Here is a 164,452-nt window from a genome sequence, read left to right on the forward strand (position 1 = left end):
TTCCGTCACTTCGGGGATGCGCTGGATGCGGCGCACAAAAGCATCTGCTATCTCGTGATTGATTTGTTTCAGCTTGACTTTACAATACACTTGCAGGCCTTGACCTAGTTTTTCCGGATCAAGTATGGCGACATACTTTTTGATATATCCTTTTTTCTCTAGTCGTTTCTGACGTTCGAACACCGGGGTTGGAGTCAGATGAACAGCATCAGCCAACTCTTTTGTAGTCAATTTCGCATTTTTTTGCAGCGTTTTCAGTATCTGCAGGTCGATTTCATCAAGTATTTCTGCCATATCTTAGTATTTTATTCTATTTGAGACCTAAAAAGACGTCTCTTTTAGTATTTTATTCTATTACACCTGCAAAAATAGTGATATTTTCTTAAAACAACAAGAAATTTGGAAGATATTTCTTTATGACGTAACTTTGCACCATCAAAAGTAAACAAAACCAATTCATTAACAAAAAAAAAGAAAGGATAAGATTATGAGCAACAAGAACTATCGATTCGAGACTTTACAACTTCATGTAGGCCAAGAACAGGCTGACCCCGCTACTGACGCTCGTGCAGTGCCTATCTACCAGACCACATCGTATGTATTCCACAACTCACAACATGCAGCCGACCGCTTCGGACTGCGTGATGCAGGCAATATCTACGGTAGACTGACCAACTCGACACAAGGCGTATTTGAAGATCGCGTAGCCGTCCTTGAGGGTGGTGTTGCCGGACTTGCCGTCGCCTCAGGTGCCGCAGCAATCACCTATGCTTTGCAGAACATCGTGCAAGCAGGCGACCACATCGTTGCTGCAGACAACCTCTATGGTGGCTCTTACAACCTGATTACCCATACATTGGCAACACAAGGCATCTCCAACAGCATTATTAACGTCAACGACCTCGATGCTTTGGAAGCAGCCATCCAACCCAACACAAAAGTAGTATATGCCGAAACTTTCGGCAACCCCAACTCCGACGTGCTTAACCTAGAAGGCGTTGCTGCCGTAGCACACAAGCACGGTATTCCGTTTATCGTCGACAACACATTCGGGACTCCATACCTGATTCGTCCACTTGAGCATGGTGCCGACATCGTAGTACACTCCGCCACGAAATTCTTAGGCGGACACGGGAGCAGCCTAGGTGGTGTCATCGTTGACGGAGGCAAATTCGATTGGAAAGCCAATCCAGACAAGTTTCCCTCACTGGCTAAGCCCGACCCTTCCTATCATGGCATTGTATTTGCCGACGTAGTGGGTGCTGCAGCCTACGTCACCCGCATCCGTGCCGTCATTCTGCGTGACACCGGAGCAACCCTCTCACCGTTCAATGCCTTCATCCTACTACAGGGTGTTGAGACCTTGAGCCTGCGCGTCGAGCGTCATGTAGAGAATGCCTTGAAAGTTGTCGACTTCCTGTCAAAGCATCCGAAGGTGGCCAAGGTCAACCATCCTTCCCTGGAAAGCCATCCTGACCACCAGCTATACAAAAAATATTTCCCCAACGGTGGTGCCAGCATCTTCACCTTTGAAATCAAAGGCGGACAGGAAGAGGCATGGAAGTTCATTGACAACCTGCAAATCTTCTCATTACTGGCAAACGTAGCAGATGTGAAGAGTCTGGTGATTCATCCCTATACCACCACCCACTCACAACTTTCGCCGGAAGAACTTGCCGAGCAACATATCACGCCGTCGACCGTACGACTCAGTATTGGTACCGAGCATATCGACGACATCATCAACGATCTATCCCAGGCATTGGATAAAATATGAGAAATTATATCATAGCCGACAACCAGGAATTAACACGACTGGCGTTGATTAGCCTGATCAAACAGGAGGAGAACAAACTCTACGTGGCCAATGACAAAGCTGGCCTCGTAGAGTTGTTAAAGGAGCATGAAAATGCAATAGTGCTCCTTGACTACACCCTGTTCGATTTCAGCGACGAGGACCAACTCCTGATTATTGCAGAGCGCTTCAATCTGTCGGAATGGATACTCATCAGCGACGACCTGACTTCCAAATTCATCCGTCGTGTTGTATATTCATCCCATCAATTTAGTGTCGTGTTCAAGGACGGCCCGTTAAGCGAAGTGCGTGATGCGCTGCAGGCTGTCAACCATCATCAGCGGTACATCAGCCAACGTGCTTTGGAGACCATCATCACCAGCGAGCAACAAGAGGAGTCAACGCCCAGTATTCTGACGGAGACAGAAAAAGAGATTGTAAGGGCTATCGCTCAGGGCAAGTCTACTAAGGAGATAGCTGCAGAACGCTATTCCAGTGTGCACACCATCACGACCCACCGCAAGAATATTTTCCGGAAGCTGGGTATCAATACGGCACATGAAGTCATCAAATATGCCCTGCGAGCGGGATTGGTCGATTCGTCTGAATTCTATATCTAAAGGACTTACCTCTCCTCTGTGAGCTTCGACGTCAGGAATAGTTCGCTTTCATCCATGCGATGATCCTGAGGAAGAGTATCATCATTATCTAATTAAGTTAGTCTTCAGAAATAAAGCAGGCCACCAGTCCGTAAGTGATGGTGGGGCGAATCCAGATCTCCGTGAGCAAGTAGTCGGTGTACTCGTCGACGGGTTCCAGGTAATAGATGTCGTAGTGGTAAAGCAAGGCAATGACCAAATCGACGACGAAGATCATCCAGAGGTTGCTCTTGGTGTAGCTCTTCCAGTCCTTGCGCGAATAAAAATAGGTGAGCATCATGAGGAGCCACACCGACAGCGTGAGACAGAGCATGCGGATCAGCTCACTGGCCAACTCGGGCGCGAAGAGTATGTCACGCAGCAGGATGGTCAGACCCACACACAGAGAACACCAGTAGTTGAACTGGTCGGGCTGGAAACGATTGAAGAAATACATCCATATCATGACCAGACAGGCTATGTAGAAGAGGTTGAGGAAGAGTTCAAGCCACGCTATCTCTAATCCGAAATGGGCCACGCCATAGAGCATGACACCCACAGAGAGTACACCGGCCACACCAGTGATGCCCACGTCCATCAGTTTCAGTTTGTTGTTGAATCTTAGATTCATAGATTATTTTTAATTATTGATGTATTCAATGAGTTCAAAGTGTTGGTAGTCCTTACGCGTAGTCCAGTCACCGCCCCACTCGAAACCTGCCTCAGTAAAGAGACGGAAGCAGAGGTCTTCGTGATCAATCTTATAGGGGAAGTCCCACGAGCGGTCGCAATATGCCTCGCCAGTAGCGGGCTGGATGAGTAGCGTGCCGTCATCAAGTGTTTTGATGTAGGGGTTGTAGAGGGTGTTGATATCGATGGCCAGTCCACGGGCATGCTTTGAGAGATTGTTAGTGGCAGCAATATTACGGTAGCAGAAGCACGACGAGTTATTATCGCGCATCTGCATCTCGTCGTCGGCATCATAGACATCAGGCAGCAACATCCGCTCAATAGGGTACTTTGCATCGAAGAGCTGGCGCAGGATGCGCACCACGCGCTCGGCAATCTGCTTGTTGCACACCATCTCGCCCACGTGCATCTGATTGTCGTAGTCCCAGTGCAGGGCGCGGATGTGGCGCAGGTCGTCACGGCCTATATAGGGATTCTCCTTGAAGGTTTTACCCTGCATCCGCTGCCAGACGCCATCAGGGATGGGCTCAGCGGCGAAGCACTTGTCGATACCTCCGAAAGCTGTAACGATCTCGGTTGTGACCATCTTTCCAGCCTGCCACAGATCGAGTGCCAATGTGTCGGGGGCTTTGTTGTCATTGTTGGCGCATGCCAGGAACAAAAGTCCGCAGCATACAAAGGCAGCGGCAATTCCCCATTTTCCCAGTATTCTCATGTAATCTCAATCGTTTCTAATTATTGATGTGCCCAAAGTCTTGTCGTAGCTGACTTTTCCCTCCACGGGCTCGCTGGCGTCATCAGCTGTGTAGGTGAAGAAGTAGGCCTTGTCGCCCTCGATCTTCATACCGACAGACGGCATTGCGGTCAGCTGCTCTGCGGTGTACTTGCCTGAGGCTACAAGTGCCTCGTCATACTCCGTCCAGACGCCTTGCTTCAGCTGGGCAGGAGTAGCAAGGGCTTTCTCTTCTGGAGTCGAATTGTCTTCGGTGGTGCAGGCACCCAAGCCTAACAGGAGCGCTGCTACTGCAAATAATGCGAATAGTTTTTGTTTCATATAATGTAACAGTATTGAGTTAATAAAAAGTTTTAGTTTTGTAATCTCTACTTGTTCTATTTTGCAAAGATAATTAAAAAATGTTTATCTCTACCGCTTTGCTCGTTAAAAGAATTTAACGCACCGATTCCTCTCCGTTTACGCACGCAAAAGACAATATGTCCGGCATCGCAGTCCGTCGTGTCGGACTGCGAGTTCGCTAGTTACGGACTGCGAGTCCGAAGCCGTCGGACTGATAGTTCACATTAATCGAAGGGAAAGCGAGTCTTTTATGAGACGGAAATTGGCACTTAATGAGGAAAGATTAGCTCTTAATGAGAGAAGACTGGCGCTTAATGAAGCGTAAGCAAACGCTTGATGATGCGCGAATTTTCGATGAATTAATGATGATTTTTTCGATTTTTAGGGTTTAACCTCACTTGGAGGGGCAGAATGCTTTTGTATATAAGGATTGTGGCGAGTGAGATTGGAAGCTTTACTCTCACTTCAACCTCACTCAAACCTCACTCGAACGTCATTTTTGCTTCATTTTAATTATTATTTGCGTGCTTTTTGTGGGGAATAATTTGCAACCGCAAATTATTTTTTTTACCTTTGCATTGAAAAAGAAAGGAATTCGAATTAAGGAAAAGAAGCTATATAAATCTAACTTAAAAATCTTTTTTATGGAACAAAATTTTCTCATTAACGGAGAGACTCTTGGAGCCTCTCAGGAGGGAATGCTCGCTACTGAGCTGTACCTCATTAGCCATTATCTCTTCCGCCGAAACGTGCTGAACGGCAAGGTGGAGACTGCTGTAAAACCTGCGGAGGGACAAGCGCCTCTGTGGAAACCTCTGACACAGAGTGCTCTCAACAGCATCATCATCCGAGCTAAGCGTGAGTGCGTCTGTGAGAACGGCTCACCGAAGTCGGACATTGTGGAGTACGTCAACTCTGACGAGATTGACACCTTTAACCCTATCAAAGACTATTTGGATCATCTGCCCAAATGGAATGGCGAGAATCATGTGGCAAGGCTCTTCAATCGTCTGCCTGGGGTTGACTCAGAGTTGATGGGCTATCTGGCTACTTGGCTGCGATCGGTGGTGGCTCACTGGCTTCAGATGGACACCATTCACGGCAACGAATGCGTTCCAACGCTGATTGGTGCTCAAGGTTGTGGTAAGACGACATTCTTTGTGCGTCTGCTGCCTCCACATCTGCGTGCGTACTATCTGGATCATCTGAACCTGTCGAACAAGTTCGACAAGGAGATGGCGCTAACCAACAATCTGCTGGTGAACATCGATGAGCTGGACGCCATCCGACCCAGTCAGCATGCTGCACTGAAGCAGACGCTGAGCAAGAGCAAGGTGAACGGACGCCCCATCTATGGTGCCTCTCAGGAAGACCGGCCTCGCTATGCCTCGTTTGTGGCTACGACAAATAATCCACATCCGCTGACTGATGTCACTGGCTCACGTCGATACATCTGCATGACGATTCCATACGGTAAGTACATCGATAATATGGGTGAGATTGACTACGACCAGCTGTATGCGCAGGTGCTCTATGAACTGAGGGTGCAGAAGTCGCCTTATTGGTTTAACAACGACGAGGTGGCCCGTATCCAGCAGCTGAACCTGAACTATCTGGAGCAGAAGGATATTGCCGACATCGTCCGCATCTGCTTCCGCAAGCCGGAACCTGGCGAATTGGCACAGTCGATGAATTGTGAGCGACTCTTGGAGATTATCACCAAAGAATATCCGTCAGTCAAGGCTACTCACGGCACGAAGGTGTATCTGGGCAAGACTATGCGGACACTTGGTTTCGAGAGTACGGATTGTGGTCATGTGGCTCATTACAAAGTGATTCCACTCAAGGCTTCGAGTAAGCGAGAGCCATCAAGCTTGCTTGAAATGGCCGAGCATGAGAAGGCTCGACAGAATGTCAATGCTGCGTGAGATTGAAGTGAGGTTTGAGTGAGGTTAAAACCCCTCAACCTCACTCGTCTCCAACCCTTTGTAAAAAGGTGTTTTAAGAGATCTAAGTGAGGTTAACCCGATCAGAATGAAAACCCATTAAACGAATAGATCATGAATATAGCAAAAGAATTATTGATTGAGAAAGCCAAGGAAGGCTACACGGTTTGTTATGCTGATGCGTGTCCGTTGCGCACCCAGTGTTTGCGATGGTTCGTAGGACAGCACATACCTCATACCTATAGTTCCTACAGGTGTGTGAATCCGCACTTCGAGGGTGTGGCGACCGCCGAATGTCCGATGTATCGCAGCGACCAGAAGATGCGCTTTGCCAAGGGCATGACTCACACCTTTACGGGCGATATGCCTAAACGAGTGGAGACTGCGGTACGCTATGGTATCATCGGTCTGACCAATCGCACCTATTATTTCGAGTATCGCAATGGAACGCGTCTCATTCCGCCTGCTTTGCAAGAGAAAATCCGCAAGCTGTTCCACGACAACGGATGGACAGAGGAGGTGATGTTCGATGGTTATGTAGAGGTTTACGACTGGTGATCAAACAGGCTGCTGCTGCATATTGATATGAGTACTGCCGGCCATCGTCCCGTCCTTATTGTCTTTTGCGTGCGTAAACGGTGAGGAATCGGTACGTTAACTTCTTTTAACGAGTAAAGCGGTGGAGATAAACATTTTTTAATTATCTTTGCATCTAACAAGTAGAAATCACAAAACTAAAATAATGTATTAACCCCAATATTATTTCAATTTATGAAACAAAAACTTTTTGCAATCGCGGCTCTCCTGCTGGGCATGGGCGCCTGCACCACCGAAGACAACCCATCATCAGGAGAGGAAGGCAAGACCGTGATTCCCGCCCAACTGAAGCAGGGCATCTGGACGGAGTACGACGAAGCGCTTTTAACCTCAGGCAAGTACACCGAAGAGCAGCTGGCCGCTATGCCCAGCGTCGGCATGCAGATTGACGGCGACAAGGCTTACTTCTTCACCTACACAGCTGATGACGCCAGCGAACCCGTCGAGGGAAAGATCAGCTACAACAAGAGCACAGGCGAAGGTACCATCACCTTCCCCACCATCAAAGACAATCCGCTCTCAGGCCAGAAGGTCAACTTCTCCGCAACCTCCGACGAGACGATGCAGTTCGACCTGACCTACGAAGGCCAGAAGACGACGGCCAACTTCGCATGGCTCTGCGAGAACCTGGACAACTGGTTCACGGAAATCACCGACGAGGACTGGAAGGCGCTGATGGCCTATTATGAGCAGTATGACGAAAAAGCTGGCCCTGACGCAAGCATCGACTGGAGCGACTCGGAGGTGGAAGGTCTCGATGAGCCGCTGGTGTGGAACGAAGATGTTTTGGCACCAGCTGGAACTAGGGCTATCGCTGTAGGTACAGTCATCAAAGTGGGCTTGAATATACTGGGCGCACTCTTTGAGGAAGAAAAACCCGACCCTAATCAGGTGATTAACCAGAAGCTGGATAAAATCACAGGGAAACTCGACCAAGCGTTGGCAGTTCAAGCGAAAATGATGGATCAGATGAACGTGCGTTTCGATCAGATGGACCAGCATTTCAAAGAGGTGAATAACCGCCTCATCGCTATTGCGAATAAGATGAAGCAGACCGAGACCGTGAACATATTCAACACACGCAACGAGAAATACTACTTTCCTCTGAAGACGGTGGATCCCTTATTCAACCGCGCCTACCAACTCTATAACGACAACAAGGACGACCTGAGTAAGGTGAGTGCCAAATTAGGTGATTATGGCAAGGAATGGGTAGGCAGTAGTGAAGAGAATCTTAAGCTGACTTGGCAGTATATCGAATACCTCAGTACTGTGCAGCATTCCTCATACAACACTACGGGCATGGGCAGTCTCTACGACAAACTGACCTACGACAAGTATCCCTGGGAGCACCTTGGCGTTGGCGACCGCCAGAGCTACCGAGCCTATGACACGTTCATGATCACCAGGAGCCTCTTCATGATCTGCCTCTACGCCACCTATGGCAATCTGTCGGAGATCAAGCAGGAATTGCTCTACGACAACTTCAATATCTACAAGGACAAACTCAAGGAGTTCTGCGAGTTTAAGGTAGCCGACCCCGATGAGTTCCGCGTCTGCCAGATTCCGGGTGCCCACTTCGTGATGCACAAGCAGTTGCAGAAGTATAGCTACTACCAAAAGAATAGCACCCAAGTGAGTGGCGATCTTATGCTTTGGAATGGCGAGGTCCCTCATCCTGATCTTTATGGTCGTGATGCTGTTTATAGACCTGAGTGGCATGAAGCTGGTAAAATCAAGATAGAGAATCCCGAAGAACTGAAGTCTAAGTTGATTACCACGAAAGAGATTCTTGCCATATATAACTATTATAGTGCTGTCAAGGGCTTTTTTGAAAAGTTTGAACATCTTTGGATGGATATGTTGGTAAGCAAGGATAATAGTAAAATATCAGGCGGTGCAGAATATCCCAAGAAATCGGTAGGTGTTGTTCCTCCTTACTGGCCGCGACTGTTGTTGATTGAATTGGATTCCCAAAAGAATACTACTAATGGAGTGCGTAAAAATGGAAATGAAATTTGTATAGGGCCATCAGTGGGTGCTTCCTGGAAACCGGAAAATATAGCGGAATGGCGTATGGGAGATGCAGAAATTAAAAATGGGAAGGCGTCGTGGATAAGAAATACTTATTCAACTTATGTTTGGAATGATTATTACGCAGCTATAGTTGAGAATCGCTACTAAGTCGCTCCCTGCAGTAGTCGCTGGGACAGGTACTTGGGTATAACGGCCCCTATGACTCAGGTACCTGTCCCCACGGCTACCTTAGCATTGTTATTTGGCAAAAATGATTATCTTTGCAAACAGATATTAACTTTTTGCATACATAGTCTCAGTAATATAAATCATATAAAATGAAACAAGCTATTATTCTCGGCAACATCATCACAATGGATGAAAAGCGGCCCTTTGCCAAGGCTGCATTAGTGAAGAACGGCGTGTTTGCCTATATCGGCAGCGCAGAGGAAGCAAAAAAGCTTGCTGGTGCAGACGCTAAGGTGCTGGATTACGGTGAGAACTACGTCTATCCCGGATTCCTTGAGTCTCACAGTCACGGCCATCTGGCCGGCGACCGCTTTATCGGACAGGCTAGCCTGGGGCAGGTGGGTTTGACCGACTATGCCAAATACCGCGAGATCATTAAGGAGTTTATTGCCAAGAACCCGCAGCGCGAGTTCTATTTAGCATCAGGATGGGTGGAGAATGATGAATACGTCACCAAGGCCTATCTGGACGACATCTGTACAGACAAGCCATTGTTTATGCATACCGGCGGTGGACATTCCATGTTGCTCAACACCAAGGCACTTGAGTGGGCCGGCATCGATGCAGCCTACGCAAAGAAATACGGCTATGAACAGGTACACGTTGACGAGAACGGCGAGCCAGACGGATACGTTTGTGAAGCTCCCGTATTCGAAATCGTACCAAAACTTCCCACTACATTGGAGGATGCCAAAAACTATCTGCTCGCTTGGCAGGATTTCGCTCTCAGCAGCGGCTTTACCGCTGTCGCTGATGCTGGTGCTGAGGTAGTCTATCACGAATCGCCCAAGGCCTACCATGAACTGGAGAAGGAAGGCAAACTGAAGATGCGTACCTATGCTTACATGTATGTCACCGATAATATTGCCGATCCGAAGGCAGAGATTGCCCGCATTGCCGCACAGCGTGCTGAACTGAGTGGTGAGTATTTCCATATCGTTGGTGCCAAAGCGTTCCTCGACGGTGTGACCGAAGCCCACACAGCCTGGCAAAACCAGGATTACCTCGACCAGCCTGGCTATCACGGTGTTGAGCGCTTCAACGACCACGATAAGATGGTTCAACTGATTGTCGAAGCCGACAAGGAGGGCATGTCTGTCCATGTACACTCCGAGGGTGGTGGTGCTACCCACTTCATGCTTGACTGTATTGAGGATGCCGAGAAGATTACTGGGGACCTTGACCAGCGCAATGTGCTGGCTCACCTGCACTTTGTCACCGATGAGGATATCCGCCGTATGGGAGCAACAGGCTCCATACCAGCTGTACCCCCCCTGTGGACTGCGAAGATTCCCGGAGGTCCTTACGAACAGGAAGTTTCCTACGTCGGCAAGGAACTAACAGATCAGGCCTATCCCATCAAGTCGTTCTACGATGCAGGTGCTAACGTGGTGTTCCATTCCGACTTCCCTGTATCCCCGATGATGAATGTCAAATACAGCATTTACATGGCCGAGAAGCGCAATACTCCAAAAGAAATGTTGGGCGGTATATGCCAACCGCGTAATGTCAAGGAAGCCATCACCCGTGAGCAGTCGTTGCGCGCCATGACCATCAATGTGGCCCGTCAGTGGCATCAGGAGCATCGCATGGGTTCCATCGAGTTCGGTAAGATTGCCAACATGGCGGTGTTCGACTGCGACTTCCTGCACGACGACATCGAGAAGGTTGCCCAGGCCAACATCGTAGCCACCATCGTGGATGGTGAAGAAGTGTATAAAGCGTAGCTAGTCGCTGGGACAGGTACTTGGGTATAACGGCTCCTATGACTCAGGTACCTGTCCCCACGGCTACTCATAACAAAACATCAATAATTAGAAACGATTGAGATTATGAAAAAGATTAATGTATTCTGTGTGCTGGTACTGGCACTGATGCTGATTGACTTTGTGGTAGATTTATTCCTCAACACCAGTGATGCGAGTGTTGAACTAAAACTGGAGAACGAGTCCTTGGGCTTTGTATTGTTCACATTCTTCTTCGCATTGTTAGCCCTTGGAGCTGTCGTAGTGGCTGTGGTCAGCTTCGTCAAGTTTGTCCTGAACGTGAACCGCAACGAGGTGTTTACAGAGAAGAACATTAAGCTGATTCGCAAGTATGGTTATTGTACCCTGCTAGGTGGCGTATTCTTGATGTTCCTGTCTTTCTTCTTTGTAGGCCACGGTTTCTGGGATGCAGTGGTAGATGGTCTCAACGCGCTGGGTGAAGGCTTCTTCGCACTGCTGATAGCCGAGGTGTTCTGCATCGGCATGAAGCTGCAGGAAAATCACCCATGATGATGGACAAAGAGCTGAACTCCTGGTAGCTGTCCATACTCTCTGTCACCCACCGCATCAACAAACGCTCAATCAGAGGGATTTCTTGATATCCTCCAGCAAATCCTCACCGGCTTCGAGACCGATGCTTAACCGGACTGTCGTGTCGAGGACCGACATCTCCGCACACTGTTCGGCTGTGAAGAGACCGAAGATCGTGGAGGCAGGATGGATGGCCAGCGACTTGCGATCAAACAGGTTCGTGGCGCGACGTATCGTCTGCAACTTGTCGATGAAGTCCCAGGCATCCTCCTTCGATTCAAGGTCGATGGTGAAGACCGCGCCAGGCAACGGCCCGAATTGTTTCGTCGACAATTCATAGAAAGGATTATCCTCCAAGCCAGTATAGTTCACCCGTTTTATCTCCGGCAGTTGCTGACACTGACGGGCGAGCCAGAGTGTCGTCTCAGCCTGACGACGGAAGCGGATATCGAGCGAGTCAAGTCCCAGCGTTTCCATATAGGCCACCTGCGGCGTCATCAGTCCACCGAGATTGGTCACCAGTTCCGTCTTGACTCGAGCCGTAAAAGCCAGTTTCTTCCCCACCCGCTTCACACGAGCCTGTAAAGCCGGCGATGGCGACAGACTCCAGTCAAAGCGACCGTAATCAAGGAGCAATCCGCCGAGTCCTGTACCGCCGCCAGAGATATATTTCGTACTTGAAACCACCTCGATGTCCACGCCGAAATCGCTGGCGCGGAAGGCAGAGAAGGGCACTATCGTCGTGTCGGCAATCAGAGGGACGCCAGCCTTGTGGGCGATATCAGCCAACTTCCGAATATCAGCCACAAACAGCTGCGGGTTGGTGATGATCTCAAAGAACAAGGCACAAGTCTTGTCGTCAATCTGCGCCGCCACCTCCTCAGGTTTCGTGAAATCGACGAAGCGCGGTTCCACGCCAAACATGCCCAAGGTGTCGCGAATCAGCGAGACACTGTTGCCAAACAGATGTTTCGAGGCCACGATGTTGAGTCCTGCCGCACTGACAGCCGTCAATGCATAATGAATAGCCGTCATGCCCGTATTAAGTGCCGTCACACTGACGGCGCCCGTCAACTGTCTGACCCGTTCCTCCAGGAAGGTGGTCGTGGGGTTGGCGATACGAGCATACGACGGCGCCATGGTGCGACCGCAAAACGCGTCGCCCATGGCCTTGGCAGACTCAAACTCAAACGCCGCCGTATAATAGACAGGCATTGACAATGCCCCATACGCATCAGGTTTCTGATACTTTGTCGTCAGTATTTTTGTTTCGTACTGCATTATCGTCCAATAATCTTTTTTACTGCCATCACAAGTTTGTCCACATCCTCACGAGTATTGTAGAGCGCAAAGGTGGGACGCACGCTCATCTCATATCCCAAGGCGCGAAGAGCAGGCTGGGCACAATGGTGACCGGCACGCACGGCAATGCCCTCCTTGTCGAGCAGCGTTCCGACCTCAGGCACGGGAATGCCGTCGAGCACGAAGCTCACCACCGACACGCGGTTCTTCGGATTGCCGATGAGCGTCAGTCCCGGAATCTGACCGAGCTGTTCGCGAGCATACTCCGTCAACTGGTGCTCGTGAGCCTCGATGTTACGGATGCCCAGACGACTCACGTAGTCGAGCGCGGCTCCCAGTCCGATGGCATCAGCGACGTTGGGTGTACCAGCCTCGAAACGAGCCGGCGGCACGTTGTACTCCGTGCGCTCAATGGTCACGTCTTTAATCATGTTGCCGCCCCCCTGCCAAGGCTGCATCCTGTCGAGCAGTTCCTTGCGTCCGTAGACCACACCAATGCCATTAGGTCCGTAGATTTTATGTCCGCTGAACACGAAGAAGTCGGCACCAAGGGCCTGCACGTCCACAGGGGTATGCGCTATCGACTGCGCACCGTCTACCAGCACCGGAATCTGGTGTGCATGAGCGATGTCAATGATTCGCCGCACGTCATTGATGGTGCCAAACGTGTTGTTCACATGTCCCACGGAAACGAACCGGGTGCGCGGGGTGATGAGCCGTTCCAGTTCAGAGAGTATCAAGTCGCCGTTCTTGTCGGTGGGGATGGCGCGCAGCGTTGCGCCACGTTCCTGTGCGACACGCTGCCAGGGCACGATGTTGGCATGATGGTCGAGTTCCGATACGATAACCTCGTCGCCCGGAGTCAGGTATTGGCGTCCGTAGGTCTGCGCCACGAGGTTGATGCCCTCGGTGGTGCCGCGCACGAAGATAATCTCCTCGCTGCTGGCTGCATTGATGAACCGTTGCACCTTCTCGCGCGCCTCCTCGTAGGCATCGGTAGCCCGAGCCGCCAGCGTGTGGGCGCCGCGGTGGATGTTCGAGTTATACGTGCGGTAATAGTCGGTGATTTTGTCAATGACCTGATTCGGTTTCTGCGTCGTCGCGCCATTGTCCAGCCAGACGAGGTCGTGGCCGTTCACCTTCTGGTTGAGCACGGGGAAGTCGCGTTTGATCTGCTCCGCGTTCAGCGTGTCAGCCTCCTCGTAGTGCAGACTTGAGAGTTCGCGCTCGCCGAAGGGACGGACGCCCAGCCCCGCCCCGACCCCTCCCTGCTGAGGGAGGGGCGTCATTAGTTTCGAGAGGTCGAGTGCCTCGTCGGGCAGCACGGCCTGGCGCTCGGCCTGCAGTTCCTCGGGACAGTATTTCTGTGCTACTTCACGAAGCAGGGCGAAACCCGGGTCCTCGATGCCGTAGCCGTCTATATTCTGTATATCTATCATAAGCATTACATATTACTCCCCGCCCTCAACAGGGAGGGGTATGGGGGTGGGTCTGGTCTTATTTCCTATGCTGATAGTCATGATAATAGCCAACCTCCACGTTCTCGAGTACGGCGATGGCGTCGTCGGTCAGTGAGGCCAGCGAGAAGTATTTGGTGAGCAGGTAGGAAGCCACGCCGAACTTGTCGAGTCCCATCAGTCGGGCAGAGAGCGACGGGGCTATCTCGCCGGGGATGCCACTCTGGTGCAGTCCGACGACACCTTGATTCTTCTCGCCTACGCGCACCAGGATGATTTTCGTCGTGCCTACGCCGCGGCCTGTGAGGTACTGGCCTTCGACCTCGACCTTATCCGACGGAATCAGGGGCACGCCGCGCCACAGGATGACTTTCGTGCCGAAGAGGTCGTTCGTCACGGGCGGAACGCCGCGCCACGTGCACTCTCGTTCGAAGGCTGCGATGGCGCGTGGGTGGGCGATGAAGAAGGCGGGTTCTTTCCACACCAGCGACAGCAGTTCGTCGAGGTCGTCGGGTGTCGGGGCGCCATAGCGGGTGGTGATGCGATAGGCAGGGTTGGCAGCGGCCAGCAGTCCGAACTGCTTGTTGTTGATGAGTTCCCACTCCTGGCGCTCCTTGATGCTCTCGATGCTGAGGCGCAGCTGTTCTTCCAGCTGGTTGTAGGGATTGTTATAGAGGTCGCTGACGCGGGTGTGCACACGGACCACGGTCTGCAGCGTGTTCAGCGAGTATTCCGTGGGGTTCTCCTCGTAGTCGATGTATGTTTCGGGGATGATGTTGTCCTCCTCGTGACCGCTCACCAAGTCGATGTGCTTCTCGCCGTTGTCGTTGACCGATGCCTTCAGGCGCAGCTGCTTGTCGACGGCCTTGTTGAATGTCTCGCGGAAGTCGGGCACCTCCTTGATGAACTTGATGAGTTCCTTCAGCTTCAGTCCCAGGAATACCGTCGGGGTGATGGCGCGCACGGAGACGGTGGACTCCTGCTCGTCCAGCAGGTCGGCCTCGCCGAAATATTCGCCGTCGCCCAGCAGGGCTATCCGCAGTTCTTCGCCGTGGGGACCTTTGCTGATGACTTCTGCCTGTCCGCTGGCCACGATGAAGAAGCGCTGCTTGTCCTTGCCTTCCTCGACGAAGAGCTTGTCGACGTCCACCTCTTTCGCCTCGAACGAGCTCACCAGGCGGTGGAGTATCTCGTCGTCGAACTCGGAGAACAGGGGTATGGCCTTCAGGTTCTTGGCCGTAAACGACGGCACGCCGTTGACGTATTGAATGGGCAGTCGGTCGTTCTTACGAAGTTCCACCTTTGTGCGGTTCACGCGGAAAGTGCCTCCCGACACCTGCACCCAGGGCAATAGCTTCAGGAGCAAACGGGGGGTGATGGAGCCCATCTGAGGGGCGGTCTTTGTGGTCGTCGCCAGTCTTCTGGCGGTAGCAGTGGTCACACTGCGCTGTAAATTAGAGTCTGCCATAATTTGATACTGTTTTAATTAGATGAATGTATAATGTTTACGATTTAATCTCATTTTCCAACCGCCGAGCTCAAATCGCGGCGATTTAGCGTCGCTTGTTAATCGGTGTTAACAAACCGTAACGATTTGAATCGGTTATTAATTGGTGTTAACAAATCGAACCTATTTAGCCTCGACCGCCAGCGAAACTTTGTAAATTGGACCATCTACGTGCTCAACGGCGAGCACGTTGTAGCCCTGTTCCTTGGCATTGCGCGGCACGTTGTCGAGCGGCTCGCCCTCCGTCAGCAGAACCTCCAGCGTGTCGCCCGGCTGCAGTTTCGATAGTTCGATTTTGGTCTTGACGAAAGTCATCGGGCAATGCTCCTTCGTGATGTCTAATACTTTTGTTGCCATATCCTTCAATTCTTCAATCCTAAATAAACAGTGTCTGTCCGCCTTCACTCAGCTGCAGAAACGATGCCACGCCGAGCACATCCTTCACCTCGGGGATGAAATCCTCCTTTTTCAGTCCCAGCACGTGCATGGCCATCTCGCAAGCATACAGATTGACGCCTAGCGCCTTGGCGGCGTCGACGAGCTCCTCGAGCGTTGCAACATTGTTCTTGCGCATCAGGTAGCGGAAAATCTTAGGTCCCGTCCCCAGGAAATTGAAACGACTGGTGGGCGCCACACGGAGTCCGCCCATCATAAAACCGAAAATCTTCGTCAGCCAGTTGCCGCCCGTCAGCGAGCGACCCTGCTTCTGCTTGATAGCGTCGAGGCCCCAGAACGTGAAGAAGATGTTCACCTCGTAACCTACTGCAGCCGCGCCCGTACCTAATGTAAACACGGCCGTCAGCTTGTCGAAATCGCCACTGAAGGCGATGATGCTTAGTTTCTTTTGTTCTGCCATAATTTTGCGTTTGAGTTCGAGTGCAAAGGTACGGCGAAATCCACACCCCCACAATCGCTCATTCATGGCATTTCACATACCCTTGATATGGTATGCCATTTACCATTCCTGCGGGATTGCAGCAACCAAAATTCCGCCGTACCTTTGCACTGTGATTTCAAACTCAGACAACCATGGCAAAAATTTATGTAAATGGAGACGCGCAGGAAGTGAGCCTGCCCCTCAACGTGAGCGAACTGATTAAGCAGAACAACGTGCTGCAGCCTGAAATGGTCAGCGTGCAGGTGAACGAGGAGTTTGCCGACCCCAACGACTGGGAGCGTATTCAACTCAAGGAAGGCGACCAGGTTGACTTCCTGTATTTCATGGGGGGAGGATGCTTCAGGTAAAAAGGAAAAGTGAACAGTGAAAAATTGGCTACCGCTATGATTGATTTTACGGAAGAACAGATACAGCGATACTCGCGCCACATCCTACTGAAGGACGTCGGCGTCGAGGGACAAGAGAAGATAATGAATGCGCACGTGCTCGTGGTGGGCGCTGGCGGTCTGGGTGCGCCCGTGTCCCTATACCTCGCCGCAGCCGGCGTCGGAACAATCGGCATCGTCGACGCTGACGTGGTGGACCTCTCCAACCTGCAGCGCCAGGTTATCCACTTCACCAAGGACGTGGGCGTGCCGAAAGTGAAAAGCGCCGAGGAGAAAATCAAGGCCATCAACCCGGACGTAAAGGTGGACACCTACTACGAATTCCTCGACTCATCGAATGCACTGGACATCATCAAACACTACGACTTCATCGTTGACGGCACCGACAACTTCCCCGTGAAATTCCTCATCAACGATGCCTGCGTGATGGCCGGAAAGCCTTTCTCGCACGGCGGCATACTGCGATTCAACGGACAGACGTTCACCCATCTGCCGGGCACGGCATGCTATCGCTGCTTCTTTAAGGAACCGCCTCCCGCCGGCGCCGTACCCACGTGTTCGCAAGCCGGCGTACTGGGCGCCATTGCCGGCATGCTGGGCACCATTCAGGCTACCGAGACGCTGAAATACTTTACCGGCATCGGTGAACTGCTCACCAACCGCCTGCTGTCTTTCGACGCCAAGACCATGCAGTTCCGCACCATCAAAGTCAAGCAGCGACCAACCTGCGCCATCTGCGGCGAGCACCCCACCATCGAACACCTGATAGACTACGAACAGGCGGCGTGCGACCTGAAATCCTATTAGCCCAATTAGCCCCATGATCATCCCCGAAAATATCATCAACGAATTAATCAACCAAGCCCAGCAGGAAGCCCCCAACGAAACATGCGGCTACCTGCTGGGCATAACCACCCCCGACGGCGACATCGTCACGGAAAACTACTGGATGGAGAACATCGACCACTCGCCGGAGCATTTCTCGTTCGCCCCGAAAGACCAGTTCGCCGCACTGAAACATGCACGAAGCAAAAGTCTGAAGATTCTCGCCAACTGGCACAGTCATCCGGCCTCGCCATCACGGCCCTCACAGGAGGACCTGCGGCTGGCTAACGACCCCACCATCCGATACGCCATCCTGTCACTGCACGAAGGCGTACATCTGAACTCCTTCAAGATCCTGAATGGGGAGGTGGTAGACAAAGAGGTCCACTTATAGTTTGGTCGCATCCTGAATGACCAAGCCTGCCAGCATAAAGCCAAAGATAGCGGTGATATGCGCCAGCGTGCCGTTAATCTGGGCTTTCGACGAGCACCATTCGTGGTTCAGGAGACGCTGGTCTCCGGGACCACTTTTTGCTTTCGAACACATACACTGTTCGGTGCCGCAGGTAGAATTCTGGCCAAGGTTCTTCAGCAGTTCGTCGCTGTAGACACACAGGAACTTGCGCTTGGGAAACACCTTGTCTTTCTTGAACTTATTCCTCAACGCACGAGCCAACGGGTCGCCCTTCACCTTCCAGAACTCTGTCACCTTGATGCGCGTCGGGTCCAGCTTGAGTGCCGCACCCATCGACGAGAACAGCTTGGCTTTCGTCTGGCATGCCAGGAGAATGAGCGTCGTCTTGTCTTTCAACGAGTCGATGGCATCGATAATATAATCATAGGTTTCCAACTGGAAACTGTCTGCCGTCTCCGCAGAGAATATTTGCTGCAGCGCCGTAATCTCAGCCTTGGGATTGATGGTGAGCAGACGCTCCTTCAGGGCTTCCACCTTTACCTGACCAACAGTCTTCGTCGTCGCCATCAGCTGGCGGTTAATATTGGTGATACACACGCGGTCGCTGTCTACGATGGTCAACTGGCGGATGCCGCTGCGCACCAGACTTTCGACACACCACGACCCGACACCGCCCACGCCAAAGACGATTACGCGTTTCTGGGCGATGTGCTTCATCGCCTCGTCTCCCAACAACAACTCACTCCTACGGAATATTGCACTGTCTATTGCCATCGCTCTGAAAATTTTGGCTGCAAAGGTACAAATTAGTGCGTAAAAAGCCAAAGAAAATCGTCAAATACCACAGATTTGGTATGCGAATGCCGTACACGTGGGATTGTGGAAGCACTGGAATCGCCGTACCTTTGCACTGTGAAACGTTACAATCATCTTTTAACTATAAAAAAAGCAAAGTTATGAAAAAACGAATGTGTAGACAAATGTCAAATTATTGTTGCTGCCTAATGGCTATGACAATGAAGGGAAGTGTATACATTATAATAGATAATGAACAAATAAAACATAGAAGACATGAAAAGAATCGCTTTAGCAATCGTCATATTTTTGAGTATCAACATCAGCAACACTTGGGCTGAAGGTAATTCAACTAATGCCAGCAAAAACGTGCGCACCATCAAGAGCCCACGATTTGCACGAGGACTGGTAGAAAAATGGATTAGTGAATATGAAAAAACACAGCCTGGCGTTAAATTGCAAATAGCCAAAGGCAATCAAAATGAAGGAACTGTTGACCTGAATGTCGTATTCGACAATCATGATACAAAGCCTGAAAATTTTAGCCATACCACCATTTTCTTTGGAGAGTTCGCCGTGCTGCCTATCACAGCCAGTGGCAGTGAAGCCGCAAAAGTGCTGGAAGGCAAGCACCTGAACTCGAAGAAGCTGAAGCAACTTTACTTCCTAAACGACGATTTCGAAGAGGATGTAAAGAAAAACAAGCAATTTGAAAAGTTAGTTATTTACAGCGGCAGCAATGCGACATCCATAGCATCTTCGTTCGCCCACAACTTTGGCGAAGAGATCAGCAATTTCCGAGGCAAGCGCATCTCTGGCGACGACCTTTTCCTGAACACCGCAATATCAAAAGATCCGTTAGGGGTATCTTTCAATACCCTGCCTAACATTTTCGACCTAAAGAGTCGACATATCAAGAGCGGCCTAACCATTGTCGGAATCAATGTCAAGAAGAATATCGAGAAGAACTTTTCTGACGATGCCATACTCGATGACATCATCACCGTTCTCGAGAATGACAAGATATCAGAAGTAGCTGTAGAAAAAGTAGGTTTCTCCTATAAGAATGGTGACGATACCATTATCAAGTTCCTGCAATGGGTACTTAATGAAGGCACCAAATACAATCACGAATTCGGGTTACTAAACCTAGACCATAAACTGGCTCAGGCAGAAAGTGAAAAGATAAAGGTAGTATTGACTGCACAGAAATAAACTAACACAAAACGTAGACTTATGGTAAAGAGATTATTTATTGCAACACTCGTTGCAATCAGTCCCCTCTATGCATTGGCACAAGGGCTGATAACGGGACATATCAAGGATGCACGTAGCGGTGAAGCACTCATTGGCGCATCGGTGATTGTGAAAAGTGAAAGCGGCAAGGGTGTCGTGACGGATATCGACGGAAATTTCTCGCTGCAAACCAAGAAAGAGGCTCCACTGACACTCAGAGTAGAATATGTAGGTTATCGTCCACTGGACGTTGATGTCTATGACTTTGAAGAGCCTGTTGAGATAACGCTTATCGATAACTCCAGCAGGCTGGATGAAGTTGTAGTGGTAGGTTATGGTACACAAAAGCGACTGGAATTGACTAGTAGCATTTCCAGTGTCAGCAAGGACTTGCTGAGCCAGTCATTGGGTTCTGTCGAGAGCGCTCTGCAAGGTGCTGTAGCAGGCCTCAACATCTCTGTCAGCTCTGGTCAGCCTGGTGCCACCAGCAACATCCGCATCCGAGGCGGTAACAGTATCACAGGAGGCAATGAGCCTCTCTACGTTATCGATGGACTCATCGTATACAATGACGTAACCTCCACATCGACTGGCGCTTCCGGCAGTGATGCAGCCCTTGATCCATTGGCATTTCTGAATCCAAATGACATTGAGAGTGTTGAAGTTCTGAAAGACGTATCTGCCACTGCCATTTATGGCACACGTGGCGCCAATGGTGTCATTATCATCACCACCAAGAAAGGATCACACGGGCGGAACAATATCAGTTACACAGGAACTTTCGGTTGGAGTCACGCAGCCAAGACACTCGACTTCCTCAACGCCCAACAGTTTACCGACCTATACAATGAACTAAATCCTAATGCGCCACTTCCTACCCCTACAGCCTCTTACGACTGGCAGGATGCTGCCTTGAGAACTGCATTCTCGCAAGAGCACCAGATTAGTTTCGCTGGTGGTGACGAGAATTCTCGATATACAATCAGTGGGGGATACAAGAACCAGCAAGGCATCATCATCGGTACCGATCTGAAGCGCTACACAGGTCGCATCAACTATGAGCGCAATGTGCTAAAGAACCTATTGGTGGGCGTCAATGCCACTGGAGCCTACAGCGATTTGGAAGGACTACGCAATGTCGATCACGGCAACTCGGGGCAAACAGCCAAATGGGCAGCCAACAGTTGGATGTCTGCTTTGATCACTCCACAAACACAACCCATTTATCTCGCAGATGGTTCGTTTAACTATTCACAGACCCCTGTCAGTCAAGATCTGTTCGTGCGCAATGGGGAGACCGTAGTGGGAAATCCCATTTCAGACCTTTATAACATTAAGACTTCTACCAGCAACACGCGACTGATAGCCAATGCCTTTGCCGAGTGGGAAGTTATCAAGAGCCTGAAATTGAAGGCCGACATCGGTGCTGATCTTTCGAATACGAAGCAGAACAACTATTCACCATCATACACCACTACAGGACTAGAGCATAACGGCGTAGCCTCTGTAGGTGACAACCGTACCAACGTATGGCAAGCCGAGTTTACTGCCAGCTATGACAACACCTTTAATCGCCTACACCACATCAATCTGCTGGGAGGCTATACCACGCAACGAACAGACCGTACTGGTTTTGCCACCACCGTCCGCAATTTTGCCAACGACGCCACAGGTTATGACAATCTCTCGGCTGGCAGCGACCTCTATCGTTCAACCAGCGAAAGAGTCATCAGTACCCTGCAATCGGTGCTTGGACGTGTAAACTATTCCTTTGACTCACGCTATAATGCCTCGTTGACCCTTCGAGCAGACGGTAGTAGTCGCTTTGCCAAAAACCACAAATGGGGATGGTTTCCTTCTGCCGGTTTTTCCTGGAACATCGACAAGGAAAAGTTTATCCATCTGGGCAAGAAAGTGGACTATCTGCAACTCCGCCTTTCTGCAGGTATCGTAGGTAATCAGGAAATTGGCGACTACCAGTTTGCTGCCACCGTATCACCCACCGACCTGCCATTCATCTATAACGGACAAGAAACGGTAGCCTACTATATTGTCAACAAGGCCAACCCAGACTTGAAGTGGGAGAAAACAGCTTCCTATAATGTGGGGATCAGCAGCGGTTTCTTCCAGAACAGGCTGAACATCACATTTGATGCATACTATAAAAAAACCACCGACCTGCTGTTGCAAGTTCCCGTTGAAGGCGTCACGGGCTATGCCACATCCCTCCGTAACATAGGATCCGTTACCAACAAGGGTATCGAACTGGAAGTAGCAGGCGTGGTAATTGACAACAAAGACTGGAAATGGAACGTGAATGCGAATATAGCCCATAACAAGAATGAAGTCACTTCACTGGGACAGGCATCGTCCATCATCCCTAGCATCAATGGAGCTACACTGGGCTATATCTCACCACTTATTGTTGCTGTCGGAGAACCTTTAGGTACTTTCTATGGCTATAAGTTCAAAGGAATCGTGCAGTCAGAAGAACAGGCCGCAACGCTGACTCCGCAAACCATCAATAAGTTGGAGCCAGGTAATCCTTACTACGAGGATGTGAATGGCGATGGTGTCGTAAACACAGAAGACCAGACCACACTGGGCAATGCACAGCCTAAGTTCACTTACGGACTGAGCACCACACTACGTTATAAGCAATGGGACTTACTGATCAACATTGCCGGTTCGTATGGCAACAAACTCTACAACGGCCTTGCCACTCGTCTGACCAAAGGTTCCACTTACTATAACAGTCTGGCTATTGTGGCAGACCGCTGGACACCGACCCACCCCTCGAACGAGATTCAGAAAGCCAGCAACGACTTGACGGTAGTGTCAGACAGTCGCTATGTGGAAAATGCCAGTTATCTGAGAGTAAAGAACATCCAGTTAGGCTATACCCTTCCGGTTCCGCAAGTCACACGTGATGCCCGTCTGCGTTTATATCTCTCGTTGCAGAACTTCTTTACCATCACGAACTATTCAGGTTATGATCCTGAAGGTGGCCGCAACGGAGCCAGCGAGCAAAGCGCGCTCTATCAAGGTATAGACATGGCTACCTACCCCACTTCAAAATCAATCGTATTAGGCGTTAACATTACATTATAAGTTATGAAAAAGAATATCTATACATATATCGCTGCGGCAACATTGTTTCTTACAAGTTGCACCGACCTCGACCAGTCGTCCATCAGCACCATTGACAAGGAAAATTTCTATCAGAATGAATCAGACATCAAGGTTGCCCTGAACGGAGTCTATCAAGTATTGACAGACGGTAGCATGAATGGACCGTGGAACGATGAACTTATCTTCCTGAACGACCTGCAGAGTGAGTATGCACGAAGAGGTACTGCCAACAGTGCTGCCATCACAGAGATCGGCGATTTTGCCATTACACCTACCAATGCCTTTGTTGAGACAGCATGGCTCTATCGGTATAAGGCGATTAACCGTGCCAACATCCTGATAGATAAAGTCAACGACAGCCAACTATTGTCTGCACAAGTCCGCGATAATTATATTGGTTCAGCCAAATTCCTTCGTGCATTATACTATTTCGACCTCGTCCGTTTGTTTGGCGATGTTCCCTTGGTATTGCACGATGGAGAGGGTGAAGGAGCCCCGCGTACCAGTAAAGACGAGGTATACCAGCAGATTGCAGAAGACCTGACAGCAGCAGAAGCCATCAGCACCGATTTTCCCAAGCTGAGCAGTGAGGCCTCATCGCAAGCAGCATCGGGATTGCTCTCCAAAGTGTATATCACCTGGGCACAGACAGATTCAGAATATTCCAAGGCCCATCAGGCAGAATTATACCAGAAAGCCATCGAAGCAGCCAATAAGGTTATCAGTTCTGGAAAATACAAGTTGATAGACAAGTTCATCGACAACTGGTCACTTGACAAGAAAGAAGGTCCGGAGTTAATCTTCACCGTAGAGCATAAGTTCGGCATCAACAGGAATGTCACAGGACACTGTGTCTTCTCAACAGGTTTCGACAACAACAAGTTACCCGTCATCGCGGCTATCAACAATAACCTTTACTACGAGTTTGACGCCCACGACCAGCGCCGTGATGCTTCCGTCACGCTGCGATTATTCGACCCATCCAAAGGAAAGTATTTCGACTTCGAGCGTCTTCGTTTCCGCAAATATATCGACACGTTATACATGGCCAATGAGAGTGCACCGTATATCTCTGGACAGAATACCAGTTCTTCCGTATTACGCTATGCAGAGGTTCTGTTGGTCAAGGCCGAAGCTGAAAACGAGTTAAACGGTCCTACCGCTGTGGCCTATGAAGCATTGAATGCCATCCGCCGTCGTGCCTATTGGAATCCGTATAGCAGTCAGCAGGAGAAGCCATCCAACGGTACTCCCCTCGTACTTGCCGGTCTTTCTAAGGAACAATTCCGTCAAGCCGTACAAGATGAGCGTTACCGTGAGTTCGTCACAGAAGGTAATCGCTGGTTTGATCTGAAGCGCTGGCACATCTTGGTAAAGACCATCAAAGAGAAAGTTCCTGCAGACGATTTGAAATACAAGAACATCTCTACCCGCAACTATTATCTCCCCGTCCCTGAGACGCAGATAGTGCTCAATCCTAACTTACAACAGAATTGGGGATATGCCGGTGAAACCACGGGCGATCCATACAGCGCACTGGGATGGAAATGATCAAATATGAAGAAATAAACATGAAGAAAAAGTAACCATTAAAAATAGAAGAATTATGAAAAAGCAAGTTTTAGACACCCTTCGCAACTCGCTGCTCATCGCCGCTGTTGCATCCGTATCAGCAACCTATAGTGTAGCACAAACCTCAAGCGATTACAATAAGCGAGAGTTGCTGTGGCAAGTACTGGACCAAAGTCGCGCCAACGATTATGTGCCTGTATTCTTCAACATCCACTTCAAGGACAAGACAGGTCAGAAGGCCGTGCAGTCACACATTGACTGGTATAAGACCACCCACGTGGACTTCGTCAATGTCAAGTATGAATACTTCCCGGAGATTCAGGCTGTCAGCAGCAAAAAAGACTGGAAGAACATCAAGTCTTTTGCTCCCGAGACATGGGAGGAGCAACTGAATGTGATTCGCCAACTCAAGCACGAGCTAGGACATGAGGCACTTATTATTCCTACTGTATTCTCTCCCCTTCGCGTTCTTATTCAGACGGCAGGAGCCCAACTGTCAAGTGATCGTGACGGACGCCGACGCATCGTTGAAATCATCAAGCAAGACCCCAAGGCAATCAAACCAGCTCTTGAGGCTGTCACCAAAAGCCTGGTCTATTACATCCGCGAAGCGCGTAAGGCAGGTGCCGACGGTTTTTATATCTCCAGTCAGGGTGACGACCTGGAGGAGTTCGGCGGTGGTGTGTTTGTTGACGTTCTCAAGCCGTACGACCGTCAACTCAGTGACGTAGCAGCTGAGGTAGCACCTTTTAATATCCTTCACATCTGCGAAAGTGGTGGTCATTTTACCACCAAGACCTTTGACGACTATCTCGACTATCCCGGCAGCATCATCAATCCACCTCTCCACAACTGGGAGGGCAAGGGACTCAGTCTTGCAGACATCAGCAAACTGTTCCGTCGCCCTGTGCTTGGCGGACTCAACAATCGCAGCCAGGCACTGAAGGAGGGAAATCTCACAGCACTGAAGGCAGAAGTGGACGAGATTCTGAAGGACGCACCAGCCAACTTCATCTTCGGTGCAGACGATTCCGTCTTCAACGATGTCGATCAGGAATTACTGAGAAAGCTGGTAGATTATATACATACTTGGCGACAGACGCATAAGAAATAAAAAAAAATTCCTACCTTTGCATCGATGAAAAGAACATTGATATGGATTGGGGCACTCCTTGCGGGTGCCCTGTTAGGATTACTAGGCATCGAATGGCTCAACGACACGGTGAGCTATATCGCCTCCATCTACACGCGACTGTTTCAGTTGCTGGCGGTACCAACCATTGTGTTGGCTGTGATAACGACGTTTGCCACTTTCGGCTCGAAGGGTTCCGGCAAGATATTCGGCCGCACACTGACCTACACCCTGCTCACCACCTTTGCAGCCGCAGCCGTCGGTGTGTTGCTCTTTGTGTTGATAGCCCCGGGCAATCTGCCTTCCTCTCAACTCACGGCATTCGCCCCCAACCTCAACACGCTCTCGTCTCCTCCTTCTTACAGTTCGCACCTCATCAGCATCATTCCCAACAACATCGTGAAGCCATTCCTTGAGGGCAATGTACTCTCGCTGTTGCTGTTGGCATTTGCTGCAGGCATCGGACTGTCGAAGTTGCCGGATACAGAAAACAAGCAGGTGGTGGTGAAAGGACTGCTCGGACTCCAGGAACTGCTCTTCGTGCTCATCCACTGGCTCATCTGGACGCTACCCCTTGGCATCGTGGCCTTCTCAGCCCAACTGTCGGCACAATTGTCTGCAGGCGTGGTAGCCGACTCCATTGGCAAATATGTGTTGGTAGTACTGGGCGGCAACGTCATTCAGTTCTTCGTGGTGCTGCCCTTGTTCTTACTGTTCAGAGGACTGAACCCCGTGCATGTGTTGAGCAAGATGATGCCTGCCGTGCTGATGGCCCTGTTCACGAAGAGCAGTGCAGCCACGCTGCCAGTAACGATGAACACTGCCGAGAACCGTTTGGGCATCCAGCAGAACATTGCCCGTTTCGTGCTTCCCATCTGCACGACGATTAACATGAACGGCTGTGCAGCCTTCATCGTAGTCACCTCACTCTTCGTGATGCAGAACGGCGGCATCCCGCTCACGTTGACCAGCATGCTGTTCTGGATTGTCATCTCCGTCATCTCGGCGATAGGCAATGCCGGTGTCCCCATGGGCTGCTTTTTCCTGACGCTCTCGCTAATGTCCGGCATCGGCGCACCCGTAGCTATCTTGGGTATCATCCTGCCTATCTACACTATTATAGATATGGTAGAAACGGCAGAGAATGTATGGTCCGATTCCTGCGTTGCGGCAGCTGTAGATCACGATTTCCAGTAAAATACCATATATGTGGTATGCGAATAACCCGCAAATGGTATTGCACGAATGAGAAAAACGCCGTACCTTTGCACTCAGAAATAGTTATTTAATTTAAAATGGTAAGGATATGACAAAGATTGCAAAACAGCTGACCGAGCTCGTCGGCAACACCCCACTTCTTGAGCTCAACAAGTATTCACAGGCAAAGGGACTGGAGACACCCGTGATTGCCAAAGTAGAGTATTTCAATCCTGGCGGTAGCGTAAAAGACCGTATCGCCCTGGCGATGATTGAAGACGCCGAGCAGAAGGGCATCCTGAAGCCTGGCGCCACCATCATCGAGCCCACCAGCGGCAATACAGGCGTAGGACTGGCACTGGTATCAGCCGTCAAGGGCTACCATCTTATCCTTACCATGCCTGAGACCATGAGTGTGGAGCGCAGGAACCTTGTGAAAGCTTACGGTGCTGAGGTGCGTCTCACCTCTGGAAAAGACGGTATGACAGGTGCCATCCGCGCCGCCGAGGAGTTGCGCGACGCCATTCCCGGCAGCGTTATCCTGCAACAGTTCGAGAACGGTGCCAACCCCGCCAAGCACTATGCCACGACGGGTCCGGAGATATGGCGCGACACCGACGGTCAGGTAGACATCTTCATTGGCGGTGTGGGTACAGGCGGTACCATCAGCGGTACGGGCAAGTATCTGAAGGAGCAGAACCCCAACGTGAAGGTGATTGCCGTCGAGCCAAAGTCGAGTGCCGTACTGAACGGACAGCCCAGCGGTCCACACAAGATTCAGGGTATCGGTGCCGGTTTCGTTCCCAAGACTTACAATGCCGACGTCATCGACGAAGTGTTCGACGTGGAGAACGACGACGCCATCCGCACGGGTCGTGAGATTGCCCAGCAGGAAGGTTTGCTGGTAGGCATCTCTGCCGGAGCTGCCCTCTATGCCGCCATCCAGGTTGCCAAGCGCCCCGAGAACAAAGGCAAGAAGATTGTGGTGCTGTTGCCCGATACCGGTGAGCGTTACCTGAGCACGGTATTGTATGCTTTCGAGGACTACCCCCTCTAACTGATGACTTTTCCCTTGTTCATACGTCCTTGAAATAAAAAACAAACTATTTCAGGACGTATGAACAATTCTAAGTATTGCGGCGTGGTGGTGCCGATGGTAACCCCCGTCACCCAGGACGGACGGCTTGACGTGGAAGCCGTCAAACGTATTATCCATTTCTTTGCTGACAATCAGGTTTCCCCGCTGCTGATGGGCACGACGGGCGAGGGCAACAGCGTAAGCCAGGCCGACGGTCAGTTGTTCGTTGAGACAGCCGTCAAGGCTGCCGACGGCCGTATTCTGATTTATGCCGGACTGACGGGCAACTGCTTTGCCGAGCAGGTGCGCCAAGCTGAGGTCTACACCGCCTTGGGTGCCGACGTCATCGTGGCTACACTGCCTACGTATTATGCGCTGACTGCCGACCAGATGTACGAATATTACAAGACGCTGGCCGACTGCATCACGGGTCCGCTGATGCTTTACAACATCCTGGCGACGACGCACATGTCTATTCCCGTCGACGTGATCAAGCGGCTGGCAGACCATCCGAATATTGTCGGTCTGAAAGACTCTGAGCGCGACCTTGAGCGCATGGCTCAGTGTATCGACATTGCCAAGGGTCGCGACGATTTCGCTTATTTCTGCGGATGGGCAGCACAAAGTGCCCATTCGCTGGAGCTGGGCGGCAACGGCATCGTGCCCTCTACGGGCAACTATGTGCCTGAGATGTTCCGCCAGCTCTTCGATGCCGCTGTGGCGGGCGACTGGGCAACAGCCAACCGCTTGCAGGACGAGACCAACGAGATAGCCAAGATTTACCAGAAGGACCGTACGCTCGGACAAAGTCTCACCGCCCTAAAGGTGATGATGCAGACCAAAGGACTTTGTGAGCCGTGGATGCTCATGCCACTGACCCGTCTTTCTGCCGAAGAAGAAAAAGCGATAAGAGATGCACTGGATTGACTACATCATCGTCATTTTGTCGATAGCCGCTGCCATCGTCGTGGGCATGTACTTCGCCCACAAGCAGAAAGACACGTCGCAGTATTTTGCCGGAGGTGGCAAGATTCCCGCCTGGGCGGTGGGCATCAGCATCTTCGCCACGCTGATATCGAGTGTGACGTTCCTCGCCTACCCGGGTGCCGCCTATGCCGACAACTGGATACTATTGGTACAGGGACTGATGGTGCCCATTGTCCTGTTGGCACTCGTCGGCATCATCGTGCCGTTGTTCCGCAAGGTCATCCGCCTGTCGACCTACGAGTATTTCGAGCGCCGCTTCGGACTCTTTGCCCGTCTTTACTCGTCGTTCGCCTTCACGCTGGGCCATTTCTCGAAGGCCGGCACGGTGTTCTTCCTGGTGTCGATGGCACTGGCGACATTCCTTGACATCAACATCTACACCATCGTGCTCATCCTGGGCGTGACCATCATCGTGCTGACGCTGTTTGGCGGCATGGAGGCTATTGTGTGGATGGACGTGGCGCAGGGTTTCCTGCTCATCGGTGGCGGCATCATCTGCATCGGCATCCTCATGTTCGGCATCGAGGGCGGACCGGCGGAGACGTTCCGTATCGCCTCTGATTTCGACAAGATTTCGTTCGGTCCCTATGACTGGGACCTGACGCAGCTGACGTTCATCGTGATGGTGCTCAACGGCATCTTCTATGCCTTGCAGAAATATGGCACCGACCAGACCATCGTGCAACGCTATCTGGCTGCCAAGAACGACCACGAGGCCAAAAAGGCGGCTTATATTGGCGTGCTGATGTCGGTTCCCATCTGGGCGCTGTTCATGTTTATCGGCACGGCGCTCTTCGCCTACTACCACGCACAGGGTGCTCCCCTGCTGCCTGAGGGTATCAAGGCCGACGAGGTATTCCCCTACTTCATCGCCCATGAGCTTCCCGTAGGCATCCGTGGTCTCATCATTGCCGCACTGGCAGCAGCAGCCATCTCGTCATTGGACTCCGACTTGAACTGTCTGTCGGCCATTGCCGTACAAGACTACTACATGCGCTTCCGCAAGGAGGCCACCGACCAGCAACAACTGCGCTTTGGCAAGTGGATGGTGGTGGTTGCCGGACTGGGAGCCATCGGGGTAGCCTGTCTCTATATCACCTGGGGCGGCGAGGGCGTGCTGGGCGCGCTGTTCTCGCTCTACGCCATCTTCTCGGCAGGCATCGTCGGCATCTTCATCCTCGGACTGTTCTCGCGCCGTGCCAACAAGCAGGGCCTCTACATCGGCATCGCAGCCGCCGTGCTCTATACCGCATACGCCGTGCTGACCTCGACGAAGGTCGACATCGACGGCGACGGTGTGAAGCAGACGCTGATAGACCTGGGCAACTGGAACTTCGCTCACCATAAGTACATGCTGGGCGTTTACAGCCACCTCATCGTCCTCGTCGTGGGCTATGTGGCCAGTTTCTTCTTCAAGACACCGCTGGCTGACAAGGAGCTCACCATTTGGGGCTATTTGGAAAACAAGAAGAAAGAAGAATCGTCAACTTGCTGAGGTTGCCTTACGATAGATGCGCCAACCTGTTGCGGCAATGAAGATGCTCATCAGGGGGCTCAGGTAATTGAAGAAACAATACGGGAGATAGGTTAGCGTAGGCACGCCAAGCACCGTAGATTGTGTCATGCCGCACGTGTTCCAAGGTATCAGTACCGAGGTCACCGTTGCGGCATCTTCTGTGGTACGGCTCAACAGCCGCGACTCGTAACCCTGTTCCTTGTATACCTCTTTATAGATATCGGCATTCAGTACGATAGAGATAAATTGGTCGCCGGTGGTGATATTGAGGAAAATGCCTGTTCCTACCGTCGACGAGACCAGTGTCAACCGACTGCGCACCCATTGTACGATGACTCTGGTAAGGCTCTCTATCATACCGCTGGCCACCATTGCAGCGCCGAAGCACATCGCACACAGGATGAGCCAGATAGTATTCAGCATACCAGCCATACCGCCCGTCGACACCAGTTCGTTCAGTTCTGCACTGCCCGTATCAACATGGGTAGCTCCGTAAAAGGTAATAGCCAGTCCGCGCGTCAGACTCTCCGAGCCGGCTATCTCCATGAGGATATGAGGTTGTAGTATCAGCGCCACAATGCCAGCCATCACAGAAGAAACGAACAGCACTATCAGTGAGGGAACCCTGCGTCCTATCATTACACCCGTCAACAAGGGCACCAACAGCGTCCAAAGCGAGATATTGAACGTTCTGGACAAGCCTTCGGTATAGAGCGATATATGCAATTGTTCCTCAACACCATTGCTGAGTCCTGCCACCAGGAAGATAACCAGCGAAATCAAGAAGGTCGGCACCGTGGTCAGCATCATGTAGCGAATATGCACAAAGAGGTCTGTACCCGTTGCCGACGATGCCAGAATCGTCGTATCACTCAACGGCGACAACTTATCGCCGAAATAGGCACCCGATATGATGGCACCTGCCGTCCACGCCTCCGAAACGCCTAGCGCGTGACCGATACCCAAGAGGGCAACACCGATGGTGGCTATGGTTGTCCACGAACTGCCTGACGACAAGGACACCAGTGCACAGATGACACACGACGACACCAGGAAGAACTGCGGCGACATCATCTGCACACCATAGTATATCAAGGTTGGCACAATACCGCTAACCATCCACGACCCGCTCAGCATGCCCACACACAGGAGGATAAGCAGCGTAATGCTCACCTCGCCAATGGTGTGCATGATCTGCTTCTCAAACTGTTTCCACGGCACCCGATAGAAGCCCATCGAGATGCACACACAGACAGCCATGCCCATCAGCAGCGCTATCTGCGAGCCTCCACTCAGCGAGTCGCTCCCAAACAGGCCAATAACGATGGACAGAAACACGATAAGCACCACCACGGGAATGATGGCGACAAGGGGATGGGGAATATTATTGTCACTCATTGGAGTGCAAAAGTAATACATTTTCCATAAATTCACAAATTTCGTAAAGACAAAACGTCTGATTGCTTTGTCATTTGAATATTTTTCCTTATCTTTGCAGAAGAGTTTAATTGCAAAGTTTGAAATGTAAATTGCAAACTTTGAAATACAGATTGCAAGGTTTGCAATATAGGTTGCAAAGTTTAAGATATAAAAATTCAAAGATAGTATGGCAAATTATGTAATCAAGGAAATGCCCAAAGGCATGGGTAACGGCAAAAAAGGGAGATTATTCCCCAAGATGCAGGTTTACACGGAGTTCGACTACGACAAGGTAGTTGAACTTGTTCACACCAATTCGCCGGCGTTCAGTCAGGCGACCATTCGTGGTGTGCTCGACACGCTGGCTGTCGTCATGAAGTCGTATCTGCCTTTGGGGCACACTATGAAAATTGACAAGTTGGGAGTATTCTCACTGTCATTGGAATTTACTGATAATGAAGCAGATAGCACCGGGCAGCAGATTACGCAGGAGGCAACATCCAAGAAGAAATACCATCATGTAAGGGCAAAGGGTGTAAATTTCAAGGTAGACAAAAGGATGGTTGACGACATCAACAAGGAAAATTCCTTTGAGCGCATAACCGGCAATTCCACCTCCCCCTCTCCTTATTCCCTTGAAGAGCGTCTGCAACGGGCCCTGAACCATATCAGCAAGCACGGATTCATCACACTGCAAGAATACGCCAACCTCAACGGCCTCAGTTACAGCACCAGTTCCAGAGAACTTGCCAAACTCGTCCTTGTCCCCCAGTCAGGCATCAAGGCCAAAGGCACGGCCTCGCACAAGGTATGGGTGAGCAGGTGACAAAACGAGGAGGTATCCGTCTATTAAGTATAAGGTAAAGACAATAGAAAGCAAACATTATGAAAGCAATCACATTATTGCAGCCACAGAAAATTGTTTTCGGCACGGGCTGCATCGAGACATTCACGGAAGATTACAAGAAAATGGGCTTGCAGCGCCTCATGGTGCTGACGGCTCCCCCTATCCTGCCCCTCATCGAAGAGCCTTTGGCAAACCTCAAGGCGACAGATGTCAGCATAGAGATATTCCAAGACATCTTGGCAGAGCCGACTGTCAACGACTTCAAGAAGATTCTGGAGGTAGCACGCCAGTTCAAGGCCGACAGCGTAGTGGGTATCGGAGGCGGAAGCGTGCTCGACGTGACGAAACTCGTGGCAGCTTTCATCAACAGCGCACAGCAAGTGGAAGACTGCTTCGGAACGGGCTTTATCAAGGCTAAAGGTCTATGGTTTGCCTGTCTGCCCACCACGGCTGGAACGGGTTCGGAAGTGTCACCCAACGCCATCCTGCTGGACGAGCGCGACCATCTGAAGAAGGGCATTGTATCACCTTTCCTCATTGCTGATGCTGCCTACGTGGACCCAAAACTGACGTGGACAGTACCTGCCAAGGTGACTGCGGACACGGGTATGGATGCCCTCACCCACTGTATAGAGGCATATACCAACAAGTTCGCCCATCCTTCTGTCGACATCTACGCCCTGCAGGGCATCCGCCTCATCGCAGCAAACCTGGAGCGCGCCGTGAAGAACGGCAAAGACCAGGAGGCTCGCGAGGCGCTGGCCTTCGGTTCATTGTATGGCGGACTATGCTTAGGACCCGTCAACACAGCAGCGGTTCATGCACTCTCCTATCCTCTGGGCGGTGAGTTCCACATCCCCCACGGACTCAGCAATGCTATCCTGTTGCCTTCAGTCATGAAGTTCAACATGCCTGCCAACATCAAACGCCACGCTGAGGTGGCTATTGCCTTAGGTTGCCAACCCGGCAAGAACGACGAGGAGACGGCCCAGCGAGGTGTCGACTTCATCTATCGCTTGGCTGCTGCTGTCGGCATTCCCGACAAGCTGACTGCACTAGGCATCCCACAGACTGCTGTCGACGGAATGGCCAAAGCCGCCATGCAGGTTCAGCGACTGCTGAAAAACAACCCGAGAGAAGTTACTGAGCAAGATGCCAAAGACATCTACAACTCTTTGTATTAACCCGATAATACGTTACAACAATGAAACCCATATTAGCCATCACTATGGGCGACCCCGCAGGCATCGGGCCTGAGATAACCGTGCGTGCCCTAAACAGAGAAGAGACTTATGAAAAGTGCCGTCCCGTTGTTACGGGCGACGCCGCCATCATGGAGCAGGCTGTCCGCCTGTTGGGCTTCAACCTACAAGTGAACGCCATCCAGAGCGTGAAAGATGCCAAGTTTACGTTTGGCACCATCGATGTCATTGACCTCCAATGCGTCGACCTCTCCACATTCGAGTTCGGCAAGGTACAGCCACAGTGTGGCAATGCTGCCTTCCAGTATATCAAGAAAGCCATCGAACTGGCGATGGCCGACGAGGTGGACGGCACCGTGACGGCTCCCCTGAACAAGGAAGCGCTGAACCTGGCTGGCCATCACTACGACGGGCATACCGAAATTTACGCCACGTTCACCAACACGAAGAAATATGCCATGATGCTGGCTGACGAGAACATCCGCGTCATCCACGTTTCGACGCATGTTCCCCTGCGCAAGGCGTGTGACTTGGTGAAGAAGGCCCGCGTCATCGAGTGCGTCGAACTCATCGACGATGCCTGTCGCCAGTTTGGCATCGAGAAACCGCACATCGGTGTGGCAGGACTCAACCCTCACTCCAGCGAGAACGGCATGTTCGGCTACGAGGAGGCTCAGGAGATTATTCCTGCCATCGAGGAACTCACGGCACGCGGCTTCGACGTCGAGGGTCCCGTACCGCCCGACAGCATCTTCGCCAAGGCTAAATGCGGCAAGTTCGACGGATGTGTCGCCATGTATCACGACCAGGGACACATCCCCCTCAAGGTATGCGCCTTTAACTGGAACAAGGAAACGGGCAAGATGGAATCAGCAAGCGGTGTGAACATCACCCTCGGACTGCCCATCATCCGCGTCAGCGTTGACCACGGCACCGCCTTCGACGTGGCAGGCAAGGGCATTGCCAACGACTCTGCAATGACGCTATCCATCGACTACGCCACCCGCATGGCCATCTATCGGAAAGGGAAAAGGGATAAGTGAAAAGTGAAAAATATACTGCTGCATGGTTGTCATTGCTGATGATATCACCGGGGCTGCCGAAATAGCCGGCATCGCCCACGCCGCAGGCCAGCAGGCGCGCCTCCTCTGCGCCTCCGGTCCCCTATACTGCGACACCGTCGCAGTCCCCACCACCGTCATCGCCACCGACACCCGCTCCATGTCCGAACCCGAAGCAGCCGCCGAAACCCGCCGCATCGCCTCCACCCTCAAAGAAACCTCCCCCCTCTTCAAGAAGACCGACTCCGCCCTCCGAGGCCACGTCGTCGCGGAACTCACAGCGCTGATGGATGTCACGGGCTATCAGCGAGCAGTCTATCTGCCCGCCAACCCCTCGAAAGGGCGCATCATCCGCAAGGGCATCTATTATATCAACGAGATTCCCATCCACGAGACGGCCTTCAACTACGACCCGGAGTTCCCTGCCCGCACGTCGTCACTTAGGGAACGCTTCCCGGATGCTGAAGCCAAAGGCATCATCATGCCCGATGCCGAGAGTGAAGACGACATCCGCCATATCATCCGGCAATACGACGACGGCAAAACCATCTTTGCCGGAGCCGCCGACTTGTTTAGCCTCATCCCCCCCATTGGCCCTATTGGCCCCATTAGCCCCATTAGCCCCATCACCCCCATCACCACCCTCATCCTCTGTGGCAGCACCCAAAGCAAACCGCTAAACCTCGGCATCCCCATCGCCCCGATGCCGCGTGAAGTCTACGACGGAGAACAAGGTGCCGACTATTGGTTCCAGTCTCTCGCCACACCTGCCACCTCTTTAATCCTCACCATTCCGCACACTCACCGCACAGGAAAAGAGGTTGCCGTCCATCTGCGAACCGTCATGGCTGAGATGGCACAACGCTTGGTCCGTAAGCACCGTCCCGACCACCTTATCATCGAAGGAGGAGCTACCGCATGGGCTACGCTACAAGCTTTGGGATGGACCGATTTCCGAATTGTCTCTCAGATAGCTCCCGGCGTAGTACAAATGAGCGCCACCAATGGAACACTGGTGACGCTCAAACCTGGCAGTTACCCCTGGGGCAACCTGTTTCAGTCTTTCAGCGAGTAGGTGACCGTTGTCACCACACGCACCTTTTTAATATAAGGGGTATTGTCGTCGCGGTTGTCAATAGAGAACTGCCCCTGGTCGGCACTGACTATCTTGTTCAGTTTCGAGTGTGAGTTCTCGGCAAACTGCTGCGCCGTCTTCTCCGCATTCTCAATAGCCTCTTGCATCATCTTCGGTTTCATCTCCTTGAACGATACGAACTCATACTTCACGGGATTCTCATAGCCTCCATCAACAATGGCGACGCCTTCTTTCAAAAGGTCTCCCTGACGGGCGATAATCTGGCGCACCTGTTTAACATGCTTCGAAGTTACCGTGATGACTGATGTGACGATATAGCGATAAGGCTTGTTGTTGTCGCTGTACTCGCGGGCCTGTAAGTCGATGACCTGCGGAGCATTCTCCGTCAGTTCCGATTCCTTGATACCACTGCGCAGCAAGAATGCCTTGATCTTCTTCTGTGTCGTTCCTATCTTGTCATACAAGCCCGGCAGGTCGTTGCCCACCTCTTTCGATACGATAGGCCAAGTCACCTTGTCGGCTTCCACTTCCTGTTCGGCCAGGCCTTTCACGTTCACCTTGCGGTCTTTCTCTGAAAAATTGTCGATGCCGGCCTTGATAAACCAGCCCAGACAAACCAAGCCCAATGCAATTAGGGCTGCTCCAATAATGCTCTTTTCTTTCATACGCATCAGTTTTTGAATGTTTAACGCTGCAAAGGTGCAAAATAATTACGACATTCATTTAGGTTTTTCCCTACTTTTTCGAATATTTTCCCTATCTTTGCAAGCGAAACAGCAAAAAACAGCATATGAAACGACAAATCGCCCTTATCTGCCTCTTACTGACTTGCCATCTCACCACAATGGCACAGACTGAGGTGGACGGGAATGGGTTATCGGGCAGTACTACACTACAGCCTACGGCACCCGACAGCCCATTACAGGCTGACACCCTGCTGCTCCGTCGTGAATGGATGAGTCCTGAGCGGACAATGCCCAAAGAGCCTACCCTGCAAAGTTACACACAACTGACAAAGGCCGGCGGCACAGGACTACGGCTCTGGCGAGGTGCCTCACTCGGAGCCTATGGCACGACGAGCCACATGCCCGGCATGATGACGATGGAGACGGGTTCATTGGCACTGCATCAGGACCTGGGACGCTGGCATTTCTCGGCAATGGGCATTGCCAATAAATACTGGATGCCCTGGCAGTATCGGATTGCCACGCAGTACGGATTTGGCGGCACCATCGGCTATGACCTCAGCGAGTCTGTGACGCTCCACGCCTTCGGTTACTACTATGCCAACCAAATGCAAGTAGGGCCTGCCATGAGTCCGTACATCAACAACACAACCTATGGTGGCTATGCCGACGTGCGTTTCAGCGACACCTTCGGAGCCAACCTTGGCGTGCGACGCTACATCAACCCGATGAGCGGAAAATGGACGACAGAGCCGATTGTCAATCCATACATCAAGCTGGGAAAACGGTCGAAGATAGAGCTGCCTCTTGGTGGCATTCTGAAAACGCTTGTCTGGGGCGACCGAGACAATCCGTTGAACTTCCAGGCTCGCCCCATGAGTCCTCCGGCATCCGCACCGCGTCCGGTGATGAGGCCGTGAAGGAGTGTGTACTCACATTCGGAAAATTGCAAATAAATTTGGCATTTCGCTCGCTTATTCGTACCTTTGCAGCAAATTTAAAAGAAAATATAATGGCAGAAAAGAAATTCAAACGAACAACCGTTACGTCGGCACTGCCCTATGCCAATGGCGGCGTACACATTGGTCATCTGGCTGGAGTCTATGTTCCAGCCGACATTTACGTGCGTTACCTGAGATTGAAGAAGGAGGATGTATTGTTTATTGGTGGTAGTGATGAACATGGCGTGCCCATCACGGTTCGTGCCCGCAAGGAGGGCATCACCCCGCAGGACGTGGTAGACCGCTATCATAAGATGATTAAGGACTCGTTCCAGGAGTTCGGCATCTCATTCGACATATACAGCCGAACCACCTCGGAGACGCATCATAAGTTCGCAGCAGAGTGGTTCCGCAAACTGTATGACGAAGGAAAGCTGGTGGAGAAGACCACTGCCCAGCTATACGACGAGGAGGCCAAGCAGTTCTTGGCTGATCGCTACGTGGTGGGCGAATGTCCTCATTGCCACAACGAGGGAGCTTATGGCGACCAGTGTGAGAAGTGTGGACGCGACCTGAGTCCTACAGAGCTGATTAATCCGAAGTCAACCATCAGCGGTTCTACACCTGTGATGAAGGAGACCAAGAACTGGTACCTTCCCTTGAACGAGTATCAGGAGTGGTTGAAAAAATGGATTCTGGAAGACCACAAGGAGTGGCGCCCCAATGTCTACGGACAATGCAAAAGCTGGCTCGATATGGACTTGCAGCCCCGCGCTATGACTCGTGACTTGGACTGGGGTATTCCCGTACCTGTTGAGGGCGCTGACGGCAAGGTGCTGTATGTTTGGTTCGATGCCCCCATCGGCTACGTCAGCAACACGAAGGAACTGTGCGACCGCGAGCCCGAGAAATGGGGCAAATGGGAGCAGTGGTGGCAGGATGAGGACACCCGTCTGGTACACTTCATCGGCAAGGACAACATCGTGTTCCACTGCATCATCTTCCCTGTGATGATGAGAGCTCATGGCAAGTATATCATGCCTGACAACGTGCCTGCCAACGAGTTCCTGAATCTGGAGAACGACAAAATTTCAACATCACGCAACTGGGCAGTCTGGTTGCACGAATACTTGGTAGACATGCCTGGCAAGCAGGATGTGTTGCGCTATGTTCTGACAGCTAATGCCCCTGAGACCAAGGACAATAACTTCACCTGGAAGGATTTTCAGGACCGCAACAACAATGAGTTGGTGGCTGTTTACGGCAACTTCGTAAACCGTGCCCTACAATTGACCAAGAAGTATTGGAACGGCATTGTGCCTGCATGTGGTGAGTTGCAAGCAGTGGACAAGCAAGCGCTTGAAGAGTTCAAGGACGTGAAGCAGAAAGTGGAAGCATTGCTCGATCAGTTTAAGTTCCGCGATGCCCAATTCGAGGCCATGAACCTCGCTCGTATCGGCAATCGATATATCACCGAGTGCGAGCCTTGGAAGGTATGGAAGACCGATCCCAAGCGTTGCGAGACCATTTTGAACATCTGCTTACAACTCACAGCCAACCTCGCCATCGCCTTCGAGCCCTTCCTGCCTTTCTCATCAAAGAAATTGCGTGAGATGTTGAACTTGGAATCGTTCGATTGGAACGAGCTGGGAAGCACAGACCTCTTGAAAGCCGGCCATCAGTTAGGCGAGCCAGCCCTGCTGTTTGAGAAGATTGAAGACGATGTCATCCAAAAACAGCTCGACAAATTGGAGGCTACCAAAAAGGCCAACGAAGCCGCCGCTTATAAGGCCGCTCCTATCAAGGACACTTGCTCTTTCGAGGACTTCGAGAAACTGGACATCCGCGTAGGACTTATCAAGGCTTGCGAGAAAGTAAAGAAATCGAAGAAGCTCCTGCAATTCACCATTGACGACGGCTCAGGTACCGATCGCACCATCCTCAGTGGTATTGCCGCATTCTACGAAGACCCTTCCGTTCTCGTAGGCAAGCGCATCCTCTTCGTAGCGAACTTCGCGCCTCGTACCATGATGGGCATCGAGAGCCAGGGTATGATCCTCTCTGCCGTTGATGCCGACGAGAGCCTCAGCGTGGTAACCACGACGAAAGACGTGAAGCCAGGAAGCCAAGTAGGATAATTAAAAAGTTGAGAGTTGAAAACTGAAAGTTAAGCATTGAGCATATGAACTACGCGTTGATTATTGCCGGAGGTTCTGGCAACAGAATGGGACAAGACATACCCAAGCAGTTTATGCACGTCAACAACTGTCCCATCATCATCCATACGATGAAGGCTTTTCAGCAGCATCCGGACATCCACGGCATCGCTGTAGTATGTCTGGCAGGTTGGGAGACCGTCGTGCAGTCGTATGCCAATCAATTCTCTATCGATAAACTAAAATGGATATTCCCAGGGGGCAGTAACGGACAGGAGTCTATCCACAACGGCATTTATGGTTTGCAAGAGGCCGGATGCCAGGCAGATGACTTGGTTTTGATACATGATGCCGTACGTCCGCTGCTGTCCCAGGAGATTATCTCCTCGAATATTGCCACCTGTCAGAAATATGGCTATGCCATTACAGGTATCAAATGCCGCGAAGCCATTCTGGAGAGTGAAGATGGCTTCTCTACCACCACCAGTATTCCTCGCGATAAACTCATCCGAACACAGACGCCACAAACCTTCCGTCTGGGCAACATCATTGCTGCCCACGAAGAGGCAAAGCAGAAAGGCATCACCAATTCGGTGGCTTCATGCACGCTGATGGCAGAGTTGGGTGGAAGAGAGATGCACATTGTACCAGGTTCAGAGAAGAATATCAAGGTGACTACTGTTGAAGACCTTGAGATTCTGAGAGCCTTGATGAACATTCATGCAGAGTCATGGTTGAAGTAAGTGCCTATCAGCAAGGGCTTGCGAAGGTCGCCAAACGTCTGCCTTCACCTTTGACGGGAAATATTCTCATCACGGGTGCCACAGGTCTGATAGGAGGCTGTCTCACGGATTTGCTTATGCAGCATAGCGAGTGCCAAGTTTATGCCTTGGGGCGTAATCGTCAGCGTGCAGGGAAACGCTTCCAGAAGTATAAGAACAATTCTCGTTTCCACTTCTTGGAACATGACATCTGTACACCACTTACTTGCGACACCGATTTTCAATACATTATTCATGCCGCTAGCAATGCCAGTCCCTCCTTCTTCCAAGAGAAGCCCGTAGAAGTAATGCGCGCTAATCTGGAGGGGCTCACACATTTGGTAGAATACGGATTACAGCATCACATGCAGCGTATGGTGTATATATCTTCTGGTGAAATTTACGGTGAAGGTGATGGCAGCATATTTTCAGAACAGAGCAGCGGTTATATCGACATACTCTCTCCACGAGCCTGCTATCCTTCTTCCAAGAGAGCCGCAGAAACACTCTGTGCTGCCTATTGTAAAGAGTATGGTGCACAAATTGTGATAGCACGTCCATGCCACACCTACGGTCCTTACTTTACAGAGAGTGACAACCGTGTCTATGCCCAATTTATCCGTAATGTACTGCGCAACGAGGACATTGTAATGAAAAGTTCTGGCAGTCAGTTCCGCTCATGGATATATGTTGTCGATTGTGCTGCAGCTATTCTCTATTTATTATTAAAAGGAGAAAGCGGAGAGGCTTACAACGTGGCTAACAACGAGTCAAACATCACTATCCGCCAATTAGCAGAAATAATTGCAGCTATCGCTGATAAAAAGGTCATCATGGAACTGTCGGATAATGGGAATACTACACCTATCACCAAGGCTGTATTCTCTACAAAGAAACTAGAATCATTAGGTTGGCAACCGATCTTTGACATTGACGAAGGATTGCGCCACACGATAGAGACAATGCGCTAGTTTTGATGTGCTTTACGCCATACCACCTCGTCCGACTCACGCTCATATAGATTATAATAAGCTTTCATATGATGGCTGATACGCTTCTCTACTGGTGGCAACTGCATGTAGTCGCCATAATACTGACGCAGATAGTTATCATACCCTACAGGCAAATCTACCTCCATGCCCTCGTAAAGAAAAGATGTAACTCCCTCTAACCAAGCCTTAGGGAATACTTCTTTTGGACCATACGAACCACAATAAACAGCCACTAAAGAGGAAGACTCATATGAATAGCGATAGCTGATATCGGCCATCTGCTGCAACAGGTGTTTTCGATACCAGTTCCTAAAAAAGAAACCGATAGTTTTTCTTGCAAAGCGTCCCCATTCCTTGGGAGTCTTCAGCAAGCGCAAATAGCTCATAAAAGAGACGTGCGTAGAGATAGCCCACAACTTATGCTTCGTCTTTGTAAACTTGCGCTCCATAGCTCGTGCAGCCTCGATATCATCGGGTGCGCCATCGATAGGAAAGACATCAATGTATAATCCGTGGACACAGGGCACATCCTGTTCTTCTTGTAGTGTGGTGCGAGCATCACATAACTTAACGAAAAACAAAGGGTAGTCAGACTTATTATATGGTGTCACCAATTCCAAACCTTCAGGTAATTGTTCACTTGCTATCTGAACAAAGCGATTGTAGTCAGGACGTGGCATAAAAACATCGACATCGTCATCCCAAGGAATCATACCTTGATGGCGCACAGCACCAATGGCAGTACCTCCACAACAAAAATAGGCAAGGTGATGCTCCTTACAGATAGCGATAAACTCGCGCAGCACACCGTTAATTACGGCATTCCATCGCAATCGTTCTTCTGGTGTCAGTTCTTTCATCTTCGTAATTAACTACGTCCAAACAGCCACCTCTTGAAAAACGGGCTAATGCGGAGAATATTGGAGGTAATGATGCTGAAACCAATAACCAGCAATGCCAAGAAAAAAGACAACGAGGTATCTAACACGAAATTGTGCCGGTATGCGTTAAAGAAAGATCCTATGGTCGGGAGATTAGGCAGGAAGAGGTAATGTATAAGATAGATATCCAGCGTCCTGCGACCAATATATTGCAAACTTCGACCCATCACCGTAAACTTCGTGAAATACTGATGATAGAAACGGAAATACATAAACACGATGGTCAGCAGTGCGAAGCGTGCCATTGTCAGTGGCAGGACAGCCCACGTCATACGCAGCGTGTGCCACTTGAGGGAATCTAGTGCGGCAAAGACAACAACAATGATCAACACCGGGAAAAACCAAGAACTATCCATAATTTTCTTTGCTCCATTCCAATAGCGATGAACGATGTTGCCATAGAGGAAGAAAGGGAAATAGAGGAACAACTGGCTGATGCTGGAAGTATCCATAAATTCGTTGGAATGACCTCTCCATCCAAAAGCCCAGCTAAAATACCTGGGCTGATAGCAAGTCTCATACAAGCCCAGTGACACGATGAAGAGCAGTGTGATGGGAATCCACGACTTCTTCAACTTACTCTCTATGTAGCAGAACAGATAGTAGACGATAAACATATAGAGCAGTACGATGGTAAACCAGTAACCGCCCTTGAGGGGTCTGCCGATCCACTCTATGACAGTAGGCCAGAACTCTTTTCCGAGAATAGCTGCGCCAAACAAGAAGAAGACAACTGTGGGAATAGTCTGAACCCTGATTTTTTTTACAAGCAGACTACACAGATTCTTCAGGTCCCACACTTGTGTAGCTTTATAAGCAAGGAAACCGCTGACAAAAAAGAACAACGGCATACGGAACATGATCAGAAACTGCATGGACGATGAGATCTTTGGAGCCATTCCAAAACCCATGTTAGCCACATGATTGGCTACGACCAGAATCATCGTAAAGCCTCTAAGAGCATCAAGCCATTCCAAACGCGGCTTTTTTACTACTGCATTATTCTCCATAGATGGGTGCAAATTTACGCATAATATTTTGATTTTCAAATAAAATATAGTATTTTTGCATGTTGAAATGGATAATTTAAAGGAAAAGACGGCGAAAGGAATTGCCTGGGGAGCCATCAACAACGGTGCCACACTGATGCTGAACCTGTTGTTCGGAATCGTCTTGGCACGAAATTTGTCGGAGTTGGACTATGGTATTGTAGCACTGATTACCATTTTCACGCTCATCGCAGGATGTATTCAGGCGGCAGGATTCTCGCAAGCACTGGCTAATCTGAAACCTCCCACTCAGCGAGACTATAATGCTGTAGCATGGTTCAATATGATTGCCGGATTCTCTTTGTATGCCATCCTATTTCTTTGTGCTCCACTGATAGCATGGTTTTTCCAACAGCCCGCACTGACTGACGTTTCGCGACTGGCCTTCCTCGCTATTCCCATCTCGGCTATCGGTATCGTTCCGAATGCCAGATTATGGATTGAACTGCGTAATCGCGAGCAAGCCATTGCCAGCATTGCGGCTCTTCTTACTTCTGGATGCTGTGGTGTATGTTTGGCATGGAACGGATACGGCTATTGGAGTCTGGCATGGCAACAAGTCATTTACATCACTGTTGCCGATATCTTCAAATACTATTTCACACGCTGGAAACCCACCCTACCTATCGATTTCAGTCCTATTTACAGGATGTTCAATTTCTCGTCGAAACTGTTACTAACGAATATTCTAACAGTTATCAGCCAGCAAGTTCAGACGTTCATCTTCGGAAAGATGCTACACATCAATGTTGTGGGGCAGTTCAGCCAAGCTAACAAATGGAACACAATGGGGCATTCGTTCATATCGAACACAATGGCTCAGGTGGCTCAGCCCGTACTGACCAATGCCGATAACGAAGAAGGGCGCCAACAGCGCGTATTCAGAAAAATGCTACGTTTCACGTCGTTGATTTGTTTCCCTCTGATGTTCGGGCTGGCACTGGTGGCTCATGAGTTTATCGTTGTCACCATTGGAGAAAAATGGGAGCCCTGTGTCATCCTATTACAGATATTATGTATTGGAGGTGCTTTTATTCCCTTGCAGACTCTTTATCAGAATCTGATTATCAGCCGTAAGCGTTCAGATATTTATCTGCGACTGGTGGTTTTGCAGATTCTGTTACAGATAATCTTAACACTAAGTTTGGTGAAATTGGGTATTGTGGCAATGGTGACAGCCTTCTCTGCCCTGAATATGCTATTTATTGTATGTTGGCATTTTGCTCTTCAGCGCATACTACCCCTTACAGCACTTGACGTTCTAAAAGACACCATACCTTTTACGTTCATAGCTGCTGTTGTGATGTTGACAACTCACTATGCAACCCTGAGCATCACAAACCTCTGGTTGCTTCTGCTTGCACGCATCATGATGGCAGCAATGCTCTATTTGATTGTTATGCGTCTGCTCAACGTAGCAATTCTAAAAGAGTGCCTGCAGTTTATCCGAAAGAAGCAATAATTTTTTATAGCACCATTTCACCGTCAAGTAAGCAAAGCGGAGCAGAGGAAGCGTTTGCTGATGAGCCAGGAGTCCCTGCAAATATTTGAAGAAAAACGTTTGAGGCTTGTAAGAGAGACTAGCTTCTATCTGCTGTTTGTCAATCCCTACAGCCAAAGCCTGATAATAGACATTGAGCATACCTACCTCAAGAGCGAACAGGAAATCCTGCTTGGGGTCATTGGCAGAAAAGTACTGCCAAAGCGTTTCATTGGCTTTGACATAAGACAACACATGTTTTGTAGACAAATAGTTGGCAAATGTGCTGGCAGAAGAGTCATCTCTATAGAAATAGACTGAATCGTCTACGTATGCCATCTTGTTGGCAGCATGGATGAGGCGTGGTGTCAGCGCCATATCTTCTGCCATATTGATGCCTTCTACCGACGCTATGCCATGTTCAGTATACATCGTTTTTCGAATCAGACGTGCCCATATATGCGGAAGCAGCGTATGTTGTACCAACATCAGTTTCAAAGAGATGTCCTTGTTCAAATGCTGTTCACGATGATAGATTATGGTACCATCTTCAAAATGTGAGCTATAGTTGCCTGAAACAATATCAGCATCCGTTTGTTGTTGACAGGCCACCAATTTCTCAACAGCATCCATTGCCAGATAATCATCACTGTCTACATTTAGCACAAAATCTCCCGTCGCAGACTCAAGAGCCGTCTTCCGAGCTGCTCCCAATCCTCGGTTGTGATCATGGCGCACTATATGAACCTGCTGTTCACGATGAGGGTATTCCGCAAGGACCTGCCGAATTACAGCCACACTGTTGTCTGGCGTACAGTCGTCAACAAACACATATTCTATATCATCGTACGTCTGTCCGAAAAGTGTTCGCGCGCACTGTTCGATATATCTCTCTACACCATATACTGGAACCAATATGGAAACCTTCATCATCTACTCGATAGGGATATGCTTAAACTTACTATTCAGGAACGACATCAGTTTTGAGAGCCACTTGATGAGTGGGAAAATGCTTTGGAAATGTGACAATATCGTAAAGTCATGCAACATGCTGTTGTTGACACGTGAAAACCTCAGATAATCGTCTTTATAGAAAGGATCTACCAACTCATCTATCATACGACGATTCTCTGTCAGCGTCTCTCTCCAACGTTGTTTGCTAAGTCCACCGCTCTCACAGAAAGACAAAGGCTGTGTCACACTGGCAATTCTGATTCGGTCTTTTACCAATGGCTCTACAACCGACTTCAGATCGGCTATCAACTTGTACGACTCATCAAAGCCATATTTCAGCAACACCTCTCTGCGATAATACACTGACTGATGGCATATTCCAATAGACAAGAGATCATATAGCGTCATCACCGCTTTCGGCATTCTACTCTTCCCGCCATAGATGTCACCACCCATGATGATGTCGCCATCGTAACCGTTTACCAACGACAAAACATCCTTATTGGCAAATTCATCGCCAGCATTCATAAACACCACGTAATCGCCCGACACCAGTTTTACGCCTTTGTTCATAGCATTATAGATGCCACTGTCCTTCTCTGACACTGACGTGGTGATGATGTCCTGATTATCTGCAATGATATTGAGGGTTTCGTCCTTACTGCCTCCATCTATTACCACTATTTCCTTCTGAACATAGTCCAACAGGCGTATGCTCTTTAGCGTACGCAACAACCCGTCAGCGTTGTTGTAGGTGACAACAATGATGGAATATAGCCTTTTCTTACCGTCCATAACTGCCTATCGATAATAATGTTCTACCAACGTTTCAATTGCTTCAGGTACCAGTCCGCTGATGCGCTCCCCTGCCCTTACCTTCTGCCGAATCTCCGTGCTCGACACATCGAGTAAGGGGACATCGATGGTGCCAGGATACTCGTCGCGCGGATAAACGATGACGTCATAGTTGCGGAGGATATCCTTCCACTGTCGCCAGCGTTCGAAATGGGCCCAGTTGTCACCGCCTATCAATAGGAAGAACTCACAATCAGGGTAGTCCTCCGACAGCTGATGCAAGGTGTTCCAAGTGTAGGAAGGCTTGGGCAAGTGGAACTCATAGTCAGAGGCACAGACACCTTCCACACCCTCCAATGCTTTTTGTGCCAGTTCCAGTCGCAAGTTATCATCTAAGAGATCTGCCTGTTGTTTCAAGGGATTCTGGGGCGACACCATCAGCCACACCTCGTCCAGTCCACATTGTTTCTGAACAGCCTGTGCCAGAGCAACATGTCCGCGATGTATGGGGTTGAACGAGCCTCCGAAAATCCCTATTTTCTTCATCCAAGAAATGCTTTAACAACCTGTAATGCCTCCTGCTTGGCAGTCTCCAAATCATCATTTACGATAACCCTGTCGAACTGCGAGGCAAACGTCAGTTCATATTCCGCCTTTGCCAGACGCTGTTCTATAGCCTCCGGAGTATCGGTGGCACGCCCGACAAGACGCCTGCGAAGCTCCTCCACCGATGGAGGCTGGATAAACAGGCTCAGGGCTTCGTCGCCATAGTATTTCTTAATGTTCACGCCTCCTTTCACGTCAACGTCGAACACCACGTTCTGACCTTGGTTACGCTGGTTCTCGACTTGTTGCTTCAGCGTTCCATAGAAACGATCTGCATAAACCTCCTCATACTCCAGGAACTCGTTGTTCTGAATCTTCTCCTTAAACGCATCTGGCGTCAGGAAGAAATACTCCACGCCATCCTGTTCCGATCCACGAGGGGCTCTCGAAGTGCATGAGATAGAGAAGTACAGTTTCAGTTCGGGATGTTCCCGCATCAGCCATTGCACAATAGTCGACTTTCCGCTACCCGATGGTGCCGAAACGATAAGCATCTTGCCTTTCATATCACAGTGCATTTAATACCTGTTCCTTGATCTGTTCCAGTTCGTCCTTCATCTTGACGACGATGTTCTGCATCTCAGCTTGGTTCGACTTCGAGCCGGTGGTGTTGATTTCGCGTCCCATTTCCTGGGCGATGAAACCCAGTTTCTTGCCTTGTCCGGCTTGGTCAGCCATCGTCTCACGGAAGTATTTCAAGTGGTTGGTCAGTCGCTGTTTCTCCTCGCTGATGTCCAGTTTCTCGATATAATAGATGAGTTCCTGTTCCAAGCGGTTCTTGTCGTACTCCGCTTCAGGAATCTGCTTCAGTCCATCCACGATACGGTTGCGAATCTTCTCCACACGAGACTTCTCGTACGGTTCGATGGAAGCCAGTAGTTGCTCGATGTTGTCTATCTTCTCGGCAAATTTCTTCTCCAGTGCGGCACCCTCCTGCGTACGGAAGTCCACCAGGTTCTGAACGGCTTCGCACACCCCTTGACGAGCTGCCTGCCATTCCTCGTCATCCAGCACCTCCACCTCGGTCTTGCTCAGCACGTCAGGCATGCGCGTCAGTGTCATCATCCAGTCGATGCCCTCCAACTGATTCTGCTCAGCAAAGGCATGCAACTGGTTATAGTAGCTCTGCATCAGCGCCGTGTTGACAGGAGCCGCTTCCGTGGTGGCATCCTTCTCTATCCAGATGCAGAATTCCACCTTACCTCTCAACAGTCGTTCAGCAATCAGCTGTCGGATTTCCATCTCCTTCTCACGGTAAAGCGGAGCAATACGGGTGTTCAGATCCAACTGTTTGGAGTTGAGCGACTTAATCTCTACATTGATTTTCTTTCCTTTGTAGGCCACGACGGTCTTCCCGTAGCCTGTCATTGACTGTATCATAATGTTGTTTTTCTTTAATATTGACGACAAAGGTACAAAAAATATCTTAAACATGCGAAGAATGACGAGAAAATTCGTACCTTTGCACATTATTTAATATAAGCAAAGAGAAATGGCTTGTATATTACATATAGAAACAAGTACAAACGTTTGTTCGGTGGCTGTCTCTGAAGACGGACAATGCATCTTCGAGCAATCAGCGCACGGAGACAAGGGTGCGGGTGCTGAGCAACTGGGCACAATGGTGGACGAGGCGCTCTCCTTTACCGACAATCACGCCATCCCTTTCGATGCCGTCAGTGTCAGCTGTGGTCCCGGTTCCTATACCGGATTGCGCATTGGCATCTCTATGGCTAAGGGAATCTGCTATGGGCGCGATTTAAAATTGCTGGCTGTTCCCACTTTGGAACTGTTGTGTGTCCCTGTCTTGCTGCGCCATCCTGAACTGGAGGAGAATGCCCTGCTGTGTCCGATGCTTGATGCACGCCGCATGGAGGTCTATGCCGCCCTCTACGACCGTTCGCTGAAGACGGTGCGCGAGGTGAAGGCCGACATTGTCGGTGCAGACACCTATCGCCAATGGCTCGACGAGCGCCCTGTGTATTTCTTCGGCAACGGTGCCCAAAAGTGCATGGAGACCATCCAGCATCCCAACGCCCATCTGATAGAAGGCATTGAGCCGTTGGCTAAATGGATGCAACCCCTGGCAGAAAAACGTTTCCTTAACGACCAGTTCGAGGACGTAGCCTATTTCGTTCCCTTCTACCTGAAGGACTTTGTCGCTATCAAGCCAAAGCCGTTGCTGTAAGGGAAAAGTGAAAAGTGAAAAGTGAAAAATTATGGAAATCAAAGGATTAGACTATAACACCCAGCGCGAGAAGCTGGTTATGCCTGAATATGGGCGAGAGATTCAGAAAATGGTTGAGTTGGCTATCAGTCTGCCCACCAAGGAAGAGCGCATGCAATGCGCCAAGGCCATTATCCAACAGATGGAGAGCAAGAATCCGCAGATTCGTGATAATGCCGACTACCAGCAGACACTCTGGGACCACCTGTTCCTGATGAGCCACAAGCAGTTAGACATTGACTGGCCCTTTGATGTCAGCAATGCTGAGAAGATTCATTCCAAGCCCCAGCCCATTCCCATTGTCAAGGAGAACGGTCAGGCACACATGCGCCACTACGGACGACTGATAATGGAGATCTTCGAGAAACTGAAGACCATGCCTGAAGGTGCTGAGCGCGACGAACTGGTGCGCCTCACTGCCAACCAGATGAAACGCGACCTCGCCGCTTGGGGACACGGGTTGAACGACAACGAGAAGATTGCCGACGACCTGGCTCGCTTTACGGACGGCAAGATACAAATAGACCTGTCTATGTTCCAATTCGAACCAGTTGGCGTGCCAGCTGGCGAGGGCAAGCGCAAGAAGAGGAAATAACCCATCACACTTTTTGATATGGCATCATTTAAAATCGAGGGTGGACACCTGCTAAGCGGAACCATCACACCACAAGGCGCCAAGAACGAAGCACTTCAAGTCATCTGTGCTACGCTGCTGACCAGTGAGCCGGTGACGATTCACAACATCCCGAACATCCGCGATGTGAACAACCTCATCCAACTGCTCCGAGACATCGACGTGAAGGTGACTCGTGACAACAGCGATGAGCACACCTACACCTTCCAGGCCGACCAGCTCGACATACGATACCTTGAAAGCGATGAGTTCGTTCAGAAATGTGCCACACTACGCGGCTCCGTCATGATGATCGGTCCGTTACTGGCACGCATGGGCAAGGCGGTCATCACCAAGCCTGGAGGCGACAAGATAGGTCGTCGCCGACTGGACACCCACTTCCTGGGCTTCAAGCACCTGGGTGCCAAGTTCCGTCATATCGAGAGTCGCAATGTCTACGAGATAGGAGCCCGACAGTTGAAGGGAACCTACATGCTCCTTGACGAGGCCTCGGTCACGGGTACTGCCAACATCATCATGGCAGCAGTCTTTGCTGAGGACACCACGACGATTTACAATGCTGCCTGCGAACCTTATATCCAGCAACTCTGTCACCTGCTGAACCGCATGGGTGCCAACATCAGCGGCATCGGTTCCAACCTGTTGACCATCGTGGGGGTAAAGAGCCTTCACGGCACAGAGCATCGCCTCTTGCCCGACATGATTGAGGTAGGTTCGTTCATCGGTATGGCTGCCATGTGTGGCAACGGTGTGCGCATCAAGGACGTGTCGCTGAAAGACCTGGGCATCATCCCCGATGCTTTCCGCAGACTGGGCGTGAAGGTAGAGGTAGACGGCGACGACCTCTTTGTTCCGCATCAGAAGCACTATGTCGTCGACTCATTTATCGACGGTACCATCATGACACTGGCGGATGCCCCCTGGCCCGGACTGACTCCCGACCTGTTGTCCGTCATGATTGTCGTAGCCACCCAGGCTCGCGGCTCGGTGCTCATCCACCAGAAGATGTTTGAGAGTCGCCTGTTCTTTGTCGACAAGCTCATCGATATGGGAGCCCAGATTATCCTCTGCGACCCCCACCGTGCCGTTGTTGTCGGACACGACCGCAAAATGACCCTTCGTGCCCAGCGCATGTCCAGTCCGGACATCCGAGCAGGAATAGCCCTGCTGATAGCCGCGATGAGTGCCAATGGAACCAGTACCATCAGCAATATCGAACAGATAGACCGAGGCTACGAGGATATCGAAGGACGCCTCAATGCGCTCGGAGCCAAAATAGAGAGAAAAAACTAGAAAATCTAGACAATCTAGACAATCTAGATAATCTAGAAAATCTAGATCAAAAAAAAGATGATTAAACAAGAGGACGTTTACAAGATAGGCCGTCTGGGCAAGGCGCACGGTGTGAAGGGCGAGGTGTCGTTCCAGTTTGACGACGACATCTTCGACACTTCGGATGCCGACTACCTCATTCTCGAGATTGACGGTATCCTGGTACCTTTCTTCATCGAGGAATACCGTTTCCGCAACGATGCGCTGGCGCTGATCAAGTTCTGCGATGTGGACACCCAGCAGCGGGCTTCCGAACTGACCGGATGCGACGTCTACTTCCCCCGTTCCATCGCCGATGAGAGTACGGAAGGTCCCTCGCTGGCCATGCTGGTAGGCTTCGACATCGTGGATGCCTCCAACAATGCGGTGGTGGGCAAGATAGCCTCCGTTGACGATACCACGCAGAACATCCTGTTCGAACTGGAGGACGGCCGACTGATTCCCGCCTCTGACGACCTGATAGAAGCTATCAATACAGAACAGCAAACCATCAAGATGAATATCCCCAGTGGATTATTAACGATATGAAAAAGAAGAAACAAATAGCCATTCTCGGCTCTACGGGTTCCATCGGAACCCAGGCGCTACAAGTCATCCAGGAGCACGCCGACCTCTATGAGGTCTACTGTCTGACTGCCAATAACCGGATAGAACTGCTTGCCCAACAGGCTCACCAGTTCAAGCCAGCCGCTATCGTCGTTGCCAACGAGCAGCACTACGAAGCACTCAAGGACCTGATGGCTGACCTGCCCGACGTGAAGGTCTATGCCGGTGCCAAGGCCATCGACGAGATTGTGGAAGCCCAGCCCATCGACATCGTGCTCACCGCTATGGTGGGCTTTGCAGGACTGTCGCCCACGATTCATGCCATCAAGGCGCACAAGGCCATTGCCCTTGCCAACAAGGAAACGCTGGTCGTTGCCGGTGAGCTGATTCGCGACCTGGCTGCTGAGTACCACGCACCCATCCTGCCTGTCGACAGCGAGCACTCTGCCATCTTCCAGAGCTTGGTGGGTGAGGACGACAACCCCATCGAGAAGATTCTGCTGACGGCCTCAGGCGGTCCGTTCCGCAACTTCACGATGGAGCAGATTGCCAAGGTCACCAAGGCCGATGCCCTGCGCCATCCCACCTGGGACATGGGTGCGAAGATCACCATCGATTCCGCATCGATGATGAACAAGGGCTTCGAGGTCATCGAGGCCAAGTGGCTCTTCGGTGTCAAGGCCTCGCAGATACAAGTGCTGGTTCATCCGCAGAGCATTGTCCACTCTGCCGTGCAGTTCCACGACGGAGCCGTCAAGGCGCAGCTGGGTGTGCCCGACATGCGACTGCCCATCCAGTATGCCTTCTCGTTCCCCAAGCGCCTGACGCTCAGCGGCGACCGTCTGGACCTTTTTGCCACGCAGCATCTGGACTTCTTCGAGCCCGACCTCAAGAAGTTCCGTTGTCTGGCGCTCGCCTTCGAGGCTATCCAGCGAGGTGGTAACATGCCTTGCATCGTCAATGCCGCCAACGAGATAGTGAACCGCGGGTTCCTCGAGGACAAGTGCGGATTCCTGCAGATGGCTGACATCATTGCCGAGACCATGCAGCGTTGCACCTACTCCGCCACACCCGACTACGATACCTACATCGCCACGGATGCAGAAGCTCGTCGCATAGCAAGCGAGCTTATGAAGTGAAAAGTGAAAAGTAAATAAATTATGGAAATATTTTTAATCAGAGTATTACAATTCATTCTGGCCATCTCACTGCTCGTCCTGTTGCACGAGGGTGGTCACTTCTTCTTCGCCAAGCTCTTCGGAGTGAGGGTTGATAAGTTCTACATCTTCTTCGACTGGAAGTTCAGCCTGTTCAAGTTCAAGCCCAAGAACAGCGATACGGAATACGGCATCGGATGGTTGCCACTGGGTGGCTACTGCAAGATAGCGGGTATGATTGACGAGAGCTTCGACACGGAGCAGATGAAGCAACCCGTACAGAACTATGAGTTCCGCGCCAAGCCTGCCTGGCAACGCCTGCTCATCATGATTGGCGGTGTGCTGGTCAACTTCCTGCTCGCCCTGTTCATCTACGGACAGATCCTGTTCTGGTGGGGCGACACCTACATCCCCGTGAAGGATATGACGCTGGGTATGAAGTTCAACCAGGAAGCCAAGTCGTACGGATTCAAGGACGGCGACATCCTGCTCGGCACGGAGAAGAATGCCTTCAAGGACTTCTCCGCCGACCTCTACCGCGACATCTCCGAGGCACATCGCGTGGACATCATCCGCAACGGCAAGTCCATGTGCATCCAGTTGCCTGGCGACCTGAACCTGCTGAACATGATGAAGGCAGACCCGTCGTTCGTGCGCCCGTTGCTGCCTGCCAAGATTGACAGCGTGCTGCCCAAGACGCCAGCTGCTGAGATTGGTCTGCAGAAGGGCGACGAGATTGTGGCCATGAACGATGACCCTGTAGACAGCTACAATGAGTTCGTCGACCTGCTGGGTCGTCGTGCCGACATGTTGGCTGTAGCTGAGAGCCATGCTGACAGTATCAAGGCAAGAACGGTAGCCTTGGTGGTGAAAGACAAGAACGGCGAGTTGAGAGAAGACACCACCGTGCTGACGCCCGACCTGAAGCTGGGCTTCACCGTGCAGAGCGTCGCAGGACTCTATAAGCCCGTCACCCGCGAGTACGGCTTCCTCGAGAGCATCCCCGCAGGTATCCAGTACGGATTCCACGTCCTTGCCTCCTATGTCGACGACCTGAAGTACATCTTCTCCGCCGAGGGTGCCAAGTCGCTGGGCGGCTTCGGAGCCATCGGAAGCCTGTTCCCGCCGATGTGGGACTGGTACATGTTCTGGAAGATGACGGCTTTCCTCTCTATCATCCTCGCCTTCATGAACATCCTGCCCATCCCTGCCTTGGACGGTGGTCATGTGCTGTTCCTGCTCTATGAGATGATTACGCGCCGCAAGCCCTCCGAGACGTTCATGATACGCGCTGAGTATGTCGGTTTCGGCATCCTCATCCTGCTCATGGTGGTGGCCAACCTCAACGACATCCTGCGAGCATTGGGTTATCTTTAATAATGAATCATGATGAATACAAGAACTATTTTAGCGATCGGTATGACTTCCGTAACGATGCTATCGTTTAACGCCTGCCAACAGCACACGCAAGAGAATCCGCTGCTGGCTGAGAGTTCGTTGCCCTTTGGCGCTCCCGATTTCAGTAAGATTAAGACCGCTGACTATCTGCCAGCCTTCGAGGCCGCTATCAAGGACAAGCGCGACAATATCCAGAAAATTGTGGACTGCCCCGACTCGGCGACTTTCGAGAATACCATCCTGCCCTTCGAAGACAGTGGTAAGCTGCTCGATCATGTCAGTCGCACATTCTTCCCCCTAGTGGATGCCGACAAGACACCTGAGATTGGCGAGATAGAGAAGAAGGTGCAGCCCATGCTGACCGATTTGGAGAACGAGATTGCGTTCAACAAGACACTCTTCGAGCGCATCCGACAGGTCTACGACAAGCAGCACGACCAGCTGACGGGCGAGGACCAGAAGCTGTTGGAGGAAATCTATAAGGGCTTCGTCCGCAAGGGTGCCCTGTTGCCTGCCGACAAGATGGAACGCATGAAAGCCATCAACCTGCGCATCAGCGACTTGCAACAGCAATGGGGCGACCAACTGCAGGACGCCACCAACGACGCAGTGGTGTGGGTAGACAAGAAGGAAGAGCTGGCAGGCCTGAGCGACGCCGATATGGCCCAATGCCAGAAAGATGCCGAGAGTCGTGGTGGCAAGGCGCCCTACGCCATCGTCATCGTCAACACCACCCAGCAGCCTTTGCTCGCCACCCTCGACAACCGCGACTTGCGCAAGAAGGTCTTCGAGGCCAGCATTCACCGTGCCGACGGTACCAACGCCAAGCACAACACGTTCGCGATAGTCAGCGAGATAGCCAAGCTGCGTGCCGAGCAGGCCGAGCTGATGGGTTATCCCAACTATGCCGCTTACTCGCTGGAGAACACGATGGCGAAGACACCTGAGCATGTCTACGACTTCCTGAAGAATCTGATCAAGGCGTATGCGCCCAAGGCCGATGCCGAGACGAAGGCCATTGAGGACTTTGCCCGCAAGAGCGAGGGTGCCGATTTCCAGCTGCAACCCTACGACCGCTTCTACTACTCTGCCAAGATGAAGAAGGCGATGCTCGACATCTCCGACGACGAGGTGAAGCCGTACTTCAATGTCGACAGCGTACTGGTCAATGGCGTGTTCTATGCCGCCAACCTGGTCTACGGACTGACCTTCAAGGAGCGCACCGACATTCCGACCTACCATTCCGACATGCGCGTGTTTGAGGTTATCGACAAGGACGGCAAGCCCATGGCACTGTTCTATGGCGACTACTACCGTCGTCCCACCAAGCGCGGAGGAGCCTGGATGGACGCCTTCCAGGAGCAGACTCGCCGTTGGAAGCACCTGCCCATCATCTTCAATGTCTGTAATACGGCAAAAGCCCCTGATGGCGAGCCTTCGCTGCTGACATGGGACGAGGTGACCACCATGTTCCATGAGTTTGGTCACGCCCTGCACGGCATGCTGTCCAACTGCGAATACGAGACCTTGGCAGGAACCAGTGTGGCACGCGACTTCGTCGAGATGCCTTCGCAGTTCAACGAGTCGTTTGCAGCCATTCCCCAGGTGTTCGACCACTTTGCGCGCCATTACAAGACGGGTGCGCAGATGCCTGCCGAACTGAAGGAGCGCATGCTCAAGAGCATCAACTTCCAGACGGCCTATGCCCTGGGCGAGAACCTCGCAGCCACCTGTCTCGACCTGGCTTGGCACATGTTGCCTGCCAAGGATGTGCCCACCCCCGACAAAGCCGCAGCCTTCGAGAGCGAGGCTCTGCGCCAGATAGGTCTGTTGAACGCGCAGATTCCTCCCCGCTACAGCACCAGCTACTTCAACCACGTATGGGGCGGAGGCTATGCTGCCGGCTATTACAGCTATCTATGGACGGAGGTGCTGGCAGTCAACATCGCCGATGTCTTTGCCCAGCGCGGCGCCTTGAAGCGCGAGACCGGACAGGCCATGCGCGACAAGATCCTGAGTCGTGGCAATACCGGTGATTTGATGCAGATGTTCAGCGACTTCACGGGTATGCAGCAGCCTGATGCGTCCAGTCTGCTCAAGGCGCGCGGCTTATGAACTAGATGAGCAAGATTTTCTAGATTATCTAGATTGTCTAGATGATCCAGGCATTTTGTTTGCTGTTAATTTTTTTACCAATCGGACGGCGGATGGCGGAGCTGGTGTTGGGCGGCTATTAACAGAAAAAATTTCCTGGGCAGGGCGCAAAATCTTCCTAGTGAGGGAGCATTTTTTTGCGGGAGAGCAGATTTTTGGGGGCACGGGAGTGTACGGTAAGTGTTGAGATTTTTCACAATTGCACCAATAGAAAGCGTGACAAGCGTGACAGCAAAAACAAAGAGGTGTCGTCAATGGTGGCGGCACCTCTTTTTATCTTAACCATCTATCGTTTTCACGGTTTGCCGATAACGCGCATCTTGTCCAGCATGGTCGTAAACCACGCTTTGGTAACGGGTTTCTGATAACGACAGTTGCCTGTGGGCGATGGTGTGAACACGGTGGCGCAATGTTCGGTAAGGTTGACGATGCCACGCTCAGAGAGTGTGAACAGTGCATCGCCCTCAACGGCTTGGATGACAGTCAGCGGGTCCCACATGCGCTGGCCTGTGTCACAGTCGTAGGTCATATAGACTTGCTTGATGGGATGGATATCGGTCCAGGAGATGTCTTGGATGACGGTCTCGGGCGTGTAGTCGATTTCGTTGCCCACCTCCATGGGTGAGAATACGATATCGACATCTTTAGGCCATAGGTCAAAGAACTCCTCTGCAAACAACGGAGCCTGCAGGAAGTTATAGTCGGGCTCCTCGGAGGTGGTGAACACACCCGCCATGAGGTAGAGGCACTTCACCTTCTGTCTGACCAGTTCGACGCCGTTCAGCGGCGAGAACTCGTCAGGCTCCGAACCCAGCAGCTGGGCAATACAGGAGATGAAACCCGTAGAGCAGATGCTCACCGAGTTATCTGGCTGCGAGGCCAGCAACTGGCGGTAGAGTTTCCATCCGTCGGGCAGTTTGGAATAGTCGCTATAGGTTCTTTTGAACATCAGTTCACCCTGGGGGGTGGTATGCTCATAGAGCTTCTTGTAATTGATAAACACGTGTGGATCCTTGACACCGTCGCGCTCTAGGCCTATGGGCAGGTAGCCATAGCCGTAGTAGGTGTTCATCACGTCAGCCACAGCGGCACAATCCTCCCCTTCGCGATTCACCACGACGCCGAGCAGTTTGCAACGCCCTTCGTTTGCGTAGTTATAGAGCATGCGCAAGGCGATGAGGTCGTCGGTGGACGAGCCGAGGTCTGTGTCGTATATCACGAGGGGAACACCCGTATATGGCGGGGTGTAGCCTCCTTCGTTGTCGTCAACACTGGTACAGGAGAATATGCCGAACACACTGCTCAGCATAAGGAGTATGACGAGTTTTCCGCCAATTATATTCTTCAGTTTTTTCACACGCTAAAGGTATCAGATGTATTTCGCAATTATTTTCAGACACTCGGCAGCATTGACCGGTTTGGAGATGAAGTCGCAACAACCCGCGTCCATCGCCCGCTGACGATCGTTGTCGAAGGCATTAGCAGTAACAGCCAGCACGGGAAGGTTAGGCATCTGCGACTTAATCTGCCGGGTAGCCTCCAAGCCGTCCATAACAGGCATCTTCAAATCCATCAGTACCATATCCGGGCGCTCAGCCAGCGCCTTCAGCACGGCCTCCTGTCCGTTGGTAGCATGGGAGAACTCATAGTGCCCTTTCAGGATATAGGTCATCAGCAGGTAGTTGCTATCGTTGTCCTCTGCAATCAGAATTTTCTTCATATCGCATTTATCTTATTTCTTACCTCTTACATCATACATCATACCTCATCCATCATCCATCATACCTCATACATCTATTAATAGGTCTTACCGTCATGAGGCTTCTCACCAGGCACATAAGCCCTCCAGCGCCATAGCTTGGTCATATCCTCCAGCGTCTTGCCCTTCGTCTCGGGAACCAGTCGCCATACAAAGACAGCAGCGACAAGACAGATGATGCCGTAGAGTCCGTAGGTGAACCAATGTCCGAAGTCGTCGCCCTCCGTCAGGTGCATGTTGAACATGGGCACGAACGTTGACGAGACGATGAAGTTGAAAATCCACTGGAAGGCAACGGCGATGGCAACAGCAGCACCACGAATGGTGTTGGGGAATATCTCGGCTATCAATACCCAGCAGATGGGGCCCCATGAGAACATGAACGAAGCCGCATAGACGAGCAGTGAGACAGCGGTGACGAGCTCCAGGCCGGCGCGACCGAAGGTGACGGCAACGCCGAAGGCACCCAGCGCCATACCCAGCGAACCGCTGATGAGCAGGGGTTTGCGCCCCCATTTCTCCACCGTGAAGATGGCTACCAGCGTGAAGAGGAGGTTGATGACACCCATGAAGACGGTGATGACCATCGGGTTCTCCATTCCCATGTCGCCAAAGATACGCGGTGCGTAGTAGAGCACGGCATTGATACCCACAGCCTGCTGGAAGACGCTGAGCATGATGCCGATGAAGATACACATGGCACCGTAGGTCATCAGCTTCTCGGTCTTCTGCACCAGGGTCTCCCTGATGGCATTCAGGATGAACTGTCCGCGATCGGTACCGTTAATCTTAACAAGTACTTCAAGGGCACGCTGGTCCTTGCCTACAGAAACCAGGAAACGGGGACTTTCCGGAACAAGGCTGATGAGCAGGGCGAACATGCCTGCAGGTATCGCCTCGGAGCCGAACATATAGCGCCATCCCGTGGTAACGGTCCACTGAGCAGCAGGGTTGATAGCTGCCAAGCCCTTGCCCATCTCCTCGACAACGGGCTGGATGTGGTCGCCCAGAATGAAGAAGTTGACAAAGTAGACCACCAGCTGTCCGAAGATAATGGCGAACTGGTTGCAGCTGACCATCATTCCACGGATGTTGGAAGGGGTAATCTCACTAATATACATGGGACATACCGCTGATGCCAAGCCCACACCGATACCACCGATGATACGGTAGAAGTTGAACATGAGCAGCAGCGAGAAGGAGGGCTCGCCATGCGAGAAGAACATGAACTCGGGCTCCATAGAACCTAAGGCGGAGACGAAGAACAGGACACCGGCAATCACCAGCGTGCGCTTACGCCCCAGGTTGGTAGCCAGGAACCCCGACAGGGCCGAACCGATGATACATCCAATCAATGCACTGGCGGAAGTAAACCCATGCCAGCCATCAGTGTAGGTAAAATCCTGAGCATTGGCAAAGAACGCCTGAAGGCCCTTTTCTGCGCCAGAAATCACAGCGGTATCATAACCGAAAAGCAAACCGCCCAAAACGGCGACCAACACAATAGAAAACAGGTAAGCCGAACTACCTCTCTTTTGGTATTCCATATTAATTTATTAGCGTTTTACGTTAGCACTTTTAAAAATGAACGCACAAAAGTAAAACTTTTTTTCCGAAATCCTTGCGTTTTCTCCAACTTTTTAACTAATTTTGTAGCACCATTTCAATTTAACAACATGACAGTAGCTGACTATATCAACCAACAAACAAGTGACGAGCATCGTTTCTCGTTCGAAGTATTGCCCCCGTTAAAGGGAAACGGCACGGAAGCTTTGTTCCGCACCATCGACAAACTGGCGGTGTTTAATCCGGCTTTCATCAACATCACGACGCACCACTCGGAATATGTATACAAGGAATTGGACAACGGACAGTTCGAGCGCCAGCGCATCCGCAGACGACCTGGCACGATAGCCATCGCGTCAGCCATCAAGCAACGGTATAACATCCCCGTAGAGCCACACGTCATCTGCAGTGGACAGACCATCGAACAGATAGAATACGAACTGCTGGACTTGCAGTTCCTGGGCATCCGCAACCTCATGTTGCTTCGTGGCGACAAGGCCAAGGAGGACAGTCGCTTCACCCCTACTCCAGGCGGACACGCCCACACAACAGACTTGATCAAACAGGTGGTACGCTTCAACGAGGGATTCTTCGCCGACGGCACACCCATCAAGCATCCAGGACCGAAGTTCGACTTCGGAGTGGCTTGCTATCCTGAGAAACACGAGGAGGCGCCCAACCTGGAACGCGATATGGAATACCTGAAACAGAAGCAGGACTTGGGCGCGCAATATGCCGTCACGCAGCTGTTCTACGACAACGAGAAATACTTCCAGTTCGTGGAGAAGGCTCGTCAGATGGGCATCACCATCCCCATCATTCCAGGCATCAAGCCGATGGCGAAACTGAGTCAGCTGACGGTGGTACCCAAGACCTTCCATTGTGACATCCCCGAGGCGCTGGCAAAGGAAATCGTCAAGTGCAAGACGGACGAGCAGGCGATGCAGTTGGGCATTGAGTGGACTACACAGCAATGTCGCGAACTGTATGCACACGGCGTTCATAACATCCACTTCTACACCGTCTCGGCAGTCGACTCGGTGGCTGAAGTTGCCAGGCGGCTATTGTAAAATGCCCTAACAAATTTGGCATTTCGCACTATTTTTTGTAACTTTGTCCCCGATTATGGCTTTTGAACAGGTGATAGGACAACGGGAGGCGCAGGAGCGCCTGCAACAGATGGTCAGCGAAGGCCGTTTGCCCCATGCTATCATGCTGTGCGGACCGCAAGGGTGCGGAAAGATGGCGCTGGCAATGGGATTTGCCAAGATGCTGCTGGGCGACAGTCCGATGCTTCAGAAATGGGAACACCCCGACTTGCACTTTACCTATCCTACCATCAAGCTACCGTCTATGGGTGACCACAAGCCCGTTAGTGACGACTTCGCCAAGGAGTGGCACGAACTGATTATGGCGGGTCCCTACTTCACGATGACGGAATGGATGGAACAGATGGGGGGCGAGAACCAGCAAGCCATCATTACTGCTGGCGAGAGCGACAGCCTGATCAGGAAGTTGTCGCTGAAATCCAGCCAGGGGGGCTACAAGGTCAGCCTTATCTGGTTGCCTGAGCGCATGAACATTGAGTGTGCCAACAAGATACTGAAACTACTGGAAGAGCCACCTTCGCAGACGGTGTTCATCATGGTCTGCCAAGAGCCCGACCGACTGCTGGAAACCATCCGCAGTCGCGTACAACGCATAGACGTAAAGCGCCTCACTGACGAAGATATCGAACAGGCTCTTCGTGACAAGCGCGGACTGACCGAAGAGGTGGCCCATCGCACGGCTCGCATGGCTAACGGTAGTTGGCTGAAAGCACTCGAGATGCTAAATGCCGATTCGGAGAACGAACTCTTCCTGGACATGTTCCAGACCTTGATGCGACTGGCTTACCTGCGCAAGGTCAAAGACCTGAAAACCTGGTCGGAACGTATGGCAACAATGGGACGTGAGAAGCAGAAGCGATTCCTGGAATATTTCCTGCGACTTGTTCGTGAGAACTTCATGTACAACTTCCACCAACAGGAACTATGCTACATGACACAACGCGAGGAGGATTTTGCCAAGAACTTCGCCCGCTTCATCAACGAAGCCAACATCCTGCCTATCAGCGAACTGGTCAACAGAGCCATCCGCGACATCGGGCAGAACGCCAATGCCAAGATTGTATTCTTCGACATGGCGCTGAAAATGATTGTATTATTGATTCAGAAATAAAATAAGATAAATGGAAAAAGAACTGACCATCAAAACAGGATGTGACCGTGGACTGTGCAAGCATGCCGTAGGACGACAGGACAGACAGCTGAACACGTATGACTGGTTGGCTGACGTACCTGGAAACATAGACACGACAGACCTGGTGGAGGTGCAATTCAAGCACACCCGTAAGGGTTACTATCATAATGTCAACAAACTCGACCTGAAGAAGGGCGACATCGTAGCCGTAGAAGCCAACCCTGGACACGACATCGGTGTGGTTACCCTCACTGGACGCTTGGTAAAACTACAGTTAAAGAAGGCCAACCTGAAAAGTGCCGACGACATCAAGCGTGTCTATCGTATCGCACGACCCAATGATATGGAGAAATTTCGCGAAGCCAAGGCTCGTGAGCACGCTACGATGATTGAGAGCCGCCAGATTGCCAAGGGACTGGGACTGAACATGAAGATAGGCGACGTAGAATATCAGGGTGACTGCAACAAAGCCATCTTCTACTATATCGCCGACGAGCGCGTAGACTTCCGTCAGCTCATCAAGGACCTCGCTGCTACTTTCCACGTGCGCATTGAGATGAAACAGATTGGTGCCCGACAGGAGGCCGGACTGATTGGCGGAACAGGACCCTGTGGACGCGAGTTGTGCTGTGCCACCTGGATGAAGAACTTCGTCAGTGTCGGAACCTCAGCAGCCCGCTACCAGGACATCTCACTCAACCCCCAGAAACTGGCAGGTATGTGCGCCAAGCTGAAGTGTTGTCTGAACTACGAGGTCGACGATTACGTGGAAGCCAGCAGAAAACTGCCTTCCAAGGAGGCGATGCTGCAGACGCAGGACAACGACTACTACTATTTCAAGGCAGACATCCTGGCTGGACTGGTCACCTACTCCACCGACAAGAACATCGCTGCCAACCTGGAAACCATCACGGCTCAGCGTGCCAAACAGATTATAGAGATGAACCGAAAGGGAGAAAAACCCATCTCACTGACTGAGGATGCTAGCAAGAAGGCACCTGCAGGACCTATCGACCTGGCTACGCAGGAGAATATCAACCGCTTCGACCGTGCAAAGAAGAAAAAGAAGAAGAAGCCCAGAAAGCCGGCACCAGGCGGACAACAACCCACGAATGCGAAGGAATAACCACACCTTATTATATATAGGAGGACTCTTCGTCCTCCTTATGATGGCTTGCAACCAGCAAACCGTCTATAACCGTTATCTGCACACATCTCTCAACGGATGGGAGCGCAACGACACGCTAAGATACATCATTCCGACGATTCAGAAAGACGGCAACTACATGGAAGAGATCGGGGTTCGCATCAACGGCAATTATCCTTTCATGAAGCTATGCCTCATCATTGAGCAAACCAAGATAAACACTCATGAGAAGCGCACAGATACCCTACTGTGCGACTTGATTAACAAACGAGGTCATCCCTTAGGAAGCGGCATCAGCAAATATCAAAACACCTTTCACCTGACAACCTTGCAATTGAGCAAGGGCGACTCGTTGCGCATCTGTGTCCGTCACGATATGAAACGCGAGATGCTGCCTGGCATTTCCGAGGTGGGTGTCCGTCTCTACAAACGCTAACCTACTACGACCGTATCAGATGACGGGTAGCGTCCAGACGCAAGAAGATAAACAATAGCAAGGTAAAGCCCCATAGTGAAGAGCCACCATAACTGAAGAAGGGCAGTGGGATGCCGATGACAGGAGTCAGTCCCAGCACCATTCCCACGTTGATGAACACATGGAACAGGAACACGCTCAGCACGCAATAGCCGTAGATACGTGCAAAGGGAAGCGGTTGTCGCTCGGACAAATAGATGAGTCGGAGTATCAACAGCAAGAACAATATCAACACACCGGCAGAACCCAGGAATCCTTCTTCTTCACCCACTGTACAGAATATAAAGTCGGTGTCCTGTTCCGGCACAAACTTCAACTTGGTCTGTGTCCCGTTCAGGAAACCTTTTCCTTCCAGACCGCCTGAACCGATGGCTATCTCACTCTGATGCACATTATACCCCGCACCACGCAGGTCCTCGTCCAAGCCCAACAGCACATTGATACGCGAACGCTGATGGGGCTCCATCACATTCTGCATGATGAAATCAGCACCGTAGAAAAAGCCGACCGAACCAATCGTAAAGAGGGCGATAAAGAAATAGTTGCGGATGCGCGATCCCAGTCCTTCCCATATCAGATAGCCTATCAGGAATATCGTCATACCCCACTGGATGTACAACACTTCAAGGGGTATCTTAGCCAGGAAGTATAAGAGTAATGTCAAAGCCAGACATCCTGCCAGCAGGCGCCATGCTACACGTTTGTTACAGTAGGTCCACACCATTCCGATGGAGAACACCTGTACCAGGAACAATACCGAGAACTTGCCAATGGAAGTGACGGAGTCGGCAAAGGTAACATCCGCAAAACGGATACCCACCACGAAGTAAACCACCATCGCCACACCAGTGAACAGGATGGAACCGGGCATTCCCTCCCGATAGAACATCAGGAAGAAAGACAGATACACCAGTGCCGAACCGGTCTCACGCTGTAAGACGATGCACACCATCGGCAAGAGGATAATACCTATTGTAGCTGCAAAATGCTTCCATTGATTGATGTTATACCCGTAGGCCGACATGAACTTCGCCAATGCCAGCGCGGTGGCAAACTTGGCAAACTCTGCTGGTTGTAATCGTAGCGGACCCAATACCAGCCAGGAACGGGAGCCTTTGATGCTATGCGGATTGAAGATGGTGGCAAAGAGCAGTATCACCAGCAGGAAATAGATGATATAGGCAAAGGTGTCGTAGAACCGGTCATCCAGCATGACAATGACAAAACCCAGGATGATACTGGTTCCTATCCAGATGATCTGCATACCCGAACGGGTAGAGAGGCTGAAGATGTCTGTTTCGCCATACGAGTAACTGGCACCGCACACGCTAATCCACCCGAACGACAACAGGGCGATATAGAGCAATATCGTCCACCAGTCAATGGAGCGTAAGACGCTTGTCTGTCGTTTATCTGCTTGTCGTACCATAAGCAATGTGTCTGTGTTGGAATTCCTCAGCACGCTTCAGGGAGGCTTCTGAGAGTTTTCCGTGAATATACTGTTCCATGATGAGTCCGCCAATAGGCACACCGTAAGTAGCACCCCAGCCACCGTTCTCCACATAGACGGCAACGGCTATCTTGGGATTGTCCATCGGTGCGAAACCCATAAATACGGAGTGGTCGTGTCCGCGGTTCTGGGCAGTACCCGTCTTGCCGCAAGCCATAAAGTCGTACTTCGCCAGTTCGTGGCACGTTCCTCCTGTTGCCGAAGCGCGCATGCCCTGTACCACATAGTCGTAGGAAGCCCGGTTAGCCATCGTATGACGACGCTTGGTATAGAGGGTGTCCAACGGCTCTCCCTGTACTTTCTTCACCACATGCGGGGTGATGAACCATCCTCGGTTGGCAATGGTAGCGCCCAGGTTGGCTATCTGAAGCGGAGTGGCATTGACCTCACCTTGTCCGATGGCAATAGAGATAATGGTCAATCCGTTCCACGAACCCTTATAAGCCTTGTCGTAGAATTGCGCATTGGGGATTAGTCCGCGCTTCTCTCCTGGCAGGTCGATACCCAGTTTATAGCCGAACCCCATGCTGACCATATAGTCGCGCCACTTATTCATCGCATTCTGTACGGAACCGTATTTCGACTTTGCTCCTATCATATAATAGAGGCCCCAGCAGAAATAACCGTTACACGAGGTGGACAGGGCGGGCACCAAAGGCAGGGGCGACGCATGACCGTGACAACCTACATGCAATCCCTTGTAATTGAATCCGTGACCACAGGGATATGCCGTATGTGTCGGATGGATGATGCCTTCCGTCATAAAGGTAAGACCTTGTGTCGTCTTGAACGTAGAACCCGGTGGATACTGACCCATAATACTACGGTTTAGTAAGGGTTTCCACACGTTCTGACTCAACTGTCGATGACTCTTGGAGCGCTGGCGTCCAACCATCATGCGGGGATCGTAACTCGGCGAACTGACCATGCATAGCACCTCACCCGTCGAGGGTTCTATAGCGACAATACTTCCAATCTTACCTTCCATCAGTCGCTCACCCAAAGCCTGCAGGTCGGCATCCAGTCCGAGTGTCAGGTTCTTGCCTGCCACTGGCCGACGGTCGAACTTACCATTCTGATAGCGTCCTTGCACTCGACCGTGTGCGTCACGCAGCAATATCTGCATACCCTTCTCACCACGCAACTGCTTCTCGTAACTACGTTCCACACCCAACTTGCCAATATAGTCGCCAGGCTGATAGTACTCATCTTCCTCTATATCGGCAGGTGACACTTCTGCCACATCACCTAACACGTGGGCAGCAAAGGGATACTGGTATTGACGAATACTACGCCGTTGCACGTAAACGCCTGGGAAATGGAACAGCTTCTCCTGGAACACGGAGAAGTCCTTGTCCGACAACTGACTCATAAAGAGCTGCTGGGTGAAGCGCGAATAGCCCGGATTCTTTGAACGGTCCTTGATGGTCTCCATGCGCTGAATGAAGTCTTCCTTCGTGATGTTCAGTGCAGCACAAAAGTCAAGGGTGTCCAGATGATCCTTTGCCTCGTTCACCACCACCATAATATCGTAGGCAGGCTGGTTATACACCAGCAACTTCCCGTTACGGTCGGTGATGACCCCTCGCGACGGATATTCTATCTTCTTGAGAAAAGCATTCGAGTCGGCACTCTTCTTGTAGTCGTCGCTCGAAATCTGAAGCATGAAAAGGCGGATGATGTAGATTACCACAATGAGTGTAGCCACACCAGCTATGACATAGTGCCTATAGTCTAACTCGTGGTTCTTCATTCCTTACCTCTGGCTATCTCAAACGTGAATATCAATAATAGGGTGATAATGGTACTACCGACGACGCACATGGCCCAATGCTTCATGTCGGAGAGGTTAAAAAACTCCAGTGAAAAGAACACCACACAATAGAGGGATACCAGCGGTATGAGATACCATACATACTTCGTCGGACCAAGTGTACGAAGTGACGGTTCAAAGCTGTCTGCTGAGTCGTGCGGAGCAAAGAGTTCCAGCCAATAAGGCTGTATGGCAGCAATCAGCACCAACGAGCCAGCTGCCAATCCAGGCGTGTTATAGAACACATCCACTAAAAGCCCGAGAAAGAATCCCCACAGCAACAGCGCCCACTTGGGATAGTTTCGGGCAAACATGGTCACGAAATAGACGTAGAACAAGGGGGTAGCACAATGGAAGAGGTGTATTCGTCCCAACACCAATACCTGTGCCACGAGGAATAGCAGGAACAAGCCCGCCTGTTTCATGATATCCGTTGCCATCTTTCGCTATTCGTTAACATTGAGTTTCAGTGAGTCTTGAGCAGCTCTCATCAGTTGCATGCGCTCTGCTATCGTCTTATCGGTGATAACCATCACATCACGCAGGTTGCCAAAATCGGTCGACAAGCGCACCTTGAGCTTATAGGAAAGTCCGTCACGCGAGTTGTAGACTTCCACTATCTGGCCTACTAACACCCCTGCGGGGAAGATGCTGGAGTATCCGTTGGTTTCCACCCAGTCGCCTTTCTTGAAGCGGGCATGTCGGGGGATGTCCTCCACAAAAGCATGTCCGGCATCACCACCATACCATCGCAACACACCGAAATAGTCGTGTCCGCGGATAGCACAGCTGATGCGTGACGAACGTCCGTTCAGCACGGGTATCACTACCGAATAGTGGGCTGAGGTCAGGTAGGTCACACCTACGATTCCCTTACCACATACGACACCCATGCCTTCCTCTACGCCGTCAGCACTTCCTTTGTCTATCGTCATCAGGTTGTTGACCTTGTCCAGCTCACTTGAAATAACCTTTGCCGATAGCAACTGGTAACTTCTCAGGGTATCTATCTGCTGTCTGTCCTTCGCATCCTCCTTCTGGGTGGCTTCTCCGTAAAGACGACGAAGCTGAGTGACCTGACGCTCCAAGTAGAAATTACGTCGCGTCAAGTCCTCATTCGCTTTCGTCAAAGAGAAGAAAGACGTCAGTTTTGAAGTTCCTTCATACACTTTCCCGACTACCACATTGGCGGTGGAGAACCACACGCTCCCCTGATAGCTGTTGTATTGTGTCAACAGTACCATGCTGATAATCTCGAGCACTACGAAAATAGCCCAATGGTAGTGTCTGCTTAGGAAGTCCAGCAGGTTTTTCATCCGTCGCTACCTTATCGCATCAGGAACGTGAAACGGTCTACATTCTTCAAAGCCACGCCAGCACCCTGGGCAACAGAGTGCAACGGATCTTCTGCGATGTGGAACGGGATGTTGATCTTGTTCTCAAGACGGCGATCCAAACCGCGTAGCAGGGCACCGCCACCAGCCAGCCAGATACCGTTCTTCACAATGTCGGCATACAGCTCAGGCGGGGTGTTCTCCAGTGCTGAGAGAACGGCATTCTCTATCTTTGCCACAGTCTTGTCAATACAATGGGCGATCTCTTGATAGCATACAGGCACCTCCATAGGCAATGCCGTGATACGGTTCGGTCCGTGTACGATATAGTCCTCGGGGGCTTCGTCGCCCAGATCTGTCAATGCAGAGCCTACAGCTATCTTGATGCGCTCAGCCATACGCTCAGAAACCTTCACATTGTGCTGACGAGCCATATACTCCTGGATGTCAGCCGTCAGGTCGTCACCAGCCGTACGGATGGAGTTGTTGCTGACGATACCACCCAGCGAGATGACGGCAATCTCCGTAGAGCCACCACCGATGTCTACAATCATGTTGCCTTCTGGAGCCTCAACATCAATTCCGATACCTACAGCAGCTGCCATCGGCTCGAAAATCAGATAGACATCACGGCCACCGGCGTGTTCTGCAGAGTCACGAACGGCACGAAGCTCTACTTCGGTAGAGCCTGAAGGTACGCCAATCACCATACGCAGTGAGGGTGAGAACAGGCGCGAACCCGTATGTACCATCTTAATCAGTCCGCGCATCATCTGCTCACAGGCAGAGAAGTCGGCAATTACACCATCGCGCAACGGGCGTACCGTACGGATGCTATCATGTGTCTTTTCATACATCATCTTGGCCTTCGATCCGACGGCAAGCACCTTATCGGAATGACGGTCAAGCGCTACTACTGACGGCTCGTCGACAACCACCTTATCATCACTGATAATGATGGTGTTGGCCGTTCCTAAGTCCATTGCGATTTCCTGGACGAAACTAAAAAATCCCATTCTAATTTACAATTTGACAATTTACGATTTACTTCTCAAACCAAGCGTGGATGGCTGTGTCGTAGTGTGAGCTAACGCCGAAAGCACGGGTAGCAAACATGCGTCGTTGTTCCTTCGTGGTCTCTGCTCCCTGCTTCTTCAGGATATCGAGCAGCACACTGTATTCTGCCTTACTGGGCACGATAACCACATCGTTGAAGTTCTTGGCACCAGCACGAATCAGCGAGATGCCACCGATGTCAATCTTTTCGATGATATCTTCCTCGGAAGCACCACTGGCTACGGTCTGCTCAAAGGGATACAGGTCAACGATGACCAGGTCAATCTCGGGAATCTCATACTGAGCCATCTGCTGACGGTCTCCTTCGTTCTCACGACGTCCCAGAATACCTCCAAACACTTTGGGATGCAAGGTCTTCACGCGACCGCCCAGGATAGACGGATAAGTGGTGACATTCTCCACCTTCTCACAGGCATAGCCTAACGACTCGATAAAAGTCTGAGTACCACCTGTCGACAGGAACTTCACACCTTCATCGTTCAGTTTCTTGAGCAACTCATCCAGCCCGTCCTTATGAAACACGGAGATGAGCGCTGTCTTAATCTTCTTTGTATCTGCCATAAAAATATAACGTTATATAATGATTCTGAATCGGGTTGCAAAATTACAAAAAAGAAGGCACATTGCCACACGTTTCTCCTAAAAAAAACGCTTTCCTATAAAAATAATAATGTAAGTCAATGAATAGACACGATGGGACAACGGGCAAAACCATAAAATTTGTTCGTTTTCGGAAAATAATTTGCCGATTGTTCGTTCAAATCCAAAATATTTTCGTACCTTTGCAGCGGAATCAATAATCAACCAGATGACATATATGAAGAAAAGACTGACGATGATTGCTGTGGCTACGCTGATAGTAGCCACAGCAACGGCAGGCGGACTGATGACCAACACCAACTATCACATAGCCTTCGACCGCATGATGGCTCGAGGTGCATCTTTAGACATCGATGCCGCCTACTCAAACCCTGCAGGACTAGCCTGGGGGCACGAGGGCTTCCAGCTCTCACTCAATTTCCAGAAACCTTGGCAGTATCGTGATATCGAGCTGACAAGAAACGGACAGAAGACGCTCTATGAGGGAAAGGCTTCTGCTCCCATCGTACCCGCCTTGTTCGCTTCTTACAAGAAAGACCGCTGGGCGGTCAGCACCATGATCGGCATCGTGGGCAGTGGTGGTTTCGTGGAATACAAACAGGGTGTGCCCATGTTCAACGTACTGTTGCAGAGCATGTTAGCCACCAACGGTATTAACCCCGACACCTACTCCCTCGACTCGGAGATGAAGGGTAAGCAGTATATCTATGGCGGACAGGTCAACTTCACCTACAAGATTCTCGACTGCTTCTCTGCAGCTGTGGGCATTCGTGCCAACTATTACGACGGCTACTATCGCGGTCACGTCAAGGCGGTGGAGCATCCGATGTTCGGCGATGTGGCTAAACTGCTGCTCGACGTCGATCAGAAAGGCTGGGGCTTCACACCGATGATCAGTGTCAACTACCATCAGGGACCGCTCACGCTCACTGCCCGCTATGAGTTCCGCACCAAGCTGAACCCCAAGAACGAGACGAACATCCTCGATGCCGGACTGGGTGCCAAAGTCGTTGAATACATGGTGAAGACCGAACCCAATGCGGAGGCTAAGCTGGCTGCCTTGCAGGCTCAGCTGGGTGCCTATACGGCTCCTTACCAGAACGATGTCCGCACGCGTTACGACATGCCTGCCCTACTCTCTGTAGCCGCTGGCTACGAGTTTTCTCCCAAGCTCCGTGCTACCCTCGAGTATCACTTCTTCGACGACAAGAATGCCAAGATGGCTAACGACCGTCAGAACGAGCTGAAGCACGGCACCCACGAGATTCTGGCTGGTATCGAATACGACATCAACGAGAAGTTCACCGTCAGCTGTGGCGGTCAGCGCACCGACTACGGACTCGCCGACGGCTACCAGCAGAACACCTCCTTTGCCTGCGACAGCTATAGCATCGGTCTGGGTGGTGCCTGGAACATCAACGAACAGGTTCGTCTGAATGCCGGCTACTTCATCAGCCTTTACAGCAACTACGACAAGCAGACTACCTATGGTCTCGAGACCTACTCACGTACCAACAACGTGATTGGTATCGGTCTCGACTGGAAGTTCTAAACTGTAAAAAGGGAAAATAAAACAACAAGCGGGGTCTGTGCCCCGCTTGTGTTATTTGATGACAACCTTACGTCCGCCGACGATGTAGATACCGCGGGTGGGGTTGGTTACCTGACGACCCTGCAGGTCGTAAATCTTCTCACGCTGACTGGGTGCCACCGTGCCTTTCACCTCCTCTATGCCGGAAGGACTGAGGTTGAGAATATAGTTGAGACCCTTCTGAGCATTGATTTTCCCGTAGCCCCATCGGATGGGCGTCTTGGCGGTGAAATCGTCGTTGTCGCACGCGTTCTTCAGCGCGTCCTTTATCTGTTCGAAGGTCAGTCCGGGCTTGGCTTGCAACCACAGTGCGATGATGCCAGCCACGTGGGGAGCAGACATCGAGGTACCGTTATAGGCTGTGTACGGACTGCCTTTCCACTTCATAGACTCTTTGGGCGTGCCCGGATCGTCATATTTGAGGGCTTTCGCGTTGATAGCCGACACGATGTTGACACCGGGAGCACATACCATTGGAGCATTGACCCCGTTGGAGAAATGGCCGTAGCTGGAGAAGTGAGCGATGTCGCCGAGGGGAAATTCCGAGGAGGCGTCTTTATCATCCTCCGTGTAGTTACGGCTCAGTGTGTTGGTACAGTAGGCTCCTACGCTGATGATGTTGGGCGTGGAAACCCAGTCGCTGGCGGAGATGTCATTGTCGGCAACGGCGCTTCCTGGGGCATTGCCGTATCTGTTGTTATCCCAGAAATCCATTTCCAAGCCGTCGTAGCCCTCTACAGTGAGACTGAAGGGGTCGGGTTTGCCGCCCTCATCGGGAATATATATCGTACCGCCGTAAACAGCCTTGATGTGGAGTTTGCCGTCAACAGTACCCACACTGATGTACACCTTTCCTCTGGTTAACAGGGCAAGATCTTTATCATAGGGCGCGAGAGGGTCTATGTCTGTATCGTCACCGTTTGCTCCCTTGGAGACGACGGGGTCGCCTATCTTATAGCTCACCTCGAGCCCCCATTTCTGAGTGTTCTGATGAAGGATGGCCATCTTCACCTTGACCGTCTGGCCGACGACGGCAGGTTGGCGTGAGTATCCGTTGGTGTTGGCCTGTGTAGAGAAGTCGTCGCCATATTCATTATGACTTTCGACCATGGGGAACACGGTTTTGAGGGTGTTGTCGGCAGCTGTAAACTTCTTGTAGATATGCGGAGTCAAACTACCCTCGTTGCCGGAAGACATGACGGGAATAGTCGTCTTGGCTACTTCGCCCATCATCTCGGGTATGGTTCCAGTACCGTTGTGCGGTCCCTCATGGCTTCCGATACTCATATTGATAACAAGGTCTATTTTCTTCTGCTTGGCATAGTTGACAGCAAACATCAGCGCCTTCTCCAAACTTCCTTGATAGGTTTCATAGCGCAGGGCGTCGTATACTGCATCGAAGGGAATTATCATGATGTCGGCTTCGGGAGCCATACCGGTGAATCCCAGGGCACTCTTCGTTCCTACGGCGATACCTGCAGTATGGGTTCCATGGGTGTCAAGGAGTCCGTCATCCTCGCCAAGCGCCTGAATGCCCTCGGGGGTGTCGTAGTAGTAGCCGGGAGCGGTCACCTCACCCGCCTTGGGGTCGGTGTACGTCAGCTGTTTATGTCCTGCTTTGCCAGTCTTATCTTCCATCATGTAGACGCACTTGATGCGGCTGTTCCCGTTGGCATCGGCAAAGGCGGCATGCGTGAAATTGAAACCACCGTCGATGATACACACCATCACCCCCTTGCCGGTGAGCGACGTGGCGGCTCCTGCCGGTTTGTTGAGGATATCACTGACCTTGGTTGCCTTCACCGAGACGTCGGTCAGCGGCTTTCCCGTGTGGGTGACGTCAATGCGCTCGATGCCCTTCAGGGTGGCAAGACGCTGAACACTCGATACTGGGATGTTGATGACGGCCTGCTGACCCAGCACGCCTTCTATCCGACCTCCTGCGTCGCGAATGGCATTGTAGGTCTCCACAGCCACCTCGTCAGCCACTTTGACCACCAAGGTGAGGCGGTTCTCGTCGGCATTGGCGCTACGGCGCCCTTGTCCTTCTAACGCCTGCTGCTGATTAGTCAACAGCTGTGCGTCCAGTGTCATCTTGTCTTGTGCTGCAACCGTCATGCTGACAGCCAACAGCACCAATAGGTAGAATTTTCTCATTGTATTTTGAAACAACTAACTTAAAATGTACTTCTCGGCATTCAGGTGGAAGAGTTTTTCTTTTTCCTCTTCCGTCAGATCCAGCGTTTTCACGAATTTCATCATGTTTGCCAGACACTCGTAGGGATAGTCTGAGGCGAAAATGATGCTGTCGATGCCGAAGGCCTTCTTGGTACACTCAAAGGTGATTTTAGACATAATGCCGCTGGTGGTCATCACCACATTCTTGTTCTGGAAGTAGTAGGCTACCGTGTGCTTCATCTTTACCTCGTCGTCCTTGATCCATGCAAAACGGTTGTCAACCCTGTCGATGATGAACGGGAAGTATTCGCCACAGTGTCCGAGAATCATTCTCAGCTTGGGGAACTTATCGAAGGTGCCGTTCAGAATCAGTCGCAACGACGTCTTCATGGCATCCAGTCCGAAACCGAGACCTGGCGAAGAATACACATAGCCCATGTCCTTCATGTCCTTGTCGTCGGAAGCCTGCGGATGAACATAAACGGCACAGCCCAACTCTTCAGCCTTTGCCAGCAGCGGCAGGTATTTCTCTTCATACAGGTGCTCGTGCATGTAGTTGGAGTGTGTGTGCCAGTATTTGAATCCCAGCTCTTTGACGCAACGCTCCAACTCCTTGATGGCCTCATCGACGTATGGTGTCGGCAAAACGGCAGCACCATAGAAACGACCAGGGAATTTCTTGATGAGTTCTGCTACAGCATCGTTGGATTTCTTAGCGAAATACACGCACTCCTTCTCGGGCAGTTCCTCCAGTGCAGGCGAACTGGACATCACAGCGACGTCAACGCCGCAACGGTCCATCTCCGCTACGCGCTCCGCTCCGAAATTCATCAGCTCGTCAATGACAGGATAGGTGTTCGTCACGCCGCCAAGATGACCATAGACTTTGTCCCTCACTTCCAGCACTTTTGTTTCCGGATAATACCTCATGGCCTGATTTCTCGTAGCGAGATAGTCCATCAACTCTGGTAAATAATAATGGAATTCGCAATCAATAATTTTCATATCGTTAATAATTTTTGGTTTAGTATCTTGTTACTCATTCTTTTGCCTTAACTTCAACTTTATATTCGCTGTGCTTGCCATCGGTAGTAAACCACTTGATGGTATATTGAGAGATGCCGAGGTCGAGAGCATACTCGCGCAGCGTCTGACCACCATCGCTGTTGTGGAGCAAATAATCTGCCTGGGCGACCAATATCTTGATGGTGTTCTCGCTCTCTGCCGTCTTGTCGGCAAGCGACTGTTTTGTCTGGTAGAGGTCTGGGAACTGCTTTTCCAAGTATTGAGTGAGTAGGCCCTTCTGTCCTTCATGACCCTCCTGACCTATCTCTGGGAAGGTGACGTCCATGTGCCATGTCTGCTCAGCACGGTTAGGCACGATGAGCTTATATTTATTATCCTCTGGGTATGTTCCCGTTTTCATGCCAAATATCCAGTTGTCTTTGTCGGAATACATGCTCTCCATCCATGAATCGCTTGTGACCTCCAGGGTGTATTCCCCTTCTGGATTCTCTACAGACCAGCATGCCTGATTGTCCATGTTTACGTCAGTGGTGATTGAGGTAGGAGCCATCTTGTGCTTGTCTGAATTAGAATCTTTGTAGGTATTCTGGCCGTTCTCGTATTTCCACGTAACCTTGTTTGCCTCAGTGTTCTTCTGCACCGCTATCTCCTTGGTGTTGGTGGTAGTGGTCATGGTATAACTGGTGCCATTCGTCCATCCGTGTGAGTAATTGAGGCCGACTGAAGGTTGAAAACCTACCATGCCCATGGAGACTCCAACGGTGCTTGTCTCTGAGTGCGTCTCGCCCACAGCTATAGATGTGCTCATGGTGTTGTTGTCGGTCGTAGGAAGGGCATCCTCCAGTTTTATGGTGCCCGAACCAACAAGGTTCAGCGAGTATTCGCCCTTCTGCCACCATGCACCATAGTATCCTGTGTAATGTGTGCCATCATAGTCGTAATTTGCATCTATCCATTCATCTTCTTTGTAAGGACCTGCATAAAGGGTCTTGTTGGGATCAAAGCGTGCATCACCCTCTTGCTGACCTCCAACGGCTGACAGCGCTTTTTGCTCCACGAAGTAATAGTCCTTATTGGTCTTCATATTGTGGCTGCCCCACACGCGGATGGTTTCAGTAAAGCCGTTAGGCTTATGGAGCGATTGCCCATTCCAATCCTGAGTCGCCAAATGTGTCTGATAGTAATGCTCTTCGCTGGCGCCCATCAGTTCATTGATAGCACCACCGCCATCAGCACGGTTGGTGACTCTGTTAGTAGGTGTCTGAGCATTCTTGGAATTAAGCCACATGGCAGCACCGTCGGCAAGGCAACCGCTGCTGCGCTTGGTGTAGTCGGGATTGTGTATCTCTTCTTTTACAACCTCTTTTCCATCCTTGTCTGTGTATGAGGATCTGACCAAGACACCCTGGTGAGGCTCGCACTGGTAGTAACCCATTGGCGAGAAGATGACCATCTCGGCAACAGCATCTGTTCCGCTGGCAGCACCTCGTCTGCCTGCTATTGCAGCGATATTGGCAACGCGGGCGTTAATCCTCGCTGCATCAGAATTGATGGCATTGCCAGACTGCTGATTGGGAGGAGTGATTGTAACATGTCCACTCTGTGTCATCAACTCGACGGTGGCCTGCTCTAATTTAGTAGATAACTGCTCTGCCACCTCTACCAAGTGCGCATTATGAGGCTTCTCTACTGCGATATATCCTCCCTGGAGGTATATCTTTGCTGCCTGCATCCACTCAGTAATTGGGCGATTTTTGATGTCCTCACCCTTGATGAGGATCATCTTAGTGTCTGAGGTCACCTCGTTGGTCTTGATGTTCAAACGGCGCACTAAGGCAGCACCCATAGAGTTCTCGTCAAACGAGCTCAGCACGGCTGTCGGCATGTCGGCAGTCACCTTGACATTCAACTCGTCAACATTCACGTCGGTAGGATTAACTCCGCCGCCGTTATCATTGCTGGCTATGTCTTCTACAGCACAGCCTGTCATCATCGTCGCAATCCCCATCATTAGGACTGCAAGAAAAATGTAATTACGTTTTTTTGTCTTCATAATCATTTCAATTTTAGGTCTTATCAATAGATGTTGCAAATATACAACATTTTTTTTAGATATGCAAGCTAAATCACCATTTTTTACTCATTTTTTGAAAGTGCACAATAGGGTCGGTTCCGCTGTGCACTCAGCTTAGGATCAATCTTGTCAAGTCGTGTCTGCGCTTCGTTCATATATATTGTTTTTTCTGTTTTTATTTTGTCGTTTCATTATTTATGTCTATTTTTGCAAGCAGAATAAATATCTATTAGGTATGACAACAATGCAACTTAATGCGGAACTGCTCCGAAACATGAGCATCATTGCCGAAGACGAGAACCTGCTAAGGCGAGCTACAAAATACTTGCGCAAGCTCGTTGCCGAAAAGCATGAAGACCCCACACTGATTTCAAAGGAGGAATTCTTTGCCAGTCTTGACAGAGGCGAAGAAGAGTACCGTCAGGGTAAAACACATCGCATCAACTCAAAAGAGGAGTTAAACCATTTTCTCAATAGCCTTTGACCATCAAGTGCACAATAGGGTCGGTTCCGCTGTGCACTTCCCGTTAGCATCCTTGTAAGTGCCCAATCGAAAATTCGATGCGGCTATCTTCTTCCAAGTGCACAATAGGGTCGGTTCCGCTGTGCACTAAAGATAATCCTGCTGATTTTCTCCCAGTCAAAATGTGGTCATTTGGTCAAGGTCATTTTGGTCATTTTCAACTTCGGGAACGCGGTTATTTGCTCACTATATATATAAATATTAATATTTATATTATAGTGGCAGTTTTGACAGCATCCGTTTTCGATTTTGACCAAAATGACCATGACCAAAAATGACCGCGTCTATAAAAATTATTTTCTTCCTAAAATATTCGTGAACCGCAATGAAAGATTCTTACCTTTGCATTGTCAAATTGAAATAGCGGACAGGCGGTCTTTAAGGGTGAAAATTGCGAGGATTAAATCTAGAAATTGCGCGCATTAATGGTAGCAATTGTTTTCCTTAACAGTACCTACAGAAAGCGAAACAAGGCGACAACGAGAGTATTAATAAAATTATTTACAAATGTCTAACTAACTTATTATTAAAAATTATGGCTATTAAAGTAATTGCACAGCGACGTGAAGTAAAGCTCGGTAAGAATCCTGGCAAGAAGTTCGTGATGCGTCCCGACAGCGGTAGCATCATCGATGGTACGGACGAAGGGTAACGTTAAGAGGTAAGAAGTAAGAGGTGAGAATGAGGAAGTACATCTGACCTACGGTCGAAGGTACTCACGCTCGAGAAAACTCAAGAAAATCTTGGTTTTCTGCTCACTTATTCGTACCTTTGTCGGCAAAAAAGGAAGATTATGGCAACAAGACATGTACAATACGAGACGCACGGCACTTGCTCGAAGATGATTGATGTGACCGTGGACGAGAACAACATCATCCAGCAGGTATCCTTCCTGGGTGGATGCAACGGCAACTTGCAAGGTATCAGCCAGTTGGTGAAGGGTCAGCACGTGGACGACGTGATCAAGAAACTGAACGGCATCCGATGCGGAACGAAGAGCACTTCGTGTCCCGACCAGCTTTGTCGCGCGCTGGAACAGCTGAAGTAAGAGACATGCGAAAGAAAACAAAAAAGGCTGCTAATCAATGAATTAGCAGTCTTTCTTCGTAGCGGGAGGGGGACCCGAACCCTCGACCTCCGGATTATGAATCCGACGCTCTAACCAGCTGAGCTACCCCGCCATCTTGCTTGTAAGCGGGTGCAAAGGTACAACTATTTTCCGAAACTCCAAAACTTTTTAGGGAAAAATCTTTGTGTTTCGATTTTTTTTTGTACTTTTGCGCTGTAATTCATGTAAATGATCCTACCTAATAATATGGAAACAATGAAAAAGCTAACCATCGAATACCCTCTCTCGACGAAGTCGCCGAAAATCGTATGGGACATGATTAGTAACGCTGCAGGCCTGCAAAAGTGGCTGGCAGATACCGTCACCGAAGACAACGACACCATGACGTTCACCTGGGGGCACCCCTGGACGGAGCGTGACACCAAACAATCCAAGATACTTGAAGTAGCCAAATACGACCACATACGTATGTTGTGGGACTACCACGAGGACACTCCTGAGGCTTTCTGGGAGATGCGCATTGTGGGTAGCGACCTTACAGGACAGCTGAGTCTGCTCATCACCGACTTTGCCGCTGACGACGACGAGGAGTCGGACTTGCGCGGCATCTGGGACGACAACTTAGAGCGGCTACACCGTGTTAGCGGGCTTTGATTTATGCTGCGCATTAAGAAATTAGACATATTTATCACCAAACAGTTCGGTCTGCTGTTTATCGCAACGTTCTTCATCTGCCAGTTTGTGTTGATGATGCAGTTCCTGTGGCGATATGTGGACGAGCTGATAGGCAAGGGACTGTCGATGGAGGTGCTGGCACAGTTCTTCTGGTACATGGGACTGATGCTGATGCCGCAGGCCTTCCCCCTGGCCATCCTGCTGTCTTCGCTGATAGCCTTCGGTAACCTGGGTGAGAGCTCGGAGCTGACAGCCATCAAGGCGGCAGGCATCTCGCTGATGCAGTCGATGCGCTCGCTGATCGTCATCGTGATAGCCATCTCCTGCATCTCCTTCTATTTCCAGGAGGTCATCGGTCCGAGGGCATTCATCTCATTCCAACAGCTCTTGCTATCGATGAAGCAGAAGAATCCCGAGGTGGAAATTCCCGAGGGCATCTTCTACGACGGCATTCCCAACTCAAACCTCTATGTGCAGAAGAAAGACCTGAACACGGGTATGCTGTACGGCATCATGATCTACCGCATGAACGGAGGCTACGAGGATGCTGCCGTGATATTGGCAGACTCAGGGCGCATACAAGCGACGGCAGAGAAGAAGCACCTGAAACTGACACTGTACAGCGGAGAATGGTTTGAGAACATGCGGCAGTCAGGACTGAACGTTTCGGCCAACGTCCCCTATCGCCGCGAGACTTTCTCGACCAAGACGATACTGCTCGACTTCGACGGTGACTTCAATATGGCGGAAGCTGGCGGAATAGCCGCTGACGCGCGTTCGAAGGGACTCGGCAAGATTCTGCACGACCTGGACTCCATCCGCGAATTCAACGACTCGGTAGGTCATGCCTACTACAACGAGGCGAAGAGCTACACCTTCTACGGTCCCGTGATGAGCAAGCAGGACTCGATAAAGGCTGCCCAGAAGGTAGCCCAGAACACAGCCACCATCGACACGCTGTACCTCCGACTCTCAGGCGACCAGCGCCAGAACGTGATGCGACAGGCTGCCAGCGATGCACAGTTGGCTAACAGCAACCTGGAGTTCAAGTCGGAATACTCCTTCTATCTGAACCGCGAAGAGCGCATGCACGAGATGGAAGCCATCAACAAGTTCACGCTGTCGCTGTCGTGCATCATCTTCTTCTTCATCGGAGCACCACTGGGAGCCATCATCCGCAAGGGTGGACTGGGTGTGCCCGTCATCATCTCCGTACTGGTGTTCATCGTGTTCTACATCCTGGACAGCACGGGTATGAAGATGGCGCGTGACGACAACTGGACGGTATGGTTCGGCAAACTGCTCGGCACCGTCGTGCTGTCTCCGCTGGCACTGTTCTTCACCCACAAGGCCAATAACGACTCGGTGGTATTCAACGTCGACCTGTACAAGGAGCTGGCCATGCAGATACTCGGACTGCGCACCAAGCGACACATCATGCGCAAGGAGGTCATCATCGAAGACCCGAAATACCTTATGGATGCAGAGATGCTGCAGAATATCAGTATCGAGGTAGACCAGTACTCCGTAGACCACAAGCTGCTGCGGTGGCCTAATCCTATCAAGGTATTCTTCCGTCCCGGTGACGATCATGAGATAGAGAACATCAACAACGTATTGGAAACAGCCATCGAGGACCTTTCTTACACGAAAGACAACTACGTGCTGACCAAGCTGAACCAATACCCCATCATTGCCACACACGCCCATACGCGCCCCTTCCAGCGCAAATGGCTGAACGTGGTGACAGGACTGTTCCTGCCTACGGGTATCTTCTTCTATTTCCGCATGATACGCTTCCGCTTCAGACTATATAAAGACTTGCAACATATCCTCCGCATCAACCAGAAACTCATTCCGAGAGTCATCAACCTGGGTGACCTGCAGCGTGAGATGGAGGTCGTTACATAATATATATAATAAGGTATAAGGAATATGGATACATTTAAGCTCAATACGATTGAAGAGGCGCTGACCGACTTTAAGGCTGGCAAATTCGTCATTGTCGTAGACGACGAAGACCGTGAGAACGAAGGCGACTTGATATGTGCCGCCGAGAAGATAACACCCGAAATGGTGAACTTCATGCTGAAGAATGCACGTGGCGTGCTCTGCGCTCCCGTCACCATCAGTCGCAGCGAAGAACTGGAACTGGCGCATCAGGTGCAGGACAACACGTCGCTGCTGGGAACGCCCTTCACCGTCACCATCGACAAGATAGAAGGCTGCAGCACAGGCGTGTCTGCTCACGACCGTGCCGCCACCATCCGTGCACTGGCTGATCCGACATCAACAGCCAAGACCTTCGGACGTCCGGGACACATCAACCCGCTGTATGCTCAGGACAACGGTGTACTGCGCCGGTCCGGTCATACCGAGGCTGCCATCGACCTCTGCAAGTTGTCTGGCCTCTACCCCGCCGGAGCATTGATTGAAATCATGAACGACGACGGCACGATGGCACGTATGCCACAACTCATGGAGTTTGCCCATAAGCACGACTTGAAGATTATCACCATCAAGGACATGATAGCCTACCGGCTGAAAAAGGAAAGCCTGGTAGAGAAAGGCGAAGAAGTGGACATGCCGACGGACTACGGTCACTTCCGACTGATCCCCTTCCGCCAGAAGAGCAACGGCCTAGAGCACATGGTACTCATCAAGGGAGAATGGAAAGAGGACGAGCCTGTACTGGTGCGCGTTCACTCTTCCTGCATGACAGGTGACATCCTGGGCTCGAAACGCTGCGACTGCGGCGAACAGCTGCACAAAGCCATGCAGATGATAGAGCAGGAGGGACGAGGCGTTATCGTGTATATGCAACAGGAGGGGCGCGGCATCGGACTGATGAACAAGATTGCCGCCTACAAGTTGCAGGAGGAAGGACTGGACACCGTCGACGCCAACATCCACCTGGGCTTCAAACCCGACGAGCGCGACTACGGATGTGGGGCACAGATACTGCGCCAGCTGGGTGTGCAGAAGATGCGACTCATGACCAACAACCCCGTGAAGCGCGTCGGACTGGAGGCCTACGGACTGGAAATCGTAGAAAACGTACCTATCGAAACGACACCCAACCCGTATAACCTGCGCTACTTGCAGACCAAAAAAGAGCGAATGGGACACACACTGCACTTGAAATAGTTCAAAATGTAAGTTTTTTCGTCCTTTTCGACAAAAAAACGTCCCATTTCTTTCGCAGAAAAGAATAAATTGATTACTTTTGCAACAAACATCTTACGAAACCTAAGAATATGGCACAATTATCTGATCGTCTACAACGACTAGCGCCATCAGCAACGCTGGCTATGTCACAAAAGAGTTCTGAAATGAAAGCACAAGGCATCGACGTGATTAACATGAGCGTCGGAGAGCCTGACTTCAACACACCAGACCATATCAAACAGGCAGCTAAGCTGGCTATAGACGAGAACTACTCACGCTACTCTCCCGTACCGGGATATCCCGACCTGCGCCAGGCTATTGCCCGCAAACTGGAACGTGAGAACCACCTGCACTACACACCAGCGGAAATCCTGGTGTCGAACGGTGCCAAGCAGAGTGTCTGCAATACCGTGATGGCACTCATCAACCCCGGCGACGAGGTCATCATCCCTGCACCCTATTGGGTAAGCTATCCGCAGATGGTTCTTCTTGCCGGCGGCAATCCCGTCATCGTGGAAGCTGGATTCGAACAGAACTTCAAGATGACACCCCAACAGCTGGAAGCTGCCATCACACCCAAGACACGACTGATCATCCTCTGCTCGCCGAGCAATCCTACCGGCAGCGTCTATTCGAAAGCCGAACTGGAAGGACTGGCTAATGTCATCAAGCAGCACGACGACCTGTTCGTACTGGCCGACGAGATATACGAACACATCAACTACGTCGGAAAGCATGAGAGCATCGCCCAGTTCGAGGGCATGAAGGAGCGCTCCATCATCGTCAACGGTGTCAGCAAGGCCTACGCGATGACCGGATGGCGCATCGGATACATCGCTGCCCCAGAGTGGATCGTCAAAGGATGTAACAAACTACAAGGACAATATACCAGCGGACCCTGTTCCGTCAGTCAGAAAGCTGCGGAGTTCGCCTATACGGCCAGCCAGGACTGCGTAGAAGAGATGCGCAAGGCCTTTGAGCGCCGTCGCAACCTCATCGTCAAACTCGCCAAGGACATTCCCGGACTGGAAGTGAACGTGCCCGAGGGCGCTTTCTACCTGTTCCCCAAGTGCAGCAGCTTCTATGGCAAGAAGACTCCCGACGGAGCCGTCATTGCCAACAGCACCGATCTGGCGATGTATCTGCTGGAGAAAGGACATGTAGCCACCGTTGGCGGCGACGCCTTCGGCGACCCCGAATGCTTCCGCATGAGCTATGCTACCAGTGACGATAATATCGTCGAAGCAATGCGCAGAATTAAGGAAGCTTTGGGTAATCTACGATAAAAATTGAGAAATATCAAGTTAAAAGTTCTTAATTAGGCGAATAGTAATTCCGAATTTACTATCTTTGCCGAGTATTACACGTTAGAATCATTTACAAACTAATTCATTTAATAACTAAAAAATTAAAATCATTTTTTATGGCAACATCAACAAAGGCTGCAGCCCCAGCCAAAAAAAATTCGGGCTTCCAAGGAATGAAAGCAGCATGGATTATTCTCGTAGTTTGCGCATGCTTAGGTTATGGTGTATGGTATTTCGTCATGGGTAACCCCGACAACTTCATCGGCGGCGATCGCAGCGGACACCCCGCTAACCTGCTGGGTACCGTTTACAAAGGAGGTTTCGTTGTAGGTCTGATCCTGACCCTGCTCTTCACCGTTATCTGCCTTGGTTTCGAGCGTTTCCTCGCTATCCGTACCGCTTCTGGTAAGATGAACCTCGCTAAGTTCACCGCTCAGGTTAAGGATGCTATCCGCGCTCAGAATTTCGACGAGGCTCGCAACCTCTGCAACAAGATGCAGGGTTCTGTAGCTAACGTCGTTATGGCTTCTATCAACATGTATCAGACCGTTGAAGGCGACAGCACACTGAAGAAGGCTGCCAAGATCGCTAAGATTCAGCAGGCTCACGAGGAGGCTACCCAGCTGGAGATGCCTACTCTGCAGATGAACATGCCTATGGTTGCTACCATCGTATCTCTGGGTACCCTGACCGCTCTGTTCGGTACTGTGCTCGGTATGATCGGTTCGTTCCAGGCTCTGTCTGCTGGTGGTGGTGCTGACTCTATGGCTCTGTCTGCCGGTATTTCTGAGGCCCTTGTGAACACAGCTTCTGGTATTTTGACCTCTTGGGTTGCTACCGTAGTTTACAACTTCTTCTCTAACAAGATCGACAAGCTGACTTACGCCCTCGACGAGATTGGTTACACTATCGCAGCTACTTACGACTCTAACCACACTGAGGCTTAATTTTCAGTCCATTCGCGTTTAAAACCTTAAAAACCGTTTTAGAATGGCTAAAATTAAGATACAGAAAAAAGACATCTGGATTGACATGACGCCTATGTCAGACGTGATGACGCTGCTTCTGTGCTTCTTTATGTTGACATCAACATTCTTGACGCCAGAGCCTATACAAGTCACCGCGCCTAACTCGGTGTCCGAGGTTAAGATTCCGGAGAGCGATGTCTTGAACATTCTGGTCAGCCCAGAAGGCAAGATCTTCCTCGGTACGGAAAACAAGAACTACATGAGAGATATGATGGACACGATGACCGATAAGTTCGGCATCACCCTGAATGCCACTCAGCAGAAGCACTTCCTGGAAGATGCTATGGCTGGTGCTCCCATGTCACAGCTTGCTGCTTACCTCAGCCTGGAGCCCGAGAAGATGGGCGAGGCCATCCAGAAGCTCGGTATCCCCACTGATAGCATCAATGGCGGAAAGAGCGAATTCCAGGAGTGGGTTTCCGCTGCTCGCAACGCTAACCCCGACATCCGTCTGGCCATCAAGTGCGACTCCAAGACGCCGTACAAGCTGGTGAAGGCCATGATGTCTGAACTCCAGGATATGAACGAGAACCGTTACCAGTTGATTACTAATCTTAAAACTGCATCGGAGGATTAAGCTATGGCAAAAAAGAATTTGAGTAAGCAGAAGAAAATGGATACCCGCGTGAACTTCACGCCAATGGTAGACATGATGATGCTTCTGATCACGTTCTTCATGCTGTGTACGACACTCGCTAAGCCTCAGGCCATGCAGTTGACGATGCCCAGTAACGATACGAACGTAGCTGAACAGGACAAATCGGTAACGAAAGCCTCTCATACCATTACCCTCTACCTGGGTGCCAACGATCAGATTTGGTACATTGCCGGACTGCCCAACTATGAGGATCCTTCTTGTGTCAAGAAGACCACATACGGAGCAAAGGGCATCCGCGACGTCCTGATCAACCACACCACAGAGGAAGGTGTTAACCCGATTGCCAAAATCATGGTAGCCAAGAAAGAGCTGGATGCCAAGAAGACAGCTTACAACAGTAAGATGACTGACGAGCAGTACCAGGCAGAACTTTCGAAGCTGAAGAAAGGTGAGTTGCCCAACGGTGAGAAGGTGCCCACGATGACCGTGATCATCCGCCCGCTGGATACCGCTACCTATGAGAACATGATTGCCGCTCTTGACGAGATGCTCATTTGCAGCATTGATAAGTACGTGATTGATAAAATCGGCCCTGAGGATCAGGAACTGATTACAAAGGCTGGTGTTAAGTAATCTTCAAAAACGAAAGAAACTATGGCAAAAATAGATCTTATAGATAATAGCTGGGTCGACCTCGTGTTTGAAGGAAAGAACCAGAATTACGGTGCATATCAACTGCGCAAGAGCACCGGTTCCCGCAATGTTAAGGCAATGCTTATCATGCTGGCTATCGGTATTGCAATCGCTGCCTTCGTAGCCATCAAAGGTGTCGTGGAGAACGCCATGAAACAGGACGTTGCCATCGAGGCCGATGTGGAGCTGGCAAAGCTGGCTGAGAAGAAGGAAGCTAAGGTTGAGAAGAAAGAAGAACCGAAAATTGAGAAAGTTGAAGTAGAAAAGGTTAAGAGTTCTGTAAAGTTCGTTCCTCCCGTTATCAAGAAGGATAGCGAGGTGAAGCCCGAAGAGGAGCTGAAGTCTCAGGAAGAACTGAACAAGACCAACACCGCTATCGGTGCATTCGACGTGAAAGGTAACGACGAGGCTGCAGGTGAAGTGCTGAAGGCTAAGGAAGTTATCGCACAGCCGGAACCCCCGAAGGAAGAAGAGACCAAGGTGTTCGACGTTGTTGAGCAGATGCCTTCATTCCCCGGTGGTCCTAGCGCACTGATGCAGTTCTTGAGCAGCAACATCAAGTATCCTGTTGTTGCTGAGGAGAACGGTGTTCAAGGCCGTGTAGTATGTACCTTCGTCGTTGAGAAGGACGGTTCAATTACCGACGTTCGCGTCATCAAGTCCGTTGACCCGTCACTCGACAAGGAAGCCATGCGCGTGGTCAAGAGCATGCCGAAGTGGATTCCTGGTAAGCAGAACGGTTCGGCCGTACGCGTAAAGTACACCGTGCCTGTAACCTTCAGACTGCAATAACATGAATAGAAACGTATTCAATAATATTATTGGATTAACTCTTATTTTAGGCTTGTTCCTCGCTTGTGGGAACAAGCCTAAAAATACAAAAGCGGAGCAGGACTATCAGAAAGCTGCCAGATATTTCGTAGCCGACGAAAGTTTCAGCCCCATCCTCAACGAAGCCCTCGACGTCTTCCGCTACAACAGCATACTTGACACCCTTGAAGCCAAGTACACCAACGAGCAGGATGCCGTCAAGGAACTGATGAACCTGAAGACCTGGCTGGCATTCACTACGCGCGACTTTACCGAGAAGGAGCGCCAAAACCTCAAGGACCGTAAATACCTGCCGAGAACCATCGCCATCGCATACGACGGACTGGCTATCATCGTCAACAACGCCAATCCCGACACGTGTATCACCGTCAAGGACTTCAAGCGCATCCTCAAGGGAGAGGTCTCGCAATGGAAACAACTCTACCCTACATCAAAACTGGGCAATATCGATGTCGTCTTCGACAACCCTTTGTCCAGCACCGTACGTTGGTGCGTCGACTCACTCCTGGGAGGAAAAGAGTTTGCAGCACCCAACATCGGAGCCGTCAAGACCAGTGCTGCCGTTATCGATTATGTGGAGCGACATGAGAACTCGCTGGGCATCATCGGTTCCAACTGGCTCAACGACAGCCGTGACACCACCAATGTCACCTTTAAGAAGAATATAACAGTCATGAAGGTCAGCAAACTGGATAGCGCCACAGCATACAACAGCTGGCGCCCCTACCAGTACTACCTATACAACGGCAACTATCCGCTGATACGAACCATCTATGCGCTGCTCAACGAGCCCCGAAGCGGACTGCCTTCCAACTTTGCACATTTCTGCCGGCTGCCCAAAGGACAGCTTATCATACAGAAGTCTGGCCTGCTACCCATCCAGGCAGCCACCAACGTCAGACCGGTATATGTGAATAAAGAATAAAATCAGAAACTTTTTATTGTTTCGTACGTCATAAGACAAAGAACATCATACAAAGTCAAACATAAAAAAAAAGAATTATGAAAGCAATCAAATATCTATTCACCGCTGCATTGCTGACAGGTTTCAGCTCAGCAGCAATGGCACAGGACGGCACAAAGGCCGACATCGATGCCGTAAAGAAAATCATCAGTAGCAAACCCGCAGATCTCGACAAGCAGATGAAGCCTTATTACAAGGAGAACAAGAAGAATGCCGAGAATCTGGTAGCTTTCGGTCGCGAGTTCATGGCAGCCAAGGATACTGCGAACGCCAAGACTTACGCCAACTACGCCCTGCAGGCCAGCAAGAACAAATGTGCTGCTGCCTTCATCCTGCTGGGTGACATCGAGGCTATCTCAGACAACGGTGGCGGTGCTGCTGCCCAGTATGAGCAGGCCATCTATGTAGATCCGAAGAATCCGGATGCCTACTACAAGTATGCTAACGTCTACCGTAAGATCAGCCCCAGCGGAGCTGTTGCCAAGCTGAACGAGCTGCGCCAGCAGCGTCCCGACATTGCCGTTGATGCTCTGGCCGGACGTATCTATTACATGTCTAACGAGTTCGACAAGGCGCTTGCTGCCTACGACAAGGCCGACAAGAACAAGATGGAAGAGCGCGACCTCAGCGACTATGCGATGTCTGCCTTCTTCAAGCAGAAGTACGACAAGGCTCTTGAAGTGGCTAAGTTCGGTCTCTCCAAGAATCCTCGTCACGCAGCCTTCAACCGTCTCGCCTTCTTCAACAGCACTGAGCTGAAGAAGTACGACGACGCACTCATGTATGCTGACGCCTTGTTCAACAAGTCTGACTCAGCCAAGTTCTCTTACTACGACTACACCTATTATGGCAATGCCCTGATTGGTGCCAAGCAGCCTCAGAAAGCCATCGAGATGTACGAGAAGGCTCTGAAGCAGGAGGATATGGACAACAAAGCTAAGCGTGCCGGTGTCGTTAAGCAGCTCTCTGACGCTTACCGTGATATGGAGGACTTCCCCAATGCCATCAAGCACTACAAGGACTACCTGGCTAGCATGGAAAAGCCGACAGCTAACGACCTTGCAGCCCTTGCAAGTCTTCACATGCAGCATGGTGCCACACTGAAGGATAATGCACAGGCAGAAGCCTTCAAGATGGCTGACGAGACCTACGCCGACCTCGCACAGAAGTACGAGAACGCTATGGAGTATGCTACCTTCATGCGTGCCCGCGTGAATGGTCAAATGGACCCCGACCAGTCAAAGGGTCTGGCTAAGCCTTACTACGAGAAGCTCGTCGAGCTGATTGGTCCGAAGACCGAACTGGACGCTACCGAGAAGGCTCGTCTGAAGGAGAGCTACCACTATCTGATCTCTTACTACTTCATCCAGAAGGATGACAAGGCTACCGCCAAGGACTATGCAGCTAAGATGCTGGTCATCGATCCTGAGAATCAGATTGCAAAACAAGTGATGGATGCCAAGTAAGCATCCATCACTATAGGATAAAGAAAATGGGCTTCCTCAACGGAAGCCCATTCGTTTTTAACCACATAATTCAGCGTATTCCTTAAGGAAGGCTGATAGCCTCTGACGGACAAACGTCAGCGCATGTGCCGCACTCAGTGCAAACATCGGGGTTGATTGAATACTTGTCACCCTCAGAGATTGCTCCGGCGGGACACTCGTCGATACATGTACCGCATGCGATGCAGTCGTCACCAATTACGTATGCCATAATTTTATTCGTTTAATTAGTTAATACTTAAAAATTGTGATGCAAAGATAGGGATTATTTTTCATATATACCTAATTTTTGGTAGAGTTTTTTGCATTTTTGCCGCAATTTATACTTAGTCGAAATAATAAATCGCGCCTTTCCAGCGTTATGATGATACAGATGAAACGACGATTTATCCTATTTCTGACAGGGCTGATGGCCCTGACAATTTCTGCCCAGAGCGACCGCCGTGTGCAGAACAAACCCTATATTGACCTACGCCCGATGCACTTCGGTATCCTGGTAGGTACTCACCTGCAGGATCTCGAACTGGAGAACGTGGGACCATACATCATGACGGATGCTGACGGAAACGTCACAGAACAGTATATTCTATGTGATGCCGACAAGTGGAATCCAGGATTCTCGGTGGGCGTCCTGGCCGACTTTCGGCTGAGCAACCATTTCGCACTGCGCTTCACACCTACCATGCATTTCGGTGCCAAGCACCTGACGTTTAGCAACATGAAGCAGCTGGATGCTCAAGGGCGCCCTCTGCAACAGACGCAGGACCTTAAAAGCACCTATGTATCATTGCCACTGGACATCAAGTTCTCTGCTCCACGATGGAACAACTACAGGCCTTATATCATGGCGGGTATCAATCCGACGATTAACCTGACAAGCAACGATCAGGAGATGGTGAGCCTCAAGCGATACAACACCATGTTGGAAGTGGGACTGGGATGTGACTTCTACCTGCCTTTCTTCAAACTGATTCCCGAACTGAAGTTCTGTTTCGGACTGGGTAGTGTTCTCGACAAGAATCACGTAAATGAATTGCGCGATGCCAACCTCCGGGCCTATGCCGGCAGCGTCAGCAGCGCGCAATCAAAAATGGTGGTTCTTACCTTCTATTTTGAATAAGCCTTATTTGAAGTCGACAATCATCTTGCCAACAAAGATGGCATGCTTACCGTTCTGATCGACAGGGATGGGCTTGCCGTCCATGTTCTTCCAATACTCCAACTGTGTCATATAGGTATGTGTATGTCCTCCCAATACAAGGTCAATATTCCGTGACCTGCTGATGACATACTGGTCGTCCTCCTCTTGATAGCTGTTCCATCCGAGGTGAGAGATACAGATGACATAATCACACTTCTGCTGCTCCTTGAGCATCGTGGCTGTTTCCAATGCCACTTTGGCTGGATTAAGGTATTTCACCCCCACACAGTTCTTGTCGCTGACGAGCCCAGCCAGTTTCGGACATACGGCAAAAACGCCAATCTTCAGTCCGTTACGCTTGATGACTATCCAGGGCTTGCAGACGCCCTCCATCACCGTTCCCGTGAAGTCATAGTTACTGCAAAGGATGGGGAAAGTGGCTTTCTTGAACTTTTCAGCCATAATATCCAATCCGAAGTCAAACTCATGATTACCGATGGTGGATGCGTCAATACCCATCATGTTCATCAGCCCTATCTCGACATCGCCTTTAAACATCGTGAAATAGGCCGAACCCTGAAAGAAGTCTCCGCTGTCGAAGTAGAGTAAGTCAGGGTGCTTACTGCGCTCTTCCTTCAACATGGCAATGCGCCTCAGGAAACCTCCTCTACCCGCCTTCATGGTGTCAACCAGTTGCGGATTGACAGGAAGGATGGTTGAATGGGTATCATTGGTATGCAAGATGACCAACTGCTTGTGTTTCTTCGCCAGACCGCTGAGCGATACCAGAGCCAACAATATAATAAATAGGTACTTTTTCATACTTCTTACATCTTACATCATACATCTTACTTCACTATCACTCTTCCCTCTATCTGGGAGTCTACCACCTTACCGTCTTTGGCCATCTCACGGAAATAGTCCATGATGACAAAGCGGGCGTTGTTATTGTTATCCTTGGGGGCATTGATGTCGCGACCTTTCTTAAACGCCTCCATCTTATCATTGCCGCCCAACAGATAGTCAATGGTGGCTACACGATAATCCTTTTGCGGATCGACAGGTTTACCGGATAATGTCGCACTCACCAGTTGACCATCCTTGGTAATCACCAAACGCACCTCATGGCTAACACCCTCACCGCCGACAGCGGCCATCTGGCGGAACAACTCCAACACGACATCGCCTCGCATCGTGGCGAAAGCTATCTTATTCTCAAACGGTGCAACATCAAGGACATCACCATAGGTCACATTGCCCTTAGGCAAGTCAGCCCTGACACCTCCCATATTATAAACGCCAAAGTCTGGTTTCTCCTGGTAGTTTTTACCTGCCCGTACCAGAATGTCGGCAAGCAGGTTGGGGAGCGTACCTTCTGGGCGCTGTGTCGTCATGTTGCGTGCTGATCGCCCTACGATGGGTCCCATCACACTGTCAACAACATGCTTATAAGGTTCCAGGAACTTGGCAGCCTCAGCGTCGGGGGTTGCATCATAGCGAGCATCTACCAATATCCGGCTGCGCTGAACGGAAGCCACCTCATAATGTGACTTACACGATGCCAGTATCAAGAACGACACCAGCGCGAAGAAAATAGTCTTTCTATTCATGAATATACTAGGTTTTGCGTGCAAAAATACAAAAAAAATTTGGATTCTCCAAATATTATTCGTACCTTTGCACCCGCTTTCGGCGTAATCGCTGGCAGGAAGTTACGAGTTGCCTGTTATGTTGCGTTGGAACGATAACAACAATTTTAAACGTTTAAAGAAAAAATGGATTTAATTAAAGTTGCTGAAGAAGCATTTGCAACCGGCAAGCAGCACCCCAGTTTCAAGGCTGGTGACACTGTAACTGTCGCTTACAAAATTATCGAGGGTTCAAAGGAGCGTATCCAGCTCTTCCGTGGCGTAGTCATCAAGATTAGCGGCCATCAGGAGAAGAAGCGCTTCACTGTTCGTAAGATGTCAGGAACCGTAGGTGTAGAGCGTATCTTCCCGCTGGAGTCTCCTAACATTGAGAGCATCGAAGTGAACAAGGTTGGTAAGGTTCGTCGCGCTAAGCTTTACTATCTGCGCAAGCTCACCGGTAAGGCTGCACGTATTAAGGAGAAGCGTTCTGCTGTCAAGGCAGACTAATCCCTGCAACCTGCACAGCATAAAAAGAGACACTCATTTGTTGGGTGTCTCTTTTTTATTCTGATGATGACCGCCGTAGATGGTCTCGCCGCCTAAGTCGCCATGCAGTGTTTCCTGAAAAGAATCCCAGTCCTGAAAACCTGCCAACAGCGACAGTCGGTCCAATGTTTTTTTATTCGGTCTCTTCAGCAACTCATGCTCAACGGCCTCCAACAGTTTGCGTAATGCCTGTCTTTTTTTCTCCATAACGGTGCAAAGTTACGAATAATTTTTTGTAACTTTGCACGCAGAATAAAAAACTTACCTATTTATATAATGAAAGAACTACAACTCAAGTACGGATGCAATCCGAACCAGAAGCCTTCCCGCATCTTCATGCAGGAGGGAGAGCTCCCCATCGAAGTGATTAACGGACGTCCTGGCTACATCAATTTCCTGGATGCCTTCAATGCTTGGCAATTGGTAAAGGAATTAAAAGAGGCTACCGGTCTGCCCGCTGCAGCTTCGTTCAAGCATGTCAGTCCTGCCGGAGCTGCTGTTGGACTTCCCCTGAGCGACACGCTGAAGAAGATTTATTTCGTTGACGACGTAAAAGGTCTGGATGAGAGTCCGATAGCATGTGCCTATGCCCGTGCGCGTGGTGCCGACCGTATGTCAAGCTACGGTGATTTTGTAGCACTCTCCGATACGTGTGACGCCACCACCGCTCAACTGCTGAAGCGCGAGGTGAGCGACGGTGTGATTGCCCCAGACTTTACGGCTGAAGCCATCGAGATTCTGAAAGACAAGCGCAAGGGTACCTACAACGTCATTAAAATTGACCCGGCATACAAGCCTGAGCCCGTTGAGCGCAAGCAGGTGTTCGGAATTACTTTTGAGCAAGGCCGCAACGAAATCAAGCTGGACGATCCCACCCTGTTTGAAAATATCCCCACACGGAATAAGACCTTTACCGCTGAAGCCAAGCGCGACCTGATCATCGCCCTGATTACGCTGAAATATACACAGTCTAACTCCGTCTGCTATGTGAAGGACGGACAGGCTATCGGCATCGGTGCCGGACAACAGAGTCGTATCCACTGTACCCGTCTGGCTGGCAATAAGGCCGACATCTGGTGGCTGCGCCAGCATCCGAAGGTGATGGCCCTACCCTTCAAGGAGGGTATCCGTCGTGCTGACCGCGATAACACCATCGATGTATATATCTCTGAAGACGAGCACGACGACGTGCTGCGCGATGGTGCTTGGCAGCAGTTCTTCACCCGCCAGCCAGAAGTGCTGACACTGGAAGAGAAGAAAGCGTGGATTGCCAAGAATACGAAGGTAGCTTTAGGCTCTGATGCCTTCTTCCCCTTCGGCGACAACATTGAGCGCGCCCACAAGAGCGGCGTAGAATTCATTGCCCAGGCTGGCGGCAGTGTGCGTGACGACCATGTCATCATGACCTGCGACAAATATGGTATCGCAATGACCTTCACAGGTGTACGTCTTTTCCATCATTAAACTATGAGTAAGGAAAGCGATTTCGAAGATATCCTAGTGAATGGAATCTCCTTCGGACGTGGCGGAGGTCCTCGCCCTTCAGAAGACAAGGTGAAGACGAAGGCCAAGAAGAAGAAATACATAACCGGTGCTCACGGTAGCGGCTCTGCCCGACAGAAAGCCAAATACCGTGAGCAACGGGCTAACCGCCATAAGAAATAACAAACCCAAAACGACTACTGACTGATATGAAAAAAACACTACTCCTAACACTATGCTGCATCTTGTCACTAACCATTACCGCACAGAAATATGTGGGCGGTGATATCTCCATGCTAAAGAAATTCATAGATGAGGGTGCCATCTACAAGGACTATGACGACCAACCTGTTGAACCACTAACGTTTTTCAAGCAACAGGGATGGAACGCACAACGCGTCCGACTATTCGTAGATCCGGCAAATGCGACGGATACCGAAAAGAAAGAAGGAGCGATTCAGGACTTAGAATACGTCAAAGCACTAGGAAAAAGTATCAAGGATGCCGGTCTCTCGCTCATGCTTGACTTCCACTACAGCGATACATGGACACACCCCGGACAGCATGGCACACCAGCAGCATGGAAGAACCTCACAGCAGACCAGATGGCAACCAAGGTTTATGATTATACCAAGAACTGCCTACAAGAAATGATCAAAGCCGGTGCTACACCCGACTTCATACAAGTGGGCAACGAAATTACCGATGGAATGCTGTTTCCCACCGGTAAAATCAGCAACAGCAGCGAGTCATGGGATATTCTTGTCAACCTTATCAAGGAAGGCATTAAAGCCTGTAATGAGATATGTCCACAGGCAAAAACCGTACTTCATACAGAGCTGCACAACTACGATATGGTGAAGACCTTCTATGCCAAGATGGCTAATGCTACTGTTCAGTATGACATCATCGGCCTTAGTTACTACCCTGATTTTCATAACTCGCTGACTGTCTTCAACACACTGCTAACCCAGTTGGAAACAACCTATACAGGCAAACAAATCATGATTGTCGAGACAGGATATGGATTCGAGTACCAATTGGCAGGAGCCAAATACAACTTCACATCAACATATCCGCTCACGGATACAGGACAGCAGAAATTCACAAAGGCGCTCATCGAAACACTCAATACCCATGAGCGAGTGACAGGACTCTTCTGGTGGTATCCAGAATACAATCTTAACGGCATCATCAACAAAACCGGCACAGAGGATTGGAGCAAAGATTTTACCAGCGGCTATTGGAATGGTGCCCTATTCTGGCCAAGGTCGGGTTATCCGCTCTCCGCTATCAAGGAACTAAAATCTTTCCTTGGGGGGTATTCTGGCATTGAGACCATACGCTCCTCCAGTCAGCAAGATGGAATCTGGTACACATTGGATGGACGCAGGCTGAATGGAAAACCTGCCGCACGAGGGCTTTACATCCATAACGGCAAGAAGATAATTGTCAAATAAAACGAGGTTACGGCTCGTTAACGACGAGATTACGGCTCATGAGCGACGAGCCGTAATCTCGTTGCTTTTATGATGTCGGCGCCATGTTACCCCATCACTACATCGAGTACCATCATCAGCACAAAACCAACAGCAAAACCGATGGTACTGAGATTAGAGTGCTTGCCCGCTGAAGCTTCGGGTATCAGTTCCTCAACAACCACATAGAACATGGCTCCTGCGGCAAAGGCAAGCATGTAGGGCATGACTGGCATCAAGACTGAGGCGAGTAGTAGAACGGCTAGTGCTCCGATAGGCTCGACAGCTCCGCTCAAACTGCCAATCAAAAACGATCGCCACTTGCTGTTGCCTTCTGCACGCATGGGCATGGAGATAATAGCACCCTCTGGAATGTTCTGAATGGCAATACCCAGCGAGACAGCCACTGCCGATGCTACGGACAGTCCTGTCGCACCTTGTTCTGCTCCTGCAAATACTACGCCGACGGCCATTCCCTCTGGCAGGTTGTGGATAGTGACTGCCAATGCCAGCATCGCTGTTCGCGACAGTCGGGAGCGAGGACCTTCCGGAGTATCTGAACCCACATGAAGGTGTGGTGTAAAGTCGTCGAGTGCCAACAGGAATCCCATGCCTAACAGGAACCCCACGGCAGCAGGCAGGACACTCCATTTGCCACTATCTGCCTCCATCTCCATCGCTGGTATCAGCAGTGACCATACCGATGCAGCAACCATCACACCGGAAGCGAAGCCCAATAGCGTTTTCTGCACTCGGGGCGACATGTCGTCCTTCATAAAAAAGACGAATGCCGCTCCGAGCATGGTTCCCAAGAGGGGAATGAGTAGTCCTATGATTAATGTCGTTGTCATCATTGGCAGTATCAGAAGGTCAGCTCGCGCCCCCGATAGAACTCGAGCAAGGCCGTTTGGTACAGGTATTCGTAGCGCGACTGAACCAGGTCACTCTCCGCTTTCAGATACTTGTTCTTGGCATCGTCAAACTCCACCATAGTGGCTTTGCCATTCTCGTATTTCGCCTGCATCAACTCAAAGGCTTGCTTACTGCTCTGTGCTGCGACCTTACTGCTCTCGTGCTTAGCCTGGGCAGCTACGGCACTGTAATATGCCTGCTGTATTTCCTTATAGAGTACCTTCTTCGCGTTGTTCAATGTCAGCTGCTGTGTCTCACGGTCAATGCGGGCCCTGCGAATGTTGTTGCGTGTAGCCAAACGGTTAAAGAGGGTGTAGTTCAGCGATACCCCCACATACTGGGCAAAGTTGTTCTTCAATTGCGAAAAAAAGGCGTCCGAGTTGACACCATTGGTCTTAAAGTAGTTAGACTGCAAACCCGCGTTGAAGTTCAATGTCGGATAAAGGGCAGCCTGGGCAATCTTTATGTTATGATCCGTTCCACGCAGGCGCAGTTCCTCAGCCAATATCTCTGGTTTGAAGGTCAGCGCTTCACGGTATATCAGCTCAGGAGACACCAACTGGTGAGAGGTCTCCAACGCATCCAGATTATCCAAAGAAGGACGGATAATCGAGAATCCTTCGGGCGTCGGGAGTTCCAGAAGCTGGCTCAGGGTGAGCAAGGAGAGCTGACGCGTGTTATCAGCCTGTGTTGCTGTCAACTGCGACTTAGCCAGTGTGGCTTTCTGTTGCGACAATTCAGCCTGACTAGCCTTTCCATTCTCATAGAGTCCCTGCAAGCGAGCCACCTGCATGGAGTCAATGGTGACCTGACGGTGAGCCACATCGGCAATCTCCATGTCATAGAGAATCTGCACATAGCCCTTTGCCACCTGCATTCGGATGTCATTGCGCGCCTTCTCCAAATCCTGAACGGCAGCATCCAGGTTCAACTGGTTCAACTTGATGGTATTGGTGATATTAAAACCCGTAAAGAGGGGCACATTGGTACCCAGGCTCATTGACGTATTGTTGGTATTACGATTAGAGTAAGTACCATCAATGGTCTGAGCACGACCGAAGTTAAAAGCCTCATTAGCCTGGAATGTAGCATTAGGCAACCGGCTGTTCTTGGCTGTAGACAATTGCACCTCACGCTGACGCTCCGCATTGACTTTCTGCTTCACACCAATGTTGTGTTCTACGGCATATTCCGTACACTGGCGGAGCGACCAGGGTTGCTGGGCCTGTGCAGACTGCAACGACAGTGCAGCAAGCAACGCGATAAACAAACTCTTCGTCATAGGTTAATCCTCCTTGTTATCAGCTACTACTTCCGGACCGCGCACTTTTTCCTTGGCTGTCAGCCCTTTCTTGACTTCAATGTTCACACCGTCGCTCAAGCCTGTTACCACCTGACGTCGCTCATACTCCTTCTGACCCTTGACATCTTTGACGACATACACGAAAGTAGAGTCGCCAGAGAACTCAATGGCACTCTCGGGGATGGTCAGCGCCTTGGTAACCTGATCCAGCACAATCTCAGCATTGGCAGAATAGCCCGAACGCAACTTGTCTTCTTTTGCCACCTTAACAGCAGCCTTGATCTCAAACTGGTTGGCACCGTTGCTCTCCGTAGCCTTTGGTGAGATATATTCGAGAAAGGCGTCGAACTTCAAATCCTGCAGAGCACCTATGGTGATCTTCATCGGCATCCCGTTGACCAGCTGGCCCACCTCTGTCTCGTCAATGTTACCACGGAAAATGAGGTCATTCATGTTAGCCACCGAGGCAATGGTGGTACCATCATTGAACGTATTGGAAAGAATCACCGAGTTACCCACCTTCACGGGGATATCAAGGATGACGCCGCTGATGGTTGAACGAACAAGTGTTGACGAGGCAGAAGCGTTAGACTTGGAGACACCGTCGCGCACCACCTGCAAGGCATCCTGGGCAGCGAGCACTTCCTCCTTAGCCTGATTCAACGCCTTCTTCACCTTATCGTACTCATCAGCCGAGACTAGTTTCTGGTCGAAGAGGTTCTTCTCGCGTTCAAAGTCAACCTTAGCCTGTTGCAGATTGATGTCAGCCAGTCGCACACGAGCCTCAGCGGAAGAGAGTTGTCCCATGTCAGGAATCACCTTTACCTTGGCGATGACCTCGCCTTGCTGCACATATTGGCCTGGTTCCTTCATCAGCTGGGTGATGATGCCCGAAATCTGAGGCTTGATGTTAACCTCATTACGAGGTTCAATCTTACCCGTAATAATGGTCGTTTTCTTCACCTCATTCATGGCTGGTGTAAACTCACTGTACACAATCTCCTTGGGTTGTGACTTCTGCCAAAGGAATACGAATGTTCCGATAAAGATCAATGCTATAATGACTGCAATGACCAACTTTCTGTACTTTTTCATTATTATCTTGTTTTTTTGTTATTATTCATCACGCATCGCATCTACAGGTTTGATGCTCATTGCCCTTGCCGCAGGAGCAAGTCCTGCCAACACACCCATTGCCGACACCATAAGGGCAGCAAAGAGTGCCGTCCAGAAACCTACCTGGAAATGTGCCGTAAGAATGCCATCTTCCGTATTAGCAAGTTCCAGCATCTGCAGGATCAAGACACCAAAGAGAATGCCACTCATACCTGCCACCAGCGTAAGTACAATACTTTCCGAGATAATCTGTGAAAGTATCATCTTGGGAGTGGCTCCAATGGCTCGGCGGATACCTATCTCTGTAGTGCGCTCGCGCACCGTTACCATCATGATGTTGGAAACACCGATGGCACCCGCAAGCAGGGTTCCAAGTCCGACCAACCAAATCAGGAAGTTGACTCCCTTGAAGAGATTATCCAACATCTGGAAGAGCACCTCAGTATTAAAGACCATTGCGCCCTGTTCATCAGTAGGGTCGAGGTAATGTGCACGGGCGATAGTCTCACGGATTCTTGGCGCAATCTTACTCATCACCACACCTGGACGTCCCGTGACAGCAATCAAATCAACCTGATTACCACGATTAAGCGTCTGTTGTACAAGTGTCAATGGCAAGGTTACTTTCTCCTCGGCTCGTCCGTTGAAGTTCATACCTCCGCTAGCATTATAGTCGACACCTACCACCTCGTAATAGGTAGAGTCAATACGGATACGCTTGCCACAGGGGTCGCCACCATCCTTAAACAGGTCCTTATAAATTTTCTTACCCAACACACAGACCTTACGGCGCTCACTCAGGTCCATATCGTTGATATAGCGACCATAATACATCTTGGGCGACACGATATTCGCATAGTCAGGAGTAACTCCCTGAATGCGCGGCTGTGACGACAGGTCACCGTAGTAGGCCGTATGAGAACGTCCCCATCCGCCAAACAGCACGGGGGCAATCTCATCTAATTCCGGAACCCGCTGGCGCAATCGTTCAATGTCCTTATAGTCCATCTCCCACCAGCGTCCTTTACGGAATCCCTTATAAGGCTTAGTGGTCTGCTGTGCCCATATCATGGCGGTGTTCTGGGCAAAGCCTTCGAAGTTGCGTTCCAGCATCTCCTTCAGTCCCTGTCCGCCACCCATCAGTGCCACCAGCATGAACACACCCCAGAACACGCCGAAGCCTGTGAGCAACGAACGCGACTTATTGCGCGTCAGCGTGTCAAGGATTTCCCGATAAGTATCTAAATCTATTCTCATAGTCTTACTCTGCTCTTAATGCCTCTATGGGGCGGATTCTACTTGCTTTGAAGGCAGGAATCAGTCCTGCTATCGTACCGGCAACAACCATCACCATCGTAGCTTCGATGCATACATCTATTCCTACGGTAGGATTGACAAACATCGTAGCCTTGAATAATCCAGTATCGATGGTGTCGTGACCCAGTGTTGCATCCATATATTCGTTAGCCATCACACCCAGCACCATTCCGATATAGCCGAAGAAGGTGGTGATGATGACACTCTCAACGATGATGAGTTTCAGAATGCTCCAAGGCTTGGCACCGATGGCTTTGCGGATGCCGAACTCATGGGTGCGCTCCTTGACGGTGATCAGCATGATGTTCGAAACACCCACGATACCACTCAGCAAGGTGAACAAGCCCACAATCCACAGAGCCGTGCGGATAATGCCGATACCCGTCTGCATTTGCAGATTGTCTGAGTAGCGGTTCCAGAGCCACACGCTCCGTTCATCCTCAGGATGTGCCTGGTGGTTGGCATTGATTCTGCGTCGGTAGTCTTTCTCAAAGTCCTCGTTAGCCTTCTCGGAAGTCAGTCCGTGGAAGGTGAACTCAATAGAACCGGCATCATCTGTATTGGCACCAAAAATGCCCTTGATGGCAGAGTAGGAAGAGAAGGCTTCCGACTGTCCATTCTCATCATCCTTGTAGATGCCCACCACCTTGAAAGCGAAGTTGTTGACCTTCACATACTTTCCCAACAGCGTCTTATAGTCCTTGGGAGCCAGTTCCTTGGCCTGTTTATTACTAAGCACCAACACCTTGCGTTTCTCCTTCTGGTCTATGTCGTTGATGAATCGTCCGTGGAGCATCTCCATCTTGTCAATCTTGGTATGGTTAGGATAAACACCCGTAATCTGCGTACTCATATACTCCTGTCCGTTGGCGATGGTGGCCGACACGTCGTAGGAGGCTCCAACTTCATCGATGTTATCTCTGAACTCCTGGTCTGTTGTCTCAATGTCACGCGTCTGCAGACGGATGCGTCGCCCTTCCTTCAAACCCTGATAGGCTTTCGACGTGCGACCACCAAAGACCACCATCGAGTTAGAGAGGAAACGCTCCGACTGATTCAACTGTGCATTGATCAGTCCGTTGCCAGCTCCCAGCAATACGACGAGCATGAAGATGCCCCATGCTACAGCAAAGCCTGTCAGCGCGGTGCGCAACTTATTGCGTTTGGCCGTCTGTGCTATTTCCTTCAGTAGTTCAATCATGGCTGCTCTATCAGTCCGTCCTTGATGCGGATAACACGATTAGTCTGGGCTCCGACATTAGGATCGTGGGTCACGATAATCTGGGTTATTTTCTCCTCTGCATTCAACTTCTTCAACAGCTCCATCACCTCGATGGACGTCTTCGAGTCGAGGGCACCCGTAGGTTCGTCGGCCAGAATAATCTGAGGCTTGGTAATCAGGGCGCGAGCTATAGCCACACGCTGTCGCTGACCACCCGAGAGCTCGTTGGGATAGTGCTCTGCCCAATCCAGGAGTCCTAAGCGTTCCAGATATTCCAGAGCAAGGGTGTGCCGCTTCTTGCGCGACACCCCTTGATAGAAGAGTGGCAACTCAACATTTTCTACTGCAGTCTTGAATGAAATCAAGTTAAACGACTGGAAGATAAAGCCTATCATGCGGTTACGATACTCGGCAGCCTTCGTCTCGCTGAGGTTCCAGATGGGTGTTCCGGCAAGCTCGTAGCTCCCCGAGTCGTAGTTGTCGAGGATGCCCAGGATGTTCAGAAGTGTCGACTTGCCTGAACCGGATGCACCCATAATTGAGACGAATTCGCCCCTCTCGATGTCGAGGGTGATGCCCTTCAGCACGTGTAGTGGTTGGGCACCTTGATAGGTCTTGTGAATGTCTTTTAAGTGTATCATATAGCTGTTAGACGTCAAAATGATCCAAAAGGTTGCGTATCTCCACCTTTTTTATGCCTAAAAGTTTCATTTGCCGAAACAATTCCGGCAACTTGTTGTCCATGAAGTCACGACGGCGCTCGTCGAGGATCTGCTCCTTAGCACCTGGTGATACGAAGTAGCCCAAGCCGCGCTTATTATAGATAATGTTCGCGCGAGCCAGTTCGTCGTAAGCCTTGACGGCGGTGTTGGTGTTCACCTCCAGCAGTACGGCATACTCTCGGACACTGGGAATGCGGTCGTCGTCCTTGTACTTGTCGGCAAGGATCTCATCGCAGAGGCGGTCCGCTATCTGGATGTATATCGCTTTATCGTTTGAGAATATCATAATTAGTCCATTTGTTGGTTATCAGTTGGAAGTTCTTGAAGATATGGAACGAAGCCCAATAGTTGAAGACAGCGAGCAGGGGAAGCAGGACGGCGAGGATATAGGCCGGGATGCCAACCTCGCCAGACACGTATTTGCCATCTTCCCAATTAGATGTAAACATAGAGAGTTCGAAATATTGCATCGTCTTTCCAAAAATCACCCAGAACAAGATGAACACCAGACAAGATATGACGAACGAATATTTGCGGAACAAGGTTCCTCCGATAATCAGAAGTGAATGTGTCCACACGGCAATGGCAGCAAGCACGACGATATTCATCACCAGATAGAACCAGTTGCAGGAATCAGCCTCCAGTATATGAGGCGTCAGATTATCCATCATCTCGGGGATGGCCGACGACCACCAGTAATAGTATTCCGTTGGATTGCCTATATACGAAACCTTCGCCTCTGTGTAGGGTCCACTGATCCAGAACCACACCATGCGAAGACTGTCGCCCAAGACGAAAGCCAGGAAGACGCCCAGCACACAGATGACAGAGGTGTAGGTCATCAGGGCAAGGAACTTCTCGAGATTGCTTGCCGGAAGCATGAGGAAAGCCTCACGCTTGCGCTTCTCGTTCACACCCGACACGATGGTACTGACCAGGATGAGCGACACCAATGCAAAGAGGGCAGCACCTATCTGTCCGTAATAGTGCAGCATGGTGAGAGGACTGTAAATATCACCCATTCTCAGCAGTATCATTTCAGCCATAAACACACCCACGACGGAGGCTGCTATAGCAAAGAGCATTCGGCGCTGATTGACGCTAAGCACCCAACGGAGCATCTTTCCAAATCTATTGAAACTAAACGTATTCATATCCTTACCAATTAATGAATTTACCAATGACCTGTTGACGGCAGAAGAGCTTATAAGACAACCAGAAGTTCAGAGCTGTCCAGCAGAGGGCCACGAGGTCGGTGATGATTATATCTGTAGTGGTTGCTTCCGCTACAGACACCTGTGTGTTAGGAATGATACTCAGCAGGACGATGACGATGGTGGTCGGTACCCAGTTGAACTTACGGGTGCGGAAGAAGGTGGCTCCCAGGGCGTAGAGCGAATGGAACCAGATGGCGAGCAACAACACGGAATTCAGGAACGTATGGCGCAGATGGCTGTGTACTTCCAGTTGGAACAAACGACTGAGACTGTCCACCAGCGTAGAGGTGACGAAGGTGACGTGCTCATGACCCACCATCAGATTAACCACATACTGCAACACGTCGGCTCCCAAGAACGCTACCAGATAAAGGGGCAACAGGAGTATCCACGAGGCATAGCGCATCAGGTATTTCTCGAAATTGGAGGCAGGCAGCATCATCAGGTTTTGCATATCATGCTTGCCCTCCATGCTATAGAACATAAACGACGAGCCCACCACGCAGGTGACTCCAAACAGGATCATCACAGCAATGGAGCTGGTCTCATAGGCATTGATACTGCTACGCACCGACTCCCGGCTCATCACATAGGTGAAGAACAGGAATAGGAACACAAAGACGGCAAAGACCTGCAAGAAGCTCTTGATGAGGTACTTCTTGTCGTTGACCAGCGACCACTTTGCCAGTTTTCCGAATCTGTGTATATCAAACTGTATCATAACAATTCGTATTCGTATAGTTCGTAGTGCTAAATCTTACCTTCGTTGACAGCATTGAACAGCAGTTCCAGGTTGACCTGCGTCTCAGCATCACCGGCCTTGCGGGGCGCTACGACGGCATTGCCCTGCAACGAGGGTTCGGCATAGAGGGCATCATCCATCTCAGCGGGGGTGCGATATTCGAAGGTATATTTCTCCTGAATCTCGGCTACCGAGGCGTTGAGCAACAGCTTCTGGGGCGAGAGGATGAGGATATGGTCCAACAACGACTCCACATCGTGCACCTGATGGGTGGAGATGATGAGCGTTCGGTCTTCCGTCATATGTTGGGCAATGACCTTGCGGAACTGGCTCTTCGAGGGAATGTCAAGTCCGTTGGTGGGCTCGTCCATCAGCAAGAGCTTGGTATTCGTAGCAAGTGCAAACGACATGAACACCTTCTTCTTCTGACCCATCGAGAGGGCATTCAGCTTCAGGTCGGTGGAGAGTTCAAAATCCTGCAGACAACCTTCCAACACCTCCATACTGAACTGGGGATAGAACGGACGGTTAATCTTGACATACTCGCTGAGCGACATCGCAGGCAGGTCGAACTCCTCGGGCACGATGAATATCTCACTCAACATCTCCGGTTTTCTCAACTTGGTTTCAACACCATCGAAACACACACTGCCCTTCTTGGGGCGAAGCAGACCACTGATGAGATAGAGCAGCGTCGACTTGCCCGTACCGTTCTTGCCTAACAATCCATAGATATTGTTCTGCTTCAACTCCAGGCTGAAATCATCGAATACCTGGTCTTTCTGACCAGCATACTTAAAACAGATGTTCTTTACTTCTATCATAATGCTAACGTTTAAAATTCATCGTGTATCGGTGTACTACTTTAATAGTACACTGCAAAAGTAGGATAAATATCCGTTCCCTCCAAATTTTTTCGGCATTATTTTTCGTTTTAACGCATATTTAACATTTCCACCTTATATATTAAATCCATAAAAGGAGCCTGTGGGGTGACAGACGGGCATCCAAGTGTTATCTAACAACCCCTTATCGCATTTCCTTTTGCCTAGAATATCTTTTTCAATTGCAAGCTTTGGTATGTATATTGCAGGCTTTGGTATGTACATTTCAGGCTTTGCAATGTAGATTTCAGGCTTTGCAATATAAGATTCCCGGTATAGTAAGGAGAAAAAATACCTATATGCAAGCGTCAGAACTCATGATATAGGTAAAGAATATAGGTATGAAAACGTTATTTACGCTGGTCAGCACCCCACATCATCTTCTCGCGCAAAGTGTGGAAATAGCGGGTTCCCGCACGCTTGATAACCTTCACGCGATAAGGAGCCTTGCGAAGCGTCAGGCGCGTAGACTCAGGCAAATTCTCAGAGCGTCCGTCGAGAGCTACTAGGAAGTTATGCGTACGACTCTCTACCGTCAGGTTGATTTCCGAATCTTCCGAAACAACAATAGGGCGCACGTTGAGCGAGTGAGGAGCCACAGCAGTCAGCGAGAAGACATGGGTGCCAGGAACGATGATGGGGCCACCGTTGGAAAGGGAATAGGCCGTCGAACCTGTCGGAGTGCTAAGTATCAGTCCGTCAGCTTGATAGGTCGTCAGATAGTCTCCATTAATCGTGGTATGAATCGAAATCATCGAAGCATTGTCGCGCTTCAGAATAGCCACATCGTTCAGAGCACAATCGTAGCCTTGCAAAGGTTTTCCATCCGTCTCCACACGAATGACAGAACGGGTATCCACCGTGTAGTCGCCTTCGTACAAGGCACTGATGGTCCGCTCTATCTCTTGTGCGTTAACATCAGCCAGGAAACCCAATCGGCCCATATTGATGCCCAGGATGGGAACCTGACGACTACCTACCTTACTGGCAGCACGGAGGAATGTTCCATCGCCTCCCATCGAAATGACGAAATCGGCCTCAAGATGCTTTTCGTCAAGCACCTGTACATCACCTACAGGCAATTGCTGTCGTGCTGTCAAAAAAGTATAGAACTCGCGCTCAATGAACACCTCGGCGTGTCTTGCTGCAAGACAAGTCAACAGGGTTTGAATGGAAGCCGACTTCTTCGGCTGATACACATTGCCAAAGACGGCGAAACGAAGTTTTCGTGAGGCCATAAGCATCAATTTTTGCTGCAAAGGTACGATTAAGTGAGAACAAAACAAAGAATATTTATTCTTTTTTTGTCGAGCGAGCGTACTTTCGCTGAATTTTATTCAGCAAAGGTAGCAAGAAAAAAGAAAAAAATCGTATCTTTGCAGCAAGAAAACTAATCAAATCGTGTAAGAAAATGACGAAACTAAGTGTAAACATCAATAAAATTGCCACTTTACGCAATGCCAGAGGGGGCAACAATCCGGATGTACTCAAAGTCGCTTTCGACGCAGAACAGTTTGGCGCTCAAGGCATTACCGTTCATCCAAGACCTGACGAGCGTCACATCCGCTACCAAGATGTGCGCGACCTCCGTCCTCGTATCCAGACGGAGTTCAACATTGAGGGCAATCCTATCGACTCATTCACAGAACTGGTGCTGGAAGTTATTCCCACGCAGGTAACACTGGTTCCTGACGGAAACGACCAGCTGACCTCCAACCACGGTTGGGACACCATAGAGAACCGTTCGTTCCTGACGGATATCTGCAAGACATTCAAAGCTGCAGGCATCCGTACGAGTATCTTTGTCGACGCCGACCCCAAAATGGTGGAAGGTGCCAAAGTGTGTGGAGCCGACCGTGTAGAGCTCTATACGGAGCCCTATGCCTCTGGTTATCAAGCCAATCGAGAGCATGCTATCGCTCCTTTCATTGCTGCTGCCGACGAGGCTCGTCGCGTAGGTCTGGGACTGAATGCAGGTCACGACCTGTCACTCGTGAACCTGGCCTACTATCATCAGATGATTCCCTGGACAGATGAAGTATCCATAGGTCACGCGCTTATCTGCGACGCGCTTTATTTGGGCTTGCAGGAAACTATCAAGCAATATCTTGAACAATTAAAATAAACGACTATGGCAAAAAAGGTATATGTATTCTTAGCTGACGGCTTTGAGGATGTTGAAGCCCTGATTCCCATCGACGTCCTGCGTCGTGGTGGTGTTGACGTAACTACGGTAAGCATCAGCGATTTCCCGTTGGTTCGGTCTGCTCACGGAGTAAATATCGAGGCTGACATCATGTTTGAACAAGGCGACTTCTCGGATGCCGACCTATTGTTCCTGCCTGGCGGTATGCCGGGTGCGTCAAACCTGTTTGACCACAAGGGTGTCTGCAAGGCTATCGTCGACCAGCATATGGCAGGCAAGAAAGTGGCAGCCATCTGTGCTTCACCTGCTGTAGTACTCGCTCCGTTAGGTATTTTGGAGGGCAAGAAAGCCACTTGTTACCCTGGCTTCGAACAAGCATTGGAAGATGCAACATACACGGGTGAACTGTTCACGGTGGACGGGAACGTCACTACGGGTGAAGGCCCTGCAGCTGCTTTCCCCTTTGCCTATGAGTTGCTGGCTCAGTTGGCTGACAAGAAGACCGCTGACCAGATTGCCGAGGGTATGCGATTCAAACACCTGATGGCCTGATTTTAGAAAGGAGCACTCAATGAATAAGATAGTCATTACTATTGTTTTGCTATTCATCACATTCTTCACCGAGTGTGTAGCCCAGCCACACGAAGGACGGCGAACATACTCTATGACTGAACTGAAACGAAACAAATGGGTAAACCTTGAATTTCACGAAGGTCACCAGTATTCAAAAGAGGTCGTTTCTTATACTGACACAGAAGAAATCAGTGTACGCACTTTTCAAGATCGTAAGGGGGAGACAAAGTCATATACTGTTAGATCTCCATACTATTTGGCAAACGGGAAAGTAAGCAGATTTGACAAGTCGAAGGTTGGGAAAGTTAAACGAGGGACTTACATCATCCACGGGAACCATATGCACCCTGACGTGTGTGTCCCCCGAGAGATTATCCAGCTGAACGAAAAAGAACTATCCCTTTACTGGTGCACACCACCAGGAACCATCGGCGGTTGCGATACAGTGACCTGGACGAATGAGAAGTGGCTCAATACTGCACCAACATCTTTTAGACGAGTAAAGAAATGACAGACTATGTAATTATAGTTGCAGGCGGCAAGGGGCTGCGCATGGGGAGCGACATCCCCAAGCAGTTCCTGCCCGTTGGTGGCAAGCCAGTGCTGATGCGGACACTTGAAAGGTTCCGCGAGTACTCCCCTACCCTGCAGATTATCCTCGTGTTGCCCAAAGCACAACAGGACTACTGGCGGCAGCTCTGTCAGCAATACCAGTTTCCCCTCCCCGTTGAGGAAGGGGTCAGGGGAGGGTCTTACCTCCTGGCCGATGGTGGTGAGACGCGCTTCCACTCTGTTCAGAATGGCTTAGCCCTGATTCCAGATGATGCCGAGGGCGTCGTAGGTGTACACGATGGCGTGCGCCCCTTTCCCAGCATCGAGGTTATCCGCAACTGCTACGAGACGGCACGCGAGAAGAAGGCCGTCATCCCCGTTATTCCCGTCGTGGAAACGGTTCGTCAGCTGGAAGGCGCGACCTCCTTTACCGTTCCTCGTGATGACTACCGCTTGGTACAAACCCCGCAATGCTTCGACATCCAACTGCTCAAGGCCGCCAACCGCCAGCCCTATAACGACGGCTTTACCGATGACGCCTCTGTGGTCGAAGCTTACGGCTTCGACATCACCCTCGTCGAAGGCAACCGCGAAAACATCAAGATCACCACACCTTACGACCTGAAGATAGCGGAAGCACTGATAGCATGACAGACATCCTGCAACAAGACATACAATACCTGCCTGGGGTTGGGCCTCAGCGCAAGAAGATGCTGGGCGAGGAGCTGGGCATCATGACGTATGGCGACCTACTGCAGAACTATCCCTACAAGCACGTTGACCGCAGTCGTCTCTACAGTATCCGCGAGCTGACGGGCGATATGCCTTTCGTGCAGGTCAAGGGCCATATCCTGAGTTTCGAGACGTTTAAGATGAGTGCCCGCAAGGAGCGTGTTGTAGCCCACTTCACGGACGGAAGTGGTAAGGTGATGGACCTCACGTGGTTTAACGGAGGGAAATACGCCAAGCAAAACTACACCATCGGCAAGGAATATATTATCTTCGGACGGCCCAATGTCTACAACGGACGTATCAATGTGACACATCCCGACATTGACCTTGCCGACAAGCTGGAACTATCGGCTATGGGTATGCAACCCTATTACAACACAACGGAGAAAATGAAGAAGGCGGGCCTCAACAGTCGCGCCATAGAACGTCTTGTCAAGACGCTCCTCGAGGTATTGAAAGAACCGCTGCCCGAGACTTTACCCGACTTCATCACCCAAAAGTTGTACCTCGTGTCACGCGACGAGGCTCTACGTAAGATTCACTATCCTCAGAACACCAAAGAACTTGAAAGAGCGCGTGTCCGTCTGAAATTCGAGGAACTCTTCTACGTTCAACTGAACATATTAAGATATGCCAGCGACCAAAGGCGCAAATACAGAGGATATGTCTTCTCCAAAGTCGGCGACCATTTCAATGATTTCTACCATAACAACCTGCCATTCTCACTGACGGAAGCCCAGAAACGCGTCATCCGTGAGATCCGCAAGGATATGGGTAGCGGACGACAGATGAACCGACTGCTTCAAGGCGACGTAGGCTCGGGTAAGACATTGGTAGCGTTGATGTCCATGCTCATTGCTTTGGACAACGGCTACCAAGCCTGTATCATGGCACCTACGGAAATCCTGGCAGAACAACACTTGCAGACTATCATGGATTTCTTGAAGGGGATGGATATCCGCGTTGCACTCTTGACTGGTATTGTAAAAGGAAAGAAGCGACAGGAAATCCTCGACGGCCTGCTGGATGGTACTGTACAGATACTAGTTGGCACCCATGCCGTCATTGAAGATACCGTACAGTTTGCCCACTTAGGAATGGTGGTTGTAGACGAACAGCATCGTTTCGGGGTAGCCCAAAGGGCAAAGTTATGGAGCAAGAGCCAGAATCCGCCACACGTACTGGTAATGACGGCGACTCCCATTCCCCGGACCCTGGCAATGACACTCTATGGCGACTTGGACGTAAGCGTTATTGACGAACTGCCTCCTGGTCGCAAACCTATTGTGACGCAACACGTTTTCGACCGTTCTTTGCCTTCATTGTACGACAGTATCCGCAACCAGATTCACCAAGGTCGTCAGGTATATATCGTATTCCCACTTATCGAGGAAAGCGAGAAAATTGACCTCAAAAACCTGGAAGAGGGTTACGAGGTACTGAAGCAAGTTTTCCCCGAATTCCACCTCAGTAAAGTCCACGGTAAAATGAAACCTGCCGACAAGGAAGCCGAGATGCAGAAGTTCGTCAGTGGAGAGACTCAGATTCTGGTAGCTACAACGGTGATTGAGGTGGGTGTCAACGTGCCTAATGCCTCCGTCATGGTTATCCTTGAAGCACAGCGCTTCGGACTCTCCCAACTCCACCAGCTCAGGGGACGCGTAGGACGAGGTGCCGACCAGTCATACTGCATTTTGGTGACAGGCTACAAACTGGCAGAGGACACCAAAAAGCGGATTGATATCATGTGCGAGACCAACGATGGATTCCGCATAGCAGAAGCTGACTTGAAACTGCGAGGTCCTGGCGACCTGGAAGGTACCCAACAAAGCGGAATGGCGTTCGATTTGAAAATAGCAGACATAGCCCGTGATGGACAACTCGTACAGATAGCTCGCGATGAGGCACAAGCCATCATTGATGACGATCCCACCTGTGAGAGTCCGCGCTACGATCTGCTATGGAAACACTTGCGAGAACTTCGGAAAACGAACATCAACTGGGGTGTAATTTCATAAATAAAAGTGTTAAATTACACATAAAGAGTGTTAACCGCATATGTTTTCGGAAAATATTTATTACCTTTGCAACGTTCTTTTTCCTTGAAAGAACTGACTACATAATCTTGCACCGCAAGTTCATAGAACCTAATAAGTAATAGAACTAAAGACAATTTATGATTCAGAAAATTAAGACTTTTGCATTGCTGGCTATGATTTCGATGAGTTCACTCCCGATGATGGGACAAGACTTGTTGGCACACCAGGCTCCAGTAGACCGCAGAATGAAAGCTGTTGATAGCGTAGCATTGCAAAGACTCATTGATTTTGATAACCTCGAAAATCCATCTGCCGACCTTTACGAAGATTGGGACAACATGCATGCTCACAGTCATGTAACAGTGTTGCCAGACTCTTTCCGTATCTCGCTGAAAAATTTCTGTATGCCAACCACTAGCCGAGTGCTGACTTCAAACTTTGGTGCACGCTGGGGACGCCAGCATAAGGGACTGGATATCAAAGTATACATCGGCGACACCATTCGTGCTGCGTTCGCAGGTAAAGTGCGTGTCGTACGCTATGAAGGCAGAGGATATGGAAAATATGTCGTCATTCGCCACGACAATGGTTTGGAGACATATTATGCTCACATGTCCAAGCAATTGGTAGTGGAAGACCAGGAGGTGCGTGCCGGAGACCCCATCGGACTTGGTGGAAACACCGGACGCAGTACAGGTTCTCACCTGCATTTTGAGACGCGTCTTTGCGGTGTAGCCCTCAATCCCGCACTTATGTTTGACTTCCGCAATCAGGATGTCGTTGACGACTATTATGTCTTCCATAAGTCCTCCTACCAGCGTGAGTCAGCAGTGGCCAATCGCCTCCGTGGCGTAAGCGGTATGAGTTTTGGCAACGACCTTGACGAGGATGTTGAATTGGCAACAGCAGCACCAGAGGCTTCCTATGTACAAGAGAGCCGTTTCCACAAGGTGAAGCGTGGAGAAACACTCTATTCCATCGCTCATAAGCGCGGCACAACAGTTGACGCCATTATGAAGCTAAACCATCTGAAGAAGAACTCCAAGCTGAGACCAGGTCAGATTCTGAAATTCAATTAAGCAAAACGATAACAAAAAACCGGGGCTGTTCACAGAGCAGCCCCGGTTTTTGTTTTATTAATTCTATCGCTTTACAACATAACCATTTCGAGTCTTATGGAAGGCCTTCTCACGGATGGTGTGCTTCTGATGATCGAAATATCGGGAGGGGTCATAAGCCTTACCGTTGATGCGGGTCTCGAAATGTAAATGCTCTGTTGTAGCACGACCTGTTCGCCCCGTCAAGGCTATCACATCACCAGCCTTCACCTTGTCACCCACCTTTACCAAATTCTTAGAATTATGACTATAATAAGTCTCTAAGCCATTACCATGCAATATGCGAATCAAGTTGCCATAGCCAGCATATTTGGCAGAAAAGACGACTTCTCCATCAAAGGCAGCACGGATCTCATCATTAGGTTTGGTTTTCAAATCAACTCCTGAATGGGAACGCCCTCCACGTCGTCCATAGCCACTGATGACCTTGGCACCTGCCAGCGGATAACACCACCATTGACTGGCGGCGGTATTGCTCTCCTCCAAACGAGGTCCGCGCAGCACACTGATTTTCACCTTCCAAGAAGAAGTCTTCTCATAAAGCAGGGTCTGTTTACGAAGGCGGTGACTCTCCAGACTGATGATGGTTTCCGGATTAATACGGCTACCGTTTACCATGATGGCGAAGTCACAATAGTAACGGCCATTACTACCTCCTACTATGGCAATAGTCTGACCAGCCTTCACATGGTCACCTGACTTGACAAGATTCTCAGCATTATTACCATAAACCGTTTCCAACCCATTGTCATGACGAACAACAATGACATTGCCAAAAGAAGAAATGCTCTTAGACAGACGCACCACACCACCGAACATTGCCTTAACAGCATCCCCCTTCGTGGTTTCTATCTCTACATTATTATCCGTACCCATCTTAGCCTTACCAACGGGCAACGGAAACGAATAATCCTTGTCTCGCATAGCTCCGAAATCGACCGTGAAAGCCTCATATTGCTCAAAAAGCGTTGGGTCTTGTATGCTTATCTGTTGTTGTTCTAGAGCCGTGAACTTCGTTTGTGCACACGCTGACAACGTCAGAGTCAGAACCATAGAAAGAAAGAGATGGCGTCGTTTCATCATATCATTCGTTATTTTAATAGGATTCCTGTATAGATACGCCCTGACTGGATACCCAGTCGGCGCGCAGAGAAATAGTGATCATACTGCTGATAGGTACAAATGTCAGACAATTGGATGTTCGCCATAGGCACTCCAGCTTCTATCAGCTGAAGACTGTTACAAACAGGCAGGTCAATATGCCATTTGGCTTCGTGTCTACTGATTAACGACATGTCAAAGCCCGCCTCAGCAAATTGGTCGTAGACCTCATCACCCACCTCAAAGCTATCGAGTGAGATGCCTGGTCCAATAACAGCTTGCAAATCGGCAGGAGCACTTGCATAGGCTTCTCCCATAGCAGTTACTGCTTTCTGCACTATACGCAGCACCGTTCCTCTCCACCCAGCATGTACAGCACAAACGGCATGGTGTCGAGGGTCGTAAAGCAATATGGGGATGCAATCGGCAGTAGAGACTCCGATGCACAACTGAGGAACATTGGTCATCAATGCATCAACACCCTCTATCGTCTCATGCGGGGGCTCGTCAATACGACGAATCTCTGTCCCATGAACCTGATGAGGCATCACCAGATGATCACACGATATATCCAATAAACCACAAAGCGCAACCTTGTTAGCAGCAATATGCAACTCATCATCACCACAGTAGCCATTGATGTTAAATGCAGCATAGTTTCCTTTGCTGCATCCTCCATGGCGTGTCGTACTGAAAGCCGTCACACCCGCACCCAAATGATAATATGTGAGTTGGGGACTATTCATCCTCTGTGTATTCAAAGTCCTCGTAGTCCTCAATATCCTCTATCTCATCGTCAGCGATATACTCAATATCCTCGTCCTCACCCTCTTCTGCCAATTCGTCGGCAAAACGAGTCATATCCTTATCACGGTGAACGAGTGTGTCTTCTGCCATGACAGCAGCCAACTTATTACTTTCTGCATTCAGTTCACGCCATAACACGTCTTTCAGCTCATCCAACCCTTTGTTGGCAACGGCAGATATAAATACGCAGGGCAAATCATCAGGCAGTGTCTCACGTAACATCTCTACCAGTTCATCATCTAACAGGTCGCACTTCGTGATAGCCAGCACCCGATGCTTATCCAGCATGTCAGGATTGAACTGACGCAATTCGTTAAGCAGGATCTCATACTCACGCTTGATATCGTCCGTATCACCTGGTACCATAAAAAGCAAAAGCGAGTTGCGTTCTATATGACGCAGGAAACGAAGTCCGAGCCCCTTTCCTTCAGACGCGCCTTCAATAATACCAGGAATGTCAGCCATCACAAAAGACTTATTGTCGCGATAGCCTACTATTCCGAGCGAAGGTTCCATTGTGGTAAAAGGATAGTTTGCTATCTTTGGACGAGCATTGGAGAGTGAAGATAGCAAAGTCGACTTTCCTGCATTTGGAAAGCCTACCAGTCCGACGTCAGCCAGGAGTTTTAACTCTAAAATGATAGTCATCTCCTGCATCGGCTCACCAGGTTGAGCATAGCGAGGGGCCTGGTTGGTAGCAGAACGAAACTGGAAATTGCCCAATCCTCCACGACCTCCTTTTAGCAGGACTATCTCCTGACCGTCATAGGTCACATCACATACATACTTTCCTGTCTCTGCATCGTAGACCACCGTACCACAAGGCACATCGATATAGATGTCCTTGCCGTCAGTCCCATGACACTTGTCCTTACCACCATTGCCTCCATGCTCAGCAAAGATATGCCGCTCATATTTCAGGTGCAACAGCGTCCAGTAATTGTGGTTTCCACGCAAGATGATGCTACCACCCTTGCCACCGTCTCCACCATCTGGGCCTCCGTTGGGGTTATACTTCACATGACGAAGATGCATTGATCCCCGTCCGCCCTTGCCCGAACGGCACATGATTTTTACGTAGTCTACGAAATTACTTTCCATTTACAGATGATCTATTACCTGCTGAATATCCCCAAAGATACGTTCAAGCGTACCATGTCCGTTGATGTGATAATGCAACCCTTCCTTCTTATACCATTCGATAAGGGGTTGTGTCTGCGAATGATACACGACAAGGCGTTTCTTGATAGTCTCCTCATTGTCATCAGCACGTCCACTATCCTGACCACGTTTGATGAGTCGCTGCATCAGTTCATCCTCCGGAACATCCAACTCTATCATTGCTGCCACCTTGTCACCACGCTCGTCAAGCATTTTCTTCAAAGCCTCTGCTTGCGGAATAGTGCGGGGGAAACCATCGAAAATGACACCTTTGTGGCCACGTCCGTAGGAGTCGTAGACTTTTGCCAAAATGCTAATCATCAAATCATCAGGTATCAAATTTCCTTTGTCAATGTAGCTCTGGGCTGTCTTACCTAGTTCTGTACCTTTTTTGATTTCGTTACGAAGCACGTCGCCTGTAGAAATATGTCCCAGGCCATAGTGCTCAATCATTAGGTCACTCTGTGTTCCCTTTCCTGAACCGGGAGCACCAAAAATTACGATGTTCTTCATCCTGATTTTTACCTTTTTAATGTCTTGTTTAATATTGGTTGTCTTTCCGTTTTTATACCACAAGTCCGTCAAGAGGTCGCTTTGACGCGCCTCTACATCACTGGGCAAATGGGGTAGTTTGATTTGTCTCATTCTTCTACGAGTGTGAAAATTTCCTTCAGATTGCGGCCTTGCTGGTCGTAATCCAGTCCATAGCCAACGATAAAGTCGTTGGGAATAGAGAAAGCCGCATACTTGATGTCCAGAGGCTCTTTCAGCTTATCTGGTTTAACAAAGAGCGTGCATATATCTATTGAAGCAGGATTGCGAGTTCCCAAAGACTCGACCATCTGCTTCATCGTAGCGCCAGTATCAACAATGTCTTCCACGATGATGACGCTACGACCTGTCAGGTTTTCATTGATGCCAATGACTTCCTTCACCTTGCCTGTTGATGTTGTTCCTTGATAAGAAGCCAACTTGACAAATGATATTTCACAAGGTATTGTCATCTCACGCATCAAATCTGCCGCAAAGATAAACGATCCATTCAATACGCCAAGGAAAAGCGGGTTCTTGCCTTCCATATCGTGGCTTACTTGTTTAGCCAACTCTTTGATACGCTGTTTAATCTCAGCTTCGGATATCGACGTTTGAAACGTTTTATCCTTGATTTTCACTATGCTCATGGTTCAAAAAATGAAATTTGGCACAAAATTACTAAATTTTTAGCAAAGAATAGGCAACAATTAGCATATTTTTCGTATTTTTGCACTCATCATGAAGATTTTTACCAGTGCTCAGATACATGAGCTTGACAAATATACCATCGAACATGAGCCTATCGCCAGCCTTGATTTGATGGAGCGCGCAGCCAAGGCACTCACCCGTTCCATTATGGAAATATGGCCCACAACAACTCCCATTGTCGTCTTCTCAGGACCAGGCAACAATGGCGGCGATGGACTGGCAGTTGCCCGCTTGTTAGCAGAGGAAGGCTACCAAGTTTCTGTCTACTTGTTCAATATCAGCGGCCATCTATCCACTGAGTGTGCAGCCAACAAGAAACGTCTTGAGGATTGTAAGCGCATCCATACGTTTGTGGAAGTCGTCCAAGAGTTTGACCCACCCGTATTAGAGAAAAACATGTTGGTGGTTGATGCCCTTTTCGGCTCTGGCATCAACAAGCCTTTGGCGGGCGGATTCGCCGTTCTAGTCAAATACATCAATGCTTCTTTAGCGCAAGTAGTCAGTATCGACGTACCCTCAGGTCTGATGACGGAAGACAACACCTATAACGTGCGCGCTCACATCATCCGTGCAACGATGACCTTGACTCTCCAACAGCCTAAATTGTCTTTTCTCTTCCCTGAGTTTCAACAGAACATCGGACAGTTGCGCATTCTGGACATCCGACTGAGTCAAGAAGGTACCGACCGCATCGAGACCCCTTTTATGGTAATCGAGGAAACTGACGTGCGTTCACGAATCCTTTCAAGACCTCCATTTGCCCATAAGGGGCAGATGGGAAACGCCATGCTCATTGCGGGTAGTTATTGTATGGCAGGAGCAGCAATCCTGGCTGCCAAGGCTTGTCTTCGCGCAGGTGTCGGAAAGGTCACAGTGAACTCACCCAAGCGTAACATTCCCATCTTGCAGACCTCCGTACCAGAGGCAGTTATTCAGATGGGCAACGACGAGACCATTTTCGCAGAAGCCATAGAGGCAGAAGACTATCAAGCTTTGGGAATCGGCCCTGGATTAGGACAGACCGAACAGACAGCCATTGCCGTTATCGCTCAGCTCCGACGCACCCAATGTCCCATTGTGGCTGATGCCGACGCTCTCAACATCCTAGGCAGCCACCGTGCCTGGATACAACAGTTGCCAAAGGGCACTATCCTGACGCCACACCCCAAAGAGTTCGACCGACTGGAAGGACACTCCGCCGATAGCTATGAACGACTGACAAAAGCACGAAAACTAGCAGAACGCATACAAGGCTATGTAATTGTCAAGGGGCGCTATAGTGCCATCTGCATGCCCGATGGTCAGGTACTGTTTAATCCAACAGGCAATGCCGGTATGGCAACAGCTGGAAGCGGAGACGTTCTGACTGGTATCATCACCGCCCTCCTAGCTCGTGGCTACAAGCAACAAGATGCTTGCATCGTAGGAGTTTACCTGCATGGGCTTGCTGGTGATTTGGCCGCACAAGCCCTTGGAGAGGAAAGTCTGATAGCCAGTGACATCATTCAATATCTTCCACAAGCTTTCAAACGACTACAATAATAACGAAAACAAAAAAAAGCAGACTCCTTAATAGAATCTGCTTTTTTGTTATAGCAACGCTAAGAGATTAGGCGAGTTTGCCGTCAGAACCCAGAACGTTGACAATCTTGTGGATGTACATCTTCTTCATGTTCTCACGAGCGGGCTTCAGATACTGGCGAGGATCGAAGTGATCAGGATGTTCAGCCAGATACTGACGGATAGCTGCAGTCATAGCCAAACGAGAGTCAGAGTCAATATTAATCTTGCAAACTGCGCTCTTAGAAGCCTCACGCAACTGCTCCTCGGGGATACCTACTGCATCGGGCAGGTTGCCACCAAACTTGTTGATAGTATCCACCTCGTCCTGAGGAACTGATGAAGAACCGTGGAGTACGATGGGGAATCCAGGGAGTTTCTTCTCAATCTCGTGCAAAACGTCGAATGCCAAGGGAGGAGGAACAAGCTTGCCAGTCTTCGGATCACGAGTGCACTGCTCGGGCTTGAACTTGTAAGCTCCGTGAGAAGTACCGATAGAGATAGCCAATGAGTCGCAACCTGTACGGGTAGCGAAGTCAATAACCTCTTCGGGCTTGGTGTAGTGAGACTCCTCAGCAACAACCTCATCCTCAACACCGGCCAACACGCCAAGCTCAGCCTCAACAGTTACATCATACTGGTGAGCATACTCTACAACCTTCTTGGTGAGTGCGATATTGTCCTCATAAGGCAGTGAAGAACCGTCAATCATGACAGAAGAGAAGCCCATGTCGATACAATCCTTGCAGAGCTCGAAGCTATCACCGTGGTCCAGGTGAAGCACGATTTCAGGATGCTCGCAACCCAGTTCCTTAGCATAAGCTACAGCACCCTCAGCCATGTAACGCAGGATTGTTGCGTTAGCATAGTTACGAGCACCCTTAGACACCTGCATGATAACGGGTGACTTTGTTTCAACAGCAGCCTGAACGATGGCCTGCATCTGCTCCATGGTGTTGAAGTTGAAGGCAGGAATAGCATAGCCACCGGCTACGGCCTTCTTGAACATCTCGCGGGTATTGACAAGACCCAAATCTTTGTAATTTACCATAATTGTTTACTTTTTATTGTTAGTTAAAAATTTATCTGACTGCAAAGATAAGCAATTCTTTTTGAAAACAAAAAAGAATAAGGCACGGATTACACAGTTTTCACGGATTTTAAACTTTTCCGTGACACTATGTAATCCGTGTCTATGGAAAATGCAAACTAAATGTTGCAATTCGATTTATTTCTCTGCAGGTTCTATCAGTTTCCAGATGCAAGCAGCAAGTGCGCCACCGACAAATGGGCCAACGATGAAGATCCAGAGGTTTGCCAATGCCGTGCCGCCCTGGAAGATAGCAGGAGCCAGAGAACGAGCAGGATTGACAGAAGTACCGGTATAGCGGATACATACTAAGTGAACCAATACGAGGCTCAGACCGATAGCCAGACCTGCGAAGTTGTTGGTAGCGCCATTGGTCTTGGCTGTTGCGCCCAATACAACGAGTACGAAGACACAGGTAAAGATAATCTCAGCCAACAAGCCACCCAGCATGCTGACATTAGCCTGAAGGTCGTTAGCACCCGTTCCCTCCAGTCCAGGAACATTGGCTGTCAGTATGTAGAGCAAAAGCGAACCGATGAAGGCGCCAATACACTGGAACACGATGTACATGCATCCTTCCTTGGCATCCATGCGACCGGCGATGATGCAGCCCAGCGTGATAGCGGGGTTGATATGGCAACCTGAGATACCGCCAATGGTGTAGGCCATAGCGACAACAGCCAGACCGAAGGCAAAGGCAGTACCCACCACAGCGGGAATGTTGTTAATAGGATTACAACCCAGGCTGACAGCAACGCCGCAACCCATCAGTACGAGCACCATGGTGCCCACCATTTCTGCTAAATACTTTTTCATAATGCTTTATAGTTTAACGGATTAATATTTTAGTATTTTAACGCAAAATTACACATTTTATTTTATATGACCAAGTAAAAACGCAAAAATCATTACTTTTCGGTATAATCGAAATAACGGAAGGCTACCCTACCCTCGCCTTCGACAAACATGCCGAGGGTGACGCCAGTAAACCCACCCACCACTTCAGTACTGACCAGCGAGCATTCGTGACTGGCAACTTGTTTCCAATCACCACCAGCTTGTGCATATTCAAACAGGTAATGCTTTCCGTCTGAAGTTATTCGCAAACGGACTTTTCCTTTCAATAGACCGGAGTCTTCGCCCATCTGCTCGCCTTGCAACGATTTTACCTGATATCTCATCTTGACAGCCACCGAGCCTGTCTGGTATTTCTCTAACGTCAAGTCCAAATGTCCGTCGTTAATCTGATAGACCGTGAGACCTGCCTCTGTGCCAAAGTCGAGTTGCTCTGTATCTATCTCAGTTTCAACCACCACACGGGCACTTTCCTGGCGACGTCCCAAGAAGGTAGGCTGCTGGTTTTCGGTCAGCGTGCCATGTGCCTTCATCCACAGCAGACCGTCAAATTGATAGTTGCCGACAATAGGATTCTGCAAGTATACCCACTCAGCCCCTAACGTACCTTTATTAAATACGGTATGCGTATGATGGCGCCAAGGTTGCTGCGGAGCCAGTGTCTTTACCTGCATCAGGGTATCGACCGGTTTGCCGTCGTTGACGATGGGCCATTGTCCACGTTTCCACTCTACAGGTACAAGACAAGTCTCGCGTCCGATATGATGGTATGCTCCTCCATAGTTACGATAAGCCAGGAAGACCATCCACCAACTGCCATCAGCAGCGTCGACGAAATCGCCATGCCCTGTTCCCTGAATCTGCATTGTCTGGCCTGCCAGAGAGCAGTTGGTCAACAATGGGTTATGGGGATTGGGCAAATACGGACCGTCAATCTTCTTGCTACGAGCTATCGTCAGCCGATGAGCCAACTCGGTACCACCTTCCGAGATTAACAGATAGTAATAGCCATCTTTCTTATAGAGATGAGGACCTTCAGGATAGCGACCACCTGTTCCGCGCCACAATGCTTTGCTCGCCGTTAGCTGTTTTCCAGTTTTGAGATCTATCTCACAAAGCATGATGACATTGTCAGGGTTGCTGACCATATAGCACTTGCCATTTTCAAACCACAACGAAGGGTCGATGCCTTGCTGCTCAAGCCAGATAGGGTCGCTCCACGGGCCTGCAGGATTACTGGCAGTCACCATGAAATTGCCGCCATTACCTACATTGGTGGTTATCATATAGTAGGTTCCTTCATGATAGCGTATGGTGGGAGCATAGATACCCAACCATGAAGAGGTGCCCTTCAAGGGCAATTGACTCTCGCGGTCCAGAACATTACCTATCTGTTCCCAATTCACCAAGTCCTTGGAATGATAAATGGGCACACCAGGGAAATACTGGAATGAAGAATTAACCAAGTAGAAATCGTCGCCTACCCTGCAGACTGAAGGGTCTGGATGGAAACCGGGGATTACGGGGTTACGCAACGACTGGGCACTTACAACAAGCGCCATGAGTACAACAAGCAACAGAATGACAGACTTTTTCATTGTTCTTAGGTTTATTGTGTGCAAAGTTACACAATTATTGAGAAAAACACAAAAGGAAAGCATCTTTTTCTTTTGTATAGGCATCTGGCAAAAAGCCATACAAATTCCTTCTTTTTCTTCCAATGTTTCAAAAAAAAGCAGTAACTTTGCACTCATGACAAAAGAGAATCCATATATCAAGCAGTATCCTGAACTGATGGCAGGCAAGACGTTGTTATATTGTCACGGCTTTGCCAGCAGTGGTCAGTCAGGCACCGTTGCCCGATTGCGTGAAGTGATGCCACAGGCCAAGGTAATTGCTCCCGACCTGCCCGTCAAGCCGCAAGAAGCTATTGACTTGCTAAAAAACATCTGCCAACAAGAGCAACCATCACTCATCATAGGAACCTCGATGGGAGGCATGTATGCCGAACAACTGCGAGGCTATGACCGCATCTGCGTCAATCCGGCTTTAGAGATGGGCGAGACAATGAAGGCGCACGGTATGACAGGTACACAGCAGTTCCAGAACCCTCGTCTGGATGGCGTTCAGGAATTCTACGTGGACAAGGCATTGGTCAAGGAATACAAAGACCAGTCGGAACATCGCTTCGAAGGCATTACGGACGAAGACCGTCAACGTGTCTACGGACTCTTTGGCGACGAAGACACCACAGTCGACACCTTCGACATGTTTCACGAAGTCTACCCCAATGCACTCCACTTCCACGGTGAGCACCGCATGAACGACCGTTCGTTCATGCACAGCGTAGTTCCCGTCATCCGTTGGATTGACGATCTTCAAGAGAAACGTGAGCGTCCTATAATATATATAGGTATAGAATGTCTGTTGGATCACTACCAGAAACCCCTCTCGTCCGTCCAGAAAGCCATACGCATGCTGATTGAGCACTATCAGGTTTATTTCGTCGGGACAGAGGACATCAGCAGTTGGCTGACAGAGCACATCAACGTACCCGCCTGGCACCATACCATTTACACTTACCGTCGCGACCTGCTTTATGGCGATTACCTCATCAGTCAGCAGAAAGAAGGCGATACAATGGCCACCCTCTTGGAGTTTGGCTCCGAAACGTTCAAGACATGGGAAGACATCATAGAATACTTTTCAAGACTGGGAGGACAATAAGGATGAAGTACTGCAAATACCTGATGGTCCTCGTTGCCGTTACGACATCCGTTGTTATGATGGCACTGGACGTTAACGACTTCACCTTTTCTCATCTTGGACGCTCCGAGGGAATGCATAGCCAACGCATCTACGATATCTGCCAGAGTAACGACGGGGCGATATGGTGGTCAACCAAGAACGGTGTGGAACGCTACAACGGTGTCACGATCTCCCATTACCGACTCGGCAAGCAGGGTATATACAGCACTGATGGCGGACGATATATCAAGCTCAGGATCAACGAAACTCCCGATGGCGCTATGCAGTTGTATGCCTTTGACGATAAGGGCAGCATCTACATCTATAACGAAGCCACCGACCAATTCATCGAGGAGATGAACATACGCCAATTGATAGCTGGTGACGTCACGCTCAACGACATCCTCTTCACGCAACAAGGTATATGGACGGCAACCCACGATGGCATCTACCTGATTAACCATCAGAAAGCCAATGTGGTAACCAAGGGCGTGCGATGCAATTATATCATCAAGACTGGAAAGAAATTGCTTTTCTGCACGCGTGAAGGTGTCTATGAAACAGCTGCAAAGGCCACCTCAACAGCCAAGATACGCAAAATTGCCTCACAAGATATAGAGAGCGGTTATTATGACCCTATATATAATAAGGTGTGGCTGGGGGGATTCTCCAGTGGACTCTTTGTTTTAGAAAACAACGGCACGATAACACAAGTATCCGCTAAAGAGGATGGATGGCAACAACCTATACGCAGTATCTGTCCCTATAACAGCAAGATGATGCTGGTCGGCATCGACGGAAAGGGTATCCACTGGGTAAGCAGGAAACCCGACGCCCAAGGACAATATCAGACTGGCATACTTTTTGATGCCAACGAAGGACCACAAGGAGTACTGCATGGAAACGGCATATACTCCGTTATGATTGACTCATGGGACAATATTATTATCGGCTCCTATTCCGGAGGTATTGACATCGCTCGTCCTGTAGGCAGTACAGAAGCCACCTTCCGCCATATCCAGAATAACCAACAGAGTATTCTAAACGACCACGTTAACACCGTCATACAGTGCTCACCCTCCCTATTGGCAATGGGTACAGACAATGGGGTGAGCATGCTAAACACCCAGACTCGCCATTGGACACACTGTTGTCAGAAAGCCGTTGTCCTTTCACTTTGCAAGACACCTGAAGGAAAACTACTGGCTAGCACATACGGCAAGGGCGTCTATGAGATAACAGCAGAAGGAGCGCGTCAACTATATTCAATAGCCAATGGCATCCTGCAAGATGATCACGTATTCAAGCTTCTTTACGACCATCGCGGAACCCTGTGGATGGGTTGTCTGGAAGGTGCATTGGTAGAAAAAAGCAGTACTGGTGTTCGTTATCATCAGGTACGTAATGTCAACGATATGATGGAACTGCCCGATGGACGCATTGCCGTTGGTACCGCTTATGGCTTATGGACGGTGAACTCTGCAACGGGGAAGGTGGATGAGCTGAAATACCAGACGGCTGAGAGCGATGATACCAACCGTTTTGTACTCACACTTTTGATGAACGGCAGAGACGAGCTGTGGATAGGCACTGATGGAGGAGGTGTTTACATCTATAACCTACAGTCAAAACAGTGCTCGCAGTTGACAAGAGCAAACGGGTTGCCATCAAATAGTGTGCGCAGTTTGAGCCAAGACCGTTTTGGGCGCATCATGATGGCAACAGAACACGGACTTGCCTTCGTCAAACCAAGCCAACCGGACCATGTCGTTGATGTTAACTACTGCTACGGACTAGACTGTGAATACACCAATGGGGCTGCTGTAAACTTGACAAATGGACATTTGTTGTTTGGAACGACATCCGGAGCAGTCATCATCAACCCGGAGAACATTCAGGAAATCAACTATATCTCCCGTCTGCGACTAAAATCCGTCACTTGCGGCGACGATGACGATGACCATTTCAAAGAAGAAACCTACCAAATGCTGAAAGACGGGGAATTGGAACTTCCCTATAGCAAGCGGACCTTTAACCTGCGCTTCGAAAGCATTAATCTCCGCAACCAGTTTGACATTGTCTACCAATACAAAGTAGCCGATGGGGAATGGAGTCAGCCCAGCGAGCAACAACAAATCCGATTTACCAACTTAGAGTCAGGAGAGCATCAGCTATTGCTTAGATGCATCAGCCGCACTTGCGGTGCAACGCTTGACGAGGTGCAACTGACCATCCACATCAAGGAGCCTTGGTGGAATTCCTGGTGGATGAAGTTCGTTTACTTTTGCCTGATCCTGGTTGCTTTCTATGGTGCATGGCGAGTATACCAATTGCATACCAAATACATGCGGTTGGTTGTCAACAATCCCAAACTGAATGCCAACTATCAAGCCGCTATTCAGGAACAATCCGAAACATCTGCGGAAGAAAAGACGGACGAAGGTAGTGAATTCATCAGTAAAGTAACGAAACTGGTCATCGACAACCTGTCCGATACCGAATTCAGCATTGACCGCCTATGTCAGGAGATGGCTATGAGCCGTACACTTTTCTATGTCAAATTAAAAACCTATACGGGTAAGTCTCCTCAGGATTTCATCCGTATCATACGCCTGGAACGCTCCGCTGTTCTCTTGCGCAACCATCGTTCCGTCGCAGAGGTTGCAGCCCTGACTGGTTTTGACAATCCCAAGTATTTCAGTACGGTATTCAAGAAATATTTTGGGGTATCTCCCTCAAAATACCAATAGGAAAAGGTATAAAATCTATCAGAAAGAGGTCTGAAAACTATCATTGTCAGTTTTTAGACCCCTTTTTGTATGCTTTCTAACCCGCACATGCAAAAGAAGGTCTACTTTTGCAGCACAATTCACATTTCACATTATGATAAAACGAACTAAAAACCATTGTTTCTCATCTATGCGAAACTATTTTATCGGATTAGGGCTATCCCTATGCTTACCGGCTTGTTCTACACAAGCCGTTGAATACGACCAACAGTCTGAAGCAACTCATGAAGAGACGCAAGTTCCTACTGCCAAGGAATGGAACAAAGGCATTGTCGGTTGGAATCTCGGGAACCAGTTTGAATGTGCCGCTCCTGGACAAGACGGGGAGTCTATGGCTATCGGTATGGCAGACAATAGCATCAAGGCAGAAACGGCATGGGGCAATCCTGTTGTTACCAAAAAGGTTATCAAAGCTGTCAAAAATGCCGGTTTCAACGCAATCCGCATCCCTGTCCGCTGGCAATGTCATATTACCAATGCTCAAGCCATGAGCATTGACAAAGCGTGGATTAACCGTGTCAAAGAAGTAGTAGACTGGTGTCTGGACAACAATCTGAAGGTTATCATCAACACCCACCACGACAAATGGCTGGAAGGACGTCCCACCTATCAATATAAGGAAGAAAACAACCAAAAACTGGCACTGCTATGGCTGAACATCGCCAGTGAGTTTGCACATTACGATTACCGTGTTGCCTTTGCCGGCACCAACGAGGTGCACATCAAGGACAATTGGGGCAAGCCAACTGCAGAGAATCTGGCCGTACAAAACTCATATAACCAGACCTTCATAGACGTTGTGCGAGCTACAGGCGGAAATAACCTTCAACGTCATCTCATCGTACAAACCTATGTTTGTAATCCAGAATTCGGAATCAACAATGGTGATTTCATCATTCCCACCGACGTAGAAGGAAATGCAAACAATTACATGAGTGTGGAGTTTCACTACTACAATCCCTGGGATTATGCCGGTGAGTGTAAATACAACTTCTGGGGAGCCCCCTACAAGGACAAAGGTGAAGCGTCGCCAAGCAACGAGAAGACTATGACTGATTTCCTCGACAGAATAGTAACTACATGGGGCAACAAGGGCCTTGGGCTTGTCATGGGTGAATGGGGTGTCTCCGACCGCCAGAAGAGTGGCTTAACCGACCTTATTCATGAGAACATGACTTATTATTGCCATTTTCTTGTCAGCGAGACACTTAAGCGAAACATATCCACCTTCATTTGGGACAACAACAGCTTCGGCAGTGGTCCTGAGCATTTCGGCATCTTCGACCGCGGTGGTAATATGAAAGTAAAAGCGCCTTGGATCTTGAAAGGAATTTTTGAGGATAAATAATTAACAACCATACGAATAAATATGAAGAAAACCTTTTGCTTTATTACATGCATTATTGTTTGTATGTTATTGACGACATCATGTGCAACGAAGCATGAAACTGACGGGGTCAACGATTTTCGCATCCACCGTGGAACGAACCTGAGCCATTGGCTATCACAGTCGGAAGAACGTGGCGAAGCCCGTCAAAAGCACATCCAGGAAGACGACTTTGCCCGTCTGGAGTCTTTAGGCTTCGACTTCGTGCGTATCCCCATTGACGAAGTACAATTCTGGGATGAAGATGGCAATAAGTTACCTGAGGCATGGGACTTGCTTACCAACGCCCTCGACTGGGCTCGCAAACACAACCTGCGTGCCATCGTCGACCTGCACATCATCCGTTCTCATTATTTCAATGCGGTCAACGAAGGAAACAAGGATGCCAATACCCTGTTTACATCAGAGAAGTCTCAACAAGACCTGATCAATCTTTGGCAACAGCTGTCCGAGGCGCTACATGACTATAGTAACGACTGGGTAGCCTATGAGTTCATGAACGAGCCTGTAGCCGAAGAGCACGAACAGTGGAACCATCTCATTGTCAAAGTACATGCTGCACTTCGCAAGATAGAGCCTCAGCGTACTTTGGTCATTGGCAGCAACCTGTGGCAAGGTTACGAAACCATGAAATATTTGAAGGTCCCGGAAGGTGACAAGAACATCATTCTGTCTTTTCACTACTATAACCCGATGCTCTTGACTCATTACGGAGCTCCCTGGACACCTATCGGCAAATACACTGGTAAGGTTAACTATCCAGGCATACTGGTCTCAAAAGAAGACTACGATGCTGCGCCAGACGATATCAAGCCGGAACTAAAACCATATCTCACACAAGCATGGAATATTGACAAGATTCGGACTGACTTCAAAGACGCCATTGAAGTGGCCAAGAAATACAATCTACAGCTCTTCTGTGGCGAATGGGGTGTCTACGAACCCGTAGACCGTGAGTTGGCCTATAAGTGGACCAAAGACATGCTCACCGTTTTCAAAGAGAACAATATCGCATGGACCACCTGGTGCTATGATGCCGACTTCGGATTCTGGGACCAGCAGAAGCACGACTATAAGGACAAGGCTCTTGTAGACCTGCTAATGGCCGAATAATTCTGATTACACAATTCAAAACCAATAAATAAAATCTTTATGAAACAAAACAATCGCAAAATTGCCTGTTTGGTTGCTATCGGCACACTGATGTTGCCAGCAGCCGTACTATCAGCGAAGGCTGCCCCTGCTGTCGGCGTTCAGTCTGTACAGCAGGCCGCCAAGGTGTTTGGTACAGTCACTGATGGAAAAGACCCCGTCATTGGTGCCAGCATCAGAGTCAAGAACGGAAACCAGGGAACCATTACCGACATGGATGGTAATTTCAAACTGGATGTTGCTCCGGGCACAGAACTCATCATCAGCTATGTCGGTTACAAAGACATCACGATCAAGGCTTCTGCCAACATGAACATCGTGTTAGAAGAAGAGAGCACTGCGCTTAATGAGGTAGTGGTGACAGCTCTCGGCATCAAGCGCGAGCGCAAGGCTCTGGGATATGCACTCTCAGAGGTAAAAGGTGAAGAACTGACCAAAGCGAAAGAAACAAATGTCATCAATTCACTGTCAGGTAAAGTTGCTGGTCTTGTTGTTCAGAATACTGCCGGTGGTGCCTCTGGTTCTACGCGCGTCCTGCTTCGTGGTAATACGGAGATGACAGGTAACAACCAACCTCTTTACGTCATTGACGGTGTTCCTTTGGACAACACCAATTTTGCAAATGCCGGTCAGTCTGGAGGCTATGACCTCGGTGACGGTATTTCTGCCATCAACCCTGATGATATTGAGAACATGACCGTGTTAAAGGGTCCTGCCGCCTCTGCACTTTATGGTAGCCGTGCCTCTCATGGTGTCATTCTGATTACCACCAAAAAAGCTGAGAAGGATAAAGTCAGCGTCGAGTACAATGGCTCGCTGACCTTTGACTCACAGTTGGCCAAATGGGATAATATCCAGCAGACCTATGGTATGGGATATACGGGTACTTCTATCCGTACGGCCACTTCTGGCACGAACTCCAGCTGGGGAACCAAGGCTGATGATTTCCTCGTCGAGTACTTCGACCACGAGAAACGTCCTTTCTTGATGTATCCGAACAATACCAGCGGTTTCTTCCGTACGGGTCTGACTACTCAGAACACTGCCATCTTAAGTGTCAACTCAGGTAAAACGGGCGTTCGTTTCTCTGTTACGGATATGCGCAACAAGGACATCCTGCCCAACACCCACATGAGTCGTGACAACTTCAACCTGCGTGTTACAACAGCTGCCGGACCGGTTGACCTCGACTTTACAGCCAACTATACACGTGAAGATGTGAAAAATCGTCCTGCCTTAGGCGATTCACAAAGCAACATCGGAAAGAACCTGATGTCGCTGGCCAGCACATACAACCAAGAGTGGTTGAAGCACTATCAGAATGAGGATGGCTCCTATGCCAACTGGAACGGTAACGATCAGTACAACAAGAACCCCTACTGGGACCTCTATAAGAATGAAAACACCTCAGCAAAAGATGTCTTCCGTCTGACTGCCAAGGCTATCTGGAACATCTCAGACCACTTGAAGTTACAGGGTACTATTGGTACCGACATGAACTTCATGAACTTTGAGGAGTTCATCAGCATGACCACACCAGGTAAGATGGCCGGACAACTGCAGAACCAGAAATTCAACAACCGCACACTGAATGCGGAAATTCTGGCACTCTACAACAACACATTCGGTGACTTCGACGTCAATGCCACCCTCGGCGGCAACATCTTCAAGGTCAGCAACAAGACCGATATCTTCACGGGCATGGACCAACAGATGAAGGACGTAGTGGCCATCATGAACTACGCAGAGCAGAGTATTCAACAGAACACCTACAAGAAGCAGATTAATTCTCTCTATGGCTCTGCCAGCGTAGGCTACAAGCACACATACTATCTCGAGGGGACCATTCGAGGCGACAAGTCTTCTACCTTGCCCACCTCTAATAACATCTATGTATATCCCTCTGTATCAAGTAGCATCGTTTTCTCCGAATTCATCAAGAACAAGAGCATCATCAACTATGGTAAGATACGCGCTTCCTTCGCACAGGTAGGTAGCGATACCGACCCTTACCAATTGGCACTGAACTACTCTACTGCCAAATATTCATATCCAGGCAACGTCATCGGTATGATTAACAACACGGTCATTCCTAACAAGGACTTGAAACCTACCCGTACAAACTCTTTCGAGCTCGGTTTGGAAATGAAGTTCTTCCACGGACGCCTCGGCTTAGACGTTACCTATTACAACCAGTTGTCTAAGGACCAGATTATTCGTCTGGCCACCTCTTCAACCTCTGGTTATACCTACAGCTTGGTTAATGCTGGTGAGATACAGAACAAGGGTATTGAAATCGCACTTAACGGCCGTGCGCTTCAGATTGGCGATTTTGCCTGGGATGCCGGCATCAATTTCTCCAAGAATAGGAACAAGGTCAACTCACTTGTCGACGGTATGAACTATTTTGAACTGGAGAAAGCTTCATGGTGCGGCGTCAGCGTAGGTGCTGAGGTTGGTAAAGACTACGGTTCGATTACCGGTAAGGATTTCAAGCGTACTGATGACGGCCAGTTCATCATCAACGCTTCGACAGGTCTGCCTGAGGTGGATGAAAAGACTCGCACACTCGGCAACGCCTCTTGGGACTGGACTGGTGGTTTCTATTCTACCTTTACCTATAAGAACTTCCGCCTCTCTGCCGGTTTCGACGTAAAGGTTGGTGCTGATCTCTTCTCGATGTCCATGCGTCAGGCTTACGAGAGCGGAAAGGCCAACGAAACACTTGAAGGTCGTGAAGCCTATTATCAGTCAGAGGAGAGACGCAAGCAGCTTAACCTGTCCAAAGACGAGTGGGATAGTAATATCAGAACTGCCCTTTCGGCAGAGCAAGACGCCCAGAAGCGTGTCGAAATGGGCAGACAGTATGGTTACGTGGTTCCGGGTGTCATTGACAACGGCGACGGCACCTATACACCGAACTACATTCCTGTCAACCCCGAGAACTATTGGCAGAGTGCTGCAAGAAACTGTCCTTCCTTGTTTATCTACGACAACAGCTATGTGAAGTGTCGTGAGATTACCTTCGGCTACACCTTCCCCGAGAAGTTGCTTAGCAAGCTCAAGGTAGTGAAGGACCTCAGCATCAGCTTCGTAGCTCGTAACCCGTTCATCATCTGGAAGAACATTCCCAACATTGACCCTGACTCTGGCTACAACACCTCTGGTCTTGGCCTAGAATACGGTTCACTGCCTTCACGCCGCAGCTATGGTTTCAATGTTAACGTTAAATTCTAAAAAGGAGGAGAAGAAGTTATGAATATTAAGAATATCAAGAAATATATCGTCGCTGGCATTGTTTGTCTCGGCTTGACCGCTACAACCGCCTGCAGCGACAATTATCTGGAGGAAGTGAACACCGACGACACAAAAGCAACCTCTATTGAGCCCAGCGCACAGTTGACCACAGCCTTGCTTCAAACCTATGGCGACTTCGGTTTCATGGATACCTACCGCAGTTATATTACTGGCTTTACCCAGCACTTTGCCGGTGGTTGGAACGTGAGCAACTATGCAGGCAGCGTACATGCCGACGACGATCAGATGCGCCTCGTTTGGGATCAGGTCTACTCTGTTGCTATCAAGAATATTGTCGATGCGATTGCCAACTCTGCTGACAAACCGAATATGAATGCCGTATTACGCATCCATCGCGCCTACCTGATGGCTGTTCTCACCGATATCTACGGCGACCTTCCTTGTTCTGAAGCCGGACTTGGCTTCGTCTCTGGTATTGCCACTCCCAAATATGACAAGCAGGAGGATATCTACAATTTCATCTTCGACGAGCTGGCAGCCTGTGTCGCACAATTAGGCACTGGCACCGATCGCGTAAGTGGCGATGTCACCAGTCTGAAAGGCGATATTGCCTCATGGAAACGCTATGCCAACTCACTACGTCTGCGCTATGCCATGCGTATCAGCGAAGTCAATCCCACCAAGGCCAAGGAAGAATTCGAGAAGGCGCTCAATGCTGACGGGGGCTACATTATCTCCTCTTCTGATGATGCCTACATCGTTTACACCGATGGTCCTTTCACACTCTACGACGGTTCACGCGACCTTGACTTCCGCGTCAATGCCCTTGGCGAGATTCTCTACGGACAGGATCCTACGTCTCCCACATTCGTATGTTCCACGTTCTTCAATATTATGAATGACAACAACGACCCACGTCTCTATCGCATCTGCCGTCACTATATCAACACTAAACGTGCAGAAACCAAGCCCGACCGCGAGTGGAATGTCGATGTTACCGACGAGGTTCTTGACTATCTGGATCGTACCGGTGATACAGAGCATCCTAATAACCCTGGTGCCGCTTGGTATAATGACTGGGTAAACGCTCCTGCCAATGCAGAAATTCCAACCCTCGAGAAACTTGTACAACTCTATCCTGAGGCAGGTTTCGACGGCAGCAACTACCCTGCCCGTATGATGCGTCCTTTCCTCAACATCGACTTTGAAATGCCTGACCGTCCCGGCACTCTGATCAACTCTGCAGAGGTCCAATTCCTCTTGGCTGAGGCTAAGTTGAATGGATGGAATGTCAACGGCACGGTAGAAGATCACTTCAAGGCAGGTGTAGAAGCTTCCATCCAATGGTTGAATGATCACTACCTGCAGGCTGCCGAGAAGATTGGTCATGCGGAGGTAGAGGCCTTCGTCAACGGACTCGTTGCCGGTATGCTGGCTGACAATGCCAAGGAGGCCATCAACACACAAGCATGGATTCTTCACATGATGAACCCGTCAGAGGCTTGGGCTAACCTGCGCCGTTCTGACTATCCTGTGCTGATGGACCGCACAAAACTGGCCAAGTTTGACTTCACTTACGACGACAACAACCTGAACACTCCTACCCGCCTGCGCTATCCTATTCTGGAGAACCAGTACAACCACAATAACTATAATGAGGCTATCGAGCGCATCGGTTCGAAGAATGATAAAGGCGAGTATGTTGACGACTGGCACAAGCGTCTCTGGTGGGACGTGGCAGATATCCATGTTAAATAAATATTTTGAGGAGAAAGAATTATGATTACCAAGAATATGCTGAAATATATTACCGCTTGTTTTGTCTGCTGCGGACTGTCTGCTGCACTGACAAGCTGCTCCAGCGATGAGGATCCGTACTTCACAGCAAGTGAAGACGATATGCCCCGCATCATCAATACCGACATGCCTGAAGGCAAGGGGGGAGAACCTGCCACCCTTCCCGGCATTGAGCGCACCACCAACTTTACCAGTGAGGTGATTGTCACACCTGCTCACTATACTACCGTAACCTGGTACATCGATGACGAGCTGGTGGCTGAAGGTCTGAAAATCGACGTTCCCGTACTGGCTGGCGACCATATCGTGAAGGTCGTGGCCACGACCACAAAGGGATTGTCCACCTTCCGCCTCTTCAAACTCTCCGTACGTCCTGCTGCCGGTGACCCAGAATTAGCCAGCGACGGCCGTTCACGTTGGCTCACCATTGGTACGACAAAAACCATCGACTGTACAAATGCAAGCAACGTCACCAAGGTATTCATTGGCAAGACTGAGGCTAGCAATGTATCCTACGCTAACGGAAAGCTGACCTTCACCATTCCTGCTATGGAAGAGGGAGAATACCCAGTAAGCATTGAGGTAGATGGTGCCCGCTATGGTTGCGGCATGTTTACTGTCAGCAAAGATGAGTATGTTGACCCTGGCATCAAGGAGACGGTAATCTGGGAAGGTGATGTTGACATCAACTGGGGTGCTTCTAACGTTCTCATCTCTCCAGATGTTATGTCTCAAGTTCCTGTTGGTGCAACAGTACGTCTTGTTTACCAATTAGTTGATATGCCCGACGGCTACCATGCCATGCGAATCACAACTAACTGGTGGGGCGACAATCCTGAGGATCAGGTGATTCCTCAGTTTGACCTGACAGAAGAAACACCTAACCCCTTCGAGTTTGTCTATACCGAAGAAAATAAGGCTATCGTAGACAACCGTGACGGTATGCTGATTGTGGGTTATGGATATAAACTGACCAAAGTGGTCATTGTCGAGGGTGTAGCACCTGCTGAGACGACCCTGTGGGAGGGTGATAGCGACATTAACTGGGGTGCATCTAATGTTCTCATCTCTCCAGAGACCATGGCGGAAGTACCTGTTGGTGCTACAGTAAGCCTATATTATCAAATCATTGATATGCCCGACGGCTACCATGCTATGCGAATCACGACCAACTGGTGGGGCGACAATCCCGAGGATCAGGTGGTTCCCCAGTTTGACCTGACAGACGAAACGCCTAATCCTTTCGAGTTTACCTATACCGAAGACAACAAGGCTATCGTAGACACTCGTGATGGTATGCTGATTGTAGGCTATGGATATAAACTGACCAAGGTTACGTATAAAAATTAGGTGTATATTAGTTAGTAGTTTTAATATTTGATGAGATACTCCGAGAGTAACAAAAATTACTTTCGGAGTATTTTAATTTCTATTCGGAGTAATTGGAATTAGAACAAAGTGAACCTAACGCTTTGCCGCTCGCACTGTTCTTTGTCTGTCTTGGCGTACTCGCTGGAGCATCATACGCCTGCTTCGGATGGCAGCAGCACCACACCATGCTGCTTCTTGCCGTCCATCATAATTTTCAGCGGACGCTCGAAACGCACATGGCGCACATACTCAGTTTCCTCGACGGCAGGCATACTGTCGAGGATTTCCTTTTGCAGTACGCCATCGCCGGTGTAGGTATTAACGGTGAAGTAACCGACACCGAAAGAGGTGAGGTTCTGGAAGAAGTGGGTACCCTGCGATGGGTCTACATGATAGTTCTTCAGACCTGCCTCAACGATAACTCGGGCAGCGGAGATATGGGGCCACTTGACTGGAATGCCCAGCCAATAGTCGCTAGAGCCCCAGCGGCCCGGACCTATCAGGACATAGTTTTTATCCTCTGCCAGGAAACGACGGTTAATCTGCTCTATCTGGTCGGCAATGATGAGGTTGTTAGCTGCAGTGAAGTCATCGTCAGTCTTAACGTAGACCACATCGACCACATCCTCAGAGATGCCATGTCCCAACGAGTTGTGAGAGCGAAGCAGACACTGAGAGTCGGGAATAGCAGCCAGGTCTTCATCAAGGACCTGTTTGGAGTCGACAATAGGACGTATCTGAAGCAAATAGAAGTCGCCAGTCGTATTATTGCCTGATCCTTGCAGGTTGCAAGCGAACTCTATCTCTACAGGACGACGCATCTCCTCTGAACCATATTTCTGCGATAGTTGCAAAATCTCAGGCAATGGAAAAACGCCATGCTGCAAGACGCCAGAGAAGGAGATTACCTTACGGCCTCCCTCATAAATACCATCACGGATAATCTGGTCATTGGGGTCGTAGGTTGAAGCAATGCCTTGCAGCGATTGGTCCTTGTCAGCCTCCTTCACACGCAAGTTCAGAATGTTAAAGCCATCGTCTACTTTGAAGTCGTCGCCCACATGCGACATGTCAAGTGCATAGAAACGGGTCTGAGTTTCCTTGAGAGCAGTATCCATTTCAGAAGTTTGCAGCACCTGATGGGGATGATAGGGCGACACACGAAGTGTCTGGCCACCGTCAACAATATATTTTCCTAAACCTAAGGCCAGAGATGCAATGCCCTCTTCAGCCAGTTCGTCGCCAATGGGATAGTAGTTGAGCGAACGGAGCACGCCTGAGAACGTGGGATAGAAACGGGTGCCATGCTGCTGACCAACGACCTCCTGAAGGATAACAGCCATTTTCTCTTGGTCGATGACATTCGATGTAGCGGTCATATAGGCCTTCGAGTCCTTATAGTAGACTGAGGCATAGACGCCCTTGATGGCACATGCCAACATGCGCAGCATCTCGTATTTATCCTCTAGATAGGGAATCATATAGGTAGAGTAGATACCTGCAAAGGGTTGGTAGTGGGAGTCTTCAAGCAAGGAAGAACTGCGCACGGCAATAGGCGACTTGACAGCATCAAAGAATGTAAAGAAGTCGGCTATCAGCGCATCGGGCAACTGCGCACGCATAAAGTGTTGCAAGATTTCCTCATCGGGGGCATCACTCAGCGCTATGGTCCACAAGTTATTGTTATCCATGAACTCGTCGAAGAAATCGGTACACAGCACCACGGTCTTTGGTATCTGCACGGTGGCATTGCCAAACTGGTTGAGCTCAGGATGCCGCTTGATGATGTTGTCAAGGAATGCCAAGCCACGTCCTTTGCCACCTAGTGAGCCATCACCGATACGCGCAAAGTGGGCATAACGGTCGAACTTCAAACGATCGAAGACAGCTACAACACCAATGTTCTTCATGCGACGGTACTGCACGATGGCATCGAAGATGATCTGTCGGTGGGCATCCACATCCTGCAGTTTATGCCATGTAACGGTCTTCAGGAACTGGCTGACAGGGAAGATGGCACGGGCACAGAGCCAGCGACTCATATGATTGCGGGACACGTGGTACTGGAAAGAGTCTGCGGGAATATTGAAGATATTGTCCTGCAACTCTTTCAGCGTTGCGATGCGGAACACCTCTTCGTGTGTTTTAGGGTCGCGGAAGACAAAGTCACCAAAACCCATATGCTCCTCTATCATCTGGCGCAGGTCAACATTGAACTTCTTCGAGTTCTTATCCAGAAAATCAAAACCTTCGGCCCATGCTTTATCACGATTGGCTATCTCCGAACTCTCAAGGATTAACGGCACGTACTCATCGCGCTGACGTATCTCACGCAACAGTTTCAGACCAGCCTCGGCATCGCCCTCCTCCACGTGCGCCAAACGCCCATTCACACCCTTCATCGGGAAACGTGTGTCACTGATGACACCCAACACGTTGTCATGATACATCTCATACCAATGGATCGCTTCTTCGTACGTTGTAGCCAGCACAACCTTGGGGCGACCACGCTTACGCTGGGCCGCAGCATGGGGATTCAGTGCCTCCGTAGAGAAGTTCTTCGACTGTGCAAGGATATAGTTGTATAGGTTAGGCAACACCGACGAATAGAATCGGATGTTATCCTCCACAAGCAGTATCATCTGCACACCGGCCTCTTTGATGTCGTGCTCAATGTTCATCTGGTCCTCTATCAGCTTGATAATGCTGAGAATGAGGTTGGTATTGCCTAACCAGCAGAACACGTAGTCGAAGATGGTCATGTCTTCATGCTCTATGCGTTTCGTGATACCGTGCGAGAATGGCGTCAGCACAACACAAGGGACATATGGTGCCATATGCTTCACGTCACGGGCTACGGCAAAGGCATCGTTGTCGGCATTACCGGGCATACAAATTACCAGGTCGATATCCGTAGTCGACAACACATGGCTCGCCTCCTCGGTGGTCGACACCTGCGTGAACGTGGGTGGATAACGCATACCCAGCTCCATGTACTCGTCAAAGATTTTCTCGTCAACTCGTCCATCGTCTTCCAGCATGAAGGCATCATAGGGATTGGCTACTATCAGTACGTTGAAGATACGTCGCGTCATCAGGTTAACGAACGATACATCCTTGAGGAAGAAGTTATTGAACTCCTGGGGTATGTTTGCACTCATATTTTCGGTCTTTAGGTTGGCAAAGGTACTACATTTTTTGAGAAATCATATCAGAAACACAAAAAAATGCTACCATTAATAATCACAGTTGCAACTATTAATTCTAGCAATTATAACTATTAAAACTTACAAATGTAACTATTAGAGCAAAAATTTTCTTAAAAAACTATTGTCATTCCAAAGAAAAAGCCTATATTTGCATTGTCATTATGACAAAATGACAATAACAGAACTATAAATAACAATACTATGAACGTAGAAAAAATTATGCAGGGCCTGGAACAGAAACATCCAGGTGAGGCAGAATACCTGCAGGCAGTCAGAGAAGTGTTAATCTCTATTGAGGATGTGTATAACCAGCATCCTGAGTTTGAAAAAGCCAAGATTATCGAGCGTTTGGTGGAGCCTGAACGCATCACAACGTTCCGTGTACCCTGGGTTGATGACAAAGGCGAGGTTCAAGTGAACATCGGCTACCGCGTACAGTTCAACTCGGCCATCGGTCCGTATAAGGGTGGCTTGCGTTTCCACCCCTCTGTGAATCTCAGCATTCTTAAATTCCTCGGTTTCGAACAAACTTTCAAGAACGCACTGACAACATTGCCCATGGGAGGAGGTAAGGGTGGTTCCGACTTTGCCCCACGTGGAAAGAGCGATGCTGAAATTATGCGTTTCTGTCAAGCCTTTATGTGCGAATTATATAAGGTGATAGGTCCTGATATGGACGTTCCTGCAGGAGATATCGGCGTGGGAGGTCGTGAGATAGGCTACCTGTTCGGTATGTACAAAAAGTTGACCTCACAGTTCCACGGCGCAACACTCACCGGCAAGGGATTGGAATGGGGCGGTAGCATATTGCGCCCGGAGGCAACGGGATATGGCGCACTGTATTTCGTCCACCACATGATGGAAACCCACGGATTGGACATCAAGGGTAAGACAGTAGCGCTGTCTGGATTTGGTAATGTGGCTTGGGGAGCCGCCAAGAAAGCTACTGAGTTGGGGGCTAAGGTCATTACTATCTCAGGACCCGACGGATACATTTATGACCCTGTCGGACTGGATGCTGAGAAGATTGACTATCTGCTAGAACTGCGCGCTTCAGGAAACGACATTTGTCAGCCATATGCAGAGGAGTTCGATGGAGCCACCTTCTATGCCAATAAGAAGCCATGGGAGCAGAAGGCTGATATCTATCTGCCTTGTGCAACACAGAACGAATTGAATGGTGCTGACGCCGACATGATACTGGCTCACAAGCCGCTATGCGTTGCTGAAGTAAGCAACATGGGATGCACCGCAGAGGCCGTTGACAAGTTCATTGCTGCAGGTCAGTTGTTCGCCCCAGGAAAAGCAGTTAATGCTGGTGGTGTGGCTACGAGCGGTCTCGAAATGACACAAAACTCAATGCGAATGGGATGGACAGCAGAGGAGGTAGACCAGCGCCTGCATCAGATTATGTCGGGTATCCACGAGCAATGTGTTAAATACGGCAAGCAAGCTGATGGCTATGTGAACTACGTCAAAGGAGCCAACGTGGCTGGCTTCATGAAGGTAGCCAAGGCAATGCTGGCACAGGGCATTGTATGATAGTAATACACAAGATAGCTTTAATAGCATCATTATTGACATTATGCTTTACCCCGTTGAACGGCCAAATCGTTCAACGAGGTAAAGCGACTTTTTATTCTAAAAAAGCTACAGGTTCAAGAACGGCCAATGGCGAACGTCTGCATCACGATAGCTTGACATGTGCACACCGCACTTACCCATTCGGCACCATGCTGCGTGTATACAACCCGGCAAACGGAAAGAGTGTGATAGTCAGGGTAACCGATCGCGGTCCTTTTGTCCGCGGGCGCATCATCGACTTATCGTGGCGGGCTGCCAAGGAGTTGGACATTATAACAGCAGGAGTAGCCATGGTCATCGTCCATAAACTCGACACCTTTGTCGTACCATTCAAACCGACTGAAGAGATAGAATTGCCTAACATGGAGCTAGAAACCAACGACGGTGCACCAGCCCTCGTTCCATTCTGGAAAGAGATGAAGGAGAACCAACAAAAGTCTAATTCCGCTGCGTCGGCAAAGAGAACTCCTTAATCTGCGAGGTGATTTCCTTGTCGCCTTGCGTCACCTCAACACGTATTATAACCTCACCATTCTTTAATTTCTTGTCTGCCAGAATGGTGGCGGTATAACGCACGCCACTATTGGGTGCAATGCTCTCAATATGCAGATTGGGCGAAATATGAATATGCTTGTTGCCTGTGACATCCATCACTGTTGGCTGAACATCGTATAAAGGCAACGATGAACGATTCATAATTTCGAACGTGATACGACACTCCTCTCCTGCACGCAGGATCCCATCGTGGTCAGCATCGATGATACGGGCATTACGAATCTCTATCAACGAATTATACTTAACGCTATAGCCTGACTCTACCGGTCTGGTAGTTGGGTCGTAGGTGCGAGGTTCTGCTGCAGTATAGCTTCCTTTCCCGTCGCGTGGTCCCGGAGCATCAAAACTGATACGATCGTCTCCCCTACCCGAAGCGTCAAAGCCACTATCATCATACTGTCGCTGATGACGATATCGCTCCTGCTCCTCCTGATAGGCCTCGTACTTACGCTGTTCCTGCCGGTCTGCTGCAGAACCTATAGCAGCACCGACAACGGCTCCTCCTGCCATACCGACAATTGTACCAACATCATGACCACGCCAACCACCAGAGATACCTCCAATGGCAGAACCAAGGATGGAGCCAAAGGCTGCACCAGTAGCAGCTCCTTCGCCGGTATATGTCCCGCAACTGCTTAGCATAAGAACACAACTCGTCAATATGAACAACACCTTTCTCATTGTCTTTTCTATTTAAAGTTTCACGATGCAAAGATAAACAATAAGGAACATACATCATGAGGATTTTCCCGAAAAAACAAAAGGGAAATCCCTATTTTGAAAATAAAAGAAATGGGGCGTTGTTGGAAACAACACCCCATCTTATTCAGATTTCAATCGAAATATTACTCTGCCTTTGCTTCCTCTGCGGCGGGAGCCTCAGCTTTAGGAGCCTCCTCAACAGGAGCCTCGGCAACAGGTGCTTCAGCCTTTGGAGCGGCCTTACGTGAACGGCGAGTCTTCTTCTCTGCCTTAGGAGTCTTCAGCATATTCTCGTCGAAATCAACAAGCTCGATAAATGCCACATCAGCAGCATCACCCTGACGGGTACCCAGCTTAATGATACGAGTATAACCACCGGGGCGGTCACCTACCTTTTGAGCTACAGCACCGAAGAGTTCCTTCAGGGCTTCTTTGTTCTGCAGGTAGCTGAATACTACACGACGGCTATTGGTGCTATCGTCCTTGGCTCGCGTAATCAGCGGCTCAACATATTTCTTAAGTGCCTTTGCCTTGGCAAGAGTCGTAGTGATTCTTTTGTGCATGATCAGCGAAATGGCCATGTTGGCAAGCATAGCACGGCGGTGATCAGCAGTACGGCTCAAATGATTGAATTTCTTTCCGTGTCTCATTTTTCGTTTTTTTCTTTAAGAGGACTATTTTAGGAATATTATTCCTTGTCCAGTTTATACTTTGAAATATCGGTTCCAAACGACAGATTCAGACTCTCGAGCAAATCATCAAGCTCAGTGAGCGATTTCTTACCGAAGTTACGGAACTTGAGAAGATCCGTCTTATTGTACTGTACGAGGTCACCTAAAGTCTCAACATCAGCAGCTTTCAGACAATTAAGTGCACGAACAGAGAGGTTCATGTCAACTAACTTGGTCTTCAGCAACTGACGCATGTGCAATACTTCCTCATCAAACTCCTGATTGCCTTCAACATCAGTGGTTTCCAGCGTAATCTTCTCATCAGAGAAGAGCATGAAGTGATAGATAAGGATTTTGGCAGCCTCTTTCAGTGCGTCCTTCGGGTGTATGGAACCATCCGTTGTCACTTCCAACACGAGCTTATCATAGTCGGTTTTCTGCTCGACACGATACGGCTCAACGCTGTACTTGACATTACGGATTGGGGTGTAGATTGAGTCTATAGCTATCACATTAACATCGGTGCAGAACTCGCGATTTTCATCTGCGGGAACATATCCGCGGCCTTTGTTGATAGTAAGGTCAATCTGCATCGAAGCCTTGGAATCTAAATGACAAATCACCAAATCGGGATTTAACACTTCAAATCCAGTCAGATACTTGCCTAAATCACCGGCTTTAAACTCGGTAGAATTCTCGACAGTGATAGAGACTTTCTCATTCTCGAATTCTTCCACTACTTGCTTGAACCGAACTTGCTTCAGGTTCAAGATAATGTTGGTTACATCTTCTTTGACACCAGGTACTGATGAGAACTCATGCTCTACACCGGCAATGCGCACGGTATTGATTGCATAACCCTCGAGCGATGAAAGAAGAATGCGGCGCAGGGCATTACCAATGGTAACGCCGAAACCAGGCTCAAGAGGACGAAATTCGAACTTGCCGAACTTGTCTGTAGCCTCCAACATTACGACTTTATCAGGTTTTTGAAATGCTAATATCGCCATTAATTTAAATGATTTTAGTTCTTAGAGTACAATTCAACGATTGACTGTTCCTTAATGTTCTCAGGGATGTCAGCGCGCTCCGGCATATGCAGGAACTTACCGCTCTTGGTCTGCTCGTCCCACTCAATCCAAGGATACTTGCTGTGGTTGAAACCTGCAAGTGCAGCCTCGATAACCTCGAGTGACTTAGCCTTCTCACGAACACCGACAATCTGACCAGGCTTTACCTGATAAGAAGGAATGTTAACTACCTGACCGTCAACAACAATGTGCTTATGGCCTACAAGCTGACGAGCTGCTGCACGCGTAGGTGCAAGACCCAAACGATAAACTACGTTGTCCAGACGACTCTCGAGTAACTGAAGCAGCACCTCACCGGTGATACCCTCAGCCTTAGCTGCCTTCTCGAACATGTTACGGAACTGGCGCTCAAGAACACCATAAGTGTACTTGGCTTTCTGCTTCTCTGCCAACATGACAGCATACTCCGACTGCTTGCGGCGACGGTTGTTGCCATGCTGTCCCGGGGGGAAGTTCCTGCGGGACAAAACTTTGTCCGGGCCGAAGATGGCTTCTCCAAATCGGCGGGCAATTTTTGATTTCGGTCCAATATATCTTGCCATAATTTAAAATATAATTTTCAAATGTAAATTATCAAATTTCAATTCGCTTATACGCGACGACGCTTCGGAGGACGACAGCCATTGTGTGGCAGCGGTGTAACGTCAACAATCTCTATAACTTCGATACCAGCAGTATGGCAGGCACGGATAGCAGACTCACGTCCATTACCGGGACCTTTTACATAAGCCTTTACCTTGCGAAGACCAAGATCGAAAGCGACCTTAGCGCAGTCTTCGGCAGCCATCTGAGCAGCATACGGTGTATTCTTCTTAGAACCACGGAAGCCCATCTTACCTGCTGAAGACCAAGAAATAACTTGACCCTCGTCGTTAGCGAGTGAAACGATAATATTATTGAAAGAACTATGAACGTGAAGCTGACCGATGGCGGTTACTTTCACATTTCTCTTCTTAGAAGTGACTGTTTTCTTTGCCATAACTTTAAACTTTAAACTTTAATCGTTAAACTTTAAACTTTACTTCGTGGCCTTCTTCTTGTTAGCAACAGTCTTCTTCTTACCCTTACGTGTACGAGCATTGTTTTTGGTGCTCTGACCACGAACAGGCAGACCGTTACGATGACGGACTCCACGATAGCAACCAATATCCATCAGTCGCTTGATGTTCAACTGAATCTCACTACGGAGATCACCTTCTACCTTAAATTCAGCGCCGATGATTTCACGGATCTTGGCTGCCTGGTCGTCACTCCATTCGTTGACTTTCAGGTCGCGGCTCACGCCGGCCTTGTCCAAAATCTTTGCTGAACTACTTCGACCAATACCATAGATATAGGTCAATGCGATTTCGCCACGCTTCTCTTGGGGCAAATCTACTCCAACAATTCTTATTGCCATTTGTTAAACTAAAAAATAATAATGTTAAAATTCGAATTTTTGCTAAAAAGCATGCAAAGGTACGCAGAATTTCTGATATTCCGCTACCCTTTTATGCTTATTTAACATAAATTTAACCCTGACGCATCTTATACTTAGGGTTCTTCTTGTTGATAACGAACAGACGACCCTTGCGACGTACAATCTTGCAATCGGGGGTGCGCTTCTTCAATGATGCTCTTGTCTTCATTTTATTGGTCTCCTAATTATTTGTATCTAAATACAATTCGTCCTTTTGTCAAGTCGTAGGGGCTCATCTCGACCTTTACCTTATCACCTGGCAGAATCTTGATATAGTGCATACGCATCTTCCCAGAAATGTGGGCAATGATGGGTACTCCATTCTCTAATTCTACACGGAACATAGCATTAGATAATGCCTCTACGATAGTTCCATCTTGTTCTATAGCGCCTTGCTTTGCCATAATTTAATATAGTTTTCCTTCTATGCGTTCAACTTCTTCAAACGAAGACAATATCTCTGCCTTTCCCTTGCGAACAGCTATGGTGTGTTCAAAATGAGCTGCAGGTTTGCCGTCTCGTGTACATATACTCCAACGATCAGGCATCAATCCTATCTCACGACTTCCCATAGTAATCATCGGCTCGATGGCAATGCACATGTTAGCTTTCAACATAACACCGTTTCCACGTCGGCCGTAGTTCGGAACTGGTGGGTCTTCATGCATATCATGACCAATGCCATGACCAGTCAATTCACGCACAACACCATAACCGTGAGCTTCACAATGTTTTTGTACTGCACTGCTTATGTCGCCCACATGATGACCAGCAACTGCCTGTTCAATTCCCTTATAAAGCGATTCTTTCGTGACACGAAGCAATTCTTTCATTTCTGCACTAACCTCACCTACACAGAACGTATAGCATGAGTCACCACAAAAACCGTTAAGCAATGTTCCGCAGTCAACAGAGATGATATCACCTTCTTTAAGAACAGTCTCTGCTCGAGGGACTCCATGAACGACAACCTCATTCACTGAGGTGCAGATGCTGGCAGGGAACGGCCCTCCATATGGATTGGGGAAACCCTTGAAAGTAGGAATTGCTCCATTGTCACGAATAAACTCGTCGGCAATCTTATCCAACTGGAGGGTCGTCACACCAGGCTTGATATTCTTTGCTAATTCGCCAAGGGTCTTCCCAACAAGTTGGTTGGCCTGGCGCATCAGTTCAATTTCGTCTTCAGTCTTCAGAAATATCTTCATACTGTGACTTAGTAGGCACTCACACCGCCACGTCCATGTATGCGACCTGAATTGAGCAAGCCGTCATAATGACGCATGAGCAGGTGACTCTCAATCTGCTGGAGTGTATCGAGGACAACACCGACCAGAATCAACAGCGATGTACCGCCGAAGAACTGAGAAAATGCATCCTGGACGTTCAACAATCCTGCCAAGGCTGGCATAATTGCGATGAAAGCAATGAACAGCGAACCAGGCAGTGTGATGCGTGACATCACAGTGTCAATGAAGTCAGCTGTCGGCTTGCCAGGTTTAATACCTGGAATAAAACCGTTGTTGCGTTTCATGTCCTCAGCCATCTGAGTGGGATTAAGAGTGATCGCAGTATAAAAATAGGTGAATGCGATAATCAGGAATGCAAAGATGATATTGTACGTCCAGCTATGATGATCTAACATAGAACGAACAAACCAGTTTGCGTTCTCAGGAGCTGCATACTGTACGAATGCCAAAGGGATGAACATCAATGCCTGAGCAAAGATGATAGGCATCACGTTAGCAGCAAACAACTTCAGAGGAATATACTGACGAGCACCGCCATACTGCTGATTTCCTACAAGACGCTTTGCATACTGTACAGGTACCTTGCGGACACCCTGTACCAAAACGATAGCTGCACAAACAACTGCATAGAGGATGATAATCTCAACCAGGAACATAACAAGACCACCACCGGTAATAGCCGTAAAGCGTGATGATACTTCCTGAATGAACGCCTGAGGAAGACGTGCGATAATACCGATCATAATGATCAGCGAGATACCATTTCCTATGCCCTTATCCGTAATGCGCTCTCCAAGCCAAAGGATGAACATACTGCCGGCTGCAAGGATAATAGTGGCGGGGAATACAAATACCGTCCAACTGATACCAGAAGCCAAGGCAGCACCGGCCTGCATCTTCAGATTGATGAGGTAACTCGGTGCCTGGAACAGCAGGATAGCTACTGTCAGGTACCGAGTATAAGTCATTATCTTCTTGCGGCCACTCTCTCCCTCACGCTGCATCTTCTGGAAATAAGGTACAGCGACAGCAAGGAGTTGCATAACGATAGAAGCAGAGATGTAAGGCATGATTCCAAGCGCAAAGATGGATGCGTTGGAGAATGCGCCACCGGAGAACATATCAAGCAGTGACATGAGACCACCAGCAGTCTGTGACTGCAGTTTGTCCAATAAGGCCGGATTGATACCTGGAAGCACAACAAATGAACCGAAACGGTAAATTGCTACAAACAGGACCGTAATCAGGATGCGCTGACGCAGATCCTCAATCTTCCAAATGTTCTTCAGTGTCTCTATTAACTTCTTCATTGTCGTTTATTAGATAATTGTTGCGTTTCCACCAACTGCCTTGATAGCTTCCTCGGCAGTCTTAGAGAATGCATTTGCTTCAACGTCTACTTTTGCTTTCAACTCACCATTACCAAGAACCTTGACCAGTTCTTTGCCATTGGTCAGACCTGCTGCAACCAACTCTGCAATACCGATCTTGGTGAGGTTCTTCTCCTCAGCCAGCTTCTGAAGTGTTGAGATGTTAACAGCAAAGTACTCCTTGTGGTTAATATTCTTGAAACCAGACTTCGGAACACGACGCTGCAATGGCATCTGACCACCCTCGAAACCAATCTTCTTCTTGTAACCTGAGCGAGCCTTGGCACCCTTGTGACCACGAGTAGAGGTTCCACCGAGACCAGAGCCTGGTCCGCGGCCAATTCTACGACGTGAATGTGTAGAGCCCTCAGCTGGTTTTAAAGTATGTAGTTTCATAATCGTATCTTTTTAAAATTGTAATTTAATTAGTCGATAACTTCCACCAAGTGGTGAACCTTACGAATCATACCGCGGATAACAGGACTGTCCTCCTTCTCTACAACCTGAGAGATCTTGTGAAGTCCCAGTGCCTCGAGGGTGCGTTTCTGATCTACGGGATAACCGATCTTGCTCTTAATCTGCTTAATCTTAATTGTTGCCATAGTTCGTTTCTCCTTTATCCTCTAAATACTTTTTCCATACTGATTCCACGTGTACCTGCAACGGTATAGGCATCGCGCATCTGGCTCAGAGCCTCGATGGTTGCCTTAACCAGGTTGTGGGGGTTAGAAGAACCCTTTGACTTAGCAAGCACGTCCTTCACACCAACGCTCTCAAGTACAGCACGCATAGCACCACCAGCCACAAGACCAGTACCGGCTGCAGCGGGCTTAAGGAACACCTGAGCGCCACCGAAGCGTGCTTCCATCTCATGAGGAATGGTACCCTTGAGCACGGGAACCTTTACCAGATTCTTCTTAGCTGCCTCAACACCTTTTGCGATGGCGGCAGTAACTTCACCTGCCTTGCCAAGTCCCCAGCCAATGATACCGTTGCCGTCACCGACAACGACGATTGCTGCGAATGTAAAGGTGCGACCACCCTTTGTTACCTTTGTAACACGGTTGATGGCAACCAGTCTGTCTTTCAACTCTACGTCGCTATTTATCTTAACTTTGTTCATTGCCATAATCGTTTAAAATTTAAGTCCACCTTTACGTGCTGCATCAGCCAATGACTTAACACGGCCGTGGTAGAGATAACCATTACGGTCGAAGACAACGGCTGTAACACCAGCCTCAATAGCCTTCTTGGCTACCATCTCACCAACCTTCTCTGCCTGTTCAGTCTTAGGCATGGTCTCAAGACCCAGTGATGATGCAGATGCAAGAGTTTTACCCTCCAAATCGTTAATCACCTGAACGTAGATCTGCTTGTTAGAACGGAACACGCTCATACGGGGACGCTCGGCAGTACCGAATACGTTCTTACGAATTCTGTATTTAATCTTAATTCGTCTTTCAATCTTCTTTGTTGTCATAATTCTTCAGTTTTTAAGATTACTTAGCTGAGGCTGACTTACCCGACTTACGACGGATAACCTCACCCTTGAACAAGATACCCTTACCCTTGTAAGGCTCCGGCATACGGAAAGAACGAATTTTTGCGCAAATCATACCCAGCAGCTGCTTGTCGCATGACTCCAAAACAATCTGGGGGTTCTGGTTACGCTCCATCTTGGTTTCAACCTTTACCTCTTTCGGAAGCTGGATGAAGATGGGGTGTGTATAACCCAGCGAGAACTCAATGATATTGCCCTGGTTTGAAACACGGTAACCTACACCGACCAATTCCATCTCCTTCTTGTAACCCTCGCTAACACCAACAACCATGTTGTTTACAAGAGCACGATAAAGACCATGGAATGCCTGCTTCTGCTTAACATTCACAGGACTGTTCTCATCAATTTCAAATGTAACGTGGCCATCAGCGATAGACACCTTGATAGAAGGATCTACCTTCTGAGCAAGTTCGCCCTTGGGACCCTTTACTGTAATAACACCGTCCTGACCCTGGGCAACAGTAACGCCTGCAGGGATACTAATTGGTAATTTTCCTATTCTTGACATAATCAAATCCTCCAATTAATAAACGTAGCAAAGAACCTCGCCGCCAATCTTCAACTGAGCAGCCTCTTTGTCTGTCATTACACCTTGGGATGTAGATAAGATGGCGATACCTAATCCGTTAATTACTCTCGGCATGTCTTTGTAACCAGTGTACTTACGAAGACCTGGTGTTGACACGCGCTTCAGGCACTTGATGGCATTTGCCTTCGTGGCAGGGTCGTATTTCAAGGCAACCTTGATAGTACCCTGAGGGCCGTCCTCAATGAACTTGTAGTTCAGGATGTAACCCTTCTCGAAGAGGATCTTTGTGATTTCCTTCTTCAAGTTAGACGCAGGAACCTCAACCACACGGTGGTTGGCCATAATGGCGTTTCTGAGTCTTGTCAGATAATCTGCTATTGGATCTGTCATAAAATAAATTGTTTAATTAATCGGGACTACCCCGACAATATTAAAAACTAAATGTCTCTTCTTTCTCTGGAGATGATTACCAACTGGCCTTCTTTACACCTGGAATCAGACCGCTTGATGCCATCTCACGGAACTGAATACGTGAAAGACCGAACTGACGCATATATCCTTTGGGACGGCCAGTGATCTTACAACGATTGTGCAGGCGGATAGGATTGGCGTTCTTGGGGATGCTCTGCAGTTTGCGAGCGGCCTCGTAAGCCTCAGAGGGATCCTCAGACGTTGCGATAATCTTCTTCAAGGCTTCACGCTTTTCTGCGTAACGGGCAACAAGCTTTGCGCGCTTTACCTCACGAGCCTTCATTGATTCTTTTGCCATATCTCTTAATCGTTTTTAGCGTTCTTAAACGGCAGGCCGAAAGCTTTCAGCAGAGCAAAACCCTCTTCGTCTGTCTTGGCAGTTGTCACGAAGGTAATGTTCATGCCCTGAATTCGGTCTACGGTATCGATGTTGATCTCAGGGAAGATAATCTGCTCCTGAATACCCAGTGTGTAGTTACCACGACCATCGAACTTGCTCTCAATACCCTTGAAGTCGCGGATACGAGGCAAAGCTACGCGGACGAGCTTCTCCAGGAATTCATACATACGCTCACGACGTAAAGTGACCATGACGCCGATAGGCATCTTCTTACGCAGCTTGAAGTTGGCGATATCCTTTTTAGAATAGGTAGCGACAGCCTTCTGACCGGTAATGGTCGTGATTTCGTTGATTGCTACGTCGATGATTTTCTTGTCCTGTGTAGCATCACCAAGACCTTGGTTGACTACAATCTTCTTCAGGACGGGAACCTGCATCTTTGAGCTGTAGTTGAACTGCTTCTCCAATGCCGGAGCAATCTGCTCGACATAGGTCTTCTTCAATTGTGCTGTATTTGCCATTACTTAATCTCCTCCCCTGACTTTTTAGCGATACGAACGACGTTCTTGCCCTCGTGCTTGATAGCCACACGGGTAGCCTTGCCGCTCTTAGGATCGATAAGACTTAAATTAGAGATATGTATCGGAGCTTCCTGCTTCACGATACCACCCTGCGGGTTCTTAGCGCTCGGTTTCGTGCTCTTAGAGACCATATTAACGCCCTCTACGATGGCACGCTGCTTCTCAACGAGAACTTTGAGCACCTTACCAGTCTTGCCCTTGTCCTCACCGGCCAGGACCATGACTGTATCGTTTTTTCTGATATGTAACTTAGCCATTACTTTAATACTTTTTATTGTTAAAGAACCTCAGGTGCCAGTGAAACGACTTTCATGTTAACGGCACGGAGCTCACGGGCTACGGGGCCGAAGATACGGCTACCGCGGAGCTCACCAGCGTTGTTCAACAGTACACAGGCATTGTCGTCAAAGCGAATGTATGAACCATCAGCACGACGGATTTCCTTCTTGGTACGAACAACCAGAGCCTTCGATACTGCACCCTTTTTAACGTCACTTGTGGGGATTGCGTTCTTAATAGCAACAACAATCACGTCACCTACGCTGGCGTAGCGACGGCGAGTACCACCCAACACACGGATGCAGAGGGCCTCACGGGCGCCGCTGTTGTCAGCAACGGTCAGTCTTGTTTCTGTTTGTATCATAATTACTTAGCCTTTTCTACGATTTGTACTAATCTCCATCTCTTTGTCTTAGAGAGAGGACGGGTTTCCATGATGAGCACTGTATCACCTACATTGCACTCATTCTTCTCATCGTGAGCATGGTACTTCTTTGTCTTCTGGACAAACTTACCATAAATAGGGTGTTTCTCCTTGAACTTAGCTGCAATAACAATGGTTTTATCCATTTTGTTGCTGATAACGACACCCTGTCTTGTCTTTCTTAAATTTCTTGTTTCCATCTGGACCATTATTATTTGTTAAGTTCTCTCTGACGGAGTTCTGTCTTCATACGTGCAATTTCACGACGTGCAGCCTTAATCTGTGATGGATTCTCCAGCGGGGTGACAGCATGGTTCAACTTCATCTGGTTGTACTTTGCAGTCTCGCTCTCTACGCGCTCAGCCAATTCCTTGGTCTCGAGGCTCTTAATTTCTGTCATCTTCATAGCTTAAGCGTTTTTATCGTAATCACGTCTAACAACAAACTTAGTCTTCACGGGGAGCTTCTGAGCACCGAGGCGAAGAGCCTCCTTAGCAGTCTCAAAAGGCACACCCTCTACTTCAAAGAGGATACGACCCGGGGTAACTGGTGCAACCCATCCTGCGGGATCACCCTTACCTTTACCCATACGTACGTCAGCAGGCTTACGAGTAATGGGTTTATCCGGGAAGATACGAATCCATACCTGACCTTCACGGTTCATATAACGATTGATTGCAACACGAGCTGCCTCAATCTGGCGGCTGTCGATCCATTTGGCATCAAGCGTCTTGATTCCGAAAGAGCCGAAAGCCAGCTGCGTTCCGCGGTGAGCGTTGCCCTTATTGCCACGTCCATCCTGCGGTCTTCTATATCTTACTCTTTTTGGTTGTAACATGATAGCTTCTTTCTTTAATAATTAATTACTTCTTCTTATTGCGGAATCTTCTGCCACCACCGTTGTTACCACCGTTAGAGCGGGCATTACCCTTCTCTTGAGTGAAGTTAGGAGCCAAGTCTACCTTTCCATAAACCTCACCACGGCAAATCCAGACTTTCAGACCCAGCAGACCAACCTTGGTCAGGGCCTCTGCCTGGCAGTAATCGATGTCGGCGCGGAAGGTGTGCAGAGGGGTACGACCTTCCTTAATCATCTCGCTACGTGCGATTTCAGCACCGTTCAGACGGCCAGAGATCTGCACTTTGATACCTTCAGCTCCTGCACGCATCGTGTTAGCCACAGCCATCTTGATAGCACGGCGGTAAGCAATCTTACCCTCTATCTGGCGAGCGATGTTGTTTGCTACGATGTTAGCATCGAGCTCAGGCTTCTTTACCTCATAGATATTAATCTGAATCTCTTTGTCGTAGAGTTTCTTCAACTCTTCCTTGAGCTTGTCGACATCCTGACCACCCTTACCAATGACCAAACCCGGACGGGCTGTGCAAATAGTGATGGTAACCAGTTTCAGCGTACGCTCGATGACAATCTTCGAGATGCTGGCCTTGGCCAGACGCTCGTTCAGATACTTACGGATTTTCTGATCCTCTACCAGGTTGTCTCCGAAGTTCTTGCCTCCGAACCAATTTGAATCCCAACCCTTGACGATACCAAGACGGTTGCTAATTGGATTAACTTTCTGTCCCATACCTTTTACTTATCATTAGTTTTAGCGTCAACAAACAGAGTCACGTGGTTCGAACGTTTACGGATACGATAGCCACGACCCTGAGGTGCCGGTCTCATACGTTTCATTGTCACACCCTCGTCAACAAAGACGCGGCTTACATAGAGCTCACCGTCCTCTGCCTTGCGGTCATTCTTGGCCTCCCAGTTGGCGATAGCCGAGCGGAGCAGCTTTTCGACATTCTCAGAAGCTGCCTTCTTTGAGAATCTCAGCACGCCGAGAGCACGGTTCACCTCCATGCCGCGAATCATGTCAACGACATAGCGCATCTTGCGAGGTGAAGAGGGACAGCCTTTCAGCTTTGCAAAATATTGCGTTTTCTTGGCCTCTTTAATCTTTTCGGCCATTAATCTTTTTCTGTTTCCCATTATTGCTTCTTTTTAAATGGATGAACCCGTGTTACTTCTTGTTACCGGCATGACCACCAAAACGACGCGTAGGAGCGAACTCACCGAGCTTGTGTCCTACCATGTTTTCAGTAACATACACAGGGATAAATTTGTTTCCGTTATGAACTGCAACTGTATGTCCCACGAAATCCGGGGAAATCATTGAAGCTCTGGCCCATGTCTTAACGACACTCTTCTTACCGCTCTCATTCATGGCGAGAATCTTCTTCTCAAGCGATACGTTGATGTACGGGCCTTTTTTTAATGAACGACTCATAATTTACTCTTTCTTAACTTCGTGATTACTTCTTGTTAGCTCTTTCGATAATGTACTTGTTCGAAAGCTTCTTCGGTGCGCGAGTCTTGAGACCCTTAGCGTACAAGCCCTTACGTGAACGTGGATGACCACCAGACTGACGTCCTTCACCACCACCCATCGGGTGATCGTGCGGGTTCATAACAACACCACGGTTGTGAGGACGACGTCCCAACCAGCGAGAACGGCCAGCCTTACCAGACTGCTCCAAAGCATGGTCAGAGTTACCTACACTTCCGATTGTAGCCTTACAAGCTGAGAGCACCTGACGGGTCTCACCTGAAGGGAGCTTAATCACGCAGTAGCTGCCCTCACGAGAAGTCAGCTGAGCGAAATTACCAGCCGAACGAACGAGCAAAGCACCTTGTCCCGGACGTAATTCAATGTTGTGAATTACAGTACCTACGGGGATGTTGGCCAGCGGAAGCGCATTACCTACCTCAGGCACTGCGTCTGCACCCGACATCAAGGTTGCACCAACCTCAAGTCCGTTAGGAGCAATAATATAACGTTTTTCACCATCAGCATAGTAGAGCAATGCGATGCGAGCCGAGCGATTCGGATCGTACTCAATTGTCTTTACTACAGCTGGAACACCATCTTTCTCTCGCTTGAAGTCGATCAGACGATACTTCTTCTTATGACCACCGCCCATGTAGCGAACAGTCATCTTACCGGTATTGTTACGACCACCAGTTGAACGCTTACCGTAAACGAGAGACTTCTCTGGCACGGATGCAGTAATGTCCTCGAACGTGCCAATAACCTTGTGTCTTTGACCCGGAGTTACGGGTTTTAATTTACGTACTGCCATTTCTTATTACTGAATATTGCTATAAAAATCAATGCTGTCGCCCTCCTTAAGAGTAACGATTGCCTTCTTGAACGCGTTCTTCTGACCTCTCACGAGACCTGCCTTAGTATAGCGCGACGAGCGCTTTCCAGCATAGCGAAGCGTATTCACGTCCTCAACTGTAACATTATACAGAGCCTCAACCTCCTTGGCGATTTCCACCTTGTTAGCTTCAGGCTTCACGATGAAACCATACTTGGGCTGAGCCTTCTTTGTCACTTCCTCACCACGGTGTTTACCGGTCTTTGGCTTGTAAGTCTTATCGGCAGAAGACTTCTCTGTAATGTTATTCATTTTCTCTGTAATCAGAGGCTTAATAATAAATGCCATATCTTTAGTCTCCTTTATTTATTTAAAACACCGTCGATGGCCTTCAGAGAGTTCTCAGTAATTACCATTACGTCAGCATTAAGTACCTTATAGGTATTAACGTTGGTAGCAATGATAACCTCAGACTTCTGCAGGTTGCGAGCCGACAAATATACATTTTTATTTGCTTCTGGCAAAACCATCAGCATCTTCTTACCCTCGACTTTCAAGTTCTTTGCGATGTTGATAAACTCCTTGGTCTTGGGAGCCTCAAAGTTGAAATCCTCAACAACGATGATAGCCTTCTCCTGAGCCTTGTAAGACAAAGCTGACTTACGGGCAAGAACCTTCACCTTCTTGTTCAACTTGAAACCATAATCACGGGGTGTAGGACCAAAAACACGGCCACCACCACGAAGCAGCGGAGAGTTGATATCACCATGACGAGCACCGCCGCCGCCTTTCTGACGACCCAGCTTGCGGGTAGAACCTGCATGCTCGCTACGCTCCTTTGACTTAGCTGTTCCCTGACGCTGGTTAGCCATGTACTGCTTGACATCCAGATAGATAACATGGTCGTTAGGCTCAATACCGAAGATGGCCTCGTTCAACGTAACTTTACGTCCGGTCTCCTGACCTTTGATATTCAATACGTTCAATTCCATAGCTTACTTCTCAATTAAAACAGTTGAACCATTACAACCAGCGCAGCTACCCTTCACAAGAAGCAGGTTGTGCTCCGGTATTACCTTTAACACTTTGAGGTTCTGCGTTGTTACGCGGTCGCCACCCATTTGGCCACCCATGCGCATTCCCTTGAAAACCTTTGCGGGATAAGAGCAGGCACCGATAGAACCCGGCTTACGCAGACGGTCATCCTGACCGTGAGTGCTCTGGCCAACACCACCAAAACCGTGGCGCTTAACGACACCCTGGAAACCCTTACCTTTCGAGGTTCCTACAACATCAACGAACTCTGTGTCGTTGAACAACTCAACAGTGATCGTGTCACCGAGGTTGTGTTCCTCGTCGAACTTGAACTCGGCCAAGTGGGCCTTTGGTGTTGTACCTGCCTTCTTGAAGATTCCCATCATCGCTTTGGTGGTGTTCTTCTCCTTCTTGTCGCCATAAGCGAGCTGAAGAGCAGCATAGCCGTCCTTCTCGACGGTTTTCACCTGAGTAACAACACAAGGACCACATTCGATAACAGTGCACGGTACATTTTTACCGTCGGCACTGAAAACGGAAGTCATTCCGATTTTTCTTCCAATTAATCCTGGCATTTCAGTTTAAAATTTAAATAATAATGTGAATATATTCTGTTTCTTTTTAAGTGCCGCCATAAGAACTGCGCTGCAAAACACACTTAAAAAGAAACACACTCACTTCTTCCAAATTGAAGGTTAAGTCGCTCTTTGTCAGCGTATTGATGGCCTGCCGGCCAGCGCAATACTCACTTTAGCGGCTGCAAAGGTACACATAATAAATAATATACACAATACTTACAACCTTGTTTATAACATCTTTTAACTGTTTTAGAAATTTTTAATATTCTATCTTATGCCATATGTCGCTGATGGTGGCACACGAAGAATAAATTGGCTCACAAAGTGCAGAACACTCTGTGAGCCAATCAAGATTTGCGTTTCCTGCATCTCAGTGCTTCTCAGCCTTACTGGACGAGACTGAAATCACTGTTTGCGTATACGGTCGTCGTGTCCTTGTGACTCACCGTAAGGGTCGGTTGCAGTGTGTACTTGTAGTTACGTGGATTCCCGTTGTCCTTCCTGGCCTTGAAGGTCACCATATACTGATTGTTGGAGTTGAAGAAGCCGAGCACCCTCTCGCCACCGTTGGGGATGGTGTTGCGGAATTCAGTAACCTTCTTGCCATTGTCAGCCCTGCTGACTACCACGTCTGAGATGGTCGAGTCGTTGCGCAGGTCGTTCTTCAGCTTGATGGCTCCGCCGGTGACGTTGACCACGGTCGGCATCCAGCGGCTGTCTTTGCCCTCTCTCTCAAAGGTGGAGGTTTCAAGATCGGAATAGGTGGCCCACCAGCTCTGCACGGCCAACTTTGCCTTCAACCAGGTATCGATTGCATACGGTTTTTGGGACTGATTGTCTTTGCCGTTACGGTCGTACCACATCCAGACGCCGTGTATGCTCTGTGAGCTGCGGGATGCCTGGTTGTTCTTCACGTCGAAACCGCGACTCTCACTAAATTTCCACTCAGGTAGGTTGTTGAACACCAAGTGCCAGCGGGCCCAGTTGCCGTTCTTCCGCTCGTTCAGGATGTCCACGTCTTTGATGTTGCGCTTCTCCGAATGGGTCCATTCCCAGCCATATTTGACATTTATCAAGTCGATATTGGCTCCGAGTTCCCCACCTTTATCATTAATGCCTGCTTTTCCCCCGATGCTATGGCTGAAGTTCAGGCTGAAGCCGTTTTTGTCCTCGTAGGACGTCTCGCCCCTGGTGGTTTCGGGCGATGGTGCGCCGCTGGCGGGGAACATGATGCGGTCGTTGGTGTCCTCATTCCAGTCTGCATCGAGAGTCGACATCTTCGTGGCGAGGTGCGACTCCACCCAGAAGTCGGTCGTGTAGGCTCCGCACCAGCGCACAAGAACAAGTCCGTGCCTGTTCCATCCCTTGCCCTTCCACAGATCTGCTGAGTTTACAGTGGCATTCATCTTCATGCCATAGTAGTCGCCGGCACCCGCAGCACCCTCATACACGTGTACCGTATAGATGTCGTATTCGGTATCCAGCTCTAAGTTTCCATTTATCTTGTCCGGGTCCGAATTGCCGCCCAGTTGCCTAAAGGTGTGGCTGACAGTGAATGGCTGGTAGACATGCTCGTGCGTGTGGCCGGCAAAGTCCTCCATCTTGGCCGTCTTCTCGCCAGCAGCCTTCCTGGCAGCAGCCGTGAAACGGGCGGCGTCCTCTTTATCGTACGTTTCAACGCCATTGATGTATTCCATCACATCGCCCAGCATGCTCGAGATGTAAGCATAATAATACTGCGCCGCCATCATTTGCAGCAGGATCGGGTCGAAGTCCTCATCCACGATGGGTTTCTTGACATAATAGTAATCGTCATGATTGTTGAAGGCGAATATCATCAGCGAGTTATCAACATTGTACGTAGCGACGTCGAGCCAGTCGTGGCTGTCCTTATATGCCTCCAGCTCGGCGGCATCGGGATTCCACACAGCAATGACCTTGCCGTTGGAATACACCTCTTTCAGATAATCCTCGCTGACGTCCGTCAGTTTGTCGACCATCACGAAGTCAACGTCGGCTTCAGGCGTGCCTACCACGTCGCTCACGCCCCACTCAAAGGCCTGCATCAGATTTTCGTCCAGGCCGGCGGCCAGGTATGCCTTGCCTGACAGCCAGACTGTTGGGTCGAATTCGGCCGGACCTTCATACTCCGACGGGTCGTCAGCAACTGGATTGTCATCATTTACAACACAGGAAGTAAGCCCTCCTCCGCAGCAAATCAGGACAGCTGCGAACATCCAATTAAATAATTTTCTCATATCAGTCATAATTTGGTTAGTAATTTAGTTAAATACTTGGGGACGAAGATACGAAAAAAGTCTCTAACTTCCAAACGATTTGGGCAAAAAGTTGATATTACACCGTCTCCGATTCCCCGAGGGTCTCACCGCAAAGTGAATCCAGATGACGCTGCGCTTCTGCTCTATCAGCAGTTCGTCGAAGTCCTCGCGGCTCATATCGCTGATGTCGAGCAAGATGGCAGCATAGCGCAAAGCCTGTTCCATGCCGATGCAACGGATGTCCACGGCGCACCCCGTCAGGTGGTTCGACGTAGGCACACCACCCACCGCCTTGTTCACCTCCGCTGACCGGAACCCCGAGTTGATGATAATCGGGTCGTCCCCATCGCCATACTTGTCGTTCCACCGCTTCCGCAGACGTTCCAGCCATCGGCACACCCGTTTTAAGTTCTCCACTTGTGCCTCTGATGGCACGTTCTCTATTCCCGTCTTTGTTTTGGTTAACTCAGCGAGCGTCATGTGCTCGCTGAGGTTAGTTTGTTCATTCATTTCTTCTTTTTGTTTACGTTAATTGGTGTACTATTAGGAAATGCGATGCTGTAGGCCGCGTCGAGGGCCTTCAGATTGATTTTCCAAAAACTGATGCCGGCACGTACGGCTACGATAGCACGTAAGAGTTCACGGTGCTTGCGAGGACAGAGACTAGGCAGAGGCAACTCGTTCCAACCTTCCTGCTCGCACAGGTGGCATACCTCCCAGATAAAGTTGTCATTAGCTTCGGCTGGGAACCACGACTTCAACACATTGCGGATACAGAACCGCTTATACTGACCTCCGAGGAGGCACCTCGTGCGCTCCAGCTTACGCCAGAGCTGCACAAAGTATTCTTCATTATTCTGAATCTCAATCATAGTTTCAAAATCGAAAATGACCAAATGACCATGACCAAATGACCGCGTTACAACTTACGATAGTTGCCATCCTCTTCGAGCACTACCAGCCCTTGCTTGCGCCAGTTCTTCAGCATCTGGCGGACGGTGTTGTGGGTCACATTGGCTCCCTTAACCACTACCGAGTGCTGCATAGCCTGCTCGAAGGTAAACTGGATGTCCAGTCGCTCAAAGATAGAGTCGTTCTTGCCTCGCTTCTGTCGTTCACCGTGCATACCACCCGCATAGTCACGACTCAGGAAAGCGTTCTCAATGCGGTCGCGGAAGAAGTAGAGGGCGTTCTCCAACAGCGAGTCGGCTATTACGTCGTAGGCCTCCATCATAGTGGGTGTCTGCGCCTTCAACAACATTTCTTTCCACAGGTTTGGTTGCTGTTTCAACTTCGCCTCCGCTCCACTCAGTCCGTGCTTCTGAATCAGCGTCTCACATACCTTGCAGAGCATCAGGCAACACGTCATTCTTTGCGCTGTGACACAGACACGGAAGCGCTGACGGGCACGGGTGCGGTCGTCGTTCTTCATCGTCTCCAGACGGATGCGCTCCACCCATTCGCGACCCTTTGCCTCCAGTTTCGGCAGCACCACCTCGCCATACATCAAGGGCAACAGGTGGGCTACCTGCTGGATGCGCTCACGCTGGCGGTCGGTCAGCACCGGCGGCTTGTCCTCCAGCGGTGCAAACGTGTTGTCGGGTGTGCGGGCTACGGCTATACGGCTCTGAAAACCGTCGGTGTAGTTGGATACCACACGATAGAGCGCATCCGGTGTGCCGCACATACAGACGTTCCACAACAATTTCTCGATATGCACGTTCACCGCATCAGCCGAGCGGGCCTCGCGCTCATACTTCGTACCGTCGTAGCTCTGGCGGAGCATCACCGAGAAGTCGCTCATCGTCGATTTCCACTTCTGCGCCACCGTGTCGGCCTCGGGGGTGAACGAGAAGGCGTGCTTGCCCTCGGTGTTGGCCAGTCGCTCGGCCAGGTTGGCAACGGTGTTGTTCAGCGTCAGACAGCGCACGGGCAGCTTCGGCTCCTCGGGTTGCTCCTTCTTGTTCTTTGCTGCCCGCTTCTTGGCGCGCCACTCGTCCTCCTGCATCTGGTACATCTTGTCCAGCGCCACAATCTCACTCATCCAGGCTTCCACCACGGGGTCAATACCGCCCTTACCACTGGCGAAATCACCTGCTATATAAGAGATAAGGTTAAGCCCCTTCTTCTGACCGTGCACGTCCAGTGTCACACCCGTTGCCAGCGTGCCGATGCAGGGGCAGACGGCCGTCACTACAGGCATCGCCAACGCTGGGCCTACGGCATCGATGGAGTCGCGAATGCCCTGCGGCAACCTCTTCAAGCCTAAGCCCCCAAGGGGGAGAGGGGCTGGCGCGTTGATTTCCTCGTCATCGGTGTAACTACTCCCCTCGCCCTTTGGAGAGGGGTCGGGGGTGAGGCTGTTCAGCACATTTCTCAAGCGGATGGGGAATCCGTTGAACTCCGAACTCAAGGCGCTCTTAATCTTCGCCCGCTTCTCTTCTATCGGGAATCCGTCGTAGCAGGGAATCACCTGGTCGAGCCACTCAAAGTTACGTCCGCAGATGTGCCTGAGGTCGCATGCCAACTGATAGGTCAGCGTGTCGCGGTCTCCCTGCGTAGGTTCAAAGCCGTTGTTGTTCACCTCCCAATACTTCTTGACGATGTCCTTAAACGGGATGCCGTGGTAGTGGGTGGGGAAGGGCAGACCCTCCCCCGGCAGACCCTCCCCCGGCAGACCCTCCCCCTTCCCCTCCCTGTGAGTGAGGGGAGTAGTATGCTGCAGTTCCTGAGAGTGACTGCTCTCCCCCTGCAGGGGGAGTTGGGAGGGGGTCTGCCTGAATATCGCATCATCCAAATAAATCAGCTCCGCCTCCGTGGTGGTGAAGAACACGCGGGTAATGTCCTTGGCACCCTTGTCGTACTCCACGCCCAGCAGATCGCTTGCCCAACGCAGATTGTCCTCCTGCGACAGCTCCTCGCGGCGACGAAATACCAGGTGGAAACCCTTCGACGCCGAGCGTTCCAGCATCAGCAGTCCCAGCGCATCCTTCTTCGACAGCACCATTTCGGGAACCTTCTTCAGCCATTCCTCCTTCCTGGCAGCTATCTGCTCTTCCCCTTCATGGGGAAGCGGGGAAGGGGTCCAGTCCACATCCATCCCCACCGTCGTACTCATGCGTTTCGAGCCTTTCAGCGTGCCGTCGTCGTTGGGCAGACAGCTGTAGTTCATCTGCACCAGACTGCTCTTGCGGCTCTCGTCACCCTGGCGCACCGCCTGGACGACTGCCTGCTGCTCGCCGCCGTTGCGCAGTGCCAGATACTCTTCTCTCGTGTGGACGGGGCGCATCATCTTCACCCCGTCCTTGTAATAAATCATGTGTACACTCATGGTCATTAGAAATTAGGATATCCGAGTTTTGAGTTCAAGTATTTCAGTCCGCTGATGGTCCACGTCATATACGTGTGTACCTTCTTCTCACCCTTCAGCGAGTACGACACGTGTGTACGCAGGCGCACTAGGTCGCGCCCAACGAGGTCGTCCGAGATGTTCCAGCGTCCGTGGCGATAGTATTGGATGCCCATGTCGCGCACCACGCAGTTGAAGTCATAGACCGACATGTTGAACGTCTTGGCCACTTGGGTAGCAGTCAGCGTGTCCTCCGCAGACTCGTTCATCATACGAAGTGTGCGACCTACAATGGCGTCGGCACGGTCGATAATCTCTTTATTGGAGAGCTGGCGCCCTTGCGCATCCTTCGTGGGGATATAGCCGCCCGTCTGTCGGATCTGTGGTAGCACCTCAGCTGTCACCCAGCGCTTGAAGGCCTTCGCCTGTGGCAGTTTAGAAGAGAGGATGAGCGCGTAGAGGCCTGACTCGTTGACAAACAGCGCGTTTGTCTTGTAGTTAGAACCAGATACCTGAATCGGGTATGTGGTTTTGTCCTCAGGGTCAACGTGCACTTGCAGCGCATTCGAAGGATTTCTATACCCCAGCGCCGTAGCCACGTCTTTGCCCACGAACATGATTTGGTTATTAACTTGGCAAGTACGAATCTCGCCGAAAATATCACTTGTAAAAATTGTAATTTCAGTTTTTGATTTCATTGTGTTTGAGTTTTTAGCGAGAAGAAGGTTGGAATCTTTGCGCATTTACCCGGGAACATCCTCCTCACTTCAACTCAGGGTTAATAAATTAAAGATTAAATTCTGTTTTTTTTGGCACGCATCTTTGACCAAGGTCAAAGCGAGCAAAGCTCGAGCGGGCCACGGAATACACGGAATTTTCTAGGGCAAAACAGTGTCCATCCGTGTCCATCCGTGCCTAATAATAAGGTCGCGCAGTCCGTGTCCATGCGTGCCTAATTTTTGTTGGTAGGTTGTTGTATCAGTATGTCAAAGAGCACTTGTGATTGATTCACGGTGCAAAGGTACGGCGAATAAAAAACAAAAACCCCCTACGCAGGGGGTACGCGTAGGGGGTACGGATTAACGTATGTGACTGACTGTCAGTCTAGAATCTTTTTCAGCCTATCTTGGAATTCCAGCGACTTTACTTGGTTAAGGGCGGTATTATAAAGCCATCATCCATCACGCTGTGCACTCCAGTAATCCCGACACCACTTATAGTATGGGATAACCAAGATTGTCCTTCCAACTTTTTCTATGATACCATCCTGATTCCAGGTGATAATCAGCAGATTGTCGCATTTCAGTTCACCGGCACATTCAAGGATGCTGTCAACTTCACGCTTTTCCGTCTTCTTTCCTGTCATGTCATAACACACCTGAATCAGTTGCTTGACATTGAAATTTTCACGGACGACAAAGTCTGTCTCACGGTCATTGCGAGAGTGGTAATAGAATAGATTATCGCCAACCTTATTCTTTCTTCTCAGTAGTTCCAAAAACACAAGATTTTCCAATAGTCTGCCTTTATTCTCTGTAGTCTGGAAAGCATTGGAGGCAAGGAAACCGTTATCAACCACATAAACTTTCTGAGGTGCTTTCTGCATCAGTTTCAATTTGTTGTTATAACGGGGCAGATAGAAGAATAAATATGTCTGCTGGAGGTAGTTGCAAAACTTCTGTAGTGTTGACTTGCTGGAAAAATCAAGATCATCCTTCAGCGATGAGTATGTAAACTCGTTACAGAACATACTTACAAGATAGGTCGCCAGCTGGTACAACTCTGTAGTCTTGCGGATTTTGTATCTTTTGGCAATATCTTTCAGAATGATGGAGTCAAAAAGAGAACTGAGATAACTCTCGGTAATCTCCCTGCTATTGATAATCTCGGGGTAACCGCCATAGTGCATATAGTCTTCGACCTGTAACATCAGCGTAGCTCTTTCATCGGGCAATTCTGACTGCCATTCCTGCTGCTTGAATCTGAAACACTCTGTCAGCGAGAAAGGCAGCACCTCTATCTCCAGATAGCGGCCAGTGAGAACCGTGCCCATCTCGCTTGACAGCAACTTTGAATTAGAGCCTGTTATAAGCAGGTTATAGCCGCGCCGATAGAGTTTGGCCACCCACACGTCCCAATGTTCAAGGTTCTGTATCTCATCAAGTAACAAATAATTAAAACCAGGATAGACCTCTAAGAGAGCCTGCATGGCTGTATCTTCATCAAAACGCTCCAATAACTGTTCATCGTCGAAGTTCAGATATGCAAAGTTTTTGCCCTTTAATAGCAAAAGAGTAAGCACAGACTTGCCAGCCCTTCGAGGACCGGTTATCAGTTTGATGAGTGGTGAGGAAAGAAATGACTCCGCCTCCATCTGATAGTCGCGTGGGAGGAAGACTTTTTCCAAAAGACCGTCACGCTCTTTACGCTGTGAAAGTACGATAGACCTCATAATTATGACCAATTTTTACTTTTTACTGGACAAAATTAGCAAAATTTGTCCAATACAACAAATATTTTGAACATAATCTGCAATTTCTTCTGTTAATTTAACACTAACTCGGCTGGAAGGGTTTATCAGAGAATACACCGGAATGGTTAATGGTACAAAATAATAGTGGACTGACCTAATTGTCAACCCACTATTATGTGCAAAAAATAGTTAATCCCTTTAGTTGTCCGCACACAGGCCATCTTACCTCTTACATCAGCCATCAGCCCTCAAGTGCACAATAGGGTCGGTTCCGCTGTGCACTCAAAAGAGTGCCCCACAAGGGGCCTCTTTTTTAAATGAGAAATGAAAGAAATGAAAGAAATTAAAATGAGAAATGAATTATGAAGAAGAATCGGAT

162 protein-coding genes and 1 tRNA gene (1 of these 163 running past the window's edge) are annotated in these 164,452 nt (G+C 49.7%); 71 read left to right on the top strand and 92 right to left on the bottom strand.

The genetic code is table 11. The features are described from left to right. Positions 1-294 carry the 5' portion of an Lrp/AsnC family transcriptional regulator gene (locus BLU47_RS05860; protein WP_091959761.1) on the bottom strand. Its footprint begins 171 nt before the window's first position, so the window shows 294 of its 465 coding nt (coding positions 1-294); the start codon lies at positions 292-294; the stop codon falls past the left edge of the window. A gap of 193 nt (positions 295-487) precedes the next feature. On the opposite strand from BLU47_RS05860, the gene BLU47_RS05865 reads away from it, so the two are divergent. Continuing rightward, positions 488-1,777: an O-acetylhomoserine aminocarboxypropyltransferase/cysteine synthase family protein gene (locus BLU47_RS05865; RefSeq protein WP_091959764.1), complete on the top strand. Its 1,290-nt coding sequence runs from the start codon at positions 488-490 to the stop codon at positions 1,775-1,777. After that, the gene (locus tag BLU47_RS05870; protein ID WP_091959767.1) at positions 1,774-2,415 is read left to right on the top strand and encodes a response regulator transcription factor; all 642 of its coding nucleotides are present in this window, start codon (positions 1,774-1,776) and stop codon (positions 2,413-2,415) included. Before BLU47_RS05865 ends, BLU47_RS05870 begins: the two co-directional genes overlap by 4 nt. Before the next feature lie 97 nt (positions 2,416-2,512). On the opposite strand, the gene BLU47_RS05875 is transcribed toward BLU47_RS05870, so the two are convergent. The 3 genes from BLU47_RS05875 to BLU47_RS05885 are packed head-to-tail and all read right to left on the bottom strand — an operon-like array spanning position 2,513 to position 4,177. Beyond that, the gene (locus BLU47_RS05875) at positions 2,513-3,064 is read right to left on the bottom strand and encodes a hypothetical protein (RefSeq protein WP_091959770.1); all 552 of its coding nucleotides are present in this window, start codon (positions 3,062-3,064) and stop codon (positions 2,513-2,515) included. A gap of 9 nt (positions 3,065-3,073) precedes the next feature. Continuing rightward, entirely contained in the window at positions 3,074-3,838 is a 765-nt protein-coding gene (locus BLU47_RS05880) for a M15 family metallopeptidase (protein WP_091959773.1), read from the bottom strand. Positions 3,839-3,844: 6 nt separating this feature from the next. Continuing rightward, the gene (locus tag BLU47_RS05885) at positions 3,845-4,177 is read right to left on the bottom strand and encodes a hypothetical protein (protein ID WP_143025486.1); all 333 of its coding nucleotides are present in this window, start codon (positions 4,175-4,177) and stop codon (positions 3,845-3,847) included. 665 nt (positions 4,178-4,842) lie between these two features. Here BLU47_RS05885 and BLU47_RS05890 point away from each other — a divergent pair. The 5 genes from BLU47_RS05890 to BLU47_RS05910 all read left to right on the top strand — a co-directional run bounded on the left by BLU47_RS05890 (position 4,843) and on the right by BLU47_RS05910 (position 11,282). After that, positions 4,843-6,126: a VapE domain-containing protein gene (locus BLU47_RS05890; protein WP_091960164.1), complete on the top strand. Its 1,284-nt coding sequence runs from the start codon at positions 4,843-4,845 to the stop codon at positions 6,124-6,126. A gap of 132 nt (positions 6,127-6,258) precedes the next feature. Beyond that, the gene (locus BLU47_RS05895; RefSeq protein ID WP_091959779.1) at positions 6,259-6,702 is read left to right on the top strand and encodes a DUF6078 family protein; all 444 of its coding nucleotides are present in this window, start codon (positions 6,259-6,261) and stop codon (positions 6,700-6,702) included. Positions 6,703-6,915: 213 nt separating this feature from the next. Continuing rightward, a complete protein-coding gene (locus tag BLU47_RS05900; RefSeq protein ID WP_143025487.1) occupies positions 6,916-8,925 on the top strand; it encodes a hypothetical protein in 2,010 nt (669 codons plus the stop codon). A gap of 170 nt (positions 8,926-9,095) precedes the next feature. Continuing rightward, a complete protein-coding gene (locus BLU47_RS05905; protein ID WP_091959785.1) occupies positions 9,096-10,733 on the top strand; it encodes an amidohydrolase in 1,638 nt (545 codons plus the stop codon). A 105-nt stretch (positions 10,734-10,838) separates the two neighbouring features. Further along, on the top strand, positions 10,839-11,282 hold the full coding sequence (locus BLU47_RS05910) for a DUF2975 domain-containing protein (protein ID WP_091959788.1): 444 nt from the start codon (positions 10,839-10,841) through the stop codon (positions 11,280-11,282). A 72-nt stretch (positions 11,283-11,354) separates the two neighbouring features. On the opposite strand, the gene BLU47_RS05915 is transcribed toward BLU47_RS05910, so the two are convergent. From BLU47_RS05915 to BLU47_RS05935, 5 genes are all read right to left on the bottom strand, one after another. Beyond that, the gene (locus tag BLU47_RS05915) at positions 11,355-12,584 is read right to left on the bottom strand and encodes a PLP-dependent transferase (RefSeq protein ID WP_091959790.1); all 1,230 of its coding nucleotides are present in this window, start codon (positions 12,582-12,584) and stop codon (positions 11,355-11,357) included. Further along, on the bottom strand, positions 12,584-14,044 hold the full coding sequence (locus tag BLU47_RS05920) for a cysteine desulfurase (protein ID WP_091959793.1): 1,461 nt from the start codon (positions 14,042-14,044) through the stop codon (positions 12,584-12,586). The genes BLU47_RS05915 and BLU47_RS05920 overlap by 1 nt, the downstream gene beginning before the upstream one ends. 58 nt (positions 14,045-14,102) lie before the next feature. Continuing rightward, positions 14,103-15,530: a family 2B encapsulin nanocompartment shell protein gene (locus tag BLU47_RS05925; protein ID WP_091959796.1), complete on the bottom strand. Its 1,428-nt coding sequence runs from the start codon at positions 15,528-15,530 to the stop codon at positions 14,103-14,105. A 162-nt stretch (positions 15,531-15,692) separates the two neighbouring features. Next, positions 15,693-15,926: a sulfurtransferase TusA family protein gene (locus tag BLU47_RS05930; RefSeq protein WP_091959798.1), complete on the bottom strand. Its 234-nt coding sequence runs from the start codon at positions 15,924-15,926 to the stop codon at positions 15,693-15,695. A 19-nt stretch (positions 15,927-15,945) separates the two neighbouring features. Further along, the gene (locus BLU47_RS05935) at positions 15,946-16,425 is read right to left on the bottom strand and encodes a DsrE/DsrF/DrsH-like family protein (RefSeq protein ID WP_091959800.1); all 480 of its coding nucleotides are present in this window, start codon (positions 16,423-16,425) and stop codon (positions 15,946-15,948) included. A 173-nt stretch (positions 16,426-16,598) separates the two neighbouring features. On the opposite strand from BLU47_RS05935, the gene thiS reads away from it, so the two are divergent. From thiS to BLU47_RS05950, 3 genes are read left to right on the top strand one after another with little or no spacing between them, the layout of a single operon-like run. Beyond that, entirely contained in the window at positions 16,599-16,814 is a 216-nt protein-coding gene (gene thiS / locus BLU47_RS05940; RefSeq protein ID WP_091959803.1) for a sulfur carrier protein ThiS, read from the top strand. Positions 16,815-16,853: 39 nt separating this feature from the next. Then, positions 16,854-17,660, top strand: coding sequence for a HesA/MoeB/ThiF family protein (locus tag BLU47_RS05945; protein ID WP_091960166.1), 807 nt, complete (start codon positions 16,854-16,856; stop codon positions 17,658-17,660). 13 nt (positions 17,661-17,673) lie between these two features. Beyond that, positions 17,674-18,072 (top strand): M67 family metallopeptidase, encoded by a 399-nt coding sequence (locus BLU47_RS05950; protein ID WP_091959805.1) that lies wholly within the window; start codon positions 17,674-17,676, stop codon positions 18,070-18,072. Here BLU47_RS05950 and BLU47_RS05955 read toward each other — a convergent pair. Next, positions 18,067-18,867, bottom strand: coding sequence for a tRNA threonylcarbamoyladenosine dehydratase (locus BLU47_RS05955; protein WP_091959808.1), 801 nt, complete (start codon positions 18,865-18,867; stop codon positions 18,067-18,069). The two genes, BLU47_RS05950 and BLU47_RS05955, sit on opposite strands and share 6 nt — an antisense overlap. A 297-nt stretch (positions 18,868-19,164) precedes the next feature. Here BLU47_RS05955 and BLU47_RS05960 point away from each other — a divergent pair, with 297 nt between their 5' ends. The 8 genes from BLU47_RS05960 (at position 19,165) to BLU47_RS05995 (ending at position 30,717) form a co-directional block, all read left to right on the top strand. Beyond that, positions 19,165-20,103 carry a hypothetical protein gene (locus BLU47_RS05960; RefSeq protein ID WP_143025488.1) on the top strand — a complete coding sequence of 313 codons (939 nt, stop codon included), beginning with the start codon at positions 19,165-19,167 and terminating at the stop codon, positions 20,101-20,103. 21 nt (positions 20,104-20,124) lie between these two features. Continuing rightward, positions 20,125-23,235 carry a SusC/RagA family TonB-linked outer membrane protein gene (locus tag BLU47_RS05965; RefSeq protein ID WP_091959813.1) on the top strand — a complete coding sequence of 1,037 codons (3,111 nt, stop codon included), beginning with the start codon at positions 20,125-20,127 and terminating at the stop codon, positions 23,233-23,235. A 3-nt stretch (positions 23,236-23,238) separates the two neighbouring features. Beyond that, on the top strand, positions 23,239-24,807 hold the full coding sequence (locus BLU47_RS05970) for a RagB/SusD family nutrient uptake outer membrane protein (protein WP_091959815.1): 1,569 nt from the start codon (positions 23,239-23,241) through the stop codon (positions 24,805-24,807). 55 nt (positions 24,808-24,862) lie between these two features. Continuing rightward, positions 24,863-25,942, top strand: a complete 1,080-nt coding sequence (locus BLU47_RS05975) for a uroporphyrinogen decarboxylase family protein (protein ID WP_091959817.1) — start codon at positions 24,863-24,865, stop codon at positions 25,940-25,942. 24 nt (positions 25,943-25,966) lie between these two features. Further along, positions 25,967-27,157, top strand: coding sequence for a dicarboxylate/amino acid:cation symporter (locus BLU47_RS05980; RefSeq protein ID WP_091959819.1), 1,191 nt, complete (start codon positions 25,967-25,969; stop codon positions 27,155-27,157). Between the two features lie 109 nt (positions 27,158-27,266). After that, positions 27,267-28,214 (top strand): cysteine synthase A, encoded by a 948-nt coding sequence (gene cysK, locus BLU47_RS05985; RefSeq protein WP_091959821.1) that lies wholly within the window; start codon positions 27,267-27,269, stop codon positions 28,212-28,214. 60 nt (positions 28,215-28,274) lie between these two features. Beyond that, entirely contained in the window at positions 28,275-29,162 is an 888-nt protein-coding gene (locus tag BLU47_RS05990) for a dihydrodipicolinate synthase family protein (RefSeq protein WP_091959824.1), read from the top strand. Further along, positions 29,149-30,717, top strand: coding sequence for a sodium:solute symporter family protein (locus tag BLU47_RS05995; RefSeq protein WP_091959827.1), 1,569 nt, complete (start codon positions 29,149-29,151; stop codon positions 30,715-30,717). Before BLU47_RS05990 ends, BLU47_RS05995 begins: the two co-directional genes overlap by 14 nt. Here the strand turns inward: BLU47_RS05995 and BLU47_RS06000 are convergent. Further along, a complete protein-coding gene (locus tag BLU47_RS06000) occupies positions 30,706-32,136 on the bottom strand; it encodes a Na+/H+ antiporter NhaC family protein (RefSeq protein WP_091959829.1) in 1,431 nt (476 codons plus the stop codon). The genes BLU47_RS05995 and BLU47_RS06000 overlap by 12 nt on opposite strands. Positions 32,137-32,344: 208 nt before the next feature. Between BLU47_RS06000 and BLU47_RS06005 the strand changes: the two genes are divergently transcribed. The 4 genes from BLU47_RS06005 to BLU47_RS06020 are packed head-to-tail and all read left to right on the top strand — an operon-like array spanning position 32,345 to position 36,342. Beyond that, entirely contained in the window at positions 32,345-32,983 is a 639-nt protein-coding gene (locus tag BLU47_RS06005) for an HU family DNA-binding protein (protein WP_091959832.1), read from the top strand. A gap of 59 nt (positions 32,984-33,042) precedes the next feature. After that, entirely contained in the window at positions 33,043-34,188 is a 1,146-nt protein-coding gene (locus tag BLU47_RS06010) for an iron-containing alcohol dehydrogenase (RefSeq protein WP_091959834.1), read from the top strand. A gap of 20 nt (positions 34,189-34,208) precedes the next feature. Then, entirely contained in the window at positions 34,209-35,249 is a 1,041-nt protein-coding gene (gene pdxA / locus BLU47_RS06015) for a 4-hydroxythreonine-4-phosphate dehydrogenase PdxA (RefSeq protein ID WP_218131536.1), read from the top strand. A gap of 22 nt (positions 35,250-35,271) precedes the next feature. After that, positions 35,272-36,342: a four-carbon acid sugar kinase family protein gene (locus tag BLU47_RS06020; protein WP_091959838.1), complete on the top strand. Its 1,071-nt coding sequence runs from the start codon at positions 35,272-35,274 to the stop codon at positions 36,340-36,342. Here BLU47_RS06020 and BLU47_RS06025 read toward each other — a convergent pair. Then, on the bottom strand, positions 36,324-37,028 hold the full coding sequence (locus BLU47_RS06025) for an SIMPL domain-containing protein (protein ID WP_091960173.1): 705 nt from the start codon (positions 37,026-37,028) through the stop codon (positions 36,324-36,326). The two genes, BLU47_RS06020 and BLU47_RS06025, sit on opposite strands and share 19 nt — an antisense overlap. 125 nt (positions 37,029-37,153) lie before the next feature. Between BLU47_RS06025 and BLU47_RS06030 the strand changes: the two genes are divergently transcribed. From BLU47_RS06030 to BLU47_RS06045, 4 genes are all read left to right on the top strand, one after another. Next, positions 37,154-37,969, top strand: coding sequence for a hypothetical protein (locus BLU47_RS06030; RefSeq protein ID WP_091959841.1), 816 nt, complete (start codon positions 37,154-37,156; stop codon positions 37,967-37,969). A gap of 92 nt (positions 37,970-38,061) precedes the next feature. Next, a complete protein-coding gene (metG, locus tag BLU47_RS06035) occupies positions 38,062-40,128 on the top strand; it encodes a methionine--tRNA ligase (protein WP_091959844.1) in 2,067 nt (688 codons plus the stop codon). 44 nt (positions 40,129-40,172) lie between these two features. Beyond that, positions 40,173-40,889: an IspD/TarI family cytidylyltransferase gene (locus tag BLU47_RS06040; protein ID WP_091959856.1), complete on the top strand. Its 717-nt coding sequence runs from the start codon at positions 40,173-40,175 to the stop codon at positions 40,887-40,889. After that, positions 40,877-41,878 carry an NAD-dependent epimerase/dehydratase family protein gene (locus BLU47_RS06045; protein ID WP_091959862.1) on the top strand — a complete coding sequence of 334 codons (1,002 nt, stop codon included), beginning with the start codon at positions 40,877-40,879 and terminating at the stop codon, positions 41,876-41,878. The genes BLU47_RS06040 and BLU47_RS06045 overlap by 13 nt, the downstream gene beginning before the upstream one ends. Here the strand turns inward: BLU47_RS06045 and BLU47_RS06050 are convergent. Both BLU47_RS06050 and BLU47_RS06055 read right to left on the bottom strand, forming a co-directional pair. Continuing rightward, complete coding sequence (locus BLU47_RS06050; RefSeq protein WP_091959865.1) at positions 41,875-42,759, bottom strand: LicD family protein; 885 nt, start codon at positions 42,757-42,759, stop codon at positions 41,875-41,877. The genes BLU47_RS06045 and BLU47_RS06050 overlap by 4 nt on opposite strands. Positions 42,760-42,767: 8 nt before the next feature. Further along, positions 42,768-43,850: an acyltransferase family protein gene (locus BLU47_RS06055; RefSeq protein WP_176780478.1), complete on the bottom strand. Its 1,083-nt coding sequence runs from the start codon at positions 43,848-43,850 to the stop codon at positions 42,768-42,770. Between the two features lie 67 nt (positions 43,851-43,917). On the opposite strand from BLU47_RS06055, the gene BLU47_RS06060 reads away from it, so the two are divergent. Further along, positions 43,918-45,351: a lipopolysaccharide biosynthesis protein gene (locus BLU47_RS06060; protein WP_091959871.1), complete on the top strand. Its 1,434-nt coding sequence runs from the start codon at positions 43,918-43,920 to the stop codon at positions 45,349-45,351. Here BLU47_RS06060 and BLU47_RS06065 read toward each other — a convergent pair. Genes BLU47_RS06065 through BLU47_RS06085 form a run of 5 tightly spaced genes read right to left on the bottom strand, consistent with a single transcriptional unit; the run spans position 45,313 to position 49,104 of the window. After that, entirely contained in the window at positions 45,313-46,302 is a 990-nt protein-coding gene (locus tag BLU47_RS06065) for a glycosyltransferase family 2 protein (protein ID WP_091959874.1), read from the bottom strand. The two genes, BLU47_RS06060 and BLU47_RS06065, sit on opposite strands and share 39 nt — an antisense overlap. Continuing rightward, positions 46,303-47,118 carry a glycosyltransferase gene (locus tag BLU47_RS06070; protein ID WP_091959876.1) on the bottom strand — a complete coding sequence of 272 codons (816 nt, stop codon included), beginning with the start codon at positions 47,116-47,118 and terminating at the stop codon, positions 46,303-46,305. A gap of 6 nt (positions 47,119-47,124) precedes the next feature. Beyond that, on the bottom strand, positions 47,125-47,664 hold the full coding sequence (nadD, locus tag BLU47_RS06075) for a nicotinate (nicotinamide) nucleotide adenylyltransferase (protein ID WP_091959879.1): 540 nt from the start codon (positions 47,662-47,664) through the stop codon (positions 47,125-47,127). Continuing rightward, the gene (gene gmk / locus BLU47_RS06080) at positions 47,661-48,230 is read right to left on the bottom strand and encodes a guanylate kinase (RefSeq protein ID WP_091959882.1); all 570 of its coding nucleotides are present in this window, start codon (positions 48,228-48,230) and stop codon (positions 47,661-47,663) included. Before gmk ends, nadD begins: the two co-directional genes overlap by 4 nt. Before the next feature lies 1 nt (position 48,231). Continuing rightward, positions 48,232-49,104, bottom strand: coding sequence for a YicC/YloC family endoribonuclease (locus BLU47_RS06085; RefSeq protein ID WP_091959885.1), 873 nt, complete (start codon positions 49,102-49,104; stop codon positions 48,232-48,234). A 112-nt stretch (positions 49,105-49,216) separates the two neighbouring features. Here BLU47_RS06085 and tsaB point away from each other — a divergent pair, with 112 nt between their 5' ends. The 7 genes from tsaB to BLU47_RS06120 are packed head-to-tail and all read left to right on the top strand — an operon-like array spanning position 49,217 to position 57,133. After that, a complete protein-coding gene (gene tsaB, locus BLU47_RS06090) occupies positions 49,217-49,912 on the top strand; it encodes a tRNA (adenosine(37)-N6)-threonylcarbamoyltransferase complex dimerization subunit type 1 TsaB (RefSeq protein ID WP_091959886.1) in 696 nt (231 codons plus the stop codon). A 31-nt stretch (positions 49,913-49,943) separates the two neighbouring features. Continuing rightward, positions 49,944-50,546, top strand: a complete 603-nt coding sequence (locus BLU47_RS06095; RefSeq protein ID WP_091959887.1) for a DUF4290 domain-containing protein — start codon at positions 49,944-49,946, stop codon at positions 50,544-50,546. A gap of 18 nt (positions 50,547-50,564) precedes the next feature. Next, positions 50,565-51,878, top strand: a complete 1,314-nt coding sequence (gene murA, locus BLU47_RS06100) for a UDP-N-acetylglucosamine 1-carboxyvinyltransferase (protein WP_091959889.1) — start codon at positions 50,565-50,567, stop codon at positions 51,876-51,878. Positions 51,879-51,935: 57 nt separating this feature from the next. Beyond that, positions 51,936-52,445 carry a ribosome maturation factor RimM gene (gene rimM, locus BLU47_RS06105; protein WP_091959891.1) on the top strand — a complete coding sequence of 170 codons (510 nt, stop codon included), beginning with the start codon at positions 51,936-51,938 and terminating at the stop codon, positions 52,443-52,445. After that, entirely contained in the window at positions 52,442-53,602 is a 1,161-nt protein-coding gene (locus BLU47_RS06110; protein ID WP_091959892.1) for a 1-deoxy-D-xylulose-5-phosphate reductoisomerase, read from the top strand. The genes rimM and BLU47_RS06110 overlap by 4 nt, the downstream gene beginning before the upstream one ends. Positions 53,603-53,623: 21 nt before the next feature. Continuing rightward, the gene (gene rseP / locus BLU47_RS06115; RefSeq protein ID WP_091959895.1) at positions 53,624-54,997 is read left to right on the top strand and encodes an RIP metalloprotease RseP; all 1,374 of its coding nucleotides are present in this window, start codon (positions 53,624-53,626) and stop codon (positions 54,995-54,997) included. A 12-nt stretch (positions 54,998-55,009) separates the two neighbouring features. Beyond that, on the top strand, positions 55,010-57,133 hold the full coding sequence (locus tag BLU47_RS06120) for a M3 family metallopeptidase (protein ID WP_091960176.1): 2,124 nt from the start codon (positions 55,010-55,012) through the stop codon (positions 57,131-57,133). Between the two features lie 334 nt (positions 57,134-57,467). On the opposite strand, the gene BLU47_RS06130 is transcribed toward BLU47_RS06120, so the two are convergent. From BLU47_RS06130 to xylE, 3 genes are all read right to left on the bottom strand, one after another. Next, complete coding sequence (locus BLU47_RS06130; protein ID WP_091959900.1) at positions 57,468-58,529, bottom strand: nucleoside hydrolase; 1,062 nt, start codon at positions 58,527-58,529, stop codon at positions 57,468-57,470. A gap of 12 nt (positions 58,530-58,541) precedes the next feature. Further along, positions 58,542-58,892, bottom strand: coding sequence for a response regulator (locus BLU47_RS06135; protein WP_091959902.1), 351 nt, complete (start codon positions 58,890-58,892; stop codon positions 58,542-58,544). 77 nt (positions 58,893-58,969) lie between these two features. Continuing rightward, positions 58,970-60,478 (bottom strand): D-xylose transporter XylE, encoded by a 1,509-nt coding sequence (gene xylE / locus BLU47_RS06140; RefSeq protein ID WP_091959905.1) that lies wholly within the window; start codon positions 60,476-60,478, stop codon positions 58,970-58,972. Positions 60,479-60,607: 129 nt separating this feature from the next. Between xylE and metF the strand changes: the two genes are divergently transcribed. From metF to BLU47_RS06160, 4 genes are read left to right on the top strand one after another with little or no spacing between them, the layout of a single operon-like run. Next, entirely contained in the window at positions 60,608-61,567 is a 960-nt protein-coding gene (gene metF / locus BLU47_RS06145; protein ID WP_091959908.1) for a methylenetetrahydrofolate reductase [NAD(P)H], read from the top strand. A gap of 55 nt (positions 61,568-61,622) precedes the next feature. Beyond that, complete coding sequence (locus tag BLU47_RS06150) at positions 61,623-62,717, top strand: DNA polymerase III subunit (RefSeq protein WP_091959910.1); 1,095 nt, start codon at positions 61,623-61,625, stop codon at positions 62,715-62,717. Positions 62,718-62,727: 10 nt separating this feature from the next. Beyond that, entirely contained in the window at positions 62,728-63,864 is a 1,137-nt protein-coding gene (locus BLU47_RS06155; protein ID WP_091959913.1) for a PSP1 domain-containing protein, read from the top strand. Next, positions 63,851-64,321, top strand: coding sequence for a gliding motility lipoprotein GldH (locus tag BLU47_RS06160; protein ID WP_091959915.1), 471 nt, complete (start codon positions 63,851-63,853; stop codon positions 64,319-64,321). Before BLU47_RS06155 ends, BLU47_RS06160 begins: the two co-directional genes overlap by 14 nt. Positions 64,322-64,325: 4 nt before the next feature. Here the strand turns inward: BLU47_RS06160 and rodA are convergent, their stop codons facing one another. Genes rodA through BLU47_RS06190 form a run of 6 tightly spaced genes read right to left on the bottom strand, consistent with a single transcriptional unit; the run spans position 64,326 to position 70,655 of the window. Then, complete coding sequence (rodA, locus tag BLU47_RS06165) at positions 64,326-65,789, bottom strand: rod shape-determining protein RodA (protein ID WP_091959918.1); 1,464 nt, start codon at positions 65,787-65,789, stop codon at positions 64,326-64,328. Next, positions 65,770-67,623 carry a penicillin-binding protein 2 gene (gene mrdA, locus BLU47_RS06170; RefSeq protein ID WP_091959921.1) on the bottom strand — a complete coding sequence of 618 codons (1,854 nt, stop codon included), beginning with the start codon at positions 67,621-67,623 and terminating at the stop codon, positions 65,770-65,772. Before mrdA ends, rodA begins: the two co-directional genes overlap by 20 nt. Then, positions 67,620-68,123, bottom strand: a complete 504-nt coding sequence (gene mreD / locus BLU47_RS06175; protein WP_091959924.1) for a rod shape-determining protein MreD — start codon at positions 68,121-68,123, stop codon at positions 67,620-67,622. The genes mrdA and mreD overlap by 4 nt, the downstream gene beginning before the upstream one ends. 6 nt (positions 68,124-68,129) lie before the next feature. Next, entirely contained in the window at positions 68,130-68,999 is an 870-nt protein-coding gene (mreC, locus tag BLU47_RS06180) for a rod shape-determining protein MreC (protein ID WP_091959927.1), read from the bottom strand. An 11-nt stretch (positions 69,000-69,010) separates the two neighbouring features. After that, a complete protein-coding gene (locus tag BLU47_RS06185; RefSeq protein WP_091959929.1) occupies positions 69,011-70,033 on the bottom strand; it encodes a rod shape-determining protein in 1,023 nt (340 codons plus the stop codon). Positions 70,034-70,061: 28 nt separating this feature from the next. Then, entirely contained in the window at positions 70,062-70,655 is a 594-nt protein-coding gene (locus BLU47_RS06190; RefSeq protein ID WP_091959932.1) for an IMP cyclohydrolase, read from the bottom strand. A gap of 256 nt (positions 70,656-70,911) precedes the next feature. On the opposite strand from BLU47_RS06190, the gene BLU47_RS06195 reads away from it, so the two are divergent. Further along, on the top strand, positions 70,912-72,246 hold the full coding sequence (locus tag BLU47_RS06195) for an OmpP1/FadL family transporter (protein WP_091960179.1): 1,335 nt from the start codon (positions 70,912-70,914) through the stop codon (positions 72,244-72,246). A gap of 51 nt (positions 72,247-72,297) precedes the next feature. Here the strand turns inward: BLU47_RS06195 and BLU47_RS06200 are convergent, their stop codons facing one another. Genes BLU47_RS06200 through BLU47_RS06210 form a run of 3 tightly spaced genes read right to left on the bottom strand, consistent with a single transcriptional unit; the run spans position 72,298 to position 77,542 of the window. Then, positions 72,298-74,442 carry a S8 family serine peptidase gene (locus BLU47_RS06200; protein ID WP_091959934.1) on the bottom strand — a complete coding sequence of 715 codons (2,145 nt, stop codon included), beginning with the start codon at positions 74,440-74,442 and terminating at the stop codon, positions 72,298-72,300. Between the two features lie 15 nt (positions 74,443-74,457). Continuing rightward, positions 74,458-75,468: an amidohydrolase family protein gene (locus tag BLU47_RS06205; protein ID WP_091959937.1), complete on the bottom strand. Its 1,011-nt coding sequence runs from the start codon at positions 75,466-75,468 to the stop codon at positions 74,458-74,460. A gap of 34 nt (positions 75,469-75,502) precedes the next feature. Beyond that, positions 75,503-77,542, bottom strand: coding sequence for a hypothetical protein (locus tag BLU47_RS06210; protein WP_143025489.1), 2,040 nt, complete (start codon positions 77,540-77,542; stop codon positions 75,503-75,505). A gap of 256 nt (positions 77,543-77,798) precedes the next feature. Between BLU47_RS06210 and BLU47_RS06215 the strand changes: the two genes are divergently transcribed. After that, entirely contained in the window at positions 77,799-78,047 is a 249-nt protein-coding gene (locus BLU47_RS06215; protein WP_143025490.1) for a hypothetical protein, read from the top strand. A gap of 832 nt (positions 78,048-78,879) precedes the next feature. After that, positions 78,880-79,134, top strand: a complete 255-nt coding sequence (locus BLU47_RS06225) for a TIGR03905 family TSCPD domain-containing protein (protein ID WP_091959947.1) — start codon at positions 78,880-78,882, stop codon at positions 79,132-79,134. Positions 79,135-79,193: 59 nt separating this feature from the next. Here BLU47_RS06225 and BLU47_RS06230 read toward each other — a convergent pair. Further along, positions 79,194-79,267: transfer RNA gene (locus BLU47_RS06230), tRNA-Met, on the bottom strand. A 134-nt stretch (positions 79,268-79,401) separates the two neighbouring features. Here BLU47_RS06230 and BLU47_RS06235 point away from each other — a divergent pair. The 10 genes from BLU47_RS06235 (at position 79,402) to BLU47_RS06280 (ending at position 89,885) form a co-directional block, all read left to right on the top strand. Then, positions 79,402-79,809, top strand: coding sequence for an START-like domain-containing protein (locus BLU47_RS06235; RefSeq protein WP_176780479.1), 408 nt, complete (start codon positions 79,402-79,404; stop codon positions 79,807-79,809). Positions 79,810-79,812: 3 nt separating this feature from the next. Beyond that, positions 79,813-81,741: an LptF/LptG family permease gene (locus BLU47_RS06240; RefSeq protein ID WP_091959951.1), complete on the top strand. Its 1,929-nt coding sequence runs from the start codon at positions 79,813-79,815 to the stop codon at positions 81,739-81,741. Between the two features lie 24 nt (positions 81,742-81,765). Beyond that, positions 81,766-82,977 carry a bifunctional 3,4-dihydroxy-2-butanone-4-phosphate synthase/GTP cyclohydrolase II gene (locus BLU47_RS06245; protein ID WP_091959953.1) on the top strand — a complete coding sequence of 404 codons (1,212 nt, stop codon included), beginning with the start codon at positions 81,766-81,768 and terminating at the stop codon, positions 82,975-82,977. Between the two features lie 110 nt (positions 82,978-83,087). Next, on the top strand, positions 83,088-84,284 hold the full coding sequence (locus BLU47_RS06250) for a pyridoxal phosphate-dependent aminotransferase (RefSeq protein ID WP_091959954.1): 1,197 nt from the start codon (positions 83,088-83,090) through the stop codon (positions 84,282-84,284). A 137-nt stretch (positions 84,285-84,421) separates the two neighbouring features. Continuing rightward, the gene (locus BLU47_RS06255; RefSeq protein WP_091959956.1) at positions 84,422-85,252 is read left to right on the top strand and encodes a MotA/TolQ/ExbB proton channel family protein; all 831 of its coding nucleotides are present in this window, start codon (positions 84,422-84,424) and stop codon (positions 85,250-85,252) included. A gap of 43 nt (positions 85,253-85,295) precedes the next feature. Further along, positions 85,296-85,910, top strand: coding sequence for an ExbD/TolR family protein (locus tag BLU47_RS06260; RefSeq protein WP_091959957.1), 615 nt, complete (start codon positions 85,296-85,298; stop codon positions 85,908-85,910). A 3-nt stretch (positions 85,911-85,913) separates the two neighbouring features. Continuing rightward, on the top strand, positions 85,914-86,564 hold the full coding sequence (locus tag BLU47_RS06265) for an ExbD/TolR family protein (RefSeq protein ID WP_091959959.1): 651 nt from the start codon (positions 85,914-85,916) through the stop codon (positions 86,562-86,564). A 21-nt stretch (positions 86,565-86,585) separates the two neighbouring features. After that, entirely contained in the window at positions 86,586-87,416 is an 831-nt protein-coding gene (locus BLU47_RS06270; protein WP_091959960.1) for an energy transducer TonB, read from the top strand. Position 87,417: 1 nt separating this feature from the next. Further along, positions 87,418-88,380: a PstS family phosphate ABC transporter substrate-binding protein gene (locus BLU47_RS06275; protein WP_091959962.1), complete on the top strand. Its 963-nt coding sequence runs from the start codon at positions 87,418-87,420 to the stop codon at positions 88,378-88,380. Positions 88,381-88,457: 77 nt separating this feature from the next. Continuing rightward, the gene (locus BLU47_RS06280; RefSeq protein ID WP_091959963.1) at positions 88,458-89,885 is read left to right on the top strand and encodes a tetratricopeptide repeat protein; all 1,428 of its coding nucleotides are present in this window, start codon (positions 88,458-88,460) and stop codon (positions 89,883-89,885) included. An 82-nt stretch (positions 89,886-89,967) separates the two neighbouring features. On the opposite strand, the gene BLU47_RS06285 is transcribed toward BLU47_RS06280, so the two are convergent. Continuing rightward, a complete protein-coding gene (locus BLU47_RS06285) occupies positions 89,968-90,135 on the bottom strand; it encodes a 4Fe-4S binding protein (RefSeq protein WP_091959966.1) in 168 nt (55 codons plus the stop codon). Positions 90,136-90,297: 162 nt separating this feature from the next. Here BLU47_RS06285 and BLU47_RS06290 point away from each other — a divergent pair, with 162 nt between their 5' ends. Further along, complete coding sequence (locus tag BLU47_RS06290) at positions 90,298-91,044, top strand: type IX secretion/gliding motility protein PorT/SprT (RefSeq protein ID WP_091960182.1); 747 nt, start codon at positions 90,298-90,300, stop codon at positions 91,042-91,044. A gap of 3 nt (positions 91,045-91,047) precedes the next feature. On the opposite strand, the gene BLU47_RS06295 is transcribed toward BLU47_RS06290, so the two are convergent. Next, positions 91,048-91,887 (bottom strand): bifunctional metallophosphatase/5'-nucleotidase, encoded by an 840-nt coding sequence (locus BLU47_RS06295; RefSeq protein ID WP_091959967.1) that lies wholly within the window; start codon positions 91,885-91,887, stop codon positions 91,048-91,050. A gap of 26 nt (positions 91,888-91,913) precedes the next feature. Then, positions 91,914-92,675 carry a 5'-nucleotidase C-terminal domain-containing protein gene (locus BLU47_RS06300; protein WP_091959970.1) on the bottom strand — a complete coding sequence of 254 codons (762 nt, stop codon included), beginning with the start codon at positions 92,673-92,675 and terminating at the stop codon, positions 91,914-91,916. Between the two features lie 165 nt (positions 92,676-92,840). Here BLU47_RS06300 and rplS point away from each other — a divergent pair, with 165 nt between their 5' ends. After that, a complete protein-coding gene (rplS, locus tag BLU47_RS06305; RefSeq protein ID WP_091959973.1) occupies positions 92,841-93,203 on the top strand; it encodes a 50S ribosomal protein L19 in 363 nt (120 codons plus the stop codon). A gap of 33 nt (positions 93,204-93,236) precedes the next feature. On the opposite strand, the gene BLU47_RS06310 is transcribed toward rplS, so the two are convergent. Next, positions 93,237-93,449 carry a hypothetical protein gene (locus tag BLU47_RS06310; RefSeq protein ID WP_091959975.1) on the bottom strand — a complete coding sequence of 71 codons (213 nt, stop codon included), beginning with the start codon at positions 93,447-93,449 and terminating at the stop codon, positions 93,237-93,239. A gap of 66 nt (positions 93,450-93,515) precedes the next feature. On the opposite strand from BLU47_RS06310, the gene BLU47_RS06315 reads away from it, so the two are divergent. From BLU47_RS06315 to BLU47_RS06325, 3 genes are read left to right on the top strand one after another with little or no spacing between them, the layout of a single operon-like run. Next, on the top strand, positions 93,516-94,706 hold the full coding sequence (locus BLU47_RS06315; RefSeq protein WP_255402108.1) for a phosphoribosylaminoimidazolecarboxamide formyltransferase: 1,191 nt from the start codon (positions 93,516-93,518) through the stop codon (positions 94,704-94,706). Positions 94,707-94,709: 3 nt separating this feature from the next. Next, positions 94,710-94,907, top strand: coding sequence for a hypothetical protein (locus BLU47_RS06320; RefSeq protein WP_091959980.1), 198 nt, complete (start codon positions 94,710-94,712; stop codon positions 94,905-94,907). A gap of 26 nt (positions 94,908-94,933) precedes the next feature. Then, complete coding sequence (locus tag BLU47_RS06325) at positions 94,934-96,184, top strand: glycosyl hydrolase 53 family protein (RefSeq protein ID WP_091959983.1); 1,251 nt, start codon at positions 94,934-94,936, stop codon at positions 96,182-96,184. Positions 96,185-96,270: 86 nt separating this feature from the next. Here BLU47_RS06325 and BLU47_RS06330 read toward each other — a convergent pair whose 3' ends face one another. The 11 genes from BLU47_RS06330 to BLU47_RS06380 form a co-directional block, all read right to left on the bottom strand. Then, a complete protein-coding gene (locus BLU47_RS06330; RefSeq protein ID WP_176780480.1) occupies positions 96,271-97,053 on the bottom strand; it encodes a ZIP family metal transporter in 783 nt (260 codons plus the stop codon). A gap of 11 nt (positions 97,054-97,064) precedes the next feature. Continuing rightward, on the bottom strand, positions 97,065-98,396 hold the full coding sequence (locus BLU47_RS06335) for a TolC family protein (protein WP_091959989.1): 1,332 nt from the start codon (positions 98,394-98,396) through the stop codon (positions 97,065-97,067). 3 nt (positions 98,397-98,399) lie between these two features. Then, positions 98,400-99,512, bottom strand: coding sequence for an efflux RND transporter periplasmic adaptor subunit (locus BLU47_RS06340; protein WP_091959992.1), 1,113 nt, complete (start codon positions 99,510-99,512; stop codon positions 98,400-98,402). Positions 99,513-99,533: 21 nt separating this feature from the next. Then, entirely contained in the window at positions 99,534-100,790 is a 1,257-nt protein-coding gene (locus BLU47_RS06345; protein WP_091959994.1) for an ABC transporter permease, read from the bottom strand. A gap of 4 nt (positions 100,791-100,794) precedes the next feature. Beyond that, the gene (locus BLU47_RS06350; RefSeq protein ID WP_091959997.1) at positions 100,795-102,051 is read right to left on the bottom strand and encodes an ABC transporter permease; all 1,257 of its coding nucleotides are present in this window, start codon (positions 102,049-102,051) and stop codon (positions 100,795-100,797) included. Next, complete coding sequence (locus BLU47_RS06355) at positions 102,048-102,713, bottom strand: ABC transporter ATP-binding protein (protein WP_091960000.1); 666 nt, start codon at positions 102,711-102,713, stop codon at positions 102,048-102,050. Before BLU47_RS06355 ends, BLU47_RS06350 begins: the two co-directional genes overlap by 4 nt. A gap of 7 nt (positions 102,714-102,720) precedes the next feature. Further along, positions 102,721-103,080, bottom strand: coding sequence for a GntR family transcriptional regulator (locus tag BLU47_RS06360; RefSeq protein WP_091960003.1), 360 nt, complete (start codon positions 103,078-103,080; stop codon positions 102,721-102,723). After that, a complete protein-coding gene (locus tag BLU47_RS06365; RefSeq protein WP_143025491.1) occupies positions 103,061-103,948 on the bottom strand; it encodes a hypothetical protein in 888 nt (295 codons plus the stop codon). Before BLU47_RS06365 ends, BLU47_RS06360 begins: the two co-directional genes overlap by 20 nt. 4 nt (positions 103,949-103,952) lie before the next feature. Further along, positions 103,953-104,732, bottom strand: a complete 780-nt coding sequence (locus tag BLU47_RS06370; protein WP_091960008.1) for a hypothetical protein — start codon at positions 104,730-104,732, stop codon at positions 103,953-103,955. Between the two features lie 29 nt (positions 104,733-104,761). Beyond that, positions 104,762-105,577, bottom strand: a complete 816-nt coding sequence (locus BLU47_RS06375) for an ABC transporter ATP-binding protein (RefSeq protein WP_091960009.1) — start codon at positions 105,575-105,577, stop codon at positions 104,762-104,764. A gap of 410 nt (positions 105,578-105,987) precedes the next feature. Continuing rightward, positions 105,988-106,875 (bottom strand): NAD kinase, encoded by an 888-nt coding sequence (locus BLU47_RS06380; protein WP_091960012.1) that lies wholly within the window; start codon positions 106,873-106,875, stop codon positions 105,988-105,990. A 173-nt stretch (positions 106,876-107,048) separates the two neighbouring features. Here BLU47_RS06380 and BLU47_RS06385 point away from each other — a divergent pair, with 173 nt between their 5' ends. The 5 genes from BLU47_RS06385 (at position 107,049) to BLU47_RS06410 (ending at position 112,758) form a co-directional block, all read left to right on the top strand. Next, a complete protein-coding gene (locus BLU47_RS06385) occupies positions 107,049-107,762 on the top strand; it encodes a pyridoxine 5'-phosphate synthase (protein WP_091960014.1) in 714 nt (237 codons plus the stop codon). A gap of 6 nt (positions 107,763-107,768) precedes the next feature. Continuing rightward, positions 107,769-108,335 carry a DJ-1 family glyoxalase III gene (locus BLU47_RS06390; RefSeq protein WP_091960017.1) on the top strand — a complete coding sequence of 189 codons (567 nt, stop codon included), beginning with the start codon at positions 107,769-107,771 and terminating at the stop codon, positions 108,333-108,335. Between the two features lie 528 nt (positions 108,336-108,863). Continuing rightward, entirely contained in the window at positions 108,864-109,559 is a 696-nt protein-coding gene (locus BLU47_RS06400) for a 2-C-methyl-D-erythritol 4-phosphate cytidylyltransferase (RefSeq protein WP_091960022.1), read from the top strand. After that, entirely contained in the window at positions 109,556-111,658 is a 2,103-nt protein-coding gene (gene recG / locus BLU47_RS06405) for an ATP-dependent DNA helicase RecG (RefSeq protein WP_091960025.1), read from the top strand. The genes BLU47_RS06400 and recG overlap by 4 nt, the downstream gene beginning before the upstream one ends. Before the next feature lie 158 nt (positions 111,659-111,816). Continuing rightward, entirely contained in the window at positions 111,817-112,758 is a 942-nt protein-coding gene (locus BLU47_RS06410) for a M23 family metallopeptidase (RefSeq protein ID WP_091960028.1), read from the top strand. Between the two features lie 63 nt (positions 112,759-112,821). Here BLU47_RS06410 and BLU47_RS06415 read toward each other — a convergent pair whose 3' ends face one another. The 5 genes from BLU47_RS06415 to hpt all read right to left on the bottom strand — a co-directional run bounded on the left by BLU47_RS06415 (position 112,822) and on the right by hpt (position 117,047). Continuing rightward, positions 112,822-113,880 (bottom strand): M23 family metallopeptidase, encoded by a 1,059-nt coding sequence (locus BLU47_RS06415; RefSeq protein WP_091960032.1) that lies wholly within the window; start codon positions 113,878-113,880, stop codon positions 112,822-112,824. Between the two features lie 8 nt (positions 113,881-113,888). Continuing rightward, positions 113,889-114,644: a peptidoglycan editing factor PgeF gene (gene pgeF, locus BLU47_RS06420; protein WP_091960034.1), complete on the bottom strand. Its 756-nt coding sequence runs from the start codon at positions 114,642-114,644 to the stop codon at positions 113,889-113,891. After that, positions 114,637-115,806 carry a GTPase ObgE gene (gene obgE / locus BLU47_RS06425; RefSeq protein ID WP_091960037.1) on the bottom strand — a complete coding sequence of 390 codons (1,170 nt, stop codon included), beginning with the start codon at positions 115,804-115,806 and terminating at the stop codon, positions 114,637-114,639. Before obgE ends, pgeF begins: the two co-directional genes overlap by 8 nt. Then, a complete protein-coding gene (locus tag BLU47_RS06430; RefSeq protein WP_091960184.1) occupies positions 115,807-116,379 on the bottom strand; it encodes an adenylate kinase in 573 nt (190 codons plus the stop codon). A gap of 128 nt (positions 116,380-116,507) precedes the next feature. Continuing rightward, the gene (gene hpt, locus BLU47_RS06435; protein WP_091960039.1) at positions 116,508-117,047 is read right to left on the bottom strand and encodes a hypoxanthine phosphoribosyltransferase; all 540 of its coding nucleotides are present in this window, start codon (positions 117,045-117,047) and stop codon (positions 116,508-116,510) included. 91 nt (positions 117,048-117,138) lie between these two features. On the opposite strand from hpt, the gene BLU47_RS06440 reads away from it, so the two are divergent. Further along, the gene (locus tag BLU47_RS06440; protein ID WP_091960041.1) at positions 117,139-118,650 is read left to right on the top strand and encodes an NAD(P)H-hydrate dehydratase; all 1,512 of its coding nucleotides are present in this window, start codon (positions 117,139-117,141) and stop codon (positions 118,648-118,650) included. Between the two features lie 67 nt (positions 118,651-118,717). On the opposite strand, the gene BLU47_RS06445 is transcribed toward BLU47_RS06440, so the two are convergent. The 3 genes from BLU47_RS06445 to BLU47_RS06455 form a co-directional block, all read right to left on the bottom strand. Then, entirely contained in the window at positions 118,718-119,719 is a 1,002-nt protein-coding gene (locus tag BLU47_RS06445; protein ID WP_091960044.1) for a class II fructose-bisphosphate aldolase, read from the bottom strand. A 177-nt stretch (positions 119,720-119,896) separates the two neighbouring features. Then, the gene (locus tag BLU47_RS06450) at positions 119,897-120,574 is read right to left on the bottom strand and encodes an MIP family channel protein (protein WP_091960046.1); all 678 of its coding nucleotides are present in this window, start codon (positions 120,572-120,574) and stop codon (positions 119,897-119,899) included. A gap of 92 nt (positions 120,575-120,666) precedes the next feature. Next, a complete protein-coding gene (locus BLU47_RS06455; RefSeq protein WP_091960049.1) occupies positions 120,667-122,211 on the bottom strand; it encodes a glycoside hydrolase family 43 protein in 1,545 nt (514 codons plus the stop codon). 154 nt (positions 122,212-122,365) lie between these two features. Here BLU47_RS06455 and BLU47_RS06460 point away from each other — a divergent pair, with 154 nt between their 5' ends. From BLU47_RS06460 to BLU47_RS06490, 7 genes are all read left to right on the top strand, one after another. Further along, positions 122,366-123,340 (top strand): YqiA/YcfP family alpha/beta fold hydrolase, encoded by a 975-nt coding sequence (locus BLU47_RS06460; protein ID WP_091960052.1) that lies wholly within the window; start codon positions 122,366-122,368, stop codon positions 123,338-123,340. 2 nt (positions 123,341-123,342) lie between these two features. After that, complete coding sequence (locus BLU47_RS06465) at positions 123,343-126,111, top strand: ligand-binding sensor domain-containing protein (protein ID WP_176780482.1); 2,769 nt, start codon at positions 123,343-123,345, stop codon at positions 126,109-126,111. Positions 126,112-126,280: 169 nt separating this feature from the next. After that, complete coding sequence (locus BLU47_RS06470; protein WP_091960187.1) at positions 126,281-127,498, top strand: glycoside hydrolase family 5 protein; 1,218 nt, start codon at positions 126,281-126,283, stop codon at positions 127,496-127,498. A 63-nt stretch (positions 127,499-127,561) separates the two neighbouring features. Further along, on the top strand, positions 127,562-128,650 hold the full coding sequence (locus BLU47_RS06475) for a glycoside hydrolase family 5 protein (RefSeq protein WP_176780483.1): 1,089 nt from the start codon (positions 127,562-127,564) through the stop codon (positions 128,648-128,650). Between the two features lie 39 nt (positions 128,651-128,689). Next, a complete protein-coding gene (locus BLU47_RS06480) occupies positions 128,690-131,926 on the top strand; it encodes a SusC/RagA family TonB-linked outer membrane protein (RefSeq protein WP_091960060.1) in 3,237 nt (1,078 codons plus the stop codon). Positions 131,927-131,944: 18 nt separating this feature from the next. Further along, positions 131,945-133,705: a SusD/RagB family nutrient-binding outer membrane lipoprotein gene (locus BLU47_RS06485; protein ID WP_091960062.1), complete on the top strand. Its 1,761-nt coding sequence runs from the start codon at positions 131,945-131,947 to the stop codon at positions 133,703-133,705. 21 nt (positions 133,706-133,726) lie between these two features. Continuing rightward, positions 133,727-135,094: an IPT/TIG domain-containing protein gene (locus BLU47_RS06490; protein ID WP_091960065.1), complete on the top strand. Its 1,368-nt coding sequence runs from the start codon at positions 133,727-133,729 to the stop codon at positions 135,092-135,094. Between the two features lie 170 nt (positions 135,095-135,264). Here the strand turns inward: BLU47_RS06490 and BLU47_RS06495 are convergent, their stop codons facing one another. Beyond that, on the bottom strand, positions 135,265-138,276 hold the full coding sequence (locus BLU47_RS06495; RefSeq protein ID WP_091960067.1) for a PEP/pyruvate-binding domain-containing protein: 3,012 nt from the start codon (positions 138,274-138,276) through the stop codon (positions 135,265-135,267). A gap of 249 nt (positions 138,277-138,525) precedes the next feature. Here BLU47_RS06495 and gdhA point away from each other — a divergent pair, with 249 nt between their 5' ends. Both gdhA and BLU47_RS06505 read left to right on the top strand, forming a co-directional pair. After that, entirely contained in the window at positions 138,526-139,866 is a 1,341-nt protein-coding gene (gdhA, locus tag BLU47_RS06500) for an NADP-specific glutamate dehydrogenase (RefSeq protein ID WP_091960070.1), read from the top strand. Then, positions 139,863-140,381, top strand: coding sequence for a septal ring lytic transglycosylase RlpA family protein (locus tag BLU47_RS06505; protein WP_091960073.1), 519 nt, complete (start codon positions 139,863-139,865; stop codon positions 140,379-140,381). The genes gdhA and BLU47_RS06505 overlap by 4 nt, the downstream gene beginning before the upstream one ends. Here the strand turns inward: BLU47_RS06505 and BLU47_RS06510 are convergent. The 36 genes from BLU47_RS06510 to BLU47_RS06690 form a co-directional block, all read right to left on the bottom strand. Next, positions 140,347-141,144 (bottom strand): hypothetical protein, encoded by a 798-nt coding sequence (locus tag BLU47_RS06510; RefSeq protein WP_091960076.1) that lies wholly within the window; start codon positions 141,142-141,144, stop codon positions 140,347-140,349. The genes BLU47_RS06505 and BLU47_RS06510 overlap by 35 nt on opposite strands. 164 nt (positions 141,145-141,308) lie before the next feature. Then, complete coding sequence (gene rplQ, locus BLU47_RS06515; protein WP_091960079.1) at positions 141,309-141,815, bottom strand: 50S ribosomal protein L17; 507 nt, start codon at positions 141,813-141,815, stop codon at positions 141,309-141,311. Between the two features lie 38 nt (positions 141,816-141,853). Then, positions 141,854-142,846, bottom strand: coding sequence for a DNA-directed RNA polymerase subunit alpha (locus BLU47_RS06520; protein ID WP_091960082.1), 993 nt, complete (start codon positions 142,844-142,846; stop codon positions 141,854-141,856). Positions 142,847-142,860: 14 nt separating this feature from the next. Next, entirely contained in the window at positions 142,861-143,469 is a 609-nt protein-coding gene (rpsD, locus tag BLU47_RS06525; protein ID WP_091960084.1) for a 30S ribosomal protein S4, read from the bottom strand. 47 nt (positions 143,470-143,516) lie between these two features. Next, positions 143,517-143,906 carry a 30S ribosomal protein S11 gene (gene rpsK / locus BLU47_RS06530; protein WP_091960087.1) on the bottom strand — a complete coding sequence of 130 codons (390 nt, stop codon included), beginning with the start codon at positions 143,904-143,906 and terminating at the stop codon, positions 143,517-143,519. 39 nt (positions 143,907-143,945) lie between these two features. After that, positions 143,946-144,326 carry a 30S ribosomal protein S13 gene (gene rpsM, locus BLU47_RS06535; RefSeq protein ID WP_072290413.1) on the bottom strand — a complete coding sequence of 127 codons (381 nt, stop codon included), beginning with the start codon at positions 144,324-144,326 and terminating at the stop codon, positions 143,946-143,948. Positions 144,327-144,438: 112 nt separating this feature from the next. Beyond that, entirely contained in the window at positions 144,439-144,555 is a 117-nt protein-coding gene (gene rpmJ / locus BLU47_RS06540; RefSeq protein ID WP_009160995.1) for a 50S ribosomal protein L36, read from the bottom strand. A gap of 16 nt (positions 144,556-144,571) precedes the next feature. Continuing rightward, positions 144,572-144,790: a translation initiation factor IF-1 gene (gene infA / locus BLU47_RS06545; RefSeq protein WP_072290412.1), complete on the bottom strand. Its 219-nt coding sequence runs from the start codon at positions 144,788-144,790 to the stop codon at positions 144,572-144,574. Positions 144,791-144,793: 3 nt separating this feature from the next. Then, complete coding sequence (map, locus tag BLU47_RS06550) at positions 144,794-145,594, bottom strand: type I methionyl aminopeptidase (RefSeq protein ID WP_091960089.1); 801 nt, start codon at positions 145,592-145,594, stop codon at positions 144,794-144,796. An 8-nt stretch (positions 145,595-145,602) separates the two neighbouring features. Continuing rightward, positions 145,603-146,946 (bottom strand): preprotein translocase subunit SecY, encoded by a 1,344-nt coding sequence (gene secY / locus BLU47_RS06555; RefSeq protein ID WP_091960092.1) that lies wholly within the window; start codon positions 146,944-146,946, stop codon positions 145,603-145,605. Between the two features lie 9 nt (positions 146,947-146,955). After that, the gene (rplO, locus tag BLU47_RS06560; protein WP_091960094.1) at positions 146,956-147,402 is read right to left on the bottom strand and encodes a 50S ribosomal protein L15; all 447 of its coding nucleotides are present in this window, start codon (positions 147,400-147,402) and stop codon (positions 146,956-146,958) included. Between the two features lie 29 nt (positions 147,403-147,431). After that, positions 147,432-147,608: a 50S ribosomal protein L30 gene (gene rpmD, locus BLU47_RS06565; RefSeq protein ID WP_091960097.1), complete on the bottom strand. Its 177-nt coding sequence runs from the start codon at positions 147,606-147,608 to the stop codon at positions 147,432-147,434. Positions 147,609-147,622: 14 nt separating this feature from the next. Next, positions 147,623-148,135 (bottom strand): 30S ribosomal protein S5, encoded by a 513-nt coding sequence (rpsE, locus tag BLU47_RS06570; protein WP_091960099.1) that lies wholly within the window; start codon positions 148,133-148,135, stop codon positions 147,623-147,625. A 6-nt stretch (positions 148,136-148,141) separates the two neighbouring features. After that, entirely contained in the window at positions 148,142-148,486 is a 345-nt protein-coding gene (gene rplR / locus BLU47_RS06575; protein ID WP_091960102.1) for a 50S ribosomal protein L18, read from the bottom strand. Between the two features lie 19 nt (positions 148,487-148,505). Next, a complete protein-coding gene (gene rplF / locus BLU47_RS06580) occupies positions 148,506-149,075 on the bottom strand; it encodes a 50S ribosomal protein L6 (RefSeq protein WP_091960105.1) in 570 nt (189 codons plus the stop codon). 15 nt (positions 149,076-149,090) lie between these two features. Further along, a complete protein-coding gene (gene rpsH / locus BLU47_RS06585; RefSeq protein ID WP_091960108.1) occupies positions 149,091-149,486 on the bottom strand; it encodes a 30S ribosomal protein S8 in 396 nt (131 codons plus the stop codon). A 76-nt stretch (positions 149,487-149,562) separates the two neighbouring features. Beyond that, positions 149,563-149,865: a 30S ribosomal protein S14 gene (gene rpsN / locus BLU47_RS06590; RefSeq protein WP_091960110.1), complete on the bottom strand. Its 303-nt coding sequence runs from the start codon at positions 149,863-149,865 to the stop codon at positions 149,563-149,565. Between the two features lie 5 nt (positions 149,866-149,870). Continuing rightward, the gene (gene rplE / locus BLU47_RS06595) at positions 149,871-150,428 is read right to left on the bottom strand and encodes a 50S ribosomal protein L5 (RefSeq protein ID WP_091960113.1); all 558 of its coding nucleotides are present in this window, start codon (positions 150,426-150,428) and stop codon (positions 149,871-149,873) included. Next, positions 150,428-150,745: a 50S ribosomal protein L24 gene (gene rplX, locus BLU47_RS06600; RefSeq protein ID WP_091960116.1), complete on the bottom strand. Its 318-nt coding sequence runs from the start codon at positions 150,743-150,745 to the stop codon at positions 150,428-150,430. The genes rplE and rplX overlap by 1 nt, the downstream gene beginning before the upstream one ends. Before the next feature lie 20 nt (positions 150,746-150,765). Further along, positions 150,766-151,131, bottom strand: a complete 366-nt coding sequence (gene rplN, locus BLU47_RS06605; protein ID WP_072290400.1) for a 50S ribosomal protein L14 — start codon at positions 151,129-151,131, stop codon at positions 150,766-150,768. A 2-nt stretch (positions 151,132-151,133) separates the two neighbouring features. Continuing rightward, a complete protein-coding gene (gene rpsQ / locus BLU47_RS06610; protein WP_091960118.1) occupies positions 151,134-151,400 on the bottom strand; it encodes a 30S ribosomal protein S17 in 267 nt (88 codons plus the stop codon). Between the two features lie 2 nt (positions 151,401-151,402). Beyond that, on the bottom strand, positions 151,403-151,597 hold the full coding sequence (gene rpmC / locus BLU47_RS06615; RefSeq protein ID WP_091960121.1) for a 50S ribosomal protein L29: 195 nt from the start codon (positions 151,595-151,597) through the stop codon (positions 151,403-151,405). Positions 151,598-151,600: 3 nt separating this feature from the next. Further along, on the bottom strand, positions 151,601-152,029 hold the full coding sequence (gene rplP, locus BLU47_RS06620; protein ID WP_091960123.1) for a 50S ribosomal protein L16: 429 nt from the start codon (positions 152,027-152,029) through the stop codon (positions 151,601-151,603). Positions 152,030-152,054: 25 nt separating this feature from the next. Continuing rightward, on the bottom strand, positions 152,055-152,780 hold the full coding sequence (gene rpsC, locus BLU47_RS06625; RefSeq protein ID WP_091960126.1) for a 30S ribosomal protein S3: 726 nt from the start codon (positions 152,778-152,780) through the stop codon (positions 152,055-152,057). Between the two features lie 5 nt (positions 152,781-152,785). Next, positions 152,786-153,187 (bottom strand): 50S ribosomal protein L22, encoded by a 402-nt coding sequence (rplV, locus tag BLU47_RS06630; RefSeq protein WP_091960128.1) that lies wholly within the window; start codon positions 153,185-153,187, stop codon positions 152,786-152,788. A gap of 31 nt (positions 153,188-153,218) precedes the next feature. After that, positions 153,219-153,485, bottom strand: a complete 267-nt coding sequence (rpsS, locus tag BLU47_RS06635) for a 30S ribosomal protein S19 (RefSeq protein ID WP_091960131.1) — start codon at positions 153,483-153,485, stop codon at positions 153,219-153,221. Positions 153,486-153,510: 25 nt separating this feature from the next. Beyond that, a complete protein-coding gene (rplB, locus tag BLU47_RS06640) occupies positions 153,511-154,338 on the bottom strand; it encodes a 50S ribosomal protein L2 (RefSeq protein ID WP_091960134.1) in 828 nt (275 codons plus the stop codon). A gap of 6 nt (positions 154,339-154,344) precedes the next feature. Continuing rightward, positions 154,345-154,707, bottom strand: a complete 363-nt coding sequence (rplW, locus tag BLU47_RS06645) for a 50S ribosomal protein L23 (protein ID WP_091960137.1) — start codon at positions 154,705-154,707, stop codon at positions 154,345-154,347. Between the two features lie 14 nt (positions 154,708-154,721). Then, on the bottom strand, positions 154,722-155,351 hold the full coding sequence (gene rplD / locus BLU47_RS06650) for a 50S ribosomal protein L4 (RefSeq protein ID WP_091960139.1): 630 nt from the start codon (positions 155,349-155,351) through the stop codon (positions 154,722-154,724). 3 nt (positions 155,352-155,354) lie between these two features. Then, positions 155,355-155,969: a 50S ribosomal protein L3 gene (rplC, locus tag BLU47_RS06655; RefSeq protein ID WP_091960141.1), complete on the bottom strand. Its 615-nt coding sequence runs from the start codon at positions 155,967-155,969 to the stop codon at positions 155,355-155,357. Between the two features lie 389 nt (positions 155,970-156,358). Next, positions 156,359-158,230, bottom strand: coding sequence for a hypothetical protein (locus BLU47_RS06660; RefSeq protein ID WP_143025493.1), 1,872 nt, complete (start codon positions 158,228-158,230; stop codon positions 156,359-156,361). 63 nt (positions 158,231-158,293) lie between these two features. Then, positions 158,294-158,761 (bottom strand): D-Ala-D-Ala carboxypeptidase family metallohydrolase, encoded by a 468-nt coding sequence (locus BLU47_RS06665; protein ID WP_091960147.1) that lies wholly within the window; start codon positions 158,759-158,761, stop codon positions 158,294-158,296. Continuing rightward, positions 158,758-159,123, bottom strand: a complete 366-nt coding sequence (locus BLU47_RS06670; protein ID WP_091960150.1) for a hypothetical protein — start codon at positions 159,121-159,123, stop codon at positions 158,758-158,760. Before BLU47_RS06670 ends, BLU47_RS06665 begins: the two co-directional genes overlap by 4 nt. Positions 159,124-159,170: 47 nt before the next feature. Further along, positions 159,171-161,423 carry a DUF3987 domain-containing protein gene (locus BLU47_RS06675; RefSeq protein WP_091960190.1) on the bottom strand — a complete coding sequence of 751 codons (2,253 nt, stop codon included), beginning with the start codon at positions 161,421-161,423 and terminating at the stop codon, positions 159,171-159,173. 164 nt (positions 161,424-161,587) lie between these two features. Next, positions 161,588-162,298 carry a BRO family protein gene (locus BLU47_RS14970; protein WP_218131537.1) on the bottom strand — a complete coding sequence of 237 codons (711 nt, stop codon included), beginning with the start codon at positions 162,296-162,298 and terminating at the stop codon, positions 161,588-161,590. 476 nt (positions 162,299-162,774) lie between these two features. After that, positions 162,775-164,052 (bottom strand): ATP-binding protein, encoded by a 1,278-nt coding sequence (locus BLU47_RS06690; RefSeq protein WP_091960153.1) that lies wholly within the window; start codon positions 164,050-164,052, stop codon positions 162,775-162,777. Positions 164,053-164,452 lie beyond the last annotated feature (400 nt).

This window comes from Prevotella sp. tc2-28 (genome assembly GCF_900107705.1).
Taxonomy (GTDB): domain Bacteria; phylum Bacteroidota; class Bacteroidia; order Bacteroidales; family Bacteroidaceae; genus Prevotella.

What these genes read in the sequence shown, in the direction of transcription:
- mreD (WP_091959924.1), bottom strand. Translation starts at nt 68,123, where the DNA reads ATGGCAACGGATATCATGAAACAGGCGGGCTTGTTCCTGCTATTCCTC.
- BLU47_RS06335 (WP_091959989.1), bottom strand. Translation starts at nt 98,396, where the DNA reads ATGACGAAGAGTTTGTTTATCGCGTTGCTTGCTGCACTGTCGTTGCAG.
- BLU47_RS05920 (WP_091959793.1), bottom strand. Translation starts at nt 14,044, where the DNA reads ATGATAGATATACAGAATATAGACGGCTACGGCATCGAGGACCCGGGT.
- BLU47_RS06400 (WP_091960022.1), top strand. Translation starts at nt 108,864, where the DNA reads ATGACAGACTATGTAATTATAGTTGCAGGCGGCAAGGGGCTGCGCATG.
- BLU47_RS06370 (WP_091960008.1), bottom strand. Translation starts at nt 104,732, where the DNA reads ATGATACAGTTTGATATACACAGATTCGGAAAACTGGCAAAGTGGTCG.
- BLU47_RS06250 (WP_091959954.1), top strand. Translation starts at nt 83,088, where the DNA reads ATGGCACAATTATCTGATCGTCTACAACGACTAGCGCCATCAGCAACG.
- map (WP_091960089.1), bottom strand. Translation starts at nt 145,594, where the DNA reads ATGAAGATATTTCTGAAGACTGAAGACGAAATTGAACTGATGCGCCAG.
- BLU47_RS06415 (WP_091960032.1), bottom strand. Translation starts at nt 113,880, where the DNA reads ATGATGAAACGACGCCATCTCTTTCTTTCTATGGTTCTGACTCTGACG.
- BLU47_RS06110 (WP_091959892.1), top strand. Translation starts at nt 52,442, where the DNA reads ATGAAAAAGAAGAAACAAATAGCCATTCTCGGCTCTACGGGTTCCATC.
- BLU47_RS05905 (WP_091959785.1), top strand. Translation starts at nt 9,096, where the DNA reads ATGAAACAAGCTATTATTCTCGGCAACATCATCACAATGGATGAAAAG.
- rpsD (WP_091960084.1), bottom strand. Translation starts at nt 143,469, where the DNA reads ATGGCAAGATATATTGGACCGAAATCAAAAATTGCCCGCCGATTTGGA.
- rpsC (WP_091960126.1), bottom strand. Translation starts at nt 152,780, where the DNA reads ATGGGACAGAAAGTTAATCCAATTAGCAACCGTCTTGGTATCGTCAAG.
- BLU47_RS05980 (WP_091959819.1), top strand. Translation starts at nt 25,967, where the DNA reads ATGAAAAGAACATTGATATGGATTGGGGCACTCCTTGCGGGTGCCCTG.
- BLU47_RS06340 (WP_091959992.1), bottom strand. Translation starts at nt 99,512, where the DNA reads ATGAAAAAGTACAGAAAGTTGGTCATTGCAGTCATTATAGCATTGATC.
- BLU47_RS06095 (WP_091959887.1), top strand. Translation starts at nt 49,944, where the DNA reads ATGGAAATCAAAGGATTAGACTATAACACCCAGCGCGAGAAGCTGGTT.
- BLU47_RS05885 (WP_143025486.1), bottom strand. Translation starts at nt 4,177, where the DNA reads ATGAAACAAAAACTATTCGCATTATTTGCAGTAGCAGCGCTCCTGTTA.
- rplX (WP_091960116.1), bottom strand. Translation starts at nt 150,745, where the DNA reads ATGGCTAAGTTACATATCAGAAAAAACGATACAGTCATGGTCCTGGCC.
- BLU47_RS06055 (WP_176780478.1), bottom strand. Translation starts at nt 43,850, where the DNA reads ATGGAGAATAATGCAGTAGTAAAAAAGCCGCGTTTGGAATGGCTTGAT.
- rplN (WP_072290400.1), bottom strand. Translation starts at nt 151,131, where the DNA reads ATGATACAAACAGAAACAAGACTGACCGTTGCTGACAACAGCGGCGCC.
- BLU47_RS06670 (WP_091960150.1), bottom strand. Translation starts at nt 159,123, where the DNA reads ATGATTGAGATTCAGAATAATGAAGAATACTTTGTGCAGCTCTGGCGT.
- BLU47_RS06275 (WP_091959962.1), top strand. Translation starts at nt 87,418, where the DNA reads ATGAATAGAAACGTATTCAATAATATTATTGGATTAACTCTTATTTTA.
- BLU47_RS06160 (WP_091959915.1), top strand. Translation starts at nt 63,851, where the DNA reads ATGCGAAGGAATAACCACACCTTATTATATATAGGAGGACTCTTCGTC.
- pgeF (WP_091960034.1), bottom strand. Translation starts at nt 114,644, where the DNA reads ATGAATAGTCCCCAACTCACATATTATCATTTGGGTGCGGGTGTGACG.
- BLU47_RS06355 (WP_091960000.1), bottom strand. Translation starts at nt 102,713, where the DNA reads ATGATACACTTAAAAGACATTCACAAGACCTATCAAGGTGCCCAACCA.
- BLU47_RS06025 (WP_091960173.1), bottom strand. Translation starts at nt 37,028, where the DNA reads ATGAAAGAAAAGAGCATTATTGGAGCAGCCCTAATTGCATTGGGCTTG.
- BLU47_RS06070 (WP_091959876.1), bottom strand. Translation starts at nt 47,118, where the DNA reads ATGGACGGTAAGAAAAGGCTATATTCCATCATTGTTGTCACCTACAAC.
- BLU47_RS06040 (WP_091959856.1), top strand. Translation starts at nt 40,173, where the DNA reads ATGAACTACGCGTTGATTATTGCCGGAGGTTCTGGCAACAGAATGGGA.
- infA (WP_072290412.1), bottom strand. Translation starts at nt 144,790, where the DNA reads ATGGCAAAGCAAGGCGCTATAGAACAAGATGGAACTATCGTAGAGGCA.
- BLU47_RS06375 (WP_091960009.1), bottom strand. Translation starts at nt 105,577, where the DNA reads ATGATAGAAGTAAAGAACATCTGTTTTAAGTATGCTGGTCAGAAAGAC.
- BLU47_RS05935 (WP_091959800.1), bottom strand. Translation starts at nt 16,425, where the DNA reads ATGGCAGAACAAAAGAAACTAAGCATCATCGCCTTCAGTGGCGATTTC.
- thiS (WP_091959803.1), top strand. Translation starts at nt 16,599, where the DNA reads ATGGCAAAAATTTATGTAAATGGAGACGCGCAGGAAGTGAGCCTGCCC.
- BLU47_RS06150 (WP_091959910.1), top strand. Translation starts at nt 61,623, where the DNA reads ATGGCTTTTGAACAGGTGATAGGACAACGGGAGGCGCAGGAGCGCCTG.
- BLU47_RS06255 (WP_091959956.1), top strand. Translation starts at nt 84,422, where the DNA reads ATGGCAACATCAACAAAGGCTGCAGCCCCAGCCAAAAAAAATTCGGGC.
- BLU47_RS06675 (WP_091960190.1), bottom strand. Translation starts at nt 161,423, where the DNA reads ATGAACTACAGCTGTCTGCCCAACGACGACGGCACGCTGAAAGGCTCG.
- BLU47_RS06360 (WP_091960003.1), bottom strand. Translation starts at nt 103,080, where the DNA reads ATGATATTCTCAAACGATAAAGCGATATACATCCAGATAGCGGACCGC.
- BLU47_RS06185 (WP_091959929.1), bottom strand. Translation starts at nt 70,033, where the DNA reads ATGGGATTTTTTAGTTTCGTCCAGGAAATCGCAATGGACTTAGGAACG.
- rpsN (WP_091960110.1), bottom strand. Translation starts at nt 149,865, where the DNA reads ATGGCAAAAGAATCAATGAAGGCTCGTGAGGTAAAGCGCGCAAAGCTT.
- BLU47_RS06030 (WP_091959841.1), top strand. Translation starts at nt 37,154, where the DNA reads ATGAAACGACAAATCGCCCTTATCTGCCTCTTACTGACTTGCCATCTC.
- rplE (WP_091960113.1), bottom strand. Translation starts at nt 150,428, where the DNA reads ATGGCAAATACAGCACAATTGAAGAAGACCTATGTCGAGCAGATTGCT.
- BLU47_RS06490 (WP_091960065.1), top strand. Translation starts at nt 133,727, where the DNA reads ATGATTACCAAGAATATGCTGAAATATATTACCGCTTGTTTTGTCTGC.
- BLU47_RS06310 (WP_091959975.1), bottom strand. Translation starts at nt 93,449, where the DNA reads ATGGAGAAAAAAAGACAGGCATTACGCAAACTGTTGGAGGCCGTTGAG.
- rimM (WP_091959891.1), top strand. Translation starts at nt 51,936, where the DNA reads ATGATTAAACAAGAGGACGTTTACAAGATAGGCCGTCTGGGCAAGGCG.
- BLU47_RS06240 (WP_091959951.1), top strand. Translation starts at nt 79,813, where the DNA reads ATGCTGCGCATTAAGAAATTAGACATATTTATCACCAAACAGTTCGGT.
- rpmC (WP_091960121.1), bottom strand. Translation starts at nt 151,597, where the DNA reads ATGAAGATGACAGAAATTAAGAGCCTCGAGACCAAGGAATTGGCTGAG.
- BLU47_RS06265 (WP_091959959.1), top strand. Translation starts at nt 85,914, where the DNA reads ATGGCAAAAAAGAATTTGAGTAAGCAGAAGAAAATGGATACCCGCGTG.
- rplD (WP_091960139.1), bottom strand. Translation starts at nt 155,351, where the DNA reads ATGGAATTGAACGTATTGAATATCAAAGGTCAGGAGACCGGACGTAAA.
- mreC (WP_091959927.1), bottom strand. Translation starts at nt 68,999, where the DNA reads ATGAAAAACCTGCTGGACTTCCTAAGCAGACACTACCATTGGGCTATT.
- BLU47_RS05910 (WP_091959788.1), top strand. Translation starts at nt 10,839, where the DNA reads ATGAAAAAGATTAATGTATTCTGTGTGCTGGTACTGGCACTGATGCTG.
- BLU47_RS06445 (WP_091960044.1), bottom strand. Translation starts at nt 119,719, where the DNA reads ATGGTAAATTACAAAGATTTGGGTCTTGTCAATACCCGCGAGATGTTC.
- BLU47_RS06410 (WP_091960028.1), top strand. Translation starts at nt 111,817, where the DNA reads ATGATTCAGAAAATTAAGACTTTTGCATTGCTGGCTATGATTTCGATG.
- BLU47_RS06245 (WP_091959953.1), top strand. Translation starts at nt 81,766, where the DNA reads ATGGATACATTTAAGCTCAATACGATTGAAGAGGCGCTGACCGACTTT.
- rpsS (WP_091960131.1), bottom strand. Translation starts at nt 153,485, where the DNA reads ATGAGTCGTTCATTAAAAAAAGGCCCGTACATCAACGTATCGCTTGAG.
- BLU47_RS06520 (WP_091960082.1), bottom strand. Translation starts at nt 142,846, where the DNA reads ATGGCGATATTAGCATTTCAAAAACCTGATAAAGTCGTAATGTTGGAG.
- BLU47_RS06280 (WP_091959963.1), top strand. Translation starts at nt 88,458, where the DNA reads ATGAAAGCAATCAAATATCTATTCACCGCTGCATTGCTGACAGGTTTC.
- rplO (WP_091960094.1), bottom strand. Translation starts at nt 147,402, where the DNA reads ATGAAACTACATACTTTAAAACCAGCTGAGGGCTCTACACATTCACGT.
- rpsQ (WP_091960118.1), bottom strand. Translation starts at nt 151,400, where the DNA reads ATGGTCCAGATGGAAACAAGAAATTTAAGAAAGACAAGACAGGGTGTC.
- BLU47_RS06440 (WP_091960041.1), top strand. Translation starts at nt 117,139, where the DNA reads ATGAAGATTTTTACCAGTGCTCAGATACATGAGCTTGACAAATATACC.
- BLU47_RS05955 (WP_091959808.1), bottom strand. Translation starts at nt 18,867, where the DNA reads ATGGCAATAGACAGTGCAATATTCCGTAGGAGTGAGTTGTTGTTGGGA.
- BLU47_RS06205 (WP_091959937.1), bottom strand. Translation starts at nt 75,468, where the DNA reads ATGAAAATTATTGATTGCGAATTCCATTATTATTTACCAGAGTTGATG.
- BLU47_RS05895 (WP_091959779.1), top strand. Translation starts at nt 6,259, where the DNA reads ATGAATATAGCAAAAGAATTATTGATTGAGAAAGCCAAGGAAGGCTAC.
- BLU47_RS06385 (WP_091960014.1), top strand. Translation starts at nt 107,049, where the DNA reads ATGACGAAACTAAGTGTAAACATCAATAAAATTGCCACTTTACGCAAT.
- BLU47_RS06235 (WP_176780479.1), top strand. Translation starts at nt 79,402, where the DNA reads ATGGAAACAATGAAAAAGCTAACCATCGAATACCCTCTCTCGACGAAG.
- secY (WP_091960092.1), bottom strand. Translation starts at nt 146,946, where the DNA reads ATGAAGAAGTTAATAGAGACACTGAAGAACATTTGGAAGATTGAGGAT.
- BLU47_RS06460 (WP_091960052.1), top strand. Translation starts at nt 122,366, where the DNA reads ATGACAAAAGAGAATCCATATATCAAGCAGTATCCTGAACTGATGGCA.
- rplW (WP_091960137.1), bottom strand. Translation starts at nt 154,707, where the DNA reads ATGGCATTTATTATTAAGCCTCTGATTACAGAGAAAATGAATAACATT.
- BLU47_RS06050 (WP_091959865.1), bottom strand. Translation starts at nt 42,759, where the DNA reads ATGAAAGAACTGACACCAGAAGAACGATTGCGATGGAATGCCGTAATT.
- BLU47_RS06325 (WP_091959983.1), top strand. Translation starts at nt 94,934, where the DNA reads ATGAAAAAAACACTACTCCTAACACTATGCTGCATCTTGTCACTAACC.
- gdhA (WP_091960070.1), top strand. Translation starts at nt 138,526, where the DNA reads ATGAACGTAGAAAAAATTATGCAGGGCCTGGAACAGAAACATCCAGGT.
- BLU47_RS06225 (WP_091959947.1), top strand. Translation starts at nt 78,880, where the DNA reads ATGGCAACAAGACATGTACAATACGAGACGCACGGCACTTGCTCGAAG.
- BLU47_RS06390 (WP_091960017.1), top strand. Translation starts at nt 107,769, where the DNA reads ATGGCAAAAAAGGTATATGTATTCTTAGCTGACGGCTTTGAGGATGTT.
- BLU47_RS05995 (WP_091959827.1), top strand. Translation starts at nt 29,149, where the DNA reads ATGCACTGGATTGACTACATCATCGTCATTTTGTCGATAGCCGCTGCC.
- xylE (WP_091959905.1), bottom strand. Translation starts at nt 60,478, where the DNA reads ATGGAATACCAAAAGAGAGGTAGTTCGGCTTACCTGTTTTCTATTGTG.
- BLU47_RS06510 (WP_091960076.1), bottom strand. Translation starts at nt 141,144, where the DNA reads ATGAGAAAGGTGTTGTTCATATTGACGAGTTGTGTTCTTATGCTAAGC.
- rpmJ (WP_009160995.1), bottom strand. Translation starts at nt 144,555, where the DNA reads ATGAAGACAAGAGCATCATTGAAGAAGCGCACCCCCGATTGCAAGATT.
- BLU47_RS06020 (WP_091959838.1), top strand. Translation starts at nt 35,272, where the DNA reads ATGGTTGTCATTGCTGATGATATCACCGGGGCTGCCGAAATAGCCGGC.
- pdxA (WP_218131536.1), top strand. Translation starts at nt 34,209, where the DNA reads ATGAAACCCATATTAGCCATCACTATGGGCGACCCCGCAGGCATCGGG.
- BLU47_RS05865 (WP_091959764.1), top strand. Translation starts at nt 488, where the DNA reads ATGAGCAACAAGAACTATCGATTCGAGACTTTACAACTTCATGTAGGC.
- rplF (WP_091960105.1), bottom strand. Translation starts at nt 149,075, where the DNA reads ATGTCAAGAATAGGAAAATTACCAATTAGTATCCCTGCAGGCGTTACT.
- metF (WP_091959908.1), top strand. Translation starts at nt 60,608, where the DNA reads ATGACAGTAGCTGACTATATCAACCAACAAACAAGTGACGAGCATCGT.
- murA (WP_091959889.1), top strand. Translation starts at nt 50,565, where the DNA reads ATGGCATCATTTAAAATCGAGGGTGGACACCTGCTAAGCGGAACCATC.
- BLU47_RS05915 (WP_091959790.1), bottom strand. Translation starts at nt 12,584, where the DNA reads ATGCAGTACGAAACAAAAATACTGACGACAAAGTATCAGAAACCTGAT.
- BLU47_RS06270 (WP_091959960.1), top strand. Translation starts at nt 86,586, where the DNA reads ATGGCAAAAATAGATCTTATAGATAATAGCTGGGTCGACCTCGTGTTT.
- BLU47_RS14970 (WP_218131537.1), bottom strand. Translation starts at nt 162,298, where the DNA reads ATGAAATCAAAAACTGAAATTACAATTTTTACAAGTGATATTTTCGGC.
- BLU47_RS06000 (WP_091959829.1), bottom strand. Translation starts at nt 32,136, where the DNA reads ATGAGTGACAATAATATTCCCCATCCCCTTGTCGCCATCATTCCCGTG.
- BLU47_RS05870 (WP_091959767.1), top strand. Translation starts at nt 1,774, where the DNA reads ATGAGAAATTATATCATAGCCGACAACCAGGAATTAACACGACTGGCG.
- BLU47_RS06320 (WP_091959980.1), top strand. Translation starts at nt 94,710, where the DNA reads ATGAGTAAGGAAAGCGATTTCGAAGATATCCTAGTGAATGGAATCTCC.
- metG (WP_091959844.1), top strand. Translation starts at nt 38,062, where the DNA reads ATGGCAGAAAAGAAATTCAAACGAACAACCGTTACGTCGGCACTGCCC.
- tsaB (WP_091959886.1), top strand. Translation starts at nt 49,217, where the DNA reads ATGGCTTGTATATTACATATAGAAACAAGTACAAACGTTTGTTCGGTG.
- BLU47_RS06010 (WP_091959834.1), top strand. Translation starts at nt 33,043, where the DNA reads ATGAAAGCAATCACATTATTGCAGCCACAGAAAATTGTTTTCGGCACG.
- BLU47_RS06485 (WP_091960062.1), top strand. Translation starts at nt 131,945, where the DNA reads ATGAATATTAAGAATATCAAGAAATATATCGTCGCTGGCATTGTTTGT.
- BLU47_RS06190 (WP_091959932.1), bottom strand. Translation starts at nt 70,655, where the DNA reads ATGGCAGATACAAAGAAGATTAAGACAGCGCTCATCTCCGTGTTTCAT.
- BLU47_RS06120 (WP_091960176.1), top strand. Translation starts at nt 55,010, where the DNA reads ATGAATACAAGAACTATTTTAGCGATCGGTATGACTTCCGTAACGATG.
- BLU47_RS06345 (WP_091959994.1), bottom strand. Translation starts at nt 100,790, where the DNA reads ATGAGAATAGATTTAGATACTTATCGGGAAATCCTTGACACGCTGACG.
- rseP (WP_091959895.1), top strand. Translation starts at nt 53,624, where the DNA reads ATGGAAATATTTTTAATCAGAGTATTACAATTCATTCTGGCCATCTCA.
- rplC (WP_091960141.1), bottom strand. Translation starts at nt 155,969, where the DNA reads ATGCCAGGATTAATTGGAAGAAAAATCGGAATGACTTCCGTTTTCAGT.
- BLU47_RS06260 (WP_091959957.1), top strand. Translation starts at nt 85,296, where the DNA reads ATGGCTAAAATTAAGATACAGAAAAAAGACATCTGGATTGACATGACG.
- BLU47_RS06665 (WP_091960147.1), bottom strand. Translation starts at nt 158,761, where the DNA reads ATGAATGAACAAACTAACCTCAGCGAGCACATGACGCTCGCTGAGTTA.
- BLU47_RS05970 (WP_091959815.1), top strand. Translation starts at nt 23,239, where the DNA reads ATGAAAAAGAATATCTATACATATATCGCTGCGGCAACATTGTTTCTT.
- rodA (WP_091959918.1), bottom strand. Translation starts at nt 65,789, where the DNA reads ATGGTACGACAAGCAGATAAACGACAGACAAGCGTCTTACGCTCCATT.
- rplB (WP_091960134.1), bottom strand. Translation starts at nt 154,338, where the DNA reads ATGGCAGTACGTAAATTAAAACCCGTAACTCCGGGTCAAAGACACAAG.
- BLU47_RS05930 (WP_091959798.1), bottom strand. Translation starts at nt 15,926, where the DNA reads ATGGCAACAAAAGTATTAGACATCACGAAGGAGCATTGCCCGATGACT.
- hpt (WP_091960039.1), bottom strand. Translation starts at nt 117,047, where the DNA reads ATGAGCATAGTGAAAATCAAGGATAAAACGTTTCAAACGTCGATATCC.
- BLU47_RS05875 (WP_091959770.1), bottom strand. Translation starts at nt 3,064, where the DNA reads ATGAATCTAAGATTCAACAACAAACTGAAACTGATGGACGTGGGCATC.
- obgE (WP_091960037.1), bottom strand. Translation starts at nt 115,806, where the DNA reads ATGGAAAGTAATTTCGTAGACTACGTAAAAATCATGTGCCGTTCGGGC.
- recG (WP_091960025.1), top strand. Translation starts at nt 109,556, where the DNA reads ATGACAGACATCCTGCAACAAGACATACAATACCTGCCTGGGGTTGGG.
- BLU47_RS06195 (WP_091960179.1), top strand. Translation starts at nt 70,912, where the DNA reads ATGAAGAAAAGACTGACGATGATTGCTGTGGCTACGCTGATAGTAGCC.
- BLU47_RS06465 (WP_176780482.1), top strand. Translation starts at nt 123,343, where the DNA reads ATGAAGTACTGCAAATACCTGATGGTCCTCGTTGCCGTTACGACATCC.
- rplS (WP_091959973.1), top strand. Translation starts at nt 92,841, where the DNA reads ATGGATTTAATTAAAGTTGCTGAAGAAGCATTTGCAACCGGCAAGCAG.
- rpsH (WP_091960108.1), bottom strand. Translation starts at nt 149,486, where the DNA reads ATGACAGATCCAATAGCAGATTATCTGACAAGACTCAGAAACGCCATT.
- rplV (WP_091960128.1), bottom strand. Translation starts at nt 153,187, where the DNA reads ATGGGAAACAGAAAAAGATTAATGGCCGAAAAGATTAAAGAGGCCAAG.
- BLU47_RS06295 (WP_091959967.1), bottom strand. Translation starts at nt 91,887, where the DNA reads ATGAAAAAGTACCTATTTATTATATTGTTGGCTCTGGTATCGCTCAGC.
- BLU47_RS06430 (WP_091960184.1), bottom strand. Translation starts at nt 116,379, where the DNA reads ATGAAGAACATCGTAATTTTTGGTGCTCCCGGTTCAGGAAAGGGAACA.
- BLU47_RS06045 (WP_091959862.1), top strand. Translation starts at nt 40,877, where the DNA reads ATGGTTGAAGTAAGTGCCTATCAGCAAGGGCTTGCGAAGGTCGCCAAA.
- BLU47_RS05960 (WP_143025488.1), top strand. Translation starts at nt 19,165, where the DNA reads ATGAAAAGAATCGCTTTAGCAATCGTCATATTTTTGAGTATCAACATC.
- rpsE (WP_091960099.1), bottom strand. Translation starts at nt 148,135, where the DNA reads ATGGCAATGAACAAAGTTAAGATAAATAGCGACGTAGAGTTGAAAGAC.
- BLU47_RS06135 (WP_091959902.1), bottom strand. Translation starts at nt 58,892, where the DNA reads ATGAAGAAAATTCTGATTGCAGAGGACAACGATAGCAACTACCTGCTG.
- BLU47_RS06660 (WP_143025493.1), bottom strand. Translation starts at nt 158,230, where the DNA reads ATGAGAAAATTATTTAATTGGATGTTCGCAGCTGTCCTGATTTGCTGC.
- rpsK (WP_091960087.1), bottom strand. Translation starts at nt 143,906, where the DNA reads ATGGCAAAGAAAACAGTCACTTCTAAGAAGAGAAATGTGAAAGTAACC.
- BLU47_RS06005 (WP_091959832.1), top strand. Translation starts at nt 32,345, where the DNA reads ATGGCAAATTATGTAATCAAGGAAATGCCCAAAGGCATGGGTAACGGC.
- BLU47_RS05990 (WP_091959824.1), top strand. Translation starts at nt 28,275, where the DNA reads ATGAACAATTCTAAGTATTGCGGCGTGGTGGTGCCGATGGTAACCCCC.
- BLU47_RS05975 (WP_091959817.1), top strand. Translation starts at nt 24,863, where the DNA reads ATGAAAAAGCAAGTTTTAGACACCCTTCGCAACTCGCTGCTCATCGCC.
- BLU47_RS06380 (WP_091960012.1), bottom strand. Translation starts at nt 106,875, where the DNA reads ATGGCCTCACGAAAACTTCGTTTCGCCGTCTTTGGCAATGTGTATCAG.
- rplP (WP_091960123.1), bottom strand. Translation starts at nt 152,029, where the DNA reads ATGTTACAACCAAAAAGAGTAAGATATAGAAGACCGCAGGATGGACGT.
- rplR (WP_091960102.1), bottom strand. Translation starts at nt 148,486, where the DNA reads ATGACAACAAAGAAGATTGAAAGACGAATTAAGATTAAATACAGAATT.
- BLU47_RS06690 (WP_091960153.1), bottom strand. Translation starts at nt 164,052, where the DNA reads ATGAGGTCTATCGTACTTTCACAGCGTAAAGAGCGTGACGGTCTTTTG.
- BLU47_RS05880 (WP_091959773.1), bottom strand. Translation starts at nt 3,838, where the DNA reads ATGAGAATACTGGGAAAATGGGGAATTGCCGCTGCCTTTGTATGCTGC.
- BLU47_RS06210 (WP_143025489.1), bottom strand. Translation starts at nt 77,542, where the DNA reads ATGAAGACAAAAAAACGTAATTACATTTTTCTTGCAGTCCTAATGATG.
- BLU47_RS06155 (WP_091959913.1), top strand. Translation starts at nt 62,728, where the DNA reads ATGGAAAAAGAACTGACCATCAAAACAGGATGTGACCGTGGACTGTGC.
- rpsM (WP_072290413.1), bottom strand. Translation starts at nt 144,326, where the DNA reads ATGGCAATAAGAATTGTTGGAGTAGATTTGCCCCAAGAGAAGCGTGGC.
- BLU47_RS05890 (WP_091960164.1), top strand. Translation starts at nt 4,843, where the DNA reads ATGGAACAAAATTTTCTCATTAACGGAGAGACTCTTGGAGCCTCTCAG.
- BLU47_RS06450 (WP_091960046.1), bottom strand. Translation starts at nt 120,574, where the DNA reads ATGAAAAAGTATTTAGCAGAAATGGTGGGCACCATGGTGCTCGTACTG.
- BLU47_RS05900 (WP_143025487.1), top strand. Translation starts at nt 6,916, where the DNA reads ATGAAACAAAAACTTTTTGCAATCGCGGCTCTCCTGCTGGGCATGGGC.
- BLU47_RS06495 (WP_091960067.1), bottom strand. Translation starts at nt 138,276, where the DNA reads ATGAGTGCAAACATACCCCAGGAGTTCAATAACTTCTTCCTCAAGGAT.
- BLU47_RS06085 (WP_091959885.1), bottom strand. Translation starts at nt 49,104, where the DNA reads ATGATACAGTCAATGACAGGCTACGGGAAGACCGTCGTGGCCTACAAA.
- gmk (WP_091959882.1), bottom strand. Translation starts at nt 48,230, where the DNA reads ATGAAAGGCAAGATGCTTATCGTTTCGGCACCATCGGGTAGCGGAAAG.
- BLU47_RS06065 (WP_091959874.1), bottom strand. Translation starts at nt 46,302, where the DNA reads ATGATGAAGGTTTCCATATTGGTTCCAGTATATGGTGTAGAGAGATAT.
- BLU47_RS05925 (WP_091959796.1), bottom strand. Translation starts at nt 15,530, where the DNA reads ATGGCAGACTCTAATTTACAGCGCAGTGTGACCACTGCTACCGCCAGA.
- BLU47_RS06480 (WP_091960060.1), top strand. Translation starts at nt 128,690, where the DNA reads ATGAAACAAAACAATCGCAAAATTGCCTGTTTGGTTGCTATCGGCACA.
- BLU47_RS06475 (WP_176780483.1), top strand. Translation starts at nt 127,562, where the DNA reads ATGTTATTGACGACATCATGTGCAACGAAGCATGAAACTGACGGGGTC.
- BLU47_RS06200 (WP_091959934.1), bottom strand. Translation starts at nt 74,442, where the DNA reads ATGAGAAAATTCTACCTATTGGTGCTGTTGGCTGTCAGCATGACGGTT.
- BLU47_RS06505 (WP_091960073.1), top strand. Translation starts at nt 139,863, where the DNA reads ATGATAGTAATACACAAGATAGCTTTAATAGCATCATTATTGACATTA.
- BLU47_RS06285 (WP_091959966.1), bottom strand. Translation starts at nt 90,135, where the DNA reads ATGGCATACGTAATTGGTGACGACTGCATCGCATGCGGTACATGTATC.
- BLU47_RS05965 (WP_091959813.1), top strand. Translation starts at nt 20,125, where the DNA reads ATGGTAAAGAGATTATTTATTGCAACACTCGTTGCAATCAGTCCCCTC.
- mrdA (WP_091959921.1), bottom strand. Translation starts at nt 67,623, where the DNA reads ATGAAGAACCACGAGTTAGACTATAGGCACTATGTCATAGCTGGTGTG.
- BLU47_RS06060 (WP_091959871.1), top strand. Translation starts at nt 43,918, where the DNA reads ATGGATAATTTAAAGGAAAAGACGGCGAAAGGAATTGCCTGGGGAGCC.
- nadD (WP_091959879.1), bottom strand. Translation starts at nt 47,664, where the DNA reads ATGAAGAAAATAGGGATTTTCGGAGGCTCGTTCAACCCCATACATCGC.
- rpmD (WP_091960097.1), bottom strand. Translation starts at nt 147,608, where the DNA reads ATGGCAACAATTAAGATTAAGCAGATTAAGAGCAAGATCGGTTATCCC.
- BLU47_RS06365 (WP_143025491.1), bottom strand. Translation starts at nt 103,948, where the DNA reads ATGAATACGTTTAGTTTCAATAGATTTGGAAAGATGCTCCGTTGGGTG.
- BLU47_RS06300 (WP_091959970.1), bottom strand. Translation starts at nt 92,675, where the DNA reads ATGAATAGAAAGACTATTTTCTTCGCGCTGGTGTCGTTCTTGATACTG.
- BLU47_RS06350 (WP_091959997.1), bottom strand. Translation starts at nt 102,051, where the DNA reads ATGATTGAACTACTGAAGGAAATAGCACAGACGGCCAAACGCAATAAG.
- BLU47_RS06290 (WP_091960182.1), top strand. Translation starts at nt 90,298, where the DNA reads ATGAAACGACGATTTATCCTATTTCTGACAGGGCTGATGGCCCTGACA.
- cysK (WP_091959821.1), top strand. Translation starts at nt 27,267, where the DNA reads ATGACAAAGATTGCAAAACAGCTGACCGAGCTCGTCGGCAACACCCCA.
- BLU47_RS06455 (WP_091960049.1), bottom strand. Translation starts at nt 122,211, where the DNA reads ATGAAAAAGTCTGTCATTCTGTTGCTTGTTGTACTCATGGCGCTTGTT.
- BLU47_RS05950 (WP_091959805.1), top strand. Translation starts at nt 17,674, where the DNA reads ATGATCATCCCCGAAAATATCATCAACGAATTAATCAACCAAGCCCAG.
- BLU47_RS06330 (WP_176780480.1), bottom strand. Translation starts at nt 97,053, where the DNA reads ATGACAACGACATTAATCATAGGACTACTCATTCCCCTCTTGGGAACC.
- BLU47_RS06470 (WP_091960187.1), top strand. Translation starts at nt 126,281, where the DNA reads ATGCGAAACTATTTTATCGGATTAGGGCTATCCCTATGCTTACCGGCT.
- rplQ (WP_091960079.1), bottom strand. Translation starts at nt 141,815, where the DNA reads ATGAGACACGGAAAGAAATTCAATCATTTGAGCCGTACTGCTGATCAC.
- BLU47_RS06215 (WP_143025490.1), top strand. Translation starts at nt 77,799, where the DNA reads ATGACAACAATGCAACTTAATGCGGAACTGCTCCGAAACATGAGCATC.